Here is a 230,686-nt window from a genome sequence, read left to right as displayed (position 1 = left end):
TCCTACTTACTACGAGATGGTGAACAATCGCGATGGTCTGGACTATCGCACCAGTTACAGCTTCAACCATCACCTGTCTTTAGTTGGCGGTTTCCGTTTTCAGGATGAGCGCGGCGCATTCCGCTATCCGCTGTATGGCGACAACGACCAGGTGGGCCGCAGCAATTACGACTACACACTGGCACTGCATGGTGATGCATGGCACCGGTTGTTCTATACCGTTGGTGGAGCTATCCAGCGTAACTCACTGTATGGAACCGAAGGCCAGCCGCAGATCGGGCTTTCGTATTATGCGGTGCAGCCGGGGCGCCGATGGCTTCATGGAACGCGTGTTCGTTTCCAGTTTGCCAAAGGCGTGCAGGAGCCAAGCCTGAACGCGCAGCTTTCTTCGCTCTATCAGAAGCTGGTGGCCCTGGGAGATACCGCGAGCATTGCAGCCTTCCATGTAAGTCCGATTGGAGCGCAGCGCAGCCGCGTGTATGAAGGCGGAATCGATCAGAATATTTATTCTGACCGTGCCATTCTGCATGTGACTTACTTTCACTCGACCTATGGACGTGGTACGGAAGGTGTTCCTGTAACGCTGTACAACGCGTATTTCCATCAGAACTTACCTGTTGCTCTTGGAAGCTTCTATCTCAATTCACTGGATACGCGATCCGCAGGTGTGGAGGCATCGCTTGAGTACCAGGTGCTCCATCATCTGTTCCTGCGTGCGGGATACACGTATCAGGATTCGCTGGTGAAGCAATCGTTCTCCAGCGATGCGTTAGCGGTGCTGGGTGGGTCTTCTACCATCAACCCGAATTATCCCGGCATTGCGATTGGGCAGTATTCGCCGCTGGTGGGGCAGCGTCCCTTCCGTCGTCCGCCGCAGACGGGGTTCTTTATTGTGCAGTACACCGCATCAAAGTGGTCTGCGGCATTGAAGGGAACGACAGCTTCGCGGGCGGATGATTCCACCTTTATCGACGCCTATTCGAATTCTTCGTTTGATAACTCCATGCTGCTTCCGAATCGGAATCTCGATCCCGGATTTACGAAGCTGGATGCGAATGTTACGTATCAGGTCCGTCCGTCGGTGGCGATGTTTACGCAGTTGGATAACCTGATGAACAACCAACATATGGGGCCGATTGGCTATCCATCGTTGCCGTTTACCTTCCGTGCCGGATTGAAGTTACGTTTCCCGCACGAGTAATGAAGAGTGCATGTCGAACATGCGCCAGTAATGAAGCCAGCGGCCCATGCTATGCGTCTGATAGCATGGGCCGCTGCAGTTTGGCCGGAGGATTTTCATGTTGGCACGTCTTCGTTTTGCATGTACTGCTTTTGCGCTTCTTTTTGCGGCGCTTCCTTCTCACGCGCAGGAAGGTCCTTATAACGTTCGTGTGGTGCTTCGGGCTGACAGCAAAGGGCAGGCTGTAACGCTGCAGCCCACTGATGTTCGTGTTCAATTTTCGGGCAAGAAAGTTCCTGTGCAGCGGCTGGAACCATTGCTTACGAATCGCGCGAAGCCAGTTCAGGTGGCCATCCTGATTGACGATGGTCTGCGCGGTAGCTTCGGCAACCAGGTGGACGAAATTCGTCGCTTTGCGGCGGATCTGGTGGCGGAGCATGTCTCTGTAGGCGTGGCTTATATGCAGAATGGTCGTGCTGTGTTTGGCGGCGGAGGATTTACCTCGGACCCTGAAGTGGTGGCGAAACAGTTGCGGTTATCCCTGGGCGGTGGGGGCATCAGCGCCAGCCCATATTTCTGTTTGCAGGATCTGATCAAGAACTGGCCGGGCGATAAAACGGCACCGCGCGTGGTGTTGATGATTACGAATGGCATCGATCTGTATAACGGAGCACCCACACCAAACAACCAGTACAGCCCCTACGTGCAGTCAGCGATTCAGGATGCGCAGCGCGCGGGCGTGCCGGTGTATTCCATTTATTACGGTCGTTTCGATACGCATCCCGGTTTTGCCAGTTTCAGCGGACAGAGCTACCTGGGCGATCTAGCAGATTCGACCGGTGCGAACATGTTCAACCAGGGAAGCCTGAATCCGCCCAGCATCAGCCCGTATCTGAAACAGTTTGAGAAGAACCTGAATGAGAGCTGGCTGCTGTCCTTCCAGACGGGAACACGTAAGCTGGAGCAGCTACGCGTGGATGGAGCGAAAGGAACAAAACTGTACGTGCAACGCATGGCACAGGGAAATGATGCGGCGATGGGTGGTGCGCTGCGCTAGGATGAGAACATTGGCGTTCAATTCAGGGGGATGACGTTGCTCGATGCTGTTTGATTCGCCCGTCTATTTCCTCTTTCTCATCCTGGTTACGGCAATTTACTGGAAGCTGGGCTTTCGCGCGCAGAACCGTCTTCTGCTGGCGGGAAGCTACTTCTTTTATGGATGGTGGGACTGGCGCTTTCTCTTCCTGATGGCCGGTTCCACCGTCATTGATTATCTGATCGGCAGCGCCATTGCCTCCAGCCAGGATCAAAGAAAACGTCGGACACTGCTGACGGCATCGCTGGTATTGAACTTCGGCGTGCTGGCGTACTTCAAGTATCTTGGCTTCTTCATCCACAGCAGTGAGCGGCTGTTCCCGTCGCTGGCCGCACATTCACTGAAACATACGCTGTTGATGATCGTGCTGCCGCCGGCTATCTCGTTCTATACGTTTCAGGAAGTCGCTTACATTGTCGACGTGTACCAGCGCAAGGTGGAACCTGCACATTCGCTGGAAGAATATGCGCTGTTCATCAGCCTGTTTCCACATTTGATTGCCGGACCAATCCAGCGGCCATCGCATTTGCTGGGGCAGGTGCAGCAGCCGCGCACGTTTGATAGTACGAAGTTCTTTCACGGTTGCATGCTCATTGTCAGCGGCATTCTGCGGAAGTGTGTGATCGCGGATAACTGCGCGACGATTGCGAACGCGGCATTCACGGGGAAGCTGGGGCATGGCTGGCTGCCGCATCTGCTGGGTATCTATGCGTTCGCGTTTCAGATCTATGGCGACTTTGCAGGTTATAGCGATATTGCACGCGGCAGCGCACAGGTGCTTGGCTTCCACTTCATGGTGAACTTCCGCCAGCCATACTTCTCCACGTCGTTGCAGGAGTTCTGGCGGCGTTGGCACATCAGCTTAAGCACGTGGCTGCGCGACTATCTGTACATTCCTCTGGGTGGGTCGCGACATGGCGAATTCAACACCTATCGCAACCTGTTCCTGACGATGCTGCTGGGTGGCCTGTGGCATGGAGCGAATTGGACGTTTGTGATCTGGGGTATGCTGCATGGCATTGGCCTGGGTGTGGAACGACTCTTCGGTGGCGCGACGGCCGATTCCGCAGCGGCACGGCGATTCCAGCCAGTACGTGCGTTACTTGTGTTTCACTTTGTTTGTCTCGGGTGGATCTTCTTTCGAGCGACGTCGCTGCATGATGCAATGCATTACCTGCGCGGGTTTACGCAGAGCAGCGACGTGTATCAGGCTGCACATTTCATTCCGCCATTGTTTGCATTTGTTGTGTTGTGTCTTGCGATGGATATCTTCATGGAACGCTCTGGAACAGAGTATTTCCTGCAACGCTTTTCGCCGACGATCCAGACAGCCGGTGCTGCTGCCGTGCTGCTGCTTGCAGCATTCGCTGCCACCGGTCAGGCTTCACCGTTTCTCTACTTCCAGTTCTAAGGCCTGCACTCTGTGACGCGACAAACGACGAACAAGATCAAGCTGCTGCTGACGGTGCTTTTCCTGGGCTATGTGCTGCTGGAAGTGGCAAGCTACTGGCGCATGCAACGGCCTTCCGGGCGTGGCCATCGCGTGACGCAGGAGCACAAGGAGGCTGTTTCACTTCGACCACATTCCGATGGAGACAGGCCTACCGTATTGCTGGTAGGGAATTCGCTGATCCTGGAAGCGGTCGATATGGACGCGCTGCGTACCCAGATGCGCAGCCAGTACGATGTGCATCGGCTGGTTCTGGAGTCCACGGGCTATCCGGATTGGTCGCTGATTCTGCCGTCGTTGTTTCAGCAGGGAGCGCGGCCCAGCTATGTTGTGTTGACCATCAGCCCGGCACAGATGAGCTCGCACGTGCCGGTATTCATGGAGACAACGCACTACCTGTTGACTCCGCATGAAGTATTGGAGCTGTCGCGGCGTGACCACGGCGGGGCTTCTGCGTACGTGATGCACTTTCTGGAGTACGTGAGCCCATACTGGGGCACGCGCAGTTCCGCACAGGTGGCGTTCAAAGATGCGATTCCGGGATATCGCTCCATCCTGTTTGCTACCGGAACAGAGATGCTGGGGCCACAGCAGTTTGATCCGGAACGCATGCGCGAGCTGGCCGCAGTATGCAAACAGTACAACGTGAAGTTGATGTATTTAGCGTTGCCTGCAAACGACCCCAACGGCGATCAGAATGCCGCGCAGATTCAGCAGGCGGCTGCGGCGAACAGTGTGCCGTATCTACGTCCGATGGCCGATAGCGATTTTCATGGCGACGACTACACGGACTTCATCCACCTGAGCGCGCAGGGTAAAGCGAAGTTCATGCCGATGTTTGTGCCTGCATTACTTCATGCATTGGGCACAACGGATAAGTAGGCGCTTCGTCCACGTTTGCAATCTAATGTTCCTGCACTTACTGCTCTGATGGGTTATCTCCCCATCACGTTTTCCGGAAGCCTGAACGCATTGGTTCTAGTTGAAGGGCTTTCAACGGAGTCGCTCTTTCGTAAATAAGAAAGCCCCGGATTGCTCCGGGGCTTTCTTTGTTGTTCGTGCATTTGAGGCTTAGTACATGCCGTCCATGCCGCCGCCGTGCGAGTGGCCGCCTGCCGGTGCTGCCTTCTCCGGAATCTCTGCAATGAGAGCTTCCGTGGTCAGGAGCAGGCCGGAGATGCTGGCTGCGTTCTGCAGAGCGGTACGGGTTACCTTGGTGGGGTCAATGACGCCAGCGGCAACCAGGTCTTCGAACTTACCGGTTGCTGCGTTGTAACCCTGGTTGTCCTTGGACTCCAGGATCTTGCCCACAACCACTGCACCCTCTTCGCCAGCGTTGGCAACGATCTGACGCAGCGGCTCTTCGATGGCGCGGCGGATGATCGATGCACCGATCTTCTCGTCGCCTTCGAGGGTCTTGATGAGTGCGTCGACGTCAGCAGCGCAACGAACCAGCGCCACACCACCGCCCGGGACGATGCCTTCTTCCACGGCTGCACGGGTTGCGTGCATTGCGTCTTCCACGCGGGCCTTCTTTTCCTTCATCTCGGTTTCGGTAGCAGCACCGACCTTGATGACGGCAACGCCACCCACCAGCTTGGCGAGGCGTTCCTGCAGCTTCTCGCGATCGTAATCGGAAGTGGTCTTTTCAACCTGGCTACGGATCTCGCGCACGCGACCGTCGATGTCGGCTTCCTTGCCGGCGCCGTCGATGATGGTGGTGTTGTCCTTGTCGATGGTCACGCGCTTCGCGGTGCCCAGGTCCTCAAGCTTCACGGACTCCAGCTTGATGCCGAGGTCTTCCGTGATGGCCTTGCCACCGGTCAGGATGGCGATGTCGCCCAGCATGGCCTTGCGGCGGTCGCCGAAGCCAGGAGCCTTCACCGCAGCCACATTCAGCGTGCCACGCAGCTTGTTGACCACGAGGGTTGCAAGAGCTTCGCCGTCCACATCTTCAGCAATGATGATGAGTGCCTTGCCGGTGCGGGCCACCTGCTCCAGAAGGGGCAGGATGTCCTTCATCGCGGAGACCTTCTTCTCGTAGATGAGAATGTAAGGATCGTCGAACGAAGCTTCCATACGCTCTGCATCGGTCACGAAGTAGGGCGACAGGTAGCCGCGATCAAACTGCATGCCTTCCACGACGTCGAGCTGGGTCTCCATGCTCTTCGCCTCTTCCACGGTGATGACGCCGTCCTTGCCAACCTTCTTCATCGCTTCGGCAATGATGGTGCCGATCTGCGAATCCGAGTTGGCAGAGATGGTGCCCACCTGGGCGATCATGTCGCCGGAAACCGGCTTCGACAGCTTCGACAGAGCGCCGCCCGAGACGTTGCCATGCTCGTCGCGCTTGCCCACAATGGCTTCTACAGCCTTGTCGATGCCGCGCTTCAGAGCGGTGGGGTTTGCACCGGCTGCAACCGTCTTCACGCCTTCGCGGTAGATGGCCTGTGCCAGAACGGTGGCGGTGGTGGTGCCGTCGCCGGCAACGTCAGAGGTCTTGGAAGCAACTTCCTTGACCAGCTGTGCGCCTACGTTTTCGATCGGGTCCTTCAGCTCGATTTCCTTGGCGACGGTGACGCCGTCCTTGGTGATCGTCGGCGAACCGAACTTCTTCTCGATAACAACGTTGCGACCCTTGGGGCCGAGGGTGACCTTGACGGCGTCCGCGAGCGTGTTCACGCCGCGCAGAATCGCCTGACGGGAATCTTCACCGTGCAGAATTACCTTTGCCATTGTGTTTCTTCCTTCTTCGCGCTCACACGGAGCAGCGGGTTTGAATGTTTGTGGCTGAAAAGGTTTAGCAGTATTGCTACTTCGAGGTATCGTTTGGATTCTTCGCTTCGGTCAGAATGACGACCTCGGTGGCAACGCTTACTTGAGAATGCCGAGAACTTCTTCTTCGCGCATGATCAGGAGGTCTTCGCCGTCCAGCTTGATTTCCGTGCCGGAGTACTTGCCGAAGAGAACCGTGTCGCCAGCCTTAACGTCCAGCGGGAATACCTTGCCTTCATCGTTGCTCTTGCCCTTGCCAACGCTGATAACAGTGCCCTGCTGCGGCTTTTCCTTAGCGGAGTCGGGGATGATGATGCCGCCGCGAAGCGTCTCGCCCTCTTCCAGGCGGCGCACCAGAATGCGGTCATGCAGCGGTGTGAAAGTCGATGCCATGGTGTTTCGTTCTCCTTGGGTGGTGGTCGATGGTGTGTTTTAGCACTCCATCCTTCCGATTGCTAATGTACGAACTGGCAGTCATAGCCGTCAAGTGCTAATCCGTGAAATGTGAGTGAAAGGCGCTCATGTCCGAATCCGCATCGGCCATAGCGCCAGAACGCGCCGGGGGCACCGCGACAGAATACCCCTCGGAACGATAGAATGCAGGGCATGTTGTCCCGCCGTGCGCTCCCCGTCGTTGCCACCCTGCTGCTCTCCGCCGCACCGTTCCTTTCCGCTCAAAATGAGCGTCACGGACGTAAATACAAAGCTCCGCCGGAGACCAGCCATCTTGAGATTCTTGTGGTGCGGGACTTCAACGGCAAGGTCATTGAAAATGCTGGAGTGATCTTTCATCCCACCAGGGACGGTATTGACGAGGGCAACCTGGAAGTGAAGTCCGGACCTGATGGCAAGGCCTTCATCGACATCATCCCGACGGGATCGGATGTGCAGGTGCAGGTGATCGCGAGTGGGTTTGAAACCTATGCAGGCGACATCAAACTGGATGCTCCGTCAAAGCAGTTGACCATTCGCATGAAGCGGCCCACGCAGCAGGTATCTGCTTACGACGAGAATGAAGGCAAGGGGAACCTGAAACGCAATGTTGGCGTGCAGGAACCGATTCGCACACAGACGGCGCCAACGACGACTGCAAAACCGTTGTCGGCCAGTGAACCGGTGATCAAGCTGCCTGCGCTGCCAAAGAACAAAACTGCAGATGGCGATGCCACAATCCAACCTGGAACCACAGCCGCACCCGCGTCGAAGCAGCCGACAAAGACGGGGAACGCTGCACCGGTAGCGGATGGCACGCCCGCACCACCGCAATCGAATTAACTATGACTTCTTCGCACGAAAGTCTTCGTGGACGTCGTGTCCTGATTACAGGCGGCGTTCGCAGGCTTGGCCGAGCCTTTGCTTTGGCGTTGGCGAATGCCGGAGCGAATGTTGTCGTAACCACGCGCCGTTCCGATGAAGCTGCAACCGATTTGCTACAGGCCGTAAAGCCACTTGGTGGGCGATACGCAGCACTTCATTGCGATGTGACTGTGCCCGACCAAGTCAGCAGTGCTATCGAAGAAGCTGCCAACTTTCTGCAAGGCATTGATCTGCTCATCAACAATGCGGGCATGTTTGAGTCGGCAAAGCTGGAAAACCTGACACCGGAGCAGTGGGACCGCATCTTTGCAACGAATACGCGTGGACCGTTCCTGGTGGCGCAGGCAGCGTTGCCGCATCTTCGCAGCAGCGGGCAGGGAAGAATTCTCAACATTGGCTCGCTGGGCGGCATCCGTCCGTGGGTAACGCACGGCCACTACTGTTCCAGCAAGGCGGCGTTGCACATGCTGACGCAGACCATGGCGAAAGCGTGGGCGCCGGAAGTCAGCGTGAATGCTATCGCTCCGGGCATGATTCGTTTTCCGGATGAGCCGGAACGCATGGCAGCGAAGACACCGATGCAGCGCGATGGTTCTCCTGCTGATGTGGTGAAGGCGGTGTTGTTCTTTGCGTCGGCCCCACAGTTCATCACGGGACAGGTGCTGGCTGTCGATGGCGGTCTGGGGCTTGCCTGAGCCTTTGCTTCGATACACTGGAAGCAGATTGTCCATGTCCTCTGAAATTGTTCTCAAACCTTCTCCCGATGCGATTTCGCTTGCAGAACGACGCGAACAGCTTGCCGCTGTGCGTACGCTGCTTGCGGAGTTGGAGGCGGAGCTTGCGCAGTTTCGCGCGCAGTTAAAGGCGTTTGAAGGCCGTTATCTACGACAGGTGGGCGTGCTGTACGCCGAGCTGGATGCATTGGAAGCGCGCATTACGGAACATGAAGCTGCGCTCTATGGCTCCGATGCGGCGCGGCAACGTGCAGTAGAGGCAAAGCAGCGTGCACAGGAGAGCCACGATGCTGCATTTGGTGAAGCGCGCGAGGCAGAAGAGTTTGATCCACCGACTAATCTGAAGACACTCTTTCGCGAAGTGGCCAAGCGCATTCATCCGGACTTTGCGCGAGACGAGGCGGAGCAGCAATACTTCACGCTGCTGATGGCGCGCGCCAATCAGGCGTATCGACGCGGCGATACAGAGACGTTACAGCGCATGTTGGACGATCATCTTGAGATCAACGCGGCTGTTGCGGGTGAAACCACTGCTGCGGAGTTGTTGCGCATGACACGGCAGATGCAACATGCCAAACGCGACATTGCATCCTTGGAGATGGAGCGCTACTCGCTGCAGGGTAGCGAGATTGCCATGATGTTGCAGGATGCGGAGACGGCTGCACGCGAGCATCGCGATCTGTTGACGGAGCTTGCAGTCAGCGTGCGCAACCAGATCGCAGAAGCGCAGCGTCGCTTCGATTTGATCGATCGGCAGATGAACGTTCATGGAAGATAACGAACAGTCCGGCCTGCAACACGTACCCACGGGATCTGGGCTGTCGTTACACACAGCACGCTCCGGCATGATTGCGCGTGGCCGCCGCGATGCCGCTGGTGCTGCGTCGAACCCGCATTACAAGCAGGCATTGGAGCTGTACAACGAAGGTGATTATGCTGCGGCCGCGGCATCGTTTCGTCTGGCTGCCGAGCAGGGTCACGCTGAATCGCAATACCTCCTGAGCACGCTCTATAACGAAGGCACCGGCGTTGCTAAGGACGACGAACAGGCCGCATATTGGGAGCGCAAAGCCGCCGAGCAGGGTCATGCCTATGCGCAGGCCAATCTGAGTTTTCGTTATTATTCCGCGAACGATTTTGCTGAGGCATTCACCTGGTGCCAGCGCGCGGCCTATAGCAAGCTGGCGTGGGCGCAGTACAACCTTGGCCTGATGCACCGCAAAGGCGAAGGCACAGAAAAGAGCGATACGCAGGCGGCATATTGGTATCGGCTTGCAGCCGCACAGAATTTTGCAGAAGCACAGCAGAAGCTGGCGGACCTGTATTACTTTGGCCAGGGCGTGCCGCAGAATTATGTGCAGGCTGCATCGTGGTATCGCAAGGCTGCAGATCAGGACAATGCGGAAGCGCAGTTTCAATTGGGCCATCTGTATGCCATCGGTGAAGGCGTGGAGCATGACTATGTGCAGTCGCGCTACTGGATTCGCAAAGCCGCGCAACAGGGCCATGAGCAGGCTGTCAAGGAACTGAAGCGTCGCCAGTATCGCGATGCATAATATGCTTCGTTCACGAAACTAATTTGTAATCTGCACCAGCTTCTGTAGCGATGGCGTCTGCGCCATCTGCGCAAGGCTGTACTGATCCAGCGCGCGAAAGAAAGCTTCGTGCGCTTCGTCCAGAGCGTTCTTTAACAGGCAGTCGGCGCGCAGTGGGCATGGTTGTGTCCAGCAATCAACCAGGCCGCCTTTGGGCTCGGTCATACGTACGATCGCACCGATGCGTAACGATTCGGGAGGGCGACCCAGCCTGAGGCCGCCTCCCCGTCCCTTTGCCGTTTCCACCAGTCCTGCCAGGCCAAGCTGATAGGCCACTTTCACCATGTGCGTGTAGGGAACATTGAATAATTCAGCCGCGGCGCGTACCGTCACCACTGTCTCCAGTGGCTTGTCACGGCTGGCCAGATACAGCAGCAGACGCAGCGAAAGATCGGAAAATCGAGTCAGTTGCATGGTGCGTGTTCACAGTCTACGGCGCATCGCACGTTATGCCAGCGCAGGCTTCTCCGCGTAGATCTCCTTTTCCCGCGCGATCATCACATCCGCAAGCTGCTGATACGCGGCTGTCCATGCTTCCAGCACCTCGGGCGTAATGGCATCGCCCAGCACAATCTTCATCGCCTGCAACAGATACTGTCCCACGAGCGGATACTGCTCCGGCGTGACGTGTGTCTGCACATGGCGATGCGCAATCTTCTCCACGGCGGGTCCAAGATTCTCCAAGCGATCCAGATTCGCAACGTAGGCAAGGATGGACTGCGCCAGTCGCTTGGGCTGTTCGCCGGACTTCTGATCATCTACGTTGAACTGCGACATCAACTGCGGATTTTCACCGAGCAGGTTGGCGTAAAAGATGCGCGTAATCTCCTCGCCATGTTGAGCAAGGGCGGGCATGGTGGACTTGACGATCTCGAGCTGACGCGGTGAAAGCAATGTGGGCTCCTTCGGCTTTAATATGTATTTAAGATAATGATTAAAGGGCGAAGGATTCAATGACCCGTGTCACAGTGTTCGTTTATCGGAGCGGGATTATTCGGCGACGATCTCTTCTTCGAGCTGCTGCTTCTCAAAGAGTTCCGCGTAGTAGCCGCCTTCGGCAAGCAGTTCTTCATGCGTGCCAAGCTGGGCGATGCGTCCGTTGACCAATACAGCGATGCGGTCCGCGGAACGCGCAGTGGAGACACGATGCGCGATGAGGATGGTGGTGCGATCCTGCATCACCTCGCGCAGGCCTTTGAGGATCTGCTCTTCTGTGTACGTGTCCACGGAGGCAAGCGCATCATCAAGGATGAGAATGCGCGGATTGCGCAGGATCGCTCGCGCAATGGATGTCCGCTGTTTCTGACCACCGGAAAGCGTTACGCCTCGTTCGCCAACAAGTGTGCCAAAGCCTTGCGGGAACTCAAGAATCTCTGCGGCGATGTGCGCGCGCCGCGCTGCTTCTTCAATCTGCTCATCTGTAGCATCAGGAACACCGAAGGCGATGTTGTCGCGGATTGAAGTGGAGAAGAGAAACGTCTCCTGCGGCACAAAGCCGATGGCGCGTCGCAGAGTGGCAAGAGGCCATTCGCGAATTGGCAGGCCATCGATCAGCACTTCACCGGCAGGTGCATCCAGCAGGCGCGGGATCAGGTTCACGAGCGTTGTCTTGCCGCTACCTGTGGGGCCAACAATGGCCAGCGATGATCCTGCTGGAATGGTCAGGTTCACGCCGTCAAGTATCTTCGGCCCGTTGCCGTAACCGAAGGTGAGATCGCGAAACTCCACCTCGCCCTGTGGCACTGCATCAATGGCAACTGCGTTGCCGCTCTCATCCTGAATCGATGGCACGGCCTTCATCAGTTCGTCGATGCGCATCACGGAAGCTGTGCCGCGTTGGAAGAGATTGATGACGTAGCCGAGCGCCAGCATGGGGAAGGTCAACTGCACCATGAAGACCATGTAACTGGTGAATTGGCCAGCGCTGATATTCCCTAAGACCACCTGGTGCCCACCGACGAGCAACGTCAGAACAATGGACAGGCCAAGCACAAACTCCAGCGTGGGCCACAGCATGGCCATGATGCGCACAAGGAACAGCGAACGACGAATGTATTCGTGATTCGCTTCTTCAAACGAACGAATCTCCGCCTCTTCCTGTGCAAAGGCACGCACCAGTCGCACACCGGAGAAGTTCTCCTGCGCCTTGGCACTGATCTCAGAGAACATGGCCTGGATGCGTTCAAAACGCTGATGGATTCTGCGTCCCATCAACTGCACAACAACTGACGCAATCGGCAACGGCAGGAACGCCAATAATGTAAGCCGCGACGAGATGTGAAACATGAAGGGCAGCGCAGCCGCAGTGAAGACCACGGTGTTGGCCGAATACATGATGGCCGGACCCAGCAGTTGGCGAACCGCATTCAGATCATTCGTCGCACGCGCCATGATGTCGCCCGTGCGATGTTCGTGAAAGAAGGTGATCGATTGCTTTTCGAGCGATGCGAAGAGGTCGTTGCGCAGATCGTATTCAATCTCGCGTGATGCGCCGATGAGAATCCATCGCGTGGCATACAGGCAGACCGCGGCAACACAGGCAATGGCGATGAGCAGCATCACATTGCGCGCGACGATACCCTGTGCACCGTGATGAACCACATCATCTACCGCATGGCCAATGAGCAGCGGCATAACGACTTTCGATGCGTTGTAAAACAGAACGGCCACCGCTCCACGGACAAGATGTCCGCGATAACGATTCAGGTAAGGGAACAGTGGCCGCAGTTTTTCAAGCATGGTTATTCGTGGCGCTCCTCAGGCCGTTCCGCGGGCTTCGCGGGTGTCTGGCTTGCCGCGGGAGGCATTGTGGGGCCAGCCTCGGGCGCTTCAAAATGCGTTCCAGTTACAGGCTGCGGTGTGAAGCCCTGCCCCACAAGCTCAATATCAAAGACAAGGTCGGCTTTCTCAGGAATCACAGGCGGATGGCCAGCCGCACCGTAGGCAAGCTGCCACGGAATGATCAGGCGACGCTTGCCGCCCACACGCATGCCTTCAAAACCCAGGTCCCATCCTGAGATGACGCGCTTCAGGCCGATGGGGAACACGATGGGTTCGCCACGGTCGACAGAAGAATCGAACTTGGTGCCGTCGGTGGTCCAGCCGGTGTAATGCACGGTATAGAAGACCACCTTGTCAGGAGGCATGGATGGGCGGGCTTCTTCACCATCGCCGACCTTCAGGTCAATGAAGCGTAGTGAAAACAGTTGCGCTGGTGTGCCGGTCGCGGCGGGCATGGTACCCACGGCGGCGACGCCTTCAGTAGCTTTAGGATCTGCTGGCATAGGAAGTGTTGGTGACGTCGGTCTCAATTTCTGTGGAGCTGTAGCGCTTTTCGCAGCCGTTGTTGCAGGCTTCTTTGTGGTGGTGGTTTGTGCCGCCAGCGTGGTGCTGACGATCAGTGCTGCTGCCAGTGCTCGCATCCTTATTCCTCAGATCCATTTTACGTCTGCGCCTTCAGCAGCAGGTATCCACCAGCCATGCCAAAGAGCAGGTCCGGTGACCACGCAGCAATCACGGGTGGCAATGCGTTTACGTTGCCCATGGCTTCAAAGATGGAGGCAACCACAAGGTAGGCAATCGCCATGCCGATGGCCGTCGCAAAACCTGCAAGCGAACCGCGCTTGCCCATAGTGAGCGCAAACGGCACAGCGAAGATGGCCATGACAAGTGTGATGAGTGGATAGGCGAGTTTGCGATTCAACTGAACGCGCAGGCGCATGGTGTCAAAGCCGCTCTGCTGCAGATCGTGAATGTAGTTATTCAATTCACCGAAGCTCATCTCCTGCGACTGGCGGCTTTCCTTCTTGAAGTACACGGGCTGCTCGCGTATCTCGGGGAACGACGCGATCTCAAACGGCCTGTACGATGCAACGCTGTCACCCTGGAAATTCCGCTCCCAGCCGTTCCCCAAGACCCATCGTTGTGCATGCATGTCCCAGTGCGCAGAGCCGGCAAAGATGCGGCGGCTGAGATGGAAGCTGTTCGGCTCAAATTCAAAGACCGTCAGGTTTGCGAAGACATCTTTGTCCGGATCGAAAAACTGATAGTAGAAAATGCGTGTGGGTTCGCCTACGGAATCCTGCTGGCCGCTGATCCATTTGCGATCGGGTCGAAGGAAGGTCTGCGCGGGCTTGCCTTTGATGACAGAGCGTAAGGATTCCTGGCGGCGGTTTGCCTGTGGCAGGTAAAGCTCGTCGAAAGCAAAAAGCGAAACCGCAAGTACGGCCGCCAGCGCCAGCAACGGCACGATAAGCCGATACAGGCTGACACCGCTGGCCTTCATCGCGGTGAGTTCGCTGGAGCGGCTGAGCGCGCCAACGGTAATTAATACGGCCAGCAGGGCGCAGAGTGGCGTCAGGTTGTACAGCATGTAGGGAATCAGGTTCAGCAGATAATCGCCCACGGTGATCAGCGGTGTGCGATTACGGAAGATGTCCCCAATCAGTTCAAAGAAGCTGAAGATCAACGACAGCAGAATGAACGACGACAACACCAGCCCAAACGTGGTGAGGAACTGCCGCATCATGTAATCGTCAAAGATAAGCGGGAAGCGGTTCTGCCGTGTAGGACGATGGACTATGGTGGCAGCGCGGTGTTCGCCGCTCTCTTGCCGTGTCGTGGCATGCGTGCTTCGCAAACGTTTCGGCAGGCGGCGTTCCATCCAAACACCCACGGGAGCCAGGCCCCGAGCCATCGTGGCGATCACGCCCGTTTCACCACGTGACATCTGCCGCAGCAGAACAATGCCTACCGCAGCGAAGACCACATTCGCAGCCCATACGCCAACGAAGGGCGAAATCTTACCCTGCTTCGCCATGGCAACGCCGATGGACGAAAACAGGTAATAGACGAAGACCAGGGCCACCGTCAGCACGAAGCCGGTACTCTTGCCGCCGCGCCGCGACGACAATCCCAGCGGCACACCCACCAACATGAGAACAATGCAAGCCACCGGATAAGAGAGCCGTTTGTTCCACTCGATCATGTAGGTGCGGCCCTGTTCCTCGTGCCTGCGCTGCCATAGCTCGGTGGCAGACATGGCAACCAGTGGCGTGTCTGCATGACCCAGCTTCAGGTCTTCCTGTGAACCGATCTGGATAGGCGTGTCCGTCTCGGTAAAGGTGGAGATGTCGTACTGGTTGGGGTCCTTCGGCGATGTCTCGTGCTTGGTGCCATCGCGGAAATGGAGACGCAACTCGTTACCAGGAGCGGGAAGGACAACGGCGTCTTCCGCAGTGGTGATGCGTGGCGTGGCCGGATTTGTCAGGTCTGCAAGAAACACGTGTTGCCACAACGATGCACCCTGACCCGGGCGCGTGTTCTGGACATACAGCACGTAGTTCTTGAAGTCTTCGTAGAACACGCGCGGCTGCACTTCAAAGCCGGCCTGTTGCGTCTTCAGGCTGTCTTCCAATCGCAGCAGAGCCGCTGCAGAACGGGGCGCAACATAGAGGGAATTGAAAAGGCCCAATCCAAGGCCAATGCTGGCCGCGATGGAAACGATCCCGACAAAGTGCAGAACGCCGACACCCGCCGCGCGCATGGCGGTGATTTCACTATCGGCAGAGAGGCGCGATAAGCCCAGCAGGATACCAACCAGCACCGTCATGGGAATGGTCAGAATAAGCGTGGTGGGCAGCGTATAGAAAAAGACATCCGCCACAGCCTGCAGTGATGCCGATCCGCGCACCAGCAATTCCAGAATGTGCCCCAGGTCGCGCATAAACAGCACAAACGTGAAAAGCACACCACCCAGCAGGGCATGCGACAGCACTTCGCGCAGAATGTATTTCGTCAGAATCCGCACAATGTCAGCGCCGCCTCTTGCATAACCACCAGTGTAGTAATTGGACGCTACGGACGTCGCCTACGCTTCGCAAAATCTTCGATATCCGGTCGATTAGGCTGCCCCATCGCCCATGACGAAGCGGTAACCCACTCCGCGCACCGTCAGCAGGTGTTTGGGCTTCACGGGATCGTCTTCCAGGTAGCGGCGCAGCCGGACAATGAAGTTGTCGATGGCGCGGGTGTCGGTATCCTCGCGGACGCGCCAAACCTCTTCCAGAATCTCCTTACGCGAGACCACGCGGCCTTCGCGGCCCAGCAGATAGCGCAGCAGGTCAGCCTCCATCAGCGTGAGCCGGGTCACCTTTTCACCGGCGCGAATCTCCAGCGTATTAAAGTCGATGACTTTGCCTTCAAATTCATAGATATTCCGGACGGGTTCCGGCTCGGCTTCCATGACGGGAGATGCGGCATCTCGCTGCCATTGCATCCGGCGCAGCAGGCCGTTCAGGCGCGCCAGCAGGATCGACAGGTCAAACGGCTTGTTCAGGTAATCATCCGCGCCCGCTGAAAAACCTTCCAGAACATCCTCCGGCCGATCACGAGCGGTCAGCATCAGGATGGGAACGTAGTTGTTTGCGGCGCGCAGTTGCCGGGCAATCTCAAACCCATCGATGCCGGGCAGCATGACATCCAGCAGCACCGCAGCAGGACGTTCCGGTGTGTGCAGCAGCCAGTTCAGAGCAGCTTCTCCATCGGCTTCGTGGTGCGTGCGATAACCCTCCAGCTTCAGGTTAAAGAGCAGCGCTTCGGCCAGATGTTCTTCGTCTTCAACAAGTGCAATCAGGGGAGATTCACTCATGCTGTGGCTTCCTCCGCTGCAGGCGCGGCTTTCAAACCTGCCGTTGTGATCAATGGAAGCTGAAGAGTGATGGTTACACCGCGGCCTTCACCGTGGCTTTGCGCTGTGGCATCGCCACCGTGTTGCCGGGCAATCGAGCGGACAATGAATAAACCCAGACCCGTACCTTTCACCTTGGACAGCGACACGCCGCCAACGCGATAGAAGCGATGAAAAATACGTCCAATATGCACCGCTGCAATACCGACGCCCTGATCAGTAATGCGCAGCGTCGCCGTATTGAAGCGTGGCGTACTCAGTTCTGCGGTGATGTGTACGCCATTCGGGGAATACTTCACGGAGTTATCAAGAATGTTCAGGATAGCCGTTCGCAACGCATCCGCATCGCCCATCACCTGAACTGTTTTGCCCACTGCGCGATCCTCAAACTGCACGGCGTCCGGCGGAAGATGATGCCGCCGCAAGGTCTCCTCCAGGCAGGATTGCGTCAGTGCCCGCAGGTCCACCGGCAACCGCGCCTTCAGGTTGCGTTTGACGCCCTTCGCTCCGGCCTCGCCTGCACGCAGAATCTGCTCTACCGTGGCCAGCAGCCGGTCATTATCCTCACGGATGCGGCTGTAAAACTCCTGTCGCTGCGATTCGTCCAGCGGACGCCTTTGCAGCGTATCCAGATAAAGCCGAATGGACGCAATCGGCGTTTTCAATTCATGTGTCACCGCATTCAGAAAGCTGTCCTGGCGTTCGTTGCGGCGGATTTCGCGCACCAGAAAGATCGTGTTCAGGACAAGGCCGGCGATGATGACGGCAAAGAACAGAATGCCGATGACCATCAGCGCAACGCGGCGTTCCGTCACGTTGAGGATGATCCAGCCAACGTTCAGCGCAATCGCCAGTCCCACCAGGCAGATACCCAGCGTGATGAAGAAGGCAATGGTGCCGCGTCTGCGGGTGATATTCATCGCACGTCTATTGTGGCACTGTCATGCAGGCAAGAGAAAAGGGCACAAAGTTTTGTGAACTTTGTGCCCTTCGTGTGTCACTGTCGGAAGCTTACGCGCCAGCCGGCTTGGGGTTCTTCGGATCCCACTTGGCGACCTGAACCTTCTTTGCCAGACCGACCTTTTCCAACAGCCAGATGCCGTAGTAGTTGGGGTCGAATTCGTACCAGACCAGGCCATGACGGACGCTAACGGGATGCGCGTGATGGTTGTTGTGCCAGCCTTCACCACCGGTCAGCAGGGCCACCCACCAGCTGTTGCGCGAATCGTCCTTGGTTTCAAAGCGGCGACCGCCAAACATATGCGAAGCCGAGTTCACCAGCCACGTTGCATGGACGCCGACGCAGACGCGCAGGAAAGTGCCCCACAGAACCATGCCCAGCGCATCGTGGATGCCACCGATGTAGTAGCCAATACCCATCTGGATGAAACCAGCGACGGTCAGCGGCAGCCAGTGGTACTTGCTCAGCCAGCGCTGTGCAGGATCGCGGGTAAGGTCAGGAGCATAGCGGCCTAGCAATGCGGTTTCGCTGTGCAGGGCGCGGCCAGTGATAATCCAGCCAATGTGAGCCCAGAAGGTTCCATCGTTCGGCGTGTGCGGATCGCCGTCGTGGTCGCTGTGCTGATGGTGAACACGGTGCGTGGCTACCCAGAAAATGGGTCCGCCCTCCAGCGCCATGGTGCCGCATGCGGTCAGGGCAATCTCAAGCCAGCGGGGAACGCGGTAGCCGCGGTGCGTCAGCAGGCGGTGGTACGTCATGCCGATGCCCACATTGATCGCCAGGAAGTACATGACCGCTGCGCAAATGACATACTTCCACGACCAGAAGAACAGGGCAGCAAAACCCAGCACATGGAAGATGCTGAAGGCAATGGTGGTGATCCAGTTGATACGTCCCTGCTGGTGGTCACGTCCCATACGCAAATCCTGCTTCACCTTTTCGCGCTGCTCAACGGCTGCGGCGACGTGGCGTGCGGGCTGCGCTGCGGGCGTTGCTGTAGAAGTATTTTGCTCAACCTGGTCAACAACTGGTGACATTCTGCTCTGCTTTCCGGCGGAAGGGTTTCTGGTTTCCGCTCTACACCATTGACACTATCGTGAAGACCCCCTGTCTGTGTGTAAGAGTTCTGTCACGGCCAGGTACATGAAATCTCACAGCTTGATGCGGGCCGGTTATCCACTCCGCCACCTCCCGTCGCCGTTCCCAGTCTGCAACCGGTACACTCGTCACCATGCGGGTTTTCGGCATCGATTGCGGCACGGAATACACCGGATGGGGCATCGTCCAGGTGGAGGAAACGCTGCGGGAGCGCCGTCTTGTGCCCGTAGCCGCCGGAGCCATCCGCCTGAATAAGAAAGAGCGCACACCGCTGCGGCTGCAACAGGTATACGTCGAGTTAACAGGCCTGATGGCGGCTTACCAGCCCGATTGCGTAGCCATTGAAGACGTCTTTTTCGCCGCAAATGCCAAAAGCGCGCTGAAACTGGGCCATGTACGCGGAGTCGCCATGCTGGCTGCCGCATCGTGCGGCCTTTCCGTCAGCGAATACGCGCCGCTGTCCATCAAATCCGCTGTGGTGGGCTATGGTCTGGCCGCAAAAGAGCAGGTGCAGTTCATGGTGGCGCGCCTGCTGGACCTGGAGAAAGCGCCAGAACCCGCCGACGCCGCCGACGCGCTGGCCATTGCCATCTGCCACGTACATACTGCCCAGACACAGATGGGCATCGGAGTCCGATGAAGGTTTGGATCGCAGCTACTCTACTGGGATGGATCGTGGCGCCGGCACTCGCACAAGGTCAGAGCCTTCCTGCTACCCGGGCTTATGGACTCACGTTTGTCTATGATCGCCCCGGACTGAATGTGCCGCATTGGCAGATCAAGATCACGCCGCACTCCGCAGCCGAATACAGAGGCACTCCGTTGAAAGGGGTTGACCCCGGCATGATCTTCTTCGCAATCTCTGACCCGGGCAGCGAACGCCTCGGAGACCTGCTTGCAGGCAGTCACGATATGCAGCCGTGCGAGACAAAATCAAAGGGCATTGCAAACATGGGGCAGAAGCGGATCGACTTTTGGCCTGAAGGTAGACCAGAGTCGCACTGCGCCTTCAATTACACGGACAACAAGCCATTGAGCGAGGCTGCAGACTACCTCATCGCCATCGCCAATACGATCCAGACCGGTGTGGAACTGGATCGCCTGCATCGCTACGACCGCCTGGGCCTGGATGCAGTCATGCATCGCCTGGTGGCGGACGTAAAGGAGCATCGCGCGGTGGAAGTTGTTGCCATCCGGCCCACGCTCCAGCGGCTCGCGGAAGATGAAGCGTTAATGGATCGCGTGCGCGCCAAGGCACAGGACCTTTTGACACTGGCCAGCGAAGAGGCTGTGAAGTAGTTCAGATGGCGCGATAGAGCGCGGCGAAACGATCCAGCGGCAGCGCCTCGGCCCTTGCGGACGCCTCAATCTCCGCGGCGCCACATGCTTCTGCGATCTGCTGCGACGTATAACCAGCGGCCCGAAGGTTGTTGTTCAGTGTCTTGCGCTTCTGCTGAAAACACAGCTTCAGAAAACGATCGAAACCTGCGGCATGCCTGATGCCAAGCTCCGCAAACCGAGGCGCAAAGCGCATCCGCAACACCGTGGAGTACACCTCCGGCGGAGGGTTGAATGCGCCCGGCGGCAGCGTGAACAGGTTCGCTGTCTCCGCATACATCTGCACCGTGGCGGAGAGCAGGCCAAAGTCACGATTGCCCGGCTGCGCTGCCACACGGTCTGCCACTTCGCGCTGCATCATCACCACGGCCAGTTCCAGCGCAGCCTCATGCGCACACAGGTGCAGCAAAATGTCGCTGGTGATGTAGTACGGCAGATTGCCGATGACCAGCGCCTTTTCGCCCGCAGGCACCAGCGCCGTGATGTCCGTCTCCAGGATGTCCGCTTCGATAACCTCCACGTTCGGATGATTGCGAAACTTGAAACGCAGCTCAGGAACCAGTGACCGATCCAGTTCAATGCAGGTCAGTTTTTTCGCACGTTCTGCAAGAATCGTCGTGATGGCGCCGTGCCCCGGGCCAATCTCAAGGACCGCGCGTGTGGACACATCACCCAGCGCATCCGCAATGTGATGCCGGGCATGATCGTCCACCAGAAAGTTTTGTCCGAGCTTTGGTTTGCGTGGCTGCATCTGATACGGTGTGCGTGCTCCTCTCGTTAGAGTAACTTGGAGCATGGAAACAGGAGTGTAGATGCACATCGTATTTGCAGCATCGGAGTGTGTACCCTGGGCCAAGACCGGCGGCCTGGCGGACGTGGTGGGTGCGTTGCCGCCCGTGCTGGTACGTATGGGGCATCGTGTCACCACCTTTGTGCCGTACTACCGCCAGGTGGCGAAGAAGCTGTCGGATCTGCCCGTCGTCATCCCCAGCCTCACCATGCCGTACACGTATTACCAGCGTTACGCGAGCGTGCTGGATGGTGGTGTCCATGAAGGCGTGCAGGTCTATTTCATTGACTGCCCGGAGATGTTTGACCGCGAAAACCTTTACGCCACCCCCAGCGGCGACTATCCCGACAACTGGGAGCGCTTCGGTCTCTTCAGCCGGGCAGTCATTGAGGCCAGCAAGATTCTCGGCGTGCCGGACGTCTTCCATGCGCACGATTGGCAGACCGCGCTCGTTCCGATTTTCCTGCGTTCCATCTATTTCTTCGACCCGGTTCTGCGCCGCGTGCCCTGCGTCTTCACCATTCACAACGCGGGCTACCAGGGCTGGTTTCCATCCGACATCATGCCGCACCTCCTGCTGCCGTGGGATATGTTCACGATGGACAAGCTGGAGATGTATGACAAGGTCAACCTGCTGAAAGGTGCGCTGGTTTATGCAGATGCACTGACAACGGTAAGCCGCCATTACGCGCTGGAGATCCAAACCAGCGAATTCGGAAATGGTCTCGAAGAGTTCTTCCGCCGCCGCAAGGCAGACCTGTTCGGCATCCTGAATGGGGTGGACTACGCAGAGTGGGACCCGGCGCATGACAAACACATCGCGGCCCACTACGCCGCGGACAATCTGAAGGGCAAAAAAGAATGCCGACGCGACCTGCTGCACGCCTTCGGCATGGACGGCGTGGAAGACCATACGGCTGTGCTCGGCATCGTCTCACGCTTCGCCACGCAGAAGGGTTTCGATCTGCTTGCGGGCATCATGCACGAACTGGTGAAGGATGACGTCGTCTTACTCGCGCTCGGCACGGGCGAAGAATATTACGAACGCCTCCTCGGCGAACTGGCGCTGCGTTATCCCGACAAGGTGCGTGTACAGGTTCGCTATGACAACACGATGGCGCACAAGGTGGAAGCGGGCAGTGACATCTTCCTGATGCCATCGCGTTACGAGCCCAGCGGCCTCAACCAGATGTATTCGTTGCGTTACGGCACCGTACCTGTGGTGCGATCGACCGGCGGACTGGAAGACACCATCCGCGAAAAGCCCGATGGCAAGGCCAACGGCTTCAAATTCCACGGCTACAACCAGGAAGATTTTCTGGACGCCATTCGCCGTGCCGTCGCCGCCTTCCAGAATAAGGAAGAGTGGGAAGAGATCATGAAGCGTGGCATGGAAGAAGACTTCTCCTGGGACAAACCAGCAGCCGAATACATCAAGGTCTACGAGCGTGTCATCACGAATCGCACCTGAAGCCCCGACATGCCTAAAAACGTTCAGAAGTTAAAACTGAGTGATCCGTTATTCGACAAACTGAAGTCCTTCGACGGACGCCTCTATTCCTATGTCGTAGCCCACGACATAGGATTTGCCCCTAACCCATATTTCGGTTTCTGCACGCTGGCTTGTTGCAAGCCAACGATACGGAAACATGCTCGCGAAGGCGATTGGATCGTGGGCTTAACATCAAGAGAAAACGGCACGAATCGCATTGTCTACTTTATGCGAGTTGACGAGCGGCTGGAATCATTCGAATCCTATTGGAAAGACCCTAGATTCGAAAGCAAGAAACGTAGTACAGCTTCAGATGAAGCCCAACTTGGCGACAATATTTACAAGGTGGACAAGCGGGGAAACTATACGCAGGTCGAATCCAAGCATTCCGATGGCCCTCGGGAAAATACAGAAAACAAAGAGAGGGACTTAAAGGGAAAGGCAATCCTAGTCGGAACGACATTCACATACTTCGGCGAAAATGCCGTTGAGCTTCCGCCGGAATTACAGCCTCTCGTGATCGGCAGAGGACATCGCTCACACTTTGACGAAGAAGTAAGGTCTGACTTCGTTAAATTTGTTTGTCGTATAGGCATTCGGGGGAAATGCGGTAATCCTGCAAAATACAGGGTGCAGTTATTAACCTCTACCTGCACAGAGAAGGTTGCTCAAAGACAACTAGAGCGGAAAGGCTGCGGAGGTTGCTAGCCTCAGCTAGTCATTATCATCCCAGCGATCTCATTAAAAGTTAACGAGCGCTACGCGCAAACTCCCTCAACGCATTCCGCTCTGACGGAATTGCATCCAGCACGGTCGATACAATCTCGCGCAAACGTTCATCCAGCGCCTCATGTGACATGCCGTCACGCGCACACACGCCGGTACGAATACTTGATGTTTGCAACATGGTGCTGCGCGGTGCGGTGAGCCAATGAAAACGCTCACGCTGCGACAGCTTCGCCATCGGTCCACCTTCAGCATCACCCGAACACACATGCGCAAATGCCTTCAGATGCTGCTGAATGGCATCCGCATCCACATCAGGAGCTAAAGCACGCAGACGTGCGCAGTCCAGCGCGATGCAACACGCAAGATAGCGCAACTCCTGGCTGTATAGGATCACGCCTGCGTTCACAAACTCTTCGCGCTCCACGCGTGGCACCACGCGCAGCACGGCGTAATCAAAGCTAACGTTCGCGTGCACGGATGGCCTCCTGTTCGAAGATGTGTGCATGTTCCAGTCGCTCCACAAAGAAGCGAAGATATGCTTCGCGGATGCCTTCCGCATCGCTGCCAAGGAAATTATCCGGCACCAGCGCAAGGATATCGCGCAAAACCGTCTCATTCAGCCGTTCACGAGCCACCGCACCAGCCGCTGCGATCTCGCTGGCATACGGCAACAACACATGCTGATCAATCTGCGGGAACGGCGAACGAGCTTTACCCGGCATCGTCTCCCAGTGATGATGAAAATACATCGCCGCGCCGTGGTCGATCAGGTACAGTTCACGATGCCACATCAACAAATTCGGATTGCGCGGTGTGCGGTCGACGTTCTGCACAAAGCTATCGAACCAGACGGCAAGGGAAGCGGTCTGTGCGGAAACCTTGTCACCCGCGGCCGCGACGAAATCGGTGGAACCCGGCAGATAATCCAGACCTACATTCGTTCCCACACTTGCTTTCAGCAGATGGCGAATCTCCGCATCGGGATCGCTGCGCCCCAACACGGGGTCTACTTCCACCAGCACAATCTCCGGCACCTTCAATCCAAGCGCGCGGCCAATCTCTCCGGCAATAATCTCTGCGGTTAACGCAAACAATCCCTGGCCTGCGCCGCGAAACTTGGTGACGTACATGCCAAGATCATCTGCCTCTACAATCGCAGGCAGTGACCCGCCTTCACGCAGTGGAAGCACATACCGAGTTGCCAGAACCGACCGCATGTCTTTCAGTGTAACTAGATTGCGGCTGCCTTCCGCTTGTGATTGAAGTAAAGAAACAGCGGAATCCCCAGCACAATCACCAGGCATCCCAGCAGCGTGTTCTTCGGATCATCTACCAATTGAAAGACGGTCAGCGCAATCGCTGCAAGGATGAACAAAATCGGCACCACCGGATATCCCGGAGTCGAAAAAACTCTTGGCCGCCCGGCTGCCGCATCACGCTTGCGAAAAACGAACACCGTGCTTACCGCAAGCCCGTAGGTGATCCATTCCGCGAAGATCGCCAGCGAAAACAGCGCCTGAAACTTACCAATCGCAAAGATCAGCAGCGATCCGATGACGGACTGTATCACCAGCGCAAACGCTGGCGTCTTGAAACGCGGATGCACGTTCGCAATGCGTGCAAAGAACAAGCCATCGCGCGATGCCGCAAATCCGATGCGGGCGCCAGAGAGCGTGGTGCCTACCAGCGTTGCGGAGATGCTCACGGCCATCGCCACGCTGACCAGCGCCGCGCCCCATGCAATGCCATGCGGGCTCAGCACCAGTTTCACCGCATCCGCCGCCGGTCGATCCGCAGCAGCCAGCGATACAGCGGGCAGCACATACTGAATCGCCGCATTGGTCAGCATGTAGAGCGCACCCACGATCAGGATGCCGCCGATGTAAGCCATAGGCAGATCACGCTGCGGATTCTTCACTTCGCCAGCGAGTGTAGCCACGTCGCTCCAACCGTCGTAAGCCCACAACGCTGCGATGAGAGCGACCATGAATCCTGCAAAGCCGCCGCGTGCGCCCAGGAACATGGTGGCGAAGTTATGCATCGTTCCGATGGGGCCAGAGAAGATGAAGCAGCACGCCACAATGACGACGATGATGGCGACTTTCATCAACGTGAGCGCCGCCTGCACATCGGCCGCCTTGCGCGTACCCACGATATCCAGCAGTGTCACAAGCCATAACGCAACCAGCGCGGCTATCTGGCCCCACGTGACATTCCAGAAGGCTGTATTAGAGAAGAATGAGAAGACGGCGAAGGTGGCAAGCGTTCGTACCAGTCCGCTGACCACGGTGGCAATCGACGCTGGCTTCGCAATCGTCCACCACGTCCACATGTACAGGAAGCCGACAAGATCGCCATAGGCTTCACGTAGGAAGGCGTATTCGCCACCATAAGCCGGACGCCCGGCAGAGATCTCCGCATAGGTCAGCGCGCCAAAGAGACTCAGTAGGCCGCCCACGATCCATACGGCATACAGCGTGCTGCTCTTGCCTACGGCAGCCACCATCTCGCGCGGCACCAGGAAGATGCCGCTGCCAATGATGATGCCCACCACCAGCGCCATGGCATGGCGTGCGCCGAGTACGCGAGGAAGTTCGTGATCAGAGTTCATGCAGTGAAGTTGAGCGTAGCATCACCGGCGATTTGCGTCAGTAGTAGTTCTTGCTTTCTGCCCAGTCCGGCGCCAGCGGCACCTTGCGATGGCGGCAAAGGTAGATGTCGTGCCGCTCGTACCACATGCTCAGCGGATGATCGACGTGACCGACGACCTGCACGTCGTAGTAGTACTCGAGCAGCTTTTTCGGCGAGGTCTTGCGGTCAACGAGGATCACTTCGCCATCAAGGCCGCGCGTTCCCCATAGCCAGTAGGTGTTGTGTTCGCTGATGACGGTCGGCAGGTTGCGATGTTCCAGATCGCCCAGCCATTCCAGCGATGCGGCTTCGCCATAATTACCTCCGAAGATGCCCACTCTGGCTCGGTCTTGTGGCGATAGCGTGCCGAGAATGCGTGTGATTTCGTCCAGGTTCTCCTGCCAGCCGTAGCGGTCGGCGTAGAACTGCGGCAGAATCTGGTGGCCGCCCGTGTTTTCGTTATCGCTACTGGGCAGGTGGAGTGCCTTGGTGTAGGCCACGTAGGTCATGGGCGGCAGAACGAAGATGGCCGTGGGAAGCACCAGTGCTGTGAGGACGATGATGGTTGCGAAGGCAACGGGGAAGGCGAATACGCGATCCTGCTGTACCGCTGGCCGCGCAGCGAAGCGGTTGGTCCAGGCAATGCCGCCTGCCGCGAAGAGGATGGGATAGATCGAGGCAAAGTAGTAATCCTTTGCGCCCAGGGCAATCATCAGCACCAGAAGGATGAGCCATGTAAGGCCGATCCAGCGGCGGTCTGCGCGGCGTAGCAGGTGAACGAGTCCGGGTATCCAGACGAAGGCATTCCACGGGCCGATGACCATGATCTGGTTCAGAATCCATGCGGCGGGATTGAGTCGGATGTTTTTGTTGCCAACGCGACCGTTGTGCAGGAACTCCAGCATTGGCCAGTGGTTGTGCATCTGCCACACAAGGTTCGGCATGGCAATGACAGTTAGCAGCACGATGCCAAAGGCAGCTTGTCGCGTAAACAACACACGCCGCTGCGGCGTGAATAAAAGTGCAATGCCCAGGCACACAAGAAAGAAAGCCATCGACGGCTTATTCAGCAGCCCAATCCCAGCGGACACGCCAAAGATGGTCCACCACATCCAGCGTCGATCCACTCCGTCCTTCTCATCACGCAGCAGCATGATGAGAGCGAGCAGGCAGGTCATCCAGAACAGACTCTCAAAGGAATTCATGCTCAGGTAGCTGTCCACACCCAGGTAAAGCGGCATGCACATGCAGCCAAGCATCGCCAGCGATTGCGCCGCGCGTTTGCCGCCCAGTGACCAGCAAAGCAATCCCGTAAGGAAGATACGTCCCGCACCCGCCATCGCCGAAAACATCCGGATGCCCACCATCGAGTGCCCGAAGAGTGTCTCCGCAAGGCGCGCCTGCACCGCAATGATCGGCCCATGATCGACATAGCCCCATGCCAGATGCCGTCCACACATCAGGTAATAAAACTCGTCGCGGAAATAGCCCACGCCAATGTGCTGCTGCCAGAGCGTGCCTGCAATGTGCAGCAGCAGCTTTGCCAGCGCAAACCACAGTGCAATGCGGATCGCGGAACGCAGCGATGTGTCCACGGGACGGACAACCGTCGAGTTTGTCATGCGGAAAGAATACGTGTGCCCCAACCAATTGGTTCCGCGCTATTCTTCCCGTGGGGCATTCGGAGAGGCGCAGTGCGCATCCTATCCGATTGACTTCCAACGAATCAGCACAAGAGGGAACTGCAATGGAATGGACGCCCGGAGGCACCAGTAGCGATATTGAAGACCGTCGTGGAGACTCGGGCGGCGGAGGCGGATTCAATTTCGGTGGTGGCGGCCTTGGCCTCGGCGGATTCATTCTCGTCGTCGTCATCGGATTGATCTCTGGCCGAGGCTTCATCGGCAGCCTCCTCACCGGCCTGGGAGCGGCTGCAGGCGGCGGAGGAGGACAGCAAGTACGCCAGAGTAGACCCGGGCAACCTGTGCAGGAAAGCTCTGCTGAACACCACGACGTGCAGCTTGTCTCCTTCGTTCTGGACGACGCGCAAAAGACATGGACCGCCATCCTGCCAGAGCAGACGGGACGCAACTATCGCCATGCGAAACTGGTGCTCTTCCGCAACCGCACTCAATCCGGCTGCGGCAATGCGCAATCGGCCACCGGCCCCTTTTATTGCCCCGAAGATGAGCGCGTCTACATCGACCTCAGCTTCTGGGACGAGTTGAAACAACTGGGTGGCAACACCGGCGAATTCGCGCAGGCCTACGTCATCACGCACGAGATCGGCCACCACGTACAGAACATCCTCGGCATAGAGCAGAAGGCGCAACAGGCCATGCGCAACCCCGCCACACGTTCGAAGACCTCGGTGGAGTTGGAACTCCAGGCCGATTGCTATGCCGGCATCTGGGCACACTCCACGCAGCAGCGACACATCCTCGATCCCGGCGACATCGATCAGGCCATGCAGAACGCAGCAGCCGTGGGCGATGACCATATCCAGAAAATGCAACGCGGCACGGTAAGCCCGGAAAGCTTCACCCACGGCACCAGCGCCGAACGCCAGGGATGGTTCAAGCGCGGCTTCCAAACCGGCCAGGTGAAAGCCTGCAACACCTTCGATGTCGGTGCGGATGGCTACCAGTCGTCTGACGCAAACTAACTACTGCAGAATTCTGAACTCAGGCGGCGTTTCGGTTTCCACCGGAACGCCGTTCCCGTCAATAGCGGCTTCCCGTTCACCATCAAAGTAAGCGCGAATCTTCTTGGCCGTCGCCGCATTGACAACGGCCGTAAGAGCATCCGGCCCCGCAGCTTTGATGCCGCGCAGGCTGCCGAAGTGTTCAATCAGCCGCTTGCGTGTCGTCGGTCCCACACCGGGAATCTGCAACAGCTCGCTGTCACGGTCTCGCATCTCGCGACGCTTGCGGTGATAGCTGATGGCAAACCGGTGAGACTCATCACGGATACGCTGCACCAGGTGCAGCACAGGCGATCGGCGATCCAGCACCACCGGATCATCCTCCTGCCCGTAGACATAAATCACTTCTTCACGCTTTGCGATGGATGCCAGCGGCTGCAGCGTTACACCGATACTCTCCAGCGCAGCATACGCAGCATGAAGCTGTCCCAACCCGCCGTCGATCAGAATGAGTGAAGGGAAGGGCTCATTGTTCGCCTGCAATTTGGAATAGCGACGCACAAGGATCTCGTGCATCGAAGCGAAATCATCCACGCCCGTCACGGTCTTCAGCTTGAACTTGCGATAGTCCGCCTTCTTCATATCGCCGTCTTCCCATACCACCATACTCGCGACGGTCTCCGCACCCTGGATGTGCGAGATATCGAAACATTCAATGCGGGTGGGCACGTCCGGCAGACTCAACGCATCCTGCAACGCTTCCGCAATGGCTTTCTTCGAGGGCTGCAGCGTGCGGAATCGCTGGTCATAACTCTGCTTGGCATTCGTTCCAGCCAGGTCCAGGAGCGACCGCTTATCGCCACGCTGCGGTGCCAGTATCTCGACTTTGCGGCCGGTCTGTTCCGTTAATACGGACGCCAGCATAACGCGATCCGAAAACTCAACCGGCAGCAGAATCTGCCGTGGGACATAGGGCTGGTCCAGATAAAGCTGTTTCAGAAATGCTGAGAAGAACAGCGTGGGCGAGAAACCCGGTTGCTGCGCCGGTACATCGGCACGCAATACGTCTGCGCTCGCAGCAGAGGAATCTTCTTCCTCTGCACCCACCTCAAAATTCACCTCAGGCAGTTCTTCCCAGAAAAAGTCGCGCTTGTCCACGATCTTGCCTTCGCGCATATGAAACTGCGCCACGGCCAGCATCTCTTTATCGAAGTGGAAACCGAACACATCGGCGTCTTCATTCTCCGTGGAGGCAATGCGCTGCTTCGCCTGCAACTCCTGCAACGTGATCAGTTGATCGCGCATCTTGGCCGCAAGTTCAAACTGTTCGTTCATCGCCGCTTCGCCCATGCGCTGTTTTAAGCGGCCTTCCAGTTCGCCTTCCTTGCCTTCCAGAAACAACTGCACATCACGCACGGCCTCACGGTAAGTCTCTGGCGCAACAAGACTCTCCACGCATGGCCCCAGGCAGCGTTTGATGTAGTACTCCAGACAAGGCCGCGGATGATAACGGTTCAGGTCCACCTTGCAGCTTGGAATCAGAAACGAGCGGTGGATCAGATCGACAATGCGATAGGCCAGATTCCCCGGAAAATATGGGCCAAAATATTGGCTGCCATCCTTACGCAGCTTGCGTGTAACAAACACCTTCGGATGGCGGTCACCCGTGGTCAGCTTCACATAGGGATACGTCTTGTCATCGCGCAGCAGAATGTTGAAGCGAGGCTTGCGCTGTTTAATCAGGTTGTTTTCCAGCGCCAGCGCTTCGTGGTTGTTGGCCACCTGGATATAGTCCACATCCACGGCCTCGCGCATCAGCGTGCCGGTCTTCGCATTGGCCTGATTGGCCTTCAGCAGATAACTGCTGACACGGCTCCGCAGGTTCTTCGCCTTGCCAACATAGATGACCTCGCCCTCGACGTTCTTGTACAGGTACACGCCAGGCTGCTGGGGCAGCGTCCGGATTTTCTGATGGAGATCCATGTATGGTTCGCGGCAGGCGAAGATATCTTCGCGTCTGTGCAACAGTTTAGATGGAAATGGACGCAGGAAGATTCTGCCTGGAAGAAAGGCAATTTGTACCCGAATCACGCCATCGCAAAGTCTGTCCAAAACGATTCATCTGCAACAAATACAAATACTTAAATGTTTGGCATAGAGCGTGCATTCAGTCACGGCGTACAGGCGCTTTCTTGAACAGCGCCGATGAAAGAACCGGAGGATGCTGGAATGACTATGAAAACAGGCACAATGACTCGCGCAGGTGTGGCGGCTGGATCGGCTGCCCTGATTCTGTTTCTGACTACAGGTTGCAGCTCTAAGAATTATGTGCGGTCACAGGCTGCGCCCATCATTCAGCAGACGAACGAGCTGGATGCCCGCACTGCCACCGACCATCGCAACATCGTGGATACGGATCAGCGCGCACAGGCTGGCATTGCCAAGGCTCAGGGCGCTGCTGACGCGGCAGACCAGCACGCAACGGTAGCTGGCCAGACCGCAGACAAGGCACAGGCAAGTGCGAAGGACGCCTATAACCGTGTGGATTCGCTTACGGGAGTCGTCGCAAACCTCGACAACTACAAGTCCATGCAGGATGTCAGCGTGACCTTTGCGTTCGACAAGTCCGTGCTGACCGCCTCGGACAAAAAGCAGCTCGATGATTTGGCAACGAACCTGCAATCCAGCAAGCACTACATCCTGGAATTGACCGGCGGCACTGACTCCACGGGCGACGCGAATTACAACTACACCCTGAGCCAGAAGCGTGCCGACGCCGTAGCCTACTACCTGCAGAGCAAGTACGACATCGCTCCGCACAAGTTTTACCTGGTGGGCATCGGCAAGGATCAGGCTGTCGCTTCGAACCGTACCGCAGATGGTCGCAAGCAGAACCGTCGCGTACAGGTTCGCGTGCTCTCCAACATGCAGGACGAGAACAGCATGACCGCAAAAACCGGCCAGTAAATTCTGGTTCTGCAATGCAAATGAAAAGGCGGCCTTCGGGCCGCCTCTCTTTTTCCTGTGACTGGGATTACAGCAGAGAGCCGATCAGGTGACCCATCTTGTCCCGCTTCACTTCCAGGTATTTCTGGCTGGTAAGCTCTGCGGCAACTTCAGCGCTGATGCGCTCGGCCACGTGGATGCCGTGGCTTTCCATCGCCTGTACCTTCTCGGGATTATTCGTAATCAACCGAATGGAACGGATGCCAAGCTGATTCAGAATCTCGGCGGGCAACGTGAAGTCGCGATGATCGGCGCGGTACCCCAGTTCCACGTTTGCCTGAATCGTATCGCGCCCGGCGTCCTGCAGTTCGTACGCGCGCAGCTTCGCCATCAGGCCAATGCCGCGGCCTTCCTGCGCCTCATACAGCAGGATGCCCGAACCATGCGCCGTAATGGTATCCAGCGCCAGTTCCAACTGCTGGCGGCAATCGCAGCGCAGCGAATGGAAGACATCGCCTGTCAGGCATTGCGAATGCACCCGCACAATCGGCGATCCCGTACTCACATCCCCATAGATCAGCACCACGGCTTCATCCACGGTTTTGCCCATGGGCCCCGGCGTTGCATCGGGAGCAAGATGCCCCTCAAAGCCAAGGATGCGAAAGCTTCCCCAGCGTGTGGGAAGTTCGGCTTCTGCGACTTTTTCAACCCGGCTGTACTGCATAGTGTCGATTCTATAGATGCCGAAGCCCGCATGTGGATGCAGGGCATTCCCGATTGTCGGGGTAAGCTGAAGACGTGAATCCACTGGAACCCAAGCTCGTCCTGATCTCGCTGCTCATCCAGCTTGGTGTGGCTGCTGCTGTTTCCAGTTCGCTGGCGCGGTCCACGGTCTTTCGCAGACTTCTGCTTGAAACAGACCGCACCTCCATTGACCGGATGCAATTAATGTTGCTGGTCGTCACGCCACTCACGCTCGGCGTGTGGATTCGGACCGTGGTGCCGAACTTTCTCGCGGCAGACATCTCATTTGCCACCACGATCCTGCTTGGGGCCATCCTCGGCCCTTCCACTGCGGCGCTCGGCGCGGTCATCCTGTCATTTCCAGCGGTGCTGCATCACGAATTTCTCGCACTCCCGGTGAACCTGGTTGCCGCACTGGTGGCAGGCAGCTTCTATCGCTTCGCCGATGTAGAAGCCATCTGGACGTTTTCCCCGATGATCGATCTCAGCCTGTACCAGTGGGTGCGCCGCAACCTCCGCCGCCCCCACCTGGACAGGCAGGTGCTGTTGCTGCTCATTATCATGCTGCTGCAACTGGGCGCCAGCGAAGTGGCCATGTACCGTCCTCGCCGCTTCTTCGCGTTGCGATCCAACCTGTGGCTTCTGCAACTAGCCATCGCCGCCGCCGCTCCTGTCATCGTCGGCATCCCATTAAAAATCTGGAACGCTATCCGTATTGAAGACAAGCTGGAGCAGCAGGCGCGTCTTCTCCTGGAAGCGCGCCTCGACGCACTCCAGCGCCAGATCAACCCGCACTTCCTGTTCAACACGCTGAACTCCATCGGCTCACTCATCCGTCTCGAACCGGAGCTCGCACGCGAGATGATCGTCCGCCTCGCCAACATCCTGCGCATCCTGCTGAAGAAGCGAGAGGCCTTCGTCCCGTTCCGCGACGAACTCGCGTTCACTGACGATTACCTCGCCATTGAAGTGGTGCGTTTCGGCGAAAAGCTGCGGGTCGTCAAAGAGATCGCACCCGACACCCTCGACCTCGTCGTCCCCAGCATGTTGTTGCAGCCGCTGATTGAAAACAGCATCAAGCACGGACTGGAACCGCGCATCAGCGGTGGCACGGTCACACTGCGCAGCCGGATTCGCGGCGAACGCCTATTGCTTGAGGTGGAAGACGACGGCGTAGGCATCGCCCCCGAACGTGACGTCGCCATGCCCGTCAGCGGCCTCCGTCGTCCCGGCAACGGTATCGGCATGAAGAACGTCCGCGAGCGCATGGAAGTGCTCTACGGCAGCGACGCCGTCATCGAGATGGAAAGTCGTCCCGGTCGCGGCACACGCATCACCCTGGAAATGCCCGTAGTCGCCACCTCTGAATTGCAGGAAAACGCACCGGGCGTCCGAGGCAGTTAAAGCTCGTCGAATCCAATCAGCTCAAACCTGCCCTCGCGTACAGCGGCAGGGATCTGTGCCAGCAGGGCATTCCGTTCCACGTCGCGTTCCTCACGCAGCCGCGTACGAACAGCGCCCAGCGCGGCGTCGTTGTAGCCGGGATGACACACCAGCTCCCAGGTGCCCTCTGGCATTCCATTCAGGAGCCGTTCCAGGTTCGCGCCATCAAGAGTCCCCGTAGCCGAAACGCCAATCGAACCCGCCGTCGTCTTCAACCCCGAAGCCCGCAACAACTTCTGAAACATACTGCTGAAGTTACGCAGAGCCGCAACCTCCAGCTTGCGCAGCAGCGGCCCACGCGTCAGCCCGGCAGACCACGCCTGCTCAAACGGGTTCCGAATCGCCGGAACCCCGCACTGCATGGCGGCCCGCATCAACGGACGTGCCACGCGGGGAAACAGATGCGTATGTTTATGGCTGTCCACATGGGTAACGGTCACTCCCGCGTCCTGCAACCGCCGAATCTGGGCGACAGCCTCGGCTTCAATCTGTGCCTCCGGGATCTTCCCGCGCTGCAGATCGGCAATAAAGGCGGGCAGAGAGCTTCGCAGTTGCCCTTCATTTCCGTCCTGGAGAGCCCGTACTGTCTCCGCCGGCGCCACGCAGGAGCCATCAACCAATACGACGTGGCAACCCACACGCAGGTTTTTGTAATCCTTAGTAGTACGAACAGCGTGTTTAAAGGCGTCCCCGGCAGCCATCAGGGTGCAGGAGCGCAGTGCGCCAGCTTCAGAAAGCTCTCCAATGGCACGATTGACCCCTTCGGTAAGGGCAAAATCGTCTGCATTTACGATCAGACGCCGTTCGGAGTTTCTTATGGAGGACATCACGGGGCAGTGTAACGGCTGCATCTGGATTTCCCAAACAATGACGGCCAGATATCCGTCGGGAACAATAAACCTGTAATAACAAACCTGTCACGATGTGACACATATGGTGCGACTTGGCTGAAATATCAGGATGGTATGCGGTATTCTCGTTAAGAAGCAGCCAGGCGGTGAACGTGTCCGCCAGCCGACCTCCCCGCAGCTCAGGTAGACACACATCGGCCCACAAGATGCCACGAAAGCATCCAGGGCATAAAGGTATGTAATGCCAGTAGAAGAGTACGCGCAGGGAAATGGCATCACCGCCGGAGCATCGTCCTTCCGAGGTCGAGGCATCTCCGTTGCGGCCGGAGTGCTGGAGCGGCCATCCGTCACCGGCGCAGCATGGGCTGCACTCGACATCCTCACGGCACTGGTCGGCTGTCTCATCGCCATGCACTTCCGCCTGGACGTCGCGCATGTGGACGGTGCGCTCACACAGGGTGGCATATTCCGACTCATGTGGAGCCAGTACGGCGCGTACATGATATGGTTTGCGCTTTGCCTCGCATTTTTCTCGCGGTCCTATGGCCTGTACGGCCCCATCCAGAATCGCAGCGGCCTCAATGAGCAGCGGCTTACCATTCAGGCCACTCTGGTCGCCGGCCTCCTGCTTTGCGGCAGCATCTATCTTCTTCGCGGCGAAACCGTTTCCCGTATCGTTGTCCTGCTCTCCGTCGTCCTGACAGGAACCATGCTGTGCGCGCGCCGTGCCCTGTGGCGCTCCATGGTGTACACGCGTTATCGCGACGGTGTGGATACGCGAAACGTTCTCATCATCGGTTCCGGCCGTGTCGGCCACGCGCTTCGGAATCACCTCGAATCATTGCGGCATCTCGGATTCCGGTTCCGCGGCTTCATCGCCCTCAACGAACAGGAAACAGAGTCGGGCGATGCGGACATCGTGGGTGATGTGACGAGCTGCCTCTCCATCGCGCGGGCACTGTTCGTGGATGAAATCTTCTTCTCCGTACCCGCAGACAAGAAAATCGTCATCGGCCTTGTTCAGGAAGCACGCGAGCTTGGCATCGACGTGCGTGTCGTCCCCGATCTTTACGATGGACTGGCATGGAACGCGCCAATCGAATACGTGGGCCAGTTTCCGACCATCCCGCTGCATCGCCGCGATTTTCCCATTGGCTCGTTCATGATTAAACGGGCTCTCGATCTCGCGGTGTCATTCGGCGCTCTGGTGGCTCTCAGCCCCCTTCTCCTGATGATTGCCATCGCGGTTCGGCTGGATTCTCCGGGCCCCATCTTCTATCGCGCCCGCCGTATCGGACGCAAGGGCCGCACCTTCAACTGCTACAAGTTCCGCACCATGGTGCAGGATGCGGACCACCTGAAGGCGCAGCTGGAACACATGAACGAGCGCGACGGCATCCTCTTCAAGATGACCAACGACCCACGCATTACCCGTGTGGGCCGCATCCTTCGCAAGTATTCGCTGGATGAGATTCCGCAGTTCTTCAATGTGCTCAAGGGCGACATGAGCCTGGTGGGGCCGCGCCCGCCCATCGCATCCGAAGTCGAGCGTTACGACCTCTCCCACCTCCGCCGCCTCGACGTTCTTCCAGGCATCACCGGCCTCTGGCAGGTGGAAGCTCGTCAGGACCCATCGTTCGACAGCTATATCTCGCTCGATACGGCCTACGTTGAGAACTGGAACCTCTGGCTCGATCTGAAAATTCTGATTCGAACCATCAGCGTCGTCATCAGCGGCACCGGCAGCTAGGGCTTGTTATGGCTTTAGGGCCATTCGCAGTAACGGCGCTCACCGTTCCATAATGGTGTTGTGAAGATTGCACTGGCGCAGTTGAACCCCACCGTAGGCGATTTCAAAGGCAACACCGCACGCATTCTGGACCATGCGAAACGTGCCGGAGAGATGGGCGCGGATCTGGTTGTGTTTCCAGAGCTTGCCATTCCCGGCTATCCGCCGCAGGATCTGCTGGAAGACGATAACTTCCTCGCCCACTGCCAGCGTTCACTGGACACGATTGCGCAATCCACGGCTCAGCCCGGCATGCCCGCCATTCTCTGCGGAACAGCATTAGCATCGGCAATTCGCCCCGGTAAGCGCGCCTGCAACATCGCCGCCCTCTGCCATGGCGGCAAAGTGCAGTTTGTGCAGCAGAAGATGTTGCTGCCGTTCTACGACGTCTTCGACGAACAGCGCTACTTCCAGCCTGCGGAATCGCAATCCCTGGTGGAGTTTCGTGGTGAGATACTCGCCATCACCATCTGCGAGGACGCGTGGAACGACAAGGATTTCTGGTCGGAACGACTCTACGCCAATGATCCCGTGGAGCGTCTGCTCACCTGCACGCTCGATGGCCGCAAACCCACGCTGCTGCTGAACATCTCTGCTTCGCCCTATTGGGAAGGGAAGCAGCAGGTGCGCCGCAGCATGATCGGCGCCATTGCAAAGCGTCACGGCGTCCCGGCAGCCATGTCCGCGCAGGTGGGCGGCAATGACAGTCTTCTCTTCGACGGCGCCTCCTTCGTCGTCAATCGCGAAGGAGAAACCGTCGCTGTGGCCAAGAGTTTTGAAGAAGACCTGCTGCTCGTTGACACTGCGCTCACGCATGCGCAATCCATAGCGCCTGTTGTCGATGACATCGTGGCCACGTGGCAAGGCCTCGCAATGGGTATCCGGGATTACGTGCGCAAGTGCGGCTTCTCAAAGGTTCTGATTGCTCTCAGCGGCGGCATCGACTCTGCAGTTGTCGCTGCGCTGGCTGTGGACGCTGTCGGTAAAGAGAACGTGATGGGCATCGGTATGCCCAGTGAATACTCCTCCAGCGGCTCGGTCGAGGACGCACTCGCCCTGGCAAAGAATCTTGGTATTCACTGTGAAATCATTGCGATTCGCGACATATTTCATGCGATGGATAAAGGCTTGAAGCCGCTCTTTGCCGGGACCCCGTTTGGTCTTGCGGAAGAGAACATGCAGGCGCGCATTCGCGGCACGTTACTCATGAGCGTCTCCAACAAGTTCGGCCATCTGGTGCTGACCACCGGCAACAAAAGCGAAATGTCCGTGGGCTATTGCACGCTTTACGGCGACATGGTCGGTGCGCTGGCTGTCATTGGTGATGTCTGGAAGACCAGGGTCTACCAGCTTGCCCGTTATGCCAACCGCGAGCGCGAGGTCATCCCGGAAAACACCATCCTCAAACCACCCAGCGCGGAGCTTCGCCCGGACCAGAAGGACACAGACTCGCTACCACCCTACGAGGTGCTCGATCCCATCCTTCAGGCATACGTGGAGCGCTACGAATCGGCGGAAGAGATTATGACTTCGCAGGGAATGGATCGCGACCGCGTGGAACAGGTGCTGCGGCTGGTAGAGCGCAGTGAATACAAGCGCCAGCAGGCCGCCCCTGTGCTAAAGGTCACAGCCAAGAGCTTTGGCACAGGCCGCCGGTTCCCATTGGCAGCACGCACCCGTCAGCCATAACCAAATCTTCAACGCCCCAAAAAAAGTCATCCTGAACGCAGCGAAGCTCCCACAGTAAAACCATCACCCAGCGAAGCTCCAACGGTCAAAGACCGTCATCCTGAACGAAGCGAAGCGTAGCTGAAGGACCTGCATTCCTCCACACCCTCTACAACGCACCAGGAAGAACGCACCAGGAAACCCAAAACAAACCAGGAGCCCACAAAACGGGTGCCCCAGGTTCGCGAAGCTAACCTGGGTATCGCTCCAAAGGAGCGATCCAACGCGCAAAGCGCGTCTTCTTTGAAGGGGCACGGCTTCAGCCGTGCCATAAGAAACCCAAACCAAGAAAACCGCGCGGCCAAAAAACAAACAGGAGTATGAAGCAAACCCCGCGCCCTCAGAAGATCATGGCTGGCACCAAGCCAAAGGCATCAAGAATACTGTCAAGCCCCACAACCACCCAACTCCAACAAACCAAAGAAAATAGAGTTGGCAGGTTATTTCCACCAAACCACTAAAATAGAAATAATGGAAAGCTAAAAGCCAAGAGCTAACAGCTAAAGGCTTTAGAAAGACGATTTTGCCCCTAACCCCAACAGGCAGACGATTTTAGCGCCACTAAAACCGTAACCCCAATCAAAAAACGATTTTAGAAAAACAGGGGGGAGGAGGGGTAGCGCATCCCGGCGCAGTAAAAGAAGATTGCGGATCGCTCTTGAGTGAGAAGATAAACGTGATCATGCGAACCCAGTCCTTGCTCTCCCTTGCTGCTGCCGTGGCTATTGCGGTTGGCTCTGCCGCTATTGCTCAGGCACCCGCCGCTGACCCGTTTCCGGCTGTCAACCAGAAGTACTTCGATGCCGCTTCGCCTACCGCGGCGGACGTGAACGCCTTCCTCAAGGCCATCTGGGGCTACGACACCAACCGTTCGTGGAAAGTAATGGCCATCCAGAAGACACAGGCTCCGGGCGTGAGTAAGGTGACCATCTTCGTGGCGGACAAGAGCCAGGGCAACAAGGTCGACAGCGTACGCTTCTTCGTTACACCAGACGCCAAGTACGCCATCGCCGATACCGTCTTCCGCTTCGGTGCGCACCCCTTCGAGGACAACGCCAAAGTGCTCGCCGCCGAAGCCAACGGCCCCGCCACCGGCGCCGCCGACAAGAAGATCCTCTTCGTAGAATTCGCGGATCTCCAATGCCCGCACTGCAAGGAAGCCGAGCCGGTTCTGGAGCAGTTGCAGAAGGACTTTCCGCAGGCGCGTTTCGTCTACCAGAACTACCCGCTGGTGGAGATTCACCCCTTCGCCTACAAGTCCGCTGCAACTGGCAACTGCGTAGCGCAGGCCAGGGGCGATGCCGCCTTCTTCACCTACATCAAGGACGTCTTCGCCCACCAGGAAGGTCTGACGGACGCGATGGCAGATACCACCATTGCCAACGCCGTAAAGGCCGCCGGCGCTGACCCCGCTGCGATGGCCACCTGTGCCGCCTCACCCGCCGCCAAAACCAGGCTGGACGGGCAGATGGCGCTGGCAGAGAAGCTGGGCGTAGACCAAACCCCCATGCTCGCGGTCAACGGCCACCTGATGCCCCTGGGTGGCGTACCCTACGAGACACTCAAGCAAGTCATCGACTGGGACCTGAAGCAGGAAGGTTTGAAGTAAATCGTCACATTGACTCAATAGAAATGGCCGCAACGAGAGTCGTTGCGGCCATTCTTCATGCGGATGCGTTTAGTGATGTGACAGGAAGAGAAAGCGTGCGACAAACAGCGCGGCCAGCACAAACAGCAACCAGTCGCGTCGTGATGCATTGCCGCTGAACAGCCGCAACAGCGCGAAGCTGGTAATGCCGATGCCAAGCCCATTGGCAATGGAATACGTTAGCGGAATCATCACCAGCGTCAGGAATGCTGGAATGGCGACGGTCGGTTCGCTCCAGTTCACCTCGGCAATGGAACCCAGCATTAACGCTCCCACAATGATGAGCGCTGGTGCGGTAGCCGAACTCGGGATCGCTCCCACAAGAGGTGCCACGAACATCGACACCAGGAAGCACAATCCCGTCACAATGGCCGGAATGCCTGTCCTTCCGCCTGCAGCAACACCAGCCGACGATTCGATGTAGGAACAAACGGTGCTGGTTCCTGCCAGCGATCCTGCAATCGTCGCGGTTGCATCAGCGAAGAAGATACGAGACAACCGTGGAATCTTCGCATCGTCCGTAATGAGTCCGGCTTTCTTGGTTACGGCAACGAGTGTTCCCACGTTGTCGAACAGATCCACGAAGAGGAAGACGAAGATGATCTCCAGCGCGCCGGTATGCAATGCACCGCGGATGTCCAGATGAAACGCCGTGGCAGTGATCGCTCGGAACGAGAACGGCTGCGACGCCAGATGCACCTGTCCGAAGACATATCCGGTGAGTAATGTTCCGGCAATGCCGATCAGGATGGATGCGCGGACACGCAGGATCTGCAGCACACCAATCAGCAGCAGTCCGAACAACGCCAACGCTGTTCCCGGAGCACGCAGATTGCCCAGCGCGACAGTCGTATCCGGATCGCGCACGATGATGCCCGATTCCATCAGGCCGATGAAGGCGATGAACAACCCGACACCGCCCGCGACGGAGGCATGCAGTTCGCGCGGGATAGCTTCCACCAGCAACTGTCGGATACCACCAACAGTGAGCAGCAGGAAAACAATACCGGAGAGGAACACCGCGCCCAGCGCCGTCTGCCAGGGAATGTGCATCTTCAGGCAGACCGTGTAGGTAAAGTACGCATTCAACCCCATGCCCGGCGCCAGGGCCAGCGGATAACGCGCCAGAAAGCCCATCAGGATGGAGCCGAACGCGGCGCAGAGGCATGTGGCCGCCGTTACGGCTGCAATGGGCATACCCGTCTTCGACAGGATCGCTGGATTGACGAAGATGATGTAAGCCATCGTCAGAAAGGTGGTAAGGCCCGCAAGTATCTCCGTGCGCCATGTGGCGTGAAGAGCAGCGAAGTCGAAGTAGCGCTCCAGTGTCTGGCGCAAAAGCATGTCCTTTCGGTGGATGGGATATGGCCACTATACGGGACGAGCACACGCGTTACGCTGCTCGCGGATTCTGCATCCCATTCGTTGCGATGAAGAAGGCAGTTGGAGTGAAAGCGCCGGAAATCATTCTTGATCCGGTTGAGGCAGCAAAGGCAGCCGGGCTTCGCTACACAACAGATCGTCAGCCCGGATATCGCCGCATACCGCATGGCAAGACGTTTCGCTACACCACACCCGATGGCAAGGTGTTGCGAGATAAGGACGCGCTCGCACGTATTCGATCGCTGGTGATCCCACCTGCATGGACCGATGTCTGGATCACCACCTATGATAATGGCCATCTGCAATGCACTGGCCGCGACGCTCGCGGACGCAAACAGAGTCGGTACCATCCACGCTGGCGTCAGGTCCGCGACGAAACGAAGTACGAACGGATGGTCCTCTTTGCAGAGGCACTTCCGGTCATTCGAGAACGAGTGGATCGCGATCTGGGGCAGGATGGTTTGCCGCGCGAAAAGGTGCTGGCTACCGTGATCCGCCTGATGGAGGAGACTCATATCCGCGTGGGTAACGAGGAATATGCCCGCACCAACAAAAGCTATGGCCTGACCACGATGCGTACGAAGCATGTGGAGGTTCGTGGTGCAAAGGTTACCTTTGACTTCCAGGGTAAGAGCCGCGTGCACCACACCATCAACCTGCAGGATCGGCGATTGGCGAAGATCATCCGTCAGATCAGCGACCTTCCGGGGTACGAGCTGTTTCAGTACGTGGACGAGGAAGGCAATCGCCACAGCATTGATTCTGCGGATGTAAACGAATATCTGCGCGAGATTACAGGCGAACATTTCACCGCGAAAGACTTCCGCACCTGGGCAGGCAGCGTCCTGTGCTGTTCTTTGCTCAGCGAGTTGGAGCCGGCAACATCCGTTACAGAGGCTAAGAAGAACGTGGTGCAGGCCATTGCGCAGGTGGCGTCCAAGCTTGGAAATACACCCAGCGTGTGCCGTAAATGCTATGTCCATCCAGCGGTTCTGGAACGTTATCTTGGGGCCATCAGCGCAGAAGAAGCGGAGAAAAAGATTGCCCAGGAGCGTAAAAGTATTGCGAAACACGCCGCGGCGTTACGCGCTGAGGAACGAGAACTGGTGAACCTTTTACTTCAGCAATCTCTTTTGAAACAGGCGGCCTGAACACGGATGTTGACGAAACGTTTATCCTTGGTAGAAGCGCGTACACGCGGTGCATCGGAACAGCGAGCGCCAGCGGAATCCCGGGACGCGTGGTTACGAGGATTGCGTTGGCTTCCGTAGACAGTACCCTCCGGCTGATTCGCATTGGTGAACAGCAAGGCTCCAGTTGCTCCTCCGCACTTGCAGATGATCCCTGGCAGTATGACGCCGTCACGGGCTATGGTCCCGGTGCGTCGCAGCGTGATGCACTACCGGAAGGCTCGCCCGCACAGGGCGTGATTCCGCGCGAGTATCGCAATGCGACGGCAGCAGAGCTTGATCTGCGTATCCGCGCTGCGAAACATGCATTGGGCGATCGATTGGTGATCCTTGGCCACTTCTACCAGCGCGATGAAGTGGTGAAGTACGCGGACTTTGTGGGCGATAGTTTTCAGCTTGCGCAAGCGGCAAAGACTCGGCCGAATGCGGAATACATCGTCTTCTGCGGTGTTCACTTTATGGCAGAGACGGCAGATATGTTGTCGCGGCCGGAGCAATCAGTGGTGCTGCCGAACCTTGCAGCCGGATGCTCCATGGCCGACATGGCCGACCTGGACACCGTGCAGGATTGCTGGGAAGAATTGATGGAGCTGTACGGGAGCGAGCCGGACGCCGATGGTCGCGCACCCGTTATCCCCGTCACGTATATGAACTCGTCGGCGGCGTTGAAGGCATTCTGCGGACGCAACGGCGGCATTGTCTGCACGTCCTCCAATGCAGCGAAGGTGCTGGAATGGGCTTTCGAGCGAGGACAACGGGTACTGTTCTTTCCGGATCAGCACCTGGGCCGCAATACGGCGAAAGCCATGGGCATCCCGCTGGAACAGATGCCGGTATGGCAGCCAGAGCAGGCGCTTGGTGGCAATACGGAAGAAGCGATGCGTGATGCGAAGGTGATTCTCTGGCATGGCTACTGCTCTGTACATAAGCGCTTCACGGTAGAGCAGATTCGTCATGCACGGCATCGGCACCCAGGTGTGCGCGTGCTCGTTCATCCCGAATGCACCATGGAAGTGGTCGATGCGGCGGATGAGTACGGTTCGACGGACTACATTAAGAGGCGCATTGAGGCAGCCGAACCCGGCGGTGTGTTTGCCGTTGGCACGGAGATCAACCTGGTGCAGCGGCTTGCGGATCAGCATCCGGAACACACCATTGTCTGCCTGGATTCCATCATCTGCCCATGTTCCACGATGTATCGCATTCATCCGAGCTATCTGGCGTGGGTGCTGGAGTCGATGGATCGCGGCGAGATCGTGAATCAGATTAAGGTTCCAGAAGATGTGGCAGAGCCTGCGCGCATTGCACTGGAACGTATGCTGTCTGTGAAGCCCAGGGGGGCATGAATGACACTGGCTGCTGACGCTGTCGACCGCATTGTGCGGATTGCGCTGGACGAGGATGCGCCGTGGGGTGACATCACTTCCGAGCTGCTCATTTCCGAAGATGTACAGGTGACAGCGGTGCTGGCGGCAAGGGAAGACGGCGTTCTTGCCGGTGAGCAGGTTTTCGCTGCGGCGATGCGTCTGGTAGATGCCGCAACGCTCGTCACATTCTCTGTGCGCGATGCGGAATTGTTTACTGCGGGACAGATACTGGCGACGGTGAGTGGCTCTGCACGCAGCGTGCTTCGCGGAGAACGCGTTGCTCTGAACTTCATTCAGCGCATGAGCGGTGTCGCTACTCTGACTGCCAAGTATGTCGCGGAAACCGCAGGAACCAAGGCGCGCATCGTAGACACGCGCAAGACTACACCCGGACTGCGACTACTGGAGCGTTACGCTGTTCGCTGCGGCGGCGGTTTCAATCATCGTTATTCGCTTTCAGATGCAGTGTTGGCGAAGGACAATCATCTTGCCATCGTCACCGATGGCGGGAAGAAAGATCTGACTGCGGCTCTGCGTGAAGCACGCAGGCGTCTTCCGCACACCACGCATTTTGAGGTGGAAGTGGATCGCCCGGATCAGATTGAACCTGTTCTTGCCGCAGGCGTGAATACGATCATGCTGGACAACTTCACCACGGACCAGATGCGCGATGCGGTGAAACAGATCAATGGGCGCGCACTGGTGGAAGCGAGTGGCGGTGTTCAGTTGCCACGCATTCGTGAGATTGCGGAGACGGGTGTCGATATCATTTCTGTGGGCGCACTGACGCATAGCGTCCGCGCGCTGGATCTTGGTCTGGATATCGAAGACAGCTAACTCCTACGAAGCAGCCTTTTCCGTAACTGCATTCTGGATCGCATAACGCTGGTCCGCGAGCATGATGCGTGTGACTTCTTCTACCGTGCCAATGCGGCCACGTGCGCCTGCGCGGGTGCAATTCAGTGCGGCTGCAGCACAGGCGTAGTCAAGCTGGCGTTCCAGTGGCCAGCCCTGTAGTAAGCCATAGATAAAGCCCGCATGGAAGAGATCACCGGCTCCTGTCGTGTCGACTGTTGAGACGCGGTAGGCTGGCCGCTGCAGGATCTGCTTGCCGTTGAAGGTGAGCACACCATCAAGCCCCAGGGTGATACCTGCAAGGTTGCAATCCGCACGTTCCTGCAAAAGTTTAAGAGCTTTCAATGGATCAGGTTCGCCGGTCAGTGCGGAAGGGAACTCGCGGCTGGCAAGAACGTAATCGACCAATGGCAGCAGGTCGTCCACTCCGGGTCGGATGACGTCCAGATCTGCGATGACGGGGATTCCGGCCTCACGCGCCCAGCCGGCGGCGGTGATCGCAGCAGTGGTGTGATAGCCATCCACGAGCAGCGCACGAGCAGAAGTGATCCATTCGCGGTGAAGGTCTTCCGGTTGCAACGTAAGCCGCGGGTCACGATGGCAAAGTACCGTGCGCTCACCGGAGCCGTCGACAAGGATCAGCGACTGCGGACTGGCAGAATCCTCAACGGTGGTGATGTGCGTTTCTACACCGACATCGTCAAAGGCGGCACGATGGAGGCGTGCGGCGTAATCGTCGCCAAGACGGCCGATGTAACGCGTCCGCAGGCCCCAGCGTCGGCAGGCAATGACAGCAGTGGAGACTTCGCCGCCAAGAAGGATACTGCGCTCTGAATATTCGGTCTTGGAACCGAGGGCGGGGAAGCTGGCAAGGGGAATGACAGTATCGGTGGCGTTCAGACCCACGCCCACCAGATCGACCTTTGTGCTCTTCGGTTTGTGCGACATCTCCTTCATCGTACTCCCCTGGAAAGCAAAAACAGAGCGCCATATTGTTGGGTCGTAGGAAACGAAAAGGCCCCCGGATAACCGGGGGCGCTGGAGAAAGATGCTGATTTACCAGTCGAGCTTTTCGGGAAAGAACTCAGCGAAAAGCTCGTCGTAGTAAGGCTTCAGTTCGGCCATATCCGGCTTAGTGTTGCCCTTCGAGTACAGGTCGTAGGGATTGAATCGAAGCACTGAAGGAAGCATGGCGCGATCCTGTTCATTGCACAGGTGGTCGTACGCTCCGTGACGGTGCCATGCGTAGAACGAGTGATAACGAAGCATGTAGAGCGCCTCCATGGGGAGGTAGTTCTTCATGACTTCGTAGATGTAGCCGTCGTGGCCGAAGCTCATTTTCACCTTGTCCAGTCCGCAGTTTGGCTCGTAGATGCCGTACTTGGTCTGGTACAGGGGATTGTTGTAATCCGGGTTCGCTTTGAAGTATTCGGGGAAGACCACCTGGTCGGAGTATGCGCAGCCGGTGGGGAAGGTGTCGCCCACGACGCTCCATTGGGGTTCGCCATACAGGCAGAGGCACTTGCCCAGATCATGGACGAAACCGGTGGCAACCATCCAGCGCGGCTCGTTGTTGGCGCGCATGGCTTCCGAGGTCTGCAGCAGGTGCTCGATCTGGGTCAGATCGGTGTCGGGGTCACTGTCGTCGACAAGGGTATTCAGGTACTCCGCAGCTTCCCAGATGCTCTTTTTGCCGCGCGTCAGGCCGAAGTATTCCTTCTCTTTGCCCAGGACATACTCGTGTGTCTGGAAGGTGTGGTTCAGGCGGTAAAACTCTGCAACGCCGGGGTTTGCCGCCGCGTCATAGACTCGAAATTCTTCCTGGGTCTTGCCTTCCTTGTAGCGGCCCTCAAGAAACTCGTCCCACTCATGCTCAATTGGCAAACCGTTCTCACCCACGACATCAACAATTGCAGTACCCATGACAACCCTCCCCGCCGCGCCTTTGCTTACGAGCGCTTAGTTAGCGGTAACTATACCCAGTCAATGAGACGGTGCGCAAGGAGAAAAGTTCTTATTTGGCGGAAGTTGTCAGAGAGGATTCGCGGATGACCAGCGAGGGTTCCAACAGAACGGAGCGAGGTTCAAGATTCGGCTGTTCTGCGAGTTGAATCGCCAGTCGTCCGGCCTGCTGGCCGAGGCGATCCGTGCCCTGGTCAATGGAAGTCAGCGGTGTTCGCAGGTAGCGGGCATAACGCATGTTGCCGCAGCCAACGAAAGCGATATCGCCGGGGATGGAGCGCCCAGCGTCACGCGCGGCTTCCATAGCGCCGATGGCGGCAAGGTCGTTGTAGCAGAAGACCGCGTCGACATCAGGATGCGTTTCCAGCAGGCGTTGCATGGCAGCATAGCCTTCGCGGTCACCCGCTTCGTCCATGTGGTCGAAGCGGACGACGAGTGATTCGTCCATCGAAAGCTGGTTTGCCGCAAGCGTTTCACGATAGCCACGGGCGCGCTCGAGCGATGGGCTGAGCGGACGCCCCGTGATGTGGGCGATGCGTTTTCTGCCGGTATCGATGAGGTGCTGCGTGGCCATGCAGCCTACAGCGAAATCATCACCACCCACGAAAGGAGCTTCCAGTTCCGGGTGGTTACGGTCAATCAGCAGGTACGGGGTACGTTCATCACCGGACTGGTAGATGCTGGTCAGGTTCTGCTGGCACGAGGCAATGAGCAGCACATCCACGCCACGGCTGAGTAGCGTGCGGATCTCCGATTGCTCAATTGCCGGGTTGTCTTCCGAAGACGCGATGATGAGGGCTCGACCCGTCTCACGCAGAACTTCAGAGAGTGACTTTGCGAACTCCGCGAAGAAGGTCTGCACCAGGTCGGGAACGACCAGGCCAACGGTGTACGTGCGCCCGCTGGCCAGCCCGCGTGCCAGCATGTTCGGCTGGTAGTTCAGTTCCTGCATGCGCTGCAGCACGCGCGCGCGCGTGGCCTCGCTGATGTCCGGGTTGCCGCGCAGCACTTTGGAAACGGTCACGGTGGACACGTTCAGGTCACGCGCAATGTCTTTCAGTCGTACGGCCACAGTGAATCCAGTTTATGGTGCAGCGGGTATCAGGAAAAGCGTGTTTCGCGACGGAGGCGCATCCCGGCGGCAATCAGACTTATCACCAGGACGACGCCAAGCAGGGCCATCCAGCGGAAATTCATCTCCAACGGCGGCACTACGGCACGTACTGCCAGGAAAATGAAGAATCCGGTAGCCAGGGCAACGATGAGGTAATCCCACCAGCGCCGCTTTTCTTCACGACCGGAGAACTCATCGCCCGCCTGTGCCAGCAGTGTTTCGCGGTAGTCCAGGCCATAGCGGTCGCACTCGCGTTCCAGTGCCTTATTGCGCGAGGTGTGCTCGCCAACGGAAGCCTTGGCCGTGCTGATGAACAGCGCCCCGAGGATCATGATGAGCGATCCTGCTATGACCAACGCCTTGTGTGAGCCGTCGGCGTTACGAAGTTCACCAAAGACCAGGGCGCCCCATGCCAGTCCCCAAAGCTGGTTCGTATTCGAGAGCGGAATACCGCGCCCGATGCCGAGATACTTCGTTGCGAACTGCTGAAAGAGGTCGCCAATGACCCAGACAAATCCGCCGAGGAAGAGCCAGAAGAGAAGTGGGCCGCTCTGTGCGAGGGTGAACGCGGAAGAGTTACGTCCGCCGTCCAGAGTCCAGGTGAGAGCGAACATCGTGAACAATTCGCCGACCGTAAAAGCGGTGACGAATGATAGCGGATTCATACCGCTCAGATACGCTTTGCGATAAGGCACATACATGGTGCCCCACATCAGGCTGGCTCCAATGGCAGCCAGTACGCCGCCGATGGCGTTGTGGCCGGTGGAGGTGGCGCCGTGAAGGGTGCTGAAGCCAAGCATGATGGCTGCAATGATGATGCAGGTGGTTCCCAAAACGACCTTGGTTGTGGTCTTGCCGTCCGCACCTTGCAGTTCGCGAAAGAGAACACGCCCCCAGAAGAGGCCCACCAGAGAGTTGGTGTTCCACATGGGGAAGGCGATGGCCAGGCCTACATCCCTAATGGCGAAGACGGTCAGCGTATTGGCAACAGCCCACAACGCACCTGCGAGAATTGCCCAGACGAGAAGGTGCTTGCGCGCCATCAGATCGCGGAAAACGTAACCTGTGCCCTTGAGTAGCGTCGGAAAAGTCCAGCGTGCGGTAAAGACGCCTGCCACCATGCAGAGTGAGATGGCAAAGGGTGAAAAGCCTGCGGTGACGAGTTTGGTGGGCGCTTCTGCGGCTCCCAGCCAGACGCCTGCGGTCAGACCGCAAAGAACGCCGAGCGAATGGAGCGATGAAACTTTGGATGAATGTTCTTGTGACAGGGCAGTAATCCTGAAGAAAAATTAACGCTTAATGAAGCGCGATAAGCAATGCGAGGCCGAAGCCAAGAACAGCGACTGGCACCCAGAACTGGACGTCGGTAACAATGGCTTTAAGGGTGCGGCCTGCGGATGGCGATGTGCTCAAACGGTCCTCGCTACGATAAGTGCTTTGCGAATGTCACGTTAGGGTGCCGCGAAAGCGATGTCAAGTGCGGGCAGGAAAAGGGTTTGGAATGATTGCGAAGCTGTGCGATGCGAACGACCTGCCGGATGCAGGGAAAATGAAGACTTTCGCAGGCCGCAATGGACTGCAGATCTGCGTGACACAGGCAGCAGGGAAGCTGGTTGCATTCAATAACCGTTGCCCACATCAGGGCGCACCGCTGTCTGCGGGACACCTGGATGGATGTATGGTGGTGTGCCCGTATCACGCATGGCGATTCGACGTAACGAATGGCAAAAGCGAGAACATTGCCGACCCTGATCTGGAAACCTATGACATCCGTCGATATGACGATGAAGTATTCGTGCGACTGCCTAATTTGCGTTAGGCAGTCGGAGCGCGCATCGTGTCTTCTTCAGCATCGGGTACTTCTTCTGCGTCTTTCTCTTCGTGATAGACCATCTCCGAGTTGATCTTCCAGAGATTGCGCTTGTCCGTAATGCCGTGTATGACGTTGTCCACGGCCTGCATCGCGGTCAACATCGAGTGATCCTGATTGTTGTACTTGTGCATGCCATTGCGGCCTACGAGGAACAGGTTTTCAAACTGGTCGGTGAACGCACGAAGTTCATCGAAGCGATCGTATGTTCCGAAGTAAGCCGGATATGTCTTGGGTACTCGAACCACATGTGCATCTTCAAACTGTGGCGAAGGCAGAATGCCTATCTTGTGCAGTTCTGCTGCGCCAAGTTGCTTTAACTCGTCGTCCGGCATGCTCCATAACGGGTCCGTCTCATAGCAGAAATACTCCAAACCAATCCAGATTTTGTCGGACGCAACGAGGTACGGACTCCAGTTATTGAAGATCTGCAGGCGACCTATCAGGACGTCCGGTTCCTGGATATAAATCCATGTGTCCTTCAGCAGCGAGCCATCGTTTTCTGTAACCGAAAGTCGATCGACGAGAAGACCGATCGTGATGAAATCGCGATACACAAGGCCTTCTGCCACCTGCTTCACATTTGCAGGAATGGCCGTGCCAGTGCGCTCCATGGCGCGGACAAGATCGCGCATGGGCATGGTGGAAAGGAAGACGTCTGCTGGATAGTTTGTGATGTTGCCATGGGGATCAGAGGCATCCACGGAGATCACACGATGGCCTTCTGTGTGAATGCCAACGACGGTGCTTTCCAGATGAATCTCCCCGCCGTTATTGACGATCTTCTCCGCGACATGCTCCCATAGTTGACCGGGACCATACTTGGGATAGAGGAAGCGTTCAATCAGCGATGTGTCTGTTTTCTTTTGCTGTATGTCCGTTGCGTCAGCGTTCTTCTTGCTGAAGGATTTCTTCAGGAAATGCTTGATCGCCGTGGTCAGCGATAGTCCCTTGATGCGCTGCGCTCCCCATTCTGCGCTGATTTCGTCGCAGCGGGTTCCCCAGACCTTCTCCGTGTAGCTCTTGAAGAAGGTGAGGTAAAGCTGTCGGCCAAAGCGGTTGATGAGAAAGTCTTCCAGCGACTTTTCGTTTTCAATCGGTGCCAGTCGCGATTCGATGTAGCTGATACCGATGCGCACGGCTCGCAGAAGGCCGAGCTTTTCCAGTGTGTCGCGCGTGAGGGTGATGGGGTAGTCGAAAAAGCGGCGCAGATAGTAGATGCGGCTCTTGCGTGGACGAATGAGCATGAGCAGGTCTGCTTCCTGCGCTGTTTTGTCAGAGTTTGCCGCAAGACCTTCGATGGAGCGGGTGGTGTTCTGATAGGCGATGGCGGCCTTACTATCGGCACCGCGTTCGGTCGGCATCTGGTCCAGCCACCACTTCATCACGCGATCATTCTTTGAAAAGAAGCGGTGCCCGCCAATGTCCATGCGGTTGCCCTTGTATCGCACGGTGCGCGAGATACCCCCAATCTCGCCGGAAGCTTCCAGGACGACGGGGTGAATGGAGCTCTGCTTCTGAAACTCCAATGCGGCAGTGAGGCCAGCGGGGCCTGCGCCGATGATGAGGGCGGTTTTGCGGGACGGCATTGCTTCCTTCAAGGCTTACTCACGCTAGTGTACGGATTGCATCGAGGAAGTGCCTTCCTTTGTTGCAGTCAGATTGGCAATGGCGTATTTCGGTACGATAGAAGACAGGATTTCAAGTGGCTCACTATCTGGTAACCGGTGCATCAGGATTCTTTGGCGGCGTGTTGAAGCGCAGGCTGCTGCGCGAAGGACATACCGTCGTCAACATCGACCTGGAACGCGATGAAGACGCCGTGCTCGAAGGATTGACCAGCATTCAGGGCGATCTGCGTGATCGTGCGCTGATGGAACGCACCTTTGCAGAACATCGCTTCGACGCCATCTTTCATGCAGCAGCGCAGCTTGCGCACGGCATGAAGCTGGATGAACACCTGATGTGGACCAGCAACGTGGATGCCACGGCATTGCTGGCAGAGCTGGCAAAGAGGCATGGTGTGAAGCCGTTTGTCTTTGTCTCCACGAACTGCTTATGGGCATCGAATCTGGGGCATCCTGTTCATGAAGAAAATGACACACCTGCCCCCGTGGAACTCTACGGTCGATCCAAGCTGGAGGCGGAGCATCGCCTGAAGCACTTCATGGGTGACCTAAACGTGGTCATCATCCGTTGCCCCACGATCATGGACAGCGGCAGGCTTGGTCTGCTGGCCATCCTGTACGAGTTCATCGACGACCACAAAACGGTGTGGGTGGTGGGCGACGGCAGCAATCGCTATCAGTTCATCTATGCCGACGATCTGGCAACAGCCTGCATTCAGGGCGCGGGTTATCAGGGCAGCGGCATCTTCCACATTGGTTCCGACCATGTGAAGTCCATGCGCGAGGTGTATGAAGCTGTCATCACCGCAGGTGGTAGCCGAAGCAAAGTGCGCTCGTTACCGAAATCTCCCACGATTGCCGCAATGATATTGGCGCACAAACTGAAGGTGTCACCCCTGGGGCCGTATCACTACAAAATGATTGCGGAGAGTTTCATCTTCGACACGACGAAGATCAAGCGCGAGCTTGGCTGGCAGCCGACCTTGACCAATGAAGAGATGTTGCTGCGTGCGTATGACTACTACAAACAGAACCGGAACGAAATCGCCGTGCGTACGGACGTAAGCGCACACCGCAAACCAGCCGAGATGGGAATCATCCGTTTGTTGAAATGGATTTCCTAGCGATATGTCGGTGGCTGAAAATGGTTTTGCAGTTTTTCCATCCACTGAATAGCATGTGGATTCGGCGACTCAGCTTCGTTCCTCGATGCGCCTTCCGAACAGACCTACACCTCTTTTGCGTTACAGGGTGGAACAGAGCCGTGGCAGCGACTGGCAAGGAGAGCTGTGGTCTGTGGTCTCCAAGCGTGTTTTCCACCGAGCTTGTTCGAACCCAAAAGCAGGCGGAACCCTCAGGGTCGAAACGCCGCCACACTTGCTCCCGTAGGCGAGAAATCTCCAGCAACGGGATCATCTGCAAGATGCTTCAACCCACTCACCACAGCCTTTGCATTCAGCATGGCTCCGGCCGCCGTCGTGTGCGTATGTTCATCCCCAAACAGCGGCTCTACAGCCGTTGCACCCAGCGCGTCGTACTGCTCGGCAATAATCTCATTTAGATCAATGAACCCTACATGCTCCCGCTCCGCCACTGCCTGGGTCCAGCCGCGATAGGTCGATGTCGAACGCACAACCTTGCCGTCCTGCCAGATTTTCCGTGGGATCAGCGAACACAGGATCGGACTCGCCCCACGCGCCTTCACGTCGCGAACATACTTGGTCAGATACCACCCAAACGTGTGCACGGTTTCATGGCGTTTCAGGATCGGGTTCTCAATCTCTTTGCTCTCCTCTCCAACACCGGGCATCGTTCCACGCGCACGCGCTGTATCGTCGAGCGGCCCGCCATCGTTATGCCCAAATTGGATCAGCACGACATCACCCTTCCGGATATAAGGCAGGGTCGAATCCCAGTGACCCTCCGTAATGTACGTCCGAGAACTCCGCCCGCCGATGGCCCGGTTCACCACATTGATCTTCGAAGTATCGAAATACGGCGCGAGTTCATCTCCCCAGCCCATCTGGTTATTCGCGCCGTCACCCTTGCCGTTACGTACTGTGGAATCTCCCACCAGGATCAGGTTGCGCAACGTGGGATTGGCCGGCACGGGCAGATCAATATGTGCCTGCACCAATGGGTCCGTGCTGACCATCGTCCCTACCTGTTTCGAATGCACCGGCAACCGCGAAGCCAGTCGGGCCGGAGCACCAGAGCCTAAACTCATTCGCTTCAACTCCGCCGCAGCCATGAGGTACGCACCCACGCCATAGTTGAATGATGCTGACGGAGGATAGAACGCAGGCTCAGGACCGGTCTGCTGAATGCCTCCCAGCCGTCCGTTGGCATATACATGCTTCAATAGCCCTGCCCAAACCTTCGCAATCACCGGCCGGTACGTCTTCGCATCCAGCACACCCTCATTCACGCCCCACGTCAGCCCGTACAGATACAGTGCCGTCCCGGACGTCTCATCCAACGGAAAGTGCTCCGCATCCAGCAACGATGCATGCAACTGGTGCGTTTTAGGATCAAGCTGACGCGTCACAGCCGCAGCCAGTTCCCTTAGATTCTGCTCGTAGAAGCTACGGCGCGGATCATCCCTGGGCAGGTATTCCAGCGTCCGCACCAGCCCACCCATGACCCAACCCTCACCGCGTGACCAGAAGATTTTCTTCCCGCCAGGCCCACGTTGCGACTTGTAGCTTTCATCTCGCGCATACATGTGCTCATCGGCATCCCACAGCGCGGCATAGGTCATAGCCCACTGCTTGTTCAGGTAGTCGATGTACTTGTGCTCGCCCGTTGCGGCATACATCCTCGCCCACACCGGTGGCGCCATAAAGAGCGCATCGCACCACCACCATGCAATCCGCTGATCGCCGGGCTTTAACGTTGGCAGATCAATGATGGAATCGAGATCCCTCCGAGTGGGATCGACCATTGTCGCCGCCAGGGCAGGGGACCACCCATTGTTCTGTGCCGCACGCTGCAGATTCAGTTCCAGGTAAGTCTGCGCTATGGCTTCTGTATCGGCATTTGGCAACCGCCCTGCCAGCTCAAAGCTGAAATGCTCACTCATCCGCTGCATCGCATCGCGGTACTTCGGATCGCCCGTCGACTCTGACGCAGCGATAAAGCCGGAGTAGAGAACACTCCATGTCCAGATGCGGTCAAAGTAGGGCTCCGCGATGCGCAATTGCCAATCCGCAACCTTTCGTGTTGCGGCATCAATCGCTGCAGGCGTCAGCGCAGGTGACAGGTCCTTCGCCAGCGGCCCGGCATCGGCAGGTGCATCGCCAAAGTGCCGCGATGTGTCCTTATCAATGCCGGCCTGCATCGGCGCTGTAGGATGCGGCCACGCCATTTGCCCTGAGGCAATAGTCGTCGTTGACAGAAGCACAACTGCAATCAGGGGATTGCGAAAGAAAGCGGCCACAGAAAACTCCTACTTGTGTTGTATTGCAGATGGTGTATCGATCGAAACCGAAGAGAACCGTCACAGAGGCTTCTATAAAGCAATGCCGCAGACTTGGTCCTCCGCGGGCTTTTGAATCGATTCACCTTTGCGGCCTGCGCACTTCGCTCTTTACGTCGCCTTCTCGATGGCCAGAGGATAGGTTGGCGGGGACAGGCAAGTCAATAGGGAAATGATATGCGGACAGACAATCACTTCGCATAAGACGGAATACATCTCTTTAGGCATCGCAAGAAAATTCCTGTACTAATCTGCATTCCCAGCGTTACATTGTTTTGGCCAGTCGATTCGCATTTACGCAGACCAGATTGTGCGTACTTCAATATAGAAACTATTCTTGTATTGGTTCTACTGATTTAAACGTGGCCAATCCTTGATTCGTCCTTCGGAGGCGTTGTGAAACAACCCAAATACATCTACGGGAGAGTCCACGCGGTCAGGCCCATTGCCGCCGCTGCTGTACTCCTGTGCTTCAGCGTTGGAGCGAGCTTCGCCCAGTCAGGCGGCGGCACCGTCAGCGGCATCGTCGTCGATCAGACTGGCGCTTCCATCCCAAATGCAACGGTCACCGCGCTCAATGTAGCCACGGGTGTCACAACGGTCCGCACCTCCACCTCCAGCGGCGTGTACACACTCTCACCTCTGCTCCCTGGCACCTATACCATCACTGTGTCTAGTCCCGGCTTCACCACAACAGAGCAGAAGAACGTAGTCCTTGAAGCACTTGGCAGTGTCGGCCTGAATGTTACGCTGCAGATTGGCAACCAGGCTGAGACCGTGATGGTAAGCGCGGCACCGCCCCAACTGGATACGACTACAGCCTCGCTTGGCGGCCTGATCGACAACAAGACCTATGCAGCGTTGCCGCTGCTCATGGCGGGTGGTCAGCAGCGCGACATCACGCAGTTCTCAAACCTGCTGCCTGGCGCACAGGTCAATCCCGGCGGACGATCTTCCATCATTGGTGGTACGGGGCAGCGCGTGGGCGAACTCTACGTCGATGGACTGCCCCTCACCACGGCGAGTCAGCAGGGTGACAATCGCCCTGTCTTCAACATCATTCCTCTCGAGGCGATCGATTCCGTCAAGGTTCTAACCAGCGGCTACTCCGCGCAGTATCAGGGCGCAGGCCTGGAGAATTACAACCTGAAGGCCGGCACGAACGATTATCACGGCTCCTTATTCGCATACGTCCGTAACACCATCTTCGATGCGTGGTCCTTCTCCTCCAAGCCTGGTTCGCCCGGCAATGTGACCTACAAGATCATCAACGGTGTTGCCACCGCTACTCCAGGGCCAAAGCCACCAGAGCACCAGATCGAATACGGCTATACCTTCGGTGGCCCGGTCAGAATTCCGTTCCTTTTCAATGGTCGGGACCGCCTCTTCTTCTTCACCACACTGGATCGCTTCCGGTCTCGCCTGGGTGCCAACCCCTCGCCCAGCACCGTTCCCACGTTGAAGATGCGTACGGGTGATTTCTCGGATCTGCCTTATGCCATCTACGATCCCACTACCCAGGCAGCGTGCACAGCCAAAAGCACGAATGGCCCATGCCGGTACCAGTACGGCTACACCGGCGGTGCAGCCGCAGGACCGGCAGGGAATCCCGTACGGACGGCCGCTCCCGTAAACGTTATTCCTACCGCGCAGATCTCGCCGATCACCCAATACATGGCGAAGTTCCTTCCGGCACCGCAGACAACGTCGCTGGTAAATAACTTCTATAGCGCGGCGCCAACCGGGTTCGACAACTATCTGTATTCTGCGCGCATTGATTACACCATCTCTTCTAAGCAGACCCTGTCCGGCGCGTACAGCCAGGGCCAGCGGCATGCCTCTCCGTATACCGGTAGCAGCACGGCAGGTGTCGCGGTTGTTCCATACATCCAGACCACACTCTCGACCATCCTGGGTCGGGTCGCGGACTTGCAGCACACATACCAGATCACGGACCGCCTCGTGAACCAGGCCAAGTATGGCTTCATCTACTTCGGTGGCCCGCCGGTCGGCAACATCACCGGTCAGACCAACCCCGGTCTGTATGGCCTGGCTGCCTCTGGCATCACGGGTCTTCCTTCCGGCCAGGCTTCGGACAACGCAGCGAACCTCTCGTTCACCGGCACCAACGCCCCAACCTCCTGGGTAGGCAACACGCCCACCACGACGAATCGTTCTTACACCTATGAGTTCGTGGATAATTTGTCTTACGTCGTGGGCCGCCACTCCATGAACTTCGGTGGACAGATCCAGTGGTTGCAGAACAATGCGGACACGGCAGACGGCCCGTCTACGCCTACCTCGCTTGGATTCAGCACCAACGAAACGGCCAACCTCACGGGATCGACCTACGTTGCCAACACTGGTTATTCATATGCCAGCTTCCTATTAGGTGCAGTCGGGTCCTCCAGCGTTACACAGCAGCCCTTCAGCATCGTTGGCGGTCGCTATCGCCCGTTCGCCCTGTACTTCCAGGACGACTTCAAGATCACCAGCAAGCTGACCATCAACGCCGGCCTTCGCTGGGACTATATCCCTCCCTATCGTGAAGTGGCAGACCGTTGGTCGTTCCTGAACCCGGACATCACCAATCCCATCACGGGGAACAAAGGTGCGCTTCAGTTTGCAGGCCACCGCGGCGCAGGCTTGAGCTGTGAGTGCACCACCCCCGTCAACACCTATATGAAGAACTTCGAGCCCCGTATCGGCTTCGCCTTCCAGCTCGACGACAAGACTGTCCTCCGCGGTGGTTACAGCCTTACTTACTCTCACGGTGGTGCCACCGGTGGTGCGGCGGGTGCGGGTACCGGTACAGGTCAGACCGGCTTCTCAACGCCCATCTCCTTCGCCGACAGCACGGCAGGTCCTGCCTTCTACTTGAACAACAACCCGGCATTCTCGCAGCGCAATGCCAACTATGGCGGAGCCAACTACTCGCTTCCGGGGACGTCCACACCATCGCTGGCAGCGCAGTCGCTTGGTACGGGCTTCTACGTCACAAGCACTGGCGCCTCCGGTGGTAACGGTTCCGGCATCAACTACGCGGATCCGTACATCGGAAGCCGCTCGCCGCAGTTCTCCTTCTATAACTATGGCATCCAGCGCGAGATCACAAAGAACCTGACAGTCTCTGTCGACTATTCCGGCAGCCAGAGCCATTTCATTGCGGGCGCAAGTAACATCCGCGGCCTGTATGCTGGCCAGCTTGATCCCAAGTACCTTGCACTGGGCGCCAACCTGACCAAGCCGGCAACGGCAGCGAACATTGCTGCGGCGCAAGCTGCCAGCGGCATCACTCTACCCATTCCTTACGCGGCGTATACGGCTGCGGCAGGCGTCAACACCAACGCAACCATCGCACACATGCTCACATGGATGCCGCAGTACTCCGGTACATCGGACTTCTGGGGCAACTATGTCGCGAATGCCAACTACAACTCGCTCCAGGTAGCAGTTGCGCAACGTGCGTATAAAGGACTGACCCTCAACATCAACTACACCTACTCTCAGAACGTGGACAATGCGGGCACCCAGCGAAGCGGTTATGACATCCCCGCTTCCGCGATCGCGGACGGCCAAAGCCATCCGCGCAATAGGATCGACCGCTCCATCTCTATCAATGACCAGCCGCAGAACCTCAGCATCTACGGCGTCTATAACAGCCAGTACGGCAAAGGCAGCTTTGGTGGAAGTCACTTCGTGAACCGCGCTCTGCTGAGCGGTTGGCAGACATCGCTGATCTTTCAGTACAGTTCAGGTCTGCCCCTGCCCATCGTCGCCACGTGCAACTCAACACAGAACGTTGGTCAGGGCACCTGCATGCCGGATTCGAACCCGAACTTCCACGGTGACATCCGCACCAACGGCAAGTGGGGCAAGGGAGTCACCTCCGCAAACCTCGGCTCGCTCAGCTACCTGACCGGCTACATCTCCACCACCACATCGGGAGTCGGCGTTGGTAATGTCGCGTGCGGAGTCTCCACCGGGCCGTTCTGCAACTCGGGCAACTACATGATCGGCGACGCGCCGCGTTTCCCCGGTAACCTGCGTGGACCCGATAACTACCGTCTCAGCATGGCGCTACGTCGCACCTTCCCAATCACCGAACGGGTGAACTTCGTCTTTGGCGTAGACGGCTCGAACATGACTAATCACACAACCTTCGGGAACAACGCGGGCAACAACCAGATCAACGTCAACGTCAACAGCGCGGCATTCGGAACGCTGAACTTCGCAAGCGCCGACCCCCGCTCCTTCCAACTCTCAGGACGCCTGCAGTTCTAAGACCAAAAACGTGGTGACTCTTTTAGCCCTGAACGTGGAAACGTTCAGGGCATTTCTTTGCTCGGACTTTGGTAGAGGCAGCAGACTTCATAACGCAATGAGTAACGGGCGTACTCATCTCGCCCGAACCATGCGAACAGCAGGGGAATGAGACGCTCTCGGAAGTATGAGCCGAAAATCGAGGGGATTGCGCCCTATGCTATTTCGCCGGAGCGGATGGTCTAAACCGAGCTGCTAACTCTGGCGTCGACTCCACATCCAACGCGTTGTCTGCTTTCGCTACCTCAACACCGAAGACATAGGAAGCGCCGAAGATGTTCGAGGTGAATAACACCAATTTCTTGTTAGGAGAGAAGCGCACATTCGGCTCCAGCCGATAGTTGTGCCTGGACATGTTCACCAGCCGCTCTGCCTGGAAAAAACCAGGCTTCGTGAAATCTGGTTGGTCGATGCCGCCCTGATCCTTCACCCACTGTGGATGGAAGAGATAAATCCACTCGCCATCAGGCGCCTTTGCAACCTGGCCTGGGTCACCGCCATCTCCGGCGAATAGGTCCATGTCCTGCGTCAGATTGAAGTGGATCGACCATTCGTTCCGCTGCATGTGATATGCCACGCGTTTATGCGTCTGCAGATTGATCCCGGCCAACCAGAAGTCTTCGCCTTTCGCTGGCTGCCAGTCGTACCAGATCGTCTCGCCGTCAAGGCCCCAGAACTCATGGCCTGCAATCTCCATGAACATGGTGCGCTTATGCATCAACGTGTTCTGCGTGCCATCCGTGCGGATCGTCCAAATGCGATCGACCTTCTGCCATGGACCTTCGTGACAATACATCAGCAGAGTGGGATCTGTGGGTGAGAAGAGCATGTGGCCAATCCAGTCGGTGGAGTGCAGCAGCTCTCGCACCTTGCCTGTTCGCAGATCTACCGTGTACAGCACGACAGGAATGCGGGCGGCCAGGCGCCGTTCCATCATCTCGCCCTTGCCCTCAGGCTGTACCAGCCCACCGGGCACTGCTGCTGGGCTGCCCGCACCTCTGGGTACAACTGCGGGCCTGTTGTATTCCTGCTGAGCACCTTGCTCCGTCTCGTCATAGGTGCCAACGCCGAGCGTCTCATCTGCATTGATGCTGGCGACACTACCGCGAGCAGGCAACGCAGCCAGCCTTGTAAGTTGACCGCTTTCGAGGTCGGCCTTGAAGAGTATGGTGCCCTTCGCCTCTGCATCGAAGCGTGACAGAAATACGCTATTGGTCTTATGACCAACAACGATCGTCCGATAGTTCGTCGACGGGCCAGTTCCGTTGCGCGGAGGATTCGCCACTAACAGGCGCGTCTTCCTTGTCGTTAATTCCAGCGCGTGGACGCCGTCGGGCGCGGTGTAAACCATCCATCGTCCATCCGGAGAGTAGGCGTTGTTATTGAAATAGAAGCCAGAAGAATTTGGTTCATCGGTTAACCGATAGACACGGTGTCCCGTGTCTTTATCCACCCATGTCTTTGGCGGGACAGCGGTCTGTGCTGTCGCGACCGCACAGCACACTAAGGCAAGGGAAGCGACGATGGCTTTATTTCGCATGACGGTACTCCACAACAACTGGACCCACGATGCCCGAGGGTTCCGCTTTGACCTGATCCATGTCCTGCATTTGGAATCGGTCGCCGTACTTTGCCTTCAGCGCGGTATAGTCCACGGGCGGCCTTCCTGCCATTTCATTCATCGCGGTATTGAACACACGCAATTCGATCTGATTTTTACCGCTCTTCAGCATCGGCGTGATGTCCACCTCATACGGTGGATGCCAGAGCACACCGGCTTCTTGTCCATTCACCAAGACAATGGCGGCATCGCGCACGGGAGCGTCGTACCACGCTCTGGAACCTGGCTTGTCAGCAGCTTGTAGATCGGGAAGAGCCTTTCCGTCAGCAAAGCGCAAGACAACTCTGTTGGCCTTCCTGGCTTTCTTCTCTTCAAATGTTGTTCGATAGCGTGCTTCGCCGGAATAGAAGCGCGTACTCGCCTCCGTGCTCCAGTCCGTAGATGACACAGCATGGTCTGCAACGCTGCTGGAACCAGGGCTGCCAGGAAACTCAGCATGCCAACCTGTGAGGCTGGTGGGCGCTTCGCTCGCAGCCGTCATCGCAGGTTCTACGGGAAGCTTCGCGGCAGGGCCATCATGTAACACGAGTAACCGCGACCCGTACGGTGGCAGCACGACGGTCGTACCGGTGCGGGCCTGCGTCTCCGTGCCATCATCAGCGTTCCACCACTCGGCATGGGCACGCTGTGCGCGAGGTGTCATCGTAAGCGATTGTGTCGCCGAAGAGGTATTCGCGATGAAGTAGATGTCGCCGCCGTCCAGCTTTCTATGGATGAAGCCGACAGCCCCTTTCGATGCGCTAACGTCCAGGTCGGGCGGCAGCGCCTTACGAAGCGCAGGCTGTAACTCTGAGAATGAAGCGACATGTTGTGCATGCGCTTGGAGGGCTGCAATCTCTCTCCTTAAGTCAGCACTTTGCGCTGCATCGATCAAGCCCGGAGCGACTGACGGCAGCTCACCCACAAAGATGATCTTGCCACCTGTTGCGGCATACTGTTGCAATTGCCCAGGCATCGTCAGCGGCATGCGCTTCGTGGGTGGAACAATGAGCACCGGGTAATGCAGGCCGCGCAGGGCGATGGCTTCGGCGTCGATGTAATCCAGGTTGTAGCCCGCGTTCAGCACGGACTCCATCAGCTCTGGAGTAATGTGCTTCTTCATCTCCACCGTCACAGAGACATGCCCCGGCTGGAAGGCAGCCTGTGCATCATCTTCCGGCAGCAGGATCGCGACATCGTTCGCGGGTTGGCCTTGTCGCATCATCCAGCTCACGCGCTGCAGATAGCGAGTTACCTGAGGCATCACGGGATACCAGGGGTTATGAGCATTGAAAACGGCCGCTGCATACAACGACCAACCAGGTTCCTGTGCGTAAGGCGCCGAGTACGGCCAGCCGTGACCGATCAACTGGTTCACGCCCTCCAGAAAGTGCTTATCGGCCTCCGCCTTCATATCGAGAGGAGTCGCGCGGAAGACGGGCGAGTGCAGCCACGTCCAGGTCTCCGTCGACGAGACATTGTTTCCAAAGATGTGATTCGCGGATGTTGCCCATCGCGTAAAGGAGAACGCTCTCCACTGCGGACCCTCGCCTTCTGGTAATTGTGGAAAGCGCTCGTCGGCCAGTGTCACAGCGGGTTCGCCATAGGTCTGTGAGCGGAACTTTGTGCCGTGCTGCGTGGCGAAGTCGGCCATCGGCTTCAGATAGTTCTCGCTTACCAGATCGGAAAGGGTCACACCCCAGTCGTGCCGAACAGCCTCAGCCTGCGGTGTTCCGCCCTGCATAAGCTCGGGCAGGTGGTCCAGCAGATCATAGCCGCGCCGCTTGCGGAACTCCTCTGGCAGCGCGGGTGTCCAGTCGTGACCGTAGACCTCCAACGAATCGGAGAAGATGGCATACGGCGGCGCATCTTTGAACGCACCGAGCAACGGCTCGCCGACCGCGCGCAGGTGCGTCTGAACCGACTGTCGTGACATGTGATCCATGACATAGCCCTCGCCACCGACAGCTGCGCGCTTCACCATCTGCCTGGTGTGACTGAGGATGAAGTACAGCGCAACATCCGGGCGATCCGCCTCGTCAAAGTGAACCCCTGCTCCATCCGCGGTCGCACGCTTCGCGGTCGCCGCGTTCCAGCGCTCTGGTGTCCCCTTGGCGCCGAATACTGCGATCAGTGACTCCCCCGCATCCAATTTGGGTGGTGGCGAGTGCAGGGGCAAGGCCACCGTCTTCAGTTTTGCTGCAGCAAGGTCGATGGTGATGTGGGGCCCACCAAACGGCCATCCGCTACCCAGCGTCAGGTCTGCGCGCATGCCAAGTTGGCGTCCATGCTGTTGCGCGAAGCGCAACATGTCCACCATCTCCGGAGAGGCATAGCGCAGGTTCTGAATACCCTTGGCTGGATCATCCAGTGTCAACGGATAGACCGATGCGAGTTCGAAACCCCCGAAACCACCTGCATGCATCTGGTCGATCTCGCGGCCGATCTCTTCCTTCGTGACAGCGGGTCCGAACCACCACCAGCGAACCATAGGACGAGCATCCGCAGGCGGATCGGCGAACTGTTTCCGCAACTGCGCGATCTCCTGCGCGGTCGACGCAAATCCGGTGCACGCCAGGACTGCGGCTATTGCCAATGATCGTATCCAAACATTATGTATCGAACGACGGCGCCTTACGGCTACTGCTGTTATGCCTTCACTGCCGCTCATGCAAGACTCCAATTTCCCCGGTCCGTGAAGCGTGGACTCACGACAGAAACAATACCAGATGAGAAACACTAATCGGAACGGCACGCATATCCATGGCCGGACACAGTACAAACTAACTACTATTGCGTGCTCTTCAGGTAGTTCCCGAGTCCGACCACGATTGTCGAACTCACCAGGAGGACGATGCCCAGCGCAACCAGCACTTTCGTCCTGGCGCTGGTGCCGCGCCACTCCTTCAGCACAATACCCCATAGTGTTGCGAAGAGGATGATAGAAGCCATGTGGAGGGTCCACGATGAGAAGTCAAACTTACCCATTTTGGTCTGACCCATGGAATAGAAGAAGAACTGGAAGTACCAAATGACGCCGGCTGCCGCTGCAAGAAGGTAATTGGTCAGCAGTGTGCAGGGCGCAATGCGAAAGGTGTCTGGGTTCCCTGGATCGAAGCTTTCCAAAGTCACATCCGAACGGCGCACAGACCGCATCGGGTTGAGCCCTGGCTGTCCGAGGAACTCACGTGCTGAGTGGTTCTTGACGATCAGTATGACCGACCAGATCAGGTTCGTGGCAAACCCGCCCCAAAGCACAACGATCAAGACCGGCAGGTTCTGCCACAGTTCAAGGCGCCCGTGCTGCAGCAAGGACTCACGCGCAAGAGCGCCAATGGGCTTGCCAGCGTCCAGTCCAACTGCAAAAAAGCTACTCATGATGCCGGCAAACACAGCCACTGCCATGCCGCGGCCAAAGGAATAGTCCCGATCCCCGCCTTCGATCTTGTCAGCGGCTGTGACTTCCTTTTCTTTGCGCCGGCCGGCAAGGCCATTCACCACGATTGCCAATAGGCACAAGCCGATGCCCGCTAATACGACCTGTCCGGAACGTTCACTGACGATCTCCACTAGCTGTCCGCTGAGGATGGGAGGCATCAGCGTGCCGACAACGGTCGAGAAGCCCAGGGCAATGGCATAGCCCAACGCCAACCCCAGGTAGCGGATGGACAGGCCAAATGTGATGCCTCCGATACCCCAGAGCATGCCCCACAAAATCGCGTGTTCCATGACCGGGCGCGGCGTGATTAACAGAATATGAATTGTGTCGGGCACGAAGATGCTCGACAGCAAGATCGGCGCGACGATCCAGGCGGCCACACCCTGGATGAGCCAGTAGATCTCCCACGACCAGCGCTTAATACCGCGGAAAGGGATGAAGTTGGTCGCGGAGGCAAAGCCACCGATCCAGTGGTAGATCACACCGACAAGCGGGTTAGAACCCATGGCTGCGTATCACAGTCTCTATAGGAATTATGTTTCTATTGAAGTATAGGTCCTCAAACTTTATGCTGGGCAAACCCATTGCTGTTGGAACGTATAGCGGGAAAGTGTTTCAATAGAGGTGCAGGTTTACCTGGAGAAATTCTAATGACCTCTGCCGTGCAAGATCTTATATTTTCCGCGCTGGATACATTCCGTATCGAACTGCCGTCGTGGGGCTTTGCTAATACCGGAACGCGCTTTGGAAAGTTTGTACAGGCCGGAGCAGCTACCTCGATCGAAGAGAAGTTTGCAGACGCGGGTGAAGTGAATCGTCTTACCGGGGCTGCCCCCACAGTCGCGCTGCACGTACTTTGGGATCTTCCCAACGGCGTCGCGGATGTTTCGGCCATCAAGGCTCTCGAGGCGAAATACGGTATTAAAGCTGGGTCCATTAACCCGAACCTCTTTCAGGATCAGGCGTACAAGTTTGGTTCCATTGCGAACCCGTCGGCAGAGGTGCGCGAGATTGCTGTCTCGCATCTGCTCGAATCCGTGGAGCTTGCACGCCGCCTGGGATCACGGGATATCTCTATCTGGGATTCCGACGGCTCGAACTACCCGGGAACGCAGAGCATTCGCAGGCGCATCGAGTGGACGCAGGACGCCTTGAGCCGGACGCATGCCGCACTCGCACCCGGCCAGCGCCTGCTGGTGGAGTACAAACCGTTTGAGCCTGCGTTCTACCACACGGACATCGCTGACTGGGGTATGGCACTCATGCTTGCCTACAAGGCTGGTCCGCAGGCAAAGGTACTGGTGGACACCGGCCATCATTACGTCGGCCAGAACATCGAGCAGATCGTGGCGTGGTTGCTGCACCTGAACATGCTGGGAGGTTTCCACTTCAACGATCGCAAGTATGCGGATGATGATCTGACACTTGGCTCCATCGATCCCTACCAGGTCTTCCGCATCTTTCATGAACTGCTGTCGGATGGTGGTTCAGCCACGCAGGAAGTGGCTTTCATGATTGATCAGAGCCATAACCTGAAGGGCAAGATGGAGGCAGCCGTGCAGACCGTTGTGACTGCGCAGGAACTCTATGCGCGGGCGGCGCTGGTCGATCGAACTCAGCTTGCAGAGCTGCAGGATTCTGTGAATCTCGTGGCTGCGGAAGAACTCTTTCGTGGCGCTTTTTGGACGGATGTTCGCCCCGTAGTACGCGAATGGCGGCGGGCACGCAATCTGCCCGTAGACCCGCTGGCCGAACTGTACGCGAGCGGTTACGTCGAGGCTACCGAGGCCGAGCGAGGCAAATCGAACGCAGGTTCGGTGTCCAGATACGCATAGCGCCAGAGAGTCGTAGGGAACCGGGTGTTTATCGCGGTTCCGGTACGTACTATACTTCCGTTACTGTTTTCAATAGAGGAATGCCGTTGGTCAAGTCTCCGAAACGACTCTACCTGGTTCCAGTTCTCTCCAAGGCACTTGATATCCTGGAACTACTGCGGGATGGGCGGGAAGCCCTGTCGCTTGAGGCGATCCACCGTACAACACGCATCTCCAAGACCACTGCGTATCGGGTGTTGCGCACGTTTGTGCACCGCGGCTACGTGGCGCGGGGCAGCGATGGTCTATATCGGGTGCTCTCCAAACAGAATAAGTTGCTGTTCGGCTTTGCAGCCCAGAGCGCAGATATGCCGTTCTCCATGGCGGTGACGCAGAGCCTGCAGGAAGCGGCTCAGGCAGCCGGAGTAGAACTCATGGTGCTGGACAACGCCTATGACGAGGCGACGGCTATCCGAAACGCCGAGGAGTTTGTCAGTGCCAAGGTCGATCTCGTCATCGAATTTCAGATCGAGCAGAAGATAGCGCCCGTGATCGCGGACAAAATCGCAGGCGCAGGCATTCCCATGATCGCAATCGAGATTCCGCATCCCCGCGCCATTTTCTTTGGCGTGGACAACTATCGCATGGGCTATGACGTGGGTGAATTGCTTGGGAAGCGTGCAGTGCAAAACTGGAAGGGAGAGGCGGACTGGATCCTTGGGCTCGATATTCCGGAGGCGGGTCAAATCGTGCAGAGCCGCATCACGGGAGCCTTTGAAGGCATCAAGGCCGTGATGCCGGACGTTCCGGTGGAGTACTTTGTGCGCATCGACGGTCGCGGCAAACGGGACAGTAGCCGCAAGGCGGTCTATGAGTTCCTCAAGCGGCATCCCAAGAGCGCCCACATTCTTATCGCTGCAGCGAACGATACCAGTGCGCTTGGCGCCCTGGATGCAGCGCGCGAATTGGGCCGCGAGAAACAGGTGATGATCGCGGGCCACGACGCGATTCCAGAAGCGTTGCAGGAGTTACGCAAGGCAAAATCGGTATTGATAGCGACGACGGCTCACCACACGCAGAACTATGGTGGTGAAGTGCTTCGTCTTGCCCTCGCGATCCTGGATGGCGACACCGTGCCACCATACAACTACGTGGAACACGAACTGATCACGCGCAAGAGCCTGCCCCCAGCCTCACGTCGTAACAACGCAGTGACTTAGTAGTGTGGGAGTCTGCCGACAGACGCAAGGATAGCTACCCAGTTCCAGCCGCATTCCAGGATCGAACTCTTCGTCGCGGGACTGAAGCGGAAACCATGAGTGGCAACTTCTGGTTTCGGTTGACCTAAGTATTGAGAGGGTGGAGGCGCGGGTCGGAATCGAACCGACGCATAAAGGTTTTGCAGACCTCTCCCTTACCACTTGGGTACCGCGCCACTCGCACATTCAAGAGGAGAGGAACGTGCTGAACCTTACAACTCCATTGGGGGATCGGAGGAAGGATGAAATGGAGCGGGAGACGGGATTTGAACCCGCGACATCTTCCTTGGCAAGGAAGCACTCTACCACTGAGCTACTCCCGCTCAACAAGATTAACTATATCGAATGGAAGGGCAGAGGTCAACGTGCGCTGCCCCTTGGAATAACATCTGCTGTGGAAAGCAGTTACATGTTCTGATTCCTGCCTTCAAGAGGTGGCTCTTACGCCAGAACACGTGAAGCTTCGATCTCTTCAAAGGTCATATTTTCAGCGAGTGATCCGCTGCGTTCTTTCCAGTCGAGAAACATGCGGCCATAGCTATCGGTAAAGCAGAGATCGCGGGAGATATTCAGGCGTTCCAGTGAGCCGTCAATCCAATCTGGTGTGCCTTCCAGCTCTGCAAAGATGCCGATAGGAGTCTCATCCAGCAAAAGCTCACCCTGCCCGTCGTGAAACTCGGTGCGGAACTTTTCATAGCGGAAGACCGGGCCGTATCCTAGCTCAACAAGCACTGTGGCCAGTGCGTCCGGGTCGGCCACATCGGTTTCCGTTTCCACACGTTCTTTGTAGAACGAAGTGTCATCGTTATCCGCCGGCGGCTTTTTGTGGGTAAGCAGATTACGGCCGTTGTACCCACGAAGTCGTAGAATCTGGCGCTCCGAGAGTAGGCGGCGCTCTGACGTGTCGAAGAGAGTATTGCATTCGAGCGTGCGTTGGGTGCGAATCTGAAAGCCGGCGCGCAGAGCACGCGCAAGGAACTCGCGCGCATCACCGACACGGAACTTGAGCTCAATCTCCGCGTGTTGCATAACAAAGTATAGGCATGGGTACTTGCGAACGGTACGGGAAAGTGGGCAGTATAGTCCGGTGAAAATTGCGACATCTTCTTCCTCTGCACAACGAACGCTGCATCTTCGGGCCGATCACTCGACGGACATCGACAAAGCGGCAAAGATTCTTCAGGACGGCGGCCTGGTCGCCATGCCGACTGAGACTGTGTACGGTCTGGCTGCTAACGCACTGGATGAAAAGGCCGTAGCAGGAATCTTTGCGGCCAAAATGCGTCCAGGCTGGGATCCGCTGATTGTCCATGTGAGCGATATGGCGATGCTCTCCCGCGTGGTGCGCGAGGTGCCAACGGCTGCTTTGATGCTGATGGAGAAATTCTGGCCCGGACCGCTGACGCTGCTGTTGCCGCGCCATCCGAACCTATCCGCCACCGTGACGGCAGGCCGTGAATTGGTGGGTGTGCGAATGCCCGCGCACAAGACGCCGCAAGAGCTGATCCGCCGCTCCGGACTACCCCTGGCTGCTCCCAGCGCTAATCTCTTTGGCCACGTCAGCCCCACGACCGTTGCGCACGTGCTGGCGGATCTGGACGGTCGGATTGACGCCGTGCTGGATGCCGGCCCAACCGAGATCGGTGTGGAATCTACTGTCCTGGACCCGGTTGCGCGCGTGTTGTATCGGCAGGGAGGCGTGAGCAGGGGGCAGATCGAAGCCGTATTGAATAAGCCTGTAACCGTCTACCATCAGCGCGAGGACGTCACGAAGCCTGCGGCCAGGCCAGAGAGCCTTCCGTCGCCTGGCGTGGGCATACGGCATTACGCACCGAAGGCAAATGTGATGCTGGTGCATACACAGGCGGATATGAATGATCTGCTGCTGCACGTTACGCCGGAGCATACCGGCGTGATGTTACCCAAGGGCTGGACGGCGAGTGGATGGAGCGGTAACGTCTTCGCGTGGGAATTGTGGAGTGATCCTGCCTCGCTGGCAAGAACGCTCTACATCGGCCTGCGTTCGCTTGATGAAAAGGGAGTACGGACGATCGTCTGTCCGCTTCCTGCTTCCAGTGAAGAACCACTGGTGGAGGCCATTCGCGACCGCCTGCTCAAAGCCGCGCGCGATGCGTAGATGTATTACCCCCTGCAGGATGTCCTGAGGCCATTACGCCTGGGCCACTGCGGGGTCGTCGATCTCCAGCGGTTCTTCCGGGGACGGCGGATCGATCAGCATGACACCGGCACGGCGCACAAGTTGGCGCACAGAGGGTTCCGTCAGGCGTGTTGCATCGTACTCAAGTCCAATCGTTTTAGCACGTTCGTCCAATGTGACGCGGCGGATGCCATATACCTCGCGAATGCGCGCAATGGCCAGAACGGAGCGTTCGCTCGGGGTGATCTCGAAGTGGTAGAGCACGTCAACGGTAGTCATCTTAAGGGGAAGAATATCAGGCGGAGTGCCGCTTCGCCTGATATTGCGGAGAGCGAATCAGACGAAGGTGTATTCATTGCCGTAGTATTTGGGCGTAGGAATTCTAAAAACGTTTTTCTCTGTGCGTAACATCGGTGAAAACGTTTGCCCAAAAGAGGTGTCATGTCGGTTCGGTTCGTCGGTGTTCGATTGGCTTTGGCTACTGTTGTCTTGTCTGTGGTTGCGCCAATGTATGGACAGGCAGTGGATGCTGTCGTAAAACAAGCTGCCGCGCAGGGCGCAGCGATGGCCCGTACTGTGGAGCAGGCGTGGCCTGCAGGCGTCATCACCACGCAGGCGCGACCGGGCGCATGGGCTTATGAAGTTGGCACACTGCTGGATGGCATGATGGCGCAATCGCAGGCAAGCGGCGATGCAAATGCATTTGCCTACGTGCATGCAACGGTCGATCGCTGGGTGGATAAAGACGGCAATGTAAGGACGGAGCCGGGTAAGCCTTTCAATCCCGAACTGCATACGCTGGACAACCTGGAACCCGGTCGCGCTGTATTGGCCGTATATCTGAAAACTGGCGATCAACGATATGCAAAGGCGGCGAAACTGATCTTCGATCAATTTCAAACGATGCCACGTAACGCAATGGGTGGCTACTGGCACAAACAGATTTATCCCAACCAGATGTGGCTCGACGGCGCGTACATGGGCGAGCCATTTCGCGCGGGTTATGCAAAGACCTTCCATGTGGCAAGCGAGTTTGACGACATCGCAAAGCAGCTTCTGTTGATGGATGAGCATATGCGCGATCCGAAGACAGGATTGCTTCGTCATGGTTGGGACGCGAGCATGGAGCAGCCGTGGGCGGATAAAACTACCGGGCTTTCGCAGGAAGTATGGGCGCGTGCGCTTGGCTGGTATGCAATGGCGCTGGTGGATACCATCCCGTCGTTTCCAACGAACCATCCGCAGCGCGCGAAGTTGATTGCTGTGTTGCAGCACGTTGCTGAAGGCGCAGCTAAGTATCAGGATGCTGATAATGGCACGTGGTGGGATGTGATGGACAAGGGCGGGCAGGCCGGTAATTTCCGTGAAGCATCCGCAAGCGCCATGTTTACCTATGCATTAGCAAAGGGTGTACGGCTGGGTTATCTTCCGGAGAAGTATCGCGCCAATGCTGTGAAAGGCTGGCTTGGAATCGAAAAGGAGTTCATCACTACGGACAGTAACGGCAAGGTCACATTGCACGGAACCGTGAAGGTCAGCGGTCTGGGCGGGAAACCGTATCGCGCAGGCGATTACAACTATTACGTGTACGAAGCGGTTGGCGATAACGATGCGAAAGGCGTTGGCGCATATCTTCTGGCGACGAGCGAGATACAGCAAATCGAAAAGAAAACGGTCCGCAAGAAGTAACTGCGGACCGTCTCACTCTCATTAGTTTTATTTACTTCAGATCGGCAATGCTGACGCCATCCATGTCATCGTACGCTTGATTCTCTCCACCCATGCCCCAGCAGAAACCGTATGCGCTGGTTCCTGCGCCCGCATGAATACTCCATCCCGGTGAGACAGCGATTTCGCGATTGGCAACGACGAGGTGTCGTGTCTCCTGCGGAGGTCCCATCAGGTGAAACACGCGGTGGGCTGGATCGACATCGAAGTACATGTACACCTCAGAGCGGCGCATGTGCGTGTGTGGCGGCATAGTGTTCAGGTTTGATCCTGCATCGAGCAATGTGAAGCCCATCACAAGCTGGCAGGAACGAATACCATCGCGATAAATAGCCTTGTAGATGGTGCGCCTGTTGCATGTTTCCACGGTGCCAAGCTGCAATCCCTGCAGGTCTTTGAACACAACGCACTTTGTGGGATAGTCCGCGTGCGCGGGATAGCTGAGTAGATAAAACGCTGCGGGAGTTTCTGAGTTTTCGCTTTCGAAAGTGACAGCCTTGCTACCGCGCCCCACATAGAGGCAGCTTAGTTTCTCCATGGGGAAACGCTCGCCGTCTACCGTGATGGAGCCGGCGCCGCCAACATTCAATATGCCAAGTTCGCGACGCTCACAAAAGAACTCTGCGCGCAGTTCTGGCTGTGTTTCCAGATGGAGAGGGGCGTCTGTTGGAACGGCAGAGCCAATGACGGTGCGGTCCAGATCAACGTAGACCAGATCGATGGCGCCTGCGGTGAAGAGGCTTTCCAGCAGGAAGGTCTCGCGCAATTCTGCAGTGGTCATGCGGGGAAAACGCACGGGATCGGACATTTGAAGCAGTTTCATGTGTGCAGTATAGCGAGCCGTCACGATGTAGCCGCAAGTGAGGACACACATGTATGCTTCACACACCATGGCTATGACTTCCACTCGACGCAATTTTCTCTCATCTGCTTCCATGACTGCATTGGCCCTTCCACTCATGGAGACACAAGCGCAGGCGATCCCACATCCTGAGCCCTTTCAGGTGTTCTCTGATGAAAAGCTAGAGACCTCCAGAAAGAACCTGAATGCGACTCCGGGCAACGACAATCTGTTCAAAGGATCCGCCGGATTGGCACTGACGATGACTGTGGAAGAGAAAAAGGCTGCAGCGGAATTTGAGTGGCACGAAGGCCGCGACCACATCTTCCAGGTTTTGGAAGGCTCCACGGTCTACGAACTGGGTGGCACTCCGAAAAACGGTCGCAATGTGAAGCCCGGAGAATGGCTTGCGCCAGCGGCGGACGGTGCCAGCCGCGTAGAGCTGAAAAAGGGAGATGTGCTGGTGATTCCTCGCGGCACGCTGCACAAGCGCACCACCACAGGCAAGGTGGCCTTCTATCTGATCTCGTCCGAAGGAATTAGTCGCTAATTCGGCTGGTGAATCGAAACGTATTTGCAGAGCGTGGCATGCGACGCATAGAGTGACATGCAGCTATGTCGACTACCGTTTCTTCGCTCGATCTATTTCGTCTGGATGGAAAGGTGGCGCTGGTAACCGGCGCTGCCAGCGGCCTCGGTGCCGCCATCGCCACGGGTCTGGCCCAGGCTGGTGCATCCGTCGCGGTGCATGGAAACCGCCGTCCAGCGGATGAAACCGCTACTGCAATCGGCGAGTCTGCCGCGGCGTTCCAGGCGGATTTATCGGAAACAGACGGCGCGCGCACGCTCTTCGACCAGGTGAAGGCAAAGTTCGGCCGCGTTGACATCCTCATCAATAACGCTGGGATGATTCACCGCAATGAAGCGGAGAATGTGTTGCTGGAAGACTGGCAGCAAGTTTTGCAAGTGAACCTGACGAGTGTTTTCCAGCTTTCGCAGCTAGTGGGACGCGACATGATTGGCCGTGGCGCACCGGGCAAGATTGTGAACATCGCATCGCTACTGAGTTTTCAGGGCGGCATCCGAGTGCCTGCTTACGCGGCGTCGAAGGGCGGTCTGGCGCAGCTGACGAAGGCGCTGGCGAATGAGTGGGCCGTGAAGCAGATTCAGGTAAATGCGATTGCCCCGGGCTATTTTGCAACGACCAATACGGAGGCATTGCAGGCCGACGAAACGCGTAATCGGCAAATCCTGGAGAGGATTCCGGCAGGCCGGTGGGGCCAGCCTACGGATCTGGTGGGAGCGACTCTCTTTCTGTCGTCTTCGGCCAGCGATTACGTAACCGGAACCGTCCTGACTGTGGACGGGGGATGGATGGCGCGATGAAAAAGTGTGTTGCTCGTTTGGCCCTTCTATCTGCGATGGTGCTGCCTGTATTGCATGCGCAAGTGGAGTCGCCCAGTGCGGCGCAAAAGCCCGCGATTGTCGGCATTGCGCATGTGGCGATTCGGGTGGCGGACTTGCAGGCATCCCGTGCGTTTTACGAGAAGCTCGGCTTCGCCCAACCGTTTGAAATTACCAGGGACGGGAAGGTCACCGAGGCGTTCATCAAGCTGAATGACCGCCAGTACCTCGAGCTGTATCCCGCCGACGCGGGACAGGTAGCAGCGTTTCTACATGTGTGTTTTGAGGCGGTTAATTTGCGGGGTTTGTATCCCATTTACACGGCGAATGGTATCGTTGCGCCACCCGTTCGCAAGGCCGGGGCGGGAAACATGCTGATGGCGTGGAAGGGGCCAGAAGGGCAGACCGAAGAGATTACGGAATATCTTCCCGGTTCGAAGCACAGCAACGATTTCGGACAGCATCTGGGGGCGGACCGCATCGCAACGCATCTTGCTGCGGCGGTGGTTCCCATGAAGGATTCGACGGCGGCTGCGGCGTATTTCACCCAGAAGATGAATTTCTTAGATGGCGGCGTGCGTGAGGGTGCGCATGTAACGTCTCCTGCGGGCCAAAGGGGCGGCGAGTTCGCCTTTCTGCCGATGAGTTCGCCGGAAAAACTTGTGCTGGTCTTTACCGGTGTAAAAGCGAAAGAAACGTTGCGAAAACTGAAAGAACGTGGGGTTTCGGCCACAGTGCAGAAGCATCGCGTACTGGTTCGTGATCCCGATGGCAACCTGCTGGTGTTCACTTCGCGATAGCTCCTCTACGTCAGAATACGAAACGTTTCGATATTCATTGACGACAGTCAATTCGGACTCCTATAGTGTCGATGCACCCACCGAATCGGCATCAGAATGGAATCCGCTTGAAACGCTACGCACCCGCAGTTGCTCTTTTGTTTGGTTCGCCACTCCTCCTCCACGCACAGGACACGCGGCATGTCACCGAACCCGTGATCCCTCCTGCATGCACGGTGCTGAAGGCGCAGCTTCATGCAACGAATAATGCGCTGCGTGAAGAAGACGAGAAGAAACTCGATTCTGCTCGCATTCAGAAGGCAATGGACCTCTGCGGCGAAGGAAAGGCCGTGGTGCTCAAGGTGGATGGGACTTCGAACGCGTTCCTCAGTGGGCCGCTGCAACTGCGTAGCGGCGTCACGCTGTTGATTGAAAAAGGCGTGACACTGTATGCTTCACGCGATCCTCGGCTGTTTGATGCAACGCCAGATACCTGCGGTATCACTGGGCCGCAGGCAAAGAACTGCCTTGCGCTGATCAACGTGCGCGACGTGAAGAACGCGGCCGTGATGGGCGATGGCGTAATTGATGGACGCGGCGACAAGCAGATCCTCGGCAAGCCGTTTACCTGGTGGCAGCAATCACGCGCGACGGAGCCAACGAACACGAAATACTCTGCCCCGCGATTGATCGTTGCGAACCATGCCGATGGATTGATCCTGTATCGCATCCGCCTGCATAACTCGCCGAACTTTCACGTGACGGTGAACAACACGAACGGTTTTACCACATGGGGTGTGCATCTGCTGACGCCCACGGTGCGCGGCACGGATGCGCGCAATACTGACGGTATTGATCCCGGTTCGTCGGAGAATGTAACCGTTGCAAAGAGTTGGATTGATAACGGTGATGACAACATCGCCATCAAGGCGAGCGTTCACCACATGAGCGTATTGGACAACCATTTCTATAGTGGTCATGGCATGTCCATGGGGTCCGAGGCACGCGATGAATCGGACATCTACGTGGACACGCTGACGCTGGACCACACCACCAGCGGCATTCGCATCAAGAGCAATGTGCAACGTGGTGGTATGGTGCGCGGTGTGACGTATCGCAACGTGTGCATGCGCAATGTGGCCATGCCGATTTCCATTTCGCCGTTTTACACCGGACAGACAACCGACGGCATTGAGGACACGGGCTTGAAGGGCGAGATGACCCCGGATTACAAGGGCATTCATATCGAAGATGTACTGAGCATTACGCCGGGTATTGTGCAGGTGGCCGGGTTGAACAAAGACCACATCAGCGAAGTCACATTGAACGGAGTGGAAGTGCGCGGCATTCAACCTGCGCAGATGCGTGCTCGATTTGCTGCGTTTACCTATGGGCCGAAGGGCGCGAACATGAGCTTCTCGGGCGAGGGCGTAACGAGCAATCCTGCAACCCCACCCATCGTGAAGCCCACTTTCTCTTGCGATGGCAAGTTTGTTCCTTATGAGGATTAACGCGGTTATGTCGTGGCATAGACTTTCACTCTCCGTAGCCCTTCTGGTTGCCAGCACGATGGGTGCGTCCGGGCAGAATGCGTATAGCGTCAACAATCCCGCGCAGCGTAAGGCCGGTACTTCTGTTCGTGTCGACCTCATCGGCGACTCTACGCAAACAGACAATGCGGGATATGGCCGAGGATTCTGCGCGAACCTGACGCCACAGATCGACTGCATGAACATGGCAAAGGGCGGAGCCAGTACCAAGACGTATCGCGAGCTTGGATTGTGGGATCGTGCTCTCGCCACGAAGCCGGATTACATGTTGATTCAATTCGGTCATAACGATATGGAATCGGCCGAGCATAACGATCGACAGGTTCCGATCAGTGTTTACGAACAGAACTTACGCAACTTTGTGACTGAGGCGCGAAGCCACGGCATCAAGCCGGTGCTGGTAACACCTTTGACGCGTCGCTATTTTCAGACGGATGGAAAGATCCATAGCGACCTGCTGGGACACGCCGCGGTGATGAAGCGCGTCGCCGCCGACATGCATGTGCCGGTGATTGATCTGCAGAGCGAAAGCATCGCGTATCTGGATGGCATTGGCGAGGCCGCTGGCAACAAGCTGGGGATAACGAAAAAAGACGGGCAGGGAAAGACGATTCCTGACAAGACGCACCTGAACTGGCAGGGAAGCTATGTCTTCGGTCGCATGGTTGCAGTGGATCTCGGTAATGCTGTACTTGCGCTGAAAAAGTTTGTTCTTCCGCAGGCTGCAACTCTGCCCACGGAAGGACAGCTTGCCATGCGTGTTCTTCAGCAGGAGCCCTTCAAGATTGTTCTAACGGGTGATTCCACAGTTGCCACAGAGGGTGGATGGGGGCCGGGTTTCTGCGCCACGTTGACCCCGAATGTCTCGTGTGTGGATGTGGCCATGAATGGCCGTAGCACGACGAGTTACCTTGACGAAGGTTTGTGGCAAAAGGCGCTGGATGAAAAAGGGAATTATTACTTCATCCAGTTTGGTCATAACGATCAGAAGCCGGACCCGAAACGTCATGCCGATGCGAATGGACTCTATGCCGAGAATCTGAAGCGTTTCATCCACGATGTTCGCGCTCAAGGTGGTGTTCCCATTCTTGTGACACCGTTGTCTCGCCGCAATTACAAGGATGGCGTTCTGGTGAAGGATGGCCTGGAAGAGTATGCGGCTTCCGTTCGGAAAGTGGCGGCTGAGGAGAAGGTGTCTGTTGTTGATTTGTTCAGCGTGTCGCAGAAGTATCTCAGCGGTATAACGCAGGAACAGGCTGACTCCTTTGACATGAGTGGGCACCCCGACGAGAAGGCAGAAAACGTCAATGCGGCAAAGCCCGATCGCACGCACCTGAATGACAGAGGCAAAGCTCTCTTCGGTCGCATGGTTGCGGACAATGTAATTCGCATTCAGGTGGAACTAGGGCCAAATGTCAATGGAGTTCCAGACAGCGCACCGACCGTATTGCAGACTGCTCCTACCGACGGTCACTAAAACTACTGACTCACCTCGAAAAAGGATGGATTGTGCATCGAGCCCTTCTTACGTTGCTTGTTGCGTTTACTTGTGTGATGACCTTCCATGCGCAGGCATTGAAGCGTGTCACTGTGGCGCGGGAAGGGAAGTCTGACTTCCACACCGTGCAGGAGGCTATTGACCATGCGCCTGCCGACGGCGAAGAAATTCGCATTGCACCGGGAATGTATCGCGAGAAGATTCACATCAGGACACAGAACATTCATCTGATTGGCACAGGGAAACAGCCGCAGGATGTGGTGTTGAGTTGGAACGATTCCGCGAAGAGCGCTGGCGGTACCGGCAAGAGCGGCAGCGTCAGTGTCGATGCTGATGGATTCATGGCGGAGAACCTGACCATCGAGAACACCTGGGAGCTGGAGCACACGCGCACCGAAGAAGGTTCGCAGGCGGTGGCGCTGCTGATGAGCAGTGACCGCGCGGTGCTGGACAATGTGCGCCTGATTGCGGCGCAGGACACGCTGTATGCCAACAGCCGTACCTGTCATGAGAATCTTCCGAAGGATGGAAGCCCTCCGCCACCGGGGCGCGCCGCATGCCAGGCATCCAGGCAGTACTTCCGCAACTGCTATATCGAAGGCCATGTCGACTTCATCTTTGGTGACGCCAAGGCTGTCTTCGATCACTGTGAACTGCACGCCAGGCATAACAGCAACGTAATGTTCACGGCGCAGAGCCGCCAGTTTCCGGCAGAGGATTCGGGTTATTACTTCCTGCATTGCCGCATCACAGGAGATTCGCAGACCGATGACAAGCTGGTGCTGGGAAGGCCGTGGCGCACGTATTCGACGGTGTTGTTTTATGACACGGAAATCAAACCCACGCTGGCCGCCGATGGATGGTCGGAGTGGGGTGGCAAGTTGAAGACCAGCACCTATCGCGAATACCTGTCTCACGGGCCCGGCGTAAACGGTGGTCACCGGATTGTGTCTTATCCTCCGTTATCGGCTGAAGAGGAAAAGCGGCTCACTCCGGAAGCTCTACTGTCTGATGGTGACGGATGGAAGCCAGTGAAAGCAGCCGATGCGCTGCGGCATCGCCGATAGCACGCAGTATCGGCATCGGCGAAAGCCCATTCTGTAAAGCGAAGGAAAAGAGTATCTGAATCGATTAAAATCGAAACGGTTTGGTAAACGGAATGACCTCTATCTACATGGAATTCTCCACGAATACGGCAAAGCGTTTCGCTATTTTCACGGACTTTTTTCGAAACAGTGAAAACTGGTTGACTACGCCATGTTCTGACCGCTAGTATTCGCCCGTTCTCGCTAAAACCGAGATATGTCCTACCAGCCGAGCAAAGAGAGCTAGCTGGAGGCGAAAATAAAAACCTTTCGAGTCTCTTTCAGGAGTAACCAATGACGTTTCGTAACCCACTTTCCCGCATGACGCTCGGTGCAGGTCTTCTGCAACCGATGTGCCTTGCGGCGCCGCTCGCCCTGGTGGCCACGATGACTCTTACGGCGGGCGCGCAGCTTGCCGGCAAGGGTGCCATTAATGGCCGCATCGTGGACAGCACCGGTGCCGCCATTCCCGATGCGATGGTGACTATCAAGGACAACGCGACAAATAAGCTGCAGAGTCTGAAGTCCAGCGGTTCGGGTGAGTACAGCTTCTCCCTTGATCCGGGGAAGTACACCATCTCGGTGGCGCACGAAGGATTCAAATCTGTCACGCAGGAGAACGTGAATGTTAACGCGTTGCAGACGTTCTCTGTGGACGTGACGCTGCCCACCGGCGAGACAACGGAGACGGTCACGGTCGTTGACACACCGCCGACCCTCGAGACCTCGAACGCCACCCTGGGCGTCACCATCGAGCAGGAACAGTACTCGGCACTACCGCTGATTCAGGATGGTGGTGGTCAGCGCCGCGCGACAGACTTCGCCGCTCTGCTGCCGGGTGTGAATTCGCAGACGACGAACGGCAACCAGACGACGAACGCTGGATCGGTCAACGGCTCGGGTAGCCGTGGCGCGGTATCGGCGATCTACATCAACGGTGTGCCGATCACCTCCGTCGCCGGTGAAGGCGATCCGCGTTTTGTGTGGACGTCGATGGCGGTAGACGCGATTGAGCAGTTCCAGGTGCAGACCGTAGGTTACTCGGCAATCTACGAAGGTCAGGGCGTCCAGAACTACGTGGTGAAGCGTGGTACCAACAACATACACGGCGCCGTGTACGACTACTTCCGTGACACCGGCCTGGATACATGGGGCTTCCAGCAAACGATCAATCCGGTGACGGGCCGCGCACAGAAACCGACCGAACACCAGCATGAATATGGCTTGTTCGCAGGCCTGCCCATTATCAAAGACAAGCTGTTTGTCTTTGGTGGTTACGAAGGCTACCGTTTCTCACGCCAGGTACCGTTCCAGCTTGAGACGATTCCCACCGCTCGCATGCGTACGGGTGATTTTGGCGAGTTCGTTACGACTCCCGCTAGCTGCGGTACCGCCCCCACCACGCAGGCGGTTGCGGGTTGCATCTACGATCCGGACAGCACAAAGCTGGTGACGATCACAGTAAATGGCAAAGCAACGCAGGCTTATCAGCGTACGCCGTTCGCGAACAACATCATTCCGACTTCGCGCCTCTCTCCGGTGGCGCAGCGCATGCAGTCCTATCTGCCCACGCCGACGAACGGCAATGTGAACAACAACTACCTGGTCAACTACAAGACTGGCCTGAACAACTGGACCACCACGAATCGCTTCGACTGGACAATCAATCAGAAGCAGGCGGCATCTGTGGTGCTGGCGTGGGGTCGCCAGGCAACGACGGCTCCTGCGGCTGTGACCGTCTCCTCCACGTCAAACGGCATGCCGCCTCCGTATATCTCTTCGCAGCAGTTTGCGCCGAAGACGAAGGTGTTCCTGTTTGAGCACACCTACGCCATCACACCGCACATCACGAACCAGTTGAAGTACGGTTATGGCCGATATGACGGCCCCGGCTACAACCAGGATATGGGCGGGAACTATGGCGCTGCAGCAAACGGCATCCAGGGCCTGCCCGCGGGCCAGGCGCAGGACTCGTTCCCGACGGTTACGTTCAGCGGCAACACCAATATCAATCGTTGGGCTGGTTATTCCAGCAACCGTCCCGTTGCCAACGGTTATGTACTGCTGGACAACCTGCAGTGGGTGAAAGGCAGCCACACCTTTACCTTCGGTTATCAGATTGCCTGGATGCAGTACAACTTCCTGAACAACGCAACGGGAGTCAATCCACTTCAGCTGGCATTTACGAATTCGTTGACTGCGGGGTACAGCAACAATACGACCGCCCTATCGACTTCGGGTCAGGGCTACGCCAGCTTTATGCTGGGCGCGGCGAACTCCGGTGGCTTCACGCTCTCCTCGGTACCCGAGACGGGTGGCCGTTTTCGTCCGCAGTCGCCGTATTTCCAGGACAACTGGAAGGTCACTTCAAAGCTGACACTCGACTACGGCCTGCGCTGGGATTACTTCCCAACGTATCGCGAAGTGAAGAACCGCTTCGCTTATTTCGACCCGAATGCGACGAATCCACTGACGGGATCGAAGGGCGCACTTGCCTTTGGTGGTTACGGTAGCGGACTCTGCAATTGCAATAGCCCCGTGCATGACTCCATGAAAAACTTCGGACCGCGTGTTGGGTTTGCCTACCAGGCTGACCCGAAGACAGTGTTCCGCGGAAGCTTCAGCGTGATCTACACCCACGGCAACGCAAACGGTGGCTCAGCGACCAGCCGCCAGGGATCCGGCCTGCAGGGCTACAGCGTGAGCCCCAGCACAACGGTGGTTCAACCCACGGCCAGCCAGACGGGAACCCAGTACTGGAAGATTGATAACCCATATCCGACCTATACCTTGCCCCCGACGCTCGATCCAGGTCTGGGCACCTCGTACACAACGGCAACCACCGCTTCTTCGCAGACACCCACGTACGCCGACCCGTATTACGGTGGACGTGCACCGCAGTTCCTGAACTGGAACTTTGGCCTGCAGCGGGAGATCAGCCCGAGCACCACGCTGACCATCAGCTATGTTGGATCGCAGGGGCATTTCCTGCAGCCAGACAGCTTGAACGGTCGCGGCATTGCCAGCAACCAGCTTGATCCCAAGTACCTGGGGCTGGGCACACAGTTGGCGAATAATGCCACTGCAGCGAATCTGGCGGCAGCAGGTGTCACGGTGCCGTATGCCAGCTTTGGTGGATCGCAGAATCCCACCATTGCTCAAGCGCTGAAGCCCTTTGCGCAGTATGGCAGCATCAGCGACGCGTACGGCTTCGTCGGTAATACCCGCTTCCACGCTCTGCAGTTGTACATGACGAAGCGCCTGACACATGGCCTCACCTTCATGACGAACTATCAGTGGGCGAAGTCAATCGACAATAATGCAACGTTCCGTTCTGGCTACGATATTCCTGCGGCCTACGCGGCGGATGGAAAGTTCCACGCAGCGCGTTCGTTGGACAAGAGCCTGTCGCTGGGTGATCAGCGCCACAAGTTCGTCGTAACTGGGGCTTACAATCTGCCCTTTGGTACTGGCGTATTGGGTGGCGGTAATGCATTCACGCGTACGGCTTTTGGCGGTTTCAAACTGTCGGGCATCTTCACGGCGTTCTCCGGCGCACCACTGTCCATCGTCATGAACTCGTGCAACACGAACCCATCGCAGAACGTGTGCTATCCATTCCTGAACCCGAACTATTCGGGTAACGGAAAGATCCAAGGCAGCACACGTCCGAAGACCTCGGCCGACCTGGGAACCACGCAATATCTGGATTCCAGCGCTTTCCTGAGCACCGCCAACACACCGAACTACATGTTCAGCACGACGGCCCGTTCAGCCCCACTCTCGGGACTGTTCCAGCCGGGCAACTACAACCTGGACATGAGCCTTCGCCGGGCGATCGATATCCCGACCGGTGGGCTGCATGAAGGTACCAAACTGGTGCTTGAGGCGGACTACTTCAACGTGACGAATCACACACGGTTCGTCTACAGTCAGGCAAACGCCGTCATCAACACGTTTGGAACGTCCAGCTACGGCACCAAGGTGCGCGACACGACCGTTCCTTACATCCGTGCGCTGCAGCTTGCTGCACGTATCGAGTTCTAACTCCTAACCTCACAAAGACAAGACCACCGATTAATATGGTCGGTGGTCTTGTCTTCTTACTTTCTATGCGAATTTCATCCTGCCTCTCCGCTGCCGTATTGATTACCGTCTCCGTCTTCACGAGCCTCCACGGACAAGTGGCGGCAGGAGGTGGTGGGGTACCGCGTCCTGACCAGTTCTTCTCCGTACAAGCTCCGTATAACAACGGGATCTTTGTCGCACCGGGCAAGGACCTTTCCCCGTCTCAGATCAAAAAGCGCGATGCGGCGTGGCGTGCAGAAATCCGCAAGCAGCTTTTTGTTCCGGATAAACTTCCTGCACTACAAGCAAAGGTCTGGTCGACGTTTTCTCCCACGCCCGGCGTTCTGGCAGACCGTGTGACCTATGCCACGGCCAACGGTATGCGTGTGCCCGCCATCGTGTATCGCCCCGATCCCAAGACAACGCACTGGAAGGGTAAGCTGCCCGGCGTCGTTGTGGTGAACGGGCATGGCAATGACAAGTTCGGCTGGTATGCCTTCTATAGCGGGATACTGTTCGCCAAAGCAGGTGCCGTTGCTGTTACTTACGACCAGATTGGCGAGGGCGAGCGCAATGCGCATAAGGCCAGCCGCCAGTCGCCAGCCGAGCATGACCGCGTTGTCGATCTGCCGCATTGGGGCCAGCGACTTGCGGGATTGATGCAGGTGGATGCAATGCAGGGAGTCAGCTATCTGCGTTCGCTTCCGGAAGTTGATTCGCAGCGTATCGGCATGGTGGGATACTCCATGGGTTCCTTGATCGCTGGCATTACCGGCGCCATCGATCCCCGTATCCATGCGATTGTGCTGAGCGGTGGCGGGATCTATGACGGCCCCCACGAGTATTACGACAGCAACAAGCTGCCCTGCCAGACACCGCCGTACCTGGCGCTGGGCGTACTCGGAGATCGCGGAGCCATCCTGTATGCGCTGAACGCGGCTCGTGGACCGTTATATGTGATGAACGGCAACAGCGATACCGTGATGAAGATGGCAGATCATCCGCAACCGTGGTTCGATGCGGTGCGTGCGCGGGCAATCGCGCTGAACGGCAATGATCGCAACATATTCACGAACATCATGTATCCAGGCATTAGCCACCGTACAAGCTGGGTAAACCTGGACGGAATGCTGTGGCTGAATCAGCAACTTCACTTTGCCCTATGGGATGAAGGAGCGATTCGTGCGGCTGGTACAACCCATATCTCCACATGGATTCGTGCGAATAACGTCGATATTTCGCCTGCATACTTCCGCGAAGATCGCGAGGGCGGGCTGGATGCCGTGGGGCAGGGCTTTCCGGCGATTCCTCGCAAGGATCTGATGGTGCTGCCAGACGACGAATGGGAGCATCAGAAGAATGTGTTGCTCTACGATGCGTGGGCCGAGAAAGCACGCGCACTGGAAGAAGGGAAGGCGCAGTGATGCAGAGGCCGGTAAGCGTTACTTTTATGCGAGTCCGCAGCCCCTTTCAGGGCTGAAGAATGTATAAGTTTTACAACGCAATTCTCGGTTTTACCGTGTCACCTGCTTTGCCTTCTCAGGAGATTTAAATTGTCCGTTACCCGAAAACCGGATGCACGCAAGAAGAGCCGCTCCGGCCGAATCAAAATTCAGGACGTTGCACGGCTGGCGCAGGTATCGCTCAGCACCGTTTCCGGCGTGTTGAACGAAAAGGACAATATCCGTCCAGAGACGCGGCAGCGCGTACTGGACGTGATTGCACAGCTTGGCTACACGCCGAATATGTTCGCCAGCAATCTGGCGCGCCGCCGTACGAAGCTGATCGGCATTATCGTGTCCGATTTGCTGAACCCGTTCTTTGCGGAGATTGCCCGCGCTTTGGATATGCAGGCGCGCAAGCATGGCTACGAGACGTTTCTGACTTCTACGAACTTCAACCTGGAGCAGCAGGGTGAAGCGGTCCGTCAGATGATGTCGCTCCGCGTGGCTGGCATTGCGATGATGACCTCCGAGAATGATCCAGAAGCATTCTTCCAACTCAAAGCAAGCGGTACGCCTGCGGTCTACCTGGACAACAATCATTCTGCGCCAACCATCGGCACGGTGCGCGTAGACAAGCGCCACGGCATGTATGTGGCGGTGAAGCATCTGTTGGAGCTTGGCCACCGGCGCATTCTGTTGATCAAGAATTCGCAGCGCGATTCCACGGCACCGCCCATGTTTTCGCACATGGAGCGCCAGATCGGTTTTGAAGAAGCTCTGCATCAGTACAACGCCGCAGATATGGACGTGCATATCATCGACGAGCCGGGCGAGCCAGCCGCAGCGGGGCTCAGTGCCGTGGAGCGCGCGTTGAAGCATTACCAATTTACGGCGGTAGTTGCCATCAACGATCTGGTGGCTCTGGGTGCATTCCGCGCGTTACAGGCAGCAGGCTTGACGATCCCCAATGATGTTTCTGTGGTGGGATTCGATGACACCTACCTATGTCGCTTCCTGCATCCTCCGTTGACGACGGTGGCAACGCCTCGCAACGAGCTGGCCCACAGCGTTCTGGATATGTTGTTCCGCTACATTGACGGCGAAGAGCATGTGAACGAACCGACGCTATCGGCAAACATTGTCTTGCGTGAGTCGACGGCCCCGCCCGCGAAAGAATAGCCCGCACCCAGAGGAACGTTATGCGCCGCATCCTTGTGCTTTCATGCCTGCTGATGGGGGGCTTGTGCCTCCCCGCACAGACACACTCTGTTACACCGGGAGAGAGCGTGTTGTGGTATCGCCAGCCCGCTCCCATCTGGGACCATGCGTTGCCCATTGGCAACGGCAGGCTTGGCGCGATGGTGTTCGGTGGTGCAAATACCGGCGCGAACAATGGCGATCTGCAGGATGCGAAGGAAAATGCTGCACTGATGGATGGCAGCCAGACCTCGGCCGCCGATGAGCATCTGCAATTGAACGAAACCAGTGTGTGGCAGGGAAGCCGTACTGATCGGCTGAATCCCAAGGGGCGCGAATCGTTTCTTGAAGCGCGCCGACTGCTGCTTGAGTCCAAAGGCACGGACGGCGCAAAGATTGCAGCCGCGGAAAAACTTGCGCAGGAAGGCATGCTTGGTATTCCGATCAAGATGCCGGGGTACAGCACGCTGGGCGATCTTTATCTGCGCGCAATGAATCCGCAGACTGTCACAGACTATCGCCGTGAGCTCGATCTTCAGACAGGCGTGGCACGCGTAACGTACACCATGGGCGGCGTGCATTATGTGCGCGAGGTCTTCGCGTCCATTCCGCAACAACTGATCGTCATGCGGATTTCTGCTGACAAAAAAGGAGCGATCGGCTTCCGCGCCAGCATGGATCGGCCTGCGGACTTCGACGTCCGTACGCAGGGCAATGACACGCTGGTTCTGCGTGAAGGCACAAAACACGACGGCCAGATCCACTTTGCCGGTGAAGCGAAGTTCATAACCGTTGGTGGCTCGGCCAAAGCTGACGGCAAGCAGATTGTCGTATCAGGTGCGAACGCAGTAACCGTGCTCATCGCCGCAGCAACGGACTTCAAAGGTGGCCCGTTTGCAGGCGGAGATCCGGAAGAGCAATGCCAGCAGGCATTCCGCAAAGCAAACGGACTGACCTTCCTTGGCATGTTCGGAGCGCAGCAGGCGGTGTATCAACCGGTCTACCGGCGCATGTCGCTACAGTTGGGTTCGGGTGATCCGACAACCTCATCACTTCCAACGGACGAACGCGTAAAGCGTGTCAGTGCGGGTGCAGACGATCTTGGACTACAGCAGCTTTACTTTCAGTTTGGCCGCTATCTGTTGATCAGTTCGTCGCGCCCGGATGGCCTTCCTGCAAACCTGCAGGGGCTTTGGGCCGCGGGTGTCAACAATCCGTGGGGTTCGAAGTACACCATCAACGTGAATACCGAGATGAATTACTGGCTGGCCGAGCCCGCAGGTCTGTCGGATACGACCTTGCCGTTGATCAACCTCATCGACATGGTGCGCACGCCCTCCAGCGGCACTGGTATGCAGGTGGCGCAGAAGTATTACGGCGCGCGCGGGTTTGTGATTCATCACAACACCGATCTATGGGGCGATGCAGAGCCGATCGACGGATACCAGTACGGTATCTGGCCTATGGGCGGTGCGTGGCTGGCACTGCATGCGTGGGAACACTATGCCTTCACGCTGGACAATACGTTTCTTAAGCAGCGTGCATGGCCCATCCTGCATGATGCTTCGCAGTTCTATCTGGATTATCTGACCGATGATGGTTCCGGGCATCTAGTAACAGGACCGTCGCTTTCACCGGAGAACAAATACAAGCTGCCGGATGGGAAATCGCATTCACTGACCATGGGGCCAACCATGGACATGGAGATTGTCCGCGAACTGTTCACACGTACGTTGGATAGCGGCCGTCTGCTGCACGAAGATCCTGCATTTCTAAAACAGGTGGAGGACGCCAGAGCGAAGCTGTTGCCGTTCCAGGTGGGCAAGCTGGGGCAGTTACAGGAGTGGCCCCTCGATTACACCGAAGATGCTCCGGGGCACAGACACATCTCGCACCTGTGGGCTCTGTTTCCGGGAACGCAGATTTCTCTGGCACACACACCGGAGCTTGCAAAAGCAGCACGCATCACACTGGAGCGCCGACTTGCAAATGGTGGCGGCCAGACCGGATGGTCGCGCGCATGGGTAGTCAACTACTGGGACCATCTGCATGAAGGCGAGAAGGCGTATGAAAGCCTGCAGGTATTGTTCCGGCAATCGACCTTTCCGAATCTGATGGACACGCATCCTCCAGGAGTCTTCCAGATTGACGGCAATCTCGGTGCAGCCAACGGGATGCTCGAAGCGATTCTGCAATCACGATGGGGCGAAGATGGAGTAGAACTGGAGTTGCTTCCAGCATTGCCAAGGCAGTGGAGTTCTGGTGCGGTCACGGGTTTACGTGTACGCGGTGGTGCCAGCGTGAACATGCGTTGGAGCAACGGCAGAATTACTGCCATGAGCATCCATGCAGATGGTGATACGAATTTGCACCTGTTATTACCTACAGGTACCGCTGTTGCAGACGTCATAAGTCAGGGTAGGAAAATTGCTGTGACGGCGGGTGTGCTTCCGGTAAAGAAAAATCAAACATACGAAATAAAAATTCAATAAACACAACTGAAGCCCCGATGAGGGGCTTCAGTTCTTGCATCCAACAAACTTGCCAATCGCATATCGTTCACTGCGCAATCGCACAGGGGAACGTATGCTGTTAGCAACGGATCGGCAGGTCCGTGTATGGTTCTGGCGGTAAAGCATTTTCGCCCTTCGTAAACGGTCCCTTTTCTGTAAAGGAGTTTCGAATGTCCGGTACCACCCCCAGCAGCACTCCCCTTGAACAGGATGAACTTAAGAAGATCCATGCCTATTGGCTGGCCTGCAACTATCTTTCCGCAGGCATGATTTATCTGCGTGACAATCCCTTGCTGCGCGAACCGCTTAAGCCGGCACATATTAAGAATCGGCTGCTGGGCCACTGGGGCTCAGCCCCCGGACAGTCCTTCGTCTGGGTCCACCTGAACCGGTTGATTCGCAAGTATGACCTGGATGTGATGTTCGTCTCTGGACCTGGGCATGGCGCGCCCTCGACCCTGGCCAATAGCTATCTGGAAGGGCACTACTCCGAGATTTATCCCGATCGCACTCTGGACGATGCTGGAATGAAATTGTTCTTCCAGAAGTTCTCTTTCCCCGGGGGCATCGGTAGCCATTGCACGCCTGAGACGCCGGGGTCCATCCATGAAGGAGGAGAACTGGGATACAGCCTGTCGCACGCTTATGGCGCGGCGTTTGATAATCCTGAATTGATCGTTACGTGTGTTGTCGGTGATGGTGAAGCAGAAACGGGACCGTTAGCAACGTCATGGCATTCAAACAAATTTCTGAATCCGATTCGTGATGGCGCTGTGCTGCCGATTCTTCATCTCAACGGATACAAGATTGCAAATCCCACCATCCTTGCACGCATTCCGCATGAGGAGTTGGAGTGGCTGTTCCTGGGATTGGGATACAAGCCCTATTTTGTTGAAGGTTCCGATCCGGAGACGATGCATCAGGAGATGGCCGCCACGCTGGAGAAGAGCGTTCTGGAGATTCGTGCGATTCAAGATGCAGCTCGTGCCGCTGGAACATTTGAACGTCCTCGCTGGCCCATGATCGTGCTGCGTTCGCCAAAAGGATGGACGGGCCCGAAGGAAGTCAACGGCCACAAGGTGGAGGACTTCTGGCGTGCTCATCAGGTCCCTATTCTTGACCCTGTGACCAATCCGAAGAGCCTGACGCAAGTGGAAGACTGGCTCCGCAGTTACAAGCCAGAAGCGTTGTTTGATGAAACAGGACGCCTGCGTGCAGATCTGCGTGCCACCACACCTGAAGGTGATCGCCGCATCAGCGCAAATCGGCATGCGAATGGCGGCTTGATACGCCAGCCTTTGAATCTTCCCAACTTCTGCAACTATGCCGTGGAGGTGAAAAAGCCAGCGGCAGAGTACATCTCACCCACAGCCACATTGGCAAAGTTTCTGCGCGATGTGATGAAGCAGAACATGAAGACGTTTCGTGTCTTTGGCCCGGATGAAACGGCTTCGAACAAGCTCGATGGCATCTACGCCGCTTCTGAGAAAACATGGGTGGCGGAGTACAAACCGGAAGACGCTGATGGTACGGAGATTGCTCTCGATGGGCGTGTCATGGAGATGCTCAGCGAACATACGCTGGAAGGCTGGTTTGAGGGATATGTGCTGACCGGAAGACATGGCTTCTTCTCGACCTATGAAGCATTCGTCCACGTCATCGACTCCATGTTTAACCAGCACGCGAAGTGGTTGGAGAAGTCCAAGAAGGAATTAAGCTGGCGAGCACCTATCCCTTCGATCAATCTGCTGATTACATCGCTGGTATGGCGTCAGGATCACAATGGTTTCACACACCAGGACCCGGGGTTTCTGGACATTGTGACTAACAAGAGCGCGGATGTAGTCCGCATCTACCTGCCACCGGACGCGAACTGCCTCTTGAGCGTGGCGAATCATTGCCTGAAGTCAGTGGACTATTTCAACGTTATCGTCGCAGATAAACAGCCGCATCTCACGTACCTCACCATGGATGATGCGGTGAAGCATTGCACCAAAGGCATTGGTATCTGGGATTGGGCCAGCACTGACAATGGACAGGAGCCCGACGTGGTGCTGGCATGTGCCGGAGATGTGCCCACTATGGAGGCACTTGCTGCCGCGGCAATCCTGAAAGAAAAACTGCCAGACCTGAAGTTGCGCTTTGTAAATGTGGTCGATCTGTTTCGGCTTACGCCTCATACGGAACATCCACATGGCTTGACGGACCGTGACTTCGACTCACTGTTTACGCACAGCAAGCCAGTGATCTTCGCGTTTCACAGCTACGCGTCGCTGATTCATAAACTTGCATATCGTCGAACGAATCACGAGAACATCCATGTCCGCGGCTACAAGGAAAAGGGAAATATCAATACACCGCTGGAACTGGCCATCATCAATCAGATCGATCGTTTCAACCTTGCGATTGACGTGATTGATCGAGTGCCGCGTTTCCGCGATACCGCGGCGCACCTGAAAGACTGGCTCAAGAACGAGATTATTGAACACAAGAACTATGCCTACGCGGAAGGCATCGACCGCGAAGAGATTCGTAATTGGACATGGCCGGGTTAATGCGATGAATGCATCGCACAACGCTATCCTCACGCTGAATAGCGGCTCTTCATCGCTGAAGTTTGGAGTTTTCTCCAATTCAGGAAGCGATGAGGAACTGCTGTTGTCCGGTAGTGCTCAGGGAATTGGTCGCAGCGATGGCACTCTGCACATTCAGTCTGCCGATGGAACAACATTGCTGCAGCGTGAGGCTATTCACGAATCACAACCGGAAGCGTTACAGGCGATAGCAGCTTCTTTGCAGGACTATCTGCACGAAGACACCATTGCCGTTGGCCATCGTATTGTTCACGGTGGGCCGCACCTGCGAGAGCATCAACGCATCACACCGCAGCTTTTGCAGACACTGGACGCAGCCATTCATTTGGCGCCGCTGCACATCCCATCCGCGTTGCAGCTTGTACGACAGTCGCAGGAGATATTTTCCAGCGCAATTCATATCGCGTGTTTTGACACGGCGTTCCACCGCACGATGCCGCCGGTGGCAGCACATTTGCCCTTGCCCTCGCATTACTTTGAAGAGGGTGTAATGCGTTATGGCTTTCATGGCCTTTCGTACGAATCCATCGTGCATCATCTTGGCAGCGGTCTGCCGGAACGCACGGTGATGGCGCATCTTGGAAATGGCAGCAGCGTGACTGCGGTCTTTCGCGGCCAGTCGATTGATACCAGCATGGGCCTCACGCCAACCGGCGGTGTTGTGATGGGAACACGCACGGGCGATCTGGATCCGGGCGTTCTTCTTTACCTGATGCGCAAGGAAGCACTGGACGCTGACGCACTGGAGTCACTGGTGAACCGGCGTAGCGGACTCGCGGGATACAGCAATGGCGAAAGTGATATGCGTGCTCTACTACAGCGACGCGCTGCAGGGGATACTGGCGCTGCACTTGCCATCGACGCATTCTGTACAAGTGTTCGCAAAACCATTGGAGCCTATGCCGCGCTGATGAGAGGCATTGACCTGTTGATCTTTACTGGAGGCATCGGCGAACACAGCGACGATGTGCGCAATACCATTTGTGATGGCCTGTCCTTTCTGGGACTAACGCCGGATCGCATTGCCATTGTGCCCGCCCAGGAAGAGCTACAGATGGCGCGTCATTGCCGCACGATTCTTCAATAGGTGTTTTCAGCGGAAGCGATTTGTTTCTAACGAACGCAATTACGGCCACTGGATTTGGCTTCGTAGAGAGCTTGATCGGCCTGCTTCACTAACGTCTCCCATGGAGTGGCGCCCGCGGGGATGGAAGAGCAGGATCAATGGATGCAACGCCGAAGCTCATCGTGACATGTTGCAGGGGATGATCTTCATGTGGTTTGTTCATCTCCTCAACAGCAATACGCATCTGCTCAGCAACCAGCTTCGCGCCGTCCAATCCAGTGTTTGGCAGGACAGCGATGAACTCCTCGCCGCCATAGCGCCCCACCACGTCTTCCGGCCGCTTCACGGTGTGGCGTAATACGTGTGCAATCTCCCGCAGACAAACATCACCGGCTTGATGTCCATAGCGGTCGTTATATTTTTTGAAGAAATCGATGTCCGCCATAATCACGGCAATCATCTGCCTCTCGCGAAGGGCACCGCGGACCGAGCGAATCAGCAGTTCATCGAAGCTTCGTCTGTTAGCCAGGCCGGTCAGATAGTCTTGCCCCGCATAGATTTCCAGGCGGTGTTTTGCTTCCTGTAATGCACGCTTTGCATGAACTCGTTCGGTAATATCGACGAGGGCAACCGTCAGCCCGGTAATAGTGCTGGAGATGTCACGTAACGGCTTCACGATCATTTCGTACTGCATCCCATCCCACGCGATATCACGGTTCGGCACATTGCCGCCTGCCTCCAGGACAGCGAAATCATTTCCTTCCTTGCCGCTGTGCGATGGAGATAGAAAATCGCTAACCTTTCGACCAATCAATTCTTTTGGTGGAATGCCGCATAACAGTGCCATCGCATCGTTCGCATTTGCAAAACGAAGCTCGCGATCCACGACATACAGCGCAACCGGTGCGGAATCGTAGACTGCTTCCAACTGGTACTGTCGTGACCATAATGCGGTGACGTCACGATCAATGCCTCGGTAGCCTGCAAACTCGGCGTTCTTGTTGTAGATGGGGATACCGCTGGTTTCCAGAACAATGACGGTGCCATCCTTGCGCCGATTGCGATTGATCAGGCCGGAAAACCGTTCGCGATGCCTTGTTTTTGCGGCAAAGACAGCTCCAACGTTTGCCACTTCCTCCGGCAACATAAAATCCAAAGGAGTTCTACCGAGAATCTCTTCCGTCGAATATCCGAGAATTTCGGTTCCTACCGGAGAAGAGTAGACATAACGCCCTTCCGGGTTGACCTCCCAGATCCAGTCTGAGTTGAGGGAAACAATCTCCCGCAAGCGAGCCAGTTCATCCGCGGAATCGGAAGTGCTGCCTGGTGTCATCCGCTACTCCTTACATTTCCCATTGGGTGCGCCAACGTTGCTATTCGCACTCTTACACATAGACCCTGGTGAAGCAGAAGAACATGCGAAAGAGTCTGGTCAGGAAAGAAAGCCCAGTGGAGATCGACGTTCTAGTTTGGCGTTGGCTTTGAAACGCTATCCACCACGATCACATCCACCGGCATCTTGCCCGATTCCAGCTTTAGGCCGAACTCTTCGGAGAGTGCTGTGATCAGCGGTGGCGGCGCATCACCGTTGTCGGCCTGTGGCTGAGCCTTCAGTCCCATCTTGATCAGTTGATTGTCATCCATCTGGTATTTCAGCATCCCGCCGTAGCGCGTGGCGCCAAGCTCCGTTTGGTCCACGACTGGATGATCGAGGATATCGGACTGTAGAAGGCCGCAGAACTCCTTCATGGTTGCATTGTTGATGATCAATCGTCCGGGAGGAAGGCCGAAGCCTGGGATGTCGCCGGAGCCCGTGGGTGCGGGCTTCATCTTGATACCGCCCTTGGCCAGTGTCAGCGAATAGGCCGTCATGATGCGTTTTTCGACGTGGTACTTCAGGCCGTAGCGTTCCGTCATGAGTTTTGCGACCTCGCCCATGAACTGCTTCAGGGAAGGCTGGCCGGGCGTGTCTGGCTTAGCATCGATGTCGTATTTGTCCTGCGTGGCCCAGTCCGGCAGACCCACAATCTGTGCGGAGTTCAGGTTCAACGAGATGGTCATCATCTTTTCAAGGGTGAGTCCCTTGCCGATGAAGTTCCCGTGGTTCAGCAGGAATGCAAAACCCTTGTCGCCGGGCGCCTGGGGCTTGATGGTAGCGACTTCGAAGGATGGGGTGGCATTGGGATCCATCCTGGGCTGGGGCGGTGGAGGTTCAGGGATGGTCCACGCTGTTTCCGGCGTAGCCCGCACGAAGATCAGTGGCACCTTGTTGTCGCCCTGCGTGCGCGTGCCAGCAATGGTGTTTCCATCTGGCGATATCTTGCCCTCGTAGGTAATGAAGACACGTTCGATGTTGAGGCTCAGTGTTCCGTCGCTGAACGCGACTTTTTCGATCGGAATCGCCGGTGACTTTTGATCGATGAACCACATGGTTCCTTTCCAGCCGTTGGCCGCTTTTTCGATCTTTACGACCCATCGATTGTCCGTGCCGTTGGGCTGTCGCACCGCACCCTGCCATGTGCCATCGAGCTTTACCTGTGACGCTGTCTGCGCCGCGGCAACCGGCAGCGTCACCGAGGCTACGGGCAGCAACGAGCTGCAGGCGAGAACTACCGAACGAAACGGTACGGATAGGGAAAAGCGCATGCAGACCTCACAGAAAGCAGTTGTTGGAGGAAATCAGAACCATACTACGGTGTTCCCAGTGCAATGAATGCGAAATCGTGTGAGCCATGTCCAGTTATGGGAAATGAGGAACGCTATAGGGAGGGAAATTTCACGGCAAGCAAAAAAAAGCCCCTACCGACGATAGATTGCCGATAGGGGGGAGGCCAGTGACGCAACTTGTAGCGGCGGGATGTTGGCTCTACCGTCCGCGAACTTTAGGGCTTCTTGCCCACACATTGATTATGACTCAGAAATCTATGAGAAGTTGCATATTTCTACTTCATCTACAGTTTTTAGTAGAAATGGCGCTGTTTGGCGTTCTGGGAGGGGTTTAGAACACTTGATGGACCCCATTTGAAGCGAAAAAGCAGAAGCCGCGATGTCTCGCGGCTTCCGTTCTCCACTTTTTGGTAGGTAATGGGGCTACCAGCCGCGGGTCTGCATCAGTTCCTTCTCTTCGATGGCGAGGGCGGCAAGGCCTTTCATGCTGCCCAGAACCTGTTCGCTGACTTCCGCAAGAATCTTGGGATCGTCGAAGTGACGGGCTGCCTGCACGATGGCGGTGGCGCGGCTGACGGCCTCCTCGCGCTCCTTGGCATTGTTCTCCACGTCCAGAGGGGTAGCGCGCTCTTTCATGAAGATGCCGCTGCCGACAAAGACTGTTTCCGCACCGAGCTGCATCATGAGAGCCGCGTCTGCCGGGGTGGCAATGCCACCGGCGGAGAAGTTGGGGACGGGCAGCTTGCCGAGTTCCTTGACCAGACGGACAAGTTCGTAGGGCGCGCCGTGGGTCTTGGCGGCGTTGTACAGCTCGTCGTCTCCCATGACGGCAATCTGCTTGATCTCGCGGACCATGGTGCGCATGTGCTGCACGGCATGGACAACGTCGCCGGTGCCGGGTTCGCCCTTGGTGCGGATCATGGCTGCGCCTTCCGCGATGCGGCGAAGCGCTTCACCCAGGTTGCGAGCGCCGCAGACGAAAGGTGTGGTGAAGGCGTGCTTGTCGATGTGGAAGGTGTCGTCGGCAGGAGTGAGGACTTCGCTCTCGTCGATGAAGTCCACGCCGAGCTGCTGCAGGATCTGCGCTTCGGCGAAGTGGCCGATGCGCGCCTTTGCCATGACCGGGATGGAGACGGTGGCGATGATTTCCTTGATGAGCTTGGGATTGGCCATGCGGGCCACGCCGCCCTCGGCGCGAATCATGGCAGGGACGCGCTCAAGCGCCATGACGGAGACGGCGCCCGCTTCTTCGGCGATGCGAGCCTGCTCAACGTTCATGACGTCCATGATGACGCCGCCCTTGAGCATCTCGGCGAGGCCAGTCTTGAGCCGAAGGCCGGTTGACGCGTGGTTACCGTTGGAACAGGGCAGGTCAGCCATGGTAAATGCTCCTTGTAAGGGTGAACGTTTTCGATGAAGAGATGGAGATATATCCATTTTAACAGCGATACGCAGTTTGTTTCGTGCCCATGAAATCGCGGTTGCGTGTTTTCAGCTTCCCGGTGGAATTGACGTGGTGCGAGAGGGAAGCGACCCCTTCGGCTTCGCGTAGGATTTGCGCAAAGCGCAAATCCCCAGGTTAGCTTCGCGAACCTCGGGCACCCACTTTATCGCATGTAGGAGAGCGTGGATGGACGCATGGGCGTAGGCGTGAAGTTGCGTGTGCTATCAGTTTTCTTTTCCACCGGTGCAGAAGAGGACGCTTGAGCGGATTCGTCCGCTGAGGAGTGTGACTGCGCGTTTGGTTGCGCCGTTCGCTCCGTTGTGTGCAACGGGAGTTCGCCGTGGAGAACGGCGATGATGGCGTCGCCCCAGCGGGCGGCCTTGGCTGCGCCGATGCCGGAGACGTCTTCCAGGTCTTCGACGGAGCGCGGTGTATCGAGGACGATCTGGCGGAGGGTGCGGTCGCTGAAGATGACGAATGCCGGCTTCTTCATCTTCTTTGCTTCATCGGCGCGCCAGGCGCGGAGGGCTGCGTCGGCGATCTTCTGGTCAGCGGTGAGCGGGGTGTTTTCCTGCTCGCTCTTTTGCGATTTGGAGCGACTGCCAGAGGCTGCGCTTTTGGATTGGCTGCGGGAACGCTTGGACGGCAGGGCGGCAGTCTCCGTGACGTCGCGCATCTGGATGCCGGTGATGGGTTCGCCGTCGTTGGCTTCGCGGCCTTCGTGCGTGATGAGGGCGCGGCGATAGCTGATCTCTTTGCCCTCGGGATTGACGAAGGTTGCGGCTTCCAGCGTGAGGTAGCCGGCGCGGCCCAGGGCGTCGAGCAGGACGTCGAGTTCCTTGCGATTGAGTTCGTCGCGCGAGTAGAGCTCAGTGTGCAGCTTGCCGGTGGATTTTCCGTGGGGTGAAGCGGCGAGTTCGCGGAGGATCCGATGCATCTCGCGCAACTCAGAGATTGAGGGATCGCGGAAGGTTTGCGAGGAAGCGCGTTCGGGCGAACAGAAGTCGCAGAGGCCGCAGACGCGATTGTCTGACATATCGCCGAAGTGGCGGATGAGTGCGGACATGCGGCATTCAGCAGCGGAGGCGAAACGCATCATGGCGTCGATCTGGCCGCGGCGGAAGCTGACCTGCGTGTTGTAACGAGCCATCCATGCAGGTGAAGGATTTTCTGCGCGGGTGACGTTGCCGCCCATGTCGATCTGCGCGGCACCCTGTGCGAGCAGTTTGTCCAATGCAGGGCCGAAGACATCAAGGTCGAGACGGAGCTTGATGCGGAGGTCGTCGGCGTGGATAGGCTCGGTTTGCAGGGCAGTGGCAATGCGCGAGAGTGTGTCCGTGGGAGGGTAATCACGCTCCAGGAAGAAGTCGTGCATGCGGCGGTCGGCGAAGCTGTACATCAGGACGGAACGCGCTGGATTGCCGTCGCGTCCGGCGCGGCCGATCTCCTGATAGAAGCTCTCGACGGTGGAGGGCATGGCCATGTGAAGCACGGTGCGCACATCGGCTTTGTCGATACCCATGCCGAAGGCGATGGTGGCCACGACGACTTCGAGTTTTCCATCGAGGAAGCCGCGCTGCACCTTCTCGCGCGTGCCGGGTTCCAGGCCAGCGTGATAGGTGGCCGTGGGGAAATCACGGTTGAGTTCGCCGGCGATGGTCTCCGCGTCTTTGCGCGATGGTGCGTAGATGATTGCGGGGCGGCTTGTCGATTCGCTGAGGAGTTTGCGCGCCATCTCGGTGCGGCGTGGCTTGGAGACTTCCACAACTTCTACGGCGAGGTTGGTGCGGCGGAAGCCCTGGATAAATTCCGCGGCGTTGTTCAGCGCGAGTTCGGTGACGATGTCCTTCTGCACCTGCGGCGTTGCGGTCGCGGTTAACGCGATGATGGGCGCGGGGCGCAGGGCGTCGAGATGGGCGGCGAGGTTGCGGTAATCAGGACGGAAGTCATGGCCCCATTGCGAGATGCAGTGGGCTTCGTCAATGGCGATGAGTGAGGGCTTGCGCTTGGCAAGCATCGCACCGAAGCCGGGAACGCGGAAGCGCTCGGGCGCAATGAAAAGGAACTGGAGTTTGCCGTCGAGGTAGTCGCGGCAGACCTGACGGCTGGCTTCGCGGTCGAGGCCGGAGTGGATGCGACCCACTTGCAATCCAAGCGAAGTCAGCTTGTGCGCCTGGTCGTCCATGAGCGCGATCAGCGGCGAGATGACGAGTGCCGTGCCGCCGCGTGCGATAGCGGGGAGTTGATAGCAGAGGCTTTTGCCTGCGCCCGTCGGCATAACCAGAAGGACGTCGCGACCTTTGGTGGTCGCTTCGCAGACGGCCTGTTGGCTGGCTCGGAATTCACGGAATCCGAAGACGCTGTGGAGGAGCGATTCGAGGTCCGGAGATGGGGTGGACGGCTGCATCAGGAGTGGTGCTATTTTCGCACAATCTTCTCCCTGTTTTCAGAATGCGGTGGGCTGGGTTAGGCTGGTGCGCAAAGGAACCTTGATGCGAATTGTTGCTGTGATGCTTGCCCTTATTTCGGTTGCGGGTGTGGCGCAGACGGCTGCGCCGGTTGCTGCTCCTGCTCAGAATGCAGTTCCCTCGGGCTTTACCGCGTCCTTTCCGCCTGATCCGGGAAAGACGTTGCTGCCGTTGCCTGAGGGGCATACGTGGACGCCGCTCTGGCCGAATGGTGCACCGGGACAGCAGGGGAACGACGTTATCGACATCCCAGCAGTGAGCGTGTTCCTGCCGAAGGAGAATCCCACGCACTCGCTGGTGGTAGTGGCCCCGGGGGGTGGGTATGTTCATCTGGCAATGAAGCATGAGGGGTATGACATTTGCCAGTGGCTGAACGACCACGGCGTAGCCGCTGTGCTGCTGCGCTATCGGCTCGGGCCGAAGTATCACCATCCGATCGAGCTTGGCGATGCGCAACGAGCGATCCGGTTTGCGCGTTCACATGCAGCGGAGTGGGGCGTGGATACGTCTCACATTGGAATGTGGGGCTTTTCGGCGGGTGGGCATCTGACATCGTCGGCGGGAACACATTTTGATGCGGGCAATCCTTCGGCGACCGATTCGATGGAGCGCGTGTCGAGCAGACCTGACTTCCTGATGCTGGCGTATCCGGTAATTTCGTGGGATCCGGCGGTGATGCATGCGGGATCGAAGAAATATCTGCTGGGAGACAATCCTGATCCTGCGACGGTGACGCTGATGTCGAGCGAACTGCAGGTGACGGCGCAGACGCCTCCGACTTTCCTGTTCAGCACAACCGATGACAAGACGGTACCGATTGCTAACTCACTTCTTTTCTATTCGGCACTGGTAAAGGCGAAAGTACCGGTTGAGATGCACATTTTTCGTCACGGGGCTCATGGTGCGGGGTTGGCTCCGACGAATCCGGAGTTGAGTGTCTGGCCGGATTTGTTGTTGAAGTGGTTGAAAGAGAATGGCTGGGCGCAGTAGCCGGGGCTAAAGCCCCGGCTGTTGGCGATTGGATTTCAGGGGCCTGAAGGCCCCTGCCCCTACCTGCCGGAGCTTCGCTTGCCAAGTCTGGTTGGCTTCGTTGGCTGGAAGCGATGGACGGTTCGGGCAGGATGAAGTCCATCGGGATTCTTCGCTTCGCTCAGAATGACGGCCTTTAATCCTAACTGGTTCGTTAAAAAGTGATAGGTAAAAGCCCGTCGCTTCCAAGAACAATTGGATAGTCTTAGACGAATGCGCTTTGAGCTTTTTATTGCCGCCCGTTACCTGCGTGCCAAGCGGCGGCAGGCGGTCATTGGTGTGATTACGGCGATTTCTGTGGCCGGTGTGGCTGCGGGTGTAGCGTCGCTGATTATTGCGCTGGCCATCACGAATGGGATGCGGCGGGATTTGCAGTCGCGGCTGCTGGGGTCGACGGCGCATGTGGACCTGATGCGCGTGGCGGGAGACGGTATCCGCGATTGGCGTCCGTTGCTGGAGCGGCTGCGGCAAGCACCGCATGTAACAGCGGCGGCTCCGGGATTGTATGGACAAGTGCTGATTTCGCGCGGGCCCCGGTCGGGTGGTGGATTGATCAAAGGCGTGGTTCCGGCGGAAGAAAAGACCGTCAGCGATCTGCTGCAGTCTGTGAAGACCGGAAGTGCATCGGCGCTGGAGAGCACTGGTCCGATGGTGTTGCCCCCGATTGTTTTCGGTTCGGATTTAGCGGAGACGATTGGCGCGGGTGTGGGCGATACCGTACTGGTGACGAGTCCGCAGGGTGAGTTGACGCCGCTGGGAATTGTGCCGAAGTATCAGCGGTTTCAGCTAGTCGGCATCTTTCATTCCGGCTTTTACCAGTACGACTCCAGCTATGCGTTCACGCGACTCGTGGATGCGCAGCGGTTGTTTAGTGAGCCGGATCTGATCTCCGTCATTTCGTTCAAGGTGGACGATATGTACCGCGCTCGCGAGATTGGAAAAGATCTGGAAGCGGCTGCAGGGCAGGGCTTCCAGGCGACGAACTGGATTGACCAGAACCGTGAGCTGTTCCGTGCGCTTTCGCTGGAACGCATCGTCACGTTCATTGTGATTGCGCTGATTGTGTGCGTGGCAGCGTTGAATATTCTTATTGCTCTCACCATGTTGGTGATGGAGAAGACGCGCGACATTGCCGTGCTGATGAGCTTTGGTGTGAGGCCGGAGCAGGTGCGGCGTATCTTCCTCGCACAGGGATTGTTGATTTCACTGACTGGAACGGTGATTGGGTTGGTACTTGGCTATTCGCTGTCGTGGGTCGGTGGACATTACCACTTCATTCAGCTTTCGGCGGAGGTGTACTCGATTGACTATCTGCCGTTTGCGCCGCGAGTGATGGATGGGGTTCTGGTGGCGACGGTTTCGCTGGCAGTTTCGTTGCTGGCTACGCTGTATCCGAGTGGGTCGGCGGCGAAGATTCTGCCTGCTGAGGCGCTGCGGTATGAGTAGCGCGCGGCGAGTATAGAGCGCGCCTTCAGCGCATTTCTTGCAATGGTGAAGCCTACCTAGGCCTTCGGCCTAGGCTAATATCTCGTCAGGCCTTTGGCCCTCATTTGTCCCTGCTTTGGCCGTTTGTTGCTGTGGCTGCTTATTGGACTGTGGCCTAGTTTCAGCTTGGCTGACGACACTCTCTCGGCCCTCACTTACCTGGCAATCGCTTTGATGCTGGTGGCGTTTCCGGCTCGGTCGGCTAGGCGGATAGCTAGGGTGTGTTCACCGGTGCCTGTAACCGGGAGGGTCAGGTCGTAGTGCTCGGTGAGGCTGTCGCTTAGACTGCCGGTGGGTTCCAGGTATTGCCAGTCGCCTGCGTCGAGGGAGTATTCGGCGCGAGCGATGGGGCTGGTGGCGTCTGTGGCTTCGAAGGTGGCGTGGAGCTTGCCGTTTTGTACGGTGGCTGTCAGCAGGCCAGGGACGGGTGGCGTGGTATCAATCGTGAAGGTGTCGGAGGTGCGTTGGCCAGTGAGTGCATCGGCGACGGTGTGCGCGGCAGCGTCAGTGGCGGTGATGCGGAGTTCGTAGTTGCCGTCGGGTAGCAGCGAAGAATCGAAGCTGTAAGAGCGCTCGCGGAGGTCGGTCTTCAGCGTGTGCCAGTTGGTCTCGCGGACGTCGCGGTATTCCAGGGTAAAGGTTAGAGGATCATTGTTGGGGTCGTGCGCGAGCCAGCGGGCGGTGACGGCGTTGCGGTCGCGCGTGGCGATGATGGGGGGTGCGCTGGTCTCTGCAATGGAGAGCGGCGGAGCCGCTGAAGGTGCGCCTCGGAAGCCGATAGCGATGCTGCCGCTGCCTGCGGGCGTTGCCGCTGTGGCATTAGGGATACGAGCGCCGGGCTGTACCGCGATGTCATCTATCTGCGGCGGCAGGTTGCGCTGGAGGTAGTTCACCGCGACAGAGCGGAGTTGGGTGCCGGGGTGCAGGACGGCCTTCCACTGCACGTAACGCGCCGCGGGAATAGGCAGCGGCGTCTGGTTGGGTCTGACGGGTGTCCAGTCAGACCAGAGATGCGCGAGGGAGTCGTGCGCGTTTTCGACGTTGCCGGAACGGACGAAGAGGTCAATGCCGGAGGCGCTGCCCTCGGTTTCGACTCGACCGAAACGCGTAGTAGTGGAGGCATCGAAAACGTCGGAGACGAAGGTGGCATTGACCGCGACGATATCAGACACCTGCAGAATTTTGCCGCTGTTAGCGGTGGCCAGAGCGAGGCCAGAGGGCGTTTGCGCAATGGCGGTAACCTGGCTGGCTTCAGTGTGCGCGATGTCGGTGTAGGTGTTGGCCTGCGTTGTGTCGATGCGGTAGATGCGGCCGCGATTGCCGGTGGCAGCGAAGAGTGCATTGTTGCGGACGGTGAGGGCGTAGACCACATCCTGCTGAAGCGCGACGAGGCGCAGCGGCGTGCCGTCTGGGGCGATGCGATAGATTTCGGAGCCGTCGGGGACGATGGAGTTGCTTGCCGCGGAGATGGCCGAACCGGGCTGCAGAATCGTAATGGCCACGGCGGGTTGGCCAGATGCGGGAAGCGGTGGCAGGGCAGGTGGTTTGCGATCGCCGACGGCTGCGGCGTAGAGGTTGCCAGCGGTGTCGAGTGCCAGCGCCGTGATTTCGTGTTTGGGCGCGGCGTACAGCGCGAAGGGTTTGCCCTCTGGCGAGATGCGATAGATGAGGCCTGCGCCGTCAGAACCCGCGTAGATGGTGCAGTCCGTCGCTACTACGAGAGAGCGGATGTGCTGATCGCCGCTGCGGAAGAGCAGTTGTGGCTTGGCATTCGCTGATTGCAGCGACACGCGGAAGACGGTGGCGGGAGCACCGGCGGCGATGAGCAGATCGCCATTCTTTGCCAAGGCTAGTGCCCAGAGATATTTCGGTTTCTCAGTGGTCTGTGTCGGGTCGAAGATGACCTGCGGCGTGGTGTTGCCGGAGGTGACGCGATAGACCTTGCCGTCTGGCGACGTTGCGGCGAGGATGCTGCCGTCTGCCAGAGCGAGCGTGGCCTGGACGTTCAGTTCCTTGAAGGACGCGGCGGTGCTGATGGCGCCTTTCGCGTCGATTTTGAGGAGTTGTGAACCGCCGGAGGGTGCGCCGGTCCCTGCGTAAAGGTCAGTGCCAGCGGCTGCGAGCGACCACAGGAAAGTTGCCGGTGTGGCGGCGATGCTGCGAAGCGCGGGTGCCGGTTCCAGACGGCCATCGTTGCGCATGGCGACGTTAGTGGGAGTGCCGCGCTCGAACTCGTCGTAGCGGCTTTCCGTCCACTGGCGAGTGCCTTGTGCCGTTGCGGTGAGAGCGGTGGTGGCGAGCAGGATGGCTGCGGCGTATCGGATGGCGTGCCTCTAAAACATTGTGGTTTCGATCAAGGATAGCGAATGTCGTTTTCCTTGATTGAAAACGACGCAGACATCCACTCTCCGCATAGACCGTCAGGGAAAATGTTTACCGGATGCGAACGGTGAGAACCTCCGCGCCGGAGAATTGCGCCTCCGCAGGTGCGGAACCGGCTTCGGCGGCGGTTTCAGAGGTAAAGGTGATCTGGCGTGTGCCGCGCATGGGCTGCAGCACGTTGGCGATGGAAGGCGGCAACGATGGCAGAGCGGCGGCGGCGGTGACGGCCTGCGTCTGGTGGTCGAGCAGCGTGACGTAGAGGCGGTCGTTGCTGTGGGTGCGATTGAGTTGCGCGACGGTATCCTGCACGCCGAGGTTTACGCTGCCAGCGGCGGGTGGCGGCGTGAGCAGGCGGTCCAGCGAAGGGCCGTCGCTGACGAAGATGCGCAGCGGGCCGGGCGTGAGCGTGGTGGGCAGTGTGATGGGGATGCGCACTACCCGGGACTGGCGTTGGAACGGGCGGATGGTGGCTTCCACCTGGATAGTATCGCCGGGCTGCGCTTCATTGGTGCTGAGGCGCGCGGTTTCCAATTCAGCAGATTCACGGCGCGGCACGGCAATGGCGTGAAGCTGGATGCCGGTGATTTTGGGTTGTGCCAGATCGTTGCCAAAGACGGCGAGAAATTTCTGCGCGAAGGAAAGTGTGGCAAGCTGTGCCGCGGGTTGATTGTCTGAGGCGGCGAACGTGCTGGCCAGATGCACGGTACCGGGGCGGCCTTCCGCGTCTTCCAGCGCAATGTCGCCGGTAAGGCGAAGGCTCATCTGGTTGGCGGCGGTGTTGTTCTGGTTCAACGACTGATAAACAGCGGCCAGCATGACTTGCGGTGTGAGTTGGCGGTTGTCCAGCACTTCAAAGTGCAATGATTGCGCGGGCAGGCCGCTGCCGTCTTCCGGTGAGATGTCGACGCTGACAGGGATCATGCGAGCGGTGCGGCCGAAGGTGCCAGCGACGGCATTCGCGCGGTCCTGCGTGAACGAGCCGACGGTCTCCGTGGAATTGACGATTTTGAAGGCGTTCATCGGAGAGGCGAGTGTGGCGATCACCTCGGACTTCGTCATGGGGATGGAGATGTTGCCGTACTGCGTGATGGGATGACCGCAGGCGAGGAGTTGCTTCTCGTCGACGTAAGTGACGGTGCAAGTGGCGGCTACGTTGAGGTCTCCGCGCGCAAGGATTGCGGAAACTGCTGAGCCGGGGACGATGGGTTGCGGCTGGTGTGTTTCCGGCGATGCGGAGCCGATGCCGCTGACGGGTTCGAGGCCGATTGCACGAAAGTTGTCTGCGTATTTTGCGACGGTATCCGGAGAGAATCCGCTGAAGACCAGCGGCGTGTCGATGGCGTGGATCTCCGGACTGGACTCACTGACGGAGGCTTTGCTGAGTGGCGTGGCAATGGTCGGCGGTGCAAGCGTTGGCAGGTCGCGCACCTGGAACATGCTGCCGATGGGTGTGATGCCGCAGATGGGTTCCTTGCTGAACTGGCCGATACGGTAGGCGAGCGCGCCGAGGAGTTTGCCGTCAATGTAAACGGGCGAGCCGCTCATGCCTGCAACGACGCCAGTGAATTCCGGTTTGGCGCCGTGGAGGCGTGCAAGGATCATGTCCTGTCCCGGGCCGATGGCGTCTTTCAGGCGACCCAGGATTTCGACGTCCATAGGTTCGGGGTCAGTGCCTTCAAAGACAGTCCACGCAGTGCCATGCAGGCCGCGATGGACCTCGGAGAGAGGGAACGGATCGGCGTGCAGGGGCGGCTGTACGGCGTTTTGTGCCGCAGCGATTGCCATAGGCAAAACGGCAGCCAGTGCGACCGCTGCCAGCGTAGCCCTTCGGGGAAGAATCACGTCTACCACAGTAGGGCCAAGTGTACCCTGTGCCAAGTTTCGCCTTGGTGCCATACCCGTGATGCACCTGGCGCGACGGGTTTAGGCTAGGGGATACCACCAACGGATTCGGGAGACGAAGTCTTGAGCAGAACGAAGCACACACTGGCTGCCATGGTTGCCGCGACAATGCTGCTGCCAGCAGTAGCGATGGCACAGCAGACGCAGACCAAGCCGACTACGCCCACGCAGACGGATGATGCCGGTCCGCAGCAGCAGGACTCTCCCGTCATCCTGAAAAAGAAGCGCGCCAATGCGCAGGAGGACGAACCGCCACCGCCCGCTCCGGACCAGGAGAAGGTAAAGAACCCGAAGGAGTTGGAGAACTACTCCATCCGCGTGGATGTGCCCGTGGTCACGGTGGATGTGAGCGTGCAGTTGCAGAAGACAGGGCAGTTTGTGCCGGGACTGAAGCCGGAGAACTTCCGTGTGACGGAAGATGGTGTGCCGCAGAAACTGACCGATCTGCGCATGCAGCAGAAGCCCATAACAGCGGTGATGCTGCTGGAATTTGCGGCGAATAGCTGGGCGTTTATCCGCGATATGCAGCAGGCTTCGTATGTGTTCTTCAAGCAGTTGCGGCAGGAAGACTACGTCGCCGTGGTGACGTATGACCTGAGGACCCACATCCTGACGGATTTCACGCAGGACAAGCAGTTGACGGCTCAGGCGCTGCAATCGCTGACGATTCCGGGCTTCAGCGATACGAACGAGTTTGATGCGATCTCCGAAACGCTGGACCGGTTGAGCCGCATTGAAGGGCGCAAATACATCATCCTGGTGTCGAGTGGGCGCGATACATTTTCGAAGCTGAACCTGGACCAGATCTACAAGAAGGTTCGCGACTCGAAGGACATTACGATTTACACCGTAAGCACCGGCGGGCTGGCGCGTGAGTTGTCGGATTCACGCGGTAATATGGGCGCCATCACACGCATGGATTATCTGCAGGCGGATAACCAGATGAAGACGATTTCCGCGATGACGGGTGGGCAGAGCTATTTCCCCGTCTTTCAGGGCGCGTTTCCAGAGGTGTTTGCTTCCATCAATAACTCGATCCGCAACCAGTATGTGCTGACGTATCACCCCACCAACACGGCGCAGGATGGGACGTACCGGAAGATCAAGGTGGAGTTGGTGGACCGTGAAGGCCAGCCGCTGACGATGGTGGATGAGAAGAGTAAGAAGCTGAAGTATTCGGTGATGGCGCGCGATGGATATCGTGCGCGTATGCCGGTGGAGTAGTGAGCAGTAGGAGCTAGACTGGCAGCATGGTTCCACGTACTGCCAGTCTGCTGGCTCTTGCCGTTGCGATCGGCGCGGAGACTTCCGCGACCACGGCGCTGAAGGCGTCTCATGGTTTTACGCGACTATGGCCTTCCGTCATTGTTGTGATTGGTTATGCCATCGCGTTCTATTCCATGACCATTGCACTTCGCACCATGCCGGTGGGCGTGGTGTATGCCATCTGGTCCGGTGTTGGCATTACGCTGATTTCACTGCTGGGATGGCTCGTGTATCGCGAACGTCTTGATGTTCCCGCAGTGCTTGGCATTGTGCTGATCTGCATCGGCGTGCTGGTCATCCAGATATTTTCGAAGTCGCAGGCGCACTGAAGACAGCGCTTATGCTTCGTCATCCAGATCGAACACGCGTTTGGGTGGCGCGGTGGTGATGCGTTCGCGCAAGCCCGCTTCACAGCCGATGAGCACTGCCAGTCCAATGCCGAGCAGTAGCACGGTGCTTTCGACACGTGTGGACCACTGATGGCGCGCATCGAAGTCCTTGCGCAGCGGTGAATCCGGCAGCAGGATGCTGATGTTGCCACCTGCGAGTGCGCGGTCATGTTCCATGGGCAGAACGATGGCGCGATTCGATACGAACGTAAGCACTAGCATGAGCAGGATGAGCACGCCCTGCCACAGCGGCTTGAAGGCGCGGTTATTCAGGAACCGCAGCGCAACCAGCATGACAATGCCGCAGTAAATGCCGATCATGTGCAGCATAAGAATGGAGCGGCCAATGAAGTCAGCGAAGCGCTCCGTGGTGCCAAAAATACCGGCCGCACCGGGCGCGACGACTGCTCCGAAATAGACGATGCCACCAAGCCAGACAGCAAGAGCCAGCAGACGAAAGATGCGCGCGGCGATGATCATACAGTCAGTGTACTTGGGAGATGTTCTTACATTGTTCGCGCGGAAGCATATTGCCTTCCGTCCATTTCCCGGACTGGAAAGTTGCTGCCTCGACTCTCATCATTGTGGTGCCCGGAGGGGGACTTGAACCCCCACGACCTTGCGGTCTGCGGATTTTAAGTCCGCTGTGTCTGCCGATTTCACCATCCGGGCTTGCATCTATTGTAGAGTCCGCCGCAGGCTCGTGCTGTGGAATGCTGATGGTGATGTGGCGTTAGTGGTAGAGCGTCGCATCTTTAATCTCGGCGCTCTCACCGGCATACTTCATGTGTTCCAAAAGGAGTGCCTTTAACTCCTTCGCTTTTTCGCGATACTCTTTGCGTCCGGCAAGGTTTACCAGTTCGTGCGGATCGTTGCGCTGGTCGTACATCTGCCATTCCATGTACTGCGGACTTGCGGCGTTCCTGACGCCGGAGATATCGGCTACGCAATAGGTCCAGTCCTGTGTGCGAAGAGCACGTGCCGTCATGGACTCGCTGATCTGTACCAGTTGCTGATCTGGCCATGCGGTGCGTGCGGCTCCGTCCTGCAACAGAGGCAGAAAACTGCGACCCTTCCATGAAGAGGGAACTGGGACGCCTGCGGCCTGTAGCAGCGTCGGTGCCATATCGATGATGCCCACGAGCTGGCTGATCTGCTGCGCTCCGTTGAAGCCCGCGCCGTCGATGATCATGGGTACACGGATGCTGCTGTTGTGCGTGGAGCGTTTGTATTCCGTATTGCGTGTCATGAAGTGGCAGCCGTGGTCTGAGAAGAAGATGAAGATGGTGTCTTCGTCCTGTCCGGTTTCCTTCAGCACGTTGTGCAAACGGCCCACAGAAGCATCAATGCTTTCGCAGGCTCCGTAATAGTCCGGCAACTGCTGGTGCCAATCACCGGGGAATGCGCGCAGATCAGGAGGGACGTAGGCATTGATAAATCGCTCTGCCGATCCCTTGGGGCCGACCATGCGATTCAGGTCGTTCTGCTGATGCGGTTCCAGTTGCGACACGAAGAGAAAGAAGGGCTTGTCATGCTTCTGCCGCAGGAACTGTTCGGCGCGATCGGTTAGAAAGTCCACGCGGTAACGGTCTTTGTAGGTGATCTCCTTGCCATCGCGGTCGTAGAGAGTGCCTTCATAGGGATGGCTGGTATGCTCCAACGCGTTTGCACCCTCCCATAAATCGTCAAACCCGCCGCGCCATTCCGGAGCCACGGCACCGGGACCACCTTGCTTTGCATTGCCGGGAGCCAGATGCCATTTGCCAATCAGGTTTGCGGTGTAGCCAGCCTTGCGCAGTTCGCCGGCCAGTGTGGGCAGATCCTGCCGCATTCCGGGGCCGTTCTGCCACACACCGGTTTCCGTGGCATAACGACTGGTGAACAGGACCGAGCGCGAGGGAGCACAGACCGGCTGATTGGTGATGGCGTGCGTGAAATTGGTCCCGCGACGCGCCATGGCATCCAGATTGGGAGTCCGCGTGGAACTATTGGCTCCGTTCGCTCCTACAAAGTCCCACCGGAACTGGTCTGAAAGATACAGGATGATGTTCGGTCGGCGCCGAGGCGTCTGCTGGGCCGGCATCTCACCGCTGGCGGTCAGTGCGGCTGCTGCAATTCCACTTTTTCGAAGAAAATCCCGACGATCCAATCGGCAACTCCTTGTTCCGATAGACATCTTAGCGTGCCGTGAGGATGGGCGGGTGCTTCGACTTGGAATCAGGCCAAAATCGAGGTATACTAAGGTGTTGGCTGCGGGTTCGCGAAATGCGCTGAGCAGTGGCCAACGAATTGACGTGAGGGAGCGTGCATGGCGAAGCGTCGTGGCAATCCGAACTGGGGCAAGCCGGAGCCGATTGGGCCGGTCGTCCCGACGGTGACATCGTTTGAGCTGATCGTGAAGGAATACAAGCTGACCCCGGACCAGTATGTGCGGTCTACGCGGTTGCGTGAGTGGGCTCGTCGTAACAAGAACTCGAAGTACATTCCAGAGGCGCTGTTAGAAGCGTGGGGATTTGAAATCGAGTCCACCCTGTAAGGAATTGAAATCAGTAATGAAAGGGCTTCGTCTTCGGGCGAAGCCCTTTGCTTTTTCGAAGCCTTTCTTTCCTTGGCGCATCCGAAAGAAGGGAAGATTACACTGGAGCCGTATGCCTGAGAGCCCGTTTGTCGATGTACCGGAAGCGCTGCGTCAGTTTGCCGCGGGGAAGATGATCGTTGTGGTGGACGATGAAGACCGCGAAAATGAGGGCGACCTGACCCTTGCGGCGGAACACGTCACGCCAGAGGCGATCAATTTCATGGCGAAGCACGGTCGCGGATTGATCTGCCTGACGCTTACCGAGGAGCGCGCCGATTATCTACGTCTGCTGCCCATGGCCAGCGAGAATACTTCGCGCTTCGGCACAGCGTTTACGGAGAGCATTGAAGCTCGCGAAGGCGTAACAACGGGTATTTCCGCTGCCGACCGAGCGCATACGATTCTTACGGCGGTGAATCCGGGAAGCACCGCTGCCGATCTGGCGCGTCCGGGCCATGTGTTTCCTTTGCGCGCTCGGAAGGGCGGCGTGCTGGTGCGGGCAGGACAAACGGAAGCATCCGTCGATCTGGCACGCATGTCCGGCTTGATTCCTGCCGGTGTGATCTGCGAAATCATGAACGAAGACGGCACCATGGCGCGGGTGCCGGACCTGGTTACTTTCTGCCGCGAACACGATATGGCGATGCTGACCGTCGCGGAGCTGATTCGCTATCGGCTACAGCATGAGCGCTACATTCATCGCGAGGCAGAGACGCTGCTGCGCACACCCTGGGGAGAATTCCGCACCATTGCCTACGCCAGCGATGTGGAGGAGGGTGAAAGCCATCTCGCGCTCGTCATGGGCGACGTCACGGCTGCGGGCGGTGCAGAAGCGCCACTGGTTCGTGTTCATACGCATTGTCTGGCGGGCGGCATCTTTTGCCATGACAGTTGCGAGTGCAAGCAAAGCATTGAAAAGGCGTTGCGTCTGATTGGCGAAGAGGGTCGCGGTGCACTGGTCTACCTCCACAATGGCAGCCGTGGTTTTGGCATCGACCGCACGGTGACGCCGCCTCGCATGGTGTTGCATCGTGACGGTGCGCCACGCGGGAAGGATCAGACGCAGACGCTGCGGCACACCGGCATTGGTGGGCAGATACTTTCGGACCTGGGGATTCATCGGCTGCGGTTGCTTGTATCGCGTCCTACACACGTTCCCGCATTACAGGGCTTTGGTGTCGAGATTGCAGAACAAATTCCCATGAGCGAAGTCGTCAAAGCTGTCTGATCCAGAAGGCTAATCGCGCTCGCAACCGCTTTAGGTTCGAGGGGTTACCACAAGCGTAAGTTTGACGGATTGCGAAGCTGGCGTGCCGTTTGTGGCGCTCGCTGTGACGTGGAACGTGTACGTGCCGGGTTCGACATAACGGATACGCAGGTCGCCCCCGCTGCCACAACCGATCAGTGAGATGCAGAACAGGCACAACGGAAGGATGCCCTGAAGCCTGCGGCGGCGCAGCCAGAGGAGCATTCCCCCCGCAGGCAGGATGCAAGCGAGGACGATTCCACCACGGGAGTTCGACTCAAGCTTCGCAGTGTTCGAATTGACGGCCGTTACAGTCGTGATGGTGGCAACGGATGATTGCGACCCGCTACTCAATGTCACCGTAGAAGGCAATAGAGAACAGGTGGCATACGCGACGGTAGCGTCCGGTGTGCAGGTAAGCGCGACGGAGCCAGCAAACCCGTTTGTGGGGGCAACGCTGAGCGAGTAGGTCGCGGCAATGCCTTGCTGTACCGTTACCGAAGCACTGGAGCCGCCATTCACTGTCAATAGAAGTCCGCCACCTCCGCCACCCGCGATACCACTTGCAGTTAAAGGGACGTTCAATGGCGAGGCCGGGTCCGTGCTTCGAATGGTAAGCGTGCCGTTCACGGCACCTGTGGTGGAGGGAGTAAAAGTGATGCTCACAGAGCAGGACGACGACGCATTCAGCGTCGTGATACCGCAGGTGCTGGTCACGCTGAAGTATTTACTGGCAGTGAATCCGAGACCATCAACAGGGTCCGATCCGACATTGCGCAGCGTCAGCGAAAGCGTCTTGTTGGAGCCAAGGGGAACATTACCGAATCCGAGCGAGGTTGGCGTTACAGTGAGCAGTGGTTGAGTACCCACACCGGACAATGCAACCAGCAACGGCAACGAGGTAGCCGAAGTTGCGACGGACAGTGTGCCCCGGAGTGTACCTGTAGAGGTCGGTGTGAACACAACGGCAACGGTGCAGGATGCGCCTGCGTTCAATGCGCCGCCAGAAGTGGGACACGCGGTCGACGAAGAAGATGACGTTGCCAGCGAGAAGTTCGCGCCTGCAATGCCCACGCTATTCATCGTGACGGGGACGGCGCCGGTATTGGTGAGCGTCGCGAATTGAGAACTGCTTGCACCCACCAGGACGCGGCCAAAGTCGATGGGTTGCGGCGTAAGAGAAACAGAAGCCGCGCTGCCGGTACCCACTAGTGTTACGAATTCCAGAGATGCGACTGCGTCGCTCTGAATCTCCAGCGTGCCGGTTGTCATGCCGGTTGATTGCGGCTGATAGTTCACGACGATACTGCACGTATTCCCCGCAGAAAGCGTGGCACAGTTGCCTGAAGCAATGAAGCCCGATGACGTAATGAGCTTCTGGATATGAACTGTGGTCGTACCCGTATTGGCCAGTTCAATTATCTGCGCCGGGGAGCTGCCACCGACTGCTGTGTTGACGAAAGTAAGTGAACTCTGGCTGAGCGAATAGGTCTGCAGAATTCCACCGCTGCTCGCGGTAGACGATGTGATTGGAGCAGCCTGCCCACTCAATGCAACGAACTGGGGCGCATTGCTCGCATCACTTTCTATGGTGATGCTGGAGGTATCACTGCGCCCGGTCAGCAGCGCCGTACTCCCGGTCACCTGATACACCGGTGCATACGCCACGGTGATGGTGCAGTTCTGTCCCGGGGCAAGCGGCTGTCCACAGTTGCTCTCAGTAAGAAATGGCGCTTCAGACCGGATGCGACGGACTGTGATATCGGTGCCAGCGCCTGTAGTTATGGGATTGGTTACGGTAAGCGTCTGCGATGCGGTCTGCCCCGATGTGGCTTGCCCAAACTGCAGCACGCCCAGGGGAGAGATATTGCCAGTAACGCTGAGGTTTCCAACGCCCTCGCCGTATCCTTCGAGGTATCCAAGGCCGTTTTGTGTTGCTGAGCCATCGGTCGGCGTTCCTGACAGGAAGAGAGTACCGGTGATGCTGCCACTGATTTGCGGCACAAACTGCACTGTCAGGTCGCAGCTTCCGCCTACTGCAAGTCCTCCGCAGTTACTGGACGCGACGGAAAAGTTACGTGGCGCTGCAACGCTGAGCGTCAGCGCTTTGCCACTGAGATTATTCACGTGCAACACGCGACTCTCGGCGACACTGTTCGTTGCAGCCGATCCGAAATTGACGGTGGTGTGTTCCCCCGGAATGATCTGAATCCCCGCAGATTCCGAGGTGTACTGACCGGTGAGTGCAATGGCGTATGTCGCCGTGGATGCGGCACCGGCAGGCGATGTGGTAACGGGAATGATAAGGACACCGCTGCTGAGCGCGGCTATCGCCTGATAGGTAACTGTCAGCGTGCAGGATGCGCCAGCCGCAAGGGTGGAACAACCACTGCTGACCGTGAAGTGCGAGTCGCTACTGGCAGGTGTGCCGATGCTCTCGGGGATCACGCTTGTGTTCGTCAGCGTGATCGTCTGTTGTGTCGCTGTGAGGGCGGGCACATTGTCGAAACGCAGTTCTCCGGGAGTGAAGCTGATTCCTGGATCGTCCGAGCCGGTTCCTGTCAGAGTTGCAGTGGCGTTGCCAGTTGAAGTCTGCACAGTTAACTTGCCACTGCGTGTCCCTGCTGCGGTAGGAACGAAGCGCACCGGGACGAAACAGCTTGCACCGGGCTGCACCGTGGCAGCAGCGCAGGACATACCTCCGGTAGCCTCCGCGCTGGCATTGAAGTCGTCTGTTATCGTTGCGCCCATGGTTGCGATGGCTGCGGAGGTCGCGTTGGTCAGCTGAAATACAGTGGCGGTGCTGGTGGTATGCACCGCAATCGGACCAAAGTCTTCGGTCAAAGGCGTCAGGATTAACCCCGTCAGCGGTACACCATTGCCGCTGACGACCACGGACGCAGGTTTGCCAGCGCTTGAGGAACTCAAGGAAACCGTGGCAATGTCTGTTCCGGTTGTTGCTGGTTGAAACTGTATGCCGAGCCAGCAGTTCAGGCATGAGCCTGTCGCCGTCGATGAAAAGCTGCTGGCTGTGGGCTGGCCGTGACCATAGCCAATGTCTTCGACCAGGATGACTTTGTACGCTGCATCGCTGGACGATGCCGTCGCCGACACGAATCCCTGTTGTACCTTTAACCATTGGACGGATGGTGTATTGAGCGGTATGTCACCGTAGGCGAGGCCATTGTTTTGCGGCAGGATGGCGGTGCCCGTACCACTAAGCGAAACATAAGCCGGTCCTGCTGAGCCTGCAGTCACTGCCAGCAATCCCTGGCGCAATCCTGCGGCAGATGGAGTGAACATAACGTTCACCTTGCAGGTAGCGCCACCTGCTAGCAGCGCAGGGCAATCGGTGGTCTGCGTAAAGTCACCGGTGATGGCAACCTGAAGCGCAAAGGCAACCGCGCCGATATTGCCGACGATCACTGTCTGGACTGCGGTGGACGCGGTTGTCACTGTAACCAGATCGCTGAACACCAGCGATGTCGCGGAAACAGTCAGGTTCGGATTTGTGGAAGAGCCTGTGATGGAGGGCTGGGGTAATGTTTCTCCCAACACTGTGACCGCTGTGCCATCGACCACGAGTGATAGAGCATCGCTGCCTGGTGCTGCAGTGGAGAGATAGCCGATGGCAATGCGGCAGATGGAGCGTGGCTGCAGCATTGCAGAGCATTCATCGGTCACGGTGAATACGGCATTGGTGGATGCTACGGCGGCATGTGCCTGTGCGGTATCGCTGGCGTTGCTCAGATACAGATAACGCGGCGTGCGTATGCCGTTTACGTACTGGCGACCGAAGTCGATTGTGGTGGCAGACAGTGATGTTGCAGCGGCCTGCGCATAGCCCGTCAGCGGAATATCGTAGTTGCCTACTTGCCATGTGGCGGAGACTGCGGCATCGTTTCCGCTGATCGCAGAGGGTGTCAACGCGAGCGTAATGGTGCAGGAACTGTTAGGTGCAAGCGTCTTCTGCAAGCCATCTGTAGTGGTGCTGCATGTACTTGCCGATTGCGCAAGAGAGTAGGCGCTGGAACCTGTATTGATCCGCGCAGAGAGAAAGGTTTGTGCCGTATTGCTCAGGTTACGGATGGTAAGCGTGCGCGTGTTGGGAGTGCTGGCAGCAGTGGAGATCCCGAAATCCAACGCATGTGGCGTCACAACGATCGCATCGGAGGTACGTGATGTGGAAGGGAGAGCGGTTGTGAATGCAGGCGCATTCGTTGCCTGCACCGTGATGGACCCCGCAGTTGTTCCAGCAAGCGTAATACTGCATTCGGCCCCGGCGGCCAACGTGCTGCCGCATCCGTTGGTCACGATGTAATTCGTCGCGCTAATCTGCACCCCAGTTGCATCCGCAGGTCCAAGATTGCGGAGAACCAGATTGGGATGATCGTCGATGCTCAATGCCAGTTGTGGTGTAACGGCGTCTGGCGCGAGTTGGGCGAGAAGCGCGGCAGACCCGCTACATGCACTTCCACTGCAGCTTGCCAGAGGAAGCGCATCCCGCACAGTCGAAGGCAATACGTTGTTTGGAGCCTGGGCCAGTGCAAGGTCGTAATGTTCCGTTGGCAACAGCTCAGAACTAAGCGTCGGCGCAATGGAAGCGGCAAGCGCAACATGACCGGAGTTCTGCAACAGAATGCCGCCCTCGGTGACGGGAAGGCTGGCGTAACCGCTATTGTTGACGGGAATCCCGCCGATACGGGTAATACGGTCCACTTTACCGTCAGACCCCACGCGGAATGCTGCGGCATCTCCAAGGTTTTCGAGCGGCTGCACCGGCAGTAGAGAAGCAGGGATCGAAGATGCAAACACCCATGCCTGTCCGTTGTTACCGGGTGCGATGGATGAAACCGAGGTGAGGGAAGAGGGTGCCAATAACGTGGATGAAAGGACCTGTGCCCCATCCAGCGACAGTCGCACGGCGCTTTGATAGCTGAGGCCGCTGGCGATTGGCTGTTGCGCAACGGTAAGAGGGAACAGGCCAGGGGCGATGTTGCCCGAAAGCAGCAAGGAACCGCTGCCGTCCAGTGCAGCGGAGGTCAATCCGTTGCCGGGAATGAAGGTGGAGAAGAGAAAGCCATCGCCAGCAGCAGTCAGCTTCGTTACGAACCCTGATACGGGATAACTCGCCGCATAGCGCATAACGGGAGTGAGTGCCGATGTGGTGGGATAACCAGTGGCCGTTGTGGTGCCTGCAATATAAGCCGCACCGGTACTGTCTGCAACGATGGCAGCGGGTTGCGTGTCACCATTAGCACCCGTTAAGTAGGTTGCGTATTGCAGCGTGCCGTTCGCCGTATGGAATGCTTCTACAAAACCATTGCCGCTACTATTCACGGCGGGTACCTGCTGAATGCCACCGGAGGTTACCGGTAGTGTCGCCGCATAAATGCCGCCCGTGATGTAAACGGTAGAGGTGGTCGCATCAATGGCCGTAACGGCCGTTTTGCCGCTGCCCGCGAAACTCAACCACTGCAATGTAAACGTGGGTGAGAAGCGGGCGACAAATGAATTGGTTGTGCTGTCTGCGCGGCTGGGAAATGCTGCGCCGCTGGTACCGGATAGGCTTCCGGTGGAAGTTGATGTGCCGGTTACGTAAATGTTGCCGGTGCTGTCCAGTGCCAGTGCGATGGCTGTATCGCCTGCCTGGCCAAGCTGGGTTTGCGCAAGTAGTTGCGATCCATCGGCGCTTAGTTTCAGAATGCGGACACCGTCATGGGCGTCGAACAGCGTATAGAGATTTCCTGCAGCATCCTGCTTCAAGGAGCGGAACGCTCCCGCGTGGTTCAGCGAGCGCAGCCCCAGCAGTGATACCTGTTGCGCGCAGGCGAATCCTGCGATTGCAAGGAACACTGTAAGAGAGGCACAAAATCTGAATTTCAATCGCATATGCGCAGGCAGGTTCCCGGCCGCACTGGAATGGCGGCTACGATCATTTACCCACGGAGAAGCAATTGGCGGGTGTCCTGTTCTGTGACGGGTACACCTTTGTGGTTCGAAGCTGTCCCAATTCGGAACAGTGGTCATTTGGCGGGGTACGGGAACTATACAGGAACGATGCTGGACGGTTCGAGCAGGTGTCCGAAACCACGGGAATGCATCTCCGCAACAAAGTCATCGTGGTTGTCGTAGAGGATGGCGTGCATCCCAAACGCCTCTGCAGCAGCCGTATTTTCCAGCTTGTCGTCGATGAAAAGGATGTGTTCCGGGGCAGTCTTCAGGCCGTCTGCGGCGGCAGCATAAATCTCCGACTGCGGCTTCCGCAGCTTCAGCGCATACGACCATACCGTGTGATGAAAATTTGCAATCCAGTCAAACTGCGCAACAATACCCTCTGCCATGGCGTCCGGCATGTTCGAGAGAATTCCCGTGCGGAAGCCATACCGGTGCAGAGCAGCCACCCATTGCAGCATGGGTTGGTTCATCTGCGTCCAAAGCGCAACGTCCGCAGCTTTCAGGTCGTGCAATACGTCATCGGAAATAGCTGTGCCCGCAACGAGATGCCAATACGCATTGCCCGTCAGGATGCCTGCGTCATAGTCATCGCGGTACTTCCAATAGCCGTCCTGCAGTTCCTCTTCGGACAGTTGCGAAAGAGCGCGGATCTGCTCCCATACGCGTGGATCAGGGGCAAGACTCAGAACTTTACCAAAGTCGAAGAGGACGGCATGAATCTGGGACATGCGGTTGATTGTAGCTGTGAGTTCTTTCGATAGCATGAGCTCTATGCACTTTGCCTCGCGTACAGACTTTGGCAATGACTCTTCGCCCTTCGGGGACGCGCTGCAGCGTGCAAAGCAGCATCCGGAATTCATCGACCTTACGATATCGAACCCAACCCGGTGTGGCTTCGATTATTCTGCCATTCCACTGCACGCCCTGGCCGAGGAGACATCGCTTCGTTACGACGCGGCCCCTTTCGGTATGCAGGCGGCACGCACCGCCATTGCGGGCCTGTATGACGGCATGGACGCGGAACAGATATTTTTCACGGCGAGTACGAGCGAGGCGTACGGTTATCTCTTCAAGCTCCTCTGTGAACCCGGGGACGCGGTGCTTGTACCGTCACCGAGTTATCCATTGTTTGATCTGCTGTCGCGCCTGCACGATGTGGAACTTATCAAGTATCCGCTGGTCTATCACGACGGCTGGCAGATTGATCCTGCCTCGCTGGAAGCTGCTGTAACAGAACGCACACGCGCCATCGTTGCCATTCATCCGAACAATCCCACAGGACATTACTGCAGTGAGACAGATCGCACCGTGCTGTATGACGTTGCGCAGCGACACGGTCTTCCGCTGATTGTGGATGAAGTCTTTCTGGAGTACAGCGTAGAAAAATCAGGACACAGCTTCGCAAAGATAGACGCACCTGTGTTGACCTTTGTCATGGGCGGATTGAGTAAGCTGCTCGCGTTGCCGCAGATGAAGCTTGCATGGACAGTCGTCTGCGGTCCCGCGGAAGACGTTGCCAATGCGTTGGAGAGGCTTGAGGTGGTCACCGATACCTTTCTTTCCGTGGCAACGCCGGTACAGGCAGCGCTTCCTGCATGGCTATCCGTGCGAGAGCGGATTCAGCAGCAGATACTGCAACGCATTCACGCGAATCTGGTCGTGTTAGATACCTGCATACATGGAACTGTGGTCAACCGACTCAAAGTAGAAGGTGGATGGTGCGCAGTGTTGCGCGTGCCTGCCGTCACCGACGATGAGGCGCTGGCGATCCGGTTGCTGGAAGAGGTGTCCGTGGCCGTACATCCGGGCTCGTTTTATGGCTTTCCATCGAAAGGCTGGCTCGTCGTCAGCCTTCTCGGGAATCCGAAGCAGTTTGTGACCGGGCTGCAACGGATGCTGCCTCTGCTGTAAGCAAAATTCGTACCTCGTTTTCCGCAGCCCCTACCATATGGCGCGAGCCCTAAAATCGACATATGGCGGATCGCGAATTTACCCATCTCCACCTTCACACCGATTACAGCCTGCTAGACGGCGCATGCGATGTCGATAAGCTTGCCGCGCACCTGAGCAAGCTGGGCCAGAAGGCCGCCGCGATGACCGATCACGGCAACATCTATGGCGCTGTGCACTTTGCCGATGCCATGCAAAAGAAGGGCATTAAGCCCATCATCGGATGTGAGTTGTACCTGTCGCAGACCGCGGACCATCGCGAGATGAGCGGCGGCTACAACCATTTTCTGTTGATAGCAGAAAATGATGAGGGATACCGCAACCTTGTCCGCCTGACGAGCGAAGCCGCTGTGCATGGCTTCTATCGCAAGCCGCGTGTGTCGAAAGAGTTTCTGTCGAAGCACACAGAAGGTCTCATTGCTTTCAGCGGATGCCTTGCCGGTGAAGTCAATCAGCACCTCATGGCAGGGAAGTACGACGAGGCCAAGAAGTCCGCGGGAATGTTCCAGGACATGTTCGGCAAGAACAACTTCTTCCTTGAAATTCAGGACCACAACCTGGAGCCGGACAAGGGCGTTTGTGAAGCGCTGTATCGCATGGAGAAGGATCTTGATATCCCTCTGATCGCGACGAACGACGCGCACTATGTTGGCAGCGATGACAGCCGTGCGCACGAGATTTTGCTCTGTGTACAGACGGCGGGTTCGATGAACGATCCGAACCGCTTTAAGTTCGATACGCAGGAGTTTTACATCAAGTCTGCGGAGGAGATGTACCGCACCTTCCAGGGCCACGAAGAAGTCTGCGAACGCACCAACCAGTTTGTCGACCGCTGCAATGTGAAGCTGACGAAGGTGAAGAATCCATTCCCGCGCTTTCCTGTGCCGGATGGTATGTCGCTGGACGATTACTTTGAGAGCGTGTGTCGCGAAGGCCTGAAGAAGCGTCTTGATACAGCCGTTGCGCATCTGCGTTCGCGCGGTCTTCTGAGATATGAAATTGCAGACTACGAAGCACGTCTGCAGCGCGAAATCGATTGCATTAAAAGCATGAAGTTCCCCGGCTACTTCATGATCGTGTGGGACTTCATTCGATATGCGAAGGAACAGAGTATCCCTGTAGGACCGGGTCGTGGTTCGGCTGCGGGATCGCTCGTCGCATATGTGATGGAGATTACGGACGTTGATCCGTTGCAGAACGAATTGCTGTTTGAGCGCTTCCTGAACCCCGAACGTATCAGCATGCCGGATATCGATATCGACTTCTGCATGAATCGTCGTGGCGAAGTCATCGAGTATGTGAAGCGCAAGTACGGCGCGGACCAGGTGGCACAGATCATCACGTTCAACACGATGGCTGCAAAGGCTGCCATTAAGGACGTTGGCCGTGCACTGGAAATGCCTTACGGCGAAGTGGATCGCATCGCCAAGATGATTCCCGCGACTATCGGTATCACCATCGATCAGGCGCTGAAAGATTCACCGCCGCTGGCGCAGGCCTACGAAAGCAATCCGCAGGTTCGAGAGATCATCGACAATGCCTTGCGGCTTGAGGGGTTGGTGCGCGGCGCTGGTGTTCATGCCGCCGGTGTTGTGATTGCACCGCAGCCTCTGACGGAATTGGTTCCCGTCACGCTGACGAAGACTGACGATCTGGTCACCGCGTATGACATGAAGGCCGTCGAAAAAATGGGACTGCTCAAGATGGACTTTCTTGGGCTTACCACTCTGACTGTGATCGACGACTGCCTGAAGTTAATTAAGAGCAATCGCGGCGACATCGTGGAGATGGATAAGATTCCGCTGGACGATGCGGAGACTTACGAGAAGGTCTTCCATAAGGCGCTGACCAGTGGTGTGTTCCAGTTTGAATCGGGCGGTATGCGTGACGTTCTGCGCCGCTATAAGCCCACGACCGTAGAAGACCTGACCGCTCTTAATGCGTTGTATCGCCCTGGTCCAATTCAGGGCGGCATGATCGATGACTTCATCGAACGCAAGTGGGGAAGACGTCCGGTGGAGTATCTGCTGGACGGTCTGGAACCGCTGCTGAAGGAGACGCTGGGCGTCATCGTCTATCAGGAGCAGGTGATGCAGATTTCATCTGTCATCGCTGGCTACTCGCTCGGTGGCGCTGATCTTCTGCGTCGAGCGATGGGTAAAAAAGATCCCGCAGCGATGGCCGAGCAGCGCGAAATCTTCATGAAGGGCGCAGCCGAACGCAAGCATCCCAAGGAAAAGGCAGGCGCGCTGTTCGATCTTATTCTGCAGTTTGCGGGATATGGCTTCAATAAATCGCACTCATCGGCGTATGCATTGCTCGCGTATCACACGGCATATCTGAAGACGCATTACCCGGTGGAGTTCATGGCAGCACTGCTGACCAGTGAAACTTCCAAGCCGGAAAACGTAGTGAAGTACATTCAGGAATGCCGTGAAATGGGCATTACCGTGCTGCCGCCAGACGTGCAGATTTCCGATGCGAACTTCACCCCCAATCAAGATGCCATCCGTTTCGGTCTGGCAGCCATTAAGAACGTTGGTGGCAATGCTATTGAAACTATCGTTAGTTCACGAAACAAACTGAAGGAGGAAGGGGAGACAGGCTTTAGTTCGCTATGGGACTTCTGCGAGCAGGTAGAGCTTCGCCTTCTGAACAAACGCGTGCTGGAATCGCTGATCAAAGCAGGCGCTATGGATACCTTTGGTCCGCGTGCCCGTGTGTTTGCTGCAGTTGACAAGGCGATGGAACGAGCGCAGAAGTCGCAGCGTGATGCAGCCAGTGGTCAAAGCGGTCTCTTTGGCTTGTTTGACGCGTCGCCTTTTGCCGACGCCACGGCAGCGCCGGAAGACGATCTGCCGAAGGCGCCGGACTGGGATGAGCATGAGCGGCTGCAGAATGAAAAAGAAGTCCTCGGCTTCTTTGTCAGCGGCCATCCCATGGATAAATACCGCGAAAAGCTGCGTAATCTCAAAGGCGTTCTCGACACAGCCACTGCCTGTGAAATGAAGCCGGAGCCCGTTGTCTTTCAACGGGGCCAGCGCGAACCGCAGAATGAAATTCAGATCGCAGGCGTCATCTCTGGTCTGAAAGCTGCAAAGAGCAAACGCAGCGGCGAGATGTATGCCTCTGCCATTCTGGAAGATACTGTTGGCAAGATCGACCTGATTGCGTTTCCGAAGGATTACGAAAAGCTGCAGGAAAAGCTCAAGATCGATGTGCCGGTGCTGGTGCGTGGTTCGCTGCGCGGTGAAGAAGACTCCGCTCCAAAGCTTTCCGTTACGGGGATTACAGCGCTGGAAGATGTACAGATCAAGTTGCCGGAAGCTCTGCGTATCCTGGTGCCGTTGCATCACCCTGACGTGGCGCTACTGGAGAAATTGGCAACACTGTTTCAGGAACGTCCTGGCCCCGGCAAGCTGCTGCTTGATTTGGAAGAACCCGGTGAGTTCCGTGCCGTGCTGGAGCCGCAGGGATTCAGCGTTTGCGCAGACAGGCTTTTCATTGATCAGGTGGAGGATTTGATCGGTGCTGGAGCTGTAAAGGTAATTAACTAACTCCAGATACGAAAATGAAAACGGGGTCATGGAAGAACATCTCCGTGACCCCGATTCATTTCGAATGTGAACTAACCTACTTTGTGTATGCCGGGCATCTTGTCAAAGATTTTGTCGACTGCTTTCTCACCCTTTTTCGCGTTCTTGTCGGGATTTTTTGAAAGATCATCGGTGGCAGTTCCCCGGAAGATTAACTGATGCGTCCGCGCGTCATACACATCGATTGCCAACGTTCCAACAGGAATGTTGTAAACCGTTGTGCTGGCGGGACCTCCGCCCCAGCGTCCCCATCCGTACCATCCACCCCAGCCTCCATATCCCCAACCGGGTCCAAAGCCGTTGTAGAACGTGGTGTATTCCTGACGATTGCGAACGCCGCCGATGGCGGTCACGGCAAGATCACCGCCCTGCGGCACTTCATGGAATCCGCGTTCCGTCAGCGATGCAGCAATGTTGCTCCTCAGGCGCTTCTCAATAATGCCGTCCGACGCGTGAACACGGTAGACAGAAAAAGTGTGATATTGCTGGAAATTCGCTTCGTGGTCGTAATCCGTACGAACATCCTGGGCTTTCGCAACATTCAATGAACCAGCCAGCGCGAATAGGACCGCGAAACGAAACAACCATGTGGGTCTGCTCATGCAAACACCTCCATAACAGTAAGACGCTCTCTTTTTAAAGAGATGCTCTGAAGAATCGCGCCACAAACGCTACAATCGCTTCGTCTTCCGTCTCACGGACAAGGATGGTGGTGCAATGTTTCGTGATAACAAGACCGTTGCGTACGTGATCATGCGGCTGGCGCTGGGTGTGAATGTCTTCGGACATGGATTCTTCCGCATCCTGAGCGGCGTTGGAAACTTCGCGAATGGGATGGTGCAGGGAATGGACAAAGGCCCATTGCCGCATGTGCTCACACTGAGCTTTGGCTATTGCATTCCGTGGATCGAATTCACGCTCGGTTTACTGCTGATCCTGGGGTTGTTCACCCGGTTTGCGCTGATCTCAGGTGCATTGCTAATGATCGTGCTGACGTTTGGCACAACCTCAGTGCAGAACTGGAACGGTGCAGGCACGCAACTGATGTACAGCTTCATCTTCTTTGCCATGTTGTGGCTGCTGGAGGCAAATGCCCTATCCGTAGATGGATTCCTGGCGCGCCGTAAGTGAGAGGCAGCCGGTATAATCGGCAGAAGCCCTTGCGGGCGTTTGGATATAAACCCTGATGGCAGAGACAGAAGCAAAGCCCGTTGCCGCTCCAGTGCCGGAGGCGTGGCGTAAGACTGAGGTAGCACGGGACCCGCAGCGCCTCCATCCCATGAATTTCATTGACGCGATCTTTACCGACCAGAGCGAAATTCACGGCGATCGCAGCTTTGGCGATGATGCAGCTATGTTTGCCGGTATGGCTCGCTTCAACGATGACGAGGTCCTGGTTCTCTGCAATCGCAAGGGCCGCACCACGAAAGAGCGCATGCAGTACCGCTTCGGTTCTCCGGAACCGGAAGGCTATCGCAAGGCCCTGCGCGCCATGAAGATTGCGGAGAAGTTCAATAAGCCGGTATTCAGCTTTCTGGACCTTGCTGGTGCCTATCCCGGTCTTGGAGCAGAGGAGCGCGGACAGGGCGAGGCGATTGCCCGTAACCTGATTGAGATGTCGCGGCTGCGGGTGCCGACCATCACCGTCATCACCGGCGAAGGTGGCTCTGGTGGAGCGCTCGCTTTGGCCGTGGCGGACCGCGTATTGATGCTGGAAAATGCCATGTACTCTGTCATCTCGCCAGAGGCCTGCGCAGCCATCATGTGGAAGGACGCCTCAAAGCGCCAGGATGCTGCGGCAGCCTTGAAGTACACCTCAGAAACAGTTTCACGGCTTGGCTGCGTGGATGGCGTCATCGCTGAACCCGCAGGTGGCGCTCAGGCTAACCAGGACGAGGCGATTGCACTGGTTCGTGCAGCGCTGGAAAAGAATTACGCTGAACTGCGGTCTCAATCGCTGGGTGAACTCCTCGCAGCGCGCTACAACAAGTTTCGTAACATTGCTGCGTTTTACGCGACGGCCTGAGGCTGCCTTCGTCTAATACCGGAACCCTTCTGGGAAGGCGACACGGATGCCATTTGCAAAACATTCTCTGCACAAACCATCACGTCCAGCGGCGACATTTCTCCTGTCCGCCGCATGGATCGTGCTTTCGCTGCTCTCTGCCAGCGAACTGTCACAGCTTGTGCCAGCGATGTGGACAGACTTTGCCCGCGAGATGGTAACGGCGCTTCTCCTGGCGGGTGGGTTCTATGCCATGGCGCGGGTCTGGGTACCTGATTTGCGACCGCTCAGCAGTCTTGGGTTTGTACGTCGTCCAGGAATCGCAGGGGAACTCGGCCGTGGCGTCGCATTGGGTTGGGGAATTGCAATCGCACTGGTTCTGCCGCCACTCCTGACCGGCAATCTCTCCATGCAGTTTGCCTTTGACGCGCAAACACTGCTGCGGACTTTATTGAGTATCGCTACTCTGATTGCATTTGCGCTGGTGGTTCAACTTGTTCTTGCAGGGCTGCCGCTGCAGATGTTGGTTAAAGCCTCCAGCCCCGGCTGGGCCGCCTCTGCGGTCATCTTTGTTGTGACCATGCTTGCCATTACCGGCACGGCGTCGCAGGGAAGAACACTGCCGATTATGGTGTTGGCAGCATCCATTTTCCTGACGGGCTTTCTACGAACACGTGCTCTTTGGTTTTCGCTGGGCGTGCAACTTGGCTGGTCCATCGTCTTGCAGATCCTGTTCGGTGCTACCTCTGCGTATACCCCGGTCACGTTTGGCTTCATTCAAAGTGGAACGGACGGTCCTATCTGGTTAACCGGTGGACCGTTTGGCCCGGAAGCATCCCTTGTTGCCGTACTTGTTCTGGTTGCCGCTCTGGTCGTCGCATTCCGCCTTACAAAGGACTACGCGTGGCATTACACATGGCAGCCGCTGGAGGGCGCTGGGCATCCGATGGATGTGCCGCCGCCGGCAGAGCATCTCCGGGAAGAGAAGATTCAGGCCGCAGCGGCTCCGCTGATCCAGATTGGCGGATTGCAGGCGCCGCAGATTCCTTATAGCGAACCTCGCGATTCAGCGTAGGGACAGGCCACCCGGCGTTCTCGACTTGCATCAGGGCATGTATTGGGTCTACAGTGCGTGTCATCGGGGTGCCCGTCCCATGCGTCACAGGATTGCCGCCGTCGTGCTTGGTATCACTGCCGCAGGCAGTTGCGTTCTCTCTGCGCAACAGACGCAGACATTAGGGCCGCTGCCGCAGCGCGATGTTTTCGTGGTTGGCCCGGATACCTCTGTCGGCGATCCTCTTCGTGACTTCAAACCAACCCGCGTGGAATACACGCAGGATCCCATGGACATTGCGGGCAGGCGTGAACTGGTGCGCATGCTGCTGATGGAGCAGGGATTCGCGCATCGATCACTGCCATTGGGCGCACCTGGGTTGGTCCTGCATGCGAACGGGCGACTCACCGTCGATAACGACAGTCTGAAGAAACGCATGTTCAAGGACGGCATGAGCGCTGCTGCGGGTGACCGCATCATGGTTACTGACATCAACGTGCTCGGAGACCGCATCGATATCGACATCAACGGCGGCCCTTACCTGCCGCATCGTTTCCTCCGCCATATCTCCATCAACGACGTTCCGCTGGCAGGCGACGGTGTTATGGGCGAGCGCCCCACGGGAACGCGCATCACCCTGTTGTTTGAAGGGCGCACCCCGCGTGTGTCTGCAGCGGAGGTGAAGGCGTTGCTGGAACCTTTGCTCGACTTTGGCTTGAAGAGTTCGGAACAGGCCTATGCCGATACGCTGCCCGATCCCATCCGCAACGCCATCCAGGAACACGAAGTTCTTGTTGGGATGAATCGTCGGATGGTGCTGGCATCGCTGGGACAGCCGGACACCAAACTCCGCGAACGCGCAGCGGAAAGCAACGACGGTGAAGTCTTCGAAGAATGGATCTACGGCAAGACTCCACAATCAATTCGCTTTGTTCGTTTTCGTGCTGACCGCGTAGTGCTGACGAAACTCGCCGCGCTGGGCAAACCCATTGAAGTGCATGACAAAGACGAACTTGCCGGATACCGCGACCCAGCGTTGACGCATGAAGTTTCACTGGGCGATGCAAAGGCGGGAACCGAGGAAACGGAAGCGAAACCAAAGGCTCCTTCGCTGAAACTTCCTTCTGAGCGATCGGCGGATCAAGCCGTTCCAGCACCAACGCGGCCAAAAGCGGATAAGATTGCCACGAATGATGCACCGCATCTTCAGTAGCTTTCGGCTGCGATAGAATGAAAAAGTTGCGCGACAGGGCCTGCGAACTCCACGTGGCTGCCCGCAGACTGGATGATTGCTATCCGGGACCACTCGCGAATCACATTTTCCGGCGCAAGGAAGACGCCAAACTGAAGGGAACTACCCATGGCGAAGATTGCCAAGACCGGTGATCGCAAGAAGGCGATGGACACCACCAAGAGCACGGACTGCCCGAAATGCGGCAAGCCGACCCGTATCGTGAAGCGCGTGAAGGACCGCGACCGCGGCACCCCGGGCGGCATGTATATCTCCTGCTCTGCGTGCGACTTCTTCGAGCGCCTCTAAACCAGGACTTGAAGTATGCGAAAGCCCGGGATTCCCGGGCTTTTCTCTTTTTTGCTGGGCCTGTCTCAGGCTTTTGCTGCAGCGATCTCGTGAAGAATGGCAGCGGCGGCACCCGCGGGATCAGCCGCGCCTGTAATCGGCCGACCCACCACCAGCATGTTTGCGCCACGACGTATCGCATCCGCGGGCGTCGCAATGCGGTTCTGATCGTCCTTGACGCTTGACGCAGGGCGAATCCCCGGCACAACCAGTAGCGCTTCTTTCGCCCGGCTGGAGCGGAGGCTGACAACCTCTTCCGGTGAGCAGACGAGCCCGGCGATGCCGGCATCTGTCGCCATCTCTGCGAGGCGGATCACCTGTTCCGCAGGTGTGGCTGCGATTCCAGTAGCGTGAAGCTGGGTGGCGTCCATGCTGGTGAGCACGGTAACTGCCAGCAGACGCGGTTTCTGTGCCAGTCCCTCTGCGGCTTCTCTTGCAGCAGCCAGCATCACCGGGCCTCCAACGGCGTGCAGGGTCAGCAGACTTGCGCCACTCGCCGATGCAGTGCGGACAGCGCCCGCGACAGTGTTCGGGATGTCGTGGAGTTTCAGATCCAGAAAAACTTCAAAGCCGCGTTCGCGAATGGCTTCCACGATGGGGCGCCCCTCCGCCAGATACAGTTCCAGTCCAACCTTGAACCAACGGATGTTGCCCTCCAGGCGCTCCACCATGTCCAGCGCCTGTGCGCGATTGGGAACATCAAGGGCCACAATGAGATGATCGGCTGGGTTCATGCTTCCAGTGTAGCGGCTATGCTGAGAGGTATGGATGGCAGGGCAGACCGGACAGCGCTTACGATTGCGGGTTTCGATCCGTCATCCGGCGCAGGTATCACTGCAGACCTGCAGGTGTTTGCGGCGCACGGTGTCTTCGGCATATCTGCCATCAGCGCGTTGACCGTGCAATCCACGCTGGGCGTGCGAAAGATTCAGCCAGTAGATGCCGTGTTGTTGCACGAAACACTCGAAACATTGCACGAGGATCTGCCACCGGACGGCATCAAGATTGGCATGCTGGGCGGAGCGGAACAGGTCGCAGAAGTGGTTCGCTATCTCGGCGGCTGCGAAGGGAAGCGGCCTGTCGTTGTTCTTGACCCTGTGATCCGCTCGTCCTCAGGCGCGCCTTTGCTGGATGCGGATGGACTGCAGCAACTTCGTGAGGAACTACTGCCTTTGGTGGATGTCGTTACGCCCAATGTTGGAGAGCTCGCGCTCCTGACAGATTCGCCGTGTGACGATGACACCAGCATTCAATCCGCCGCAGAGCAACTTGCGCTGCAATTTGGGTGTGTCGTGGTGGTGACTGGCGGGGATCGTGAAAAACCGGATGATTTTGTGTTTGCAGATGGAGTCTGGACACGCTTGAGCGGACAGCACATTGTGACAAGAGCGACGCATGGAACCGGATGTGCCTTTTCTTCGTCCATGCTTTGTCATCTGTTACAAGGGTTGCCTGCGGTGGATGCGGCGCGCGAGGCTAAGGCCTTTGTTACGGAGGCAATGCGTTCCGCAACACCTCATGGCAGCGGACGTGGCCCCATGAACTTGCTGTGGCCTATTTTGCGACACTCAGTGCGCTAACGTGACCGTCCCCATGCGCCGATGAGCGAGACATGTCCACCGCTGCCAACGTCCTCTCCGCCCCGATGCTTCCGCGCCCCCAGTTTGCAACGAAGCTACCGTCGCAGCAGCCGCAGCGACCTTCGCCAACACGTCGCAGACCATCGCTTGAACAGGGACATGCCCTGGAGATCCTGGGCCATGCCATTGAATACCTGGTCGATTCGCGGCTCTACGAGACGTGGGATTCGCCAGCCGATGCGGAAGCTGTCCACACGCTTATGGCATATTCGCGCGCAGTATTTGCAGATTGCGAAGAGGTTATGAGCTGGCAACAACGGCTGCAACGCACCCTGATGCGTCGTTTGCATTCCTCCCCCAACCCCACTCGCTAGGCGCAGGTCAGCTTGGTAAGCTGAAAGCATGTCGGAACCGATTGTTGTCACGCTCAACGGGAGCGAACGCCACCTCACCGAACTGGGCCATCAACCAACGGTTGCAGAGTTGATCACATCTCTTGGGTTCCGGGCGGATCGCGTCGCTTTGGAACGCAATGGCGACATCGTACCGCGCACCGCCTGGGCGGACACGCATCTGGTTTCCGGCGACCGGATTGAGTTGGTTCACTTTGTCGGTGGCGGTCGGAGCTAACGCTTTTCGGCGAGACTGCTTTGCAGGAGCGCCTCCCAGCGGTCGCCGTAGGTTTCCCATCCGCCAAGGTGCTTGACCCGCTCCAGTCCGGCTGCGCGCAGTCGTTGCTGCAACGAGGGGTCCTGGGCAATCCGTTCCATGCGGTCTGTCAGGGCATCGACGTCCCGGATGGGAACGATAAACCCTTCCACTTCATCGTGAAACAGGTCTTCTCCGCCAGTGTTTGTGGTGGCCAGAACAGGGCATCCACAGGCAAGTGCCTGGCCCTGAACCAAGGCGAGACCTTCTTCAATGCTGGGCAATACCAGTAGATGGCTGCGGCTCATCATCTCGGCCACTTGCTGCTGCGGAAGAATGCCGGTGAACTCAACATGTTCTTTGGGTAGCCGCTCCAACACCGGTGGAAACTCGCGACTCATGGCTCCAACAATTCGCAGCCGCTTGTTTGGATGACGCAGCCGCGCGAATGCTTCCAACAGATAGGGCACTCCTTTACGCAAGCCAACGTTGCCTACAAAAAGAATCTCCAGACGGTCCGCCGGTGGTTCGCCGGTTGGCTGAAAGCGTTCCAGCCGCACCCCATAGGGGATGGTGTGCACTTTGGCGGCCGGCACACCCGTCTCTACAAACGATCGAGCCGCAAAGCTGGATGGCACCGTAATGCCGTCCGCCATCGCGTAAATTTCTTCCTCACGCGCCGTGTCGCGAAGGTCGCTGACGGGGGCCTGGACGCCCCAGGCACGAAACTCACCAGAGACAAGCTGTTCCTGATAGCGCTGGTGCGAAGAGCCGCGATCGCAGAAGAACATTCCACCGCGTTTCTGTAGCAGTTGACCGGCCTTCAATGAGGAGCCTGAAATGCCAATCAGAGCATCGCATTCCGGCAGCGTACGTGTCGTGTATTCGTCGAAGCTGAGGGCATTCATGTAGCCGGTGATATCTTCCACAGGACGTGGCAGCAGACCCGCACGCTTCATCAGGAACTCTGGCGTATGAACCCACGGGAATGTCCGGACCTTATCGTGTGGGATACCTTCGCGTTGAATCCGTCGCCACGGCCAGGTCGAATAAATCCGTTCCAGATGGCCTCGGCGATAAAGCTGACGTGCCAGATCAAAGTGATGGAAGACCCCAAAAACTGTTTGGACAATTCGCATGAAGACTTAGCCGGATGGTAGCAGAGTGGCTGGTCGAAGGCATCACAGCAGGGGCGCTGGGAGCGGGGATGGGCCTGCAGATTAGGCTGTCGCAGCTTAACTATACAGAATATGCATTATCGGACGTAACGCATCTGAGGAATCTGTTGTACCTCCCACTCCTCATGACGATGTCCGTCTTGTCCGCAGACACCGGTCGTGGATACCAAAAACCTCGTCTACTTACAGAATTGGTTTCAACCTTGTGGCTATCGCCGCAAAGTTGAAACCAGACAATTTGAGCCATGCTGCTCACGAGGTTCCTCCAGATTGTATTGATGGGAAACCTGCAGTGCTCATGGAACGTATTTCATCCCAAAGGTGCCGTTACAGGAAAACCTCATACCAGCTTGTTTTTTCTCGGATATCATTCGTACAGTGGCGCTTTTACTCAATCTGTTGTGGTTGACCGTCGTGAGCGTTCTGTTCACGGGTACGGTTGTGTGCAACCGTCGAGGAATGCTGCGCTGTTCGCTTCCTGTAGCTCTGGGTGTAGTTGCTCTGCTTGCTATCGTGCTGTTTCCGGCTGTCTCCATGACCGACGACCTTCAGCGCGCAAAAATGGCAGCAGAGTCGTCCTGGCAACAGGCAAATGGAAGTTTCTTTTCGGGCACGCGTCAGGATGGACCTGCTGCCGCTGTTGCCCTGCTTCCCTTCCTGCTTCTGGCCATGTTGTTTGGCGCCGTCATGCGGCGAATGGAGTCGCTTTCGCGCCGACGTCAGGCGTGGAAGATGCATGAGTTGGTTGCCGTCCGGCCACAGTCGCCGCGACCGCCACCCTCTGTCTGCATCGCTTAGCAGTCTTTCGAGTCTCATTCACATTGACAAGTAGAAGCATCCGCAATCATTGCTGAGCGCGGAGGAAATCGACATATCTATGAAACGAATCTTGCTGTCTGCGGGACTGCTTTTGCTGCAGCCCGCGGTCTATGCACAGGCGGCAGCCTCCCCTCCTCCACCGCCACAGCCTCTCACGCTGCAACAGGCAGTGGCGTACGCGCGACTGCATAGCCCCGGGCTGCTGGGTGCCCAGGCGCATTTGTCGGCGATTCAGGCGAACGAAATCACCGCGGGGTTGCGGCTGAACCCGAACCTTGTGGCAGAAGGCACGCAGGTGAGTCTCTCTAACAATGATCCGAACGGCCCACCATTTTATGGCGTGGGGCTGCAGCGGACATTCGAAGTCGGTGGCAAGCGATCCCTTCGCATTGCTGCGGCAAAGGCCAATACCGGGGTCGCGTCAGCGCAGGTGGACGACCAGAAACGCGGGCTTGACCTGGCAGTAAAACAAGCGTTCACCGGCATGTTACAGGCAAAGCTTGCGCTTACGATTGCGAACGATAACCTCGCCGACTACCGCAAGACGGTGGAGCTGATGCAGGTTCGTCTGGACGCAGGAGATGTGGACCGCACGGACTTTGAACGAGTAGAACTGCAGCTTGCAGGCTTTGAAAACGATCAGACGAATGCGCAACTCAACCTGACGCAAGCCAGCGAACAGTTGCAGGTCCTGCTGGGCGAACCCACGGTGCTGTCGACCTTCGATGTCAGTGGTTCGCTCGATCTTCCTGCGCTGGGAAGCTCCCTGGAGCAATTGGAAAATGCAGCATTGGCTGCGCGGCCTGACCTGGTCGCGGCGCAGCGTCAGGTGAACGCGAACGATGCTGCCATTCACCTTGCCGACGCGATGGGAAAGACCGATCCCCAGTTCGGTGTGGAATACGAACACAGCGGCACCGCGAGCACGGTAGGTGCGAACCTGCAGATCCCGTTGCGCATCTTCGATCGCAACCAGGGAGAAAAGGAGCGCACACGTCGCGAAGCTGAATCGAGCCGGTTGCTGTTGCAGCAGGCTCGCAATCAGGTGATCAGCGACGTGGATCAGTCCTATGCTGCATACCAGGCGGCTGTGCAGCAGAACGCGCGCTATCAGCAAAAGTATCTGGCGGAAGCCGCACATGTCCGCGACAACATTCAATTTGCCTATCGCAATGGCAACGCCACATTGCTGGACTACCTGTCCGCATTGCAGGACTACCGCCAGACCAACCTTGCCGCGCTGAATGCGCAGGCTAACGCGCAGAATGCGCTGCACCAGCTCTCCTACGCTACGGCGACTGAGGTGAATCCATGATGAGGACGCGAAGCGTCGCCCTGCTGTTGTCTGCCACGTTGATGGCTACCGGCTGCAATAAGAAAGAAAAACCCGAGGCAGACCTGCCTGCCGCGAACATTGTGACCACCACGGCTCGGGCGACCACATTGAACGATTCGCTCGCAGTGCCAGCGCACATTGAAGCGAACCCCACACAGACGGTGCACATCTATCCGCCACTGTCTGGTCGCATCGTCGAAATGAAAGTCGTTGCAGGACAGGAAGTCCGTAAGGGACAGGTTGTCGCCCTGCTGCAGAGCGGCGATGTCGCTTCTGCGCGTTCCGATTTCGAGAAAGCAAAGACCGAGTCTGACCGTGCCGATCGTGCACTGGCTCGAGGCAAGTTGCTGCTGGATCACGAGGTGCTTTCACAGGCCGCGTATCTGGAATTGCAGGCCACTGCGGCCTCCGGTCATGCCGAGCTGGAACGCACGCGTCAGCGTCTGCACGAGCTTGGATTCAGCGAGAACGGAACGTCCGACGTTGCGCCTATTACCTCGCCCATCTCCGGCACTGTCATTGACGTAGGCACAGCAAACGGTGAGTTGCAGAAGTCCGTCGATAACGCCACCAACGGCATTGTCACCATCGCGAATCTTGATTCCGTATGGATTGTTGGCGAAGTCTTTGAGCGCGATATTGCACTGCTCAAGCAATCAGAGAACGTCGACGTCACCGTGCAGGCGTATCCCAACGAAACATTTCATGGCAAGGTGGCCAACGTAGGCGACACCTTCGATCCCACAACGCACACCTTACGTGCGCGGGTGGTCCTGCCGAACCCCGGCCATCGTTTGAAGCCTGCGATGTTTGCGAGCCTGAAGGTTGCACGTCCATCGCAAAACGCGGTACTGGTACCAAGTACCGCAGTGATCCACGACGGCGAAAGCACTGGGGTTTACGTGAAGGGCGCAGATAACAATTTCAATCTGCGACAGGTGAAGGTTGGCGCGGCACACGGAGACGACGTTGAGATTCTCAACGGTCTGCAAGGCGGCGAAACTATCGTGAAGACGGGCGCCAGTTTCCTGCGCGCACCGGCGACGGGAGACTAACGCGATGTCCGCTCTCATCCGCATTCTTCTGCGCATGCGTGCGCTGGTTCTGATTGTGCTGGCGTGCATGCTGGTCGCAGGAACCTTCGGCGCCATGCAGCTTGATGTCGAGGCATATCCCGATCCCTCGCCACCACTGGTCGAAATCATCACGCAAAATCCCGCATGGTCTGCCGAAGAAATGGAGCAGCAGGTTACAGCCCCTGTCGAAACGGCGCTGTACGGCGTGCAACATCTCAACGGCATCCGCTCCATCTCCATCTTCGGCCTGTCCGACGTGAAGTTGTACTTCACCTTTGACAGCGATTACTTCCATGACAAGCAGGAAGTCCTTGACCGCCTGCAACTGTTGCAGCTTCCGAACAACCTGGAGCCGCAGCTTTCGCCGTGGTCGCCTATCGGTGAAATCTACCGTTATCAACTGACCGGTCCTTACACGTTGTACGACCTGACAGCCACGCAGGACTGGCTTGTGACACGTGAGATGAAGCAGGTGCCGGGCATCATCGACGTCACTACTTTCGGCGGCGATGTGAAGCAATACCAGATTGAAGCCGATCCGCAGAAGTTACTGGCACACGGTGTTACGCTGCCGCAGGTTACGGCTGCGGTGCAGAACTCGAATGCCAATGCGGGCGGTAACTACATCTCGCTGGGCGAACAGAGCGTCAACGTGCGTGCTGTTGGTCAGTTGCATACCATGGACGACATTAAGCAGGTTGTCGTTGCCAGCAACCGCGGCGTGCCTGTGCTTGTGGGCGATGTTGCCGAAGTCAAGATCGGTTCGCAGCAGCGCATGGGTAAGATCGGTCGCAACCACGATACGGATGTAGTGGAAGGCATCGTTCTACTCAACAAGAACGAAGAATCCATCCCCGCTTTGGAAGCGCTGAAGGTCAAGATTCACGATCTGAATCATGGCCTGTTGCCACCGGGAATGCATATCGACACGATCAGCGATCGCACCAACCTGATCGATCGCACGGAACACACGGTGAAGCACGTCATCATCACCGGCCTTGTTCTGGTGACGTTGATTCTGCTGTTCATGCTCGGCGATGTACGCACAACCGTCATCGCTGCGGCAACCATTCCCTTCGCAGTGTTGTTTGCGTTTTCCATGATGGCCATGACGGGTCACTCCGCAAACCTCATCTCCATCGGCGCGATTGATTTCGGCATTCTTGTCGACGCTTCCATCGTGGTGCTGGAAAATATCCATCGCAAACTCTCTCGGCGATTGCCGGAAGACGATCTTGCAACGCTCATCATTGAAGGCGTACAGGAAGCATCACGTCCGGTTCTCTTCTCCACGGTCATCATTCTGGTGGCGTTCATTCCGCTGTTCACCATGGAAGGTGTGCCGGGCAAAATCTTCGCGCCCATGTCCGTTACGTATGGTTTTGCGTTGATTGGCGCATTGCTTTTCGGCCTGGTCTTTGCGCCAGTGCTGGCAATGGTGCTGGCGCCCAAGGGGCCTCCACCGGCGCGTCCGGAAGAGAATGATGCTCATGCCGGTGAAGGTACATGGCTTTCCAACTTCTTCCGTCATCATTACAACCGCATCTTCTCGCTCACACTGCGTCGCTCCAGGTTTGTGTGGGGCGTCGCAATCATTGCGCTCATCGTCTCGGGCTTTATTTTCGTCTACGGCGTTGGCGGCGAATTTATGCCTCCACTGGAAGAAGGCAACCTGTGGGTACGTGCAACGCTTCCGCAGGACGTCTCTTTTGATGTCGCTTCCTCTACCGTCGACAGCCTGCGAGAAGACTTTCAGCGCTTCCCGGAAGTAAAGCAGGTGGTCTCGCAGCTTGGCCGTCCGAACGATGGAACGGACGTCACCACCTTCAACAACTTGGAATTCCTCGTTGATCTAAAAGACGAAAGCACCTGGCCTGCTGATGTTCATGGCAGCAAGGAAAAACTGATTGGGCAGATGCAACACGCACTCAGCAAATATCCCGGTGTTGTGTTTGGCTTCTCACAGCAGATTCAGGACAACGTGGAAGAAGCCATGTCCGGCGTCAAAGGCGAGAACTCATTGAAGATTTTCGGTGACGATCTCAACGAACTCTCGAAACAGGCTGTTGCCGTACAGAATGTGATGGAGAAGGTGCAGGGCGTGCAGGACGTTGGCATCTTCAAAGTCGATGGTCAGCCGTCATTAGTTATCCGTGTGGATCGTGCGAAGGCTGCACGATACAACATCGCTCCTGCCGATGTGAATGCAGCCATTCAGGCTGCCGTTGGCGGAGCCGGTATCACACAATTGATCGAAGGCGATCGACGCTTCGATATCACTGTTCGTTATCCCAGGAGCTATCGCGATAATCCTGATTCAGTTGGCAGGATTCTTCTGCCCGCTGGTGATGGATCTTCCGTGCCGCTCAGTGAGGTTGCGGACATAGGTGTGCGGCAAGGCAGCTTCCAGATTTTCCGTGAAGCAGGCCGCCGTTACATTCCCATCAAGTTCAGCGTTCGCGGACGCGATCTTGCTGCGACGATCACCGATCTGCAGGCGCAGTTGAAGCAAAAGATTCAACTACCAAACGGCTACACCTACGCCTGGGCTGGTGAATTCGACTCGTTGAAGAAAGAACAGAAGCGCCTGTCCGTGATCATTCCGATCAGTCTGCTGGCCATTCTGATCCTTCTGTATACGCAGTTCAACACGTGGCTGGATGCACTGATCGTACTCACAACGCTTCCCTTCGCGGCTATCGGCGGCATCCTTGCGCTGCTCATCACGCACACTGCGTTTTCCATTTCGGCAGCAGTCGGTTTTACTTCGCTGACGGGTGTGGCGACACTGGGTGCTGTGGTCTTCCTCTCCGGCATCCGCCGGGCGCAGAAGCGTCATGGCGCACGTCATGGCCTTCGCGAAGGTTGCCTGGATGAAATGCGCCCTGTTTTGATGGCATGTATGTCAGCGGGGCTTGGTCTGTTGCCGGCTGCGATCAGTAACGGCATTGGAGCACAGGCACAACAACCGCTGGCACGCGTGGTGGTGGGCGGCATGATCACTACCGTGTTCTCCATCTTGTGCCTTACTCCACTGATGGCGCGGAGGCTACCCAGGAACTTCGAAGAAGAGACTGCTTAGCCTTCTATACCCCGGCAGGAAATGCTAAATCTTTTCCTGCCGGGCGAATGTCTTTAGCAGACGTCCCATAGAGATGGCGCCGCCAAAGGTGTAGTTGTACAACATGTCTGCCTTACCGCGGTTCGCAGTCACATTGTCCTGGAATTGTTCCAGCAGTGCGCGCATACGAGGCAGATCCAGATATTTGCCCACGTACTCAGATGCCTCCTGTGTACGCAGTTCTTCGTGCCATACAGGCGATGCTTCTTCAAACATCTGGAGGAAGTCGCTGCCCTGCAGGCCACGCCGAGTCTCGGCAAGCAGATCGACCGGCAGGTCATTGCGCATAGCATCCCGATACATCTTTTTCTTCCGGCCATTCGGAGAGAACTTTACATCCGGAATGCGAAGACAGAGTTCCACGAGGCGGCGGTCAGCGGTCGGATCAGCACGTTCGATGTTGAAGCCATTGCGATACAGCGAATACATTCCGCCGGTGTCGAGGCGCTGCAAAATCGAGAACCGCCAACTCGCTCCACTGGTTCGATCACCTTCCATGACGCCGCCCATTACGGAATTTTTACGGCCGTGCGGCATAATGCGTTCGTAAAGTTCACTGCGCATCATACTGAGATCGAACAGACCGGGGATCTCGCGGCGCCGCACCCGATTGATGAGCGACGAGGCTTTCAGACCTGGCATCCAGACACTTCGCAGCAGGCTCTTCCACTTTTCACCATTGCGTTTTTTCGCGAGCAGCGCACTTACGAACTCGGCCCATTGCCCACGACGTCGGAGATCGAAGAGATCGAACCCGCCGTCATAGCTCGTGGTCAGGTTACCCGCCTGCCCCTCCATCAGCGTAACGATGCCGCGGCTCTGCGCGTCCTTCTGAATCGCATAAAACCACCGCGAGTTTCGAATAAAGACCGGAGGCATCCCGGCATGGATAATCATCGAGTCGATGGCGTCCAGCCAGTCCGCGCCATCATTGCGAATCGCCACATGTTCGACATTGGGGTACATCGTAGCCACCTGCGATGCAAGCGGCCACTCGTTGTCAAAGCGGTTGGTGACAATTTCGCAAGCGTCGGTGGGTATCGTGGGCACTGCGGTATAGGACACCAGCGGTCGGTTCTGACGGGCGAGCACTTGCGCTGTCAGCGCAGTGACTCCAGAGCTATCGAAACCAGAACTGAGATGGGATGCCACCAACCCTTCACGCGGAATCCGTAGCTCTACGGCGCGTAGAAAATGCGCATGAAGGGCCTCCGAATACTCTCTCTCATCCTTCAGATGTAGCTGTTCCTGACGCAGCGGAAACCAGTAACGGCGCGATACCGGTTCTTCTCCGTGGCGAATGGTGACAGTGTGGGCTCCCTCCACGGAGCGGATCCCGCGATACAACGTACGTCCTGGCATGGGTTCAATGCTCATAACGGCACAGAACACCTCTTCGTCGAGTTCTCGGGTGACACCTTCGAACGAAAACAGTGGCTCAATGTCTGTGCTGAAGATCACGTCTTTTCCGCGCATGACGTAGAAAAGTGGCAAGCGCGCCATAGCGTCCCTCGCCAGGATCAACCGCCGCGATGACGCGTCCCATAATGTAAAGCTGAACTCCCCGTAGAGTTTGTCCGCAAAGTCGTTACCCCACGCCTGGTAGGCACGGAATACCGTTTGTGCAGCGGAAGTCTCTGCAGGCAATCCGAGATCGCTGATCAGCACGTCCAGCTCAAAAAGCTTGCCGGCAAGCACCAAAAAGCCCTCATGCCCTTGCCAACTTTCTGCATGACGATTTGCAGTGATACCACATGGCCCCGCGGATGTAATTGTGGGAACGTCATCTTGGCCGCTGCGTGGGAGCAGAACGGAGTGCAGTGCAGCACTCGCGGGGCCGTCCGTCGGAAGCAGAATTCCGGCAAAACTCAAAGAGGAGACTCACAATCTGGGATCGTGCTGGGAAGCCCACACGTAGCAAAAGCATCTTACCGGGACATGCACGCTAAAGAAAGAGACACATTCGCATCTTCCGCGATGGGAGCACTTGTAATGCAGAACAGAACAGTTCCGCCATATCCGTGTGCCATCGATCTCTGAATTGTTAAGGGGATAAAAGAGGGAGTGGCGGAGAGACAGGGATTCGAACCCTGGATACCTTGCGGTATACACGCTTTCCAAGCGTGCGCCTTAAGCCACTCGGCCATCTCTCCGCTTCTTGGGTATCGTAACACGCAGAGGCCTGTGGCTGCTTGCCCATCGCCACGCGTTTGCAGGAGGGGGTAGTTGCCATGTTCTGTGCCGCAACCGTTAGAATGGCCGCGCACTGCATTCTTACGAATCGAAGGCACTCTGTTCATGCGCTGGCCAGCTTCCACTTCCCTTGCTGCAGTTGTCTCTGCCGTTGTCTTACTCGGCGCCAGCCGCCCTGCGGACATCGCTTTTCGTGTGCAGATGATCGATCCCGGCTACGGCGAAACAGTCACGGTTGCAGACGTCAATCGCGACGGCAAGTTGGACATTGTCTCGGGTGAACACTGGTTCGAAGCGCCCGGATGGACCAAACATCCTCTGCGTTCAATCAACTACGCCAACGGCTATATCGACAACTTCGCCGACCTTGCAATGGATGTGGATGGCGATGGCTGGACCGACATCATCCAGTTCGGCTACTTCGCGCACAATATCGTGTGGCTGAAGAACCCCGGCAAGTCAGGTGGCGAGTGGAAAGCAAGCGAGATCGACAACAGCGGCCCCACGGAATTCGCTTTCCTGGTTGATCTGGATAACGACGGAAAAGCAAACGAGCTACTTCCAGAGTTCGATCGTCCCAATGTTCCTGCAGCATGGTTTGAACACCGTGATGGCAAGTGGATCAAACATGTTGTCGCTCCGCAGAGCTATGGTCACGGCATCGGCGTAGGCGATGTCAATGGCGATGGCCGCAACGACATTCTCACACCCAAGGGCTGGCTGGAAGCACCGGCGGATGTTCGGGCGGAAGGCTACTGGAAGTTCCACCCAACCGATTGGGGATGGAAGTACATTCCTCCTTCGGGAACACCCGCCGATGAGATGAAGCTTTCCGCGGCTGCGCAACGTGCGGGAGCGCAGTTCGGCTATATGCACCTGCTGGACATCAATGGCGATGGCCGCAAGGATCTGTTAACCGGTATGGCGCACGACTATGGCCTGGCGTGGTACGAACAGACTGCGGATGGCCGCTGGATGCAACATGTGATCGACAGTTCATGGTCGCAGGCGCACGCATCGCAGCTCGTAGACATGAACGGCGACGGACAGCCAGACCTGGTGATTGGCAAGCGATACTTCGCACACAATGGCGGCGATCCTGGCGAGCGCGAACCCGTTGGGCTCTACTGGTATGAGTGGCGGAAAGTATCTCCAACCGCGCAGAATGGCGGCGTGGAATGGATCCGCCATATCGTCGATTACGGCGGACGCATGGGTGGCGGTGTTCAGACAGTGGCGGTGGACATCGATGGCGACGGCGATATCGATCTGGTCAGCGCAAACAAATCTGGCCTGTTTCTTGCTGAGAACCTTACGAAATCGCCGGTGAAAAACGGACGGCGCTGATCCAATCTACTTCGATCCGCGCAGCAGCGGTTCGGATGGATCGGCGTCCTGCCAAAGTTTCTTCAAATCGTCTTCTGCGCGGCTCGCGTTGGGGTCATCCCCCATCGTGCGATAGGCAGTTGCCAATCCTGCCTGTGCCACGGGATACGCCAATGTTCCCGTGAGCAGTGCTTCGCCATGCCGTGTGAGTGCAGCCTTGAAATCGCCGATGGCCAACACCGGTTGCCCGAGTTTCAAATGTGACTCGCCCCGAAGCAGCGCAGTCACAGTGGATTGAGCGCTGGTCTTATCTTCCTGCAACAGATTTAATGAACCCTGCGCATCCCCCGTGCTCCACAGCAACGCTGCTCGGATCAACGTTTGTTCCATGGGATCGGTTGGGGCATTGTCGCTTGCAGAATGCTTGCACCATGCTTGCGCAAGGCTCGCAAAAAATTTAGTTGCATCCCCTGCATCGGCAACTGAGAGTGGTTTGTTCTGGCAATGTCCCGCCATCGCCTCCATGGCTTCCAATCGCGCAAGCAGGAGCAATGCAGACGAAGCAACCTGTGTCTGCGCACTGAGCCGCTGGATCGCAGCCGTGCCAAAACTGTGCGCCTCCGCTAAGCGTCCACGATCCCCTAGGTAGGTCAGGTAGTACCAATCATCGCTGAAGGTATTGGCTGCTGCTGCCGCTGCTGCCCATTGTGTTTCCGCTGCGCGGTCGTTCCGTAGATACGCTGCGAGCAATGCAAGCCCTGGCGAAGCAGCGTTTGAATTTGCGGCCCTGCTCTGCTCTTTCTGGGCTGACTCGTAGTGGGCTTGCGCAATCATTGTCTCCGTTGCCACAGACACAGCCACGCGTCCGACACGGTCGAGTTCAATGGCTCGCATCCCCGTGCTTTCAGCCTCTGCGGTGCGTCCTGCGGCAAGGAGTGAACGTGCCATAGCCACCTGCGCTTCCGGCTGAAGGCTACACAGGTTTCGCCAGAACTGTGCAGCGCTCATCGCTGCTGTCATCGTGCCTGTTGTTTCGTAGGCAATGCGGCTCTGCTGGCATGAACTTCCCTTACTTGATGATGCTTTCAACGCGGCTGCAGCAGACAGACGTTCCGTCTCCGCGCCGGACTCACGTAACGCTTCCACCAACTCAAGTCGTGCAGGCACAAAGGCCGGATCATCTGCCAGCGCGCGATTCAGTTCGTCAATCGCATTCGTCGTCTGTCCAACTCTGAGATAGGAAATCCCTCGCGCATAAAGGCTCAACGCATTCAGTGAATTCGTAGCCTCGCTGGCGAGTGAAACGGTGTTCGCAGAGGCCTGCTCGGGGCTTTCTCCAAGATGCGTACGCAACGCCACAGCAAGGTGACTCAAGGCATTCGGAATCTCCACGGCGGAGGATGCATCTACCTCTTCTGTTGCAAGCTTTCCGTTGTCTGACGTGCGCAGGATCTCCGAATGAATGTGATAGTTGCTGCCGTCACGAGAGATATTGCCGGTCAGGTAAGCATCCGCACCGCTGCGCCGTGCCATATCCTGCGCATCCATCTCCACCGTATTCAACGCGGGCGCATACCCCGTCACGTGCAACGATGGCATCTCGCGCAGCAGAATCTGCATAGCAACCGCAGGAACGTCCTGCAGAACATTGTCGCCAGTGCTGTTATCAAACTGCGTGATCTGCAACCCTGTGCTGACCACACCCTGGCCACCTACCGAACCGCCATGTTGACGAAGAAACAGAAAGGCCCCCACTGCTGCCAGAATCACTGCCACTGCAATGGCCGGAATCCACCAGCGTATACCTCCGGCTGCGATCTCATGGTCATAGGACGAGGTGGAGCCCGGCGCCTGCTCCCGCGTCACATCTCTGGATACTGAGATATTCGACGCTGAATGCACTGCGGAGGGCCTGCTGCCGGACGGGGTGTGTCCACGGATGCTCCTGGCCGTTGGATCAGACAGCGACACCGATTCATGAAATTCGCGTGCTGAAGAAGTTGCGCTCGCGCGAGAAGAGGCCGCCATTAGCTTCGAACTACTGTGCCGAATAGGAACTGAAGGTTCCTTCAGTTTTCGCAGTTCCTCCAGTAGCGCGTTTGCAGAAGGAATGCGACTCTCACGCTTCTTTTGCAGAAGGCGTCGAATGATGGAGTCCATCCCCGGCGATAACTCGGTGTTGACCTTACGTGGAGGAACCGGATCAGACCCCAGAAGTTCCGCGAACACTACCGCGCTGGTAGCTCCGCGAAACGGGACGTCACCCGTAGCCAGTTCATACAACACCGCCCCCAGCGAGAACAGATCCGAGCGAGGATCCAGATCTTCTCCGCGCGCCTGCTCAGGCGACATGTATTCCACTGTGCCCACGGTTGCACCAGTACGTGTCAGCCCGGAAGGCCCAAGCAGAATGCGCTCATGCTCCACCTTCGCCAAACCGAAGTCCAACACCTTGAGCTGCGGTTCACCAGGTGGGCCGTCCACCAGGAAGAGGTTTGCGGGCTTAATATCGCGGTGGACGATCCCCTTCGCATGCGCCGCGGCCAATGCCTGCGCCGCCTGTGTGGCAATGGAGATCAGTTCCTCTTCCGACACCGGCACACCGTCATGGAGTCGCTCCTTCAGCGACTCACCATGCAGCATCTCCATGACCAGGTAGGGATCACCGTCCTGTTCCCCAATGTCGAAGATGGTAGAGATGTTCGGATGGTTCAACGAGGATACGGCGCGGGCCTCGCGCAGGAAGCGTTCACGTGCCCCTGCCATTTCCAGGTTCCGGTGCAACACCTTAATGGCCACGTCGCGCTCTAAACGGCGATCCCGAGCGCGATACACAGCCCCCATGCCACCAGAGCCAATCTGTTCGAGTACGACGTAGGGCCCGTATTGCCGTGGGCCGTGACCCTCCATCTGATTCCCTTTCCCTGCCGGATCGGAAAAGCGCTGCGGAAATTGGAGCTTCCGCTCAACTTATCCCCTGCCCACCGGGCAATCATATACTGAAGACAGCGTCCGCAAACCCGGCTGAAAATGCAATTTCCACGCAAAGTCAAGCTCCTGCGTGCAAGGCGAAACGACCGTTCAATGAACCACTCCAATTCTTCATCTCGCACCTCCCTCCCCACGTCACAAGTCCTCATGATCGACGCGGATGACACATTGTGGGAGAACAATATCTACTTCGAACGCGCCATTGAAGAGTTCATCCGCATCGTCGACCACCCAGAACTGAATGATGTTGAAGTGCGCGCAGCCTTCGATGCCCTGGAAGCCTCTCGCGTTCACACGCATGGTTATGGCACCCGCGCCTTCCATCATTCGCTGATCGCCAGCTACGAACATCTCACCTGCTCATCCTGCACCCACCAGATTGCTGCACAACTTGCATGTTGCGCAGAGAGCATCCGCTCCGCAGACCTTGCTCTGCTGGATGGCGTGCAGGAGACACTCCCTCGTCTCTCGGAAAAACACACTGTCATCCTGGTCACCAAAGGCGACCACGAAGAGCAACATGGCAAGCTATTGCGTTCCGGCCTGGCCGACCACTTTCACCACGTGGAAGTGCTGCATGAAAAACACACCGCAGCATACGAAACCCTTCTCCAGCGTTATGACTGCGACCCTGCCCATTCCTGGATGATTGGCAACAGTCCGCGCAGCGATACCAACCCGGCCCTCGCTGCTGGAATGCACGCGGTATACCTTCCGCACCCCAGTACATGGGTGCTGGAACGCGAACCCATCGGCAGCCCAAAGACAGGCCGCCGCCTGCTGCATCTGGCGAACTTTCGCGAGCTTTTGCACCATTTTGGGTGAAGCCGTTTCTCTGCTATACTTCGTTCTGGATGGCGCACACGCCGGACACACAGTAAGTCATGTGTAACCGATGCGGAGGTGGCGAAATTGGCAGACGCACTAGCTTGAGGTGCTAGCGGGTAATTCCATACGGGTTCAAGTCCCGTCTTCCGCACCACTCCACACTTTCCTAGAAAGAACCACAGAACGGCAACACACCTGATGACCTTCCTCGTAGCATTTCTCATCGTTCTTCACGTGATCGTTTGCCTGTTCTTGATCGGTGTTGTCCTCATTCAGCAGGGCAAGAGCGCCGATCTGGCAGGAGCTTTCGGCGGTGCCGGATCGCAGACCGCTTTCGGTCCGCGCGGCACGGCAAACCTGCTCACTCGCCTGACCACCTGGTCCGCGGTTCTGTTCATGCTCACATCGATCAGCCTGACGATTCTGATGTCGCGCTCCAACGATCGCTCGGTACTCTCCGGTATCAAGACGCAACAGACCACGACGAAGAAGTAATCTCGGCACGTTCGATTTTTTTGAAAGGGTGTGGGCGCTGCTGCCTGCACCCTTTTCTCATTGCCACAGGAGGACTTCATGCAGCGCGAAACCTTCCCCGTAGCACCGCTTGGCTGCAACTGCTCCATCCTTTTCGATTCGTCGACATCCGACGCCACGGTTGTTGATCCGGGATCAGATATTCTGCGCATCGTCGGCTTCCTCGCCGCCCGAACTCTCACGCTGCGACAGATCGTCGTCACGCACGGCCACCTGGATCACATCGCCGGGGCAAAACTTTTGTCCGAACAAACAGGCGCGCCGGTCGTTTTCCATCCTGCGGACATCTTCCAGCTTTCCTGGATGGAGCAGCAGGCCGCGTGGATGGGCGTCCCGGTGCCGAAAACAGGGCCACCTGACATCGAAGCGGTGGAGGGTATGAAACTCCACGTCGGCTCCGAGGCAGGAGAGGTTCTGCATACGCCGGGTCATACAGAGGGCAGCATCTCGCTCTACTTTCCGCAGAGTAACCTGCTGCTGGCTGGCGATACCCTCTTCCGCGAAGGTATCGGTCGTACGGACCTCCCAGGCGGTGATGGCAAACAGATCATCGCTTCGATCCGCGAAAAGCTGTTACCGCTACCAGAGACGACACACGTGATCGCTGGACATGGTTCCGACACAACACTCGAACATGAACTCCAACGAAACCCCTTCCTTCTTTGAATCAGATGCTTATGCGAGGTATTGCATCCGTAACTTCAGCTGAACAGAGTTGTGTTGCTCAACTTGATTCCACTTATGCCTGCGGAAGATATTTACGATGGCCGAAGCCATAGAGGCGCAGTTTCACGCTGCCTAACGCCTCATGCCAGCGATACTGAATCCGCTTCCATGCCCCATATTCCGATGGCCAAAGAGAAGCGTGTGTCCGCCAGGAGAATGCGAGCGGGCCGGTGTAATGCTGCAGGATCAGTGATGTTCTGGGTAGATGATAAGCAGAACTGATCACTTCCGCTGAGTTCCATCCCCTCTGTTGCATGATCACGCGGCTGTACCAGATGTTCTGGATCGTGTCCTGAGCCTTATCCTCTTCAATCACCGCATTCGCAGGGACGCCCTCATGCTCTGCCAGGTCCGCCATAACCTTCGCTTCAACAAAGTGGTTGTGGGCCGAACTGCCACTCATGATGATGTTTGGGGCTATGCCGGCGCGATACTCTCGGACGGCTTCTTCCACCCGCTCCCGCATTTCGGGATCAGGAGAGCCATCGGCCTGCGCAGGATGTCCCAGGACGATCAACGTATCAAAGTGGGCAGCGTTGGTATTGCGACTAGGAATCGTCTCATAAGAAACGATGGGAACAAGGAAATACAGAAGAGCGGCACAGACAACAATGCCCAGAAGCCAAAGAGAAAGGCGGCGCATAGGCCAACCCTAGCATGCGCCGCCCTTCTCTGTTGTCTCTCTTTCGTTTACCGGCGCGCCTTTTTGGCAGGAGCCTTCTTTGCCGGTTTGGCAGCTACCTTCTTTGCTGGAGCTGCCTTTTTCGCAGGTGCCTTCGCCGGTTTAGCCGGGGCCGCTTTTTTGACTACTTTGGCGGGGGCCTTCTTCACCGCGACGACTTTCTTCGCGACGGCTTTGGCTGGCTTTGCTTTCACAGGCTTCTTGACGGGCTTAGCGGAAGCCTTCTTGACCGGTGCTGCCTTCTTAATGGGCTTGGCAGCAACTTTCTTGACCGGTTGTTTTGCCGCGACGGTCTTCGTCACAGCTTTGGCTGGCGCTTTCTTTGTTGGGGCAGACGGCTTTGCAGCCACCTTCTTTGCCGGAGCAGCAGCCTTTACAGGCGCAGCCGCTTTGGCTGGTGTCGTCTTCTTCGCAGGGATAGAAGGCTTCACAATTACAGCAGGTTTCGCCGCAGGCTTGGCCGTCGGAACTGCCTTGGCAGGAGCTTTCTTTTCCGCAACGGCCTTGGCTACCTTCTTATCTTTCGGAGCGCCCTTTGCCGGAAGCGGAGCCACCTTCTCGATCGGCTCTTTCCTGCTTGGCTCAGGACCACGATTCGGCCCCGTGAGATCGCCCTCTTCGGTCAGGCCGGTTTCCAGGCCAGCCAGTTCCTCTTCCGCTGCAACAGTCAGAGGAATGCCTTCCAGGTCGGAGCCCTCGATATCGACCTCGACTGCTTTCTTCTTACCGCGGCCTTTGGGTTCCTTGCGTGCACGAGCACGACGCAGGTTCGGCGGCGGCGGAGGTGCCGGGGGTGAATACGGCTCCAGGAAGGCCTTCATCTCTTCCGGAGTCGCAAGCCGCCCATCCATCAGTTCGAAGAACAGCTTATCCAGAAGTTCGTTATAACCCGGAAGATCCGGAGTAATCCGCATCTCCGTAAGCAACGGATATGGGATGCGTTGCCGTGCGTTCGGAGACTCTGTGAGGAAGGTCTTCAGGCGCGCCTGTACCGGAGCACTCTTGCTGCTGAAGTACGTGGCCAGAACCAGATCTGGTTCAGTTGCGTGCAGTAACTTCCAGGCAACAGACGGCGCGGCGGCTTCCTTTGCCGTGAGTTTTGCAGCAAAGTCCTTCACGCGGGCGTCCAGAGACTCAATCTCCCGGACAAACCCCTGCCGCGCGATCAGTTTCTTTAACGAGGAAACGTCGCCTGCGGACATCTTGCCCGTCACCAACGGAAATGCGATGGCGGCAATATGACCGAGGACGCCCTGTATCTGTAATTCGCCCTGGCGGGTGTACAGGTCCGAGAGCGAAGCCGTGTTTACCTTCGCCGACTGCAGTGCCGGGAACAGGTGCTGCATCCAGCCTTCTGCTTCCAGAGCGCGCAGTACGCGCACCGGGTCTTCTTCGTGGAAGATCTCCTCCAGCTCGTATCCCTTGTTCCAGGCGCTCAGAGCGGAGATGTAACCTTCTTCTTTTGCAGTCTCATAACGCTGACGGGTCTTCTCTTCCAACTGCCAGCCCAGTCGCGACATCAACCGAACGGCACGCATCAGCCGCGAAGGCTCCTCAATAAACCCATAGTTGCTGACGAGGCGCAGTTCCCGGTTTTCAATGTCCGCAACGCCGTTCAGCGGGTCCATCAACAGGCCGTAGGAACCTTCGTTCAGCGAGATGGCCATCGCATTCGCGGTAAAGTCGCGGCCGCGAAGGTCGTCGATGAGGCTGCCCGGCTCGTATTTCGGCTTGCCCGGCTTCGGCCACGAAACGGTAACGGCCGAGCTAAGTTCCAGCCGGACACCACCGGAATAGGTCAGGAAAAGCTGGTGAGCGGAGGCATTTTCGCCCACAATCTCAAATCCAGCAGCCCCTAAGCCTTTTCGTATGCGAGACAAGTCGCCCTGAATGGTCAGGTCGATATCCCGGACGGAAGCCCCCGCAGTCAGGTCGCGGACTGCGCCGCCTGTGAGGAAAATAGTGGCATCGCTCTCGCGAGCAATGGTGCGGAGTGCACCGACGGCCTTCTGCTGCGCGTGCGAAAGGCGGTTTTCCAGCAGATAGATATAATCAGCCATGTACCGTTCCAGTCTCCAAAGCGCCGGTTCAAACTGCCGTGCGCGTTGCCGGTAAACAGCGCCAATTCAGCATGTTAGGCGGCGCTGAAAAGCTCAGCACAAAATCTGAGTGTAGCATGCTGCTGGCACCCTGAATACCCCTGTGCACACATTTTGTTGCGGAGAGTGCGGTATGACGCCACAATAGCTTCGACCGGCCACAATCAACGGTTCAAGTCCGAATGGGAGAGCAATGCCGGGATCGCAGAAAAAGGTCGTTCTTCGCCGCTTCTCCCCCGGATTGCTGTGGGGCTATCTTCCCCCCAGCGGCTTCATCCATGCTGATTGCCTTGACTTGCTGGACCTCAGCGGCAGGGTGCAGCAAGTTCCGTTGTCCGAGGTGAAGTATGCCGCGTTCGTACGCGACTTTAATACGAACGACACGTCCACCCCGGAAAGACTGCTGCGGAAGACATTTCTGGCGCGGCCCCGCACCGAAGGTTTGTGGCTGCGGTTGACTCTGCGCGACGGCGACCGGATCGAAGGTCTGGCCCCGCTGGACCTGACCCTGGCCGACGGCTGGGTGGAGGATATGGGAGTTCAATTGGTCCCTCCTGACATCCGCGGCAATACGCAGAGGCTTTACATTCCCCGCGCGGCCATCGAGCAGATGGAGGTACTGGCGGTAGTCACGAGTCCATCAAAACGAAAGGCCTCCACCCCGATTCCAGCGGAGGAAACGCAACAGCCTGACCTGTTCAGCATGCCTCTACCGCCTGACTCGCGCACCCACTAGCGAGTACCATGGACGGCATGAAGTTAGCGGAAATTGCGCAACGGTTGGGTGCCGAACTGGTAGGCGGCAACGGCGATGTGGAGATCACCGGGGTTGCCGGGATTGAGCACGCCAGCGCCTCAGAGATTACCTTCATCGCCAATCCGAAGTACACCGCGCAGGCAAAGACCACCAGGGCCGCTGCCATTCTGGTGGAGCCGGATTTTCCTGCTCTGGATGGTACTGCGACGCTTCGCATCCAGAACTGCTATCGGGCTTTCGCCCAGGCCATTACGTTCTTCTATCACCCGCCAAAGTATGCATCGGGTATCCATCCCACGGCGGTCGTTGACCCCTCGGCAAAGATCGGTTCCAACGCCCACATTGGCGCATATGTGGTAATCGGGTCGGATGTGGTGATTGGAGAAGATGCTGTTCTCCTTCCTCACAGTGTCATCTATGCTGGAGCCGTAATCGGTAGCCGTTTCTTCGCACACGCCCACGCCGTAGTCCGCGAGTTCTGCCGCCTGGGTGATGACGTAGTCCTGCAGAATGGGGCGGTCATTGGCGCGGATGGCTTCGGCTATGCTCGCGAAACTGCCGGTGGCTGGACCAAGATCGTGCAGTCCGGTGCTGCTGTTCTTGGTGATCGCGTTGAAGTGCAGGCAAATGCATGTATCGACAGGGCAAGCATCGGTGAAACACGTATTGGCGACGGTAGCAAGATCGACAACCTGGTGCAGGTGGGTCACGGTTCCACTGTCGGGCAGGACACGTTGCTATGCGCACAGGTGGGCCTTGCGGGGTCTACAGAGGTGGGCAGCCGCGTCATTCTGGCCGGGCAGGTCGGTGTTGCCGGGCATTGCAAGGTGGGCGATGGCGCCGTTGCGACGGCACAAAGCGGCATCCCCAGCGACGTGGCGGCAAACAGCGTGGTGAGCGGCTATCCCGCCATGGACAACAAGCTCTGGCTGCGTTCGGTGGCAGCTTTTGCCCGCCTGCCGGAGATGGTGCGTGAACTGCGCACTTTGCGCAAGGACCGTTCGGTGTAAATGTGCGTCGGGGAGACTGTGCCATATCTCCTCGCATCAGACCTGTTGAGCATGGACGAGCAAAGAACAACGGAAACCGCCTCGCTATCTACTGCAGAAAGCGGTTCACCTGTCCGCGTTTTACTTCTCGACGACGATCCCGCAAATCTGCTCCTGCGCGCAGCGATCCTGCGCCAGAATGGTTACGAGGTGCTCTCCGCGGGCACGATCGAGGAGGCGAACGCCTATCTTGAGCAAACAGACATCGCTGTTCTGGACTACCACCTGGGACATGGAAAATTTGGCACGGCTGTAGCCGCGAAGCTACGCCAGCGTCGGCCCGAAGTGCCCATCATCATCCTTTCCGCCACACTGGAGCGTCGTTTCGGTGGTGTGGAGGATATGCATCTGTTGAAGGGGCACAGTTCTGCTGAGGATCTGCTTTCTGCTTTACGAGGTCTGGAGGCAAAACGCCGTGGCGCTCCTGTGGTGGTCAATGCGCGAGAGTTTTATTACAGCCGCATTGCCATGGCGATTGGCGTCGATGTGCTGGTGCAGATTCTCGATCCTGAAGGCACCTGGCACTACGTCAATGAAAGTGCTGCGGCCTATCTCGAGAAGCCTCGCGAGTGGTTTCCGGGACGCAACATGTTTGCAGAGATGAGCGATAGCCTGCGCGACTGGCGCGATGTATTGCACGCCGTCTCCACCACGCGCGAAACGTACATCGACCGCACACGCCGCGGGCTGCTGGCAGCACCTCGCCCAGAGGAAGTGGCGGCGACGTGGTCCGTACTGGCATTCCCCATCATGCTGCACGACGGTAGCAGTGGCGTGGTGCTGAGTGCGCGCATCCTGGAACGCAATAGCGGTACGCCTGTCTTCATTGCGTAACGCTTGCCTCATCAACCTGCTAACCTCAACGTATGCGCCGTATCGCTGCAGCCTCGTTCGTCAGCGCCGTCTTTCTTACCGGCTGCCATTCACATTACATTCAGACCACCATCAACAATCACTCGGGCGCGGACATCAACGTGGTTCAGGTGGAGTATCCTGGCGCCACCTTTGGAACACAGCGCATTGCCGATGGCGGCAGCTTCCATTACCGCTTCAAACTCCTCGGCACGGGCGACCTGAAGCTGACGTGGACGGATGCCTCACGTCAGGATCACACGCTGAAGGGGCCACATCTGAATGAAGGACAGGAGGGGACATTGGTCATTGACTTCCCTTCGCAGTCGCAGGTCAACTTCCAGCCGAGCCTGAAGCCGTGAGCGATTCCCTTTCGCAGCAGCGGCGCGGCTTTTTCATCACGTTTGAAGGTCCGGATGGTTCCGGCAAGACCACGCAGATTCGTCGCACCGTAGAGTGGCTGCGCAGCCGGGATATCGAACCTGTTCTGCTACGTCAGCCGGGTGGCACGCCGCTGGGAGAAAAGATTCGCGCCATCCTGCTCGATTCGCGCGCGCAGGATCCGGTATCACCTCTTACAGAACTCGCGCTGATGTTCGCAGACCGCGCGCAGTCGATCCACGAAATCATTCAACCTGCGCTGCGTGAAGGTCGCGTCATTCTTTGCGATCGTTATACCGATTCCAGCGAGGCATATCAGGGCGCAGGGCGCGGGCTTGGCTCCGATCGTGTGCTTGCCGTGCATCGCGCTATTTGCGACGATCTGCAGCCGGATCTGACCATCCTTCTACTTCCAGATGCGGAGAAGGCACTGGAACGTGCGCATCGCCGCAATCAGCGGAACATCCAGCAGACCGGCACGGATGAAAACCGTTTTGAAGCCGAGGGTGAGGCGTTCTACCGCCGCATTCACGCCGCGTATGCAGGCATTGCAGCGCGCGAACCGCAGCGGGTTGCACTGATCGGTCCCGGCACAGGGGATGATGGCATCGATGCCATCGCCGCAAGAATCCGCGAGATCATAACGGGACGTCTGGAACAGCATCTGCACAGCGTCTAATTCGCATCTCCACTCTGGAACCGGGTCAAGTCGCTTGAAAATTGCCGTCGCTATGGCATGGCGGTGCGTATTGATTTCATATGAACGTCCTTGTGCACCTTCGTGCCCCAGTTATCGCCTTTGCCGTACTGCTGACGACACCACAACAAACACCAGAATCCTTTGATGTCGTCGTCATCCATCCGAACCATACGGGGGAGCGAAACACTCAGATGGATCTCTCGCGCCCGGGTCAATTCATCGCAGTGAATGCAACGGCTCGCACGCTGCTTCGTAATGCCTACGGCCTGTTACCGTTCCAGCTTGCTGGCGCGCCAAGTTGGGACGACGAAGATGCTTTCGACATTCGCGCAAAAATCGACTCACCTGACATCATCACGCAGGCCCAATTCAAGATTCTGCTACAGTCGCTCCTTGCAGATCGGTTTCATTTGAAAGCGCATTGGGAGACGCGTGACTCCCCTGTGTATGTGCTGGTCCGTGACAAGGGTGAACCAAAGATCACGTCCCACACCGATTCACTGAGACATGGCATGAATACAAGAAAGACGGCAACCAGCGTCAATATGAAAGGCGATGGCGTGCCGATGCAGGAGCTGTCGACCAACCTTGCTAACCAGCTGGGTCGGTATGTGATCGATCAGACAGACCTGAAAGGAAACTACGATTTCGTTCTGAACTGGAGCCCCGATCAGAACTCCGACACGAACCTGCCGTCACTCTTCACTGCTATCCGAGAGCAGCTTGGACTACGGCTTGAAGCGCAGAAAGGGCCAATGCCGGTGTTGGTCGTGGATCACATCGAGAAACCATCGGACAACTAAGTGGCGAGACTACAAAAAACGGATTAGTGAAGCTGCGATGCCACGGCCGTTGAGAGAAAGGTCTGCATGCCGGACGCAGGCAGCGGCTTTGAAAATAAATACCCCTGGCCGTATTCGCAACCCATTTCACGAAGCAGTTCGAGCTGTTCCGCGGTCTCAATTCCCTCTGCAATCACATTGAGATGCAGCGCATGTGCCAGCGCAATGATCGAGCGCACTAACGCGGCCTTTTCGCGGCTCTCCAGCATATTCATCACGAAGGAACGATCTACCTTCAGGCCATCAAACGGAAAGCGTTGCAGATAACTGAGCGAGGAATAGCCTGTTCCGAAGTCATCAAGATCCAGCAAGACGCCGGTATTCTTGAGCTCTTCCAGCAGAGCGTTGGCACGTTCTGTATCGCCAATCAGGATGCCTTCTGTAACTTCCAGCGAAATGCACCGGGGCGGAACACGATACTTCTCGGTAAGGTCTCGCAACATTCTGCCAAGCCGCCGATCCTCCAGTTGTAATGCCGAAAGATTCACCGCCATGGAGACGTCATCGTCCACCAGGCCATGCTCACGCCATTGCGCCAATTGTTCAATGGCGCGTGTCAGCACCAGCGTCCCCAGTTCCACAATCAGATCGAACTGTTCGGCAATGCCGATGAACTCTTCCGCCGAGATCATGCCGAACCTGGGATGATGCCATCGCACGAGCGCTTCAAATCCAATGACCTTACGCGACGGCAAGTGTAATTTGGGCTGGTAATAGACCTCCAGCTCTTCGTTGGAAATAGCCTTTTGGAGTGCCGAAGAAAGCTCAATCTGACGAAGCATTCCGTGACGCATGGTTTCGGCAAACAGGAACCATGTTCCGCCTCCCTGCAGTTTTGCCTCGCCAAGCGCAATCTCAGCACATTGCAACAGATCAGCCGCACTTTCGCAGGGATGAGCGCACGTCGCAAGCCCAATGCTTACGGAGAGTGAGATTCGTTTGTCGTCCAGAGCGATAGAACTTCCCAGCAACATGCTGAGTTCTTCTGCAACGCGAAGCGCCTCCTGTTCGTCTTGTTTTCCACCCAGCACAATGGCAAATTCATCTGCCGAGAGGCGAGCCGCGATGCTGTCTGGATGTACCGATGCCAGCTTGGAAAGCCGCAGCCCGACTTCTCGCAACGCGCTGTCTCCTGCAGCTCGTCCCAGACCGCTGTTCAACAACTTGAACGAATCCAGATTGACCACGTAAACCGCAAAATTGTCTTCTACGTGCGTGCCCGCATCCATCAGCCGTTCCAGATGTTCCAGCAGATAAGTTCGGGTCGATAACCCCGTAAGAACATCCACGGTCTTACGTTCTGTGATATCCACCATGGCGCCGACCAGACGCACGGGTTCCCCCGCGCTGTTTCTGACTGCAACTCCTCGATTTGCAATCCACCGCCAGCGCCCGTCCTCATGGCTAACGCGGTATTCGTTGTAGAACGAAAGTTCACTGGTGGCGCGCATATCGGCAAGTGTGTTGACACGAGGCCTGTCTGCTGGATGAATCCTTCTCATCCAGTCTTCAATGCTCACGTGAGCATCCACAGCCTCTTCTCCCACGATGGATCGGACGCGGCCTGACAGATACAAGGAATCGCGAACGCAATCCCAATCCCAGATGCCCTCCGTGGTGGCCTGCGTAGCGAGTTTGAAGCGTTCGTTCGCCCGAACGATCTCATCGTTAATGCGGGACAGGCGTTCCGGATAGAGACGATGCTCCATGGTAAGCACCGTCAGCGCTGCAAATTGCTTCAGACATTCACGTTCACGCTCTGAAAACTCGCTGCGTGGCTTCCTGTCGATGATGGAAAAACCACCCAGCATCATACCGTCGCGCCCCATGAGAGGTGCTCCTGCATAAAACCGAATATGCGGCTCGTCTGTTACAAACGGATTGGTCCGGAAGCATTCATTGTTTTGCGCGTCCAGGACTACCAGCGGTTCATTCCCCAAAATCGAATAGGCGCAAAATGAAGTATCACGAGGGCTTTCGCGAAAGGTGATTCCGATGGCAGATTTGAAAAACTGCCGATGTTCATCGATGAGCGAAATCAATACGATCGGCACACGGAAGAGTTCCGCTGCAAGCTGCGTCAGATGGTCGAAGCCCGGTTCCGGCTTGCTATCCAGAACGCAATAACTTTTGAGAACGCGGAGGCGCTCGTCTTCGTTATACGGAAGCGGCGCTGGAATCCAGCTATCTGTTGAAGCCATGCGGATCAGCCTCCCGGCGCTCGCGAAACTCTCTACTTCGCAAAATCAACAGAACAGACCTGGTATGTATAGCATATCGAACAGGCCATCGTATGCAATAACGCGCTGCTGTCCAGCACCGAAGCTGCTATCGGAACGAAATCCTCGGAACGCCGTATGCTGGAAGGGATGTTTCGCTTTTCTGATTTCGTGGGCAACACCGCTACGGTGGTGCAACTTCGTCGCGCCATCGCCTCAGGACGCCTGCCGTCTTCAATCCTGCTAAGCGGCCCCGCGGGTAGCGGCAAGTACACGCTTTCGCTGCTGCTGACAATGTCACTGCTTTGCGAAAATCAGCCGCGCGAAGCGCACGCCGATGGCGACCTTGCTGACTTCTGCGGGCATTGCCGCAACTGCACTCGTATCGCAGAAGCTATGGACCTTCCTGCGATGGTCGATGCGGCAGTCGCAGCACGCGAGGAACTTCGCGAAACAGATAAGAAGGAAACCCGCGTTCTGATTCAAACCCACCCGGATGTGCTGATCCTCCCGCCCGATCCGCCGCAACTTCTGGTCAAACTTGGCCAGGTGCGTTCGCTGATTCACAGCATCTATTCCCTGCCGGGCGAAGCCAAGAGCCGCGTCTATCTGTTCCCTTCTGCGGCATTCATGAAAGAAGCGGCAAACAGCCTCCTGAAGGTTCTGGAAGAACCTCCTGCTTACGCGCACATCATTCTCATGGCCGAGCATCCCGGCGAACTGTTGCCCACCATTCGCAGCCGTTGTGCGCCGGTCCGTCTCGGAGCCCTGTCCGCCGCAGAGATTGAAGAGCTGTTAGCGACTCGCAAACCCGAAGTAAAACCCGCACAACGAGAGTTGATTGCGCGTCTGGCGCAGGGAGCAGCGGGCAAGGCCCTCAGCTTTGATCTTGAAAGTTATCTTGCAGCGCGCGCAGATGCTATGGTTCTGCTCCGCTCTGCCGTTCTTGATACAGAACATACAGACCTGTTCAAGACAACGGAAACGTATCGTGCTGGCGCGGACGGACAGCAGAAGACGCAGGCCATGCTTGCGGCGCTCGCAGGATTGCTGGAGGACCTGCTGCTGCTACGCAGCGGCGTACCCGACCGCATCCGTAACGTGGACATCCGCCGCGATCTCGACACGCTTGCTGACTCCGTCACCTTCGAATGGCTGGAGAACGCTCTGCGCGGCATGGACCAGGTCATCAGCGGTATGCGTCGCAATCTGCTGCGGTCGCTCTCGCTGGACGCTTTCGCAGAATCCATGTCCAGCAGCCGTCGTTGAACTATTTGTCGATGACAAAGTGAAACACGCGCGTCGGCCCATCCTCCGGCAGTAGATACAGATCGTTTCCTTTAAGGGTCATCCCTTCTGCGCTGTATAGACGGCTGCGATCCGTCGTTCCCGATGCAAGAGAGCGTACTGGCTTCATCGACGGCCATTCATACCAGTCCACGGCACCTGTGGTCTTTGTCAGATTGCCACCGCCCACCAGCATCCCGTTCACAAATTTGATGTCCTGATATTGGTTCTGTGATGGCGTATCCATCACGCGAATCACCTTGCCGTCCATGCCAATGACATACAGCTTCCGGCTGCCCCAGTTGCCTGCAATCAACTTGTCCTTTGTTACCGCGACACAACCAACGTGATCGGCTACCGAGATCTTTCGTTTGACCTTCAGTGATTTCTTATCCAGTTCCAACAATGTTGCGCTGCTGTTCGGCTTATATTCCGCCACGGGTACCCATATGGAATTACCGCTGATGGAGAACCCGCCGGGGTGATAGCGTTCGCCATCGCTAAGATCCACCTGCCGCTCGAAGATGCCTGTCTTCCGATTGAACTGCTGCAGATAACCTTTGTGCGCAGTGGAATCGACTGACGTTACCCAGATGTGTTCCTTATCCAGGTCAATGCCCTGCACGTGAAACACCGTTCCTTGCAGCGATTGCACATCGGCCATGTGCGCATGCTCAACACCTTGTATCTGTGCCGTGGCAGAGACGGACAAGCCGAGAACCATCATCATTACTCGCAGGATCATGCGATCAGCATAAAGGATTCGGTAAACTGTCATGGTGCAGGTCAGGCTGTCTTCGGACAGCCTGTTAAATGGGGAAGCTGGTGTGAATCCGGCGCTGTCCCGCAACGGTGATGGGAAATCTTAATTTCTCCAAGTCCGACTACCGGCCTGCCGCCACCACCATGGAAGCGTAGAACGCTGACCGTGGGTGCGCTTGAGGCCTACCGCTCTCGTGGATTGGATCGGTGACCACTGCCTGCTTCCGTGCGTTTATGCGCGTTGTTGCATGCCTGCGCATGGGTGGTTCCCTCGTAATCAGGAGAGAACCAAATGGCATTACAGGCATACACAACACTTGCCGGTCTGAAGACAGCAAACCTCGGCTTCCCCCGTATGGGACGGCAGCGTGAATTGAAGTTTGCCCTGGAAGGATTCTGGGCGGGCAAGCGCACCGAAGCAGAGCTTCTGGACACCGCAGCATCCCTTCGCGCCGAGCATTGGAGATTGCAGAAGGCTGCAGGCATTGATTTCATCCCCGCCAATGATTTCGCGCTATATGACCAGGTGCTGGACGCGCTGGTTCTGATGGGTGCTACACCGGAACGCTTTGGCACCGGCAAAGTCACGCTGGAGCGCTACTTCGCTATGGCGCGCAACAGCAAAGAACAGACCGCCATGGAGATGACCAAGTGGTTCGATACGAACTACCATTACCTTGTCCCCGAATGGAGCGCCGGACTGGGCTTTAACGTCGATACGGCGAAGCTTCTGAATGAAATTGCAGAGGCACGCGCACTCGGCATTGAGCCTCGTCCTGTTCTCATTGGACCGCTGACATTGCTGCTTCTGGGCAAAGGTGTGGATGGCTTTGATCCCTTCACGCTTGCTGAGAAACTTATCGCCGCCTATAAATCTGTGCTTCACGCGTTGGCACAGCAGAACATCGAGTGGATACAGATTGACGAGCCGATCCTTGCCACGGATCTTCCCGAAGGCGCAGCAGAGTTCTTCCGCAGCGCTTATGCGGAACTGGCAAAGACTCCGATCAAACTGGTGTTGACTACTTACTTCGACCGCCTGGGCAGCAATCTCGCACTCGCTGTTGAGGCACGCACTGCAGGCGTGCACATTGACCTTGTTCGTGCACCGCAGCAATTGGAAGAAATTCTCGCAACGCTTTCGCCGGAGCAGGTTCTGAGCCTCGGTGTAGTGGAAGGACGCAACATCTGGCTGACGGATTTTGCTGTTGCTCGAGAGTTGATTTCAAAGGCTGTTGCTGCGTTGGGAGCAGAGCGCGTCATCGTTGCACCGTCTTGCTCACTGCTGCACGTGCCACATGATCTGCGCAGCGAAACCAGGCTGCCTGCGCGTGTCAAAAGCTGGCTGCGCTTCGCGGAAGAAAAGCTCGCAGAAATCGCGGCGCTCGCCTCTTCGGATGAAGCTGCATTCACGGCAAATGTGGCTGCGATTGCAGATCGTGCAGCTGCGGAATCCTCCACGAATCAGGAAGTGCGGTCGAAGCTTGCGTCACTGTTGGAATCGGATTTCGCACGCAGGTCGCCTTACAGCGAGCGCACGGAAAAGCAACGCGCCGCACTCGGCTTGCCACTCTTCCCCACCACGACCATCGGATCCTTCCCGCAGACAGCAGAAGTGCGTAAGCATCGTGCCGCATTCAAACATGGCCATGAATCAGCAGAAGCATACGAGGCATTCCTTCGCGAAGCCACCGAACATTGCATCCGTCAGCAGGAAGAGATCGGCCTCGATGTGCTGGTTCACGGCGAGTTCGAACGCAATGACATGGTCGAATACTTCGCCGAATTCCTGGAAGGATTCGTGTTCACGGAGAACGGCTGGGTGCAGAGCTATGGTTCACGCTGCGTGAAGCCTCCCATCATCTTCGGCGATGTCTCGCGTCCGCGTCCGATGACGGTGACGTGGTCAAACTATGCGCGTTCGCTCACGTCGCGTCCGATGAAGGGTATGCTCACCGGCCCCATCACAATTCTGCAGTGGTCGTTTGTGCGCAACGATATCCCGCGCCAGCAGACAGCATGGCAGATTGCCCTGGCGCTGCGTTCGGAAGTCAACGATCTGGAAGCTGCGGGCATCCGCATCATCCAGGTGGATGAGCCCGCATTGCGTGAAGGTTTGCCGCTGCGCCATGCCGATTGGGAAACCTATCTGGACTGGGCGGTCAAAGCATTCCGCCTCTCCACGAGTGGCGTTGAGGACGAGACGCAGATTCACACGCATATGTGCTACTGCGAGTTTGAAGATGTGTTGCCTTCCATCGCCGCACTCGACGCGGACGTCATCTCGATGGAGTCCGCGCGTTCGCAAATGGAACTGCTGGATGCCTTCCGTGCACATGGCTATCCCAACGAGATCGGACCGGGCGTGTACGACATCCACTCGCCCCGCGTGCCTTCTGCGGAAGAGATGGGTGAGTTACTGGGCCTCGCGATCAACGCCCTTAAACCGGGACAGGTCTGGGTCAATCCGGATTGCGGCTTGAAGACGCGTGGCTGGCCAGAAACGGTGGAAGCATTGAAGAACATGTGCGAGGCTGCCGTTCAGGCTCGCATCGCATTCACTGCGTAATGCAACGACGGGGTGGATCATCGCGATCTGGCCCCGTCCGCATTGGCTCAGGTTATTTCCGCGTTTTAGCTCTGGATTCCTGCTTTTCGAGACGCCGCGTAATCCACATACAGGGCTGCGCAAGGGTTGCAACATTCCCTGCATCTTGCTATCTTGAATAAGTGCTTCGGCGCGTGTGCACCCGTAGCTCAGCTGGATAGAGCAATTGGCTACGAACCAATAGGTCGGAGGTTCGAATCCTTCCGGGTGCACCATAAAGCTTAAGAAAGGCGACTCTTCCGGGTCGCCTTTCCTGTTTCTATCCGACTTATTTCGCGACAGATAATCCAAGCCCCGGCGTCAGTGATTTTCCATCAATCCCCTGGGGAGACCACGCGCTGACAATCACCTTTGCAATCTTCGCCACGGTAACTTCGCCTTCGTTGTCCACGCTCCAACCTTTGTCCGCATTCTCGTAGGTGTACACCGCCAGGACGATGGGGCCAGACTTCGCCGCAACGATCGCCACATCGGACCGTGTGGCATCCAGCGATCCGGTCTTACTGGCAATACCACTTCCCGCTTCCGTGTTGTCCAACGTCTCCAGATAACGCGGAATGGTGTCGCGGTAGAACTGATTGCGAAGCATCTCGATGGCCGCCTTACATGCCACCTGCGCCTTTGCCGGATCGACTACGGGTTGGCCTGTAATGTTCAAATCGCAGCGGCCAATCTTCTCCATCACCGTGCCGACCTGACGCGCTGTCGTCTTGCCCAGGCCAAACTTTTTCTGGTCCGCGGGCATGGGCCCAGTCGCTGGTTTGAAAACTTTCTTGTAGAGCCACGTTTGGTCCAAACCCAGCGCCGTCATGTTGTCATCGACCTTCTTCGTTGTGAAGCGGTCAATCATCATGTTGGTGGCAGTATTGTCGCTGACGATAACCATCATTGTGGCCACATCCTTCAAGGTGACGGTCAACGGCGTATCGAAGAAATGCAACACGCCGGAGCCACCCACGCCTTCACCCGGCTGCAGCGTCAGCTTTTCGTCCCACGCGGCGCGTCCCAGACCAATTTCGCGCATGGCCGTCCACAGCATGGCGAGCTTGATCGTGCTTGCTGTCTGCAGGGGCACCTCGGCATCGATTGCAATTGTTTTGCCGGTGTTGAGCTGATGGGCATAGACGGCGACCTTGCCATGATGCTGCGCGATGATCTGCTGCACCGCGCTTGTAACGGCGTCCGGCGATTGCGCGATCGCAATAGAACCGTAAGCCAGCAAGGAGAATCCTGCGGCGTGAAGGAGTGTTCGAATTGTTTTATGGAACATGCGGAGGGGCATGTTCGCCATGCTATCCGAGCAGCTTGCCTAAATCCATGCCGCCCAGCATACCCTGCGTTTCCGACTGGATCTGCGCATCGGCTTTGCGGCCCGCTTCGTTAATGGCGGCGGTGATCAGGTCTTCCAGCATTTCGATGTCACCGGAAGCAGCCGTCAGCACGTTCGGGTCCAGCTTCAGCCGCAGTAGTTCCTTGCGACCATTCACCCGCGCCGTCACCAGACCGCCGCCAGAAGTAGCATCAGCCGTGGTGGTGGCCAACTTTTCTTCCATCTGAGCCTGCATGTGCTGCGCCTGGCCCATCATTTCCTGTAGTTTGCTGAAATCCATGGCAAGGCTCCTAATCCTTTCGGAGATCGAACACCGTGCTGATCTCCGCGTTAAACAGCTTCTGCGCCTTCTGCACCGTAGGATGCTCCAAAGCTTTGGCCTGCACGGAACCGGAGCGAGGCTTCTTCGGCTCCTTTGGTTTGTTGTCGACGGCTGCGGAAACGACGCTGATCTTCACACCAACCAGACCTTTTTCGCGCAGCGCCGTTTTGATGATCGCCTCCACATCGGGGCGGAAGATGGTGCCAATCATCGGCTTGGAGAGCGAAACTTCAATTTTCACTTCGCCATTGGCAATGGTCCACTGGCTCTCTTCCAACTGCTCTGCCGCGGAGTTGTTCTTCTTCGTGGCGAACAGTGCCTCGACTGCGGCCGCCTGTAATTCCGCTGTACCGGCTGCGGCAGAATTGGTGGCTACGGGCTGCGATGCAGGCTCGGTGGCCTCTGGATCGGCCTCAGGGGGAGTCATGCTCTCCCACGAGGGGTCATAGTCCTCATCCGCCTGTGCCGCGATCGCAATCGGCTCTTCCAGAACGATGGGCGACGGCTCCACATGGGCATTCAACCCCGTGCTTGGCTCCGGCATGGTGATGACACCGGGCTGGGCCAGCGGAGAAACATTCGCAGGCTCTTTTACGGGCTCTGAAGCCAGCGCCAGGTTCCCTTCCGTCTGCGGCTGCGAGGCAACGCTGGCCACAGGACGCCCTGTTGACTCCACGGAGTTAGAAGTGAATGGCGAAGTTGAAGTGGAAGGCGTGGGAGCGGCCTGGGAGCGCGGCGTAGCAGGTTCAGGCGATCCACTGAACCGTGATGGCGCGGCAGCGGGGCGTGGAGCAGGCGCGGGGGCCACTGGAATGGCCGCGCGTTGCGGCGGTAGAACTCGCGGAGTGGAGTTTCCTGCCGTCTTCGGCAATTGTGCGAGGAACTCCTCCACCGGCACCAGCCGTTGCAGATGCACCAGCTTGATCAGGCCCATCTCCAGGTGCAGCCGCTGCTCCTGCCGGAAGCCAAGGTCATCAAACGTGCGCAGCATCACGTTCAGAAAGCGTGTCAGTTCCTCTTCCGTGAACAGTAACGCTGTCCGCACCGCGCGGCGACGTTCATCCGGGCTGATCTGCAGCAGGTCACTGGAGTTTTCATCCTCGGTCAGCGATGCAATTTTTGCTACGACGCAATTGCGCAGGTAACGCACAAACTGTCGCGCAATCTGCGAAGGCGAATTGCCCGCATCCAGCAGCCGTCCGGCTGTGGTCAGGACAGTCGCCGCATCGTTGCGTGCAACGGATTCCAGAATCTCTTCAAAGACCGTGTTGGGCACAGTGCCCATCAGTTCGCGGATTTCTGCAACGCTCAGTTGCGCCTTGCCATCAACTACCGGGGCCGACGCAATCGCCTGATCCATGATGGACAGCGCATCGCGCATCGAGCCGTCGCCCGCTTCGGCCAGCAGCGACAGCGCGGCTTCATCCGCGGCAACACCTTCATGCGCTGCAATACCGCGCAGCTCGCCCAGAATGTCATCCAGCTTCACCGCATGAAAGCTGAAGTGCTGGCAGCGCGACCGAATGGTCTGCGGAATGTTTTCGGGTTCCGTCGTCGCCATCATGAAGACGATGTGATCGGGTGGCTCCTCCAGCGTCTTCAGCAACGCATTAAAGGCGGCATCGGTGATCTGGTGCGCTTCGTCAAGGATGTAAATCTTGAAGCGATCACGCGCGGGGCGATACCGCGCGGCATCGCGCAGTTCACGTATCTCGTCGATACCACGATTCGTCGCGGCGTCGATTTCAATGACGTCCACGGCGTTGCCTGCGCGAATTTCCAGGCAGGCATCGCACTTCAGGCAAGGCTCCGGTGTGGGGCGCTCAGGCGAACCAATCGCATTACGACAGTTCAGCGCACAAGCCAGGATGCGTGCGATGGTCGTCTTACCGATACCGCGATGTCCGCTGAAGATGTAGCCATGCGCAATGCGGCCTTGTTCCAGGGCATTCTGGAGCGTTCGGGTGACGTGGTCCTGCCCCGCCACATCAGCGAAGCGTTGCGGACGATATTTGCGGGCAAGAACCTGATACGACATGTCAGGCTTAGTGTATCGGGTCAGGCGGTGGATTTAGTGGAGGGCCAGAAACTCATCGACGGTGATCTCAGCATCGCGGATAAGACCCCGGAGTGTTCCTGGCCTCATTTCCTTACGTTCCGGAAGGACCAAATTCTTCGCACCACTCTTTACAAGGACGATATGGCTTCCTCTTTTGCGATCAAAATCCCATCCGAGCTTTTTGAAAACCTTTATGGCTTCATCGGTGGAAATATTCGCCAACGTCCCCATCAGGCGGCTTCTGCTTCCAGAAGTCTAGGAGCGATCTCGACCAGAATCTTTCGCTCTGCCTCCGGTAAAGCGGCTACAGCCTTAGCATCTTCGGCCTCCAGCCAAAGCTCCATTGCCTCCTGGATGTTTCTATGGGCCTCTTCTTCAGTTTTGCCATCTGAGTAACAACCTGGCAACGCTGGAACCGAAGCAAGAAAAAAGCCATCTTCATCCTGCTCAATTTTCACGTGGAATTTCATGGCATCCCTCTTTGCGAGAATAACAAATGGGGCTATTTGCGTGATTTCTTCTTCAGTGTCATGGGCAGTCCCAGCTTCTTCCGCCGACGGACTTCGGCCTCGCTGAACATGGTTCCCCGGCAGGCGTCCGTGTTGCAGTAGCAGGGCTGGTCGTCTTCGTCGGAATCGTAGAGGTGGTACTCGTAGGTCAGTTCCTCACCGGCGGCGATGTTCCGCAGCGCCAGGATGTAAACGCGTCCCTCTTCATCCTCTTCTGTCTGGCAGTTCGGCTCGCAGCAGTGGTTGATGAACATGGCCGTACCGAAGCCGTCGATGACCGTATCGCGGTCCTGCACGCCGAAGAGATAAGTGATGTCGCGGTCAGCATAGCGTTCGTCGGCCTCGGCCTTGGTCATACGAGGGCCGTCGTATTCCGCCACGTGGGCGCCGCTGCGAATGGGGTCAAGGGTGTAACAGCCGCAGCCGTGGACCGGCGAGGAACGAAGGATCAACCGTGGGAACATTGTTGCGCGAGTATACGGCAATTGCCGGTGCGGATACAGATGCACTTCCGCACCGCCTGCGTCTAAGCTGGTGACAGACTATGTTCCGCTGCGCCTCCATCCGCCGTTTTCTTCCGCTTGCCGCCGCAATGCTCTGCTGCAGCATGGCCGTCGCGCAGCAAGACACAAAACCTGCGAAGAAGTGCAAGCCAAAAGACACCGCCTGCAATAACGCCCAGTCTTCATCGGACACGTCCGGCCAGTCACAGTCGATGCCCGACCAGTTCCCTTTTCCGACGGAAGATTCCAAACACGGCGATAATGCTGACGGAACACCCGCCGCGCCGCCTGCTCAGGCACCAAAGCAGAATGGCTTGCCGCAGATGCCCACCGACCCCGTCCCCGACCCTCCCGCCGAGTCGGAAAAGCCTATGCGCATTCCGCGCGGCGATGACGCGGCAGGTTCCAGTTCAAGCTCCGGTTCCAGCAGCAGTAGTTCCAGTTCGGCAGATGACGACAGCGATGTAGCGCCGACCACCGAAGCGCCCAATGCACCAGTAAAATCGGCTCCCCTGAAGAACTACGGTGCAAAGGACAACATCGAAATCATTCGCGAAAAGCTGGACAAGACGCGCGTCCCAGACGACTTGAAGGTTGGCAAATATTACATGGACACCGGCAACACGCAGGGAGCGTATCTGCGTTTCAAGGACGCCGTCAGTTACGATCCCGAAGATCCCGACGCGCGCTTCTACCTGGCCGAAGCCGCCTCAAAGCTCAAGCATCGCGAGGAAGCCGTGGCCAACTATCAGGAATGCCTGAAGCTGGACCCCGGTGGGGACCACGATAAAGCATCGCGACATGCGCTGACCGAACTGGGCATCTCTGCCAAATAGCTGCTGCAGACCCGCTTCATGCGATGTCGCGGATCAGGTTCTCGTTGTCGTAATTATCTTCGTCGGAAGCTTGAACGGGAGGCCGCGATACCGCTGCGATGGTTTCTTCTGTAATCAGAAATCGCCGGATGTAATGCAGTGGCTCTGCCCGGGCCGCCATCTCGCGCAAATGGAAGCGCCACACATCGTCCCTGCTGGAATGGCGCAGGTGCGCCTTGCGATTCACCGTGAGACTGCGTCCGTCGGCCGTGACCCGCTCAAAAGTCTGCGGTTCCACCACGTATTGGATACGTCTCCCGCTCTGGAAGAAGTGCTTGGCGAACTCGTGAGAGAACAAAAGCATGTGCGAACGTTTGCCTTTTGTCAGCCATTGAAGGGCTTCGGGATAACCACTCCACGTCTCTCCGGTATTCTGCACAAACCACCGGCGGAACTCGAATCCCTGGATTCGTCCCTGTCCGATCAGCAGGTGGAGAAGTTCACCGCGTGTCATTTTTCAATATCTCCCAAAGGTGCGAATAAAAATATGCCGTCGCAAGAGACCCGTCAATCATTAGAGATCGCACGCAGCCGGAAGCATCCAATCTGCGTCTACCTCTCTGTGACGATCCGAACGAAGTTCCTGGCTACGGCATTGGGTTCCCTCGTGCTACTTGGCGCCGCAACCGCGCAGAACACGTATCCCCTGAACAACGACCCCACGGTACGCGATGGATTTCAGCATTTCTACATCCTGGATTACGAAGGTGCCATGCAGCGCTTCGAGGCCGTCCAGCGTGAACATCCACAGGATCCCATGGCCGCAGGCTATATCCTGATGGATACCATCTTCCGCGAACTTTATCGGCAGGATCTGCTCGATACCACCTATTACGCGCGCGAGCACTTCCTCAGCTCCGGTCACAAGTCAGATATACCGGAGAGCACCCGCAAACACATCGATGATCTAACAGACCGCGCCATCAGCCTTGCCGACGCACGCATTAAAGCGAATCCCAACGACAAAGACGCCTATTTTGCGCGGGGTTATGCCAAAGGCATGCACGCGGCGTGGATGACACTTGCCGATCATAGCTTTACCGGCGCAGCTCGTCAGGGGCTCTCTGCGCGTAATGACAGTGAACAGGTTCTCCGTTTTGATCCGAACTATGCCGACGCGAAAATGGCCGTCGGTATTCAGAAATTCGCGGTAGCCAGCCTGCCGCGCTTTGTGCGCATTCTGGTGGGCATTGCGGGCATTGGTGGCAATAAGGAAGAGGGGCTTAACCTGCTGCGTGAATCCGCTGCGCACGGCACCGTCACCAGCGTGGAATCGCAGACGGCATTGTCGCTCTTTTTGCGCCACGATCAGCGATACAACGAGGCCTCCGCCGTATCGCAGAAGCTGGCTCAAAAGTACCCACATGACTTCCTCTTCCGCCTGGAAGAAGCCAACCTGATGAAGGATGCCGGCCACGGCCCACAAGCCATCGCCATCTACAAAACTGTTCTTGCTGACGCAGAAAAGCCGGGTTACTTCATTGAGCCAAGGCTGCAGCTTGCATGGTTCGGCCTTGCGGAAACGCAGCGTGGACAAGGCCAGGTGCAGGATGCAGCCACCAGCTATCTCAACGCTGCGAATCAACCCAACTGCAGCGACTGGATGCGCAAACGCGCCAACCTGAACGCGGGCATGATGCTGGATAAACTTGGCCGCCGCGATGAAGCTGTGGCCCAGTATCAGAAAGCTGCCGCTCCCGGCGGCGATCAAACACAGGCAGATGCAGCGCGCAAATATATGAAGTCGCCCTACAGTGGCGGTTAGCGTTTCGCGCGCAAACGTTACGGAACCAGAGACCTATCTGTTGCGTAATCTTCCCCAACGGCTCACTTAGTGGCAGAATAGCCACACGCCGCATAAGGGAGGGTTTTCGTCATGTACGGTCCTTTGATTCGTCCTCGTTATGACCGCAAGGTTGCTGGTGTCTGTGCTGCATTTGCCCGTTCCTATGGATGGGACCCCACCACCGTTCGACTGATCCTTGTGTTGTTGGTGCTCTTCGGTGGCGGTGGCCTTCTGGCATATGTCGTGTGCTGGATTGTCATTCCAGAAGAACCGCTTGGCATGAGCTATCCGTATCCCGGCCAATATCCGCCTCCGCCCCCACCGGCGAATTACCCGCCGCAGTACACACAGCCTTATCCGGGAAACACACCCCCCACACCTCCTGCAGAACCGCCTGCAACCTCGTAAGAGGCTGCAAGCGGTTACTCTGGAAGCTATGGATCAGGGAAGACCGTTTGCCTACTCCGGGCAGAGACTCGTATGTGATGGCGTTGATGTAGCAGGGCTGGCCGACACCTTTGGCACGCCGTTGTATGTGTATTCCGCAAAACAGATCTCCGACCGCGCCGGACTGTTTCAAAGCTCCTTCGCTGGTACACCGCATACCGTTTGCTATGCGGTGAAAGCGAACTCCTCACTTGCCATTCTCAAGATGCTTGCTGCGCAGGGATGCGGCTTTGACATTGTCAGCGGTGGTGAACTTGCCCGCGTACTTAAGGCAGGCGGACCGGAAGTCGCATCGCGTGTCGTCTTCTCTGGCGTAGGAAAAATCGCTGAAGAGATGGACGCCGCACTCGCCGCAGACATCCTGCAGTTCAATGTGGAAAGCGAACCGGAACTCGAGTTGCTGGCATCACGTGCCGCTGCCCTGGGGAAAAAAGCACGCATCGCTCTGCGCGTGAACCCCGATGTTTCCGCAGAGACACATCCCTACATCTCTACCGGCCTCAGTGCACACAAGTTTGGCATCGGCATTCAACTGGCCCGTGCCGTGTATACCCGCGCAGCGCAGTTCCCTTCCATTGAAGCCACAGGCGTCAGCGTCCATATCGGTTCGCAGATTCGCCAAGTGGAACCATTCGCGGAAGCCCTTGAGAAGACACTGAACCTCGTCCGTGAACTTCGCGCAGACGGCCACAATATCCGCAACGTCGACGCGGGTGGCGGCCTCGGCATTGAGTACGGCGACAAGACCTTCGATGCGGCTCAGCAGGTGCAGAAGTATGCTGCGGCGCTGCAGTCCGCACTCGGCAGCATGGACGTGCATCTGTTGCTGGAACCGGGACGCTTCCTCGTCGGTCAGGCAGGCGCACTGATAACACGTGTGCTATATCGCAAGGCCAACGGCGACAAGAAATTCACCATTGTCGACGCCGCAATGAACGACCTGATTCGTCCAGCGCTCTACCAGGCACACCACGAGATTGTGCCTGTCGTTCGCAACGAAGCTGCGGCAACCGAAGAAGCGGACATCGTAGGCCCGGTATGCGAAAGCGGCGACTTCTTTGCCCGTTCGCGCGCCCTGCAACAGACAGAACAGGGCGACCTCATCGCCATCCTCGATGCCGGAGCTTACGGCCTCTCATTAAGCTCCAACTACAACACGCGGGTCCGTCCGGCAGAGGTGCTGATCGAAGACGGCAACGCACGCCTGATCCGCCGTCGCGAAACCTACGACGAGCTGTTCGCACCAGAGATTTTTTAGTAGCGGATCGGTTCCACGCGCGACGCCACCATCAGATCGCAACAAGGATCTTCGGCTCGCGCAGCCAATCCAACATACCCCTCGGCGGCCTCAAAATGGTCGCCGAGGTTTTTCCATGTCACGGTATAGCTCTGCGGTTGCGCGGCAGGACAAGTCGCCACGCCCCGTTTGCCAGCTTTTGCGCGTGCCAGCGTTACCTTCACGATCACGTTCGGCCGGCTTGTATTGGTAGGCACCAGGTACGCACGATCCACTTTGTCGAATTGCATTGTCTGCTGCGGATTCCCCATGGGAAAACCGCAGTTCCCGCTGCCATCCTCTGTAACGACAAAGTTCACTTTCCGGTAGATTTCCTTGTCTTTAGGCGGCGATGGCGGTGCTGCGTCGAACGTCATCAACTGCACACCACTGCTGGCAATCCCCTGATGGATATCGGCGCTCTCACAGATCACGGCATCCCTGCCCTCTCCCCACAGCGCCTTCAGGCATTTGTCATCCGCAATGGCGGACTTCGCATAACGAATCAGCGACCACTTGCTTCCGTTCCTGCGAAAGAGAAAATCGCCGCCCATGTTATTCGCGTGTGATTCGCATCCTGAAGCCCGCATCAGCGCTTCCTGCATACCGGGTGCCGTAAAACTCCCGGTCAGCACGCCGCCGTTGCTCCATCCTTCATCCGGCCCACTGCTCTCCCCTGCAAAATCAGATCCCGGAGGACACGTCCTGCATACGATCACTTTTTTCGCATCCACGCTGGCATGGCCTCCGCAGGCAAGGTTTGCCATGGCCACCTGGTCGTCAAACGTGAGTGGAATCTGTGCCAGCGGAGTATCCGGCGTGTCGTCGTCCACGGAGAAGGCGACGTACGCATACCACGCACCTCCAACGAGGAGTATCAGCAACAGAACAACTATGGAAATGCGCTTCAAAGCAGAAACCCCATGCAAGATGTAGCAGCAATACCTGACCAAACTATCTGACTAACTTAGATGCACCGTTATAACGCCAGAACGCACAACCCGCATCCATTTCGACGTCAAATCATCTAAAGGCACATGAGTGACGCAATTCATCCCGGCGTGCGCATTGGTCATGTTCACCTGAAGGTGGCGGATCTGGATCGCGCCCTGTGGTTCTATCACGAGGTACTTGGCTTCGAAATCGTGCAGCGTTTCGGCAGCAGCGCCGCGTTTGTCTCTGCTGGCGGATACCACCATCACATTGGCCTGAACACATGGGAAAGTCAGGGAGGACAACCACCTGCGGCAGGCACCACCGGCCTGTATCACCTCGCCATTCTGTATCCCACGCGTGCGGAACTGGGCAAAGCTCTACAGCGTCTCTTGAACGCAGGCATCACCATTCACGGAGCCTCCGACCACGGCGTCAGCGAAGCCATCTATCTCGCTGATCCTGACAGCAACGGAGTGGAACTCTATTGGGATCGGCCCAAAGAAGAGTGGCCGCTGGATGCCGACGGCAACATCCGCATGATCACGCGTCCCCTCGATTTGCGCCCCATACTGGCCGCTGCGAAGGAAGCTCCTGTGGATATACCTGCACAGGTGCAATAACTGTGCGGCTTGCTATACTTTCCCTGTTGCGCTCCACTTCTGGCGGAGCGCGTTGAATCATAGGAAAGAGTAGGGTTTTGTTCCATGTCAGGCCACTCAAAATGGGCAACCATCAAGCATAAGAAGGGCGCAGCCGACGCCAAGCGTGGCAAGGTCTTCACCCGTCTGATCAAGGAAATCACGGTAGCAGCAAAGCAGGGCGGCGGCGATCCCGACGGCAATCCGCGTCTGCGTACTGCCATCCTGGCAGCCAAGGCTGAGAACATGCCGGCCGACAACATCAAGCGCGCCACCCAGCGCGGCACGGGCGAAATTGAAGGCCTCACCTACGAGGAGATCACCTTCGAAGGCTACGGCCCTGGCGGCGTTGCTGTCATCGTGGAGGTGCTCACCGACAACCGCAATCGCGCCGTCAGCGAAATCCGCCATGCCTTCAGCAAGAACGGTGGCAACCTGGGTGAAACCGGCTCGGTTGGCTACATGTTCTCGAAGAAGGGCATCATCGTCATTGCCAAGGATGGTGCAGACGAAGAGAAGTTGACGGAAGTGGTTCTGGAAGCAGGTGCAGACGACCTGAACGATGAAGGCGAGAACTGGGAAATTTACACCACGCCCAAGGACTTCGTTACGGTGAAGGAAGCCATCGAAAAGGCTGGTTTCAAGCCCGAACACGCTGAAGTCACCATGATTCCCAGTACCTACCAGAAGCTGGAAGGCTCTCAGGCAAACGCCATGATGCGTCTGCTGGAGGTGCTGGAAGATCTGGACGATTCACAGAACGTCTACAGCAACTTCGACATGGATGAAGCTGCGGTCACCGCGTAAATCGCTTGAAAAACACAGAGGGCAAACGGCCGCCGTATACCGGCGGCTTTGCTCTGTCACCGGAAGAAGGAGTGGAATGTCCCAGGTAAAACGTTTGGTTCTTGCAGCGGTAGCGGGACTGTTTCCCCTTGCGGCACTCGGTCAGATGACGGCCAATGAATCGCCGGTAAGCGCGACGGCGAAACACACCCCGTGGGAGATGGGCGTAATCTTCCAGGGCGGTAAAGGCATCACCGACGAACGTGATGGCTTCCAGTTCTTCATGGCAGGTGGCCATTTGGGCAAGGTGATCACGCCCGAATACGGCAGCGGCCTCTTCAAGGGCAACTTTGAATATGCGGTCGAGGTGTTTCCCTACTGGCAGTCGAACACACCCACCTTTCAGCGCTACTCCTGCACGGGGACACCTAACCCCAACGTCTTCAATTGCGTAGGTCCGTATACCGTGGGCGGCACCTTCCACGGTGTCTCCGTCACACCCATCATTCTGCGCTGGAACTTTACGCATGGTCACAGGATCATGCCCTGGGCGCAGGCAGCGGGTGGCGTGCTGTGGACGAACCATAAGTATCCGGCGTATGGTCAGGGCGAAGTGAATCTGCAGAACATGGGACCAAACTCTGACGCCAGTGTCTGGAACTTCACCCCGCAGGGTGGGGTTGGCCTCCATTACTTTCTGCAGCCCAACCGTTCGCTTGATTTCGGGGCCAACGCAGTTCACATCTCATCGGCCTCTCTTGGAGACCGCAACCCTGGCGTGAATGCCAGCGTGCAGTTCTCCATCGGATACACGTGGTGGAAGAAATAGTCAGGATGTAGAAGTTTCGAAGTGATGGAAGAAGAGCAGTACGAAGCAGCCTCCCCCGCGACGACCGAACCGATCGTCGAGTGTGTTCCGAACTTTTCTGAGGGACGGAACGAGCGCATTGTGCGTGAGATTGTGCAGTCCATGAAGGTCTTCGGTGTAAGCCTGCTGGACTGGTCCATGGACGCGACGCACAACCGTAGCGTCGTCACGATTGCAGGATCGCCGGAAGCTGTTGCCGAGTCGGCCATACGTGGCGTAGGACGCGCTGCCCAGCTCATCGATCTGACCAAGCAGGCAGGCGTACATCCCCGCATCGGCGCCGCGGACGTGGTTCCCTTTGTTCCTGTGGCCCATTACTCCCTTGGTCAATGTGCGGCGCTTGCCCATCATGCAGGCCTTGAAATCTGGCGGCGCTTTGGCGTTCCTGTGTATTTTTACGAAGCAGCAGCCATGCGGCCTGACCGCATGCGTCTTGAAGAAGTGCGCCGCGGCCAGTTTGAAGGTATCCGGGAGGCCGTCCGGCGTGACTCCTCACGCCATCCCGACGTCGGTCTCGGTGAACTCCATCCTTCTGCCGGGGCCGTTGCCGTGGGAGCTCGCCAGTTCCTCATCGCCTACAACATTTTTTTGGAGAGCGCAGACCTACACGCCGCCCGCGCCATCGCAAAAGAAGTGCGCGCATCCAGCGGTGGCATGGTGGGCGTAAAGGCCATGGGAGTGCTTGTGGGTGATCGCGCTCAGGTTTCTATGAACATTACGGACTTCCACGCCTCTCCGGTCGAGCGGGTCCATGCCGCAGTATGCCGTGTCGCCGCACGGATGGGTATCGCCACGGCAGAGGGCGAACTTATTGGCCTGATCCCGGAAGCCGCCTGCGCCCCCATTATTGCACGTGAAACGCTACCCGAATGGCTGCGTCAAACCAGTGAGTTCCACCCAGACGAAAAAGTGCTGGAACGGAAGCTGTCTCGGCCCCTCCCGTGGCCGGAAGCCGTTCCCGCGGCGCACGTCTAAAATAAGAGAAGTAGTGGTACGGAGGCAGTTGGCAATGAAGATCGCACGGACAGTGCTGATGGGATTGGTTGCGGTTCTAACCGCAGGAGCGGCGCATGCGGCGCAGTTAAGCGGCGATGCGAAGGCGTCTATCCCCAAGGATATTCAGCAGTTGATCGTGGTGGATTACCGCTCCATGCAGGCCTCGCCTGCGGCCATGAATCTGAAGCAGCGCATTATGCCGCCGGAACTGGTACGCCTGGAGACGGCGCTGAAGACCAGCGGCCTTAAGGTGGATCGCGATACCGAAACGCTCGCTTTTGCGGCATTTCGCATCGGCAGCAGCGGCAACAGCAACAACACGCGCACCCTGGGCGTGGCTCAGGGCCAGTTCAACACCGCGGCCATTCAGGCGAATTGGACGAAGCAAAAGACCAAGTCTACCCCGGTGCGTAACTACAATGTGTACCCGATGGGCGCCGCTGGTATGAGCGTGGTCTTCCTCAACCAGACCACCATGATCTTTGGCGACAGCGCGGCCGTGAAGGCCGGTTTGGACTGCCGCGACGGTCTCGCCTCCAACATCCTGGAAAACAGCGACATGATGACCGAGATGAACATCGTGGACCAGCGTGCGATCTGGAGCCTGCTCGATCAGAAGGGCACGCAGACCATGATGCGTAGCGTTCTGGGCGATGCCGCTTCCCTCACCGACTACGACACGGTGAAGAATCGCATGAAAAGCTCGCGTTACACCATGGACTTCTCGAACGGCATTAAGTTCGACATGGCCGTTGTCATGAGCGACACCATGACCGCAGCCACTGCCGCAACCCTGATGAAGGGTATGGCTTTGATGAAGCAGTCGCAGGGTTCGCAGTTGGAGAAGTCCGCGATGAAGGAAACCAACATCGACTCCAACTCGGGTACGCTGCAGGTTTCCTATGCCGCCAACGACACGCAGTTCTCGGAGCTGTTAAGCTCCCCGCTCTTTCAGCAGGTTGTTCGTTAAGTTAACTAACTTGATTTAAGCAAGAGGCCGGATGCAGATGCATCCGGCCTCTTCTGTTTTCTATCTCATAACACTACAGCTTCGGAAATACTCGCAGATCGCCACCGGTCATCTCCTTCGGCAATTGCATTCCAAGCATGCCCAGCATGGTCGGCGAGATATCCCGCAGCGAACCGCCTTCACGCAATGAGAACGACTTCCCTGCTTCTGTGACTGCAATCAGCGGCACCGGATTCGTTGTGTGCGCCGTGTGCGGTCCGCCCGTCACCGGATCGATCAGCAACTCCGCGTTGCCATGATCTGCTGTGATGAGCCACGAACCGCCGTTGCGCTTCAGCGACGCATAGATCTCACCCAGGCAAGCATCGACAGTTTCCACGCCCTTGATGGTCGGCTCCATCTTGCCGCTGTGACCCACCATGTCCGCATTGGCAAAGTTGACGACGACGACATCAAACGCGGTGTCATCAATCGCCTTCAGCACCACGTCGCAGATGCCACGCGCGCTCATCTCCGGAGCCAGGTCATACGTCGCCACCTTCTGCGACTGCACCACCTCACGCTCTTCGCCCGCGAACGGCTTCTCAATGCCGCCGTTGAAGAAGTACGTCACATGCGCGTACTTCTCTGTCTCGGCCACTCGCAGGTTGCGCAGTTCATTGTTCGCCATCACGTTAGCCAGCAGATTATCCATGCTCTCCGGCAGAATCACCATCGGCAACGTGAACTTCGGATCGTACTGCGTCATGGTGATGTAGCGAATGTTCTTCGGTGCAGAGTTGCGAGGAATCTCAAGGTCAAGTTCATCCGCCTTGGGCAGATCAAGCGCATTCGACTTCGTCAGGCCGCCCTCAACATTGCGCGCCAGTACACGCGTAACCTGCCGTACACGGTCACTGCGGTAGTTAAAGCAGATGCACAGATCCTCATCGCCAATGGTTCCAACGGGCTTACCCGTTTCATCCACGCACACAAACGGAATGGTGAACTCGTCGGTCACACCGTTGTTGTAGTTCTGGCGAATCTTTGCGGCAGCATCGGTCGCGGTGCCACCTTCCGCATTGCCCTTCACCATGGCGTCGAACGCCTTGGCTTCGCGGTCCCACTTCAAATCACGATCCATCGCGTAGTAACGGCCACTGCACGATGCCAGCTTGCCAACACCAATCTCGCGAATCTTCTGCTGCAGCGCATCGACGTACCCCGCGCCGGAAGTCGGCATGGTGTCGCGCCCGTCCAAAAACGCATGGACAAACACATCCTTCGCACCCAGCTTTGCGCATAACTTTAACAACGCATACAGGTGCCGCTGATGCGAGTGCACACCGCCATCACTCAACAAGCCGAGGAAATGAACGGCGCGCCCACGCTCCATCGCTTCCTTGATTCCATTGACCAGCAAGGGCAATTCAAAGAACTCGCCCGACTCAATTAACGAATCGATTCGCACAATATCCATGCGCACCACGCGACCAGCGCCCAGATTCAGATGGCCCACTTCGCTATTGCCCATCTGTCCATCCGGCAGACCAACATAATGATCGCTGGCGCGAATGATGGTGTTCGGATACTCGCGCAGCAACATGTCATATGTCGGTTTGCGCGCCATGGCAATGGCATTACCATGCGTCTCGGAGCGAATACCCCAGCCGTCAAGAATGGTAAGTACAAGAGGTTTACGGCGGGACATGAGGCTACCTTTCCTTATTCGTTGCTGAAAGAACGAACGCAGCGGACGCGGCGGATTCGCTGCGGCGCTGCGTTCGCTCTCGTTGTTCCGTTAAAACTGCAGAAGTTACTCGCAGTTAATGGTTTCAATGCCCAGATACTCCGCGCCCTGGCCCAGTTCTTCTTCAATGCGCAGAAGCTGGTTGTACTTGGCAATGCGGTCCGTACGCGACAGCGAGCCGGTCTTGATCTGGCCAGCGCCCGTACCCACTGCCAGGTCAGCAATGAAGGTATCTTCCGTCTCACCTGAACGGTGCGAAATGATCGCCGTGTAGCCATACCGACGCGCCAGCTCAATCGATTCCAGCGTCTCCGTGATGGTTCCGATCTGGTTCACCTTGATCAGGATCGAGTTACCAACGCCCTTCTCAATGCCTTCGCGCAGACGCTTCGTGTTCGTCACGAACAGGTCATCACCCACAAGCTGGCAACGGTCGCCAATCTCTTCGGTAAGAATCTTCCATCCGTTCCAGTCATCTTCCGCGAGGCCGTCTTCAATCGAAACGATGGGATACTGGCGAACCCAGTCAGCCCAGAACGCAGCCATTTCGGCCGACGTCTTCTCGCTCTTGTCCGACTTCTTAAAGATGTACTTGCCCGATTCCTTGTTGTAAAACTCGCTCGAAGCAGGATCGAGAGCCAGGACGATGTCCTCACCAGCCTCAAAGCCCGCAATCTGGATCGCTTCCAGAATCACGTCGATCGCTTCCACATTCGACTTCAGCGATGGCGCAAATCCGCCCTCATCGCCAACAGCCGTGTTGTAACCCTTCTTCTTCAGCACGCCCTTCAGCGTGTGAAAGACCTCAGTACCCCAGCGCAGCGCATCAGAGAAGCTCTCAGCGCCTACCGGCATGATCATGAACTCCTGAAAGTCCACGTTGTTGTCGGCGTGCGCGCCACCGTTGATGATGTTCATCATCGGCGTGGGCAACAGGCAGGCATTCACGCCTCCCAGGTAGCGATACAGCGGGAGCTTCAGCGCATTCGCAGCAGCGCGCGCGGTGGCCATGGAAACAGCCAGAATCGCATTCGCGCCAAGATTGCCCTTATTCGGCGTGCCATCCAATTGCAACATGGTGGCGTCAATCAGGCGCTGATTCGTCGCGTCAATACCAGACAGTTCTGGCGCGATGGCGCTTTCGACGTTCTCCACGGCCTGCATCACGCCCTTGCCCAGATAGACTTCCTTGTCACCGTCACGCAGCTCCACGGCCTCGTGTTCGCCGGTGCTGGCGCCGCTGGGAACCGCCGCACGGCCAATGGCTCCGCCGGACAGGATCACGTCGGCTTCTACGGTCGGATTACCGCGGCTGTCCAGAATCTCCCGCGCCTTAATTGCAATGATTTCAGTCATGTTGCCTTTCCCTTCGGCCGTTTGGGGCGCGAGGATGCGATGTTGCAGCCGTTCATTCAGCTTGGGACGACGATCCACGGCGATGCGGCTTCCGCTCGTGCCAAGTATCGTCTCCAGAATTTCTGCCATGGTGTCTAAAAGAAGAAAATTTCGTCGAAGCAATAAGGCCCGTGCAATGCGCAACCAAGCCTACGCTCCCGGGTCATTTTAGCAAAGGAAAGCGGTAACTTTCGTGTACGCCTTCCCCTGAAACTTCGCGTTTACCCTCTGGATTCAGCCCGCAAGATGAATGCACCACAATCACGTCTACTCTTCTAGCCTTGAATATGCGTGGCTGCAGAGTTTGTAGAAGAACCAACGAGGAGTTGTATCCCGATGAAGATGCCCATCGCCCTTGCTTTTGCCGCAGTGCTTGCGGGCAATGCGTTTGCACAACAGTCCGGCGTGTCCAATCCGTCCGAGAACGTGCAGGACATTCCTCAGGTAGCGCAGCCGGCTCCTGTTGCCGCAGCCGCACCGGCAGAATCCACGCCCCAGTCCAAGCCTTCTGCCGCCGAAACGTACGGTGACTACAAACCCTACGGTGGAACGCCCGTGCTGCGTCAGCGTGTGCCGCAGCCAGACCCCGACGCCGGCATTGTCACTGAGGTACCGCGTCGCCCCAACGAACTTCCAGAGGGAACCTCGTTGCACGTCACACTCGACAGCGCCATCGACACGGCATCCACCCAGCCCAACACGCCTTTCCGCGGCGAACTGACCGAGAACATTCAGAATGATGGACGCGTCGTTATTCCGCAGGGCTCCATTGTGGAAGGTCGAGTCACGCAGATTCGCGGCGGCAAACGCATCCGCGGCACCGCTTTGATTCATCTTCAGATGGACACCATTATTCTGCCGGATGGCACGCGTCTCCCCTTGCACGCGCAGGTCGTCGATACAGATCAGTTTGCAAATACTCGCATCGATGGCGAAGGCAACGTCCTTCGCAAGGACCACGTAGGTGGAACACTTGCAGCCATGTCCCTTACTACGGGTGGCGCAGCAGCCGCAGGTGGTATCATTGGCGGCCCAGCGGGTGCATTAATTGGAGCAGGAGTGGGAGCAGGTCTTGGTACGGCGGTATGGCTGAAACAGGATCGCCAGGCGCATCTGCCAGAAGGAACGCAGGTGGTTCTCAGCCTGACAGAGCCCATGGACCTTAGCCGTATGAACTTCGCATCGGCTCCGGCGCAGCCCCTGTCTCCGTCGGCACCGATAGCAGCAACGGCATCCGCGTCGCCTGCGGCAAATTCCGGCATATCGGAAAAGGCTTTCGTGCCAACCAACTAACGGCTGGAATTTATAGTGAGGCTTCTGAATCCACTTCCATGCCGAAGCGCGAAAGTTCGCGCTTCTGCATGTTGTAGTCGATGAGGAAGCCTAAGCCAATGCACAGATTGATGACGCCAACGCCGCAGACCACAAGCGTTTCGCGAACCTGAAGAATCAGATCCAGCATCACACCAAACGCCACAAGACCAACGCCCGCCGAGAGCAGCACCATCGCAGTGCGACGAGCGATGGCAAGACTGCGCAATGGATCGCGGACCCTCTTCTCGTTCTCAACGTTTTGCACCATCATGCGCTCAATGTCCGCAAGCGGCACACCGCGCTGCAACATGGCCACACGCTCCTGCGAACGCAACTCCTTATTGCGAATCTCTGAATAGATACCGGCGACACCAAGACCCAAAATCATCACACAACCGGCGACTGGGACTACAAAGGGACTATCAAAAGCATTCATGGGGTGTTTCTCCTTTTCGCCGGCGTTAGACTGAAGCGCACACAGTGAGTTTCAAAATCTTTTCTGAAACTTTTGCAGCCCGCCACGGTCTTACCCTCACTTGAACGATCAAGCCAGCTTCGAGCAGGTTGTCACGCAACATCAGGACATGGTGTTTCGTATGCTTGTCCGCCTCACCGGATCGCGAGAAAACGTGGATGATCTGGCACAGGAAGTCTTCCTTCGGCTTTATCGCGCGTTACCGTCCTTTCGCGGCGAAGCACTTCTCACCACGTATCTGCACCGCATCGTCGTTAATGTGGCACAGGACGAATGGAAGCGCCGTAAACGCATCGATCAGCGCCAGACTTCCATCTCTGACGAAACCAGTGGCTGGGAAGATCGCCTGCATCATCCGTCGCTAAACGCCGAACAGGAACTGGCAACGCGCGAACTACAGTTGCGTGTCGAAGAAGAAATGGGGAAACTCAGCGCGGTCGAGCGCTCTATCATCGTCCTCTATCATCAGGAGGAGCGGAGCTATCAGCAGATTGCCGAGTCGTTACGACTTCCCATCGGTACCGTCCGAACACATCTGCACCGCGGCAGGAATAAGCTACGAACAGCACTGGAACGGAAAGGGGGATGGCAATGACGAACGACGCTCAGGACACTCAGGACGAACGGAACACCGCTCTAGTCCGTGCTTTGGAAACGTCACCGCAAATTACTGCGCCGCAGGATTTCGCCACACGCGTCATGGCACGCGTTCCGCAAAAGCCACAGCCGTACCAGCGGTTTGCGAACGCCGTTTTCACCGCCCCGGATTACGGGCGCAAAGCCATCTTTGCTGCGCTCGTCGTGCTCGTCGTGCTCATGTTTGCACTCACGCCCGCTGCTGCAGGCAAGCCCAACACATGGACGACCATTCAACTGGTGCTGCTGCTGCAACTCAGCGTTTTTGTTCTGTGGCTCGGCTTCAGTAGACGCAGCTCCAGGCAATAAGAATTGGCGTTTTGCTTTAGCGCGCCAACTGCCCCAGCAGCCGCTTCCAGGTTTTCGTGTTGCGCTTGAATATCTTCTTCAGATCATTCAGGATTAACTCGAAATCGCTGTTGCCCTGCAGCTTGGCCCACGCCGGGTTGATAACAAACCACGGATAGTTTTCATTGCCCAGGTACACGGCGCGACGCAGCCAGTGCAGCGCTTCGCCCGCTTCACCATCCACGGCGAAGTACGTGGCCAACCGATACGCCATCTCGCTGTCAGCTTCTGCCGCGGCCATCGTCTCATCCACGATAAAGGTCGCCGCTTTTTCGCGATCGCCAAGCTGTACGTAGCACATGGCAATCGTTGGGAACACAATGCGCATGGTGGCGTCTTCGGCAATCACTTCTTCCAGTGCATCAATCGCCTCGGAGAGTCGTCCCAATCGCATCAACTGATAGCCGCGCGAAATCCGCAGCAGAGGCTGCTTCGGCTCCAGTGCGAGTCCCTTTTCCAGCTCGTCGTCGGCCAGTTCCAACTGATTCTGATACTGCAGCACGCGTGCGCGATGGTTATAGATCACGGCTGCATCTGCTGGGTTCTGTTGCAGAGCAATGCCAAACTCGCGCAGCGCTTCCGCATATTGACCATCACTTCGCAGAGTCATGCCGGCCACGCGATGCACGTTCCAGTCATTGCCCGCTGTCTGCAACAAGTGCGCAATGCCATGACGTGCGCTTTCCTTCTCACCGCGCGACAGCAGCATGTACACGCGATACAGGTTCGCCTCAACGGACGCAGGATCCAACGACAATGCCTTATCCAGAGCACGCCGCGTCTCCAGAAGATGCATCTGTCCACCCAACCCATGCCGTGCGTATTGCAGATGCGTCACGCCAAGACCGGTCCAGGCTGCGGCGTACGAGGGATCACGCAGCGTCACGTCTTCAAACAACTTGCGGGCGCGCTCCAGATCTTCCAGTGCACCTGTACGCGACATGAATGTACTCAACACCGCACGCGCCTGTAGATACTCCTCTGAAACCTCTTCATTCAACGAGTGCGGCTGCTGTTCCTGCTGTTGCCGTCCCGCTGAACCGATGCGAACAGTTCCACTACCGCGCAGCGCACCAAAAATCTCAGTGCTGATCTCGTTCTGTACGGCAATCAAATCGAATGACTCAACATTGATGGAACCACCCGCACGTACTGCCTGCGCGGGAACATCCAGCATTTGCCAGTTCAGGTCGAAGCCGCTCTCGCCTTTTAGAAAGCTTCCGGCCACCACGTATTGCACCACCAGCTTTCGTCCAATGCTCAAAGGGTCAAGCTGCCGCGCCGGAACATTCATCAGCGCGCTCGTAGGACGCACCACGAGCGATTGCATCCGCGCTAATCTTGCACTGATCGCATCCGCCAACGCGTGCCCATACAACGGCGCTGAATTCGCAGGCCCCATGTTCACAAACGGCAAAACCACGATGGTGTTCTGTTGTTCATTGCCGCCACTCTCACGGAACCGCTCCGCCAGCATCGACAGGAAGCCAGTCGATCGCTTCTCTTCCTCTGGCGTTTTGAAATCCAGCGAAGCTGACGCAGGCATGCTGGCGCTGGGTACGACCAGCGAATCCAACTCATTCGCCTTCAGAATTGTGCGCAGACTCTCGCGCAATTCGACGGCCGAAGCAAACCGCGCCGCGGGCTGCTTCTCCAGACAATGCAGGATGGTGCTCTCAAGTTCCACCGGAGTATTCGGCGCAAACCCGCGGATCGACGGCGGCTCGGCAAACTGAATCGCACGGATGCTCTGAAAATCCGGCGCATCCGGTCGATGAAATGGATGCCGTCCTGTCAGCAGTTCATACAGCACCACGCCTAGCGCAAAGATATCGCTTTGTACTGACGATTGTCCCGTAACAAACTGTTCCGGAGCCATATACGCCAGCGTGCCGCCGCGCGCCGTGTACTTCGCATCCGGCGGAGGTGTCCGCGGATTCGAACGCGCCGGATCAAATTCCACGTCTTCCATGTTGATGCGCCGCGCCAGGCCAAAATCCAGAATCTTCACCAAACCGCCATCGGTCAGGATGGCATTCGCCGGTTTCAGATCGCGATGAAAAATACCTAATGAATGCGCCGCTGCCAGACCGTCCGCCATCTGGATACCGACGGACAGTACCAGCTCCACTGATGCGGGTCCGCCCTCAATCAGTTTGTCCAGAGGTTTGCCCGGGACATACTGCATCACGATGTAGGCTTCATCGTCCGATTCACCTACGTCATAAATGGAGCACACATTAGGATGGTCAATCGCTGAAGCCAGTCGCGCCTCGCGCAGATAGGTGGTCCGCATCTGCTCTTCTGTCAGCGCGCCGCGTTGCAGCAGCTTTAGCACCACAGGCCGCTGCAACTGCGTGTCGTTGGCCAGATAGACCACGCCACTTCCGCCAGCCCCAAGCTTTCGGACCAGTTCATAGTGTTCAATGACGCGGTGCTTCATAACCTGATTATCTCAAGGAAGGGGCACTTACATCAGGAAGAGCTAGAGACAGTCTCGCGGTGTTCCCTTTACGGGATAATTTATGGCAGATCCAATAAAGCGGGTTGCGGAGCGTCTCATAAACACGAAACGGCTTGAAAAAGCTGCTTTGTCCTGGGTATCCGCGAAGATTCTTCCCACCTGCCGCAATTTATTCGCAGAGCGCATAAATCGTTGCAATCACCCGTTTTACTGGCAAGACTGACTGTTTATTCCGTTCGAAACTGCCTTTTCATGTAGGAAGCACCTGTAAAAATAACCTATTGCGGGCTGCTGTTGTGGCAACATTTGCATCTGAAGGTGGAAATCTCCAGATACACAGCAAATCGCAGAGAGAACGCTCTCGCAGAGGAATAGAAACATCGATGGAAGCAACAGTACTTCTGATTGACGACAATGCCATTCAGGCCGCCACGCGACAGACGATACTTAAGCGCGCCGGGTATTTCGTCATTCCGATTTTGAATCCTCAGCGTGCTCTTCAACAGTTTCGCGATAATGACTTCCCCTCTGAAATTCAGCTTGTTATCACGGATCACATCATGCCCGGCATGAGTGGCGCCGAATTTGTCCGCGAACTTCGCATCCTGCAGCCGGATCTTCCTGTACTGGTCATCAGTGGTCTGGAAGAGGCAGAGGATGAATATCAGAGCCTCAATGTGACCTTCCGTCTCAAACCTCTGTTGCCGGACAATCTGCTCGCTTCCGTGGACCGCCTGGTGCATTGCCGGATACCGGAGCGCCAACACGCCTGACGTTTGCACCTGCCGTCCTGCCCTGAGACAATGAACCTGCGCCCATAGCGCCGGATACCCATGTCTCATCCCATGCCTACTTTCGGCACCTTTGCACTGCTTCTGGCGCTGTGCCTCGCCGCCTATACATTGTTTGCGGGTAGCTTTGCGCTCTTTGCCATGTCCAAAGGGATGCAGCTTCGCATCTCGGCAGAGCGACTGAGTGAAACCGCCCGTCGTGCTGGCATCGCCAGCTTCGTCGCAGTGCTTTGCGCGGCCTTCGCCCTCGTCTGGGCAGCCTTCACTAACGACTTCTCCGTCGAGTACATCCGCGAACATACCAACATCGCGCTGAACCCGATGTACAAGTTCTCTGCGCTCTGGAGCGGACAGGAAGGCTCGCTGCTGCTGTGGTCATTCCTGCTGGCGGCCTACGGCTTTGTGCTGCGTCTGCGTCATAAAACAGATGTCCGCCTCTTCGCCTACGCATCGACCATCCTCGCAGCACCGCAGATTTTCTTCCTCGCGCTACTCAATTTCGCGGCGGAGCCCTTCTCCCTGACCAAAGGTCCGATTCCCGCCGACGGCAACGGTCTTAATCCGCTCCTGCAATACGTGGAGATGGTCATCCATCCGCCCATGTTGTACCTGGGCTACGTGGGCTTCACGGTTCCCTTCGCCTTCGCACTCGGCGCTCTGATGATGCGCTACCCCGGCGAAAAATGGATTCGCATTACGCGCCGCTGGACGCTGGTGACGTGGCTGTTTCTCACCGTCGGCATCGCGCTCGGCATGCACTGGGCCTACGCGGTTTTGGGTTGGGGTGGCTACTGGGGATGGGATCCGGTTGAAAACGCATCGTTCCTTCCCTGGCTCACCGCCACTGCCTTCCTGCACTCCGTCATGATGCAGGAGAAGCGCGGCATGATGAAGAAGTGGAACGTGTGGCTGATCTTCCTCACATTCATGCTTACCATCCTGGGCACGGACCTCACGCGCTCCGGCCTGGTCAGCAGCGTTCATGCCTTTGCGCAGAGCAGTATTGGTAACTGGTTCACCACCTTCCTCTGCATCATCTTCGCGGTCTGCCTCTTCGTCTTCTTCCGCCAGAGCAGCCACCTCACCAGCGAACACAAACTGGAATCCGTCGTCAGCCGCGAGAGCAGCTTCCTCTTCAACAATCTCGTCCTGCTCGTTGCCTGCTTCACCGTTCTCTTCGGCACACTGTTTCCAGTTCTCAGCGAATACGTGCAAGGCTCGAAGGTCACCATGGGACCGCCATTCTTCAACAGGGTCGCGGTGCCCATCGGCCTCTTCCTTCTTGTGCTCACGGGCGTCGGTCCGTTGCTGGCATGGCGAGCAACCTCGCTGCGGTCCATCCGCCGCAACTTTATCCTTCCCTGCGTTACCGTCCTCGGCACCGCTGTCATCCTGATGGCTACCGGTATGCATCCGTGGTCCGCATCGAAGGATGACCTGGAAGGCCAGCTTTACGCGCTTGTCTGCTTCTCCATCGGCACGGGTGTCATGGTTGCCATCGCAGCAGAGTTCCTGCGTGGTGCCAACGTTGTCCGCACGCAGACCGGGAAGAGCCTTACCGCAGCCGTATGGACACTGACGATGCGTAACAACCGCCGCTACGGCGGTTATATCGTGCACTTCGGCATCGTCATCCTTTTTATCGGCCTTGCAGGCTCCGCTTTCAATCAACAGCACGAGATGGAGATGGGCTTTGGTGACTCGCTCACCATCGGCAACTACAAGCTTGTCTGCCAGAGCTACACACAGGATTCCAACCCGAACTACGACACCGACTTTGCACTGCTGGACGTCTTCCGTGGCGACAAGAAGATCGGCCAGATGTCGCCGGAGCGCCGTTTCTACAACGCCAGCCAGACAACTTCGACCATTGTGGCGATCCATTCCACGGTGCTGCGCGATCTCTACGTCATCTTCGAAGGCCGTAATCCGGACACAAACAAACCCATCATCAAGGTCTTCCTGAACCCACTCGTAAGCTGGATCTGGGCAGGTGTGGCCATCGTCTTTGCAGGCACAGTGCTCGCTCTGCTCCCGGGCCTACGCGCCCAACTCAGCAACAAGTCCACACCCGCCGAACCACGTGAACTCGTTGCCGCAGGAGGCGACTGATGCGCAATCTATTACGTAATCGCATCCTGCAAATGGTCTTCGTCTTCACTATCGCGCTCGCGACCATCGGCGCAGGTAGCACAGACGAGAAATTTTCCTCCATCGGCCACAAAATGATGTGCGTCTGCGGTTGCGGGCAGATTCTGCTGGAGTGCAACCACGTCGGCTGCCCTGACTCCGACCGCATGATCAAAGAACTCCGTGTGCAGGTGGCGGCGGGCGGCAGCGACACCAGTGTCTTCAACTGGTTCGTAGCGAAATACGGTCCTACTGTTCTCGCAGCGCCCATCCGCGGCGGCTTTGACAACGCGGCATGGATCGTCCCGGTCGTCGTGTTCGTCTTTGCGCTCGGTGGCACGGCCTTTCTGGTGCGCCGTTGGAAGGGCCGCCACATGGTCGCAGTAGCCGGTGCACCGTCCATCCCCTACACCCCGGAAAACGACGCGGTACGCGAGCGCATTCGCCGCGAGACGGAGTACTGAATCATGGCATACATTGCCTGCCTCGCACTTTTTGTCGGAGCCTTCGCCTACACCTTCTGGCCGGAGAAGAATCCCTTCGTCCAGCGCGCAACCTCACGCATAGACTTCCTGCGCGAACGCCGCGAATCCATTTTCGCCAACCTGCGTGACCTCAATTTCGAGTACAAAGCAGGCAAATATCCAGAAGAGGATTACGCCACGCAACGTGCCATGCTGGAAGACGAAGCCGCCACCATCGTTCGCGAAATCGATCTGCTCGAGCGCGTCTAATTTGTTGCGCATCACAATCCACTCCGCGATTGTGACGTGTAGCAAGTTTTCCTGAGACTTCCCCGTTACCATGAACGGGTATGGCTGAAGTGCAATCTCTCGCTCCGGAAATCCTCCTCCACATTGCCCAAGAACTGAACATCCCGCTCAGCGGCGTGCGCGCCGTGATGGGGCTGCTGGATGAAGGTTCGACTGTTCCCTTTATCGCGCGCTATCGCAAGGAAGCCACCGGCAACCTGGACGAAGTGCAGATCCGTGACCTTGCCGAAAAGATCACGTACTTCCGTGAGTTCGTCTCTCGTCGTGAGACCGTCCTGTCTTCCATCACGGAACAGGGCAAGATGACCGATGAACTGAAGGCGAAGATCATGGGCACACTGGATCGCAGTGAGCTGGAGGACCTGTATCTTCCCTACAAGCCCAAGCGCCGCACCAAGGCAACGATTGCGCGCGAAAAAGGCCTGGAACCGCTGGCCGATTATCTATGGGCGCAGGAAGCTGCGGAGCTTGATCTGATCGCGTTGGCCACTTCGCTGGTCGATCCAGCAAAGGAAGTCGCCACGGTCGACGACGCCCTGGAAGGTGCGCGACACATTGTTGCCGAACGCATCAGCGAAGACGCCGAGGTGCGCCGCTCCACTCGTCACGTAATGTTTGAAGAAGGACTGATCGTCAGCCGCAAGATATTCGACGCGAAGGATGAGCAGGAAAAGTTCAAGATGTACTACGAGTATCGCGAGCCGGTGAAGACAATCCCATCGCATCGCATGCTGGCTGTGCGTCGTGGTGAAGCGGAGAACGTCCTCTATTGGCTCATTGAAACGGAGGAAGAGCGCATGTTGGCGCTGATCCGTTCGCGTGTGCTGAAGAATGACGGCGATTGGACACCGCAACTCAACCTTGCCATTGAAGATTGCTGGAAGCGTCTTCTCAATTCATCGATTCAGGGTGAATTGCGTCTGGAACTGAAGCGGCGTTCCGATACGGAAGCCATTGATGTCTTTCGCGAGAATCTGCAGCATGTGCTGATGGCTTCCCCTGCGGGACCGATTTGTGTGCTCGGTATCGATCCCGGCCTGCGTACTGGATGCAAGATCGCCGTAGTCGATGAGACGGGCAAGTTCCTGGCGCATGATGTGATTTATCCGCATACTGGCCGCGAAAAAGAAGCATCGCAAAAGCTGGCAGTGATGGTGGCCTCGCAGAATATTCGCGCCATCGCCATCGGCAATGGCACCGCATCGCGCGAGACGGATGCGTTTGTGCGCGACTTCCTCGCAGAACACAAGCTGGGTGGCATCTTCAAGGTTACTGTCTCGGAGTCTGGTGCCAGCGTGTATTCCGCATCCGATATTGCGCGCCAGGAGTTCCCTGACCTTGACCTGACCGTGCGCGGCGCCATCTCGATTGCGCGGCGCTTGCAAGACCCGCTTTCGGAACTGGTGAAGGTCGATCCCAAGTCCATCGGCGTTGGTCAGTATCAGCACGATGTGGATCAGCGACAGTTGAACCAATCACTGGAAGCTGTGATTGAAAGCTGCGTAAACCGCGTGGGTGTCGATCTGAACACGGCATCGTGGACACTGTTGCGGTACGTCGCCGGTATCAGTGAGCGCATTGCGCTGAGCATTGTTCAGTTTCGCGATACGAATGGTCGCTTCCAGTCGCGTAAGCAGTTGCATGAAGTAGCCGGTATCGGCCCCAAGACGTTCGAGCAGGCCGCTGGATTCCTGCGTATCCGCGATGGAGAGCAGCCGCTGGATTCGACCGCGGTACATCCCGAATCGTATGCCCTGGTGGAGCAGATTGCGTCGTCGCTAAACACTTCGATTGACGATCTGATTCGCAAACCGCAACTGCTGACCGGTGTGAAAACCGATGCGTTCGGTGCAGGCACGTACACGCTGAACGACATTCTGGAGGAGTTGAAGAAGCCCGGGCGCGATCCTCGCGATACGTTTATTGCCCCCACCTTCAACGAAGCCGTCCGCGAAATTAAGGATGTGGAACCGGGCATGATCATGGAAGGCGTTGTGACCAATGTGACGAAGTTCGGTGCGTTCGTGGACATCGGCGTGCATCAGGATGGACTCGTTCACATCTCAGAGATTTCGCACAAGTTCATCAAGGACCCGAGCGAAGCCCTCAAGGCCGGACAGTTGGTTAAGGCCAAGGTCCTGAGTGCAGATACAAAGACGAAGCGCATCTCGCTCTCTATCAAGGCGCTGGAACCAGCCCCAGGCGGCAAAGGGCCGCAGCGCGGAGGCAACCGCCCGCAACAACAGCGGCAACCCGAGCCATCCTCCATGTCAGATAAGCTGACTGCGCTCAACAACAAGTGGCGCAGCAATGCTCCGACAGGTAGATAACCAGGCAAGATAAGTGCACTGCCGGAACGGCAACGTGCTCCCGCAGCGCAGGGTTATCTCCGGGGATGACCTGCTATCGCTGTGTTATTTCGCACGGGCGGGTGCGCTAGTGGGTTGCTGTCATAACAACGAATCTGCGCATCAGAGGATATGATGTCCTTTGGGTCTTTTACGGCCTTGCAGATTGAGAGTTTTTACATGATGGAATCGACGTACACTCCTGAGAGCTTTTATGAGCATGCAATGAGCAGCGCGCGTGCCCTGGCCGCCACGCTGGACCACACATTGCTGAAGGCTGATGCCACCCGGGCGCAGGTGCTTCAGATCTGCGAGGAAGCGGCACAGTATCGTTTTGCCTGTGCCATGGTGAATCCGTTCTGGGTATCTACGGCGGCCGCGGCACTCGCTGGGACAGGTGTACCGGTAGGAGTCGTCATCGGATTTCCGTTGGGCGCATCCCTCTCCGAATCGAAGGTGGACGAGGCAAAACGCGTCATCGCACTCGGTGCCCATGATGTCGACATGGTGCTGAATATCGGGGCTCTTAAAGGTGGCGAATATGACACCGTGGCGAATGATATTCGTGGCATAGTTGATGCGGCGCATGAGCGCGGAGCCATCGTGAAGGTCATTCTGGAGACGGCCCTGCTGAACTTTGAAGAAAAGCTGCGCGCCAGTGAGATTGCCGTAAATGCCGGCGCAGACTTCATCAAAACCAGCACCGGCTTCTCCACTGGGGGTGCCACAGTGGATGACATTGCGCAGATGCGTAGTGTGGCTGGGCTACGTTCTGGCGTGAAGGCATCGGGCGGCATCCGTTCTCTGGCAGACGCGAAAGCGATGTTGAAAGCAGGGGCAAACCGCATTGGCGCAAGTGCCAGCGTGCGCATTGTGCAGGAGCTGACGGGAACGGCCAAGGGTGACTCCGGCGGTTCCGGCTACTAAGAAAGACCGCACCTCTGCTACAAAGGCAAGCAGGTACATGGCTGCACATGGAGACAAAGGAAAGCGCGAAGATAAACCGCTGCGTGTGGTAACGCGGTCGCGCGCCTCCGATGCTTCCGAGGTACGGCTGCAAGCTGCCGAAGAAGCCGGGACACCTTCCCATCACTTCGAAGGCGACTATCGTCCCAGCCCGGGTGCGCAGGCAGACGATACTCTACGGGTCGACATTCCGAATCACGACATGGTGATTGACCCGGTTTCGCCTGGACACCCGGAAAACCGCATCCGCGTGCATTCGGAACATGTGGACTTCCTACAGCGTCTTGCCGATGCCCTGAACAATACGCTTGATCTGCAGACGCTGATGCTGCGTGTGGCAGAGTTGGTGCGGGCCGTGGTGGATTACCGCATCTTTGCCATCTTCCTGCTGAACGATCGTACACAGGAATTATGGATGCGCTTTCAGGTGGGCCATGCCCCTGAAGTGGAACGCATCCGCCTCAAGATAGGTCAGGGCATCGTGGGACAGGCCGCAGCCACGCGCATGTCTGTTTTAGTGGACGACGTCGCGCATGCGCCGCATTACATCTCTGCCAATCCAGCGGTACAGAGCGAACTCGCCATTCCTCTCATCATCAAGAATCGCGTCATTGGCGTGATCGATCTTGAAAGCGAACAAGCGAGTGCGTTCACGCAGGACCAGCGGCGTCTACTGGAATTGGTCGCTTCACGTATGGCGGTGGCGGTAGAAAACGCTCGGCTGTATACACGACTCTCCCGACAAGCGCAGACACTGACTGTACTGGCTGAAATCAGCCGCGAACTGACGGCCATCCTTGATCTCGATACACTGCTGGAGCGCATTGGTACTCTGTTGAAGCGTGTTGTCGATTTTCAGATGTTCACTATTTTGTTGTGGAGCGAGAGCCGACAGCAGTTTATGAATCGGTTTTCCACCCGCTTTGGCGAGCGGGTGCAGCGAGATCGCAATGCGGAGATGGGCAAGGGCATTTTTGGTCTGGCAGCGGCGGAACGCCAGCCGATTCTGGTGCCAGATGTGCGCAAGGATCCGCGCTATCTGGGTGATAGCACTTCTGGCGGCGAACGAGGCTCTGCTGAAGTGCGCTCCATGCTTGCTGTACCGCTGATCTACAAAGAAAAAGTCACCGGCGTCATTGCGCTGGAGCACACCCGCGTTAACTACTACAACGAAGATCATCAGCGCACGCTGACAACATTGGCCGGTCAGATCGCCATTGCCATCACCAACGCGCGGCTGTATGAGCGCATCTTCGAGGAAGAACAGCGCATGGAGCGTGACCTGCAAATGGCGCGTGAAGTGCAGATGCGCCTTCTGCCGCCGCCACCGCAACCGCTGCCACATGCGCAGTTTGCGGCAACATTTCTACCTGCACGTTCCATTGGTGGTGATGTTTACGACTTCATCGACTACGGCAATGGTCGCGTCGCCATCGCTGTGGGTGACGTTAGCGGCAAGGCAGCACCTGCCGCCCTCTATGCTGCACTGGTCAGCGGCATCCTGCGCTCTGTGGCGACGCAACATCTCTCCCCTGCAGCCATGCTGGCGGAACTCAACAACCAGTTGCAGGAGCGCAAGCTCGATTCGCAGTACGTCACCATGCTCTTCGCCGTGTGGAATGACGACGAACGAACTCTCAGCATTGCGAATGCTGGGTCCGTGCAACCCATGCTGGTCTCAGGCGATGGCGAGCAGATGCATACGCGCGTGATTGAAGCAGAAGGCTTCCCACTTGGTCTCTTTCCCAATGCCGAGTATGAAGAATTTACGATCAGCACACGCCCCGGCGACCTGCTGGTCTTCTTCTCCGATGGCATTGTCGACGCGGAAAATGGCGCCGGTGAGATGTTTGGCAATGATCGTCTCATTGAAGTGCTGGACAATCTGCATGAAGCAGATGCGGAAACCGCAGTGAAGACGGTCCTGGAGAGTGTTTCTACATTCCAGGATGGCCACGAGCATTTTGACGACGAAACCCTGCTGGTACTTCAGGTTCGCTAATCGTTCACTCACAACCAGTAGAATGGTATCCATGTCACACAACGGAACCACAGAAGTTGTGCGTCCAGCACGCACCGTCCGCGGCAGTGTTCGACTGCCCGGCGACAAGAGCATCTCGCACCGCTATGCCATGTTGGCAGGGTTGGCCAAAGGCACCTCGCGCTTCGCAAACTTCTCCACTGGCGCAGATCCGCATAGCTCGCTGAGCTGCATGGAAGCACTGGGTGCGACTGTTGTAAAGGGTCCCGACGGCATCATCGAAGTCACCGGCGTGGGTGGCACATTTCAGCAGCCCACACGCGACCTGGACTGCGGTAACTCCGGTTCCACAATGCGCATGCTCGCGGGTTTGGTTGCAGGCCACAAAGGCACGTATCGTTTTATCGGCGACGCTTCCCTCACCAAGCGCCCCATGCAGCGCATCAAGGGGCCACTGGAGCAGATGGGCGCACAGGTCGAATTGACCGACGGCCACGCGCCGATGACGATTCACGGCGGTACTCTGAAGGCCATTGAATTCAATACGCCGATTGCCAGTGCGCAGGTAAAAACGGCCGTACTTTTTGCCGGACTTGGCGCAGAAGGAACCACTACGCTGCAAGAAGCCGTCCGCACGCGCGATCATTCCGAGCACGCCCTGCGTGCGTTTGGCGCGGAGTTGGAGCGAGGCAAGAATTCCATCTCTATTCGTGGTGGACAGCAGCTTCAGGCTATTGAAGCCACCGTTCCGGGCGACCTTTCTTCCGCTGCGTTCTTCCTCTGCGCAACCATTCTCTTTCCCGATGCGCAGCTTGTGCTGGACGACGTGGGCATGAACCCATCACGTTCCACGCTGCTGGATGTGCTTGCCTCCATGGGACTGCAGGTAAAGGTGCTGAACCTGGAAGAAAAGCATGGAGAAATGATCGGCACCATTCAGGTAAATGGTGCTACAGAACTTAAAGGTGCTGAGATCATTGGTGATCTTCCGGCGCTCATCATCGATGAGCTCCCTGTCCTTGCAGCAATCGGACCCTATACAAATACCGGCGTGACCATTCGCAATGCGAAAGAACTTCGCGTGAAAGAATCTGATCGTATTGCGCTTGTGGTTCAGAACCTGCGAGCCATGGGCGCGGAAGTAGAAGAATTCGAAGATGGTCTGCACGTTCCGGGAAATCAGATGCTTCGCGGCGGTATTGTCGACTCTGCTGACGACCACCGTATTGCGATGGCATTCGCCATTGCGGCACTGCGCGCGGAAGGTGAAACCGCCATTCACGGTGCTGAAGCTGCTGCCATCTCTTTTCCTGAATTCTTCTCGTTGCTTAACCAGATTTCGGAGCGATAGATCGCATGACGAACCTGCCGCCGGTAGAGATTTTCATCGCAGAGGTGGAGGCTTTTGGCGGCGCAGAACGTGCCGATCTCGCTCTGTCACGCTGGCTCTATGAGCATGGCATTGCCAATCGTTTTCTTACGTATCGAGATGCTATCGGTCTCGCAAAGTACGCGGCCCATCCCGTCGAGGTAATTACTCTCAATCCGAACGGTGGTTTTCGCAGCAAACTCGCGACACTGAAACGGCACTTTGCGGGCGTTTCAACACAATCGCGACTCATCGTCTCCGGCTATCAGCCCGCACTCCATGCCACTTTGGTTGGAGTGCGTGGCTTTCATTGCCTCATGCACGACACCCCGGCTCTTTTCAGTGATGCGGGCCACCGTTCCCTGAAAGCGAAACTGCGCATTAAGCTGCAAAGTTTCCTGACGGCGCGGGGCCTTCGCTCGGGAGGCACAACCATCGTCACCAGCGAGTTTCTTCGTGCAGAGTGCCGCAAGGACTTCGGAATCGAAGCACAGATCGCGCGTATGGGTGGCCTTACTTCCACGGAAGAGTTTCGCGAACGCTCTTACTCCGGAACGCTGAACCTTCTTTCTGTTTCGCGGATTGAAAAGAACAAACGCATCGACTGGATGCTGCAATCGCTCGCAGCGCTTGAGCATGAAGCGATTCCCTTGTCATCACACTTTGACTGGCAACTTCGGCTTGCAGGTAAAGGCTCACAGATCGACGCGCTGCGAACCATGGCCGAGTCGCTCGGCATCGCACAGCGCGTGCATTTCCTCGGCTTTGTCTCTGATGACGATCTGCGGCAGTTGATTCGTGAGTCGCATTTGTTCCTGATGCCTGCACTACAAGGCTTCGGTATTCCTGCAGTGGAAGCGCTGCAATCCGGTATGCCTGTGCTTCTTCATCGCGAAAGCGGCGTCAGCGATATTTTGCTTGATACTCCGTGGGCAACTGTTTTTGACGGAGGTATCGAAGCCATGGCACCTGCACTGCGACAGGCGATGTTCAGTGCCGCAGAGGGCCGTCACTTTGGCCGGCCTTTGCCTGCCATCAGTTCCGAAGAGGAATGGGCTGAACGTGTAGCAAAGCTTTGCCACTGGGTTTAATCGCGAACAGAGTACGCGATTAATGTAGTTCGTTCACGAAACGAACTACATTTTATACTGTCCCATATCGTCATCGCCCAGGCCTTCGAGCCAGCGACGGAGCTCGTCCGAGTTCACATCACGGCTCCCTTTCTGCCCTGCGCGCGCCACGTCCATCACAGACCGGTTGACATAGATCGGGCAGTCCGCACGCATTGCCAATGCCAGCGCATCAGAAGGCCGGGCATCTACTGTCAAGGTTTCGCCATTGCATTCCATCCAGAGGATTGCGAAGAACGTATCATCCTTCAACTCTGAGATCACAACGCGTGTTATGCGTACAGCGAGCGACCGCAATAGATTGCGCACCAGATCATGCGTCATCGGCCGCGGCGGAGCATTTTTCTCAATCTCCAATGCAATCGCGTTCGCTTCGAAGATGCCAACCCAGATCGGCAGCACGTCATCGCCGTTGACTTCTTTCAGCACCACCATGGGCATGTTCGTAACAGGATCCATCATCAGTCCGCGGATGCGGACTTCGATCTCCTCCCGCGTATTCTCGGAAGCAATGGAATCACGAAGCTGCTGTGCGGAATCGCTCATGCGGTGCTCACTGCCTCGCCCACGAGGCTGTTCGGATACGTCTTCGTCACACGCACATTCAGATAGCTGCCGATTGCCGGCAAAATGGGCAACGTCGTCGTAAAGTTCAGCGTTTTATTCTGTGTGGTGCGGCCAGTGATCTGGCCTCGCTGATGGTTATATCCCTCCACCATCACTTCTACGGTTTGACCGAGATGGCGTTCGTAGCTCACACGCTGCCGCTCGCGCTGCGCTTCCAACAAACGCTGCAGACGCGCAGCCTTCACCTCGTCGGAAACTGTTTCGGTCATTCCCACAGCCGGCGTATTAGGACGGGGCGAATACTGGAATGCGAACACGCCGTCGTACCCAACAACATCGAGAAGACTCATCGTCTCCTCAAAGTTTTCTTCGGTCTCCCCGGGAAAACCGACGATAATGTCCGTCGTCATGCTGATATCGCGCTTCGCAGACTTAATCCACGCAATGCGCTCCAGATACCACTCACGCGTGTATTCACGCTGCATGGCCTTCAATACAGTTGATGATCCACTTTGAACCGGCAGATGCACGTGATCACAAACGGTAGGCATGCTGTCGATTACCTGCACAATGTCTGGCGTAAAGTCTCGCGGGTGCGATGTGGTGAAACGCACACGACGAACACCGGGAAGCTCGCCCACCATCGCCAGCACATCGGCAAAACTCTTCTTGCCCAGAGGATCGTGGTAGCTGTTCACGTTCTGCCCCAGAAGCTGAATATCCGTATAGCCAGCTTCCGCCATACGCTTCGCCTCGGTAAGAATGCTCTCCGAAGCGCGCGACCGCTCCTTGCCACGTGTGTAAGGCACTACACAATATGAGCAGAACTTATCGCAACCTTCGATGATGGTGATGTAGCCGCGATGTGGATTAGACCGTGCGGTGAATTCGGTATCGAAAGTCTCTTCCGTCTGACGATCATCCAGTCCGGTGATGCGTTTCTCACCTGCTTCGAGGCGCACCAGCATCTCCGGCAGGTTGCGATAGGATGCCGACCCCGAGACAAGCGACACAAATGGCGCCTTGTCAAAAATCTTGTTACCTTCCTGCTGTGCCACGCATCCCAGAACGGCAAACTTCTTCCCCTCGCCCTGCATACGTTTGTATTCGTTCAGGCGATGGAAGACCTTCTGCTCCGCCTTGTCGCGGATGGAACAGGTGTTGTACAGGATGAGATCGGCAGCCTCTTCATCCTCCACACGCGAATAGCCCTCATGCTCCAGCGTCCCAATAACTTTTTCCGAGTCATGGGCATTCATCTGGCAGCCAAAGGTTTCGATATAGAAGGTCTTCGCGGGGGTACTCATCACATTTAAAGTATACGTCCCGTGGCGGTCCGAAGGCGAATCTGCGGCGAAAACATGGCCTCGTTCAAGCAAAACCACCACTCCCTATACGATCTCCTCTGCAGTCCTTCGACTAACCAGCAGCTTGTAATTACAGATGAGTGGGCGTCGTCCATTTGCTACATACAAATGCGACGTATGCTTTAGACGCACCTACCCCCTGCAAGAGCGATAGAACCACAGGAGTTGCCTTGGCAGGATGCACATACGCTCTGTAGGAGATGTTGATTTATGGCTATCAGCTGGAATCCAAGCCGGCGACAGTTCCTCGCCGGTTCAGCGATTTGCCTCGCAGACCGTTTGCTCTCTCCTCCTGAGCGGACACCTCGTCAACAGTTGATGTTGAATCTCGCCCCATCTTCTCTTGAAATCGCGAACAATCGATTTGTCACTACAACCAGCTATGCAGACTATCAATCTGGCGCAGTAATTCGTTTGCAACCAGACCGTCTTACTGATGTTCGGATTTGCAATAACACAAGAGAAGAAGAGTTTGTTCACTGGCATGGCCTGCGCGTGTCTGCTGCACTGGATGGAACGCCGGAAGAGGAAAGTCGCAGCGTAACGGCCGGAGGCGTGCTTACTTACACGCTACCTCCAAGCGAACCGGGATTTTATTTCGCACATTCGCACGCTATGTGTGAGCACGATCTCACGCGCGGTCCTTATAGTGGACAGTTTGTTCCAATGGTCATTGGTTCGCTGGAATACGCTGAGCCTTTTGATCGAGAAGTCTTTATCACCAGTCATGAATGGGAACCACGCGTCTTCGATACCGCAGGCAATGAGCGGTCACTGGAAGAGATGCATCATCTACAGATCGACTCCGAATCCGAAGAAGGGGAAGATGTACCTGACGATGGATGGGACATCGTGTATCGCGCTGCCACCATCAACGGCAAAGCTCTGGGGGAAGGTGAACCCATACGTGTTCGCAACAACGAACGCATCCTCTTTCGTATTTTGAATGCCAGTGCAACAGAACAATTGCGGCTATCGCTACCAGGACATCGCTTTCTGGTAGTTGCGCTTGATGGATATCGTGTCCCCAAGCCAGCTCTTGTTGAAGTACTCGATCTGGGTGTGGGCGAACGCCTCGATGCAATCGTTGTTATGGACACTCCTGGCATATGGGTTCTGGGTTCACCGGATGACCAGCGCCGCGCACTCGGAATGGGTGCTGTCATCGAATATGCGGACCGCAAAGGAAAGCCAATCTGGAGCCCTCCTGCGGACACTGCTCCCTGGAACTACCTTCATTTTTCTTCCGGAACTAAGAATGAAGCACAGTGCAATCAGAACCTTTCGTACCGCATAGAACGGCGCCCTTCAGGCTCTGACGGATTTGAACGTTGGGCGATGGTGCTCCTGTCATCTCAACAAGAGACTCTGCGCGTGGGCGAGCGCTGCCGCATCACTCTTTTCAATAGCTCCGATGAAGCTCACCCGATGCACCTTCATCGTTTCCCGTTTGAGTTGACCAGCATTGCAGGACAACCATGTACCGGCATCCGGAAAGACACAGTAGTTGTGCCTCCCTTTCAACAAGTTCGATTTAATGTTCAGCCTGATAACAGTGGGCCCGCGCTATTGCATTGCCATAACCAGATGCACATGGATTGCGGTCTCAAGACACTTCTCTCTATCTCTTAGAAAGTATGCCTCTGATGAATTCATTACGCGCTACGTTGCTTCTGACTTTAGCTGCCTGTTCTGTCTCTGTCTTTGCACAGCAAAGTAAGACCCTGCTTCCTGAACTGACCCGTACGATTCCTGCACCCTATCTCGAGGAGTTGGAATCACTACATCCCGATATCCCCGCCGAAGAACAGCAGTCAACGCTAAAGAAGATTCCCGCTCAACCGGAAGCGGGATTCATCCTTGCGCTGAAATACATTGGCCAGCAGCCGCAGGCATTTGATTTTCTGACAACGCAACTCGCGAAAGATGAGGATGCGCAACATCGCCTACTTATCCTCACACAGAGTCTCCGCGGACAGGTTCGTTCTCTGCAGGCTTCCAACCGTCCCCTTCATTCGCCCTCTGCAGTTCATGCTGAGATTGCGGAACAGCCCGCGAAGCGCCATCAGCTACAAGCCATCCTAGAGCATCTGGTCGCCACAGACACTAATGCAGACGTGGCTCTTGAAGCAGCGCGCGATCTCCGCAAGCTGAACTGGGGTGTCAATGGGCAGCTCCTTCTCGAAGCCGCCGAAAATGCTCACCAGCGAAAGGATTCCGCCGGAGAAGCTGTACTGCGCAAGGAAGCCTACGATTGGCTCACCTACGACGAGCAGGTCAATCTGCCAACATTCCTTCGCACACCACCACCTGTTTTTGCGGTGGCACCTGAAGGTAAGTCCATCCGCGTTCTGGCTTTCGGTGATTTCGGCAATGGCTCTCCTGCACAAAAGCAGCTTGCGGCAACAATGATCACCTACAGCCAGCAACACCCTTTCGATTTCGGTATCACGGTTGGCGACAATTTCTATCCACGTGGAGTCTCCAGTCCCAATGATCCTCATTGGGAAAATGACTGGGAGAAGGTCTACGGTCCGCTTGGGATATCGTTCTATCCCACCCTTGGTAACCATGATTATCTGCAGGCCGACGGACCTGCAGCCGAAGTGATCTACACGCACAAGAGCAAAACATGGCACATGCCGGCAACCTTCTATACGTACACCGCTGGACCTGTTCAATTTTTCGCAATCGACACCATGGAGATGTCGGATACGGCGCTATACCAGCAACAGTTGGCATGGCTCGATGCCGAAATCGCTAAAAGCAAGGCCCGTTGGAAGATCGTTTACGGTCATTACCAGGTATATTCGGCATCGCGTGGCGATGAGCAGAACCTGATTGACCGTCTTATGCCTGTGCTTCGCAACCGAGTCAATCTTTTCCTGTGCGGACACGATCACAATCTGCAGGAGTTGCAGTCAGACGGCGGCGTGAACTTCTTTGTAAGCGGAGCAGCTGGCGCCTCTCTTTATGACTTTACGCAGAAGAACTACACGCGCTCAACATTTCAAGCGAAGCAGAATGGCTTCAATGTGATCGAAGCGGATCAGAAGAGTCTAAAGCTATCAATCGTTGGTCTCGATGGAAGCATCCTGAAAAGCGTGGATATCCATTAGTAAATAAGGGCCCGTGAACGTTGCACGTCTTCACAGGCCCTCTTACGTTTGTCACTAACAATTTTGGGGGGACCGAAATGGCTGCCTTGCAATCAGGTCTGACGCGTCGAGGTTTTCTGGTTCTAGGAAGTGCTTTTGCCAGCGGTCGTTTTTGTAGCGCGCTTGAACCGGAAATTAGACAGATTCCGACTCAGCCCTATTTCGCCGCTGTGAATCGGGCAATTCAAGCGCTGTCGCATCTTGGTTCCCCTATAAGCTCAACGGATGCAGAGCAGATTGTGATCCTGACGCAACGCAACGATGTTGCAGCAATCAATAAAGCAGAGGAAATACTCAGCCACTATACGTTGGCTCAGCTTTCCCTTAGTGCTGATGGCGCACCGCAGATCACAGCGGGCAACGCACCAAGGCAACTTGTCGAGCAGGGATGGCGCATGTTTCTGGTTCGTATCGAAAACGAGAGGGTCCAGAAAGGCTCGCTGGTCTTCACGAGTGGAACGCGTACCATCGGCAACCTGGAGATTGTCAGTAAGGGAGCGGCACAGCGCACGGCTCTTGCTGATGTTCTGAATAAGGGGCCAATGATTGAAAAGATGTGGTTCGCCATGGAGTTGTACGAACCAACACCGGTCGTCAGCGGCGGCATTGAAGTTCAGACGATACCACTTCCGGAAATTCCAATTGAGTATCACGTTGTCCAGTTATTCAGCCGCGATCGCGGACAACGCACAACTAGTTTTTCCTTGAACGCCCTGTCTTCGTCGAATGATCGTGTGTTCCATCCTGCACGTCGTCAGTTTGATTTCGAGTGTCTTCCTTCTCACGAAGTCCAGTTACGTATTCTCGATACAAACGGTCGTAGTTGTTTCGCTTCTCTCATCATCAAGGACAAGCTCAACCGCCTTTATCCCCCCAAGGCGATGCGCCTCGCTCCAGACCTGTTTTTCCAGGAACAGATCTACCGAGCCGATGGAGAAACCGTACGTTTACCAGAAGGTGAGTACATCATCCAGTGTGGACGCGGCCCCGAATACCTACGCATTATGCAAACCGTAATCATTGACGGCCCCTCTTCAATGATTGACGTGAAGCTGGAGAGATGGATTGATCCTTCGAAATGGGGCCTCTATTCGGGCGACACACATATCCACGCTGCGGGCTGTTCTCACTATGAAAGGCCAACAGAGGGTGTGGGTCCCGAAACATTGATTCGCCACATTCGTGGCGAAGCTTTAACGATCGGAGATGCTCTTAACTGGGGTCCAAGCTGGTATTACCAAAAACAATTCTTTTCAGGTAATGCTGAAAGTCCCACTGCAATACTGGAACATCCTGAACTGCAAAAGGCATACGGCGTCACTCTGCAGCCACAGACGACACGCGAAGATACAGAAAGCATCATTCGCTACGATGTCGAGGTATCTCAGTTTCCATCAAGTCATGCTGGGCACCTGGTTCTACTGCAACTCAAAGAGCAGGACTATCCGGATGCCCCGTTGATCGAAGATTGGCCTTCGTGGAACCTGCCTATTCTTAAGTGGGTAAGATCGCAGGGTGCCTACGGCGGCTATGCGCATTGTGGACTCGGAATGGAAGTGGAATCAACGGAGCTTCCGAACTACGAAATCCCTCCCATGGACAGCATTGGCACGCAGGAAGCGATCATCGATGTAACTCATGGATATGTCGACTTTCTTTCCGGATGCGACAGTCTTCCTGTTGCCGAACTCAACGCCTGGTATCACATGCTTAACTGCGGTTTCCGCATGGCCATGCTTGGAGAAACGGATTTCCCTTGCATGAGTGACGGCCGCATGGGAGCAGGACGTAGTTACGTAAAGCTGGCAACGCGCCCCAACGGTAATCTCGGTTATACATCCTGGATCGCAGGTCTATTCAAGCCGCATCAATACTGCGGCGATGGACGCAGCCATATCCTGGAATGCAGAGTTAATGGCAAGCCTCTCTCGGATTCCGACTTGGTACTTGAATCTGGTGGAAATATCAATGTTGAGGTATTAGTAGCTGCCCGACTGGAACCAAAGCTTACGTCAGAGACCAAGGCGCGCCGAGCAAACGAATCCGGCTACGACATCGAAAAGGCTCGGATAGGCAACACACAGAAAGTACCACTCGAACTGATCGTCAACGGGGTGCCTGCTGCAACCGTCAACATTGTGGCCGACGGCGTACCGCGCATCGTTAGATTGAAGGCCAACATCACACGCAGTTCCTGGTGGGCCCTTCGCATTCTTCCTTCCCTGCACACTCATCCCTCATTCGTTCAGGTGGATCACAAGCCTATCCGGGCTTCGAAAAGGAGCGCAGAATGGTGCCGTGCATGCGTCGATAAAGTATGGGAAGTAAAGTCGCCATTTATTCGCGAAAGTGAACATCCGGAAGCCGCAGCGGCGTTTGAACATGCTCGCAAAATCTACGAAAAGATTGCCACGGAGTGCGAGGTGGCATGACGTTCTCCTCAAAGTTCGTCCCAGCATTATTCCTACTGGTGCCGCTTTGGAGCAATGCGCAGGATCACGTTCATCGCGACGGGAAGCCTGTAGATACAGCACCGATCACGATCACGATTAACCCGGAATCGCGAGTCAGTGTTGTGCTCTCCGGACGACTCCCAGATCCAACTCCGTGTGGTGTGCTGACGATCATTCCGATCAAAATCATCAATCAAAGTTTTTCTACTCTTCAGCTGGAAGCAAGTCTCATTGACGATTCGTCATTTTCAAACATCACCATCGATTTTCATCCTGCATCTTTGAAGGGGATTCCGGAAGAGTCCCGCAGCCTGGGTATTAAGCTCAGTCACCCCGGCCCCATCGACGTGACTCTTTCCTTTGGAGCGCGATACGTCGCTCACGATCTTGGCGGACGTGACCGAATTCACTTTATGATGCGTTGCTTGTCACCAAACTAAGCGAACGCGGTCGAGGTGGAGGTCGAATAGCTTTACTTCGCTCTACCTGAAAACTACCGAAACTACGGATATTGGGGCTGTGAGTGTTCGCCTTGAAACGAAAATAGATGCCATCATTGCTTTATTGCGAGCCCTTGCCATCTGCGCCGAATCTCCACTCTAATAACACAAGGCTTCATATCATGCAGCAAGGCATGATATGAAGCCTCATCAATAGAAGTGTGCCTGTGCTGCCAGATGTCTATCTGGCAGCACATTTCAGAACGTACTCAGTGTGCTAAGCCCGGGTTCTTCTTGGCGCTGATCAGGTTAGCCATTATGCGGAAGCTTCCTGGTACTCCTTCTGGCATTTGCCGGAAGAATGCGTAGGCAAGATATACGTAATAGCCTTTTCCGGATTGCGCATAGACCAGGCCGCCCTGCTGCGGATCTTGCCCTTGATCGTGCACTTCGGTCAGCGCAATATACCTTGGATCGAACGCTCCGGGGAATCCGTGACCGCGTTCTTCTACCCAGCTGTCGAAGTCAGTGGAAACGATATGGTTTGGCCAAGTAAGCAAAGGGTCATTCGGCTTCAGGATGCTCACCTTAGCATCTTCTTCCACTACCTTCTCCGCCTCGCGGGTCACGGGAATTACATAGGGGGCAAAGTCTCGCTCATACTCCGGAGACTGATACTCACTTACCACGACACCACCATTTTTCACGTAATCCAGCAGGCGCTGATTGTAAGTGCGAAGCTCCGGTCGTGCCGCATATGTGCGAATGCCCAGGATGATGCAGTCGTATCCATTGAGGTCAGCCTTAGCGATGTCGTCACTGGAAAGCTGCGTTACCTTAATGCCGATGTCCTTCAACGACTGCGGTACTTCCTCGCCCGTTCCCATGATGTACGCCACCTTCAGATCGGGGGCCACCGTTACGTCTACGCCCGTCGTGCGAAACTTCGCCTCTCGGTACTGTGGATAGGGTGTAATACCGGGATATCCAATAGTTTGAAATCCGCTCGTATATTCTTTGCCGGCATACTTCGCCACGGCGGCAATTTCGTATGTCTTCGCTTCCACATTTTTCGGTGTGATCACGAAGTGCAGGTTGGTATCTTCTCCTTCACGCTTGGTAGCAAAGGTCTGTGTCGCAGGAGAAGCTGTCCATCCACTTGGCAGCTTCAGTTCCAGCGTTCCCTGTGCTGTTCCCTTCACGCTGGAATGTACCGTCACGTCCAGCGACACGCTGCCAGCCTTCAAGGGCATAACACCGGCTGGCGGGGTCACCCGCACGCTGATCGCAGGAGCCACCAGCAGCGGTTCCATCACGACGCCAAGACCGTTGTAACGATGCGCCGTCTGCACTACGCTGCGGAGATTACCCTTCACCCCGTTATAGGTGTAAGTGGCAATCGCTGTGAGTGGATAGGACATCACCGGCAACGTGACATACTGCGGCGACGTCAGGTTGTAGTAGCTCTGCTCAAGATTGGGGCGCTCAAAGTAAGGCGCAGTGTATGGTGCATTCACCGGTACCGTTGCAGCTACATACGCATCCTGCGCTGTCCCTGCTGCGATTGTGCTGGTAATTCCCTTCTGCTCCGTCAATTTCCAATCGCCACCAGTATTGGGTGACAATGCAACGGAATCGACCTGCAATGGCTGACTTCCCTGCGCCGCGACATGCACGCCCACCAACAGCGCCTGTCCCGGAATTGCTGTCGGACTGCCAGACGCGGTGGAGAAGACATTGTCGCCGCCCCCCATTGGACCAGATCGCGCTGCTCCCGTAGCTGACGTCTGCACACTCGCAATCAGCGACACACCAAGTGCCTGTCCCAGCGCGAAGTTGAACTGCCCTTCCTTCACCTGCAACTCGTGCAACGCGTTGTGACGAGCCTCATCCGGCAGCTTCGCAGCCTTCAGTTCCGTAATCAGATCCCGCGTCAAAGACAGGCCTTTTGCCAACGCCGGTGCGCTCGTCGATGGATCATTCGCGTTGTACTTCTGTGTCGCCTCGTCAACGGTTGCAGTGATCGCCTGTAGTTTCGTGCGTACCGTGGCCTGCGCGCCCGCTGGCAGATATCCTGCGATACCTGGCAACGAAGTATCGATGCCGTCGAAGAAAGACTCTTCATGCGTAGGCAACGTCGACGTTACACGCGATGCATACAGGTGATACGGGCTATCAAATTTTCCCGGTGGCGGAATTGCCACGCCCCCTGTCTGCGATTTCTGTTCATTCAAACCTTCGCGCGCCACCTGCAGATAGTTGCGACCGTACAAAGCGTTGTACTCGCTCTCCGGAACAGTCACAGTTGTCGCCGGCACGCCCTGGATTGGCTCTCCAGTGACGTAGTTCTTAAACGCGACAGGCTCCCATTTGTTGGTTGCATAGTCGAAGATGCCCTTCGGCGTAACCTGCGCGAAGGGAACGCGCGCATATACCTTCAACGGCTTCCACGGCAAAAGACCTTCTTTGATCTGATCCGGAAACATCTTCGGATCGGCCGCAGCATTGAACACTTCCTGCGCCATCACACCAGCTGTCTGATGATGCCCGTGTCCGTCAGAAACATACCCTGCGAAGACGCTGGTCACAACCATTGGGCGCACCGTTCGTACGACGCGTACCACATCTTCCAGAACGCGGTCGTGGTTCCACTGCTTCAGAGCCTCTTCAAGCGTTTTCGAAAAACCAAAGTCCGCCACACGCGTGTAGAAGAGGTGCGATCCGTAGTAGCGGTTGGCTGCCTGATGCTCCATGGTGCGCAGGATGCCAAGCTGGTCCCAGAAGTCACCCGTCATCACATTCTGACCACCCTCGCCACGATTCAAGGCCAACAGGGATACATCCGCACCGACACCACGGCTTTCGTAGGCCAACATGCCGCCGTCCTCGTCATCCGGGTGGGCGTTGATCTGGATCAGGCTTGCCCGCGTATGCAACTTGCGAAGTGTCTCCGCAAGCCCAGGAGCACCTCGTTCAATCGGCAAGGGCTGCGCGTAAGACGCGTCCACCGCAATCTTCATCGGCTCAGGCACAGGTGTTTGCGCACTCGCCTGCACCGCGACGACGGCGAGCGGTATGCAGCAAACGAACATCTGTACAGATCTTTTCCAGCTTCCACTGCTCACAAATCGCTTCATTGAACGCGCTCGCCTCCTTCAGATCGATTCCGCACCTGCTGGAACGGAATCACTTCGTGACAACCTTTTTAAATGACAATTAAAAAGTTTTCACCAACTTTCTAAATATTCCTTATAATCCGTTTCAAATCCTGTGAAACGCCGTTTGGTTCCAACTCGTCGCCGTCCTTCGACTCGTACCACCGCTCCTCTGCGTTCAAAAACAGAAGTGATGGCCGAACCCGCGCGTCCGGCGCAGTTGCGCAAGACCAATCAACGGCTGCTGCTGCACCTGATTCGGGAACATTCCCCCTGCTCTCGCGCCGACCTTGCACGTATCTCCGGATTGGCTGTCCCTACTGTCACGCTGGCAGTATCTGACCTGATCGAGCGTGGCCTTGTAGCGGACGACGGAGAGGGCATCTCCTCTGGTGGTCGACCGCCGGCCATGCTGCGCTTCAATGCTTCGCACGGTTACGTGGCCGCAGCCGACATTGGCGGTACGCGAGTGCGCATGATGCTTGCGGATCTGAACGGCAATCCGGTTGCCGAGTGGGAAGACAATCTCACAGAAAAAGGAAAGACGCCGCGCGGCGTCATCGCTCATATCCGTCAAGGTCTTGATGCGATGCTGAACACGCTGCCGGAAAAACGCAAGATCCTTCACATCACCGCCGGTGCTCCCGGCATCACTGACATTGATCGCGGAGTTGTACTGGCCGCCCCCAATCTCTCAGGCTGGAACGACGTTTCCTTTAAGACTTTGTTGGAACGTGATCTGAACATCCCTGCTGGTGTAGACAATGATGTGAACCTCGCTTCGGTGGGTGAGTATGCGGAGGGCGTGGCACGCGGGGTTGATGACTTCATCTTCATTGCAATCGGGACAGGAGTGGGCGCCGGTATCTTTCTGCGAGGCGCACTTCACCGCGGTGCAAACTGGTCCGCGGGAGAAATTGGCTATCTCCCTGTCGTAGGCATGAACCGTCAGCGTGTTCGCATGCGCGATACAGGACAACTTGAGCGCGTCATTGGTGGCGAAGGAATTGAGCTTCAATGGAGGACGCTTCTTCGGCAGGCGGGAGTAACCGACCGAGCACGCATGCAACTGCGCGCAACGCAGATCTTCGATCTCGCGCAGGAAGGCGACAACATAGCCGAACAGGTTCTTGAGAACACGTCCCGAGTATTGGCGGACAGTCTCAGCAGTATCTCGCTGCTCTTTAACCCGGAACTGATTGTGCTGGGTGGAGGCGTGGGTGCACACCCGGCGCTCTGTAGCGCTACTGATCGATGTTTACGCGAAAACGATTTCGCGCTGCCGCGCTTGCGTTCTTCTTCTCTGGGCACAAAAGCCCAGTTGTTCGGAGCCATTTCGCAATCTCTTGCTGCGACCGAAACGAAGCTGCTGTTCTGACCGTTCACGGTATTCGCCCTTTCGTTCCGCCAGGAACAATCGGCATTTCTCACATCACTTGCAGTTGCCGCACCCGGTTCATTGTCTTGTCTCTCTAAAGGAGGAATTTATGTCCAGGCTGTCCAGATTTTTTGTCTCATCCGCAATTCTTTTATCAACGGCTCCCGCTGCATGGAGCCAGTCACAATCCATTAACGGAACCATTCGCGGACGGGTCGCAGACCCGACTGGCGCGGCGATCGCGGGGGCGACCGTCACGATTACGAATCCCTCAGTTGGCGTATCACGCACTGTAACCACTGGCTCTGATGGCTATTATGTGCTCATCAATTTGCCGTTGGGCGTATACACGGTGAGCATTACGTCCACTGGTTTCTCGCCACTGACAGTCTCTTCTGTCACCCTGAATGCAGGTACAGAGTCTGTAATCGATGGCAATCTTAAGGTCGGTTCCGCGGATACTGCTGTTACTGTGGAAGCATCCGAGACATCAATCGATCCAACAAACCTGAATGTTCAGCGGACACTTTCCACTGCTGAAATTCAGAACGCGCCGCTCACCTCGCGCAACCCCTATAACTTCATCGTTTTCCAGCCGGGCGTTTCGGGCCACCCGAACCCGGAGCTTGGTATTCCGCGTACGCTGAACACCAACGGCCTCATGGACCGCATCAACTACCAGATGGATGGCATGGTAAACACCGAAGCTGATCGTATCGGCCTGCGGCTCTTCCCCATCGGCAATATCTTCGTGAAGGAAGTACAGACCATCTCGAACCCGGCTGCTCCTGAAAATGGATGGACGACAGGTAACGTATACAACGTAATCTCAAACTCAGGCAGCAATCAGTTCCACGGTAAGTACGAGTTCATCAAGCGCTGGGTGGACGCAACAGCATTCCCGTTGTTGCAGAACAAGGTAACAAATCCGACGAAGCCAAACCTGATTCTGGAAGATCATGCATTCAACATTGGCGGCCCCGTGAAGAAGGACAAGCTCTTCTTCTTCGGCTCTTATGAGCATGTCCTTCGCGGAAGCCCGGCCGTGGTCACCATTACTCCGGCAAACGCTGCGGCAATTGGTCTTCCGGCATCCGAGCTGGTTACGGCCCCCGGCCTTCTCCACGGAACCTTCATGGACTTCCGCATTGATTACAACGTCAACTCCAAAAACTCCGTCTTTCTGCGCTATAACTACTTCAAGAACAGCTTCCCGTTCAACACGCAGGTCGGCGGCATCAACGCCGCCAGCGCAGGTGTCGACTATACGGACCGTGCCCACGTGGCTGGCGTTCAGTGGATCTCAACCATCAACGATCATCTGCTGAACGAGCTACGCTTCTCCGTGCCGTATCGCACCAACACTCACTTTGCCGGCCCCGTCACGGGGAAGGGCCCAGCCATCGTGATTACCGGTATCGCAGCCTTCAACGGCACCAGCAACGCGGGTGATATCTACACTGACAAGCAGCCATCAGGCTCTGAAAACATCAGCTATATCCGTGGAGCACATACATTCAAGGCAGGATTTCTGCTGGCTCAGATTCAAAACCGTAAGCGTCTGGTTTCCTATAACCGCTATACCTTCGCTTCCGTTGCGGCCTATCTGAGTGCAAAGAATGGCACGAACCTGTACTCCTATGACAATTTCGCATCACAGACCGATGCAAACGGTATTGGGTATGCTTCGCTGTTCTACGGTGGATATGCTCAGGACACCTGGGCGTTATCCCCGCGTCTAACCGCGGTATATGGTCTGCGCTGGGACCGCTTTGCCTCTCCGAAGGCAAACCCTAATGCGCCGTATGCCGATTCGCGCAACTTCAATGTCCCGAATACGGACTTTGCACCGCGTCTTGGCCTCAGCTACCGTGCAACCAATATGACGACCGTAAAGCTTTCGGCTGGCATCTTCTATGGACAGACGCCGACTGATCTTTGGGCTAATGCGTTAAACCTTGATGGTTCAAACCGCACGTCGTCGTACACCTACACATCTACCACCGCCGGTGCTCCGGCTTATCCGACAATTCCATCCAGCGTTGGAATAGTTGCAACCCAGAACGTAACGACCGTGAGCCCCCGCTTCAAGAATGAATACACCTGGAACGCAAACTTGCAGGTCGCTCAGCAGCTTACGAATAAGACATCCGTCACTGTGGGCTACATCATGTCGAATGGCCGCAACCTGATGTGGATGCATAACATCAATGCGATTCCAACGGGTACTTTGGCAGATGGTCGTCCCGTTTTCGCCAGTGCGATCAACAGCGCTACCCGTTATGACACTCGCTATAACCAAGTCAATCGTGTGGAATCCGGCGCGAATTCAAGCTTCAATGCGATGTTCGTGAACTTTGTGATGGCGCCGGTACGCGGTATGTCTGTGAATGCAAGTTACACCTGGTCGCACACGATTTCGGATGCACCGGACGTAAACTCATTTGAGCAGAACGCAAATGTTACGAACACGTTGAACCGTAAGTTCGATCGCGGAAACTCCAACGTCAATCACCCGAATGCGTTCAATGTAACGGCAGTTCTGGAGCCGCAGTTTAACTTCAACAACAAATTCGGTCGTGAACTTGCCAACCACAACATGTTGTCGGTCCTCGGAAACCTGATGTCAGGTGACCAGGCAACGATTCTGTCCTCTAGCCAGACGTTCTACAACGATGCCTCGCAGACTGTTGCACGGCCAGCCTTCGTTGGACGCAACACGCTTCGCAGCCCCTCTGTCTATCAGGTAGATGCTCGTTATACGCGCACCTTCCCTAAGATATGGGAGCGGATTGCGCCTTCGTTCCTGCTTGAAGCGAACAATATCTTCAATCACAACAACATCACAAACATCTCCTACACACAGGCGGTAACGGCTTCAACAGGTGTCGCCACCAGCGCACCACCCGCTATCAACCGCACCACTGTGCTGGAACAGCGTATCGTGCAATGGGGCGTTGCGGTCCGCTTCTAATCTGTTACAGAACGAGGAGCGGTAACCACCGCTCCTCGTTATTCTCCCTAACGAAAAGCAACACCGGCGGAGTTACCCCGTGTCGAACACAACTACTTCTTTTCCCGCTCCGATCTACCGCGAACAGGTTCTTGCGCATATCTTTGCCGACGCCCAGCATCTCTTCCTGCCGTCTCTGCTGAAGATTGATCGCGCACACGCAGTCATGCTCCACCGCAGCGGCATCATTACCGGTGAAACCGCATCCGCCTGCCTGCAAGGCATTGACGCACTGAATCTGGATGAACTGCGTTCTGCGCTCTACGATGGCTCCGTGGAAGATCTTTTCTTCCTCGTTGAGAAAAAGCTTGCCAGTGTTGCTGGCGAGGAACATGCAGGAAGACTACATACCGCACGTTCGCGAAACGATATCGACCTCACCATGTATCGCATGGTGCTCCGGTCAAATCTGCTTGGCATCCTCAACGCATCTTTTGAGTTGCGCTCCGTATTGCTGACGATTGCCACGCAGTACCGCGATGCGTTGATGCCCGCATACACACACAACCAGCCCGCACAACCCACGACACTGGGCCACTATATGATGGCCATGATCGAAGTTCTGGAACGGGATGCGGAACGCCTGATCGCCTGCTTTGCTCGAGTGAATCGCAATCCTCTTGGTGCCTGCGCAATCACCACCACCGGCTTCCCCATCCGGCGCGATCTCACCATGCGCCTGCTCGGTTTCAATGGGCTGATTGTGAATAGCTATGGGGCCATCGCGGCCGTCGATTATGTTGCTGAGGCATGCAGCGTCTTGGCAACCGCCATGCTTAGCCTTGGCCGTTTCGCACAGGACATGTTGTTATGGTCCACCGCTGAATTCAACTTCCTGCGCCTGTCCAACGGCTATGTGCAGATCAGCAGCATCATGCCGCAAAAGCGCAACCCCGTGCCGCTGGAACACACACGCATCCTGGCATCCCGTGCGCTTACGGAATCGCAATCCATTCTCGGCTCACTGCACAACACGCCCTTCGCCGATATGAATGATGGAGAAGATTCGCTGCAGCCGCTCGTCGCACTTGCCTTCTCCGATGCGCAGCGCGCACTAACACTTCTTGCAGGTGCCCTCTCCGAAGCAAGCTTCAACACGGAAGAGATGCGGCAACGCGCAGGCAGCAATTTCCTTCCCGTCACTGAAGTTGCTGACACACTCGTCCGCCAGACAGGCATTTCATTCCACAACGCTCATACACTCGTCTCTGCGGCGGTGAAGTCCGCAACCTCGGACAATGTTTCCGCCTTCGTGGATGATCTATTCCAACGCGCCCAGGAAGCCGGCATCGACATCACAAAACAGCAACTGCAACAGGCAATGGATCCAGCGCACTTTGTTGAAGTCCGCTCCGTCGTCGGTGGCCCAGCTGCCTCCGCAATGCAGCCACAGATCGATTACGCATCCCAGCAGCTGAAGCTCGATAGGCAGTGGCTGACCACGGCGCAGAGCAATCTCGTCGAAGCAGAAGCAATGCTTCGGCGCGAATGCCAGATAATCGTACAATCCCATCCATAAACCAACGAACGCAGGAGATGGAAACGGGGCGTCATCCCACCCCCTCCCTGCAGCGTTCCACCAAGAGAGCCAGATGAACGCAACCAATCCGTCCGAGACAAACCTCCGCCGCCAACTCGGATTCACGGGTGCACTCTCCGCCAACATCATCGATATGGTCGGTGTTGGCCCATTCATCACCTTGCCGCTGATTGTGTCTGCGATGGGCGGACCACAGGCGATGCTGGGATGGCTGCTGGGAGCGTTTCTCTCTCTTGCCGACGGCTGCACATGGAGCGAGCTCGGTACTGCGTATCCCGAAGCAGGTGGCTCGTATGCCTACCTCAAATCTGCCTACCCTCTAAAAACCGGTAAGGCATTGAGCTTTCTCTACGCGTGGCAACTTATCTTTTCCGCGCCACTTTCGATTGCCTCTGGATGTATTGGTTTCGCGCAATATGCCACATGGTTTCTGCCCGGCTTTAGTCATACCGCACAAACTGTTCTGGCCCTTCTCGCTTGTCTCAGCTGTACAGCACTTCTCTTCCAGCCCATTCGAAAGATCGGTACGGTGACGCGTGTTTTGGGCGGTGTGGTCATCGCGACTCTGGTTGGTGTCATCGCCATCGGCTTTACACACTTCTCGCCATCGCTGGCATTCAGCTTCCCCCCCAACGCCTTTCATCTGAACAGCTCCTTCTTCAGTGGCCTTGGAGCGGGTCTACTGGTCGCTGCATATGATTACTGGGGCTACTACAACGTCTGCTTCCTGGGCGCTGAGGTGCGCGATCCCAGCCGCAACATTCCGCGCGCCGTCATCGGAGCCATCGTCATCGTTGGCCTCCTGTATCTACTGATGAACATTAGCGTGTTGGGCGTTCTGCCGTGGCAGTCGCTTACCCACAGCAATAGTGGCGAGCGGCAGTACACCATGGCCGTTTTCGTGCAGACGGCCTTTGCCTCACATGCATGGGCTCACGCTGCCGCATCTACCGTAGTTATTTTTATTGCCATCGCATCATTGGCCTCAGTTTACGCACTGCTGCTCGGCTATTCGCGCATCCCCTTCGCCGCCGCACGCGATGGCAACTTCCCTGCGATCTTCGCACGATTGCATCCTCGTCACGGTTTCCCCGTGGTCTCGCTCAGCGTGCTCTGCCTTGTCACGTTGGTCTGTTGCCTCTTTCGACTGCAAGAAGTCATCGCATCGCTCGTAGTGCTACGCATCGTCTTCCAATTCTTACTGCAAGGCATTGCGGTTCTGCTTCCAAAGCACAGGGCCGAACGTGCACGCGCCGGACGGTTCCGCATGCCGCTTTACCCGTTGCCCAGCCTCATTGCCACGGGTACGTTTGTCTTCATTCTGTTATCTCGCCCGAAGATTGTCACAGAGTTCCGCCTGGCCCTCTTCGTACTTGTCAGCGGCCTTCTTATCTATGCCATGCGACACCTGCATCAACGAAAAAGCCAAAGGATGGAAGCGTAGGGGACCCAGAACGACAAAAAGAGCCCTTGCGGACTCCCCATAAACCTTTGATTTTAAGTGGGTTTTGGTAGCGATATCGGGGCTCGAACCCGAACTCTTCGCCTTGAGAGGGCGACGTGTTAACCAGTTACACCATATCGCCACTTTGGGATGGCTGTCACTTACGCGACCTTCTTACTATACCGCAGCAGCAGCCAGATTCCAAATGCTTTGCTTGCAGCTCCTGCCGCCTGAAGATGCCTCATTCCAATATGGATTGAAGCGCACCATAACGAAATACCGCTTTTCGCGAGAAACTCTCAGTCCAGGCTGTTAACAGGCGGCCGTTACAGGCGAATTTGCTCTAAATTCCCAGCCGTTTTACTTCATCGTTGTAATACTTGCGGTACAGGATGTCCCACTCCTGCGTGCCTTCCAGAATGATGCGCTGCTGGGAGGTGATCTTCTGGCGCGCCGCGGCGTCGATTTTCACTTCTTCCGCAAAAAGCTGTTCCAGAATTTTGCGCGCCTCCTGGCGGATGGTGTTGCGATCTTCCAAAAACTCCGCTTCGTCGGTATCAGCCAGCGTGTCGGCGATCACGTGGGCAAGTTTGTTCACCTTATCGCGTGAAATGCGCATTACAGCACCGCCTTGTACTGCTGCACCAGGCGCAGCTTAATCTTCTTAAACATCTCGGGGTAGCTGGCGCCGACTTTAGTCATCTCGCCCTGCAGCTGCTCCAGGATGAGGCGAGCCTCTTCGTTGATGCGATCTTCCAGCGAAAGCTCGTCAACCAGGCCATTGTTAATGCGTTCTGCCAGGACGGCAGGCTTGTCCGTGCGTACGACCTTCGCTTCCTGAAGCCGGCGCACCACCTGTCGCGAGAGATATCCGACGTAATCCTTTGAAAAGAGCATGGGCAAGAGGAGGATAGCACGCTACTTAGTCGCGCTTCACTGCCCTTCGTTCCGCATGTGCCAGATTGGCGGGATTATCGTGCAACAAGCGCTCCACTGGACGGTTGTTCAGCAGGTGTTCCTGCACGATCTCCTCGGCGTCTTTCGCCTTCACAAAGCTGTACCAGACGTTATCCGGATAGATAGCGCAGACCGCGGCATGTTCGCACTGGTCCATGCAACTGGTCTCCAGTACGCGGACACGGCCTTTCAGCCCGGCATCCTTTACCAGCTCCTTCAGTTCATCTTTCAGTTTTCTTGAACCTTCATTACGGCACGAAGGACGCGAGGCGCTGGGATCACGCTCGTTAACGCACACAAGAATCTGCCGTTCCGGAACCGCCATCTTCCCATGCTAACGCCGCTCCGAAGTGAGACAATAGAGCAGAAATGCACCCTGACGATCTGCTCGGCCTCAAAGACGACATGATTGCGTTCATCGCGGGTAACGGCCTGCGGACGGTGAATGCGTATGTTCCGGAAGATGTTCCCTCTGTGATGTTTGAGGAACACGGCCCGGATGCCTGGAAAGACTTTGTCGAACACGCCAAGGCCACGAATGTCGCTTTCGTCACCATGAGCGAAGTTGTGCTGGAAAAGCAGGACATCGAGATGCTGATTGAGCGCACCCGCGTTCATCGCTTTCCGGACGAAGCCGGTCAGGATCTCGATGATGCGCAGTACCTGCTGCAGCACATCGGTAAAACCGGTTATTTGCAGATTGGCTTCGCCTACAACGGCGTCATGTTCCTCTACGAGACGGCAACGGACTGGTATGACCGTTACCAGCAGTGGATGGAAGCAGTGGCCGATCTGGGCAGCATTGTTCTGGATGACAGCGACGAAGACTAATCCCCGCAATGTCAGAGCCAGAAGAAATCACAACCGCGCGAAACGCACACTGGGTCTTGCCAGACGAACCTGGCGTTGAGGCACACGGTCTTGCCGCGGCCCTGGAACAACCGCTTTGGTTTGCGCAGATACTTGTTTCCCGCGGGGTTGAAACTCCCGCAGACGCGCGACGTTTTCTTGTTCCTGACATGGCGGCATTGCACGACCCCATGCTGCTCTGCGGCATGAAGGAAGCCGTTGCACGCGTACTGCAGGCCGTTGCGAAGCGCGAACCTATCCTCATCTACGGCGACTACGACGTCGACGGCACTACCGCCACCGTCCTGCTGAAAACAGCGATCGACCGTATCACACCGGCGGGCGTGCCCTCGCTGGTGCGATACCACATTCCGCACCGCATTCGCGAAGGTTACGGTATGCAGTCCAGCGTGCTGGCCGAAGCTACCACGCAGGGCATTCGCCTTGTCATCAGCGTGGATACCGGCATCCGCGCCTTCGCGGCGGCGGCGGAGTCGAAGCGTCTGGGACTGGACCTTATTGTCACGGACCATCACCTTCCCGACGGCATGCAGGGTATCCCCGAAGCCATTGCGGTGATCAATCCTAACCAGGCCGGTTGCGACTATCCGTACAAGGAACTCTGCGGCGCGGCGGTTGCCTTCAAACTTGCACATGCCCTGCTCCACGCCGCCACAAAACCTGCCGACGATCCCAACGCCTATCGCACGGTCGACTTCCTGGCACTGTGGGACAAGCTGATTCCCTCGCTGCTGAAACTGGTGGCCATTGCCACGATTGCGGATTCGGTTCCGCTCACCGGCGAAAATCGCGTCATCGTTGGGCTTGGTCTGAAGGCCCTTCGTGATCCCCGCCAACACGGCCTTCGCGCACTTTTCGATTTCGCCGGGGTAACTTCTGACCAGGAACGCGGCCCCTCGGCTACTGATATCGCCTTTCGCATCGCGCCGCGCATCAATGCTGCCGGTCGCATGGATGTCGCCGGAGATGTCGTCCGCATGTTCCTCGCACGAACACCGGAAGAAGGGGCTGCGCTTGCCGGGAAGCTCCACCAGCTCAACGAAGAGCGTCGCAACGTGGAATCCAGCGTACTGGCCACGCTTGAGACGCAGATGGAGACCCTGCGCGCAGATGAAGCCTCTCTCAGCACGATGGGCTGCCTCGTGCTGGATGGCGAGGGCTGGCACCGTGGCGTCATCGGTATTCTTGCTTCACGTGTCGTGGAGCGGATGCGACGTCCCGCGTTGGTCATCGCACATGAAGACGGACAAGCTCACGGTTCTGGTCGCTCCGTCTCCGGCTTTCACCTGCTCGACGCCATTACTGCCGCACACTCCGAAGAAGAGCCGCTCCTTTTCGACCGTTTTGGTGGACACGCGCATGCCGTTGGCTTCTCCCTGCCGTCGGAACGCGTTCCCCTGCTGCGTAAACGCCTGTCGACGTACAGCATGGGCCGGCTTTCTCCGGCCCTGTTGCAGGAACGAATTGCAATCGACGCAGAACTCCCTTCAGCGGAAATTAATCCTGACCTGATAAAGAAACTGCATCTGCTGGAACCCTTTGGCCAGGGCAACCGGGAGCCTATCTTCCTGTCACGCGATTGCCAGGTGGAAGAAACGCCAAAGACGCTGAAAGAGCGACACATCAAACTCCGTATCCGCATCTCGCCGGAAGCAACCGTGGACTGCCTGGGATGGAGCCGGGAGATCCTGTGGCCGGAGAGGATAGCGGACATGGGAATCGTACTGGGTTCCCATGTGGATGTTGCGTATCGTGTGCGTGAAAACCGGCACCCACAGTTTGGCGGGGTGGAAATGGAACTGTGCGATCTGCGGCTAACATCCTCCTCGACAACAAATTGAAGCGCCAACCGGGCGAGAGGCGTCCTATACAATGACGATTCGGGCATGAGCGAACAAGCAAGCGTCAACGGCGGCAAAATCGCAATTCGGATTCTGATTGTGGCAGTGGTCGTTTCGGCCCTTGTCTTTGGTATTCGCTACTTCACGCGTAGCGAAGTAGAGATTCGTGTTGCAAAGGCCAGCCATGCCAACCTGGTGAGCAATACGTCCACCACTGGCAAGGTAGAACCCACGCAGAATTTTCAGGCACATGCACAGGAGCCCGGCAGCGTTCAGGCCGTTTACGTGCATAACGGACAGCAGGTCACTGCGGGTACGCTCCTTCTCAAAATGAGCTCCGCCACGGCGGAATCGCGTGTCGAAACGGCGCGCTCTGCCATTGCGCAGGCACAGGCCGCACAAGCCGATATCCACAACGGCGGGTCGAAAGACGAACGCATCGCTATCCTGGGCGATCTGGATCGCGCGAAACTGCAGGTGCAGCAATCGCAAAAGGATCTCTCCGCATTGCAGGCGCTTCAGGCGCGCGGTGCAGCCTCCACATCCGAGGTTGCCGCAGCACAATCCCGCCTGTCGTCCGCTCAAAGTTCGCTGGAGTCTCTCCAACAACGTTCGACCTCACGCTATTCATCGACAGACTTACAACGCGTACAGGCACAGTTGAATGACAGCCACGCTGCTTTGGATGCTGCACAGCAACAGCTCGCCCAGGACGTGGTTCGCGCCCCATTTGCGGGTACGGTCTATTCCCTGCCCGTCAAGGCTTATGACTTCGTTGGCGCGGGAGAAGAACTCATCCAGCTTGCCGACCTGAACCACATGCAGGTGCGCGCTTATTTCGATGAGCCGGAGATTGGCAAACTGAAAGTGGATCAGCAGGTGACCATCAAGTGGGATGCGCGACCGAATCAGATGTGGCACGGCCATATCATCCGCACGCCTACCACTGTCATCACGTACGGCACTCGCAACGTGGGTGAATGCCTCATCTCAGTGGATGATGCGACTGGCGATTTGTTGCCGAACACGAACGTGAACGTTAGCGTCATCACGCAGGAAGTGAATCACGTCCTTAGCATTCCCCGTGAAGCACTGCGCACCCAGGGCAGTTCGACAAACTTTGTGTACCTGATCCAGAAGGGTGTTCTGGTAAAGCGTTCCGTAGGAATCGGGAACTTTAACCTACTGAATGTACAGATCCTCTCTGGCTTGAATGACGGTGACACAGTAGCACTAAATCCGACCAGCAGCTCCGTTGACCTCAAAGAGGGGCTCCAGGTCAAGGTTGTGCAGTAATGAAGCGTTCGCTCCAATTCGTAGCGCCTATCCTGCTGGCATCGTTGTGTGCCGCCGCACAGGTTCCCGTATCTGCAAAAGCCGATGCGCACAATGGCCGCGTGGACAGTGCGTTTGGTGCGTTGGGTAATGCCAGGAGCGCCGATGCTGAATTTCTGCGCTGCGGACTGTATAGCTCCATCGAAGACCGCGACCACGCCATCCAGGCCTGCGAAGCGGCGACTACAGCAGCACCGAACAACAGCACCTACGAACTGGCACTCGCTCGCGTTTATGGCGACAAGGCAGATCACAGCGGAGCCTTCACCGGCATGCGCATGGTGGGCAAGATTCGCGGCGCCTTCGAACGCGCCGTACAGCTTGATGGCTCCAACGTAGAAGCTCTGAGTGACCTCGGTCAGTTTTACGTGGAAGCTCCGGGCATTGTGGGGGGCGGCACGGACAAGGCAAAAGAACTCGCCACAAAGCTGCAACCGCTTTCTGCAGCACGCGCTCATCGCCTGAATGCCATGATCGCCAGAAAGAATCATGACGATGCTACGGCTGAAACAGAATACAAAGCAGCGCTTGCAGCGGGGCATACGCCGGAGGCATGGGTCGATCTGGCTCGCTATTACCGCGACCGCAAGCAATACGACGCTGCCGAAAATGCAGCGCGGTCGGCAATCCAGATAGATAAGGAACACGGCCCCGACACACTGGATGCCGCAAAATTGCTCTTGCAGCTGCATCGTGGCGTTCCCATCGCACAGGCCGGTCTGCGCGGCTATCTGGCAACACCACAGGAGCATGTTGCCGCCTACGCGCAGGCTCATGTGCTGCTTGGCGATAGCCTGAAAGAGTCCGGCGATACCGACGGCGCACAGAAGGAATATGCCGCTGCCCTGGCACTGGCGCACAACTACGAACCGGCACGGAAGGCCGCCGGCAAATGAAAATTTCCTGTCTCCTCCTCTCGTTTGCATTGCTCTGCTCCGCAACTGCGGCGCATGGCCAGGTGTCGCTGTCGACTGTAGTCAATCTTGCCCTCAAAAACAGCCCCAAAGTCCGCGCCGCGAAGGCCGACCTGGATAAGGCAAAGGCGAATAAAAGCGAAGTTCGGGATGCCTACATCCCCGTCGTGACCACCACCTCCGGATATGGCCAGTCCACCGGCGCTCCTCTCAACGTGCCGACGATCTTCTCGATCAACGCGCAGAGCCTGCTTTTCTCCTTCTCGCAAAAGGATTACATCCGCTCCGCCAGTGAAGGGATCAGGGCTGCAGAGTTTGTCCTGCACAACGCTGAGATCGAAGTCGTAGAAGATACGACGAACACCTATCTCGCACTCGATTTCGCCATGCAACGGCGTACAGTGCTGCTTCAATCGCTCGATGTAGCAGATCGCCTTGTCAGTGTCACCAGCGACCGGATCACACTTGGCGTGGACCCGAAGGTGGAGGCTCCTAAGACCCGCCGGACCGCCACCCAGATTCGGTTGCAGGCGCTTCAGGTAGACGATGATATCGCGTCGAATCGACTGCACCTGGCACAGTTAACGGGGCTTCCCGAAACATCCCTCATCACGGATATCAACTCCGTGCCTGCATACCACCTGCATCCAGGAGCTTCAACAACAGATACCGCAAGCCTTCAGGACAGTGACGGAGTGCGCGCTGCCTATGCCAGTGCGCATGCTCGGCAGTACACGGCTTTCGGCGATAGTCGGTACCTTCTGCGTCCGCAGATCAGCCTTGCCGCCAATTACAGCCGCGTCGCGATTGGATTGGCCGATTACGCGGCTTACTACCCAAAGTTTGGATCTCCGGGAAACAGTGAAAATTCCATGAGCTACGGACTTCAGTTCAACATTCCCCTGCTGGACATGGCACACCGCGCCAAGGCCCGTGCCTCTGCCGCCGATGCGGCCCGCGCCTATGCCGATGCCGACATGCAGCGCTCTGTGTACCGTGAAGGTCGCGCAAAACTGCAGAATGCCGCACGCGAACTGGACTTGCGCGCCCAGCTGGCGCGCGATGATCGTGAAATTGCTCAGGACCAACTGGAAACGCTGCAACTTCAGTTAAATCAGCAGGGTGGTAACAGTCAGGGACCTCAGGTTACACCGAAAGACCAGTTGAACGCGCAGCTTCAGGAGCGCCAGAAATACCTCGACGTACTCTCTGCCGACCTACAGCTCCGTCAGACGCAGGTGAATGTGATGCGCCAGACAAACACCCTTGGAGACTGGATTTTGGGTGCAGTCGGCGGAACGAGCACACTCACACCGTCAATTCCTCCGGCAGCGGGAAACAAGACTCCTGACGTTTCTGGGACACAGCCATCGGGCGCTTCCACGACACCGCTTCCCCAGGCGCCAGGTCGCTGACAATCTCTTAAACTTCTCACCCCTGGAACACCTCCGGGTTCCCTTTCTCCGGAAAACAGCGCCAGGGGTGAAGAAATGGTAAAATCGGGCTATTGCCATGGTATTGAAGACACTGCTTCTGAACCCGCCCTCCTTCGAAAACTTCGACGGCGGCGCCAGCTCTCGTTGGCCCGCGACCCGCGAGATTGAGTCCTACTGGTATCCCGTGTGGCTCGCGTATCCCGCCGGTATGCTCGAAGGCTCGCGCCTGCTCGATGCCCCACCGCACCACATCTCCGCGGATGAGACCATCGAGATCGCCAAGGGCTATGAGTTCCTGGTTCTCTTCACCTCTACCGTGGGCTGGGCAGGCGATCACGCGCTGGCACAGGCCATCAAGAAGGCCAACCCGACGATCAAGATTGCCTTCGTAGGACCGCCAGTCACCACGGATCCCGAGCGCGCTCTGAACGAGTGCAGCGCCATCGACTTTATCTGCCGCCGCGAATTCGACTACACCATTGTCGAATACGCACAGGGCAAACCGATCCACGAGATTCTCGGTCTCTCCTACAAGGATGAGAACGGCGTGATCCAGCACAACCCGGACCGTCCGCAGGTGGAAGACCTGGACGCAATGCCCTGGGCCACCAAGATCTATAAGCGCGACATGGATGTGACGCGTTACAACGTGCCGTTCCTGCTGCACCCCTACATCTCGCTGTACTCCACACGCGGTTGCCCGGCTCAGTGCACCTTCTGCCTCTGGCCGCAGACGCTTTCGGGCCACGCATGGCGCAAGCGTTCCACGGACGATGTGGCTGCAGAGTTGAAGTGGGCCAAGGAAAACTTCCCGCATGTGAAGGAGTTCTTCTTTGATGACGACACCTTCAACATCCAGAAGGAACGCACCATCGAGCTCTGCGCAAAGCTGAAGCCGCTTGGCATCACGTGGTCCTGCACCAGCCGTACCACCACACACCGCGACACGCTGAAGGCCATGAAGGAAGCGGGCTGCCGCCTGCTGATCGTGGGCTTTGAGTCCGGCGATCCGCAGATCCTGAAGAACATCAAGAAGGGTTCCACCGTCGAACGCGCTCGCGAGTTCGTGAAGGACTGCCATGATCTCGGCCTGATCATTCACGCTGACTTCATCCTTGGTCTGCCAGGCGAGACGAAGGAATCCATCCGCAACACCATCGACTTCGCCAAGTCGCTCGACTGCGAAACCATTCAGGTCTCCGTGGCCCACGCCTATCCCGGTACAGAGTTCTATGAGTTTGCCGAGAAGCATGGCTACATTACCAACGAGAATATGAACGACGGTGGCGGTCACCAGATGGCGCACATCGAGTACCCCGGTCTGCCTACGGAGTACGTCATGGAGATGGTGCACAAGTTCTACGACGAATACTACTTCCGCCCGAAGGCCGCGTTCCGCGTGGTGTGGAAGGCAATCGTGAACCGCGACGTTCCCCGCCTGTACGTTGAGGCAAAGAGCTTCATGAAGCTCCGCAGCCAGCGCAACAAAGCTGCTCGCGCCAAGAAGGAAGAAAACGCACTGAAGCAGCAGGAATCCGTCAGCATGAACGCGTAAGCGTCATCCTCGGCATCAACACGAAGGGATCTGCTTATCGCAGGTCCCTTCGTTGCATTACCTTTCAGGATCATTCGTGAAGCACCGCCTAAAGTTTTCGCAGTACCTCATGCTCGTCTTCATCATGCTGGGCGCATCCGTCGGCGATGCTTTGTTGAGCCGTGGCATGCGTGAAGTAGGCCCAGTCTCCTTCAGCCATCTTGGACTCCTGCTGGACGCCCTTCTGAACCCTTGGGTTATCGCAGGCATTGTCGTGCTCATCAGCTTCATGGGCAGTTACATGACAGCGCTGTCATGGGCCGATCTCACCTTCGTGCAGCCTGCTACTGCGTTCGGCAACGTGGTCACTGCACTGATCGGCTGCCTCTGGCTGCACGAGGCCATCACTCCCATGCGCTGGGCGGGCATTGCCTGCATCGTCATCGGCGTGGGCTTTGTCGCCAATGGCCCATCGAAAACGGAGCATAAGCACACGATCGCGTTAACGGGAGGCGAAGGCGCATGACGCATCTCTCTGCCGACACCGTGATCACAATCGTCCTCATGGTCGCCGGAGCCACGGTCGGTGAAACGCTGATCTCCGCCGCCATGACACGCGTTGGCGATCTGGATGAGATCCGCGCAAAATCCGGCCTCGCCGGCGCGATCAAAGCCGTCGTTACCTCGCCCTACCTGATCGCTGGCATTGCCTGCATGGCGATCAGTTTTTTTTCGCTGCTATTTGCACTGTCAGGAGCAGACCTGAGTCTGGTCGCGCCAGCAACCAATTCCCTTACCTTCATCGCGACAGCGGTTGCCGCAAAGTTCTACCTGAAGGAAAACGTAGATCGCCGTCGCTGGCTTGCTGCTATCTTCGTGGCCGCAGGCGTTGCTCTTCTGACGCGTTAAAGCATCGTCCGAAAGGCCACGCCCTACTGCACCGTGACAGACACGGCTGCGGTATGGCGTGCGGCCACTGGCGCATCGATGGCGGCTCCCACCACCTGGAAGGTCAGCGTTCCCAATGGCGTACCTGAGTTCGCCGTCCCGCCATCTCCATTGTTTGAGTTTGAGGCGGAGTTTTCCCCACATCCACCGCTCAGCAATCCAACGGCTAACAGAAGCACCAGCAGCGCAGCTACACGCCGCCTGCGTCCGCCCGCAAGCAACAGAGCAAACACGCCCGCAGCAGAAGCGCCAAACGCAATACGGCTGGCACTCTTCGTAGACGTCGTCGCCTTGGTTGTGTTGATCGTCATTACCGCAGACGACCCCGTGGCAACGCTCGCAGGCGCGATGGAACACGTGGTTTCCGTACCGGCCGGTGGCGTGCATCCCAGCGCAATGGTCCCGCTGAAACTATTCACTCCCGAGACAATCACGCTTATCTGCGCCGAGCCACCTTGCGAAACCGTTGTTGTCGAAGGCAAGAAAGACAACGCGAAATCACCCATGTTTACGACTGTGGCCGCGGTGGTTCCTTTGTTGAATGCAGTATCGCCGGAGTAGATGGCAACGATGCTGTGCGAGCCAGCCCGCAACCCCGTTGTGGACAGAGACGCATAAGCCGCGTTCAAGCCGTTGGACAGCAGCGCGGCGCTTCCCAGATTCACCACGACGCCGTTGTACGTGTCATAAAAAATCACTGTGCCGGAAGGCACCAACGTTGCAGTCGATACTCCAGAGGCGACGGTAGCAGTCAGCGTAATGTTCTGCCCCACGATGCCATTGGTCGTACTCGGCGTCACGGACACCACAGCATCCAGCGGCAGCGGCACCACGGTGATCGCGTCGGAAGTGCTTCCATTCCAGTTCGTATCGCCGCTGTACACCGCAGTCACGCTGGTCGCGGTAGCGGAAGTGAACGTAACCGATGCCGTAGCAACTCCGTTCGCCACGGCGCCCTTGCCCAGATACTTGTTTCCCGCGTAGAAGCTGACCGTGCCGCTATAGGTATACGTGCCCGTACCAGTGCCGGAGTTAGCCACCGTGGCAGAGATACTCACCGGCACGCCGGCCTGCGGTGAAGAAGGTACACCCGTAATCGTCGTCTTGGTGTGTCCCGGTATTGTGGTCAGGCTCACCGTCGCCGTATTGCAGGTGATGTTTGTATTGCAGGTAATCGTAATGGTGTATTTGCCCGGCGGCGGCACAGGGAAAGAGATACTCGCCGTCGAAGTCGTTGCACCGGCACCTGTGGCAGCAAGCGTCCCCGTATAAGTACCGTTGTTTCCGCTGATCGTCGCAGTCACAGTACCAGCCGGGGCAGCACTACCGCTCGATGCTGTCGCGCTGATATTGATGTTGGCGTTATATCCGTAAGGCACCGATCCTGTCGGCGAGATCGTCGCTGTAATCGTCGCTGTCACAGGCGTGATCGTGATCGTAACCGCAGGCGAGCTTGTCGATGCTGCATAGTTCGTATCGCCGCCATAGGTTGCTGTCAGCGCATGGCTGCCCACGGCCAGCGTGCTGATCACAATGCTCGCAGAGCCACCGCTCAGCGTTCCGGTACCCACGACACCGCTGGCGTCGCTGAGCGTAACTGTGCCACTTGGCGATACACCAGACGCAGCATAACTCGCCGGTGTCACCACCACGTTCAGCGTAAAGCTGGTGCCATACGGCCCGGTATATCCAGACGAGGAAGTCAGCGCAGTCGTCGTCGAAATCAGCGTCGTCGTTGCATCTGCCGTCACTGCATTCGAAGTCGCTGCATTGAAATTCGTATCGCCGCCATACACTGCAGTCAGCGTATGCGTCACAGTGGACGTGACAAACGGCCGCACCTGGGCAGATGTCGATACACTCGCCGCCAGCGAACCAGAGAACGTGGCAGTGCCGCTTGTATTCAACGTGCCTGTGCCAATCTTCGTGGTGCCGTCCATGAATGCGACCGATCCTGTGGCGATCGTGGAAGAGGTGCTTGTTACTGCTACGGCCAATCCGACCGTTGCGTCCGTCGGTGACGATGCAGTCTTCGTCAGCGTCACGGTCGGCGTGATCTTGCTTGTATCAATCGCATTGGAAGTTGCAGTATTGAAATTCGTATCACCGGCGTAAACAGCGGTCAGAATGTACCCGACTCCGGAGGTATAACCGCCGGTATACGTCGCCACGCCGGAGCTATTCAGCGTTGCAGTGCCCAGCGCCGTGCTGCCATTCAGAAACTGCACCGTCCCCGTGGGAATAGTGGATGTTCCCGAAGGAGGCGTCACTGTCGCGGACAGACTCGTACCCGCCGTTACGACTGCAAGCACCACGCTCGGTGTCACCTTCGTGGTGGCGTTCGCGGTGGCGGTTGCTGTGTTGTAATTTCCATCACCGCCGTATGTCGCGGTCACTGCATGGGTCGCTCCGCTACCCAGTGCGCCGGAATAAGTCGCCACACCAGAGCTGTTCAGCGTGCCGTTTCCGATGGCCGTTCCGTTATCCAGAAACTGCACTGTTCCCGTCGGAGCAACCGTTCCAGTTCCCGCTGTCGTTGGCGCAGTCACCGTTGCTGTCAGCGCCGCAGCGGTTGATGTTCCGGTCTGCGTCAACTTCATCGCAGGTGCGCCCTTGCCCACGGTCACGGAAAAGGTGATCGGTGAGTGGCAGGAAAAACTCGCGTCCGCAGTGCAATTCGCCTGGAAGTTAAACGTACCCGCATTCGTCGCAGGAACACTCACGCTCGCCGTTGCCTGTCCGCTTGTCGAAGTTCCCAACGTCCCAGTGAATGAGCTTGACCCAATGGCCGTTCCATAAGGCCACACCGTCACCGTTCCCGACGGCGTACCAATACCACTGGTCGAAGAAACTGCCACCGATATCGACATGGTGGTCCCTACAAGAGGCGTGCCATTCACCCCGGCAACCACTTTCGCCGCTTCGGGCTGAATCGTCGCCGTATCGACATTCGTGGTGCTGCCCGCATACGTGCTGTCGCCGCTATACGTGCCATAAAACCCGTACAAACCACCCGCAAGGCTATTCGTGGAATACGTGGCGACACCATTCGTCATGGCCACAGAGCCCAGCGTGCCGCCCTGCGAACTGGCAAACGTCACCGTTCCCGTTGGCGTTCCAGAACCACCTGTAATGGTCGCGGTAAGCGTGATCGTTTGCCCGTGCGTAAGGTCGCGCGACGACAGCACAATCACGCTGCTCAACGGGTTCGTCGAACCCACCGCCAGTGCCTTCACCAGCTTCGCCACATCCACCGTGCCCAAACCATCCGCAGCCGTCCATGTGCCATCCGCCACGGATGGATCCGCATGCGTGAACACGCCCGGTTCCGGCGCAACCTGGTAAAAGCGCGCAGCAATCTCGCCCTGTCTGCCCGAAGTGGTCGTCACAGAGGCCAGCCCCGCAGCAAGTGCCGCAACATCTGTCACCGCTGCATCCGGCGTGGCACGCAGTCCATTTGCGGGCAATCCCTGCGCTGTCTGCCAATCCGGTCTCGGTGTTTCTTCTTCCGCATCGTCCGTGGCAACGGCTGCCGACTTCACCACCAGCAACGCCCGTTCTGGCACCAGCAAAGACGAGGAGCCCGACAGAACCACAGTCTGCCCCTGCGCCGCGGCTTGTTCCAGCACTGCAGTCAGTTCTTCCGCAGAAGCAGACGTCTTCGTGAGATCCGCCGTCAACACCGCGGATGTATTCGCATCTACGGAATCCGCAAGAGCAGCCACGGAATCCGTCGAAATCGCTGTCGTTTCCAAACCGGAGACTGACTCCACAATGCCTGCCAGTGCATTCGGAATACTCGGCGTTCCCGTCACCGAAACCGCGTCACCAGAAGCTAACGCCATCCGATGCAGCGACACGGCAAAAGCCGCTTCCGTCTGCTGCGCTGTTCCGCTCACATTCAGCCGCATTCCACTGGCGGCAACCGAATTCACCTGCAGCCCCTGCGATTGCAACCATGTCATTACCTGCGCCACGCCGTCAGAAGAAGGTGCAAACCGTTTCGCGAATGCATCCGGGGTTAGCCATTGGTGATACTGGCTGTTCCCTTTCGTCTTTACATCCGCAAAAAATGCGTCCAGGTCCGCCTGCTGTGCCACCGTCCGCTTCAGCGTGATGGCAATCGACGGCACCTTCTGTGAAGCCGCAACTTCACCCGCATCCGTGCCCAGCGACGCACTTTGCACCTGCGGCAAGGCAGTTCGCCCATCCTGGGCAATGGCGACGCACGGAAGCATCATCAGCAACGCCACTCGAAGCAGCACACGAAAACCGGCAGGCATAACACGAAGGAAAGATTGCATCAATGGCATAAAGGGATGACAACCCAGTTTCCCCCGCCGGTCGGTCTCAAGGCAAGCACCATCGTTTTCAATACATCGCAATTCCACCACACCCTGTCCGTCGTAGCATCAGAACATGAACCACTTCGGCATCGTCATCATGGCCGCGGGCAAAGGCACCCGCCTGAAAAGCGCTCTCCCCAAGGTCCTCCATACGGTCGGCGGCAAGGCTCTTTTGCTGCACGTGATCGACGTAGCCAGGACTGCCGTCACCGCCGAAAACATCCTCGTCGTTGTGGGGCATCAGGCAGACCGCGTGGAAACAGCCGCAGCTCCTACCGGCGTGCGTTTCGTTCTGCAACCGGAACAGCTTGGCACCGGTCACGCGCTGCAATGCGTACAGCGCTGGTTCCAGGACAACAAAGTCGCACCGCCAGAGAACCTGCTGGTACTCTCCGGCGACGTCCCGCTCATCCGCCCGGAAACCATCGCAGAGCTACGCGACATGCACCTGCGCGAACACGCCGCCATGACCATCCTGACCGCCATCCCGGAAGACCCCTCGGGTTACGGCCGCGTCCTTCGCAAGCAGGATGGCTCCGATGATGTTGCGGGCATCATCGAGCAGAAGTCGCTCTCGGACGACATGCTGGCCACGCCGGAGCGCCTCCGCGAGATCAACAGTGGCATCTACGCCTTCGATACGCAAAAGCTCTTTGACCGCCTTGGCCGCCTGCAAAACACGAACTCCTCCGGCGAGTTCTATCTCACCGATGTCGCCGCAATGCTGGTCAACGAAGAGGAGCGCGTCATCGCCATCCCGGTCGACTCCGTCGACGAAGTGCTTGGCGCCAACACCATCGCAGAGATGATGCATCTGGACGCCAGCCTTCGCGAACGCACCACCGCAAAGTTAATGGCGCAGGGCGTCACCATCTTTCGCCCAGAAACCGTCACCATTGACGCCAGTGTCGAAGTCGCCGCAGACACCATTCTGGAGCCATTCACGCAGCTTCTGGGCAAAACAAAAATCGGTCCGAACTGCCGCATCCGCTCGTATTCTGTCATTGAAAACTGCGTCATTGGCGAAGGCGTTCTCATTCGCAATGGCAGCATCCTTGCCGACTCCATCATTGGCGATGGTGCGCAGCTTGGCCCCTACTGCCATATCCGCCCGGAAAGCCACATCGGTGCAAAGGCGCACGTTGGCAACTTCGTTGAGACAAAGAAGACCACGCTTGGCGAAGGTTCCAAGGCCAACCATCTCGCCTACCTCGGCGATGCAGTGATCGGCACTGGCACCAACATCGGCGCAGGCGTCATCACCTGCAACTACGACGGCGTGAATAAGCACCGCACGACCATTGGTAATGACGTTTTTGTAGGCTCTGACTCAACTCTGGTCGCGCCTCTTACTGTAGAAAGCGGAGCGTATATCGCCGCAGGAAGCAGCATCACCGATGACGTCCCGGCAGACGCACTCGCGCTTGCACGAGCCCGCCAGGTGACCAAACCAGACTGGGCAAAACATAAGCGAGAAGCCCTAAAACAAGCCCGCAAGTCCCACACCTAGTCAGTTCGAGTAACGGAGTCGACAACTCGTCCTAGAGCGACGTCATCGGCTCTTCGCTCACATATGTGCTTCCATCCGGCAGTTCCGAGACGATCCACACGCCATGGAACGCGCCGCGCAGTTCCGGATAAGCAGCGACGATTGCCTTCGCCGCAGCTGTATTCCGCGCACGCGAGGCTACTGGATCATTCAACACAGTATCCGCCTTCACATGTGCCAGTACGTCCAGCCCCGCGTTAGCCGGTGCATTCTCCGCGCCGAACGCTGTCACACGCACTTCCGCACTTTTACCATCACCAATCACCAACGGCTGTTGCGTGGTGATCCCTGAAGATAGCGCCGGCGGCGCAGACTTTCCGCGCTCCTCCTGCAACTTATCCAGATGCGTGCTCGAAACAAACGACACGGGCTTCAGCAATTGCTCCGCCGCGGAGTAATACACATACGCGTTCCACGCCTGTCTCTTCGCCGCATACTCTCGCGCTGTCTTCCAGTACCAGAGTCCATCGTGGCCAGCCACAGTTGTCGCACGAGGAAACAGTCCACCAAGCTGCCACTGCCCCGGAGCACTCTCACGCAACAACAACGCAACCTGCCACGGTTCGGCAACACCCACCGTATTCAGCACCACCAAACCGTATTTACCCGACGGTAGCGATGGAATCAAAAAACTGGTCTGTGAAGCGCCGCGATTCAGGCTGCAGAAGAACTGCGCGTCCTGCGCATCACCCCGCAACGACGAGGCATCCAGTAACCACACTGTCTCTGGCGCGAATTTTGCGCCCTGCAGATGCGATGTCGACCGCTGCATGACGCCTGCGATGCCGGAAAAATCGCTGGCAAACTGCGGCATCGTCTGCGCCTTCACGCCGTCGGCGTTGTTCGCCGCTGCCAGGATCGCAAGATTCTCTGCCGCGCGTACCAGTCCGTCGCGCACAGCGGGTTCCATGGCCGCCTGCGTCGTGCAGGTTTCCGCAAACAGAGGAGCTGCCCCAAGCAGGAGCACAGGCAGCCATCGAACACATCGCATCGTAACTTTCATGGACCTCAGCAACGGCAATCCCTCACCGTGGTTGCTAGTCTAGTACAGACGTTCTCCATTGCCACCGTGTGAGCCGGACGGCAATACGAAACGTCTTATCGGAGGAATGGCAATGCGACCCGCGCCAATTACGTTCTTCCTCTTCTGCGTGCCTCTCCTTGGTGCACAGGTCAGGCCCTCCGCGGCTCTTCCGGCAACCGCGCCGACGCAGTCCGTCTCGAATCTGCCCTCAGCCCAGCCCAATGCCGTCGCAACCGCCCCCGGCGCAGAAAGCCAGGTCACCTGGGATGGGTCGCTGCTCACCATTGAAACCAGCGGTGAAGCCATGCCAGAGCTTCTTGGACGCGTCGCCCGCCAAACTGGCATGAAGATCACAGGCGGTGTACCCGACGAACGCGTCTACGGAAAATATGGTCCAGCATCAGTGCAAACCGTTCTTGCCCAGCTTTTCGACGGCCTGGCCATCAACATGATGCTGATAAACGAAACCTCGACCAAGCCCAAAGAATTATTGTTGACCATCCGCTCTGGCGCTCCGACACCACCCTCCACACGCCAGGTGGCGAACGATTTCGAGCCACGCCGCCCGGATCCAGTCCGCGCGGTTCCGCCACCACCACTTGCCAATCGCACACAACGGCCTCCGCAAAATCCATCCAGCGGATCGCAATCGGCCTTCCCGCCACTGTCGCCACCGCCCGCTGAAAACACTGCATTCACGAATAACGGTAATGCTGAGACCACAGCCCCCGGCAACACAGATAATGGCAACAGTTCATCGAGCACTACGGACAGCAGCCAGCCGCAGTCACCTAATGGCGTGAAAACCCCGGAACAGATATTTGAAGAATTAAGAAAGCGCCAGCAGAAGAATCCGCAGTAGGCGCAGAAAAAGGCGGCTGGATGAGCCGCCCTTCGGGGATGAAATCTCTATTGGGTTAAGCCAGGTCCACCGCGGTGGCAGCCGCCATGCGCGTCGCCTCTCGCTGTGCAATTCTCTGCTGTGCCACCTGGATGGAATGGATCCGAAAGACGTGGAACATGCCCACGCAAAGACCATATGCCAGCAGAACACCAAAGCTAAGACTTGCCAGAACCGCACACATCAACATCAACGTCGTCACTGCCGTCTACTCCTGTCCTGAAAAAGAAATGCAATCAAAGTGCCAACCTGCGACCGGGGGAACGTAGTCTCAGGCAAATTCAGTGATAATCCACAATTTCGCCGCGCGGGAGTACCTATGCAGATACCTTACTCCCCGACATTCCCAGCGTTATCGCAAACACTTCCAGTATGCCGCATCTGCAAGAGTGGCGCGGATAAAGTACCCTAGAATATGCGGCCCAACACCGCCGCCACACGCTATGAGCATCTCTCAAATTACCGTACGCGGCGCGCGGCACCATAACCTGAAAAATATTGACGTCACCATCCCGCGTAACTCGCTGACGGTGGTCACCGGCCTCTCCGGGTCGGGAAAAAGTTCCCTGGCGTTCGATACAATTTACGCAGAAGGCCAGCGCCGCTACGTAGAAACTCTCTCCGCGTATGCGCGTCAGTTCCTCGATCAAATGGAGCGTCCGGACGTCGACTCCATCGACGGCCTCTCCCCCGCTATCTCCATCGAGCAGAAGACTACCTCGCGCTCGCCGCGTTCCACCGTCGGCACCATCACGGAAATCTACGACTACCTGCGCCTGCTCTGGGCCAGCGTCGGCAAGCCCCACTGTCCCCAGTGCGGCCATGAGATCAGCCGCCAGTCGGCCGACCAGATCGTGGAGCGCATCGTCGCGCTCAAACCGGGTGAACGCATCACCGTCCTCGCACCCATCGTCCGCGGACGCAAGGGTGAGTTCCGTGAAGAGCTGGAATCCCTGAATCAGCAGGGTTTCCGCATCCGTATCGACGGCGAAATCACGGAAGTCACCGAAGGTATGCGCCTGGAGAAGCGCAAGAACCACACCATCGAGGCGATCGTCGACCGCGTCATCCTGAAGCTGGATGCCGAGGGCAAGCCTGACACGCGTCGCCTCGAATCCAGCGTGCAGAAGGCGCTGCAGATGGCCAATGGCCTTGTCGTCATCGCCATCCACGGCATGGACGAGACGCTGTACTCCACCTCCATGGCCTGCCCGGATTGCGGCATCAACGTCCCCAAGCTGGAGCCGCGTTCCTTCTCCTTCAACTCCACATACGGCGCCTGCACCGAATGCAACGGCCTCGGCAGTATCTACGACTTCGACCCCGGCAAGACCATCACCGATTGGTCGAAGCCACTACTCGATGGCGCGATGGGACCTGGCTCTGGTTCGGCCTACTTGCTCCGACTTATCAAACTCTTTGCAGACAAGAACAAGATCAACCTGAAGGTGCCATTCGAGGACCTCTCCGAAGCCCACCAGAAGCTGCTGCTCTATGGGCCGCCGCGCGCCGAAGCCGGGCGTACCGGCTTCCATGGCATCTTCGGCTACCTCCGCGACACGCTGGAAGAGTCCAAGTCCGATACCTTCCGCGAGTACTACATGCAGTACATGTCCGCGACGGAATGCCCTGCCTGCGGCGGCAAACGCCTACGCCCGGAATCGCTCGCCGTTAAGGTCGATAGGCAGTCTATTAGCGACTTCACGTCGCTCGCACTGGACGAGGCCATGCAGAAGGCGAAGACCTTCCACTTCACAGGACGCGAGAAGCTCATTGCCGACCGCCTGCAGAAGGAAGTGATCGAGCGCCTTGAGTTCCTTAACGCTGTCGGCCTCAACTACCTCTCGCTCAACCGCAGCGCCGCAACACTCAGCGGCGGCGAAGGCCAGCGCATCCGTC

General features: G+C 57.1%; 184 protein-coding genes, 7 tRNA genes and 1 riboswitch (2 of these 192 cut by a window edge). Of the genes, 114 read left to right on the top strand and 77 right to left on the bottom strand.

Features of this window, described 5'->3' with window-relative positions:
* The 4 genes from AB6729_RS04305 to AB6729_RS04290 all read left to right on the top strand — a co-directional run.
* A protein-coding gene (locus AB6729_RS04305) for a TonB-dependent receptor plug domain-containing protein (RefSeq protein WP_371080326.1) crosses the window boundary here: on the top strand, positions 1-1,201 show its 3' portion. It extends 1,244 nt beyond the left edge of the window; 1,201 of the gene's 2,445 nt are visible here — the last part of the coding sequence; its start codon lies beyond the left edge, outside the window; its stop codon occupies positions 1,199-1,201.
* 97 nt (positions 1,202-1,298) lie between these two features.
* Complete coding sequence (locus AB6729_RS04300; RefSeq protein ID WP_371080325.1) at positions 1,299-2,237, top strand: hypothetical protein; 939 nt, start codon at positions 1,299-1,301, stop codon at positions 2,235-2,237.
* Positions 2,238-2,280: 43 nt separating this feature from the next.
* Positions 2,281-3,687 carry an MBOAT family protein gene (locus tag AB6729_RS04295; RefSeq protein WP_371080324.1) on the top strand — a complete coding sequence of 469 codons (1,407 nt, stop codon included), beginning with the start codon at positions 2,281-2,283 and terminating at the stop codon, positions 3,685-3,687.
* Positions 3,688-3,699: 12 nt separating this feature from the next.
* Positions 3,700-4,608: a hypothetical protein gene (locus AB6729_RS04290; RefSeq protein ID WP_371080323.1), complete on the top strand. Its 909-nt coding sequence runs from the start codon at positions 3,700-3,702 to the stop codon at positions 4,606-4,608.
* Between the two features lie 189 nt (positions 4,609-4,797).
* Here AB6729_RS04290 and groL read toward each other — a convergent pair whose 3' ends face one another.
* Together groL and groES are read right to left on the bottom strand one after the other, a co-directional pair.
* On the bottom strand, positions 4,798-6,462 hold the full coding sequence (gene groL, locus AB6729_RS04285; RefSeq protein WP_371080322.1) for a chaperonin GroEL: 1,665 nt from the start codon (positions 6,460-6,462) through the stop codon (positions 4,798-4,800).
* A gap of 138 nt (positions 6,463-6,600) precedes the next feature.
* The gene (gene groES / locus AB6729_RS04280) at positions 6,601-6,894 is read right to left on the bottom strand and encodes a co-chaperone GroES (RefSeq protein WP_047487525.1); all 294 of its coding nucleotides are present in this window, start codon (positions 6,892-6,894) and stop codon (positions 6,601-6,603) included.
* Between the two features lie 213 nt (positions 6,895-7,107).
* Between groES and AB6729_RS04275 the strand changes: the two genes are divergently transcribed.
* The 4 genes from AB6729_RS04275 to AB6729_RS04260 are packed head-to-tail and all read left to right on the top strand — an operon-like array spanning position 7,108 to position 10,108.
* Positions 7,108-7,776 carry a hypothetical protein gene (locus AB6729_RS04275; RefSeq protein WP_371080321.1) on the top strand — a complete coding sequence of 223 codons (669 nt, stop codon included), beginning with the start codon at positions 7,108-7,110 and terminating at the stop codon, positions 7,774-7,776.
* A gap of 2 nt (positions 7,777-7,778) precedes the next feature.
* Positions 7,779-8,513, top strand: a complete 735-nt coding sequence (locus tag AB6729_RS04270; protein ID WP_371080320.1) for an SDR family NAD(P)-dependent oxidoreductase — start codon at positions 7,779-7,781, stop codon at positions 8,511-8,513.
* Positions 8,514-8,547: 34 nt separating this feature from the next.
* On the top strand, positions 8,548-9,330 hold the full coding sequence (locus AB6729_RS04265; protein ID WP_371080319.1) for a hypothetical protein: 783 nt from the start codon (positions 8,548-8,550) through the stop codon (positions 9,328-9,330).
* Positions 9,320-10,108 carry a tetratricopeptide repeat protein gene (locus tag AB6729_RS04260; protein ID WP_371080318.1) on the top strand — a complete coding sequence of 263 codons (789 nt, stop codon included), beginning with the start codon at positions 9,320-9,322 and terminating at the stop codon, positions 10,106-10,108. Before AB6729_RS04265 ends, AB6729_RS04260 begins: the two co-directional genes overlap by 11 nt.
* An 18-nt stretch (positions 10,109-10,126) precedes the next feature.
* On the opposite strand, the gene AB6729_RS04255 is transcribed toward AB6729_RS04260, so the two are convergent.
* The 8 genes from AB6729_RS04255 to AB6729_RS04220 form a co-directional block, all read right to left on the bottom strand.
* Positions 10,127-10,561, bottom strand: a complete 435-nt coding sequence (locus AB6729_RS04255) for an Rrf2 family transcriptional regulator (RefSeq protein ID WP_371080317.1) — start codon at positions 10,559-10,561, stop codon at positions 10,127-10,129.
* 33 nt (positions 10,562-10,594) lie between these two features.
* Entirely contained in the window at positions 10,595-11,041 is a 447-nt protein-coding gene (locus tag AB6729_RS04250) for a globin domain-containing protein (RefSeq protein ID WP_371080316.1), read from the bottom strand.
* Positions 11,042-11,137: 96 nt separating this feature from the next.
* Positions 11,138-12,886 carry an ABC transporter ATP-binding protein gene (locus tag AB6729_RS04245; RefSeq protein WP_371080315.1) on the bottom strand — a complete coding sequence of 583 codons (1,749 nt, stop codon included), beginning with the start codon at positions 12,884-12,886 and terminating at the stop codon, positions 11,138-11,140.
* Between the two features lie 2 nt (positions 12,887-12,888).
* Positions 12,889-13,569: an FKBP-type peptidyl-prolyl cis-trans isomerase gene (locus AB6729_RS04240; RefSeq protein ID WP_371080314.1), complete on the bottom strand. Its 681-nt coding sequence runs from the start codon at positions 13,567-13,569 to the stop codon at positions 12,889-12,891.
* A 20-nt stretch (positions 13,570-13,589) separates the two neighbouring features.
* Positions 13,590-15,956 (bottom strand): LptF/LptG family permease, encoded by a 2,367-nt coding sequence (locus AB6729_RS04235; RefSeq protein ID WP_371080313.1) that lies wholly within the window; start codon positions 15,954-15,956, stop codon positions 13,590-13,592.
* Between the two features lie 93 nt (positions 15,957-16,049).
* Entirely contained in the window at positions 16,050-16,796 is a 747-nt protein-coding gene (locus AB6729_RS04230; RefSeq protein ID WP_371080312.1) for a response regulator transcription factor, read from the bottom strand.
* Complete coding sequence (locus AB6729_RS04225) at positions 16,793-17,755, bottom strand: sensor histidine kinase (protein WP_371080311.1); 963 nt, start codon at positions 17,753-17,755, stop codon at positions 16,793-16,795. Before AB6729_RS04225 ends, AB6729_RS04230 begins: the two co-directional genes overlap by 4 nt.
* Positions 17,756-17,846: 91 nt before the next feature.
* Positions 17,847-18,833, bottom strand: a complete 987-nt coding sequence (locus tag AB6729_RS04220; protein ID WP_371080310.1) for an acyl-CoA desaturase — start codon at positions 18,831-18,833, stop codon at positions 17,847-17,849.
* Positions 18,834-19,027: 194 nt separating this feature from the next.
* Between AB6729_RS04220 and ruvC the strand changes: the two genes are divergently transcribed.
* Positions 19,028-19,534, top strand: coding sequence for a crossover junction endodeoxyribonuclease RuvC (ruvC, locus tag AB6729_RS04215; protein WP_371080309.1), 507 nt, complete (start codon positions 19,028-19,030; stop codon positions 19,532-19,534).
* Positions 19,531-20,193 carry a hypothetical protein gene (locus tag AB6729_RS04210; RefSeq protein ID WP_371080308.1) on the top strand — a complete coding sequence of 221 codons (663 nt, stop codon included), beginning with the start codon at positions 19,531-19,533 and terminating at the stop codon, positions 20,191-20,193. Before ruvC ends, AB6729_RS04210 begins: the two co-directional genes overlap by 4 nt.
* Before the next feature lies 1 nt (position 20,194).
* On the opposite strand, the gene rsmA is transcribed toward AB6729_RS04210, so the two are convergent.
* Positions 20,195-20,983, bottom strand: a complete 789-nt coding sequence (gene rsmA / locus AB6729_RS04205) for a 16S rRNA (adenine(1518)-N(6)/adenine(1519)-N(6))-dimethyltransferase RsmA (RefSeq protein ID WP_371080307.1) — start codon at positions 20,981-20,983, stop codon at positions 20,195-20,197.
* A gap of 61 nt (positions 20,984-21,044) precedes the next feature.
* On the opposite strand from rsmA, the gene glgA reads away from it, so the two are divergent.
* The gene (gene glgA / locus AB6729_RS04200) at positions 21,045-22,493 is read left to right on the top strand and encodes a glycogen synthase GlgA (protein ID WP_371080306.1); all 1,449 of its coding nucleotides are present in this window, start codon (positions 21,045-21,047) and stop codon (positions 22,491-22,493) included.
* 9 nt (positions 22,494-22,502) lie between these two features.
* Positions 22,503-23,222, top strand: a complete 720-nt coding sequence (locus tag AB6729_RS04195; protein ID WP_371080305.1) for a hypothetical protein — start codon at positions 22,503-22,505, stop codon at positions 23,220-23,222.
* A 40-nt stretch (positions 23,223-23,262) separates the two neighbouring features.
* Here the strand turns inward: AB6729_RS04195 and AB6729_RS04190 are convergent, their stop codons facing one another.
* The 4 genes from AB6729_RS04190 to AB6729_RS04175 are packed head-to-tail and all read right to left on the bottom strand — an operon-like array spanning position 23,263 to position 27,496.
* On the bottom strand, positions 23,263-23,718 hold the full coding sequence (locus AB6729_RS04190; protein WP_371080304.1) for a DUF3037 domain-containing protein: 456 nt from the start codon (positions 23,716-23,718) through the stop codon (positions 23,263-23,265).
* Positions 23,702-24,460: a HipA family kinase gene (locus AB6729_RS04185; RefSeq protein WP_371080303.1), complete on the bottom strand. Its 759-nt coding sequence runs from the start codon at positions 24,458-24,460 to the stop codon at positions 23,702-23,704. Before AB6729_RS04185 ends, AB6729_RS04190 begins: the two co-directional genes overlap by 17 nt.
* Before the next feature lie 14 nt (positions 24,461-24,474).
* The gene (locus AB6729_RS04180) at positions 24,475-25,854 is read right to left on the bottom strand and encodes an APC family permease (protein WP_371080302.1); all 1,380 of its coding nucleotides are present in this window, start codon (positions 25,852-25,854) and stop codon (positions 24,475-24,477) included.
* A 37-nt stretch (positions 25,855-25,891) separates the two neighbouring features.
* Positions 25,892-27,496: an ArnT family glycosyltransferase gene (locus tag AB6729_RS04175; RefSeq protein ID WP_371080301.1), complete on the bottom strand. Its 1,605-nt coding sequence runs from the start codon at positions 27,494-27,496 to the stop codon at positions 25,892-25,894.
* A gap of 125 nt (positions 27,497-27,621) precedes the next feature.
* On the opposite strand from AB6729_RS04175, the gene AB6729_RS04170 reads away from it, so the two are divergent.
* Positions 27,622-28,539 (top strand): neutral zinc metallopeptidase, encoded by a 918-nt coding sequence (locus AB6729_RS04170; protein WP_371080300.1) that lies wholly within the window; start codon positions 27,622-27,624, stop codon positions 28,537-28,539.
* Here the strand turns inward: AB6729_RS04170 and uvrC are convergent, their stop codons facing one another.
* Positions 28,540-30,501, bottom strand: coding sequence for an excinuclease ABC subunit UvrC (gene uvrC, locus AB6729_RS04165; protein WP_371080299.1), 1,962 nt, complete (start codon positions 30,499-30,501; stop codon positions 28,540-28,542). It abuts the gene before it with no gap.
* Between the two features lie 252 nt (positions 30,502-30,753).
* Between uvrC and AB6729_RS04160 the strand changes: the two genes are divergently transcribed.
* A complete protein-coding gene (locus tag AB6729_RS04160) occupies positions 30,754-31,485 on the top strand; it encodes an OmpA family protein (protein ID WP_371080298.1) in 732 nt (243 codons plus the stop codon).
* 67 nt (positions 31,486-31,552) lie between these two features.
* Here the strand turns inward: AB6729_RS04160 and ribA are convergent, their stop codons facing one another.
* Positions 31,553-32,188, bottom strand: a complete 636-nt coding sequence (ribA, locus tag AB6729_RS04155) for a GTP cyclohydrolase II (RefSeq protein WP_371080297.1) — start codon at positions 32,186-32,188, stop codon at positions 31,553-31,555.
* 74 nt (positions 32,189-32,262) lie between these two features.
* Here ribA and AB6729_RS04150 point away from each other — a divergent pair, with 74 nt between their 5' ends.
* On the top strand, positions 32,263-33,612 hold the full coding sequence (locus tag AB6729_RS04150) for a sensor histidine kinase (RefSeq protein ID WP_371080296.1): 1,350 nt from the start codon (positions 32,263-32,265) through the stop codon (positions 33,610-33,612).
* On the opposite strand, the gene AB6729_RS04145 is transcribed toward AB6729_RS04150, so the two are convergent.
* Positions 33,609-34,502 carry a ChbG/HpnK family deacetylase gene (locus AB6729_RS04145; protein ID WP_371080295.1) on the bottom strand — a complete coding sequence of 298 codons (894 nt, stop codon included), beginning with the start codon at positions 34,500-34,502 and terminating at the stop codon, positions 33,609-33,611. The two genes, AB6729_RS04150 and AB6729_RS04145, sit on opposite strands and share 4 nt — an antisense overlap.
* Positions 34,503-34,743: 241 nt before the next feature.
* Between AB6729_RS04145 and AB6729_RS04140 the strand changes: the two genes are divergently transcribed.
* The 3 genes from AB6729_RS04140 (at position 34,744) to AB6729_RS04130 (ending at position 39,628) form a co-directional block, all read left to right on the top strand.
* On the top strand, positions 34,744-36,252 hold the full coding sequence (locus AB6729_RS04140) for a sugar transferase (RefSeq protein ID WP_371080294.1): 1,509 nt from the start codon (positions 34,744-34,746) through the stop codon (positions 36,250-36,252).
* 60 nt (positions 36,253-36,312) lie between these two features.
* The gene (locus AB6729_RS04135; RefSeq protein ID WP_371080293.1) at positions 36,313-37,980 is read left to right on the top strand and encodes an NAD+ synthase; all 1,668 of its coding nucleotides are present in this window, start codon (positions 36,313-36,315) and stop codon (positions 37,978-37,980) included.
* A 721-nt stretch (positions 37,981-38,701) separates the two neighbouring features.
* Positions 38,702-39,628, top strand: a complete 927-nt coding sequence (locus AB6729_RS04130) for a DsbA family protein (RefSeq protein ID WP_371080292.1) — start codon at positions 38,702-38,704, stop codon at positions 39,626-39,628.
* Positions 39,629-39,697: 69 nt separating this feature from the next.
* Here the strand turns inward: AB6729_RS04130 and AB6729_RS04125 are convergent, their stop codons facing one another.
* Complete coding sequence (locus AB6729_RS04125; RefSeq protein ID WP_371080291.1) at positions 39,698-41,011, bottom strand: NCS2 family permease; 1,314 nt, start codon at positions 41,009-41,011, stop codon at positions 39,698-39,700.
* 20 nt (positions 41,012-41,031) lie between these two features.
* Here AB6729_RS04125 and AB6729_RS04120 point away from each other — a divergent pair, with 20 nt between their 5' ends.
* The 3 genes from AB6729_RS04120 to nadC all read left to right on the top strand — a co-directional run bounded on the left by AB6729_RS04120 (position 41,032) and on the right by nadC (position 44,444).
* Positions 41,032-42,201, top strand: a complete 1,170-nt coding sequence (locus AB6729_RS04120; RefSeq protein ID WP_371080290.1) for a DNA topoisomerase IB — start codon at positions 41,032-41,034, stop codon at positions 42,199-42,201.
* An 89-nt stretch (positions 42,202-42,290) separates the two neighbouring features.
* The gene (gene nadA / locus AB6729_RS04115; protein WP_371080289.1) at positions 42,291-43,586 is read left to right on the top strand and encodes a quinolinate synthase NadA; all 1,296 of its coding nucleotides are present in this window, start codon (positions 42,291-42,293) and stop codon (positions 43,584-43,586) included.
* Positions 43,587-44,444, top strand: a complete 858-nt coding sequence (nadC, locus tag AB6729_RS04110; RefSeq protein ID WP_371080288.1) for a carboxylating nicotinate-nucleotide diphosphorylase — start codon at positions 43,587-43,589, stop codon at positions 44,442-44,444.
* Between the two features lie 3 nt (positions 44,445-44,447).
* Here nadC and AB6729_RS04105 read toward each other — a convergent pair whose 3' ends face one another.
* The 4 genes from AB6729_RS04105 to AB6729_RS04090 form a co-directional block, all read right to left on the bottom strand.
* Positions 44,448-45,419: a carbohydrate kinase family protein gene (locus tag AB6729_RS04105; protein ID WP_371080287.1), complete on the bottom strand. Its 972-nt coding sequence runs from the start codon at positions 45,417-45,419 to the stop codon at positions 44,448-44,450.
* A gap of 99 nt (positions 45,420-45,518) precedes the next feature.
* The gene (locus AB6729_RS04100; protein WP_371080286.1) at positions 45,519-46,385 is read right to left on the bottom strand and encodes an inositol oxygenase family protein; all 867 of its coding nucleotides are present in this window, start codon (positions 46,383-46,385) and stop codon (positions 45,519-45,521) included.
* A 91-nt stretch (positions 46,386-46,476) separates the two neighbouring features.
* Positions 46,477-47,496, bottom strand: a complete 1,020-nt coding sequence (locus AB6729_RS04095; RefSeq protein ID WP_371080285.1) for a LacI family DNA-binding transcriptional regulator — start codon at positions 47,494-47,496, stop codon at positions 46,477-46,479.
* Between the two features lie 29 nt (positions 47,497-47,525).
* Positions 47,526-48,659 carry a GRP family sugar transporter gene (locus AB6729_RS04090; RefSeq protein WP_371080284.1) on the bottom strand — a complete coding sequence of 378 codons (1,134 nt, stop codon included), beginning with the start codon at positions 48,657-48,659 and terminating at the stop codon, positions 47,526-47,528.
* Between the two features lie 380 nt (positions 48,660-49,039).
* On the opposite strand from AB6729_RS04090, the gene AB6729_RS04085 reads away from it, so the two are divergent.
* On the top strand, positions 49,040-49,357 hold the full coding sequence (locus tag AB6729_RS04085) for a Rieske (2Fe-2S) protein (RefSeq protein ID WP_371080283.1): 318 nt from the start codon (positions 49,040-49,042) through the stop codon (positions 49,355-49,357).
* Here AB6729_RS04085 and AB6729_RS04080 read toward each other — a convergent pair.
* Positions 49,354-50,997, bottom strand: a complete 1,644-nt coding sequence (locus AB6729_RS04080; RefSeq protein WP_371080282.1) for an NAD(P)/FAD-dependent oxidoreductase — start codon at positions 50,995-50,997, stop codon at positions 49,354-49,356. The genes AB6729_RS04085 and AB6729_RS04080 overlap by 4 nt on opposite strands.
* A gap of 116 nt (positions 50,998-51,113) precedes the next feature.
* Between AB6729_RS04080 and AB6729_RS04075 the strand changes: the two genes are divergently transcribed.
* Positions 51,114-52,160, top strand: coding sequence for an NAD-dependent epimerase/dehydratase family protein (locus AB6729_RS04075; RefSeq protein ID WP_371080281.1), 1,047 nt, complete (start codon positions 51,114-51,116; stop codon positions 52,158-52,160).
* Between the two features lie 230 nt (positions 52,161-52,390).
* Here AB6729_RS04075 and AB6729_RS04070 read toward each other — a convergent pair whose 3' ends face one another.
* Positions 52,391-54,475 (bottom strand): glycoside hydrolase family 88 protein, encoded by a 2,085-nt coding sequence (locus AB6729_RS04070; RefSeq protein ID WP_371080280.1) that lies wholly within the window; start codon positions 54,473-54,475, stop codon positions 52,391-52,393.
* Between the two features lie 435 nt (positions 54,476-54,910).
* Between AB6729_RS04070 and AB6729_RS04065 the strand changes: the two genes are divergently transcribed.
* The gene (locus AB6729_RS04065) at positions 54,911-58,798 is read left to right on the top strand and encodes a carboxypeptidase regulatory-like domain-containing protein (protein WP_371080279.1); all 3,888 of its coding nucleotides are present in this window, start codon (positions 54,911-54,913) and stop codon (positions 58,796-58,798) included.
* A 199-nt stretch (positions 58,799-58,997) separates the two neighbouring features.
* Here the strand turns inward: AB6729_RS04065 and AB6729_RS04060 are convergent, their stop codons facing one another.
* The 3 genes from AB6729_RS04060 to AB6729_RS04050 form a co-directional block, all read right to left on the bottom strand.
* Entirely contained in the window at positions 58,998-60,377 is a 1,380-nt protein-coding gene (locus tag AB6729_RS04060) for an oligogalacturonate lyase family protein (RefSeq protein ID WP_371080278.1), read from the bottom strand.
* Positions 60,367-63,033 carry a glycosyl hydrolase gene (locus AB6729_RS04055; RefSeq protein ID WP_371080277.1) on the bottom strand — a complete coding sequence of 889 codons (2,667 nt, stop codon included), beginning with the start codon at positions 63,031-63,033 and terminating at the stop codon, positions 60,367-60,369. The genes AB6729_RS04060 and AB6729_RS04055 overlap by 11 nt, the downstream gene beginning before the upstream one ends.
* Positions 63,034-63,227: 194 nt before the next feature.
* On the bottom strand, positions 63,228-64,382 hold the full coding sequence (locus AB6729_RS04050) for an L-rhamnose/proton symporter RhaT (RefSeq protein ID WP_371080276.1): 1,155 nt from the start codon (positions 64,380-64,382) through the stop codon (positions 63,228-63,230).
* A gap of 144 nt (positions 64,383-64,526) precedes the next feature.
* Here AB6729_RS04050 and AB6729_RS04045 point away from each other — a divergent pair, with 144 nt between their 5' ends.
* The gene (locus AB6729_RS04045) at positions 64,527-65,711 is read left to right on the top strand and encodes a TIM barrel protein (protein ID WP_371080275.1); all 1,185 of its coding nucleotides are present in this window, start codon (positions 64,527-64,529) and stop codon (positions 65,709-65,711) included.
* 80 nt (positions 65,712-65,791) lie between these two features.
* Complete coding sequence (locus tag AB6729_RS04040; protein ID WP_371080274.1) at positions 65,792-66,910, top strand: substrate-binding domain-containing protein; 1,119 nt, start codon at positions 65,792-65,794, stop codon at positions 66,908-66,910.
* 140 nt (positions 66,911-67,050) lie between these two features.
* Here the strand turns inward: AB6729_RS04040 and AB6729_RS04035 are convergent.
* From AB6729_RS04035 to AB6729_RS04025, 3 genes are all read right to left on the bottom strand, one after another.
* Positions 67,051-67,125: transfer RNA gene (locus AB6729_RS04035), tRNA-Cys, on the bottom strand.
* 72 nt (positions 67,126-67,197) lie between these two features.
* Positions 67,198-67,272: transfer RNA gene (locus AB6729_RS04030), tRNA-Gly, on the bottom strand.
* Positions 67,273-67,390: 118 nt separating this feature from the next.
* A complete protein-coding gene (locus AB6729_RS04025; RefSeq protein WP_371080273.1) occupies positions 67,391-67,978 on the bottom strand; it encodes a class IV adenylate cyclase in 588 nt (195 codons plus the stop codon).
* A gap of 58 nt (positions 67,979-68,036) precedes the next feature.
* On the opposite strand from AB6729_RS04025, the gene AB6729_RS04020 reads away from it, so the two are divergent.
* Positions 68,037-69,086, top strand: a complete 1,050-nt coding sequence (locus tag AB6729_RS04020; RefSeq protein WP_371080272.1) for an L-threonylcarbamoyladenylate synthase — start codon at positions 68,037-68,039, stop codon at positions 69,084-69,086.
* 33 nt (positions 69,087-69,119) lie between these two features.
* Here AB6729_RS04020 and AB6729_RS04015 read toward each other — a convergent pair whose 3' ends face one another.
* Entirely contained in the window at positions 69,120-69,386 is a 267-nt protein-coding gene (locus AB6729_RS04015; RefSeq protein WP_371080271.1) for a hypothetical protein, read from the bottom strand.
* 162 nt (positions 69,387-69,548) lie between these two features.
* On the opposite strand from AB6729_RS04015, the gene AB6729_RS04010 reads away from it, so the two are divergent.
* On the top strand, positions 69,549-70,796 hold the full coding sequence (locus AB6729_RS04010; RefSeq protein ID WP_371080270.1) for a glycoside hydrolase family 105 protein: 1,248 nt from the start codon (positions 69,549-69,551) through the stop codon (positions 70,794-70,796).
* 31 nt (positions 70,797-70,827) lie between these two features.
* Here AB6729_RS04010 and kduI read toward each other — a convergent pair whose 3' ends face one another.
* Positions 70,828-71,643 carry a 5-dehydro-4-deoxy-D-glucuronate isomerase gene (kduI, locus tag AB6729_RS04005; RefSeq protein WP_371080269.1) on the bottom strand — a complete coding sequence of 272 codons (816 nt, stop codon included), beginning with the start codon at positions 71,641-71,643 and terminating at the stop codon, positions 70,828-70,830.
* A 127-nt stretch (positions 71,644-71,770) separates the two neighbouring features.
* On the opposite strand from kduI, the gene AB6729_RS04000 reads away from it, so the two are divergent.
* From AB6729_RS04000 to AB6729_RS03945, 12 genes are all read left to right on the top strand, one after another.
* Positions 71,771-72,226, top strand: coding sequence for a cupin domain-containing protein (locus tag AB6729_RS04000; RefSeq protein ID WP_371080268.1), 456 nt, complete (start codon positions 71,771-71,773; stop codon positions 72,224-72,226).
* A 65-nt stretch (positions 72,227-72,291) separates the two neighbouring features.
* Positions 72,292-73,062: a 2-dehydro-3-deoxy-D-gluconate 5-dehydrogenase KduD gene (kduD, locus tag AB6729_RS03995; RefSeq protein ID WP_371080267.1), complete on the top strand. Its 771-nt coding sequence runs from the start codon at positions 72,292-72,294 to the stop codon at positions 73,060-73,062.
* Positions 73,059-73,880: a VOC family protein gene (locus AB6729_RS03990; RefSeq protein WP_371080266.1), complete on the top strand. Its 822-nt coding sequence runs from the start codon at positions 73,059-73,061 to the stop codon at positions 73,878-73,880. Before kduD ends, AB6729_RS03990 begins: the two co-directional genes overlap by 4 nt.
* Positions 73,881-73,987: 107 nt before the next feature.
* A complete protein-coding gene (locus AB6729_RS03985; RefSeq protein WP_371080265.1) occupies positions 73,988-75,370 on the top strand; it encodes a glycoside hydrolase family 28 protein in 1,383 nt (460 codons plus the stop codon).
* Between the two features lie 7 nt (positions 75,371-75,377).
* Entirely contained in the window at positions 75,378-76,886 is a 1,509-nt protein-coding gene (locus AB6729_RS03980; protein ID WP_371080264.1) for a GDSL-type esterase/lipase family protein, read from the top strand.
* Between the two features lie 32 nt (positions 76,887-76,918).
* Positions 76,919-77,974 (top strand): pectinesterase family protein, encoded by a 1,056-nt coding sequence (locus AB6729_RS03975; RefSeq protein WP_371080263.1) that lies wholly within the window; start codon positions 76,919-76,921, stop codon positions 77,972-77,974.
* Between the two features lie 312 nt (positions 77,975-78,286).
* Positions 78,287-82,039, top strand: a complete 3,753-nt coding sequence (locus AB6729_RS03970; RefSeq protein WP_371080262.1) for a carboxypeptidase regulatory-like domain-containing protein — start codon at positions 78,287-78,289, stop codon at positions 82,037-82,039.
* Between the two features lie 65 nt (positions 82,040-82,104).
* Positions 82,105-83,484 (top strand): alpha/beta hydrolase family protein, encoded by a 1,380-nt coding sequence (locus tag AB6729_RS03965; RefSeq protein WP_371080261.1) that lies wholly within the window; start codon positions 82,105-82,107, stop codon positions 83,482-83,484.
* Between the two features lie 129 nt (positions 83,485-83,613).
* A complete protein-coding gene (locus tag AB6729_RS03960) occupies positions 83,614-84,684 on the top strand; it encodes a LacI family DNA-binding transcriptional regulator (RefSeq protein ID WP_371080260.1) in 1,071 nt (356 codons plus the stop codon).
* A 20-nt stretch (positions 84,685-84,704) separates the two neighbouring features.
* Complete coding sequence (locus AB6729_RS03955; RefSeq protein ID WP_371080259.1) at positions 84,705-87,194, top strand: glycoside hydrolase N-terminal domain-containing protein; 2,490 nt, start codon at positions 84,705-84,707, stop codon at positions 87,192-87,194.
* A gap of 191 nt (positions 87,195-87,385) precedes the next feature.
* On the top strand, positions 87,386-89,770 hold the full coding sequence (locus AB6729_RS03950; protein WP_371080258.1) for a phosphoketolase: 2,385 nt from the start codon (positions 87,386-87,388) through the stop codon (positions 89,768-89,770).
* Positions 89,771-89,774: 4 nt separating this feature from the next.
* On the top strand, positions 89,775-90,896 hold the full coding sequence (locus AB6729_RS03945; protein WP_371080257.1) for an acetate/propionate family kinase: 1,122 nt from the start codon (positions 89,775-89,777) through the stop codon (positions 90,894-90,896).
* 26 nt (positions 90,897-90,922) lie between these two features.
* Here the strand turns inward: AB6729_RS03945 and AB6729_RS03940 are convergent, their stop codons facing one another.
* The 5 genes from AB6729_RS03940 to AB6729_RS03920 form a co-directional block, all read right to left on the bottom strand.
* On the bottom strand, positions 90,923-90,985 hold the full coding sequence (locus AB6729_RS03940; RefSeq protein ID WP_371081188.1) for a hypothetical protein: 63 nt from the start codon (positions 90,983-90,985) through the stop codon (positions 90,923-90,925).
* A complete protein-coding gene (locus AB6729_RS03935; protein ID WP_371080256.1) occupies positions 90,985-92,208 on the bottom strand; it encodes a diguanylate cyclase in 1,224 nt (407 codons plus the stop codon). The genes AB6729_RS03940 and AB6729_RS03935 overlap by 1 nt, the downstream gene beginning before the upstream one ends.
* Positions 92,209-92,339: 131 nt before the next feature.
* Positions 92,340-93,521, bottom strand: a complete 1,182-nt coding sequence (locus tag AB6729_RS03930; RefSeq protein WP_371080254.1) for a TIGR03435 family protein — start codon at positions 93,519-93,521, stop codon at positions 92,340-92,342.
* A gap of 444 nt (positions 93,522-93,965) precedes the next feature.
* Complete coding sequence (gene pdxS, locus AB6729_RS03925) at positions 93,966-94,922, bottom strand: pyridoxal 5'-phosphate synthase lyase subunit PdxS (protein WP_371080253.1); 957 nt, start codon at positions 94,920-94,922, stop codon at positions 93,966-93,968.
* A 227-nt stretch (positions 94,923-95,149) separates the two neighbouring features.
* Positions 95,150-97,393 carry a RecQ family ATP-dependent DNA helicase gene (locus AB6729_RS03920; protein WP_371080252.1) on the bottom strand — a complete coding sequence of 748 codons (2,244 nt, stop codon included), beginning with the start codon at positions 97,391-97,393 and terminating at the stop codon, positions 95,150-95,152.
* 85 nt (positions 97,394-97,478) lie between these two features.
* Between AB6729_RS03920 and AB6729_RS03915 the strand changes: the two genes are divergently transcribed.
* Both AB6729_RS03915 and AB6729_RS03910 read left to right on the top strand, forming a co-directional pair.
* Positions 97,479-98,444, top strand: a complete 966-nt coding sequence (locus tag AB6729_RS03915; RefSeq protein WP_371080251.1) for an alpha/beta hydrolase — start codon at positions 97,479-97,481, stop codon at positions 98,442-98,444.
* A 252-nt stretch (positions 98,445-98,696) separates the two neighbouring features.
* Positions 98,697-99,929: an FtsX-like permease family protein gene (locus tag AB6729_RS03910; RefSeq protein ID WP_371080250.1), complete on the top strand. Its 1,233-nt coding sequence runs from the start codon at positions 98,697-98,699 to the stop codon at positions 99,927-99,929.
* A gap of 194 nt (positions 99,930-100,123) precedes the next feature.
* Here the strand turns inward: AB6729_RS03910 and AB6729_RS03905 are convergent, their stop codons facing one another.
* Positions 100,124-102,169: a hypothetical protein gene (locus AB6729_RS03905; RefSeq protein ID WP_371080249.1), complete on the bottom strand. Its 2,046-nt coding sequence runs from the start codon at positions 102,167-102,169 to the stop codon at positions 100,124-100,126.
* A gap of 232 nt (positions 102,170-102,401) precedes the next feature.
* A complete protein-coding gene (locus AB6729_RS03900; protein WP_371080248.1) occupies positions 102,402-104,228 on the bottom strand; it encodes a SpoIVB peptidase S55 in 1,827 nt (608 codons plus the stop codon).
* 87 nt (positions 104,229-104,315) lie between these two features.
* Here AB6729_RS03900 and AB6729_RS03895 point away from each other — a divergent pair, with 87 nt between their 5' ends.
* Positions 104,316-105,476, top strand: a complete 1,161-nt coding sequence (locus AB6729_RS03895; protein WP_371080247.1) for a VWA domain-containing protein — start codon at positions 104,316-104,318, stop codon at positions 105,474-105,476.
* A gap of 26 nt (positions 105,477-105,502) precedes the next feature.
* Positions 105,503-105,847, top strand: a complete 345-nt coding sequence (locus AB6729_RS03890) for a multidrug efflux SMR transporter (RefSeq protein ID WP_371080246.1) — start codon at positions 105,503-105,505, stop codon at positions 105,845-105,847.
* Positions 105,848-105,856: 9 nt separating this feature from the next.
* Here AB6729_RS03890 and AB6729_RS03885 read toward each other — a convergent pair whose 3' ends face one another.
* The 3 genes from AB6729_RS03885 to AB6729_RS03875 all read right to left on the bottom strand — a co-directional run bounded on the left by AB6729_RS03885 (position 105,857) and on the right by AB6729_RS03875 (position 108,056).
* Positions 105,857-106,387 carry a DUF4149 domain-containing protein gene (locus AB6729_RS03885; protein WP_371080245.1) on the bottom strand — a complete coding sequence of 177 codons (531 nt, stop codon included), beginning with the start codon at positions 106,385-106,387 and terminating at the stop codon, positions 105,857-105,859.
* Positions 106,388-106,492: 105 nt separating this feature from the next.
* Positions 106,493-106,579: transfer RNA gene (locus AB6729_RS03880), tRNA-Leu, on the bottom strand.
* Between the two features lie 61 nt (positions 106,580-106,640).
* Complete coding sequence (locus AB6729_RS03875) at positions 106,641-108,056, bottom strand: sulfatase-like hydrolase/transferase (RefSeq protein WP_371080244.1); 1,416 nt, start codon at positions 108,054-108,056, stop codon at positions 106,641-106,643.
* Positions 108,057-108,215: 159 nt separating this feature from the next.
* Between AB6729_RS03875 and AB6729_RS03870 the strand changes: the two genes are divergently transcribed.
* Positions 108,216-108,443: a hypothetical protein gene (locus AB6729_RS03870; RefSeq protein WP_083344693.1), complete on the top strand. Its 228-nt coding sequence runs from the start codon at positions 108,216-108,218 to the stop codon at positions 108,441-108,443.
* Positions 108,444-108,555: 112 nt separating this feature from the next.
* Positions 108,556-109,713, top strand: coding sequence for a 3,4-dihydroxy-2-butanone-4-phosphate synthase (gene ribB, locus AB6729_RS03865; protein ID WP_371080243.1), 1,158 nt, complete (start codon positions 108,556-108,558; stop codon positions 109,711-109,713).
* A 30-nt stretch (positions 109,714-109,743) separates the two neighbouring features.
* Here the strand turns inward: ribB and AB6729_RS03860 are convergent, their stop codons facing one another.
* Together AB6729_RS03860 and AB6729_RS03855 are read right to left on the bottom strand one after the other, a co-directional pair.
* On the bottom strand, positions 109,744-115,587 hold the full coding sequence (locus tag AB6729_RS03860; protein WP_371080242.1) for a choice-of-anchor D domain-containing protein: 5,844 nt from the start codon (positions 115,585-115,587) through the stop codon (positions 109,744-109,746).
* Between the two features lie 191 nt (positions 115,588-115,778).
* Positions 115,779-116,417 (bottom strand): HAD family hydrolase, encoded by a 639-nt coding sequence (locus tag AB6729_RS03855; protein WP_371080241.1) that lies wholly within the window; start codon positions 116,415-116,417, stop codon positions 115,779-115,781.
* A 34-nt stretch (positions 116,418-116,451) separates the two neighbouring features.
* On the opposite strand from AB6729_RS03855, the gene AB6729_RS03850 reads away from it, so the two are divergent.
* Together AB6729_RS03850 and dnaE are read left to right on the top strand one after the other, a co-directional pair.
* A complete protein-coding gene (locus AB6729_RS03850; protein ID WP_371080240.1) occupies positions 116,452-117,600 on the top strand; it encodes a pyridoxal phosphate-dependent aminotransferase in 1,149 nt (382 codons plus the stop codon).
* 62 nt (positions 117,601-117,662) lie between these two features.
* Entirely contained in the window at positions 117,663-121,196 is a 3,534-nt protein-coding gene (gene dnaE, locus AB6729_RS03845; protein WP_371080239.1) for a DNA polymerase III subunit alpha, read from the top strand.
* Positions 121,197-121,267: 71 nt separating this feature from the next.
* On the opposite strand, the gene AB6729_RS03840 is transcribed toward dnaE, so the two are convergent.
* The gene (locus tag AB6729_RS03840) at positions 121,268-121,837 is read right to left on the bottom strand and encodes a DUF4136 domain-containing protein (protein ID WP_371080237.1); all 570 of its coding nucleotides are present in this window, start codon (positions 121,835-121,837) and stop codon (positions 121,268-121,270) included.
* 115 nt (positions 121,838-121,952) lie between these two features.
* Between AB6729_RS03840 and AB6729_RS03835 the strand changes: the two genes are divergently transcribed.
* The 5 genes from AB6729_RS03835 to AB6729_RS03815 all read left to right on the top strand — a co-directional run bounded on the left by AB6729_RS03835 (position 121,953) and on the right by AB6729_RS03815 (position 125,834).
* Complete coding sequence (locus tag AB6729_RS03835) at positions 121,953-122,366, top strand: DoxX family membrane protein (RefSeq protein WP_371080236.1); 414 nt, start codon at positions 121,953-121,955, stop codon at positions 122,364-122,366.
* Between the two features lie 55 nt (positions 122,367-122,421).
* Positions 122,422-123,261 carry an acetyl-CoA carboxylase carboxyltransferase subunit alpha gene (locus AB6729_RS03830; protein WP_371080235.1) on the top strand — a complete coding sequence of 280 codons (840 nt, stop codon included), beginning with the start codon at positions 122,422-122,424 and terminating at the stop codon, positions 123,259-123,261.
* 46 nt (positions 123,262-123,307) lie between these two features.
* Positions 123,308-124,315, top strand: coding sequence for a hypothetical protein (locus AB6729_RS03825; protein WP_371080234.1), 1,008 nt, complete (start codon positions 123,308-123,310; stop codon positions 124,313-124,315).
* A gap of 79 nt (positions 124,316-124,394) precedes the next feature.
* A complete protein-coding gene (locus tag AB6729_RS03820; protein ID WP_371080233.1) occupies positions 124,395-125,507 on the top strand; it encodes a hypothetical protein in 1,113 nt (370 codons plus the stop codon).
* A 147-nt stretch (positions 125,508-125,654) separates the two neighbouring features.
* Positions 125,655-125,834, top strand: coding sequence for a hypothetical protein (locus tag AB6729_RS03815; RefSeq protein WP_047487345.1), 180 nt, complete (start codon positions 125,655-125,657; stop codon positions 125,832-125,834).
* A 65-nt stretch (positions 125,835-125,899) separates the two neighbouring features.
* On the opposite strand, the gene pyrF is transcribed toward AB6729_RS03815, so the two are convergent.
* Entirely contained in the window at positions 125,900-126,607 is a 708-nt protein-coding gene (pyrF, locus tag AB6729_RS03810; RefSeq protein ID WP_371080232.1) for an orotidine-5'-phosphate decarboxylase, read from the bottom strand.
* A gap of 30 nt (positions 126,608-126,637) precedes the next feature.
* Between pyrF and thiD the strand changes: the two genes are divergently transcribed.
* Genes thiD through thiS form a run of 3 tightly spaced genes read left to right on the top strand, consistent with a single transcriptional unit; the run spans position 126,638 to position 128,083 of the window.
* Entirely contained in the window at positions 126,638-127,453 is an 816-nt protein-coding gene (gene thiD / locus AB6729_RS03805; RefSeq protein WP_371080231.1) for a bifunctional hydroxymethylpyrimidine kinase/phosphomethylpyrimidine kinase, read from the top strand.
* 32 nt (positions 127,454-127,485) lie between these two features.
* A complete protein-coding gene (locus AB6729_RS03800; RefSeq protein ID WP_371080230.1) occupies positions 127,486-127,827 on the top strand; it encodes a hypothetical protein in 342 nt (113 codons plus the stop codon).
* A 28-nt stretch (positions 127,828-127,855) separates the two neighbouring features.
* Positions 127,856-128,083, top strand: a complete 228-nt coding sequence (gene thiS, locus AB6729_RS03795) for a sulfur carrier protein ThiS (RefSeq protein ID WP_371080229.1) — start codon at positions 127,856-127,858, stop codon at positions 128,081-128,083.
* On the opposite strand, the gene AB6729_RS03790 is transcribed toward thiS, so the two are convergent.
* A complete protein-coding gene (locus AB6729_RS03790; protein ID WP_371080228.1) occupies positions 128,080-129,240 on the bottom strand; it encodes a glycosyltransferase family 4 protein in 1,161 nt (386 codons plus the stop codon). The genes thiS and AB6729_RS03790 overlap by 4 nt on opposite strands.
* 498 nt (positions 129,241-129,738) lie before the next feature.
* Here AB6729_RS03790 and AB6729_RS03785 point away from each other — a divergent pair, with 498 nt between their 5' ends.
* The 4 genes from AB6729_RS03785 to AB6729_RS03770 all read left to right on the top strand — a co-directional run bounded on the left by AB6729_RS03785 (position 129,739) and on the right by AB6729_RS03770 (position 135,592).
* Positions 129,739-130,077: a hypothetical protein gene (locus tag AB6729_RS03785; protein ID WP_371080227.1), complete on the top strand. Its 339-nt coding sequence runs from the start codon at positions 129,739-129,741 to the stop codon at positions 130,075-130,077.
* A 79-nt stretch (positions 130,078-130,156) separates the two neighbouring features.
* Positions 130,157-131,413: a TolC family protein gene (locus tag AB6729_RS03780; RefSeq protein WP_371080226.1), complete on the top strand. Its 1,257-nt coding sequence runs from the start codon at positions 130,157-130,159 to the stop codon at positions 131,411-131,413.
* Positions 131,410-132,489: an efflux RND transporter periplasmic adaptor subunit gene (locus tag AB6729_RS03775; RefSeq protein ID WP_371080225.1), complete on the top strand. Its 1,080-nt coding sequence runs from the start codon at positions 131,410-131,412 to the stop codon at positions 132,487-132,489. The genes AB6729_RS03780 and AB6729_RS03775 overlap by 4 nt, the downstream gene beginning before the upstream one ends.
* A 4-nt stretch (positions 132,490-132,493) precedes the next feature.
* Positions 132,494-135,592 carry an efflux RND transporter permease subunit gene (locus tag AB6729_RS03770; RefSeq protein WP_371080224.1) on the top strand — a complete coding sequence of 1,033 codons (3,099 nt, stop codon included), beginning with the start codon at positions 132,494-132,496 and terminating at the stop codon, positions 135,590-135,592.
* Positions 135,593-135,616: 24 nt separating this feature from the next.
* Here the strand turns inward: AB6729_RS03770 and AB6729_RS03765 are convergent, their stop codons facing one another.
* Together AB6729_RS03765 and AB6729_RS03760 are read right to left on the bottom strand one after the other, a co-directional pair.
* The gene (locus tag AB6729_RS03765) at positions 135,617-137,329 is read right to left on the bottom strand and encodes an asparagine synthase-related protein (RefSeq protein ID WP_371080223.1); all 1,713 of its coding nucleotides are present in this window, start codon (positions 137,327-137,329) and stop codon (positions 135,617-135,619) included.
* A gap of 367 nt (positions 137,330-137,696) precedes the next feature.
* Positions 137,697-137,784 (bottom strand) — tRNA-Ser (locus tag AB6729_RS03760).
* Positions 137,785-137,929: 145 nt separating this feature from the next.
* Here AB6729_RS03760 and AB6729_RS03755 point away from each other — a divergent pair.
* The gene (locus AB6729_RS03755; protein WP_371080221.1) at positions 137,930-139,171 is read left to right on the top strand and encodes an FG-GAP repeat domain-containing protein; all 1,242 of its coding nucleotides are present in this window, start codon (positions 137,930-137,932) and stop codon (positions 139,169-139,171) included.
* A 6-nt stretch (positions 139,172-139,177) separates the two neighbouring features.
* Here AB6729_RS03755 and AB6729_RS03750 read toward each other — a convergent pair whose 3' ends face one another.
* Positions 139,178-142,060 carry a protein kinase gene (locus AB6729_RS03750; RefSeq protein ID WP_371080219.1) on the bottom strand — a complete coding sequence of 961 codons (2,883 nt, stop codon included), beginning with the start codon at positions 142,058-142,060 and terminating at the stop codon, positions 139,178-139,180.
* A 228-nt stretch (positions 142,061-142,288) separates the two neighbouring features.
* Here AB6729_RS03750 and AB6729_RS03745 point away from each other — a divergent pair, with 228 nt between their 5' ends.
* The 4 genes from AB6729_RS03745 (at position 142,289) to AB6729_RS03730 (ending at position 144,169) form a co-directional block, all read left to right on the top strand.
* On the top strand, positions 142,289-142,966 hold the full coding sequence (locus tag AB6729_RS03745) for an HAD family hydrolase (protein ID WP_371080218.1): 678 nt from the start codon (positions 142,289-142,291) through the stop codon (positions 142,964-142,966).
* A 72-nt stretch (positions 142,967-143,038) separates the two neighbouring features.
* Positions 143,039-143,123: transfer RNA gene (locus AB6729_RS03740), tRNA-Leu, on the top strand.
* Between the two features lie 44 nt (positions 143,124-143,167).
* Positions 143,168-143,464 carry a preprotein translocase subunit SecG gene (secG, locus tag AB6729_RS03735; protein ID WP_371080217.1) on the top strand — a complete coding sequence of 99 codons (297 nt, stop codon included), beginning with the start codon at positions 143,168-143,170 and terminating at the stop codon, positions 143,462-143,464.
* 78 nt (positions 143,465-143,542) lie between these two features.
* Complete coding sequence (locus tag AB6729_RS03730) at positions 143,543-144,169, top strand: MBL fold metallo-hydrolase (protein ID WP_371080216.1); 627 nt, start codon at positions 143,543-143,545, stop codon at positions 144,167-144,169.
* Between the two features lie 73 nt (positions 144,170-144,242).
* Here the strand turns inward: AB6729_RS03730 and AB6729_RS03725 are convergent, their stop codons facing one another.
* Positions 144,243-144,872 (bottom strand): YdcF family protein, encoded by a 630-nt coding sequence (locus tag AB6729_RS03725; protein ID WP_371080215.1) that lies wholly within the window; start codon positions 144,870-144,872, stop codon positions 144,243-144,245.
* A 47-nt stretch (positions 144,873-144,919) separates the two neighbouring features.
* A complete protein-coding gene (locus tag AB6729_RS03720; protein ID WP_371080214.1) occupies positions 144,920-146,971 on the bottom strand; it encodes a CCA tRNA nucleotidyltransferase in 2,052 nt (683 codons plus the stop codon).
* Between the two features lie 232 nt (positions 146,972-147,203).
* Between AB6729_RS03720 and AB6729_RS03715 the strand changes: the two genes are divergently transcribed.
* The 6 genes from AB6729_RS03715 (at position 147,204) to AB6729_RS03690 (ending at position 151,552) form a co-directional block, all read left to right on the top strand.
* Entirely contained in the window at positions 147,204-147,746 is a 543-nt protein-coding gene (locus tag AB6729_RS03715; RefSeq protein WP_371080212.1) for a hypothetical protein, read from the top strand.
* A gap of 17 nt (positions 147,747-147,763) precedes the next feature.
* On the top strand, positions 147,764-148,777 hold the full coding sequence (gene lpxD, locus AB6729_RS03710) for a UDP-3-O-(3-hydroxymyristoyl)glucosamine N-acyltransferase (RefSeq protein ID WP_371080211.1): 1,014 nt from the start codon (positions 147,764-147,766) through the stop codon (positions 148,775-148,777).
* An 18-nt stretch (positions 148,778-148,795) separates the two neighbouring features.
* Complete coding sequence (locus tag AB6729_RS03705) at positions 148,796-149,650, top strand: response regulator (RefSeq protein ID WP_371080210.1); 855 nt, start codon at positions 148,796-148,798, stop codon at positions 149,648-149,650.
* Positions 149,651-149,682: 32 nt separating this feature from the next.
* Complete coding sequence (locus tag AB6729_RS03700) at positions 149,683-150,030, top strand: hypothetical protein (RefSeq protein ID WP_371080209.1); 348 nt, start codon at positions 149,683-149,685, stop codon at positions 150,028-150,030.
* Complete coding sequence (tmk, locus tag AB6729_RS03695; RefSeq protein WP_371080208.1) at positions 150,027-150,728, top strand: dTMP kinase; 702 nt, start codon at positions 150,027-150,029, stop codon at positions 150,726-150,728. Before AB6729_RS03700 ends, tmk begins: the two co-directional genes overlap by 4 nt.
* A 92-nt stretch (positions 150,729-150,820) precedes the next feature.
* Positions 150,821-151,552, top strand: coding sequence for a TIGR03435 family protein (locus AB6729_RS03690; protein WP_371080207.1), 732 nt, complete (start codon positions 150,821-150,823; stop codon positions 151,550-151,552).
* A 23-nt stretch (positions 151,553-151,575) separates the two neighbouring features.
* On the opposite strand, the gene AB6729_RS03685 is transcribed toward AB6729_RS03690, so the two are convergent.
* Positions 151,576-153,792, bottom strand: a complete 2,217-nt coding sequence (locus AB6729_RS03685; protein ID WP_371080206.1) for an EAL domain-containing protein — start codon at positions 153,790-153,792, stop codon at positions 151,576-151,578.
* A gap of 168 nt (positions 153,793-153,960) precedes the next feature.
* Here AB6729_RS03685 and AB6729_RS03680 point away from each other — a divergent pair, with 168 nt between their 5' ends.
* Positions 153,961-155,079, top strand: a complete 1,119-nt coding sequence (locus AB6729_RS03680; protein WP_371080205.1) for an ATP-binding protein — start codon at positions 153,961-153,963, stop codon at positions 155,077-155,079.
* A gap of 1 nt (position 155,080) precedes the next feature.
* Here AB6729_RS03680 and AB6729_RS03675 read toward each other — a convergent pair whose 3' ends face one another.
* The gene (locus AB6729_RS03675; RefSeq protein WP_371080204.1) at positions 155,081-155,875 is read right to left on the bottom strand and encodes a DUF6454 family protein; all 795 of its coding nucleotides are present in this window, start codon (positions 155,873-155,875) and stop codon (positions 155,081-155,083) included.
* Positions 155,864-156,008: riboswitch (cobalamin riboswitch) on the top strand. (Overlaps the previous gene by 12 nt.)
* A gap of 143 nt (positions 156,009-156,151) precedes the next feature.
* Between AB6729_RS03675 and metE the strand changes: the two genes are divergently transcribed.
* Positions 156,152-158,428: a 5-methyltetrahydropteroyltriglutamate--homocysteine S-methyltransferase gene (gene metE / locus AB6729_RS03670; protein WP_371080203.1), complete on the top strand. Its 2,277-nt coding sequence runs from the start codon at positions 156,152-156,154 to the stop codon at positions 158,426-158,428.
* 177 nt (positions 158,429-158,605) lie between these two features.
* Positions 158,606-158,682 (top strand) — tRNA-Arg (locus AB6729_RS03665).
* 53 nt (positions 158,683-158,735) lie between these two features.
* On the opposite strand, the gene AB6729_RS03660 is transcribed toward AB6729_RS03665, so the two are convergent.
* The 6 genes from AB6729_RS03660 to AB6729_RS03635 are packed head-to-tail and all read right to left on the bottom strand — an operon-like array spanning position 158,736 to position 163,139.
* Positions 158,736-159,758 (bottom strand): serine hydrolase, encoded by a 1,023-nt coding sequence (locus tag AB6729_RS03660; RefSeq protein WP_371080202.1) that lies wholly within the window; start codon positions 159,756-159,758, stop codon positions 158,736-158,738.
* A 1-nt stretch (position 159,759) separates the two neighbouring features.
* A complete protein-coding gene (locus AB6729_RS03655) occupies positions 159,760-160,077 on the bottom strand; it encodes a YbaB/EbfC family nucleoid-associated protein (protein WP_371080201.1) in 318 nt (105 codons plus the stop codon).
* Positions 160,078-160,087: 10 nt separating this feature from the next.
* Positions 160,088-162,157, bottom strand: coding sequence for a DNA polymerase III subunit gamma/tau (gene dnaX / locus AB6729_RS03650; protein ID WP_371080200.1), 2,070 nt, complete (start codon positions 162,155-162,157; stop codon positions 160,088-160,090).
* A 33-nt stretch (positions 162,158-162,190) separates the two neighbouring features.
* On the bottom strand, positions 162,191-162,409 hold the full coding sequence (locus tag AB6729_RS03645; RefSeq protein ID WP_371080199.1) for a type II toxin-antitoxin system HicA family toxin: 219 nt from the start codon (positions 162,407-162,409) through the stop codon (positions 162,191-162,193).
* Complete coding sequence (locus AB6729_RS03640; protein WP_371080198.1) at positions 162,409-162,648, bottom strand: type II toxin-antitoxin system HicB family antitoxin; 240 nt, start codon at positions 162,646-162,648, stop codon at positions 162,409-162,411. The genes AB6729_RS03645 and AB6729_RS03640 overlap by 1 nt, the downstream gene beginning before the upstream one ends.
* Before the next feature lie 32 nt (positions 162,649-162,680).
* The gene (locus tag AB6729_RS03635) at positions 162,681-163,139 is read right to left on the bottom strand and encodes an SET domain-containing protein (RefSeq protein WP_371080197.1); all 459 of its coding nucleotides are present in this window, start codon (positions 163,137-163,139) and stop codon (positions 162,681-162,683) included.
* Between the two features lie 92 nt (positions 163,140-163,231).
* Here AB6729_RS03635 and AB6729_RS03630 point away from each other — a divergent pair, with 92 nt between their 5' ends.
* Positions 163,232-164,026 carry a tetratricopeptide repeat protein gene (locus AB6729_RS03630; RefSeq protein ID WP_371080196.1) on the top strand — a complete coding sequence of 265 codons (795 nt, stop codon included), beginning with the start codon at positions 163,232-163,234 and terminating at the stop codon, positions 164,024-164,026.
* A 16-nt stretch (positions 164,027-164,042) separates the two neighbouring features.
* Here the strand turns inward: AB6729_RS03630 and AB6729_RS03625 are convergent, their stop codons facing one another.
* Positions 164,043-164,519 carry a hypothetical protein gene (locus AB6729_RS03625; RefSeq protein WP_371080195.1) on the bottom strand — a complete coding sequence of 159 codons (477 nt, stop codon included), beginning with the start codon at positions 164,517-164,519 and terminating at the stop codon, positions 164,043-164,045.
* Between the two features lie 33 nt (positions 164,520-164,552).
* On the opposite strand from AB6729_RS03625, the gene AB6729_RS03620 reads away from it, so the two are divergent.
* The 3 genes from AB6729_RS03620 (at position 164,553) to lysA (ending at position 167,556) form a co-directional block, all read left to right on the top strand.
* Positions 164,553-165,830 carry a hypothetical protein gene (locus AB6729_RS03620; protein ID WP_371080194.1) on the top strand — a complete coding sequence of 426 codons (1,278 nt, stop codon included), beginning with the start codon at positions 164,553-164,555 and terminating at the stop codon, positions 165,828-165,830.
* A gap of 111 nt (positions 165,831-165,941) precedes the next feature.
* On the top strand, positions 165,942-166,259 hold the full coding sequence (locus AB6729_RS03615) for a PspC domain-containing protein (protein WP_371080193.1): 318 nt from the start codon (positions 165,942-165,944) through the stop codon (positions 166,257-166,259).
* A 28-nt stretch (positions 166,260-166,287) separates the two neighbouring features.
* Positions 166,288-167,556, top strand: coding sequence for a diaminopimelate decarboxylase (lysA, locus tag AB6729_RS03610; protein WP_371080192.1), 1,269 nt, complete (start codon positions 166,288-166,290; stop codon positions 167,554-167,556).
* Here the strand turns inward: lysA and AB6729_RS03605 are convergent.
* Positions 167,553-168,485: a hypothetical protein gene (locus AB6729_RS03605; protein ID WP_371080191.1), complete on the bottom strand. Its 933-nt coding sequence runs from the start codon at positions 168,483-168,485 to the stop codon at positions 167,553-167,555. The genes lysA and AB6729_RS03605 overlap by 4 nt on opposite strands.
* A 126-nt stretch (positions 168,486-168,611) precedes the next feature.
* Here AB6729_RS03605 and AB6729_RS03600 point away from each other — a divergent pair, with 126 nt between their 5' ends.
* The 5 genes from AB6729_RS03600 to AB6729_RS03580 all read left to right on the top strand — a co-directional run bounded on the left by AB6729_RS03600 (position 168,612) and on the right by AB6729_RS03580 (position 172,768).
* Entirely contained in the window at positions 168,612-169,130 is a 519-nt protein-coding gene (locus AB6729_RS03600; RefSeq protein WP_371080190.1) for a VOC family protein, read from the top strand.
* 84 nt (positions 169,131-169,214) lie between these two features.
* Positions 169,215-169,955: a YebC/PmpR family DNA-binding transcriptional regulator gene (locus AB6729_RS03595; protein ID WP_371080189.1), complete on the top strand. Its 741-nt coding sequence runs from the start codon at positions 169,215-169,217 to the stop codon at positions 169,953-169,955.
* A gap of 76 nt (positions 169,956-170,031) precedes the next feature.
* Positions 170,032-170,763 carry an acyloxyacyl hydrolase gene (locus AB6729_RS03590; protein ID WP_371080188.1) on the top strand — a complete coding sequence of 244 codons (732 nt, stop codon included), beginning with the start codon at positions 170,032-170,034 and terminating at the stop codon, positions 170,761-170,763.
* A gap of 24 nt (positions 170,764-170,787) precedes the next feature.
* Positions 170,788-171,777 carry a glutamate formimidoyltransferase gene (gene ftcD, locus AB6729_RS03585; protein ID WP_371080187.1) on the top strand — a complete coding sequence of 330 codons (990 nt, stop codon included), beginning with the start codon at positions 170,788-170,790 and terminating at the stop codon, positions 171,775-171,777.
* A gap of 34 nt (positions 171,778-171,811) precedes the next feature.
* Positions 171,812-172,768 (top strand): hypothetical protein, encoded by a 957-nt coding sequence (locus AB6729_RS03580; protein WP_371080186.1) that lies wholly within the window; start codon positions 171,812-171,814, stop codon positions 172,766-172,768.
* 73 nt (positions 172,769-172,841) lie between these two features.
* On the opposite strand, the gene gpmI is transcribed toward AB6729_RS03580, so the two are convergent.
* Together gpmI and eno are read right to left on the bottom strand one after the other, a co-directional pair.
* Entirely contained in the window at positions 172,842-174,458 is a 1,617-nt protein-coding gene (gene gpmI / locus AB6729_RS03575) for a 2,3-bisphosphoglycerate-independent phosphoglycerate mutase (protein WP_371080185.1), read from the bottom strand.
* A 105-nt stretch (positions 174,459-174,563) separates the two neighbouring features.
* Positions 174,564-175,853: a phosphopyruvate hydratase gene (gene eno / locus AB6729_RS03570; RefSeq protein ID WP_371081187.1), complete on the bottom strand. Its 1,290-nt coding sequence runs from the start codon at positions 175,851-175,853 to the stop codon at positions 174,564-174,566.
* Positions 175,854-176,228: 375 nt separating this feature from the next.
* Here eno and AB6729_RS03565 point away from each other — a divergent pair, with 375 nt between their 5' ends.
* Positions 176,229-177,185, top strand: coding sequence for a hypothetical protein (locus AB6729_RS03565; protein ID WP_371080184.1), 957 nt, complete (start codon positions 176,229-176,231; stop codon positions 177,183-177,185).
* Between the two features lie 10 nt (positions 177,186-177,195).
* Here AB6729_RS03565 and AB6729_RS03560 read toward each other — a convergent pair whose 3' ends face one another.
* Entirely contained in the window at positions 177,196-177,642 is a 447-nt protein-coding gene (locus AB6729_RS03560; protein WP_371080183.1) for a DUF6249 domain-containing protein, read from the bottom strand.
* A 100-nt stretch (positions 177,643-177,742) separates the two neighbouring features.
* On the opposite strand from AB6729_RS03560, the gene AB6729_RS03555 reads away from it, so the two are divergent.
* The gene (locus AB6729_RS03555; protein WP_371080182.1) at positions 177,743-178,276 is read left to right on the top strand and encodes an RNA polymerase sigma factor; all 534 of its coding nucleotides are present in this window, start codon (positions 177,743-177,745) and stop codon (positions 178,274-178,276) included.
* A complete protein-coding gene (locus tag AB6729_RS03550) occupies positions 178,267-178,626 on the top strand; it encodes a hypothetical protein (protein WP_371080181.1) in 360 nt (119 codons plus the stop codon). The genes AB6729_RS03555 and AB6729_RS03550 overlap by 10 nt, the downstream gene beginning before the upstream one ends.
* Before the next feature lie 16 nt (positions 178,627-178,642).
* On the opposite strand, the gene AB6729_RS03545 is transcribed toward AB6729_RS03550, so the two are convergent.
* A complete protein-coding gene (locus AB6729_RS03545) occupies positions 178,643-181,108 on the bottom strand; it encodes a protein kinase (RefSeq protein ID WP_371080180.1) in 2,466 nt (821 codons plus the stop codon).
* Positions 181,109-181,512: 404 nt separating this feature from the next.
* On the opposite strand from AB6729_RS03545, the gene AB6729_RS03540 reads away from it, so the two are divergent.
* The 9 genes from AB6729_RS03540 to AB6729_RS03500 all read left to right on the top strand — a co-directional run bounded on the left by AB6729_RS03540 (position 181,513) and on the right by AB6729_RS03500 (position 192,578).
* A complete protein-coding gene (locus AB6729_RS03540; RefSeq protein ID WP_371080179.1) occupies positions 181,513-181,902 on the top strand; it encodes a response regulator in 390 nt (129 codons plus the stop codon).
* 60 nt (positions 181,903-181,962) lie between these two features.
* Positions 181,963-184,032 carry a heme lyase CcmF/NrfE family subunit gene (locus AB6729_RS03535; RefSeq protein WP_371080178.1) on the top strand — a complete coding sequence of 690 codons (2,070 nt, stop codon included), beginning with the start codon at positions 181,963-181,965 and terminating at the stop codon, positions 184,030-184,032.
* Positions 184,032-184,514: a cytochrome c-type biogenesis protein CcmH gene (locus AB6729_RS03530; RefSeq protein WP_371080177.1), complete on the top strand. Its 483-nt coding sequence runs from the start codon at positions 184,032-184,034 to the stop codon at positions 184,512-184,514. The genes AB6729_RS03535 and AB6729_RS03530 overlap by 1 nt, the downstream gene beginning before the upstream one ends.
* Positions 184,515-184,517: 3 nt before the next feature.
* Positions 184,518-184,784, top strand: a complete 267-nt coding sequence (locus AB6729_RS03525) for a hypothetical protein (protein WP_371080176.1) — start codon at positions 184,518-184,520, stop codon at positions 184,782-184,784.
* Between the two features lie 80 nt (positions 184,785-184,864).
* Positions 184,865-187,153, top strand: coding sequence for a Tex family protein (locus tag AB6729_RS03520; RefSeq protein ID WP_371080175.1), 2,289 nt, complete (start codon positions 184,865-184,867; stop codon positions 187,151-187,153).
* A gap of 243 nt (positions 187,154-187,396) precedes the next feature.
* The gene (gene deoC, locus AB6729_RS03515; protein WP_371080174.1) at positions 187,397-188,098 is read left to right on the top strand and encodes a deoxyribose-phosphate aldolase; all 702 of its coding nucleotides are present in this window, start codon (positions 187,397-187,399) and stop codon (positions 188,096-188,098) included.
* Between the two features lie 37 nt (positions 188,099-188,135).
* On the top strand, positions 188,136-190,139 hold the full coding sequence (locus AB6729_RS03510) for a SpoIIE family protein phosphatase (RefSeq protein ID WP_371080173.1): 2,004 nt from the start codon (positions 188,136-188,138) through the stop codon (positions 190,137-190,139).
* Positions 190,140-190,170: 31 nt separating this feature from the next.
* Positions 190,171-191,469 (top strand): 3-phosphoshikimate 1-carboxyvinyltransferase, encoded by a 1,299-nt coding sequence (gene aroA, locus AB6729_RS03505; protein ID WP_371080172.1) that lies wholly within the window; start codon positions 190,171-190,173, stop codon positions 191,467-191,469.
* A 5-nt stretch (positions 191,470-191,474) separates the two neighbouring features.
* Entirely contained in the window at positions 191,475-192,578 is a 1,104-nt protein-coding gene (locus AB6729_RS03500; RefSeq protein WP_371080171.1) for a glycosyltransferase family 4 protein, read from the top strand.
* A gap of 45 nt (positions 192,579-192,623) precedes the next feature.
* Here AB6729_RS03500 and AB6729_RS03495 read toward each other — a convergent pair whose 3' ends face one another.
* Together AB6729_RS03495 and miaB are read right to left on the bottom strand one after the other, a co-directional pair.
* A complete protein-coding gene (locus tag AB6729_RS03495; RefSeq protein ID WP_371080170.1) occupies positions 192,624-193,163 on the bottom strand; it encodes a bifunctional nuclease family protein in 540 nt (179 codons plus the stop codon).
* A complete protein-coding gene (gene miaB, locus AB6729_RS03490) occupies positions 193,160-194,491 on the bottom strand; it encodes a tRNA (N6-isopentenyl adenosine(37)-C2)-methylthiotransferase MiaB (protein WP_371080168.1) in 1,332 nt (443 codons plus the stop codon). Before miaB ends, AB6729_RS03495 begins: the two co-directional genes overlap by 4 nt.
* A 270-nt stretch (positions 194,492-194,761) precedes the next feature.
* On the opposite strand from miaB, the gene AB6729_RS03485 reads away from it, so the two are divergent.
* The 4 genes from AB6729_RS03485 to AB6729_RS03470 all read left to right on the top strand — a co-directional run bounded on the left by AB6729_RS03485 (position 194,762) and on the right by AB6729_RS03470 (position 200,602).
* Complete coding sequence (locus tag AB6729_RS03485) at positions 194,762-196,183, top strand: multicopper oxidase family protein (protein WP_371080167.1); 1,422 nt, start codon at positions 194,762-194,764, stop codon at positions 196,181-196,183.
* 14 nt (positions 196,184-196,197) lie between these two features.
* Positions 196,198-197,670 carry a metallophosphoesterase gene (locus AB6729_RS03480; protein ID WP_371080166.1) on the top strand — a complete coding sequence of 491 codons (1,473 nt, stop codon included), beginning with the start codon at positions 196,198-196,200 and terminating at the stop codon, positions 197,668-197,670.
* Between the two features lie 77 nt (positions 197,671-197,747).
* Positions 197,748-200,141 (top strand): CehA/McbA family metallohydrolase, encoded by a 2,394-nt coding sequence (locus AB6729_RS03475; RefSeq protein ID WP_371080165.1) that lies wholly within the window; start codon positions 197,748-197,750, stop codon positions 200,139-200,141.
* Complete coding sequence (locus AB6729_RS03470) at positions 200,138-200,602, top strand: hypothetical protein (protein WP_371080164.1); 465 nt, start codon at positions 200,138-200,140, stop codon at positions 200,600-200,602. The genes AB6729_RS03475 and AB6729_RS03470 overlap by 4 nt, the downstream gene beginning before the upstream one ends.
* A gap of 269 nt (positions 200,603-200,871) precedes the next feature.
* On the opposite strand, the gene AB6729_RS03465 is transcribed toward AB6729_RS03470, so the two are convergent.
* Positions 200,872-203,694, bottom strand: a complete 2,823-nt coding sequence (locus AB6729_RS03465; RefSeq protein WP_371080163.1) for a PIG-L family deacetylase — start codon at positions 203,692-203,694, stop codon at positions 200,872-200,874.
* Positions 203,695-203,950: 256 nt separating this feature from the next.
* On the opposite strand from AB6729_RS03465, the gene AB6729_RS03460 reads away from it, so the two are divergent.
* The 4 genes from AB6729_RS03460 to AB6729_RS03445 all read left to right on the top strand — a co-directional run bounded on the left by AB6729_RS03460 (position 203,951) and on the right by AB6729_RS03445 (position 211,132).
* Entirely contained in the window at positions 203,951-205,135 is a 1,185-nt protein-coding gene (locus AB6729_RS03460; protein WP_371080162.1) for an ROK family protein, read from the top strand.
* Positions 205,136-205,244: 109 nt separating this feature from the next.
* Positions 205,245-208,109 carry a carboxypeptidase regulatory-like domain-containing protein gene (locus AB6729_RS03455; protein ID WP_371080161.1) on the top strand — a complete coding sequence of 955 codons (2,865 nt, stop codon included), beginning with the start codon at positions 205,245-205,247 and terminating at the stop codon, positions 208,107-208,109.
* A gap of 79 nt (positions 208,110-208,188) precedes the next feature.
* Positions 208,189-209,667 carry an argininosuccinate lyase gene (gene argH / locus AB6729_RS03450; protein ID WP_371080160.1) on the top strand — a complete coding sequence of 493 codons (1,479 nt, stop codon included), beginning with the start codon at positions 208,189-208,191 and terminating at the stop codon, positions 209,665-209,667.
* Between the two features lie 73 nt (positions 209,668-209,740).
* Entirely contained in the window at positions 209,741-211,132 is a 1,392-nt protein-coding gene (locus AB6729_RS03445) for an APC family permease (RefSeq protein WP_371080159.1), read from the top strand.
* 65 nt (positions 211,133-211,197) lie between these two features.
* Here the strand turns inward: AB6729_RS03445 and AB6729_RS03440 are convergent.
* The 4 genes from AB6729_RS03440 to AB6729_RS03425 all read right to left on the bottom strand — a co-directional run bounded on the left by AB6729_RS03440 (position 211,198) and on the right by AB6729_RS03425 (position 212,414).
* Positions 211,198-211,274 (bottom strand) — tRNA-Glu (locus AB6729_RS03440).
* A 201-nt stretch (positions 211,275-211,475) separates the two neighbouring features.
* A complete protein-coding gene (locus AB6729_RS03435) occupies positions 211,476-211,751 on the bottom strand; it encodes a DUF507 family protein (protein ID WP_047487031.1) in 276 nt (91 codons plus the stop codon).
* Positions 211,751-212,029 (bottom strand): DUF507 family protein, encoded by a 279-nt coding sequence (locus AB6729_RS03430; protein WP_371080158.1) that lies wholly within the window; start codon positions 212,027-212,029, stop codon positions 211,751-211,753. The genes AB6729_RS03435 and AB6729_RS03430 overlap by 1 nt, the downstream gene beginning before the upstream one ends.
* A 25-nt stretch (positions 212,030-212,054) precedes the next feature.
* Positions 212,055-212,414 carry a ferredoxin gene (locus tag AB6729_RS03425; protein ID WP_371080157.1) on the bottom strand — a complete coding sequence of 120 codons (360 nt, stop codon included), beginning with the start codon at positions 212,412-212,414 and terminating at the stop codon, positions 212,055-212,057.
* A 44-nt stretch (positions 212,415-212,458) separates the two neighbouring features.
* Between AB6729_RS03425 and AB6729_RS03420 the strand changes: the two genes are divergently transcribed.
* The 8 genes from AB6729_RS03420 (at position 212,459) to AB6729_RS03385 (ending at position 220,928) form a co-directional block, all read left to right on the top strand.
* Entirely contained in the window at positions 212,459-212,920 is a 462-nt protein-coding gene (locus AB6729_RS03420; protein WP_334237791.1) for a hypothetical protein, read from the top strand.
* A gap of 56 nt (positions 212,921-212,976) precedes the next feature.
* A complete protein-coding gene (recJ, locus tag AB6729_RS03415) occupies positions 212,977-214,800 on the top strand; it encodes a single-stranded-DNA-specific exonuclease RecJ (protein WP_371080156.1) in 1,824 nt (607 codons plus the stop codon).
* A gap of 45 nt (positions 214,801-214,845) precedes the next feature.
* The gene (locus AB6729_RS03410; protein WP_371080155.1) at positions 214,846-216,096 is read left to right on the top strand and encodes an efflux RND transporter periplasmic adaptor subunit; all 1,251 of its coding nucleotides are present in this window, start codon (positions 214,846-214,848) and stop codon (positions 216,094-216,096) included.
* Positions 216,096-217,031, top strand: coding sequence for a tetratricopeptide repeat protein (locus tag AB6729_RS03405; protein WP_371080154.1), 936 nt, complete (start codon positions 216,096-216,098; stop codon positions 217,029-217,031). Before AB6729_RS03410 ends, AB6729_RS03405 begins: the two co-directional genes overlap by 1 nt.
* Positions 217,028-218,464, top strand: a complete 1,437-nt coding sequence (locus AB6729_RS03400; protein ID WP_371080153.1) for a TolC family protein — start codon at positions 217,028-217,030, stop codon at positions 218,462-218,464. Before AB6729_RS03405 ends, AB6729_RS03400 begins: the two co-directional genes overlap by 4 nt.
* Before the next feature lie 97 nt (positions 218,465-218,561).
* Positions 218,562-220,040, top strand: coding sequence for a hopanoid biosynthesis associated radical SAM protein HpnJ (gene hpnJ / locus AB6729_RS03395; protein WP_371080152.1), 1,479 nt, complete (start codon positions 218,562-218,564; stop codon positions 220,038-220,040).
* 76 nt (positions 220,041-220,116) lie between these two features.
* On the top strand, positions 220,117-220,545 hold the full coding sequence (locus tag AB6729_RS03390; RefSeq protein WP_371080151.1) for an EamA family transporter: 429 nt from the start codon (positions 220,117-220,119) through the stop codon (positions 220,543-220,545).
* The gene (locus AB6729_RS03385; RefSeq protein ID WP_371080149.1) at positions 220,542-220,928 is read left to right on the top strand and encodes an EamA family transporter; all 387 of its coding nucleotides are present in this window, start codon (positions 220,542-220,544) and stop codon (positions 220,926-220,928) included. The genes AB6729_RS03390 and AB6729_RS03385 overlap by 4 nt, the downstream gene beginning before the upstream one ends.
* 23 nt (positions 220,929-220,951) lie before the next feature.
* On the opposite strand, the gene AB6729_RS03380 is transcribed toward AB6729_RS03385, so the two are convergent.
* Entirely contained in the window at positions 220,952-225,250 is a 4,299-nt protein-coding gene (locus tag AB6729_RS03380; RefSeq protein WP_371080148.1) for an Ig-like domain repeat protein, read from the bottom strand.
* A gap of 136 nt (positions 225,251-225,386) precedes the next feature.
* Here AB6729_RS03380 and glmU point away from each other — a divergent pair, with 136 nt between their 5' ends.
* Positions 225,387-226,823 carry a bifunctional UDP-N-acetylglucosamine diphosphorylase/glucosamine-1-phosphate N-acetyltransferase GlmU gene (gene glmU / locus AB6729_RS03375; protein ID WP_371080147.1) on the top strand — a complete coding sequence of 479 codons (1,437 nt, stop codon included), beginning with the start codon at positions 225,387-225,389 and terminating at the stop codon, positions 226,821-226,823.
* A gap of 31 nt (positions 226,824-226,854) precedes the next feature.
* On the opposite strand, the gene AB6729_RS03370 is transcribed toward glmU, so the two are convergent.
* On the bottom strand, positions 226,855-227,853 hold the full coding sequence (locus AB6729_RS03370) for a hypothetical protein (protein ID WP_371080146.1): 999 nt from the start codon (positions 227,851-227,853) through the stop codon (positions 226,855-226,857).
* Between the two features lie 124 nt (positions 227,854-227,977).
* On the opposite strand from AB6729_RS03370, the gene AB6729_RS03365 reads away from it, so the two are divergent.
* Positions 227,978-228,748, top strand: a complete 771-nt coding sequence (locus AB6729_RS03365; protein WP_371080145.1) for a hypothetical protein — start codon at positions 227,978-227,980, stop codon at positions 228,746-228,748.
* Between the two features lie 55 nt (positions 228,749-228,803).
* Here the strand turns inward: AB6729_RS03365 and AB6729_RS03360 are convergent, their stop codons facing one another.
* Positions 228,804-228,989, bottom strand: a complete 186-nt coding sequence (locus tag AB6729_RS03360) for a hypothetical protein (protein WP_371080144.1) — start codon at positions 228,987-228,989, stop codon at positions 228,804-228,806.
* Between the two features lie 241 nt (positions 228,990-229,230).
* Between AB6729_RS03360 and uvrA the strand changes: the two genes are divergently transcribed.
* A protein-coding gene (gene uvrA, locus AB6729_RS03355) for an excinuclease ABC subunit UvrA (protein WP_371080143.1) crosses the window boundary here: on the top strand, positions 229,231-230,686 show its 5' portion. Its footprint extends 1,553 nt past the window's final position; only the first 1,456 of its 3,009 coding nucleotides appear in the window; the start codon lies at positions 229,231-229,233; the stop codon falls past the right edge of the window.

It is taken from the genome of Terriglobus sp. RCC_193 (assembly GCF_041355105.1).
Taxonomy (GTDB): domain Bacteria; phylum Acidobacteriota; class Terriglobia; order Terriglobales; family Acidobacteriaceae; genus Terriglobus.
Note: the sequence above shows the minus strand (reverse complement) of the source record. Positions and strands in the feature narration are given on the sequence as shown.

Coding starts and splice junctions, on each gene's coding strand:
- AB6729_RS03965 (WP_371080261.1), top strand. CDS start 82,105: ATGCGAATTTCATCCTGCCTCTCCGCTGCCGTATTGATTACCGTCTCC.
- AB6729_RS04245 (WP_371080315.1), bottom strand. CDS start 12,886: ATGCTTGAAAAACTGCGGCCACTGTTCCCTTACCTGAATCGTTATCGC.
- AB6729_RS04270 (WP_371080320.1), top strand. CDS start 7,779: ATGACTTCTTCGCACGAAAGTCTTCGTGGACGTCGTGTCCTGATTACA.
- AB6729_RS04170 (WP_371080300.1), top strand. CDS start 27,622: ATGGAATGGACGCCCGGAGGCACCAGTAGCGATATTGAAGACCGTCGT.
- gpmI (WP_371080185.1), bottom strand. CDS start 174,458: ATGTCCCGCCGTAAACCTCTTGTACTTACCATTCTTGACGGCTGGGGT.
- AB6729_RS03775 (WP_371080225.1), top strand. CDS start 131,410: ATGATGAGGACGCGAAGCGTCGCCCTGCTGTTGTCTGCCACGTTGATG.
- rsmA (WP_371080307.1), bottom strand. CDS start 20,983: ATGCAGCCACGCAAACCAAAGCTCGGACAAAACTTTCTGGTGGACGAT.
- AB6729_RS03990 (WP_371080266.1), top strand. CDS start 73,059: ATGAAAAAGTGTGTTGCTCGTTTGGCCCTTCTATCTGCGATGGTGCTG.
- dnaE (WP_371080239.1), top strand. CDS start 117,663: ATGGCGGATCGCGAATTTACCCATCTCCACCTTCACACCGATTACAGC.
- hpnJ (WP_371080152.1), top strand. CDS start 218,562: ATGGTATTGAAGACACTGCTTCTGAACCCGCCCTCCTTCGAAAACTTC.
- AB6729_RS03510 (WP_371080173.1), top strand. CDS start 188,136: ATGGCTGCACATGGAGACAAAGGAAAGCGCGAAGATAAACCGCTGCGT.
- AB6729_RS03945 (WP_371080257.1), top strand. CDS start 89,775: ATGAATGCATCGCACAACGCTATCCTCACGCTGAATAGCGGCTCTTCA.
- AB6729_RS03485 (WP_371080167.1), top strand. CDS start 194,762: ATGGCTATCAGCTGGAATCCAAGCCGGCGACAGTTCCTCGCCGGTTCA.
- ribA (WP_371080297.1), bottom strand. CDS start 32,188: ATGCAGTACAGCCGGGTTGAAAAAGTCGCAGAAGCCGAACTTCCCACA.
- AB6729_RS04000 (WP_371080268.1), top strand. CDS start 71,771: ATGACTGCATTGGCCCTTCCACTCATGGAGACACAAGCGCAGGCGATC.
- thiD (WP_371080231.1), top strand. CDS start 126,638: ATGGATGGCAGGGCAGACCGGACAGCGCTTACGATTGCGGGTTTCGAT.
- AB6729_RS03850 (WP_371080240.1), top strand. CDS start 116,452: ATGAGCTCTATGCACTTTGCCTCGCGTACAGACTTTGGCAATGACTCT.
- AB6729_RS03830 (WP_371080235.1), top strand. CDS start 122,422: ATGGCAGAGACAGAAGCAAAGCCCGTTGCCGCTCCAGTGCCGGAGGCG.
- AB6729_RS03380 (WP_371080148.1), bottom strand. CDS start 225,250: ATGCCTGCCGGTTTTCGTGTGCTGCTTCGAGTGGCGTTGCTGATGATG.
- AB6729_RS04255 (WP_371080317.1), bottom strand. CDS start 10,561: ATGCAACTGACTCGATTTTCCGATCTTTCGCTGCGTCTGCTGCTGTAT.
- AB6729_RS04100 (WP_371080286.1), bottom strand. CDS start 46,385: ATGGGTACTGCAATTGTTGATGTCGTGGGTGAGAACGGTTTGCCAATT.
- lysA (WP_371080192.1), top strand. CDS start 166,288: ATGGATCAGGGAAGACCGTTTGCCTACTCCGGGCAGAGACTCGTATGT.
- AB6729_RS03535 (WP_371080178.1), top strand. CDS start 181,963: ATGTCTCATCCCATGCCTACTTTCGGCACCTTTGCACTGCTTCTGGCG.
- AB6729_RS03770 (WP_371080224.1), top strand. CDS start 132,494: ATGTCCGCTCTCATCCGCATTCTTCTGCGCATGCGTGCGCTGGTTCTG.
- AB6729_RS03640 (WP_371080198.1), bottom strand. CDS start 162,648: ATGAAATTCCACGTGAAAATTGAGCAGGATGAAGATGGCTTTTTTCTT.
- glgA (WP_371080306.1), top strand. CDS start 21,045: ATGCACATCGTATTTGCAGCATCGGAGTGTGTACCCTGGGCCAAGACC.
- AB6729_RS04045 (WP_371080275.1), top strand. CDS start 64,527: ATGACCTCTGCCGTGCAAGATCTTATATTTTCCGCGCTGGATACATTC.
- AB6729_RS03660 (WP_371080202.1), bottom strand. CDS start 159,758: ATGGCGAACATGCCCCTCCGCATGTTCCATAAAACAATTCGAACACTC.
- AB6729_RS04105 (WP_371080287.1), bottom strand. CDS start 45,419: ATGAAGGAGATGTCGCACAAACCGAAGAGCACAAAGGTCGATCTGGTG.
- AB6729_RS03365 (WP_371080145.1), top strand. CDS start 227,978: ATGCGACCCGCGCCAATTACGTTCTTCCTCTTCTGCGTGCCTCTCCTT.
- AB6729_RS03820 (WP_371080233.1), top strand. CDS start 124,395: ATGCGTCACAGGATTGCCGCCGTCGTGCTTGGTATCACTGCCGCAGGC.
- AB6729_RS03370 (WP_371080146.1), bottom strand. CDS start 227,853: ATGCGATGTGTTCGATGGCTGCCTGTGCTCCTGCTTGGGGCAGCTCCT.
- AB6729_RS04140 (WP_371080294.1), top strand. CDS start 34,744: ATGCCAGTAGAAGAGTACGCGCAGGGAAATGGCATCACCGCCGGAGCA.
- aroA (WP_371080172.1), top strand. CDS start 190,171: ATGTCACACAACGGAACCACAGAAGTTGTGCGTCCAGCACGCACCGTC.
- AB6729_RS04265 (WP_371080319.1), top strand. CDS start 8,548: ATGTCCTCTGAAATTGTTCTCAAACCTTCTCCCGATGCGATTTCGCTT.
- AB6729_RS04175 (WP_371080301.1), bottom strand. CDS start 27,496: ATGACAAACTCGACGGTTGTCCGTCCCGTGGACACATCGCTGCGTTCC.
- AB6729_RS03540 (WP_371080179.1), top strand. CDS start 181,513: ATGGAAGCAACAGTACTTCTGATTGACGACAATGCCATTCAGGCCGCC.
- AB6729_RS03545 (WP_371080180.1), bottom strand. CDS start 181,108: ATGAAGCACCGCGTCATTGAACACTATGAACTGGTCCGAAAGCTTGGG.
- AB6729_RS03840 (WP_371080237.1), bottom strand. CDS start 121,837: ATGAGCAGACCCACATGGTTGTTTCGTTTCGCGGTCCTATTCGCGCTG.
- AB6729_RS03720 (WP_371080214.1), bottom strand. CDS start 146,971: ATGGCTGATTATATCTATCTGCTGGAAAACCGCCTTTCGCACGCGCAG.
- ftcD (WP_371080187.1), top strand. CDS start 170,788: ATGGAAGAAGAGCAGTACGAAGCAGCCTCCCCCGCGACGACCGAACCG.
- AB6729_RS03680 (WP_371080205.1), top strand. CDS start 153,961: ATGTTTCGCTTTTCTGATTTCGTGGGCAACACCGCTACGGTGGTGCAA.
- dnaX (WP_371080200.1), bottom strand. CDS start 162,157: ATGTCGTATCAGGTTCTTGCCCGCAAATATCGTCCGCAACGCTTCGCT.
- AB6729_RS03790 (WP_371080228.1), bottom strand. CDS start 129,240: ATGCGAATTGTCCAAACAGTTTTTGGGGTCTTCCATCACTTTGATCTG.
- AB6729_RS03755 (WP_371080221.1), top strand. CDS start 137,930: ATGCGCTGGCCAGCTTCCACTTCCCTTGCTGCAGTTGTCTCTGCCGTT.
- AB6729_RS03675 (WP_371080204.1), bottom strand. CDS start 155,875: ATGACAGTTTACCGAATCCTTTATGCTGATCGCATGATCCTGCGAGTA.
- AB6729_RS03935 (WP_371080256.1), bottom strand. CDS start 92,208: ATGACACCAGGCAGCACTTCCGATTCCGCGGATGAACTGGCTCGCTTG.
- AB6729_RS03715 (WP_371080212.1), top strand. CDS start 147,204: ATGCCGGGATCGCAGAAAAAGGTCGTTCTTCGCCGCTTCTCCCCCGGA.
- AB6729_RS03615 (WP_371080193.1), top strand. CDS start 165,942: ATGTACGGTCCTTTGATTCGTCCTCGTTATGACCGCAAGGTTGCTGGT.
- AB6729_RS03470 (WP_371080164.1), top strand. CDS start 200,138: ATGACGTTCTCCTCAAAGTTCGTCCCAGCATTATTCCTACTGGTGCCG.
- AB6729_RS03905 (WP_371080249.1), bottom strand. CDS start 102,169: ATGCGCAACGATGGCCGTCTGGAACCGGCACCCGCGCTTCGCAGCATC.
- AB6729_RS03780 (WP_371080226.1), top strand. CDS start 130,157: ATGAAACGAATCTTGCTGTCTGCGGGACTGCTTTTGCTGCAGCCCGCG.
- AB6729_RS03435 (WP_047487031.1), bottom strand. CDS start 211,751: ATGCGCATTTCACGCGATAAGGTGAACAAACTTGCCCACGTGATCGCC.
- AB6729_RS03980 (WP_371080264.1), top strand. CDS start 75,378: ATGTCGTGGCATAGACTTTCACTCTCCGTAGCCCTTCTGGTTGCCAGC.
- AB6729_RS03815 (WP_047487345.1), top strand. CDS start 125,655: ATGGCGAAGATTGCCAAGACCGGTGATCGCAAGAAGGCGATGGACACC.
- AB6729_RS04260 (WP_371080318.1), top strand. CDS start 9,320: ATGGAAGATAACGAACAGTCCGGCCTGCAACACGTACCCACGGGATCT.
- AB6729_RS04085 (WP_371080283.1), top strand. CDS start 49,040: ATGATTGCGAAGCTGTGCGATGCGAACGACCTGCCGGATGCAGGGAAA.
- AB6729_RS03550 (WP_371080181.1), top strand. CDS start 178,267: ATGGCAATGACGAACGACGCTCAGGACACTCAGGACGAACGGAACACC.
- uvrC (WP_371080299.1), bottom strand. CDS start 30,501: ATGGATCTCCATCAGAAAATCCGGACGCTGCCCCAGCAGCCTGGCGTG.
- AB6729_RS03430 (WP_371080158.1), bottom strand. CDS start 212,029: ATGCTCTTTTCAAAGGATTACGTCGGATATCTCTCGCGACAGGTGGTG.
- AB6729_RS04025 (WP_371080273.1), bottom strand. CDS start 67,978: ATGCAACACGCGGAGATTGAGCTCAAGTTCCGTGTCGGTGATGCGCGC.
- AB6729_RS03425 (WP_371080157.1), bottom strand. CDS start 212,414: ATGGCGGTTCCGGAACGGCAGATTCTTGTGTGCGTTAACGAGCGTGAT.
- AB6729_RS03595 (WP_371080189.1), top strand. CDS start 169,215: ATGTCAGGCCACTCAAAATGGGCAACCATCAAGCATAAGAAGGGCGCA.
- AB6729_RS04060 (WP_371080278.1), bottom strand. CDS start 60,377: ATGCGAAATAAAGCCATCGTCGCTTCCCTTGCCTTAGTGTGCTGTGCG.
- eno (WP_371081187.1), bottom strand. CDS start 175,853: ATGACTGAAATCATTGCAATTAAGGCGCGGGAGATTCTGGACAGCCGC.
- AB6729_RS04185 (WP_371080303.1), bottom strand. CDS start 24,460: ATGCGGTCGGTTCTGGCAACTCGGTATGTGCTTCCACTGCGTGAAGGC.
- glmU (WP_371080147.1), top strand. CDS start 225,387: ATGAACCACTTCGGCATCGTCATCATGGCCGCGGGCAAAGGCACCCGC.
- AB6729_RS03745 (WP_371080218.1), top strand. CDS start 142,289: ATGATCGACGCGGATGACACATTGTGGGAGAACAATATCTACTTCGAA.
- AB6729_RS03520 (WP_371080175.1), top strand. CDS start 184,865: ATGGCTGAAGTGCAATCTCTCGCTCCGGAAATCCTCCTCCACATTGCC.
- AB6729_RS03400 (WP_371080153.1), top strand. CDS start 217,028: ATGAAAATTTCCTGTCTCCTCCTCTCGTTTGCATTGCTCTGCTCCGCA.
- AB6729_RS04220 (WP_371080310.1), bottom strand. CDS start 18,833: ATGTCACCAGTTGTTGACCAGGTTGAGCAAAATACTTCTACAGCAACG.
- miaB (WP_371080168.1), bottom strand. CDS start 194,491: ATGAGTACCCCCGCGAAGACCTTCTATATCGAAACCTTTGGCTGCCAG.
- AB6729_RS03910 (WP_371080250.1), top strand. CDS start 98,697: ATGCGCTTTGAGCTTTTTATTGCCGCCCGTTACCTGCGTGCCAAGCGG.
- AB6729_RS03725 (WP_371080215.1), bottom strand. CDS start 144,872: ATGCGCCGCCTTTCTCTTTGGCTTCTGGGCATTGTTGTCTGTGCCGCT.
- AB6729_RS03475 (WP_371080165.1), top strand. CDS start 197,748: ATGGCTGCCTTGCAATCAGGTCTGACGCGTCGAGGTTTTCTGGTTCTA.
- AB6729_RS03950 (WP_371080258.1), top strand. CDS start 87,386: ATGTCCGGTACCACCCCCAGCAGCACTCCCCTTGAACAGGATGAACTT.
- AB6729_RS03410 (WP_371080155.1), top strand. CDS start 214,846: ATGAGCGAACAAGCAAGCGTCAACGGCGGCAAAATCGCAATTCGGATT.
- AB6729_RS04300 (WP_371080325.1), top strand. CDS start 1,299: ATGTTGGCACGTCTTCGTTTTGCATGTACTGCTTTTGCGCTTCTTTTT.
- AB6729_RS04195 (WP_371080305.1), top strand. CDS start 22,503: ATGCCTAAAAACGTTCAGAAGTTAAAACTGAGTGATCCGTTATTCGAC.
- pdxS (WP_371080253.1), bottom strand. CDS start 94,922: ATGGCTGACCTGCCCTGTTCCAACGGTAACCACGCGTCAACCGGCCTT.
- deoC (WP_371080174.1), top strand. CDS start 187,397: ATGAGCAGCGCGCGTGCCCTGGCCGCCACGCTGGACCACACATTGCTG.
- AB6729_RS03580 (WP_371080186.1), top strand. CDS start 171,812: ATGAAGATCGCACGGACAGTGCTGATGGGATTGGTTGCGGTTCTAACC.
- AB6729_RS03700 (WP_371080209.1), top strand. CDS start 149,683: ATGCGCCGTATCGCTGCAGCCTCGTTCGTCAGCGCCGTCTTTCTTACC.
- AB6729_RS03655 (WP_371080201.1), bottom strand. CDS start 160,077: ATGGATTTCAGCAAACTACAGGAAATGATGGGCCAGGCGCAGCACATG.
- AB6729_RS03630 (WP_371080196.1), top strand. CDS start 163,232: ATGTTCCGCTGCGCCTCCATCCGCCGTTTTCTTCCGCTTGCCGCCGCA.
- AB6729_RS03785 (WP_371080227.1), top strand. CDS start 129,739: ATGCTGCGCTGTTCGCTTCCTGTAGCTCTGGGTGTAGTTGCTCTGCTT.
- nadC (WP_371080288.1), top strand. CDS start 43,587: ATGACACTGGCTGCTGACGCTGTCGACCGCATTGTGCGGATTGCGCTG.
- metE (WP_371080203.1), top strand. CDS start 156,152: ATGGCATTACAGGCATACACAACACTTGCCGGTCTGAAGACAGCAAAC.
- AB6729_RS03835 (WP_371080236.1), top strand. CDS start 121,953: ATGTTTCGTGATAACAAGACCGTTGCGTACGTGATCATGCGGCTGGCG.
- groL (WP_371080322.1), bottom strand. CDS start 6,462: ATGGCAAAGGTAATTCTGCACGGTGAAGATTCCCGTCAGGCGATTCTG.
- AB6729_RS04275 (WP_371080321.1), top strand. CDS start 7,108: ATGTTGTCCCGCCGTGCGCTCCCCGTCGTTGCCACCCTGCTGCTCTCC.
- AB6729_RS03920 (WP_371080252.1), bottom strand. CDS start 97,393: ATGCAGCCGTCCACCCCATCTCCGGACCTCGAATCGCTCCTCCACAGC.
- AB6729_RS04120 (WP_371080290.1), top strand. CDS start 41,032: ATGGCCACTATACGGGACGAGCACACGCGTTACGCTGCTCGCGGATTC.
- AB6729_RS03590 (WP_371080188.1), top strand. CDS start 170,032: ATGTCCCAGGTAAAACGTTTGGTTCTTGCAGCGGTAGCGGGACTGTTT.
- AB6729_RS04015 (WP_371080271.1), bottom strand. CDS start 69,386: ATGACTACCGTTGACGTGCTCTACCACTTCGAGATCACCCCGAGCGAA.
- AB6729_RS03420 (WP_334237791.1), top strand. CDS start 212,459: ATGCACCCTGACGATCTGCTCGGCCTCAAAGACGACATGATTGCGTTC.
- AB6729_RS04010 (WP_371080270.1), top strand. CDS start 69,549: ATGTCGGTTCGGTTCGTCGGTGTTCGATTGGCTTTGGCTACTGTTGTC.
- AB6729_RS03625 (WP_371080195.1), bottom strand. CDS start 164,519: ATGACACGCGGTGAACTTCTCCACCTGCTGATCGGACAGGGACGAATC.
- AB6729_RS03445 (WP_371080159.1), top strand. CDS start 209,741: ATGAACGCAACCAATCCGTCCGAGACAAACCTCCGCCGCCAACTCGGA.
- AB6729_RS03800 (WP_371080230.1), top strand. CDS start 127,486: ATGTCCACCGCTGCCAACGTCCTCTCCGCCCCGATGCTTCCGCGCCCC.
- AB6729_RS03530 (WP_371080177.1), top strand. CDS start 184,032: ATGCGCAATCTATTACGTAATCGCATCCTGCAAATGGTCTTCGTCTTC.
- AB6729_RS03855 (WP_371080241.1), bottom strand. CDS start 116,417: ATGTCCCAGATTCATGCCGTCCTCTTCGACTTTGGTAAAGTTCTGAGT.
- AB6729_RS03525 (WP_371080176.1), top strand. CDS start 184,518: ATGGCATACATTGCCTGCCTCGCACTTTTTGTCGGAGCCTTCGCCTAC.
- AB6729_RS03385 (WP_371080149.1), top strand. CDS start 220,542: ATGACGCATCTCTCTGCCGACACCGTGATCACAATCGTCCTCATGGTC.
- AB6729_RS03495 (WP_371080170.1), bottom strand. CDS start 193,163: ATGAGCGATTCCGCACAGCAGCTTCGTGATTCCATTGCTTCCGAGAAT.
- AB6729_RS03685 (WP_371080206.1), bottom strand. CDS start 153,792: ATGGCTTCAACAGATAGCTGGATTCCAGCGCCGCTTCCGTATAACGAA.
- kduD (WP_371080267.1), top strand. CDS start 72,292: ATGTCGACTACCGTTTCTTCGCTCGATCTATTTCGTCTGGATGGAAAG.
- AB6729_RS03405 (WP_371080154.1), top strand. CDS start 216,096: ATGAAGCGTTCGCTCCAATTCGTAGCGCCTATCCTGCTGGCATCGTTG.
- AB6729_RS03890 (WP_371080246.1), top strand. CDS start 105,503: ATGGTTCCACGTACTGCCAGTCTGCTGGCTCTTGCCGTTGCGATCGGC.
- AB6729_RS04090 (WP_371080284.1), bottom strand. CDS start 48,659: ATGGTGGCAGGCGTCTTTACCGCACGCTGGACTTTTCCGACGCTACTC.
- groES (WP_047487525.1), bottom strand. CDS start 6,894: ATGGCATCGACTTTCACACCGCTGCATGACCGCATTCTGGTGCGCCGC.
- AB6729_RS03600 (WP_371080190.1), top strand. CDS start 168,612: ATGAGTGACGCAATTCATCCCGGCGTGCGCATTGGTCATGTTCACCTG.
- AB6729_RS03970 (WP_371080262.1), top strand. CDS start 78,287: ATGACGTTTCGTAACCCACTTTCCCGCATGACGCTCGGTGCAGGTCTT.
- AB6729_RS04295 (WP_371080324.1), top strand. CDS start 2,281: ATGCTGTTTGATTCGCCCGTCTATTTCCTCTTTCTCATCCTGGTTACG.
- AB6729_RS03930 (WP_371080254.1), bottom strand. CDS start 93,521: ATGCGCTTTTCCCTATCCGTACCGTTTCGTTCGGTAGTTCTCGCCTGC.
- AB6729_RS04210 (WP_371080308.1), top strand. CDS start 19,531: ATGAAGGTTTGGATCGCAGCTACTCTACTGGGATGGATCGTGGCGCCG.
- AB6729_RS03565 (WP_371080184.1), top strand. CDS start 176,229: ATGAAGATGCCCATCGCCCTTGCTTTTGCCGCAGTGCTTGCGGGCAAT.
- AB6729_RS03915 (WP_371080251.1), top strand. CDS start 97,479: ATGCGAATTGTTGCTGTGATGCTTGCCCTTATTTCGGTTGCGGGTGTG.
- pyrF (WP_371080232.1), bottom strand. CDS start 126,607: ATGAACCCAGCCGATCATCTCATTGTGGCCCTTGATGTTCCCAATCGC.
- AB6729_RS04240 (WP_371080314.1), bottom strand. CDS start 13,569: ATGCGAGCACTGGCAGCAGCACTGATCGTCAGCACCACGCTGGCGGCA.
- AB6729_RS04050 (WP_371080276.1), bottom strand. CDS start 64,382: ATGGGTTCTAACCCGCTTGTCGGTGTGATCTACCACTGGATCGGTGGC.
- ruvC (WP_371080309.1), top strand. CDS start 19,028: ATGCGGGTTTTCGGCATCGATTGCGGCACGGAATACACCGGATGGGGC.
- secG (WP_371080217.1), top strand. CDS start 143,168: ATGACCTTCCTCGTAGCATTTCTCATCGTTCTTCACGTGATCGTTTGC.
- AB6729_RS03825 (WP_371080234.1), top strand. CDS start 123,308: ATGCCATTTGCAAAACATTCTCTGCACAAACCATCACGTCCAGCGGCG.
- AB6729_RS03480 (WP_371080166.1), top strand. CDS start 196,198: ATGAATTCATTACGCGCTACGTTGCTTCTGACTTTAGCTGCCTGTTCT.
- AB6729_RS03885 (WP_371080245.1), bottom strand. CDS start 106,387: ATGATCATCGCCGCGCGCATCTTTCGTCTGCTGGCTCTTGCTGTCTGG.
- AB6729_RS04130 (WP_371080292.1), top strand. CDS start 38,702: ATGCGAACCCAGTCCTTGCTCTCCCTTGCTGCTGCCGTGGCTATTGCG.
- AB6729_RS04180 (WP_371080302.1), bottom strand. CDS start 25,854: ATGAACTCTGATCACGAACTTCCTCGCGTACTCGGCGCACGCCATGCC.
- AB6729_RS03460 (WP_371080162.1), top strand. CDS start 203,951: ATGGCCGAACCCGCGCGTCCGGCGCAGTTGCGCAAGACCAATCAACGG.
- AB6729_RS03955 (WP_371080259.1), top strand. CDS start 84,705: ATGCGCCGCATCCTTGTGCTTTCATGCCTGCTGATGGGGGGCTTGTGC.
- AB6729_RS03645 (WP_371080199.1), bottom strand. CDS start 162,409: ATGGGGACGTTGGCGAATATTTCCACCGATGAAGCCATAAAGGTTTTC.
- AB6729_RS04225 (WP_371080311.1), bottom strand. CDS start 17,755: ATGAATATCACCCGCAGACGCGGCACCATTGCCTTCTTCATCACGCTG.
- AB6729_RS04080 (WP_371080282.1), bottom strand. CDS start 50,997: ATGCCGTCCCGCAAAACCGCCCTCATCATCGGCGCAGGCCCCGCTGGC.
- kduI (WP_371080269.1), bottom strand. CDS start 71,643: ATGTCCGATCCCGTGCGTTTTCCCCGCATGACCACTGCAGAATTGCGC.
- AB6729_RS03750 (WP_371080219.1), bottom strand. CDS start 142,060: ATGGAGGGTCACGGCCCACGGCAATACGGGCCCTACGTCGTACTCGAA.
- AB6729_RS03455 (WP_371080161.1), top strand. CDS start 205,245: ATGTCCAGGCTGTCCAGATTTTTTGTCTCATCCGCAATTCTTTTATCA.
- AB6729_RS04040 (WP_371080274.1), top strand. CDS start 65,792: ATGCCGTTGGTCAAGTCTCCGAAACGACTCTACCTGGTTCCAGTTCTC.
- AB6729_RS03620 (WP_371080194.1), top strand. CDS start 164,553: ATGCCGTCGCAAGAGACCCGTCAATCATTAGAGATCGCACGCAGCCGG.
- AB6729_RS03730 (WP_371080216.1), top strand. CDS start 143,543: ATGCAGCGCGAAACCTTCCCCGTAGCACCGCTTGGCTGCAACTGCTCC.
- AB6729_RS03870 (WP_083344693.1), top strand. CDS start 108,216: ATGGCGAAGCGTCGTGGCAATCCGAACTGGGGCAAGCCGGAGCCGATT.
- AB6729_RS03500 (WP_371080171.1), top strand. CDS start 191,475: ATGACGAACCTGCCGCCGGTAGAGATTTTCATCGCAGAGGTGGAGGCT.
- ribB (WP_371080243.1), top strand. CDS start 108,556: ATGCCTGAGAGCCCGTTTGTCGATGTACCGGAAGCGCTGCGTCAGTTT.
- AB6729_RS03465 (WP_371080163.1), bottom strand. CDS start 203,694: ATGTTCGTTTGCTGCATACCGCTCGCCGTCGTCGCGGTGCAGGCGAGT.
- AB6729_RS04230 (WP_371080312.1), bottom strand. CDS start 16,796: ATGAGTGAATCTCCCCTGATTGCACTTGTTGAAGACGAAGAACATCTG.
- thiS (WP_371080229.1), top strand. CDS start 127,856: ATGTCGGAACCGATTGTTGTCACGCTCAACGGGAGCGAACGCCACCTC.
- AB6729_RS04125 (WP_371080291.1), bottom strand. CDS start 41,011: ATGCTTTTGCGCCAGACACTGGAGCGCTACTTCGACTTCGCTGCTCTT.
- AB6729_RS04160 (WP_371080298.1), top strand. CDS start 30,754: ATGAAAACAGGCACAATGACTCGCGCAGGTGTGGCGGCTGGATCGGCT.
- AB6729_RS04145 (WP_371080295.1), bottom strand. CDS start 34,502: ATGCAGCCGTTACACTGCCCCGTGATGTCCTCCATAAGAAACTCCGAA.
- AB6729_RS03560 (WP_371080183.1), bottom strand. CDS start 177,642: ATGAATGCTTTTGATAGTCCCTTTGTAGTCCCAGTCGCCGGTTGTGTG.
- lpxD (WP_371080211.1), top strand. CDS start 147,764: ATGAAGTTAGCGGAAATTGCGCAACGGTTGGGTGCCGAACTGGTAGGC.